This is a genomic window from Citrobacter sp. 21OH12SH02A-Citro (genome assembly GCF_027919895.1).
In the GTDB taxonomy this organism is placed as follows: Bacteria; Pseudomonadota; Gammaproteobacteria; order Enterobacterales; family Enterobacteriaceae; genus Citrobacter; species Citrobacter braakii.
Genome location: NZ_CP114801.1, coordinates 115,343 through 346,028, shown reverse-complemented (window position 1 = coordinate 346,028; position 230,686 = coordinate 115,343). Strand labels below are relative to the sequence as shown.

Sequence of the window (230,686 nt, the reverse complement as noted above, 5' to 3'; positions counted from 1 at the left end):
GCTGCTGATGGCATGGTCTATCGCTGCGGTACTGCGTATCGCACTGGGCTCCGCAACCGTTGCAGCGATCACCGCTGGTGGGATTGTGGCACCGCTGATTGCAACGACCGGCGTAAGCCCTGAGCTAATGGTTATTGCGGTTGGTTCCGGTTCCGTCATTTTCTCCCACGTGAACGATCCAGGCTTCTGGTTGTTCAAGGAGTACTTCAACTTGACCATCGGTGAAACCATCAAGTCATGGTCAATGCTGGAAACCATTATCTCCGTCTGCGGTCTGGTAGGGTGTCTGCTGCTGGGTATGGTGGTCTGATAAAACTGTGCCGGGTGGCGCTTCGCTTACCCGGCCTACCTGCTATCACCCTAAAAAAGCCGGGGAAATCCCCGGCTTTTTTACTTCTTCTTCGCGGCCGCTTTTCGGCGCTTATCCAAATCCTTAATCAGCTTGTTCACACCGTCATCGGCAAACATCTGCTCCAGCGTGGCGGTGAGCTTACGCCGCCAGTTTTTGTACTGGTCGCTGGTCCCCGGAATATTGACCGGCTCAGCCATATCCAGCCAGTCTTCCGGTTGCAGGCCCAACAGCGCACTGTTGCTGTCAGCGATGTAGCGTTGCATGCCGCGATTAAGAATCGGCGTCATCGACATCAGTGACGCCTTGTGACCAGCACGTTTTGGCAGGCACCCGTATTTGTGCAGCGCGTCCAGCAGCCCCTGTTTCGCCAGTTCTCTGTCCTGATACAACCCACGCAGCACGACTTCATCCGGGTACAGACCCAGCGCCTTACCCAGCGTCAGATCGCCACTATCCCAATAACCTTTAAGCGTAGGAAGGTCATGCGTCGCCGCGACTGCCATTGATTGTTCCGGGTACGCTTTCGGCGCGCGGAAGTTTTTCTCATGGTCATTCTCAAAATAAAGCACTTTGTATGAGTACACGCCGCTGTCACGCAGCTTGCTGACGATCTCTACCGGCACAGTCCCCAGATCTTCACCAATTACCATGCAGTGATGACGTTTACTTTCCAGCGCCAGAATTGAAAGCAGATCGTCGACCGGATAATGCACGTAGGCGCCGTGATCGGCAGTTTCACCGTAAGGGATCCACCACAGACGCAGCATCGACATAACATGGTCGATACGCAACGCACCGCAGTTCTGCATATTGGCACGCAGCAGTTCGATAAACGGTTCGTAAGCGCGTGCCGTGATGATATGCGGATCCATCGGCGGCAATCCCCAGTTTTGCCCGAGCGGACCGAGAATATCCGGCGGTGCGCCAACCGAGGCTTTCAGGCAATACAACTCGCGGTCGCACCAGGTTTCCGCCCCGCCTTCGGCCACGCCGACAGCCAGATCGCGATATAATCCAATCGGCATCGCAAAGCCCTGGCTGGTTTTCCAGCAATCAGCAAACTGGGTATACGCCAGCCACTGCAACCACAGGTAGAAATCCACTTCATCACGATGCTCTTCGCAAAAGCGTTTTACCTCTGGCGAATCCACCGACTGGAAAGCTTGCGGCCACACCGGCCAGCCCCAGCGCAGTGCGTCCTCTTTCACCTGATGCGCATGCAGCGCGTCAAAGGCCGCCTGCCAGTACAGGCTATCCCCTTCCTGAGTCACAAACTGGCGAAATGCCGCCATCTGTTCATCGTCACGTGCAGAGAAGCTTTTCCACGCCATACGCAGCGCTGTCATCTTCAATGCGGTAACGGCAGAATAATCAACCCACTCGGTATCACGCGCGCGTTGCAGAGCTTGCTGAGTCGCGGGTTTCTGCCACCAGGCCTGCGCCTCTTTACTCAGGCGAAAATCGTCTACTGCGTTCACATCTATATAAATAACGTTCAGCCAGCGGCGTGACGACGGGCTGTACGGACTGGCACTCTCCGGGTTCGCCGGATACAGCGCGTGAATCGGATTCAGGCCGATAAACGCGCCGCCGCGTTGCGCCACATCCACCAGCATGGCACGGAGATCGCCAAAGTCGCCAATCCCCCAGTTTTTTTCTGAACGCAGGGTATAGAGCTGAACGCATGCGCCCCACAGCTTCTGCCCGGCTAATAGAGCCTGCGGCTCATAGCAGCGTTTCGGCGCGACGATGATGCGGCAATGGGTACGCAACTCCCCCTGGGTGAGGGTAAGCGTGTGATACCCTTCCGGCAGCTTCGCCGGAAGGTTGAACGATTTACCGCCGACGGCATGCCCTTTGTGCTGCACGCCCTCTTCGGTGGTCAGCAGCCAGGTAAACTCTCCGCGTCCCTCAACTGCCAGCGGCATTTTCTTACCAGCGGTATAAACCATGACATTCGGCACCGGGGTCACCGCCACCTGAGCGGTGGCGGTGGAGCGATGCATAGCGTCAAGCAAACGCCGCTTGGTTTCGACGCCAATAGACTGCGGTTTACCGTGGGCATTAATGTAATTGGGGCTGATCCCCGCCGCCAACGCGGCATTATCCAGACGTTTGCTTTCCATCGCGATTCCTTAACGTTTCGCCTGCCAGATACGAGTCTGATAATCGCGGATGGAGCGATCCGAACTGAACATGCCGCAACGCGCGGTATTCAGAATCGCCGCCCGGGTCCAGGCTTCCTGGTCACGATACAACACGTCAACCTGCTTCTGGGCTTCAACGTAGGCCGCGAAGTCCGCCATTACCAGATACGGGTCACCGCCCTGCTTGCCGATACTGTGCAGCATCTGGTCGAAGGCATGTTTATCGCCGTCGCTGTACTTCCCGCTTTCCAGCTCTTTCAGAACAGCATCCAGCACTTTATCTTTCTTACGCCATTTCACCGGGTCGTACCCTTTGGCCTTGAGCGCCTTCACCTCTTCCACGGTATGACCAAAGATAAAGATATTCTCGTCACCGACCTTCTCGGCGATTTCGACGTTTGCGCCATCCAGCGTACCGACGGTTAACGCACCGTTCAGCGCCAGCTTCATGTTACCGGTGCCGGAAGCCTCTTTCCCTGCGGTGGAGATTTGCTCAGAGATATCTGCGGCCGGGATCAGCATTTCCGCCGCCGAGACACAATAATCCGGCAGGAATACGACCTTCAGCTTGTCGCCCACTTGCGGGTCGTTATTGATGGTTTCTGCAACCTTGTTAATGGCGAAGATGATATTTTTCGCCAGGTAGTAACCCGGAGCGGCTTTCGCGCCAAACAGGAATACGCGCGGCACGCGATCGGCCTGCGGGTTCTCACGGATTTCTTTGTATAACGCCAGAATATGCAGCAAGTTGAGGTGCTGACGCTTGTACTCATGCAGGCGTTTAATCTGAATATCAAAGAGAGCGTTAGTCGTTATCTCAATACCGGTACGCGCTTTAATAAACTTCACCAGACGCGCTTTGTTCGCCAGCTTGATGTCACGATACTGCTGACGAAACTTCGCGTCGTCGGCGTATTTTTCCAGGTTAATCAACTGATCGAGGTCGTTGGCCCACTCTTTTTTCAGCGATTTATCCAGCAGCGCGGCAAGTGCCGGGTTGCACTGCTTAATCCAGCGACGCGGAGTAATCCCGTTAGTGACGTTATGGAATTTGTTCGGCCAGAGCTGATGATATTCCGGGAACAGATCCTTCACCACCAAATCGGAGTGCAGCGCCGCCACGCCGTTAACCGCAAAGCCGCTGACCACACACATGTTGGCCATACGCACCTGTTTGTTATGCACCACCGCCAGCTTCGCCCAAACTTCAGCGTCACCCGGCCAGGTTTTATCGACCAGCTTCTTAAAGCGGTCGTTAATCTCTTTGATGATTTGCATATGGCGCGGCAGTAGTGCTTTCACCAGCTTCTCGTCCCAGCACTCCAGCGCCTCTGGCATCAAAGTGTGGTTGGTATAAGCAAAGGTCTTGCTGGTAATAGCCCACGCATCGTCCCAGCTCATCTGGTGCTCATCAATCAGTACACGCAGTAGCTCAGGGATGGCGATGGTCGGGTGAGTATCGTTGAGCTGAATCACCTCAAAATCAGCCAGCTCATGCAGTTTACGCCCTGCCAGATGATGGCGGCGCAGAATGTCAGCTACGGAGCAAGCGCACTGGAAGTATTGCTGCATCAGGCGCAGCTTTTTACCCGCGGTGTGGTTGTCGTTCGGGTACAGCACTTTGGTGAGTTTTTCAGCGTCGATGCCCTGCTGCTCTGCGCGCAGGAAATCGCCGTCATTAAATTTGGTCAGGTTAAACGGATGCGCGTGACTGGCCTGCCACAGACGCAGCGGTTGCGCCACGCCGTTACGGTAGCCGAGAACCGGTAGATCCCAGGCCTGGCCGGTGATAACAAACCCCGGCTCCCAGTGCCCTTCTTTGGTGACCTTGCCGCCAATCCCTACTTGCACATCCAGTGCCTCGTTGTGACGGAACCACGGATAGCTGCCGCGATGCCAGTCATCCGGGGCTTCCATCTGCTGCCCATCGGCAAACGACTGACGGAACAGGCCGTACTGGTAGTTGAGACCATAGCCCGTCGCCGATTGACCGACTGTCGCCATCGAATCAAGGAAGCAGGCCGCCAGGCGCCCCAATCCACCGTTACCCAGCGCCGGGTCGATCTCTTCTTCCAGCAGGTCGGTCAGGTTAACGTCATGCGCTTTCAGCTCATCGCTCACCGCCTGATACCAGCCGAGATTGAGTAAGTTGTTGCCGGTCAGACGGCCAATCAAAAACTCCATCGAGATGTAGTTAACATGGCGCTGATTTTTTGCCGGCTTCGCCGCAGGCTGGGCGCTGAGTAACTCAGCCAACGCCCCACTCACTGCCTGCCACCACTGGCGCGACGTCATTTCTTGAGCCGACAGTAAACCGAAGCGCTGCCACTGACGCGTCAGGGCAGCCTGAAATTGATCTTTGTTGAAAGTAGGCTGTGACATAGGGGTTCCAGATCCTTAGGTAATAAAACAACGTTATCGCTAGTTTGCCAGGCTCGTTGTTGACCTTCCTCATCCTGGCACGGATTAGGCAGGGAGGAGGAGCGGGGATGAGCATAAAAGTGTGATCGCTGCCACTTAAAGAGGGTGTTATCGCCCGTAAATTCGCGTAAGTCCGGCATAACGCCCCTGTAATGCCCAACGGACGGCGCATTAATAACAAGAGATAAATCGACAATATCAAATAGAGGGGTGACGATGGGAAACAATCTGTAAACAGAGAAATAGTTTCTAACCTGAAATATCCAAGGTGGATAAGATAATTCACATAAAACTTTTAAGTCGGCCACAAAATTCGGCTCTTTACATTAAGCAACTGAGTAACCTTATAAAAAGGGAGGTATTTTTCGGCTCAGCCAAAATACCGACGGATCCAGTCGCCACGCCTGTTGTGACTCTTTAAAGCAATTAATGTAATAGATGTATAGATTTGTGACATAGTGCAAAATCAGACACACAAAAAGTCCGCTTAGCTTGCATAAAACACTAATCTGGCCGACCTTATATCTATTAATTACGAAGCGCAAAAAAAATCATTTTTCCCCATTTTCACACAGTGAAGTGACTAACTTATGTTGATTCCGTCTAAATTAAGTCGTCCGGTTCGACTCGACCATACGGTGGTTCGTGAGCGCCTGTTGGCTAAACTTTCCGGCGCGAACAATTTCAGGCTTGCCCTGATAACAAGTCCTGCTGGTTATGGAAAAACGACGTTGGTTTCACAATGGGCAGCGGGGAAGAACGAATTAGGCTGGTACTCTCTGGATGAAGGCGATAATCAGCAAGAGCGCTTTGCCAGCTATCTGATCGCCGCTATCCAGCAGGCAACCGGTGGACACTGCACCACCAGCGAAGCGATGGTGCAAAAGCGCCAATACGCTAGCCTGACGTCACTGTTTGCGCAGCTATTTATTGAACTGGCCGAGTGGCACCGCCCGCTCTACCTGGTAGTGGATGATTATCATCTCATCTCCAATCCGGCAATTCACGAAGCGATGCGTTTCTTCCTGCGTCATCAGCCTGAGAACCTCACGCTGGTCGTGCTGTCGCGCAACCTGCCGCAGTTGGGTATTGCCAACCTGCGAGTACGCGATCAGTTGCTGGAGATAGGCAGCCAACAGCTGGCGTTTAACCACCAGGAAGCCAAACAATTTTTCGATCGACGTTTGTCCTCGCCTATCGAAGCGGCAGAAAGCAGCCGGATGTGCGATGACGTTGCTGGCTGGGCCACGGCGTTACAGCTGATTGCCCTCTCCGCCCGCCAGAACAACCACTCTGCACACCAGTCCGCACGCCGCCTCGCCGGGATTAACGCCAGCCATCTGTCCGATTATCTGGTTGATGAAGTGCTGGACAGCGTCGACCTCGGCACCCGTCATTTCCTGCTGAAAAGCGCCATTCTGCGCTCAATGAACGACGCACTGATCGTCCGGGTCACCGGGGAAGAAAACGGCCAGATGCGGCTGGAGGAGATTGAGCGCCAGGGATTATTCTTGCAGCGGATGGATGACGTCGGTGAGTGGTTCAGCTACCACCCGCTGTTTGGCAGCTTTTTACGCCAGCGCTGTCAGTGGGAGCTGGCAAGCGAACTGCCCGAAATACACCGCGCCGCCGCTGAAAGCTGGATGGCGCAAGGCTTCCCCAGCGAAGCTATCCACCACGCGCTGGCGGCCGGCGACGCCCATATGCTACGCGATATCCTGCTTAACCATGCGTGGGGACTGTTTAACCACAGCGAACTGACATTACTGGAAGAGTCGCTGAAAGCCCTGCCGTGGGAAAGTCTGCTGGAAAATCCGCGTCTGGTTCTGCTGCAAGCCTGGCTGATGCAAAGCCAGCACCGCTACGGCGAGGTTAATACCCTGCTGGCGCGCGCTGAGCAGGAAATGAAAGGCGACATGGAACCGACGCTGCACGCCGAATTTAACGCCCTGCGTGCGCAGGTCGCGATTAACGACGGAAATCCTGACGAAGCCGAGCGCCTGGCAAAGCTGGCGCTGGATGAGTTACCCATCGCCTGGTTCTATAGCCGTATCGTCGCCACCTCGGTACATGGTGAAGTCCTGCACTGCAAGGGCGATCTCACGCGTTCTCTGGCGTTAATGCAGCAAACCGAGCAAATGGCGCGCCACCATGACGTCTGGCATTACGCGCTGTGGAGTTTAATCCAGCAAAGCGAAATTTTGTTTGCCCAGGGCTTTTTACAGGCCGCCTGGGAGACTCAGGAAAAAGCGTTTCAGCTGATCAAAGAGCAGCATCTGGAACAGTTGCCGATGCACGAGTTCCTGGTGCGTATTCGCGCGCAGCTGCTGTGGGCATGGGCGCGCCTGGACGAATCGGAAGCGTCTGCCCGCGCGGGTATTGAACTGCTTTCCACATTCCAGCCGCAGCAACAGCTACAGTGCCTGGCGCTGCTGATTCAATGTTCGCTGGCCCGGGGGGATCTGGATAATGCGCGTAGCCTGCTTAACCGCCTGGAAAACCTGCTGGGTAACGGTCACTATCACAGTGACTGGATCTCGAACGCCGATAAGGTACGGGTGATTTACTGGCAAATGGTGGGCGACAAAAATTCGGCCGCCAACTGGCTGCGCCACACGCCGAAACCGGAATTCGCCAATAACCACTTCCTGCAAAGCCAGTGGCGCAACATCGCCCGCGCGCAGATCCTGCTGGGCGAGTTTGAACCGGCTGAGATTGTGCTGGAAGAGTTGAATGAAAATGCGCGCAATCTGCGCCTGATGAGCGATCTGAACCGTAACCTGCTGCTGCTTAATCAGCTCTACTGGCAGGCAGGACGCAAAAATGACGCACAGCGCGTGTTACTCGACGCGCTGCAGCTGGCGAACCGCACCGGATTTATCAGTCACTTTGTCATTGAAGGTGAGGCCATGGCGCAGCAACTGCGTCAGCTGATTCAGCTCAATACCTTACCGGATCTCGATCAGCACCGCGCCCAGCGTATTTTGCGTGAGATTAACCAGCATCACCGCCATAAATTCGCCCACTTCGATGAAGGGTTCGTTGAGCGTCTGCTTACTCACCCGGAAGTACCGGAGCTTATCCGCACCAGCCCGCTGACCCAGCGCGAATGGCAGGTTCTGGGGCTGATTTATTCGGGCTACAGCAACGAGCAGATCGCCGGAGAATTGGCCGTCGCGGCAACGACCATCAAGACGCACATCCGCAATTTGTATCAAAAGCTCGGCGTCGCACACCGCCAGGATGCGGTGCAACATGCGCAAAAACTGCTGAAAATGATGGGGTATGGGGTTTAGTTAATGCCTGATACGCTACGCTTATCAGGCCTGGAATTAACTTAGCACAGCTCTAACTGAATATGATGGTCCGCAATAACCTGCATCACGCCAGCTGGCGGCAGCGTGTCGGTATACACCGCATCCACCATGCTGATACTGCCCATATTCACCATCGCGTTACGCCCAAACTTCGAGTGATCCACCACCAGCATCACATGCCGTGAATTCTCAATAATCGCGCGCTTGGTGCGAACTTCGTGATAATCAAACTCCAGCAGGGAGCCATCGCTATCGATACCACTAATCCCTAAGATGCCGAAGTCCAGGCGGAACTGAGAAATAAAGTCGAGGGTCGCTTCGCCCATAATACCGCCGTCGCGGCTACGCAGTTCGCCACCGGCGAGTATTATGCGGAAATCCTCTTTCGCCATCAGCGTATTCGCCACATTGAGGTTGTTGGTCACAATGCGTAAATTGCTGTGATTGAGCAGCGCGTGAGCCACCGCTTCCGGCGTGGTGCCGATATCAATGAACAACGTAGAACCGTTCGGGATCTGCGTGGCAACTTTGCGGGCAATGCGCTCTTTTTCCGCCGTCTGTGTCGCTTTACGGTCATGCCACGGGGTGTTGACCGAGCTGGAGGGCAGCGCCGCGCCACCGTGATGGCGCAAAATCATGTTCTGATCGGCCAGATCGTTAAGATCGCGGCGAATCGTCTGCGGACTGACGGAGAAATGCTCCACCAGCTCCTCGGTACTGACGTATCCCTGTTTCTTTACCAGCTCGATGATCGCGTCATGTCGTTGTGTTTGCTTCATTATTGTTCCCTGAAATTACGTTCGTTTTCGTACATTCATAGTATCGGCAAACGCCATTGCCAGACCCACGGCCAGCCCGGCGATATGTGCGCCGTTCGCCATCGACATGCCGAACACATCAAACCAGCCGGCAACAATCCAGATCAAAGCAAAGATAATCAAACCACGCTGCAGGAAAATACCACTTTGTGGATCGCGCTCGCCGCGCAACCACACATAACCCATCAGCGCATATACCACGCCAGACAGCCCACCAAACCACGGGCCGCTAAATTTCTGCTGAACGTAGCCGCTTAGCAGGGCGCTGATCACGGTAATTACAATCAGTTTTCCGCTGCCCAGACGCTTTTCTACCGCACCGCCGAGATACCACCACCACAGCAGGTTGAACAGAATATGCATCAGCGAGAAGTGCATAAAAGCGTGGGTGAAATAACGCCAGAATTCAAATTTCAGCGAAGGGTCAAACGGCCATGCCAGCCAGAGCATCACAGTCTGGTCGCCCAGCGTGTTCATCGCAATAAACACCAGCACACACGCGGCCATCACCACCCAGGTTACCGGGCCTGCGCGTTCGCGCAAAGTTGCCAGGAACGGATAACGCTGATAGCGCAGACCGCTGTCGGTATGACCCGACTGCCAGCTTGCCGCGAGGTAACGCGGATCGCCTGGATTCTCCAGAAATCGCGCCAGCTCAGCATGCACGCGCTCAGCCTGGGACTCATCCGCCAGCCAGACATCCGTTTGCTGATGTTGTTGAATCGTCAGGATAACGCCCTGTGTCGCCATATAATCAACAAATGCCTGCGCCACGCGGGGGTTAGCAAAAGAGGTAATCATCAACATGGTTGCTGTCGCTTATTCCACACAAAAGAGGACAGTATATATACCCTTCTTACTTCGAGCTGCATCTTTGTTGGCTTTCCTCACTCACTCCGGTCACATACTGTTCGTACGCTCCCGGAGATTTGCTGCGTCGCCGTCGCGATGCAACTCGAATTAATTTGGGTATAGTCTTACGAACCGTATGCCACTTCTGCCGGAAAATGTCGATGCCAGGCGTCGAAGCCGCCGTCAACACTGTAAACCGCGTCATAGCCCTGCTGAAGAAGATATTGCGCCGCGCCTTTACTGCTGTTGCCGTGATAACACATTACTAACACGGCGGTGTCGAAATCATGCTCGCGCATAAATGACCCCAGCGTGTCGTTCGTCAGATGAAACGCCTGCGGGGCGTGACCCATCGCATAGCTTTGCGGGTCGCGGATATCCACTAACACCGCGGTCCCCTGGTGCAGCTTCTGATGCGCTTCTTCGACATTAATACATTCAAACTGATCCATTGCTCTCTCTTCTTTATATTGCAGGTGACGCTTTTCAGACATGTTACTTCTTAGTGTACGTCCCGACGGCAGTTAAACGCCATAATGTTATATGTATCACTGTAAATTGTTTATCCGATGTTACCAATGGCGCGATTCTTTGCTATTATGCTCGATAACGAACATTAATGAGCTATAACGAAAGTGCGAGAGGCCAGCATGGAAACCAAAGATCTGATTGTGATAGGTGGAGGCATCAACGGTGCCGGTATCGCGGCAGATGCCGCTGGACGCGGTTTATCCGTGCTGATGCTGGAAGCGCAGGATTTAGCCTGCGCCACCTCTTCCGCTAGCTCCAAACTCATCCACGGTGGCCTGCGCTACCTGGAACACTACGAATTTCGCCTGGTGAGCGAAGCGCTGGCCGAACGTGAAGTGCTGTTGAAAATGGCACCGCATATCGCCTTCCCGATGCGCTTTCGTCTGCCCCATCGCCCGCACCTGCGTCCAGCGTGGATGATCCGCATTGGTCTGTTTATGTACGATCATCTGGGCAAACGCACCAGTTTGCCGAGTTCGACCGGTTTGCGTTTTGGCGCAGATTCCGTAATGAAACCTGAGATTGTGCGCGGTTTCGAATATTCCGACTGCTGGGTAGACGATGCGCGACTGGTTTTGGCAAACGCCCAAATGGTCGTACGCAAAGGCGGAGAGGTGTTAACCCGCACTCGCGCTACCTCCGCTCGCCGTGAAAACGGATTGTGGATTGTTGAAGCTGAAGATATCGATACCGGTAAAAAGCACACCTGGCAGGCGCGTGGTCTGGTCAATGCCACCGGCCCATGGGTGAAAGAGTTCTTCGACGACGGCATGCATCTGCCATCGCCGTACGGTATTCGTCTGATTAAAGGCAGCCACATCGTAGTGCCGCGCGTCCATACCCAGAAGCAAGCTTATATACTGCAAAACGAAGATAAACGTATTGTGTTTGTCATCCCATGGATGGACGAATTCTCGATCATCGGGACGACTGACGTCGAATACAAAGGCGACCCGAAAGCGGTAAAAATTGATGAGAGTGAAATCAATTACCTGCTGAAGGTCTACAACGCGCACTTTAAGAAACAGCTGGGCCGTGACGATATCGTCTGGACCTACTCGGGCGTACGTCCGCTGTGCGATGACGAGTCCGACTCGCCGCAGGCTATCACCCGTGATTACACGTTGGATATCCACGACGAAAACGGCAAAGCGCCGCTGCTGTCGGTCTTTGGCGGTAAGCTGACGACCTACCGTAAGCTGGCCGAACACGCGATGGAAAAACTGGCGTCGTACTATCAGGGAATCGGTCCGGCGTGGACAAAAGAGTGCATTCTGCCAGGCGGTGACATCGGCGGCGATCGTGAAGATTACGCGGCCAAACTGCGCCGTCGCTACCCGTTCCTGACCGAGTCGCTGGCGCGCCATTATTCGCGCACCTACGGCAGTAACACCGAATGGATTATCGGGGAAGCCACCTCGCTTGCCGAGTTAGGTGAAGACTTCGGCCATGAGTTCTATGAGGCCGAGCTGAAATATCTGGTCGATCACGAATGGGTGCGCCGTGCGGAAGATGCGCTGTGGCGTCGCACGAAAGAAGGTATGTGGCTGAACGCTGAACAGCAGTCGCGCATGACCCAGTGGCTGGCGGAGTACATTGAGAAACAGCAGCTGTCGCTGGCGTCTTAAGATACTCGATATAAAACTGTAGGCCCGGTAAGCGTCAGCGCTACCGGGCCTTTTGCCGGATGGCGGCTAACGCCTTACCCGGCCTATAGATCGTCCTGCCCTTGTTACAACCGCACCGAGTCGATATGCCAGATGTTTTCGGCGTACTCTTTGATCGTCCTGTCCGACGAGAAGTAGCCCATGTTGGCGATATTAATCATCGACTTGGTGGTCCACTCTTCCGGGTGGCGATACAGTTCGTCAACCTTATCCTGGCAATCAACGTAGCTGCGATAATCCGCCAGAACCTGATAGTGGTCGCCAAAGTTGATCAGCGAGTCAACCAGGTCACGATAGCGCCCCGGCTCCTCAGGGCTGAATACACCGCTGCCAATCTGCGTCAGCACCTGGTGCAGCTCTTCGTCTTTCTCGTAATACTCACGCGGCTTGTAGCCCTGGCTGCGTAAGGCTTCGACCTCTTCCGCCGTATTACCAAAGATAAAGATATTTTCTGCGCCCACATGCTCCAGCATCTCGACGTTGGCACCGTCCAGCGTCCCAATGGTCAGCGCGCCGTTGAGGGCAAACTTCATATTACTGGTACCAGAGGCTTCGGTCCCGGCCAGCGAAATCTGCTCAGACAGGTCGGCAGCAGGAATAATCACCTGCGCCAGGCTGACGCTGTAGTTAGGAATAAACACCACTTTCAGCTTGTCACCAATTTGCGGATCGTTGTTGATCACTTTCGCGACGTCGTTGATCAGGTGAATGATGTGCTTCGCCATATAATAGGCCGAAGCCGCTTTACCGGCGAAGATATTCACACGCGGCACCCACTCGGCGTCAGGATCGGCCTTAATGCGGTTGTAGCGGGTGATCACATGCAGCACGTTCATCAACTGGCGTTTGTATTCGTGAATACGCTTGATCTGCACATCAAACAGCGATTTCGGGTTCACCACCACGTTAAGCTGCTGGGCAATGAGCGTTGCCAGACGCTTTTTATTCTCCAGTTTCGCACGGCGCACCGCCTGATTTACCAGCGGGTAATCGCAGTGCTGTTCAAGCTCGCTTAGCTGGCTGAGATCGGTTCGCCAGGTGCGACCAATGTTCTCATCCAGTACCTCAGAGAGCGATGGGTTAGCCAGCGCCAGCCAGCGGCGCGGCGTCACGCCGTTGGTGACGTTACAGAAACGAGTCGGGAAAATCTTCGCAAAGTCAGCAAACAGCGACTGCACCATCAGGTTGGAGTGCAGCTCAGAAACGCCGTTAACCTTGTGGCTCACCACCACTGCGAGCCATGCCATTCGCACCCGGCGGCCATTGGATTCATCGATAATCGACGTCCGTCCCAGCAGACTGGTATCGTTCGGATACTGTTCCTGCAACGTCTTCAGGAAGTAGTCGTTAATCTCAAAGATGATTTGCAGATGGCGCGGCAGAATTTTGCCCAGCATATCGACAGGCCAGGTCTCCAGCGCTTCGCTCATCAAGGTGTGGTTGGTATACGAGAAGACCTGGCAGCAGACCTCAAACGCATTATCCCAACTGAATTTATGCTCATCGATCAGCAGACGCATCAGCTCAGGAATCGACAGTACCGGATGGGTGTCGTTGAGGTGAATGGCGATCTTATCTGCCAGGTTGTCGTAGGTTTTGTGCAGTTGATAATGACGGTTCAGGATGTCCTGCACCGTGGAGGAGACCAGAAAATACTCCTGGCGCAAACGCAGCTCGCGTCCTGAATAGGTGGAGTCATCCGGATACAGCACACGGGAGACGTTCTCGGAGTGGTTTTTATCTTCCACCGCCGCAAAGTAGTCGCCCTGGTTAAATTTACCGAGGTTGATTTCGCTACTGGCCTGGGCATTCCACAAGCGCAGCGTATTGGTGGCGTCTGTGTCATAACCGGGAATAATTTGGTCGTAGGCTACCGCGAGGATCTCTTCAGTTTCTATCCAGCGCGTTTTCTTGCCTTCCTGCTGAATACGCCCGCCAAAGCGCACTTTGTAACGCGTATTGTGGCGTTTGAATTCCCACGGGTTACCGTATTCCAGCCAGTAGTCCGGAGACTCTTTCTGTCGGCCATCAACAATGTTCTGTTTGAACATGCCGTAGTCATAACGAATACCGTAGCCGCGTCCCGGCAGACCCAACGTAGCCAGTGAGTCCAGGAAGCAGGCCGCCAGGCGCCCGAGGCCACCGTTGCCAAGACCAGGGTCGTTTTCTTCATCGATCAGATCTTCAAGATCCAACCCCATACCTTCCAGCGCATTTTTGACATCGTCATAAATACCCAACGATAACAGTGCATTGGAAAGTGTGCGGCCAATCAGAAACTCCATTGACAGATAATAAACCTGTCGAGTTTCCTGGGATAATTGCGCACGGTTAGAACGCAGCCAGCGCTCCACGAGACGATCGCGCACCGCGAACAACGTGGCGTTCAGCCACTCATGTTTATTGGCAATGACCGGGTCTTTACCAATCGTGAACATCAGCTTGTAGGCGATAGAATGCTTAAGTGCCTCTACGCTGAGTGTGGGCGATGCATAAGTAAATGGAGCATTCATATAGGTGATTCCTGGATATCTATTTCAAACGATAGTAAAGCTCACGGTATGACTTCGCCGCGACTTGCCAGCTAAAATCCATGGTCATGGCCTGACGTTGTACAAACCGCCACAGCGAAGGCCGGGACCACAATACGAAAGCACGCCGAATCGCGCGTAGCAGCGACCAGGCATTACTATCTTCAAATACAAACCCACTGGCGATACCATCCGCCAGGTTTTCCAGCGAACTGTCAGAGACCGTATCAGCCAGCCCACCGGTGCGCCGCACCAGCGGCAGCGTGCCGTACTTCAGTCCATACAACTGCGTTAAGCCACACGGCTCAAAACGGCTGGGGACCAATATAACGTCGGCCCCACCCATGATGCGGTGCGAGAAGGCTTCGTGATAGCCAATCTGTACGCCCACCTGTCCAGGATGTTCCGCCGCCGCGGCGAGGAAACCTTCCTGTAAAACCGGATCGCCCGCGCCGAGCAATGCCAGTTGTCCACCCTGCTCTAACAACCCCGGTAGCGCTTCCAGCACCAGATCCAGCCCTTTCTGACTGGTCAGGCGGCTGACTACGGCAAATAACGGCACTTTGTCGTTAACCTTAAGTCCCATCGCGATCTGTAGCTGGCGTTTGTTCTCCGCTTTCTCTTCCAGCGTTTCACGCGTATACCGCGACGCCAGCAGCAGATCGGTTTCCGGGCTCCAGATTTTTTCATCAACGCCGTTCAGCACACCGGAAAGACGTCCTTCACGATGACGCTGCTGCAACAGACCTTCCATGCCGTAGGCAAACTGCGGCTCGGTAATTTCCCGCGCGTAGGTCGGACTGACCGCCGTAATGTGGTCGGCGTAGTACAACCCGGCCTTCAGGAAAGAAATCTGCCCGTTAAACTCCAGTCCGTGCACGTTAAAGAACGACCATGGCAATTGGATGTCATCCATATGCTTTGCATAAAACATGCCTTGATACGCCAGGTTGTGCACGGTGAACACCGATTTCGCCGGATGGCCGCGCGCCGCCAGATACGCCGGGGCCAGACCGGCATGCCAGTCGTGCGCATGCACCACATCCGGGCGCCAGAATGGGTCAAAGCCACAGGCCATTTCACTGCCGACCCAGCCCAGCAGCGCAAAACGCAGCACGTTATCGGTATACGCAAACAGATTAGTGTCGTGATACGGGCTACCGGGACGGTCATAGAGATGCGGCGCGTCAATCAGGTAAATGCCCACACCGTTGAAATGCCCGAACAACAGCGTAATACGTCCGGCGAAGGTATCGCGACGCGTCACTACCTGCGCATCGGGAATGCCGCGACGGATATCAGGAAACGCCGGGAGCAGCACGCGGGCATCCACACCGTCCGCGATTTGCGCTGCGGGTAACGCCCCAATAACATCCGCCAGTCCCCCGGTTTTTAACAAAGGGAACATCTCTGAACAAACGTGTAAAACCTGCATTATCGCTCCTGTTTGATCTGCAGTTTGCGCAGCATTTCACGCGTGACCAGTACAATACCTTCCTCTGAACGGTAGAAACGACGAGCATCTTCTTCCGCGTTTTCACCAATCACCATGCCTTCAGGAATAACGCAGGCGCGGTCGATAATGCAACGACGTAAGCGGCACGAACGTCCCACCCACACTTCAGGTAACAACACTGCCGAATCAATGTTACAGAATGAATTCACCCGCACTCGCGGGAACAGAACGGACTGCACTACCACCGAACCAGAAATAATACAGCCGCCGGAGACCAGCGAGTTCAGCGTCATTCCGTGGCTACCGGAACGGTCCTGAACAAATTTCGCCGGCGGCAGTGATTCCATATGCGTACGGATTGGCCAGTCCTGGTCGTACATATCCAGTTCAGGCGTCACCGAAGCCAGATCGAGGTTTGCTTTCCAGTAGGCTTCCAGCGTTCCCACATCGCGCCAGTACGGCTCGGATTCCGGGTCAGACTGTACGCAGGACAATGGGAATGGATGAGCATATGCCATGCCAGCTTCGGTGATTTTCGGGATGATGTCTTTGCCAAAATCGTGACTGGATTTTTCATCGAGGTCATCTTCCGCCAGCAGTTCATACAGATAATCGGCGTCGAAGATGTAGATCCCCATACTGGCAAGCGATTTGGTCGGATCATTAGGCATCGCTGGCGGGTTGGCAGGTTTTTCAACGAACTCGATAATTTTATCGGTGTCGTCCACGTCCATTACGCCAAACGCGCTGGCCTCTTCAATAGGCACTGGCATACAGGCCACTGTGCAACGCGCGCCTTTCTCAACGTGGTCGATCAGCATGCGTGAGTAGTCCTGCTTATAAATATGATCGCCCGCGAGGATCACCACATATTCCGCTTTATAGCGTCGAATGATGTCCAGGTTTTGGGTCACCGCATCCGCCGTACCGCGATACCAGTTTTCACCCTGCATCCTCTGCTGGGCAGGCAGCAGATCGACGAACTCGTTCATCTCTTCACTAAAGAACGACCAGCCGCGCTGAATATGCTGCACCAGCGTGTGTGACTGGTACTGAGTGATCACGCCGATACGGCGGATCCCGGAATTAAGACAGTTGGATAAGGCAAAATCGATAATGCGGAACTTACCGCCAAAGTGCACGGCAGGCTTGGCACGCTTATTGGTTAAATCTTTCAGGCGAGTACCGCGGCCACCGGCCAGGATCAGGGCAACAGATTTTAATGGCAGCTGGCGCGCCAACATTACACGATCGTTCTTCTCTAAACTTACCATGACTAACTCCTTTTTATCTTCTCTGGAACACACACAGTCCGTGCGCAGGTCCCTGCCAGACCGCCGTAAGCACCGGATTATCCTCTCCGGCAAATGGGGGAATGGCGTGCCATTCCCCTTCAGGTAAAACGATATCTGTCACCTCAAGCGTGGCGTTTATTGCAATCAGGAAACGATCTGAAAGCAGGATTTGCATCTGCCTCGGGCCGTTATGCCACTCATCCGCACTTAAGGGTTGTGCGTACTTATTCAGCCAACGAACATTGCCATCGCCCTCTTCCCACCAGCAATCGCCTGTTAATGCAGGTATTTGCCGACGCAGATGAATCAACGCGGCGGTAAATGTGGTTAGCCCACTGTTTGCCTGCTGCCAGTCCAGCCAGGTTAAGGCGTTATCCTGGCAGTAAGCGTTATTATTACCGTGCTGGCTATGACCATGCTCATCACCCGCCAGCAGCATCGGCGTCCCCTGGGAGAGCAACAGCGTGGTTAACAGCGCATGAATGCTGTCGCGCCGCCGCTCAATCAGGTCCAGCGAGCCGCCTAATCCTTCTTTACCATGATTGTCACTGTAGTTATTGCTAGTGCCGTCGCGATTTTCCTCACCATTCGCTTCATTGTGCTTATTTGTGAAGCAAACGCAGTCGCGTAGCGTAAAACCGTCATGCGCGGTCACCAGATTGACCGTGGCGCTGGGATTGCGGCCCGGGCGTTTAAACACGTCGCTGGATGCGGCAAAACGTCCGGCAAACTCGCCCAACGAAAGATTACGCTGGAGCCAAAAACGTCGCGTCGCATCGCGGAAATGGTCATTCCACTCGGCAAACGGCGGGGGGAAATTCCCCACCTGATACCCGCCTTCACCAATATCCCACGGTTCCGCAATCAGCTTGGCGCGTGAGAGCAGCGGACAGTTTTGGATCGCGGTAAACAGCGGAGCATCCTGACGAAACTCAGGCGTACGCCCCATGACGGAAGCCAAATCAAAACGAAAACCATCCACATGGCAGGTTTCAACCCAGTAGCGCAGGCACTCGCATGCGTATTCCACAACGCCAGGATGGCTCAGATTGATGGTGTTCCCACAACCGGTCCAGTTGTAGTAATCGCCATCATCTCTGATCCAATAATAGCTACGGTTATCAATTCCGCGCAGCGAGAAGACAGGTCCTTCGAGATCCAGCTCGGCGCTGTGGTTTAAAACGATGTCGAGAATGACCTCAATACCCGCTTTGTGCAGCGCTTTTACCGCGTCGCGAAACTCATCAAGCGCACTCTCCGGCGAGCTGGCATAGGCCGGATGCAGCGCGTACATCGCCACCGGGTTGTAGCCCCAGTAGTTTGACAGGCCCAGCCGCTGAAGCCGCGGTTCGCTGGCGAAATGCGCCACCGGTAACAGCTCCAGCGCGGTAATGCCGAGGCGCTTGAAATAGTCGAGCATCACCGGATGACCCAGCGCTTTGTAAGTCCCGCGAATCTCTTCCGGCAGGTCAGGATGCAAATACGTCAGCCCTTTGACATGCGCTTCGTAAATTACGGTATTGCCCCACGGCGTGCGCGGCGGGGCATCATCCTCCCAGTCATAATGGTCGGACACCACCACGCCCTTCAGCGCGATGGCGGCATTATCATGATGATCCGGTTCATTCAGCCCACCGTGCAGCAGTGGGTTATCTTTTAACTCGCCATCCACCCGACGCGCGCAAGGGTCAAGCAGCAGTTTCGCCGGATTAAACCGGTGGCCCTGCTGCGGTTGCCACGGACCATGTACGCGATAGCCATAGCGTAGACCGGGACGGGCGTTGGCCAGATAGCCGTGCCAGACATCGCCGCTACGCCCCGGCAGGTCGTAGCGGAGTTCGCAGCCTTGCTCATCGAATACGCATAATTCAACGCGTTCAGCGTGGGCCGAAAAGAGGGTGAAATTGACGCCATGGCCGTCATACGTTGCACCATGGGGGGTGGCGTTGCCGGTTGCCAGTTGCGTCATTATCCCTCCCGCACCAGCCAGATCGTTGCCAGCGGTGGCAACGTCAGGCTCAGTGAGTGCTGACGACCATGACTGGCGATTTCATCGCTGTGTACCGCGCCGCCGTTACCGGTATTGCTACCGTGATAATGCATCGAGTCGGTATTGAGGATCTCGCGCCATTTGCCCGGCTGATTGATACCGAAGCGATAGCCGTGGCGAGGTACTGGCGTAAAGTTGCTGATAACGATGATTTCATTACCGACTTTGTCACGACGAACGAAAGCCAGCACCGAACGTTCTTTGTCATCCACCACCAGCCACTCGAAGCCATAAGCGTCAAAATCAAGCTCGTGCAGCGCTTTGTGATGACGATAGGTAAGGTTCAGATCGCGCACCAAACGCTGTACGCCGTGGTGCCAGTTATCGCCGCCTTCCAGCAGATGCCAGTCGAGGCTGGCGTCATGGTTCCACTCACGCCCCTGAGCAAACTCGTTGCCCATAAACAGCAGTTTCTTGCCCGGGAAGGCCCACATCCAGCCGTAGTAGGCGCGCAGGTTGGCAAACTTCTGCCATGCGTCCCCCGGCATGCGATCGAGAATTGATTTTTTACCGTGTACCACTTCATCGTGCGACAGCGGCAGGACAAAGTTTTCGGTGTAGTTGTACAGCATGCCGAAGGTCAGCTTATCGTGATGGAACTGACGATGAACCGGATCCAACTTCATGTAGTCCAGCGTGTCGTGCATCCAGCCGAGGTTCCACTTATACCAGAACCCTAAACCGCCCATATCCTGTGGCCTTGAAACGCCGGCAAAGTCGGTGGACTCTTCCGCCATGCTCACGGCCCCCGGCACCTGCTCGCCAAGAATACGGTTGGTATTGCGTAAAAACTCAATGGCTTCGAGGTTTTCACGACCGCCAAATTCGTTCGGGACCCACTCCCCTTCTTTACGGCTGTAGTCGCGATAAATCATCGACGCCACGGCATCTACGCGCAGCGCATCGATACCAAAACGTTCAATCCAGTACAGGGCATTGCCTACCAGATAGTTACTGACTTCACGGCGACCGTAGTTGTAGATCAGCGTGTTCCAGTCCTGGTGATACCCTTCGCGCGGGTCGCTATGCTCATACAGATTGGTGCCATCAAACTCTGCCAGACCAAAGTCGTCCGACGGGAAATGGCCCGGCACCCAGTCGAGAATGACGTTCAGTCCGGCCTGATGCGCGGCATTCACAAAATAGCGGAAATCATCACGCGTCCCGAAACGACGGGTCGGCGCATACATACCGGTAGGTTGGTAGCCCCAGCTACCGTCGAACGGATGCTCATTAATCGGCAACAGTTCGAGATGGGTAAAGCCCATCCACTTGACGTAAGGCACCAGTTGATCCGCCAGTTCGCGGTAGCTCAGCCAGAAGTTGTTATCGGTATGACGACGCCATGAGCCCAGGTGCACTTCATAGATAGAGATCGGCGCATCAAACTGGTTGGCTTTTTTTCGCTCCTCGCTTTGCACCACTTTTTCCGGCAGACCGCAGATAAGCGACGCGGTTTCCGGGCGCATTTGCGCTTCGAAGGCGTAAGGGTCCGCTTTGATTCGCAGCTTACCGTTCGCATCGATCATCTCGTATTTATACAGTTGACCATGCTGCGCGCCGGGGATAAACAACTCCCAGATACCGCTTTCTTTGCGCAGGCGCATCGGGTGGCGACGGCCATCCCAGTAGTTGAACTGCCCAACCACTGACACGCGTTGAGCGTTAGGCGCCCAGACGGAGAAGCGCGTACCGGTTACGCCATCCATGGTATCCGCATGCGCGCCCAGCGTTTCGTAAGGTCGCAAGTGCGTACCTTCAGATAGCAGCCAGGCATCCATATCCTGGATCAGCGGGCCAAAACGATAAGGGTCATCAATCAGATTCTCCTGTCCATGCCAGACAACAGCTAACTGATAGCGAAAGAAATTTTTACGGCGGGGAAGTACAGCACAGAAAAAACCGCGAGAGTCGAGGCAGTCCAGCTTGCCGACTTTGCGTCCGGTTTTGGGTTCGATCACCCACACTTCGGTGGCGTCAGGTAATAGGGCGCGGACTTCAAGTCCAGCGTCAGTTTGGTGCATACCGAGTACGGAAAAAGGATCCGCAAAATGGCCTGCAATTAGCGCATTAATCACGTCTCTATCGATACGAACGGACATGGTTGTCATCCTGTTTTATGGTGTCACGCCTTCCAACTGATCTTCGACATCAGGTAGTGACACTTTTTTTGACCTGAACGGCGCAGCACAATTGTGCATCCTCTCTGCGTCGTCCCACCTTCAGGCAACAACTTAATACCTCCGGTACTAAGTCACCCTTAAAGAATAGCCAATGCTTTATCTTACTCCTGGTAAAAAATGAAACATCTGCGCTTACTCCTGTATTACGCAAAAAAATGGGTGACTCAGCACCCATTGTTAAAACACGCAATCACTCTGCCGGAAAGCCGTATTGACTGATCCGGCCAGGTGGTTCGCGTCGTTTGTAGGCCTGATAAACGTGGCGTCATCAGGCAGTCCCACATTACGCCAACTGACGCAGCATACGGCGCAATGGCTCTGCAGCCCCCCACAGCAACTGGTCGCCCACGGTAAAGGCTGACAGGAACTCCGGTCCCATATTCAGCTTACGCAGACGGCCTACTGGCGTGGTCAGCGTGCCGGTAACGGCCGCCGGGGTTAACTCACGCATGGTGATATCCCGATCGTTTGGCACGACTTTGGCCCACGGATTGTGCGCTGCCAGCAGTTCTTCCACGGTCGGAATAGACACATCTTTTTTCAGTTTAATGGTGAACGCCTGGCTGTGGCAGCGCAGCGCACCGACGCGCACGCACAGACCATCAACCGGGATCACGGAAGAGGTGTTAAGAATTTTGTTGGTTTCAGCCTGTCCCTTCCACTCTTCGCGGCTCTGACCGTTATCAAGTTGTTTGTCGATCCACGGAATCAGGCTACCGGCCAGCGGTACGCCAAAGTTATCAACCGGCAGTTCACCGCTGCGGGACAGGGTCGTCACTTTACGTTCGATATCGAGAATAGCAGAGGAAGGGGTTGCCAGTTCATCGGCCACATGGCCATACAGATGACCCATCTGGGACAGCAGTTCGCGCATATGGCGCGCGCCGCCGCCGGAGGCCGCCTGATAGGTCGCCACAGAAACCCAGTCAACCAGGTCATTGGCAAACAGGCCACCGAGGGACATCAGCATCAGGCTAACGGTACAGTTACCGCCGACAAAGGTCTTAATACCTTTGTTCAGGCCGTCAGTGATGACATCCTGGTTAACCGGATCGAGAATGATGATGGCATCGTCTTTCATACGCAGCGAAGAGGCCGCGTCAATCCAGTAACCCTGCCAACCGCTTTCACGAAGCTTTGGATAGATTTCGTTGGTATAATCGCCGCCCTGACAGGTCACGATGATATCGAGCGCCTTCAGCGCATCCAGATCAAAAGCGTCCTGAAGCGTGCCGGTCGCGGTTCCACCGAATGTCGGTGCCGCCTGCCCGAGCTGGGAAGTAGAAAAGAAAACAGGGCGAATGGCGTCGAAGTCACGCTCCTCAACCATGCGTTGCATGAGAACAGAGCCGACCATACCGCGCCAGCCGATAAAACCAACATTTTTCATAGCGTTTTTTTCCTGCAGAGATGTGTGCTGTGTATGCTAACCAGTATCCTACTGGCCTATCCTTCACCATACAAAAAGCAGCCAAAGTCGCAAGTGAAATTAATCAATGATAGCGAAGCCATCAGTAATGCGACTTATCTCGCTGCGCAAGCAAGCAGAAAGTCCGTGGTAATAGTAAGGGAATTTGAGTTATGAATGAAATTATTTCAGCGGCAGTTTTATTGATCCTTATTATGGACCCGCTCGGAAATCTGCCCATTTTCATGTCCGTATTGAAACATACCGAACCCAAACGCCGCCGCGCGATTATGATTCGCGAGCTGTTTATTGCGCTGTTGGTGATGCTGATATTCCTGTTTGCTGGCGAGAAAATACTGGCATTTCTTAACCTGCGCGCGGAAACCGTTTCGATCTCCGGGGGCATCATTTTGTTCCTGATCGCCATTAAGATGATTTTCCCCAGCGCCACCGGGAATAGCACCGGGCTTCCGGCAGGCGAAGAGCCGTTTATCGTGCCACTGGCGATCCCGCTGGTAGCCGGTCCGACAATCCTGGCTTCATTAATGCTGTTATCACATCAGTATCCGAACCAGATGGGGCATCTGGTGATTGCTCTGCTGATCGCCTGGGGTGGTACTTTTGTGATTTTGCTGCAGTCGTCGCTGTTTTTGCGTCTGCTGGGCGAGAAAGGGGTGAACGCACTGGAGCGCCTGATGGGGCTGATTCTGGTGATGATGGCTACCCAGATGTTCCTCGACGGCGTAAGGATGTGGATGAAGGGGTAATCTCTCCTTTTTGGCTCAGATAGCATGTTACCCGGAGAACAGTTCCGTTCACGTTATGCTCATTGCTTCTCTGAGATCTCGTCACCAGTGAACGTGTTAAGGGGGCTACGCAGCCCCCTTAACAATCCAGGCTCTCCGGCACCGCTGTAATTTCAGGTATTCCTTACACTTTTAACTCGCTGAAAAAACGTATTTTCATTTCTGCGAGATGCCTTCCGGAATGCCCTCTTGTCAGCATCGCGGATAAACATTATCTTCTCGCTGCACCTGCAAAATCAGGTGCCAGAATTAGCCTTCTGAAAATCATACTGGCGACATATACTTCTATGTCGTGCGACCGATTTCGTCTCAATGGCGGGTCGAGCGGGGGCGTCGCAAGACGCGCCGGTATCCAGTATGACCGGTAAGGCTAACTCCGCTCGATTCCGCCACCCGCGAGATTAGCCTCTCCGGTGGTGGTTTAAATAAAACATACTGGAGGCTGCCCTATGGCGACTACCCCTCTCTTTTCACACTCTTTATTTACCCTGCCCTTTAGCCATGCCACGGATTTCACCGAACTGGCGGATAACTGCGAGCGTTTTGTCGAAGGGCTGGTTGAATGCCATGACCCGGTTGAAAAACTGGCGATTTGTGCACGTTTGTCGGCCTGTCTCGCGTTATTGCAACCGACCTTAACGGAGCCTGTACCGCAGCATCTGCAAGCGAGCCTGACGGTAGAAACATTCCCGACCCGTTTTCCCCTTTTCGAGCCTGAGCCAGACCAAATGGGGCGCTACTGTCAGTTATTAACGCACCTGCTGATGAGTAAAACGCTGTCTGACGAGATGGAACGAGTGGCGGGTGACTTACTGCAGGATCTGGTGGGCTATTTCGCCGATACGCTAAAAGCGCCGCGCTGGCTGAAAACAGAAGAAGGGCTGGTCGTGCTATAAAAAAGCCGGGTAGCGCTTGCGCTTACCCGGCCTACGGTGTGGATGTGTGCTCGTTTCCAGGCCCGGTAAGCGCAAGCGCCACCGGGCAATGCCATCAGCTCAACAGCTGAAAGGCAATCATACCGACAATCGCACCGACCGTGCCGAGGATGGTTTCCATCATCGTCCAGGTCTTCAGCGTTTGCGCTTCGGTCGCACCGGTAAATTTACCGAACAACCAGAAACCAGCGTCGTTAACGTGGCTGACCACGATAGAGCCACCCGCGATACAGATAGACAGTGCCGCCATCTGGGCACCGGAGTAGTTCAGTTGCTCAATCACCGGCATCACCAGACCAACCGCCGTTAAGCAGGCTACAGTCGCGGAACCCTGAATGATACGCACCGCCGCCGCCAGCACGAAGCAGGTGATGGCAATCGGCAGGCCCATACCGGTTAACGCTTCGCCCAGCGCCGGACCGACGCCAGAATCAACCAGAACCTGTTTAAACACACCGCCCGCACCAATCACCAGCAGAATAATCCCCGCCGGCTGCAGCGCATGACCACAGATCTCCATCACGCGGTCTTTTGGCATGCCCTGGCGCACCGCCAGACCGTAAATCGCCACCAGACAGGCAACCAGAATCGCGGTAAACGGGTGACCGATAAACTCGAACCATTCATAGGTTGTAGAACCGACCGGAACAAAGCGTGCGGCGATAGTTTTCAGCCCCACCAGAACCAGCGGCAGCAGGATAAGCGATAAGCTGAAGCCAAAGGATGGCATTTTGCCTTCGCCCAGATGCGGCTCGGAAATATCTTCCGGTACGTGCAGCTCGACGTAACGGCTGATGAAATTCCCCCACAGCGGCCCGGCGATAATCATGCCCGGAATCGCGGCACACAGGCCAATCAGGATCATCCAGCCAAAGTCGGCGTGCATCTGAGAGGCCAGCAGCATCGGCGCAGGCCCAGGCAGCAGGAATGCCGCAGCAGCCGCTACGCCCGCAAACAGCGGGATCACAAGCTTAACCAGGTTCGTCCCCGTATGGCGCGCCATTGAGAATGCCACGCTAATCAGCAGCACAATCGCCACCTCAAAGAACAGCGGCAGCGCGCAAATCAGACCGGCCAGGCCAATCGCATAATGTGCGCGGCTGTGACCGAAGGATTTCAGCATTTTGACGGCAATCTGATCGACAGCTCCGGTCTCATGCAAAATCTTGCCGAACATCGCCCCCAGCGCCACAACAATCGCCAGGAAACCGAGCGTGCCTCCCATCCCTTTTTCCATGGTCGCCGCGATTTTATCGAGCGGCATACCGGAAAAGAGACCTGCACCAATGGATACCACCATCAAAGCAACGAAGGCGTGCATACGCGCCTTCATCACTAAAAACAGCAGTAATAAAACGGACCCTACTGCTGTTAAAACAAGCGTTAATGTACTCACTACTTACTGCCCTGGTTAATAACCTCAATGGTGCTGGCGACCACACCGTCCAGTGGTTGATCGATATCGACCACCAGTACATCGTTTTCATTCGCACCCGGTTCTTCCAGCGCTTCAAACTGGGTCACCAGCATCTGCGTTTTGAAGAAGTGGCCTTTACGCGCTTTCAGGCGGCTTTCGATAACGTCAAAATCCCCTTTCAGATAGATGAAAGAGAGGTTCGGGTTACCGTCGCGTAGCTGGTCGCGGTAGACTTTTTTCAGGGCGGAACAGACGATCAGCGAAACCTTGTTGGTACGCTGCATCGCAAAGGCGGCGTCATTCAACGCCTGTAACCACGGTTTGCGGTCGTCATCGTTGAGTGGCTCACCAGAAGCCATTTTCATGATGTTGCTGCGCGGATGGAGAAAATCGCCATCAAGAAACGCGGCCTGCAGTTGATGCGCCACTTCGCTGGCGACAGCAGATTTACCGCTGCCCGATACGCCCATCAGAACGTAAACGTGGTGATCATGATTAGTCGTGCTCAAAGCGTTGCCCCCACTGGTACAAGAATCAGGAAATTGTTACGGGTAACTGTTATCGGTAACATTGTCCAGCCGGATAAATAGAGAAGCAATATCCATTCGTGCTCGAAGTGTATAAGTGTGAGCTACTTCAAACTTGTTGGCTTAAATAGATCCGCCCGGTGACAAGGTGAAACCTAAATCTAACATTTTAGGTGTGACGGCTTCACCGCGGATGCGCGCCAGCAGACGTTCTGCGCCAATGCTGCCCATGCGTTCACGCGGCGTGAGCACGCTCGCCAGACGCGGCTCCATCACCTGCCCGATGTCGTGACCGTGGAATCCGGCAATCGCCATGTCATCAGGGATTTTCAGCCCTAAACGCTGGCATTCGAAGGCCGCTCCTACCGCCAGGTCATCGTTGGTACAAAAGACACCATCGAGCTGCGGGTATTCACGCCGCGCCTGACGGATAAGTTCAATACCGGAGGAGTAGGAAGAAGACTGCTCCACCATCACGCTGTACGGCACCAGGTCGGCATCGCGCATTGCCTGCTCGTAGCCTCTCTGTTTGATGATAGTACGTTCATCAAGGCGTGCGCCAAGATAGGCAACATGACGGTGCCCGCGGGCGATGATAGCGGCTGTCATCTGACGCGCGGCTTCGAAGTTGTCGAAGCCCACAGCAATATCAAGACATGGGGACTGGCTGTCCATCAGCTCAACCACCGGGATACCGGCAACCTCAATCATTTTCAGCGTACGGGGCGTATGGCTACGTTCGGTGAGGATCAGGCCATCAATATTCCACGACAGCATTGATTCCAGACGCTCTTGTTCCATCTCAGGCTTATAGCCGTAGTGCGCCAGCATGGTTTGATAACCATGAGCGTCAGTGACAGCCTCAATGCCGCGTAGCACTTCAGCAAAAACCTGGTTAGTAAGAGACGGTAACAGCACGCCGATAGCGCGGCTGGTGGCGTTAGAAAGGATATCAGGAGCGCGATTGGGAATATAACCCAGCTCATCAAGTGCAGCGGCAATTTTGCCCCGCAGCGCCACGGAGACCTGCTCCGGGTTACGCAAAAAGCGGCTGACCGTCATTTTGGTTACGCCCACGCGGTCGGCTACATCCTGAAGTACGGGTCTTTTCTTTTTCATCGTCCTGAAGCGTTAAAAAGGGATAGATTCCCCCAGTTTACCACGGACGTGCGTGAACCTTCGCAGAGAAAAAAAGGAGTTTTTTATTGTGATAAATACACAAAATCATTCGAGTTGCATCAAGGCGGCGACGCAGTAAATCCCCGGGAGCGTACATTAAGTACGCGACCGGGGTGAGCGAGGAAAGCCAACACAGATGCAGCTTGAAGGATGCCGTGTATTTTTATACTGGCGGCAGATCAAACAACAACACTTCGCTGTCGCTGTCGGCATGAATAGAAATGGCCTGTTCATCCCAGATTGCCAGACCATCGCTGGTGGTCGCTTTGGTCCCGTTAATTGTCACGTTACCTTTTACTACCTGGATCCAGACGCGGCGTTCAGCGGCAATCTGATGCACCGACTGCTCATCTTTGACCAGTGCCCAACGGTACAGCTCCATATCCTGGTACACTTTCAGCGAACCATCACGGGCATCTGGCGACAGCACCAGTTGTTTACCCTGAGCGGCATCAAAACGGCGCTGCTCATAGCGTGGGGTAATACCGTTTTCCTGCGGCATGATCCAAATCTGATACAGATGCAGCTTCTCAGTATTGCTCGGGTTGTACTCCGAGTGACGGATCCCCGTCCCGGCGCTCATTATCTGGAACTCACCGGCCGGAACCTGCTCTTTGTTCCCCATGCTGTCCTGATGTTCCACCGCGCCTTCCAGCACGTAAGTCAGGATTTCCATGTCTTTATGGGGATGAGTACCAAAGCCCTGACCTGCGTCGATCACGTCATCGTTAATCACGCGCAGTGCCGAGAACCCCATAAAGTTTGGGTCATAGTAGTTGGCAAAAGAGAAGGTATGCCAGGAATCGAGCCAGCCATGATTAGCGTGGCCACGGTCATTAGCTTTGCGTAAGTAGATCATTGTGTTCACCCCCAGATGTTTTCGATGGAGTAAGTGTGGACTCAATCCGCCGGGGATCATAGAGGGTGAAAATTGACTCCTCTGTTCAAAAAAAATGAACAAGCCCAGAGGAGTCTGCGCAGGCTATTTGGCGAGAGTTATCGTCGCCGGAGAAGCCTGTTCAAAGGCGCGTTCGAGGAGTTCCAGATTGGTAAGAACTTCAGATTCCTTGACGTAATTAGGCGTACCGGCTGTTAGCGTCTGGTAAAGCGCATCATAGACGCGACCGTAATCCCCCACTTCCGGCTGCACCTCTTCTTTTACCGTCAGGCCGTCATCATTGACGTACTCCAGCATCCCAATGGAATCGTCAGCAGCGAAACCTGGCTCACCTGGCATGATATTGGCCTTCAGGCTGGTTTCCTGCTGGTCGATGCCGTACTTCACAAACGAGCCTTTGGTACCGTGAACGATAAACTTCGGATAGTCGATTTTCACCAAGTGACTGGTTTTAACAATGGCTTTCAGAGAGCCGTAGAACAGCTGTGCTTCAAAGGTATCGTCCGGGTTCGCTTTGTTGCGCAGGCTGCGGATGTCATAGGCCACGCAATCGGGACGACCGAACAGCGAGATAATCTGATCCATGGTGTGTACGCCCAGACCATAGAATGCGCCGTCCTGCGGCAGTCCCGGCTTGGTTTCCGCCACGGGGCGGTAGTAATCGAAATGGCTTTCAACCTCAACAATTTCACCGAGCTTGCCGCTCTCAATCGCTTTTTTAGCGGTGAGGAAGCAGGAATCAAAACGACGGTTCTGATATGGCGTAACGGTCAGCCCTTTGCTTTGCGCCAGTTCGAACAGTGCTTTTGCTTGCGCAAGCGTCGGCGTGAAGGGTTTCTCAACCAACACGTTTTTACCCGCTTCCAGCGCGCGTTTGGCGTATTCAAAATGGCTGTCAGCATGGGTACAGACGATCACCAGCTTCACCTGCGGATCGTTTAAGATCTCGTCAAGGTCACTGGTGAAGTGAATATGTGAATATTGTGGCGCCTGCTCTTCCGGCTTGGCGTGACGGCGAAAAATGTGCGCGACATGCCAGCTATTTTTGCGGTTGAGGACGTACGGCAAATGGTAGCGAGTGGTGCTTTTACCAAAACCAATAAATGCGCAGTGTAAGGTCATGAGACGATCCTTTCGAAGGTGATTGTCTACACCATAGCGCAAAGCGGCTGGAGACTGAATGTTGGATTCTTTGCCGGATGGCGCTTGAACTGCACCACAGGGCGACAGGATCGGCCGTCGGCGTCGCAGGCAGTTTGTTCACGGCAAGCGCGCAGGGCCCGGAGCGTACTAAATGTACGTGAGGAGCACGAGCACTTCCCGGGGACGAAATGGCAAGTAAGCCAGGCAGACACAAAACCTCAAAAAAAAAGCCAGCAAAAGCTGGCTAAAGTAATACTGGAAGCAATGTGAGCAATGTCGTGCTTTCAGGTTCTCCGTAGGGGTTCCCCTGAACGCAGAGCAATAATAATCATTCTCATTCGCACTTGTCTACTTCTTTTTGCAAAAAAATGCAGTTGACGGAATTTTCTTTCTCAGCGAGTGTAAATACACAATTAACCCTGCTGGAGATAAGGAATGAGTGAGATAGTGATACGCCACGCTGAACCGAAAGATTACGACGCAATTCGTCAGATCCACGCCCAGCCGGAGGTGTACCACAACACGCTACAGGTTCCTCATCCTTCCCTCGAGATGTGGCAAGCGAGGCTAACCGAGCAAGCCGGGGTCAAACAACTGGTTGCCTGTATTGACGATATCGTCGTGGGGCATCTCTGTATTGAGGTCGCGCAACGCCCGCGCCGCAGCCATGTGGCCGATTTTGGTATCTGCGTGGATGCTCGGTGGCACAATCGCGGCGTTGCCAGCGCGTTGATTCGCACGATGATCGACATGTGCGACAACTGGCTGCGCGTCGAGCGTATTGAGCTAACGGTATTTGTTGATAATGAGCCGGCCGTGGCGGTGTATAAGAAATACGGCTTTGAAATCGAAGGCACAGGTAAGAAATACGGCCTGCGCAATGGTGAATACGTTGATGCCTACTTTATGGCGCGTATGAAATAAATGTAAGGGCGAGTCTTATCGCCCTTCTTATTGAAAGGACGCAAGAGTGAAAAAGTACCTTCTCCTGGTGTTGCTGGCAGCACTCTCCCCTGCTTTCGCCACTACCGTACAAAATCTCGATTCCGTGCCCAGCGCCATTCAACACCCGGAAGGTAAACAGATTTTTGCTGAGCAAATGGCGGGAGCAACCCCAGCCAAAGGATTTGGCGAGCTTCCACAGGGATTATCTGAGAACGCGTGGATTGCCTGGGTTGCGCCGAATGAAGATCCTGACAACCTGATCCTCACGGGTGCCAAAGCCTGGGGCAAAGACGGCAAATATATCGGTGTCGCCTGTTTCGCCGACAATCCGGCCGACGCCGGGCAGGCAAAGAAATACGCGGATAACAACTGTCCGGAAAACTACAGCAACGGGCGCGCCAATAAATTATATCTCGGCGTTTTTTCCTGGCAGAACCAACAGCTAACGCCGATTGCACGCTCGGAAAAACCATTAAACCAACTCTCTGAGTGGAATAAAACCGCCGAAAAAGAGAGCGATGATGAGTCCGTCAGACCGCTGGCCTATTATACAAAACTGGATCTGGCACCGTACCGGATCGCACCCGATACGCTGGCGTTTGGGGTGCGCGGTGGATACTCTGATGCGTATTCCGGCGGCGGCGCATTTTATGAAGTGCTGGAGCTCTATGCGATCAAAGACAACAGGATAATCAACGTGTATTCCGACCTTGTTTATCAATATACGGACATCGCCGGAGAGTGGAATAAAGACGGTACAAGACAGCACGACATCAGCGAAAGTAAATATATCCTCAAAATGCGTTCGGCAAAAACGCACGGGTTTTATGATTTAGAGCGAGTAAACCTGCAGGATAAAAGCAGCCAAATATTCCGCTGGTCTGAATCGCTGCAGCGATATGCGCCATTCATCATCGATAAAAGATAGCGGTGAAATCGTTGGTTTAGGCACTGCCTGGCCGCTGGAGAAATATTTACAAGACTATGAAGAGAGCAAAACAACACGAAGCTAAGGTTACCTGGAGACAATGAATTATAATAACTGCCATTGGGCCTTCCAAACCGGCCCTCTTCCAGCGAAGAGGGCCGTTATCCTCAGTAACCCGCCGTTAAATCATCCACAGAACGCGGGTCGGACGCCCCATACAGTGCGCCATCCGGTCCAACCATAATGCTCTGCGTGCTGCCCATCGCTTCTTTCAGCGCTACTTTCTGTCCTTTTTGCTCCAGCAGTTTGATTGTATCCGGGCTGAAGCCCTTCTCAATACGAAGCTCGTCCGGCAACCACTGATGATGGAAACGTGGTGCGTTGGTCGCTTCGGCGACGTTCATCCCGAAATCAATGCTGTTGACCACCATTTGCAGCACAGTAGTGATAATTCGACTCCCGCCTGGGCTGCCGGTAACCAGCCAGGTTTTCCCATCTTTTACCACGATAGTCGGCGACATAGATGACAGCGGACGCTTCTTCGGTCCGACCGCGTTGGCATCGCCGCCTACCAGACCGTATACGTTCGGTACGCCCGGCTTGGCAGAGAAGTCGTCCATTTCATTATTGAGCAGAATGCCAGTGTTACCCGCCACAATACCGGTCCCGAAGGTGGTATTCAGGGTATAGGTCACCGCCACGGCATTGCCGTCTTTATCCACCACCGAGAAGTGAGTGGTCTGATTGCTTTCATACGGGGCGAGCTTGCCAGGTTTAATCTGGCTGGAAGGCTTAGCCTTGTTGATATCAATCTGATCGGCAAGCGTTTTAGCATAGGCTTTGTTGGTCAGAGCCTGCCATGGCACTTTCACAAAATCGGGATCGCCCAGATACTCCGAGCGGTCAGCGTAGGCATACTTCTCCGCTTCAGCCATGACCTGCATGGCGTCGGCGCTGCCAAACCCGTATTTCTTCATATCAAAGTTTTCAAGAATATTGAGGATCTGCACGATGTGAATACCGCCAGAGGACGGCGGCGGCATGGAGAAGACCTGATACCCGCGATAGTCACCGCTAATCGGCGTACGCTCCACGGCTTTATAGCTGGCTAAGTCCTCTTTGGTCATCAGCCCACCGTTCTTCTGCATTTCCCCGGCGATCTGATCGGCAATAGCCCCTTTATAAAACGCATCCGGGCCGCTTTCGGCAATCATTTCCAGGCTTTTCGCCAGGTTCTTTTGCACCAGCTTATCGCCTTTTTTCAGTGGCTCGCCGTCTTTCCAGAAAATGGCTTTGCTGTTCTCGTGATTAGGGAGCACTTCACTGCCATAGGTTTTCAGATCGTCGGCCAGTGCGTCATTAACCACAAAGCCCTCTTCCGCTAGCTTCATCGCCGGACGTACTACTTTGTTCAGCGGCATCGTGCCGTATTTCTCCAGCGCCAGCGAGAAACCCGCGACGGTACCCGGCGTACCGGATGCCAGATGCGACGTCAGCGACTTTTTCGCATCGGCGTTGCCCTGCTCATCAAGGAACATGTCACGGGTCGCGCCAGCAGGGGCCATTTCGCGAAAATCAATCGCCATGGTGTTACCGTCTTTGGTACGCAGCAGCATAAAACCGCCACCGCCCAGATTGCCCGCCTGGGGATGCGTCACCGCCAGCGCGTAGCCAACGGCCACGGCGGCATCGACGGCATTCCCACCCTGTTTAAGAATATCCACCCCCACCTGCGTGGCAAGCGCATCCACGGAGGCCACCATCCCCTGCTGCGCACGCACGGGATGGAACACATCCTCCTCAACACCGTATGATACCGGCGGCGCAGCCGGAGCGGCCGCAACGCTAAAACAACTTCCTGAGAGCAGAGCAGCAATGGCTACCCGGCGTAAAAACGTCGGTTTTATCATCGTTATTCTCCAGATGTATGGGGGTCAGCCCCCACTAAGCCTGGTGCATAACTCTGAAATAATCATCGTAACGGCGAGAAAGGAGTAAACTTAAGAGATCCCCGAGAGGAGAAAAGCGATGAAACGACTCTTACTTTTAGCCATGCTGTTGCCGTTTGCAGGCTTTGCACAGCCCATCAACACCATGAATAACCCGAATCAACCCGGTTATCAGATCCCGAGCCAGCAGCGTATGCAAACCCAAATGCAATCGCAGCAGATTCAGCAGAAAGGGATGCTCAATCAGCAGTTGCAAACGCAGACGCGTATGCAACAACAGCATATGGAAAACCAAATCAATTCCAACTCCCAGCGCGTCCTTCAGTCTCAGCCTGGCGAGTTTAATTCCAGCCAGCAGCAAATGCTGCCCAACAGCAACGGTGGGATGTTAAGTGGAACCCGTAACCCGGACAGCTCGCTGAATAAGCAACATATGCTGTCGGAGAAAAAGAACGGCGACATGCTGAAGCCCTCCAGCACGCCGCAGCCTAACGTTCCGTTAAAAACAATTGGGCCTTAACAGGGCTGGAAATCCGGACCAATCGTATCAATGGCATCGGTACAGATGCAGTCCACTCCCCAGCGCAGCAGTTCCGCCGCGCGCTGGGGTCGGTTGACGGTATACACCAGAATACGCAGCCCTGCGTCGCGCAGCGCATCCACGCGCGCTTCATCCAGCAGCTTGTGATTAAGATGAATAGAGACGCAACCCAGCCGCGTTGTCAGCTCACGCCAGTCCTCGCGCCACTCATCAAGCAGTAAGCCTCTCGGCAGTTCAGGCGCCGCCTGCTGCGCCGCTTCAAGCGCGTCATTTTCAAAGGATGACAACAGCGGTGGCGTCATTCCCGCCCACAGTTCCCGAGCGGCCAGCGCTACGGCTTTGCCGGTTAACGTTCCGGTGCCGGTGGTAGGTTTAATTTCAATATTCGCCATCATACCGTGCTGACGGCAGCGCTCGGCCACTTGCGAGAGCAGCGGTAGCGGTTCGCCTTTAAACTCACCGCTAAACCAGCCGCCGGCGTCCACGCGCAATAAATCCTGCCAGTTCAGCTCTCCTGCCACACCCCAACCATTGCTGGTGCGTTCCAGGTTGTCGTCATGCAGCAAGAAGATCTCACCGTCTTTCGACAATTTAGCGTCAAACTCAATCATGGTATGCCCGTATCGCGCCCCCATGTCGATCGCCGCCAGGGTGTTTTCCGGTGCCAGCTTACCGCCGCCGCGATGGGCGACGATATGGGGGTAAGGCCAGTTACTCATACGCGTTGTCCTGTTTCGCCATCAAAAAGATGCAGATGATTTTCTGGCAGATGCAGCCACAGCGTGCTGCCTGCCGTCGGGCGATGCTGATGCGCCAGTCGCACCACCAGCTTTTGCTCACCCCAACGTCCGTGTGCCAGGTTATCCGCTCCCAGCATTTCCAGCGTGTCGACGACCAACGGCACGCCGCCTTCGGCCTGCGAGCTTAGCGCAATATGCTCCGGGCGGATACCCAACGTCATGTTACGCCCACCAGACTCCCTCGCGCTTCTGCCGAGGGGCAACGTCATGCCGTCATCCAGTTCAAAATGGGTGCCCGAGGCGCTGATGCGCCCGTCCAGCAGATTCATCGCCGGGCTGCCGATAAAACTCGCCACAAAGCGGCTGGCAGGCTTTTCATATACCTCAACCGGCGTGCCGATCTGCTCGGCAATGCCTTTGTTCATCACCATCACCCGCTGGGCGAGGGTCATCGCTTCTACCTGATCGTGCGTCACATACAGTGAGGTGGTTTTCAGTCGGCGATGCAGATGTTGTAACTCCAGACGCATCTGTACGCGCAGCTTGGCATCGAGGTTAGACAGCGGCTCATCAAACAGGAATACCGCTGGGTCACGGACAATCGCCCGCCCCATCGCCACACGCTGGCGCTGACCGCCAGAAAGCTCGCGCGGACGACGCTTGAGCAGTTCACCCAGCTCGAGAATACGCGCCGCCTCTTTCACCCGTTCGGCAATGTGCTCCTTGCCCATCCCACGGATTTTCAGCCCCCAGGCCATATTTTCTTCCACGCTCATATGTGGGTAGAGCGCGTAGTTCTGAAAGACCATCGCAATGCCGCGATCCTTAGGCTCCATTTCGGTGACGCGTTTATTATCAATCCAGATATCGCCGCCGCTCACCCGTTCAAGCCCGGCCACCATCCGTAGCAGCGTTGACTTACCGCAGCCGGATGGGCCAACCATCACGATAAATTCTCCGTCCGCGACATCCAGCGTCAGCGGTTTAATCACCTGGGTTTTGCCGTCCCAGCTTTTGGTTACTGCCTGTAGTTTTAAACCAGCCATTTTTATTTCTCACTATCGACCAGGCCACGTACAAAGGCACGCTGCATGGCTAACACGATGATTACCGGAGGGATGAGCGTCAGCAGCATGGCTGCCATTACCTGATTCCACTGCGTGGTGCCTTCACCAGTAGCAATCATGCCTTTGATACCTGCCACCGCAGTGCCCAAATTGACATCGGTAATAATTAACAACGGCCACAAATACTGGTTCCAGCCGTAGATAAAGGTGATCACAAACAGCGCCGCCAGATTGGTTTTTGACAGCGGTAGTACAATATCGCGGAAAAAACGCATCGGTGACGCGCCGTCAATACGCGCCGCCTCAACCAGTTCATCCGGCAGGGTCATAAAAAACTGCCGGAACAAGAACGTCGCAGTCGCCGATGCCATTAACGGCAGCGTCAGACCCGCATAGCTGTCGAGCATTTTCAGGTTGGCGATCACTTCCACCGTCGGGAAAATACGCACCTCTACCGGCAGCATCAGCGTGATAAAAATCATCCAGAAGAACAGGTTACGCAATGGAAAGCGGAACCAGACGATGGCGAATGCGGAGAGCATAGAGACGGTGATTTTCCCTACTGTAATACTGAACGCCATGATGAAACTGTTGAGCATCATCAGCCAGAACGGCGCGCTGTTAACGCCCACGCCGTTGACCCAGATGTATTTCATGTTTTCCAGCAGCTGTGTGCCGGGAACCAGTGTCATCGGCGTTTCAAAGACTGCTTTGTTATCCAGCGTCGCCGCGACAAACGCGACGTACAGCGGAAACAGGATCACCATGATCCCCATAATCAACATGGCATGGCTGAATATTGTCAGCCCACGACGATTCTCAATCATTGGTAACGCACCTTACTTTCCACATAGCGGAACTGCACCACCGTCAAAATAATGACCAGGAACATCAGCACTACCGATTGGGCGGCCGAGGCGGAGAGATCCAGCCCGACAAAGCCTTCGCGATAGATCTTATAAATCAACGTAGTGGTCGCCTGTACCGGCCCACCCGCCGTGGCGGCATCGATCACCGGGAAGGTATCAAAGAAGGCATAAACCAGATTCACTACCAGCAGAAAGAAGCTGACCGGTGCAATCAGCGGCAGCGCCAGCTTAAAGAAGCGGCGAACCGGTCCCGCACCATCAATCGCGGCGGCTTCAATCAGCGACCGCGGAATAGACTGTAGTGCGGCAAAGAAGAACAGGAAGTTGTAACTAATCTGCTTCCAGACCGACGCAAACACCACCAGAAACATCGCCTGACCGCTGTTTTGCGCATGGTTCCAGTCATAGCCAAACTCACCGAGAAAATGGGTAATCAGCCCGCGCCCTGGGTTAAACAGGAAGATCCACAATACGGCGGCGACGGCGGGCGCGACGGCGTAAGGCAACAGCATCAGCGTCTGGTAAAAACGGCTGCCGCGCACCACGTAATTCACCAGCGCCGCAAAAAATAACGACACCAGCAAACCGCTTACCGTGACTAGCGTACTGAACTTAATGGTGGTCCAGAATGAATCAAGGTAGTACGGGTCATGAAACAGCGCGATAAAGTTTTCCAGTCCGACAAACTGGCTAGAAAGACCAAACGGATCAACGGATTGTAGTGAGTACCACAGCGCTTCACCGGCGGGCCAGATAAAGAAAATAACGGTGATAACCAACTGCGGGGCCACCAGCAAATAGGGAAGCCAGCGCGAGCGGAACACCGGACGGGATGAAGACATGTAGGTTCTTTTCCTGGAAGGTGCCAGATTGCGGTGCACACACCGTATCCGGCCTACAAACTACACGCATTTGTAGGCCGGGTAAGTCGCAGCCGCCACCCGGCATTTCACATTACGATTTAGTCGATTGCTCAAAGCGGCGCAGTAACTGATTGCCACGCTCAACGGCAGCATCCAGCGCCTGCTGCGGGGTTTTCTTCCCGGTCCAGACGCTTTCCAGTTCTTCATCTACGATGGTGCGGATCTGCGGCATGTTGCCCAGACGCAGCCCTTTGGTGAACGGCAACGGTGGCTTGTTCAGCATCTGGCGGGTGGCGATATCAGCCCCAGGGTTCTTATCATAGAAGCCCTGCTCGCGGGTCAAGTCGTACGCGGCAGTGGTAATGGGCAGGTAGCCGGTCTTCTGGTGCCATTCGGCAGCAATTTCAGGCTTCGCCAGGAAGTTGAGGAACTGCGCCACGCCTTCGTAGGTTGCTTTGTCTTTACCCTGCATCACCCACAGGCTGGCTCCCCCGATAATCGCGTTCTGCGGCGCGCCCTTCACATCGGCATCGTACGGCATCATGCCGACGCCATAGTTGAATTTGGCGTAGTGGCGGATGTCAGCCAGAGAACCGGAAGAGGCGGTGGTAATGGCACAATCCCCGTTATAGAACTTCTCGGTAGACTCGTCTTTACGCCCGAAGTAGCTGAAATCCCCTTTTTTGTTCAACTCTTCCAGCAGGGCGATATGTTTCACCTGTTCCGGTTTATTGAATTCCAGCACCGCGTCAGTACCGTCAAAGCCGTTGTTTTTGGTGGCTACCGGCAGACCATTCCAGGCGCTGAAGTTTTCAATCTGAATCCATCCCTGCCAGCCGCTGGCGTAGCCGCACTTCATGCCTGCTGCTTTCAGCTTCGCGGTGTATTCCGCCAGATCCTGCCAGGTTTTTGGCGGCTGCTCAGGATCTAAACCGGCTTTTTTGAAGGCATCTTTGTTGTAGTACAGCACCGGCGTGGAGCTGTTAAACGGCTGGGAGAGTAAGTGTCCGCTTTTAGAGTCGGTGTAATAACCGGAAACCGTCGGCACGAACTGAGACTCATCGAAGCTAATACCAGCCTCTTTGAATACTTCATAGACCGGTTTAATGGCTTTCGAGGCCATCATCGTTGCCGTGCCCACTTCATAAACCTGCAGTAGCGCAGGTGCGTTTCCGGTACGGAAAGCCGCAATACCTGCGCTCAGGCTCTGCTCGTAGTTGCCTTTGTACTGCGGAACAATTTTGTAGTCGGGATTGGCGGCATTAAAACGTTGCGCCAGTGAATCAACTTCTTTACCCAGTTCACCTTCCATTGAGTGCCAGAACGGGATAGTGGTGACGGCCAGAGCCTGACCTGCAAACGCCAGGCTAAGTGCCAGTCCTAAAGCTGTATGTCGTAACGATATCATCGGTTATCTCTCTTGTTGTGCCGGATGCGCGATATCACGCGTTTTATGCTCGCGGGGGTAACATGACATGCTCGAATGACAGAAAAATAACTTTTTTATTACAAAAAAAAGATAGTAAGGCGACAAACAGATGGCAAGGCGGTGAAAGCGTAGTGACAGGAAAATGCGGGGTGGTGCACAACAAAGCCGGGTAGCGCTATGTCTTACCCGGCCAGGATGACGTTATCTGTTGCAGCCAGCAAAGAACATTAATCTTTACGCCAGCGTCGTTCATATTCATTCTGTAAACGCTGCTGTTCCCGCCGCTCACGTTCGCGCTGAATATCCGATTTCTCATCTTCCCAGCCCGGGCAGACAGAGGAGGTGAACACTTCACAGGGCGAGCTGGACTGCGCTAACGAGTTGTCCGGTTTCTCTTCCCAGATTGAAGGGTCGCGCGGGTCGAACGCTGGCGGTGTTAAGGCCAGGGTATTTGATGAAAGCGTCCAAAACAAACCGCCAATCATCATGCAGATACCGGAACGTATCATCCTTTCTCCATGTTCACTTTTATTATTGATAACTATTCTCAATAATAACATAGAGCAATAAAAAGGGGCCATATCAGGCCCCCTTGTCCATTCAGAGAATGTTAACCGCCCAGATACGCGCTGCGCACTGCTTCGTTAGCCAGTAACGCATCACCAGTGTCTTCCAACACCACATGACCGTTTTCCAGCACGTAGCCGCGATCGGCGAGCTTCAGCGCCTGGTTAGCGTTCTGTTCGACGAGGAAGATTGTCATCCCCTGCTCGCGCAGTTGTTCGATGGTGTTGAAGATCTGCTGGATGATAATCGGCGCCAGACCCAGCGACGGCTCATCAAGCAGCAGCAGCCGCGGCTGACTCATCAGCGCACGGCCTATCGCCAGCATCTGCTGTTCACCGCCGGACATCGTGCCCGCACGCTGAATTCGACGTTCATGCAGGCGGGGAAACAGGTCATACACCCACTTGATGCGTTCCTGAAACTGGTCCTTTTCGGCAAAGAAGCCGCCCATCGCCAGGTTCTCTTCCACCGTCATGCGGGAAAACACGCGACGCCCTTCCGGAACAATCGCTACCGCTTCGCGCATGATTTTCGCCGTCTGCCAGTCGGTAATGTCTTTCCCATCAAAGACAATTCGCCCACTTGTCGCTCGCGGATCGCCGCACAGCGTACCAAGCAGCGTGGTTTTTCCCGCGCCGTTGGCGCCGATAAGCGTCACGATTTCACCCTGATTGATATACAAGCTGACGTCGTGCAGCGCCTGTATCTTGCCGTAGTGGGCGCTGACTTTGTCAAAGGACAACATGACTTTTTCCATATTATGCGTCACCACCATTATGCTTCACCTAAATAGGCGCGGATCACGTCCGGGTTGTTACGAATCTGTTCCGGCGTCCCGTTCGCCAGCGGCGTGCCCTGATTCACCACGTAAATACGGTCGGAAATACCCATCACCAGCTTCATGTCGTGCTCAATCAACAAAATGGTGGTGTTGTGATGGTTACGCAGTTCAGCAATCAGCTCGTCCAGCTCTTTGGTCTCTTTCGGGTTGAGGCCTGCGGCGGGTTCGTCGAGCATCAGGATTTCCGGCTGGGTCACCATGCAACGTGCAATCTCCAGACGGCGCTGGTCGCCGTAGGCCAGGTTACTGGCCTGACGGTTGGCGTGCTCCAGCAAACCAATACGCTCCAGCCAGGTGGCGGCGCGATCCAACGCTTCACTCTGCGCGCGACGGAACGACGGGGTTTTCAACAGGCCGGAGAAGACGCCGGTTTTCAGCTGCTGATGTTGCGCCACCAGCAGGTTTTCAATCACCGTCATCTCGCGAAACAGACGCACGTGCTGGAAAGTACGCACCACGCCCATCCGCGCAATTTGCTGACCCGGCAGCCCTTCCAGATGCTGGTCGCGCAGCTTAATCGTCCCACCCGTCGGCTTATAAAAACCGGTCAGGCAGTTAAAGACCGTGGTTTTTCCCGCGCCGTTTGGCCCGATTAACGAGACGATCTCCTGTGGTCTCAGCTCCAGTTCAACGTTGTTTACCGCCAGCAGACCGCCGAAGCGCATCATCAGGCCGTTGACGGATAATAATGGCTGACTCATGCCTGCTCTCCTTTTGCTTCCCCGTTTTTCAGCTTCAACTGCGGACGGGTCATCGGCAACAAGCCCTGCGGACGCCAGATCATCATCAGTACCATTAAACCACCCAGCATTAACATGCTGTATTCATTGAAATCACGCATCAGCTCGCGTGACACCACCAGCAGGATGGCCGCGAGGATCACTGCAAACTGTGAGCCCATTCCGCCCAGTACCACAATCGCCAGCACAAAGGCCGACTCGGCAAAGGTGAAGGATTCCGGGCTGACAAAACCCTGACGCGCGGCAAACAACGTACCGGCAAAACCGGCGAACGCGGCGCTGATGGTAAAGGCGGTCAGCTTGATGCGCGTAGGGTTTAAGCCCAACGAGCGACAGGCTATTTCATCTTCGCGCAGCGCTTCCCACGCACGACCCAACGGCATACGCAGCAGACGGTTGATGACAAACAGCGAGAAGACCACCAGCAGCAGCGCCACCAGATAGAGGAAAATAACGCGGTCAGAGGGATCGTACTTCACGTTAAAGAAGTTGCTGAAGGTATCCCAGCCACCTTCACGGGCAGTACGGCTGAACTCCAGACCGAAAAAGGTCGGTTTCGGGATCTGGCTGATACCGTTCGGGCCACCGGTCACTTCGGTGTTGTTGAGCAGCAGGATACGGACGATTTCGCCGAAGCCTAAAGTCACAATCGCCAGATAGTCACCGCGCAGGCGCAGTACCGGGAAGCCGAGCATAAAGCCCGCAGCAGCGGAAACCAGCCCCGCCAGCGGCAGACAGGTCCAGAAGCCGAGTCCGTAATAGTGGTTCAGCAGCGCGAAGGTGTAAGCACCGATGGCATAGAAGCCGCCGTAGCCCAGCACCAGCAGACCGGAAAGCCCCACCACCACGTTTAAGCCGAGGCCGAGGATGATATAAATCATCGTCAACGTGGCAATATCAACCGTACCGCGCGACACCATAAACGGCCACGCCACGGCAATCACCAGCAGCGCGACCAGGAACAGCTTCTGTTTAACGGTGGAGCCATCAATCGCCGGCAGAATAAACTTCGGTCCAGAGACGCTCTTCAGGCCCTTCTGGAAAGCTGGACGCAACAGTTGGAAGAGAAAAACCACGCCAGTGCCGATAAACACCCACTGCCAGCGGATATCCGCGGCGCTATCCACCACCAGTTTGGTGCCGTCAAGCTCCAACTGGACGCCCATAAAGACGCCCGCCAGGATGAAGAACATAGCGGCAGAGAGCAGCGCCATTGCAAAATGCATCGGTTTCATACTTTCTCTACCTCCGGGCGACCCAGAATACCGGTCGGCATCACCAGCAGCACCAGAATCAGCAGCGCGAATGAAACCACGTCTTTGTATTCGGTACTCAGATAAGCAGAGGAGAGCGCTTCCGCGACACCCAGAATCAGACCGCCGATCATCGCCCCAGGAATGCTGCCGATGCCGCCCAGTACCGCCGCGGTAAAGGCTTTCATCCCGGCCATAAAGCCGATATAGGGGTTAATTACGCCGTAGAACTGGCCGAGCAGTACGCCCGCTACCGCCGCCATTGCCGCGCCAATCACAAAGGTCAGCGCAATCACGCGATCGGTATTTATGCCGAGCAAGCTGGCCATTTTCAGGTCTTCCGCGCAGGCACGGCAGGCACGGCCCATACGGGAGTAACGGATAAACAGCGTCAGCGCCAGCATCGCCAGGAAGGTTACAATCCAGATAACCAACTGCATGGTGGTGATGGAAGCAGAGAAGTTTTCGCTACTGCCGACGGTCCACTGGCCGTTAAACAGGCTGGGCAGCGCCACATCGCGCGAACCTTCCGTCAGGCTGACATAGTTTTGCAGGAAGATGGACATCCCGATAGCGGAAATCAGCGCGATCAGGCGCTTAGAGCTGCGCACGGGCCGATACGCTACGCGTTCAATGCTCCAGCCGTAGGCGCTGGCAATCACAATCGCGCCGACAAAGCCCGCCGCGACCAGTAGCCAGCTGGAATCAATACCCATCATCATTAGCGCAGCGATGATCATAAAGGAGACATAGCTGCCGATCATATACACCTCGCCATGGGCGAAGTTGATCATGCCGATAATGCCGTACACCATCGTGTAACCGATAGCGATCAGCGCGTAGGTGCTTCCCAGCGTGACGCCGTTAAACATCTGCTGCAAGAAATAGAGGAACTGCTCGGACATAAGGTAACCTTTCTTAACCCGCCCGTTTTGCACGGGCGGTGGGATAACTCGTCTTCAGCTATTACTTCGCGACGGTCGATGATCCGTCCGCGTGCCACTGGAAGACACCAAACTCAAATCCCTTCAAATCGCCTTTTTCGTCCCATTTCAGCGGCCCAATCACGGTGTCAGCCCCGTGTGCTTTCAGATCTTTCACCAGATCCAACGGCTCTTTGCTACCGCTGCGATCCATTGCTGTCGCCAATGACTGGACGGCTGCATAAGTGATCCACACGTACGGTCCGGTTGGATCTTTCTTGTCAGCTTTGAGCGCATCGACGATAGCTTTATTCGCCGGATCCTGGTCATAGCGTTTTGGCATGGTCACCAGCATGCCTTCAGCGGCATCACCGGCAATATTAGACAGCGACGCATTGCCCACGCCCTCAGGTCCCATAAACTGGGTATTCAGCCCGACGGAGCGAGCCTGCCGCAGCATTTGTCCCATTTCCGGGTAGTAGCCGCCGTAATAAACAAAATCGATATTTTCTTTTTTCAGGCGGGCGATCAGCGCAGAAAAATCTTTTTCCCCGGCAGTGATCCCGTCAAAGAAGACGATATTGGCTTTGCCCGCTTTCAGGCTCTCCTGCACTGAACGCGCCAGGCCTTCACCGTATTGCTGTTTATCGTGAATGATGGCGATGCGTTGCGGCTTCACCTTCTCCAGAATGTATTTCGCGGCGGTCGGCCCCTGAGAGGAGTCCAGGCCCGCTGTACGCATAATGTGTGCGTAACCGCGCTGGGTAAGTTCCGGGTTGGTCGCGCCCGGGGAAATCATCAGAATGCCTTCGTCTTCATAGATATCTGATGCGGGCTGCGTGGAGGATGAGCACAGATGACCAATAACGTACTGAATGCCGTCATTGACGATTTTGTTCGCTATCGCAACGGCCTGTTTCGGATCGCAGGCGTCGTCATATTCGACGGCAACCAGTTTGTCGCCTTTGACCCCGCCTTTGGCATTGATATCTTTAATGGCCTGACGTGCGCCATTAAATTCCATATCACCCCACTGCGCGACCGGACCTGACATCGCCCCGACAACAGCGACCTTGATATCCTCCGCCATGACCGCGTGTGACATTGCCAGTGCTATCACCCCTGCGATGATTGTTTTCGCATTCCGTTTCATTTTCCTGAATCCCCATTCGTGATGATGTATATATTTTGTATTTATGTGGTTAAAAAGCAGACTGTGCTTTTTTTAAACTGTACTATTTTTACCAGTCTCGTTAATGGTTTAGCGCAGTTTTTTAAGCAAATTACGGCTAAAATCTCTATTTTTCAGTCGATTAAGAAAAGATAATATTCTGCTTTTCACTATAGATAAACAAAAAAAAGTGCATTTGTCAGCATAAAATAACGGCACAAAGAGCGGAATAAAATGCTGCATTCCAGGGTATTATCCTGCCTGTTTTTCAATCTCTACTGTTTCAATCTGTCATTGTCGTTGTTACAAAACTATTAACCTGGTTAATCGCATTAAAAAGAGAAAGCATCCGGGCGAATTATTTCGGTACACTGATTCCATCTTTTGTGATTTGGACATGCTGTTAATGAAGCTGACCATCGTTCGTTTAGATAACTTTAGCGACCAGGACCTGATTGATCTGGGCAAAATCTGGCCGGAATATTCCGCCTCATCATTAAGCGTAGATGAAACGCACCGGATCTACGCCGCACGCTTTAACGAGCGTCTGTTAGGCGCCGTGCGGGTAACCCTGAGCGGCACACAAGGCGCACTGGATTCATTGCGCGTGCGCGATATCACCCGCCGTCGCGGCGTCGGGCAGTATTTGATCGAAGAAGTGATCCGGGAAAACCCTGACGTGAGTTCGTGGTGGATGGCCGACGTCGGCGTTGAAGACCGCAGCGTGATGGCCGCATTTATGCAGGTGTTAGGATTTACGGCCCAGGAGAATGGCTGGGAGAAACGGTAGAAAACCGCCCCCAACCAATTGTATTACGAGTATTTTCCCAAGAATTTTGTGTTGCAGGCAGGCGGCAAGTTATAAAATCCCCGGAGCTTACATAAGTAAGTGACCGGGGTTGAATAACGCAGCCAACACACCTGCGGCACGAAAGGCGCCGGGAAAATCACTTGGCGTCTGTCGCCGTCCCGTTTGCATGCCAGTCAAACACGCCGAATTCGAAGCCTTTCAGGTCGCCCTTCGCATCCCATGACAGCGGCCCCATCACGGTTTCCACCGAGTTTGCTTTCAGATACTTGGCAATTTCAGCCGGATCATCAGACTGGTTCAGACCGGCCTGCAAAGATTGCAGCGCGGCGTAGGTGGTCCATACGAATGCGCCGCTCGGATCCTGTTTCTTGGCTTTGATAGCATCTACGATGGGTTTGTTCGCCGGAACCTGGTCGTAGTTCTTCGGTTTCGTTACCAGTAAGCCTTCTGCAGATTCACCGGCGATGTTAGACAGCGACACGTTCGCTACACCTTCTGGCCCCATAAACTGGGTTTTCAGACCCGCGGCGCGTGCCTGACGCAGGATTTGCCCCATTTCCGGGTGGTAACCGCCGTAGTAAACGAAATCGATATTCTCTTTCTTCAAACGCGCTACCAGCGTAGAAAAATCTTTTTCCCCGGCGGTGATCCCGTCAAAGAACACCACGTTGGCGTTACCCTTTTTCAGGCCATCCTGCACCGCGCGGGCCAGACCTTCACCGTACTGCTGCTTATCATGAATAATCGCGATGCGCTGCGGCTTCACTTTTTCAACGATATATTTGGCGGCCGTTGGGCCCTGATCGGAATCCAGACCAGTGGTACGCATTACCAGGCTATAGCCGCGCGCGGTCAGCTCCGGCGCCGTTGCCGCTGGGGTGATCATTAGAATGCCTTCGTCTTCATAGATGTCTGACGCAGGCTGAGTGGAAGAAGAGCACAGGTGACCGATTACGTATTTAATCCCGTCGTTGACCACTTTGTTCGCAACCGCTACCGCTTGTTTCGGGTCACAGGCATCGTCATATTTCACCATGACCAGTTTGTCACCTTTCACGCCTCCCTTGGCGTTGATATCCGCAATTGCCTGCTCTGCGCCGGTAAATTCCTGATCGCCATATTGTGCTACCGGGCCAGACATCGCCCCGACGACGGCAACTTTAATATCCTTAGCAAACGCCATATTGCTCAAAGACAGGGCGATACATCCTGCCAATAACGCTTTACCCTTCATATTCATCCTGACAATCCCCATTATTGTGGTTATTACGTGTGTTGTGATGTTGTTGTTCAGCACTTTATTTCGATTATTGGATAGCCACCCGTGCTTTAGCAGCATACTCTGCTAAAACATACCCGATTTTTATTATTTTGGAATAGCTAAATTTGACATGCAGATAACAACCTGATGACAAATAGCATAAACGTCAGAGGAGAGGGAGAGATAAAAACAAAAAACCCCGGATTTTCATCCAGGGTTTATCAGCATTTCCAGGTCGGCGGAAGATTACGCTTCGATCGCCGCACGCAGTTTTTTCATGGCGTTCTTTTCAAGCTGACGAACACGTTCAGCAGAGACGCCGTAGCGATCGGCCAGTTCTTGCAACGTCGACTTGTTGTCTTCGTCCAGCCAACGGGCGCGAATGATGTCCTGGCTACGCTCGTCCAGACCCTCCATTGCGTGGGTCAGTTTGTTCGCGGCCTGATCTTCCCAGTTATCTTCTTCAATGCCGTCGGCAAAGTTAGATGATTTATCCTGCAGATACAGAACCGGCGCCATCGGCTGGCTGTCAGACTCGTCGTCTGAAGACATGTCAAACGTCATGTCCTGCGCCGCCATACGGGATTCCATTTCGCGCACGTCTTTGCTGGAAACACCCAGCTCACGAGCAACCATTTCAACTTCGTCCTGATTGAACCAGCCCAGACGCTGCTTGGTTTTACGCAGGTTAAAGAACAGCTTACGCTGCGCTTTGGTGGTCGCGACTTTTACGATACGCCAGTTACGCAGAACGTATTCGTGGATCTCAGCTTTGATCCAGTGCACGGCGAAAGAAACCAGGCGCACACCCACTTCCGGGTTGAAACGGCGCACGGCTTTCATCAGGCCGATATTGCCTTCCTGAATCAGATCCGCCTGCGGCAGGCCATAGCCCGCATAATTACGAGCAACATGAACAACAAAGCGCAGGTGAGACAGGATCAGCGTTTTAGCTGCTTCCAGATCGCCCTGGTAATGCAGCTTTTCAGCCAGTGCCCGCTCCTCGTCAGCCGACAACATCGGCCACGCGTTCGCAGCCCGGATGTAAGATTCCAGGTTACCAACAGGGGCTAAAGCTAAATTTTGCATTTCTTTGGTCATTCAAATCCTCTCAATCTTTTCATCTGACGCGTTGGCTAAAACCAATAGCAACAACCATGCCAGAGCTTATGAGCAACGAGAATATCATTCAATCTTTTATCAGACAGTGATTTTATCCACAAGTTCCATGTCGTAATGTGTATAGATTACGCACAAAATGTGACATCACAATGAATACGCTGGGAAGAGATAACAGGGACTCTTTCCCTGCAGAGCGAACTACTCAGTGCAGGGAAAGATTATACCAGAGATTTTTTAATCGGGGGTAAAGTGGCGTAAATGTTGAACCGTGGCAAGCCAGGCTGCCACCCAGCCAATCATCGAGCACACCAGCAGCAATAACAGGCATTCGTCAAATGATAAGCCGTTGATATCAAACTTAGTTCCAAAAACCTGTGCCACCTCAGTAACCGCTGACGACAGGCGCATCACCAAAATTTCTGACAAAATCAGTGAAAGAAATGCGCCGGAAAAACCGAGCAGCGCACCGCCGTAGAGGAACGGACGCAGGATAAACCCATCCGTCGCGCCAATCAGTTTCTGCACGTTAATGGTATCGCGACGCGCAAAAATACTCAGGCGCACACTGTTACCGATGACGAGGAAGACCGCCGCTACCATCAGCACGCCAATCATCGCGGAGACGCGTCCGACAAGGCCAGTCAGCGCCGCCAGACGGGCAAACCAGCTGTCATCCATGCGCACTTCATCAATACCGTTGATTTGTGCGATACGGTCGCGCAGCGTGTTCAGCGACTCCGTGCCCTGGAAGTCCAGTTTCGGGATAACCACCGCCACGGCCGGTAGCGGGTTCTCTTCCAGCATATCCAGCGCGCCGCCAAAGCCGGACCAGTTACGGAATTCGCCCAGCGCGTCATCGCGGGAAAGATAATTCACTTTCTCCACGCCCTGCTCGGCCTGCAACTGACCAACTACCCGCGCCGCTGCATCATCATCCAGCGTTTTTTGCAGGTAAACGGTGATCTGCGGAGAAGGATAATACTGGCTTGCCGCATGATCGACGTTCTTATAAACCATGTAGCATACGCTTGGCAGCGTTAGGGAGATGGCAATAACCATCACCGTCAGGAACGTCGCCAGCGGCTTGCTTTTCAGGTCCTGTAACGCGCCCTGGAACGCGTAGCGTACCTGCTCGTTAAAGACATTGGTTTTACGCGAGTTCGGCTTTGGCGCGGCTTTCGCCCGCTTTGGCGCGTTACGACCGCCATCTCCCGGCGCGCCGCCCGATTTACGGAAGCGATCCAGTCGGCCACCGAACTGTTTGATTTGATTAATAGCGTCACGTCTATTCATGGGCCAGGCCTCCATGCAGATGTCCATCGCTCAGAACCATTTGGCGATAGGAGCGACGGGAGATCAGGCCAATATCGTGCGTGGCCATTAATACCGTGACCCCGACGCGGTTAAACTCTTCAAACAGGCGAAGGATCCCTTCCGACAACGCGTCATCCAGGTTCCCTGTTGGTTCATCCGCCAGCAATACCGCCGGTTTGTTCACCACCGCACGGGCGATGCCCACGCGCTGTTGTTCACCGCCGGAGAGCTGAATAGGGAAGTTTTTCGCTTTGTCCAACAGTCCGACCTTATCCAGCGCCGCTGACACGCGACGACGAATATCGTCCCCGCTGGCGCCCGCGATGATCAGCGGGATTGCCACGTTGTCAAACACGGTTCTGTCCATCAACAGGTGGTGATCCTGAAAAATCATGCCAATCTGACGACGCAGAAACGGCACTTCACGGTTTTTCAAACGGCTGATGTCATGCCCGCTGAAGTAGATTTTCCCGGCGCTGGGCCGTTCAATTCCACAAATCAGCTTCAGCAGGGTACTTTTCCCCGCGCCAGAGTGGCCGGTCAGAAATGCCATCTCGCCAGGCTGCATATGGAAGGTAACTCCCTGCAGCGCTTGTCTCCCACCGAGATAGGCCTTGCTGACATGTTCAAAGCGAATCATTGTTAATCCTCTCGGGCAAAAAGTGCCTCTATAAAATCGTCCGCTTTAAACGGACGTAAATCCTCGATACGTTCGCCCACACCGATATAGCGGATAGGGATGCCAAACTGATCGGCAACCGAGAAGATGACCCCGCCCTTCGCTGTACCGTCCAGCTTAGTCAGGGTGATACCGGTTAAGCCCACGGCTTCATGGAACAGTTTGGCCTGGCTTATCGCATTCTGCCCGGTGCTGGCGTCGATAGTCAGCATAACTTCATGAGGCGCATCTTCGTCGAGCTTCTTCATGACGCGAACGATTTTTTTCAATTCTTCCATCAGGTGCGATTTGTTCTGCAAACGCCCTGCGGTATCAGCGATCAGCACATCTACATTACGCGCCTTCGCCGCCTGGATAGCATCAAAGATGACGGACGCGGAATCCGCGCCGGTATGCTGAGCAATCACCGGGATGTTGTTACGCTGACCCCAGACCTGCAGCTGCTCTACCGCCGCCGCACGGAAGGTATCGCCCGCCGCCAGCATCACCGATTTACCCTGCTGCTCAAACTGACGCGCCAGCTTTCCGATAGTGGTGGTTTTACCCACGCCGTTGACGCCAACCATTAAGATAACAAACGGCGTCTTGCCATCAACATTCAGCGGTTCTTCCACCTTCGCCAGAATCTCGCCCATCTCTTCTTTCAGCAGGCCGTACAGCGCTTCCGCGTCTTTGAGCTGCTTACGGCTGGCACCTTCCGTCAGATTCGCAATAATCTTGCGGGTCGTTTCTACGCCCACGTCGGCGATCAGCAGTTGCTCTTCCAGCTCTTCAAACAGATCATCGTCGATCTTTTTACCACGGAACAGACTGATAAATCCGGAACCAAGGTTTTCTTTTGTTTTCAGGAGGCTGCGTTTCAGACGCGCAAAGAAACCTTCTTTCGTTGGTTTTTCCTGCTCCTGGACTCCCTCTTCTTCTGTCGGTGCTTCTACGGCAGGTTCTTCTACCGGCACCACCATCACGGCTTCTTCAGTTGCCTCAGCAGCCAGCGCCTGCGCTTCCAGCTCTTCATCAGTCAGGTGCGGTTCGTTTTCGGCTTCCTCTTCAACCGCCTCAACGATTTCCACGGTTTCCGCTTCGGCCTGCCACTCTTCGGCAGAAACCTCTTCGGTTTTCACCTCTTCCGGCAGCGGCAATTCTTCGCGTTCGATAACCGTCGCCGCTGGCGTTTCCACTACGGGTTCAGCAACCCGCTCAATCTCCGGCTGCGATTGTTCGGCAACAGGTTCTGCTTCCGGCTGCAGTTTTTCGATTTCCGCAACCTGTTCAGTCACTTCAACAACTTCAGCTGCAAAAGCTTCCGTTTCCGCCTCGCTACGGGTTTCCTCGGCGCGCGGCTGTTCGTCAACGACGGTAGTTTCTTCAGCAACCGGTTGTTGTTCTTCGTTTTTTAATTCTGTCTCGTTTTCCGGTGCCTGCTCTTTTTGACCAAAGCCCAGCCAGGAAAAAAAGCCACGTTTTTTCTCTTTCGCCATTTGCGACTACACTCCCCCGCTGTTGCTTCATGGCACAGCGTCAACGCTATGTACATAGCAGCTAAAAAAATGATGAAATAGTCTATCACTTATACCCAATGAATTTCGAGTTACGTCAAGGTGGCAAGCGCACGAATCCCGATGAGCTTACTTTTAGTAAGTGATTCGGGTGAGTAAGTGCAGCCAACGAAGAGGTAACTTGAAAGGCGACGGGTTAACTTAACTCACATCACCGCCTGGAATGACACGTCAGCAGCGGATTGAGCAATAATTGAAATGAAAAAACCGAATCACTCTGGTAGCGGCCAGATCCGCATTATTGGCGGCCAATGGCGTGGCCGTAAACTCCCGGTTCCGGATAGTCCCGGTCTGCGCCCAACCACCGACCGCGTACGCGAAACCTTATTTAACTGGCTGGCCCCGGTAATGGTCGATGCTCACTGCCTGGACTGCTTCGCCGGCAGCGGCGCGCTGGGACTGGAAGCCCTCTCTCGCTATGCGGCAAATGCGACGCTTCTGGAAATGGATCGCGCGGTATCACAGCAGCTACAAAACAATCTCGCCACGCTGAAAGCCCCCCATGCCCGGGTCGTCAACACCAATACCCTGACATTTTTGGCCCAGACGGGTACGCCGCATAACGTGGTGTTTGTTGACCCGCCGTTTCGCAAAGGATTACTGGAAGAAACATTAACTCTTCTGGAAACTCATGGCTGGCTGGCAAATGAAGCGTATATTTACGTTGAAAGCGAAGTAGAAAACGGTTTGCCGCCGGTTCCGGTGAACTGGTCGCTGTACCGTGAAAAAGTCGCCGGACAGGTCGCCTATCGCCTTTACCAACGTGAAGCACGAGGAGAACACGATGCTGATTAACCTGGGACGCCTGCTGATGTTGTGCGTCTGGGCATTTTTACTACTCAATATTTTCCAACCCTTTCCACGCCCGCTTAACATCTTCGTTAACGTCGCACTGATTTTTATGGTGCTGATGCACGGCATGCAACTGGCGCTGTTAAAAAGCACCATGCCTAAAGATGGCCCGCAGATGACCCGCGGAGAGAAAATCCGTATTTTTCTGTTCGGCGTCTTTGAGTTACTGGTTTGGCAGAAGAAGATTAAAGATCAGTTGAAAAAGTAACTGTAATCTTTTCGCCCGGCGGCGCTTAGCAGGCCGGGGCGACAAAATCTCCAGGCCGGACAAAGCGTAAGCCGCCATCCGGCATCAGTCAGATGAAACCTTAGCGTTCACTGTAAAATCAACAAAACGCGAACCTTTGTAACTCAGCGTTCCCTTATCCCCGACCGTTAACGCATGGTACTGCTGGGCATCCAGACGAAACGTCTGCTCGAAGCCGCCACTTTGTGGCTTAAAACTGACTTCATAGCGCATGCTGGTCCCCGCCGGGCTCACTTCCTGCTGGCGGGATCGCCGATCGTTAAGCGGTTTTTCCCGTTTGTTACTCACCACCACCTGCTTTTGCACTAACGGCGCAGTATCATTATCGGCTTTTTCACGCCGCTGCTGAACGAAGCGAAACGACGCAGCAACAACGATTAAGACAATGATAACAATGAAAAAAAGTGGTGGTTTGCTCATATTATTAACCCATCAGAAAATGCGGAAATAAGCATACATTGCCTGTTATGGTGTTGTCATCTGGCAGTGTCGACCTCTACACTGAACAGTAGAGCCGTGAGCACCCCGCTTACGAAAAAATAACGAATTCAAGGAACTAAGATGCTTTGGTCGTTTATCGCTGTCTGCCTTTCCGCATGGTTGTTCGTGGATGCTTCCTATCGTGGGCCCGCCTGGCAACGCTGGGTCTTTAAACCCCTAACCTTACTCCTGCTGGCGCTGCTGGCCTGGCAGGCGCCAATGTTTAATGCTGTCAGCTATCTGGTGCTGGCTGGCCTGCTTGCCTCGCTGCTGGGCGATGCGCTGACGCTGTTACCGCGCCAACGCCTTTTGTATGCCGTGGGGGCATTCTTCTTGTCGCATCTGCTGTATACCATTTACTTCGCCAGCCAAATGACGCTGTCGTTCTTCTGGCCTTTGCCGTTGGTGCTGGTGGTGCTGGGGGCGTTGCTGATTGCCGTGATCTGGACACGTCTGGAAGAGCTACGCATCGCTATCTGTACCTTTATTGGTATCACGCTGATGATGGTCTGGATGGCTGGTGAGCTGTGGTTCTTCCGCCCGACCGCTCCGGCGCTGTCGGCCTTTATGGGCGCATCACTCCTGTTCATCGGCAACATTGTCTGGCTGGGTAGCCATTACCGTCGCCGCTTCCGCGCCGATAACGCAATTGCTGCCGCCTGCTACTTCGCCGGACATTTCCTGATTGTTCGTTCGTTGTATCTTTAAAACGCTTGACTCTGGAGTCGACTCCAGAGTGTATCCTCCGGTTAATATGAAATGATTATCAACCGGAGGATGCCATGTCGACACCCGATTCCAGTGGCAAAAAAGCCCCACAATTTTCTTCTTTCAAGCTAGCGCCTGCGCCACAAAAGGCTGACGACTGCTGCTGCGAAGGAAGTTGCTCCACCCCACCACCCGTATCCGGTACCGTAATGGGTACCCGCTACTCCTGGAAAGTGGCAGGCATGGACTGTGCAGCCTGCGCCCGAAAAGTGGAGAATGCGGTCCGCCAGGTCAACGGCGTCAACCAGGTCCAGGTTCTGTTCGCCACCGAAAAACTGGTAGTCGACGCGGGTTCCGATATCCGCCTGCAAGTTGAAAGCGCAGTGCAAAAGGCAGGCTATACCCTGCGCGATGAGCAAGCGCCAGACGCCGCCCCCGAGTCGCGGTTTAAAGAGAACCTGCCGCTGATTTCGCTGATTATCATGATGGCGATTAGCTGGGGGCTGGAGCAGTTCAATCACCCCTTTGGCCAGATAGCATTTGTCGCCACCACGCTGGTAGGTTTGTATCCGATTGCCCGTCAGGCCCTGCGTCTGATGAAAACCGGCAGCTACTTTGCCATTGAAACGTTGATGAGCGTGGCCGCCATTGGCGCACTGTTTATCGGCGCGACGGCCGAAGCCGCCATGGTACTGCTGCTGTTTTTAATTGGCGAACGCCTGGAAGGATGGGCCGCCAGCCGCGCCCGTAAAGGGGTCAGCGCACTGATGGCGCTCAAGCCGGAAACCGCCACGCGCCTGCGTAACGGCGAGCGCGAAGAGGTTGCTATCAATACTCTCCAGCCAGGCGATGTTATTGAGGTTGCCGCGGGTGGGCGTTTACCTGCCGATGGCAAGCTGGTCTCCGGATTTGCCAGCTTTGATGAAAGCGCCCTGACCGGCGAATCGATACCGGTTGAGCGCGCCACGGGCGAGAAAGTCCCGGCGGGCGCCACCAGCGTGGACCGTCTGGTAACGCTGGAAGTACTCTCCGAACCGGGTGCCAGCGCCATTGACCGTATTCTGAAATTGATTGAAGAAGCGGAAGAACGCCGCGCCCCCATTGAGCGCTTTATTGACCGTTTCAGCCGGATTTACACCCCAGCCATTATGGCGGTTGCGTTGTTGGTCACCCTTGTACCACCGCTGCTGTTTGCCGCATCCTGGCAGGAGTGGATTTATAAAGGGCTGACGCTGCTGCTGATTGGCTGCCCATGTGCGCTGGTGATTTCCACACCCGCAGCCATTACCTCTGGCCTTGCCGCCGCGGCACGTCGTGGCGCGTTAATCAAAGGCGGGGCCGCGCTGGAGCAGTTGGGTAGGGTAACGCAGGTCGCGTTTGATAAAACCGGCACCCTGACCATCGGTAAACCGCGCGTCACGGCGATTCACCCGGCAAGCGGTATTGGCGAGGCAGAACTGCTGGCGCTGGCGGCAGCAGTAGAGCAAGGCGCGACGCACCCGCTGGCGCAGGCGATTGTTCGGGAAGCCCAAACGCGCGAGCTGACTATCCCTGCCGCAAAAGATCAACGGGCGCTGGTTGGCTCTGGCATTGAAGCACTGGTCAACGGCGAACGCGTGCTGATTTGCGCCGCCGGTAAGCAGCCTGCCGATGCTTTTGCCGGGCAGATAAGCGAGCTGGAAAGCGCGGGTCAAACGGTGGTGCTGGTGCTGCGTAGCGATGCCGTTCTTGGCGTGCTGGCTCTACAGGACACGCTGCGCGACGACGCCCGTAGCGCCATCAGCGAGCTTAATCAGATTGGCGTGAAAGGGGTGATTCTGACGGGCGATAACCCGCGAGCGGCGGCAGCTATTGCCAGTGAATTGGGTCTCGAATTCAAAGCGGGTCTATTACCGGAAGATAAAGTACAGGCCGTTACTCATCTTAACCAACAGTCGCCGCTGGCGATGGTCGGCGACGGCATCAACGACGCTCCGGCAATGAAAGCAGCCACCATTGGCATTGCGATGGGAAGCGGGACCGATGTCGCCCTGGAAACCGCCGATGCCGCCCTGACCCACAACCGCCTGCGTGGTCTGGTGCAAATGATTCAGTTAGCCCGCGCCACCCACGCCAATATTCGCCAGAACATTGCGATTGCGCTAGGCCTGAAGGGGATTTTTCTCGTCACCACGCTGCTCGGGATAACCGGACTGTGGCTGGCGGTGCTGGCAGATACGGGGGCGACGGTACTGGTGACCGCTAACGCGCTGCGGTTACTACGTAAAGGATAATGCGTCTGTGCCGGACGGCTGTTGCATTAGCGCCATCCGGCTAAGATTACTGGCCTTTGCGCACCAGATAGCGGTACGGCAGAGAGTCGGTCTCTTTTGCCACCAGCTCATGCTCCATAAAGGTACAGAAGCCGGGAATGTCACGGGTTGTCGCCGGATCGTCGGCGACAATCAGCAGCGTTTCACCCGCCTGCATGCCGCGCACGGTTTTACGCACCATCATTACGGGTTCCGGGCAGCGCAGCCCCTGGGCATCAAGAGTATGGTCGGGAGAGGTAAACAGATCGCTCATCGTAGTCTCGTTCATTCAAAAACGGCGTTATTTTACGCTCTGTTGTGGCGTAAGCCAATCAGGTTAACGATTGCGTGAAAAACAACCATTGCAATGTGCTCTTAAAGCAGTATCATGCGACGGTTTTTTATTGGGTTCCCTCACCCCATCCAACAAAAAGGTCACAATATGACTCCGTTTACACAATCTCAACGCGTAAAAGCGTTGTTTTGGCTATCGCTATTTCATCTGCTGGTGATCACCTCCAGCAACTATCTGGTGCAGCTACCGATCTCCATTTTTGGTTTCCATACCACATGGGGCGCTTTCAGCTTTCCGTTTATTTTCCTCGCGACCGATCTGACCGTGCGTATTTTTGGCGCTCCGTTGGCACGACGTATCATCTTTGCGGTAATGATCCCCGCGCTGCTGATTTCCTATGTCGTTTCATCACTGTTCTATATGGGATCGTGGCAGGGATTCGGCGCACTGCTGCACTTTAATCTGTTTGTCGCCCGTATCGCCGCCGCCAGCTTTATGGCTTACGCGCTGGGTCAAATTCTGGATGTGCATGTCTTTAACCGCCTGCGTCAGAACCGTCGCTGGTGGCTGGCGCCAACGGCTTCCACGCTGTTTGGCAACATCAGCGATACGTTAGCCTTCTTCTTTATCGCTTTCTGGCGCAGCCCAGATGCCTTTATGGCCGAGCACTGGATGGAAATCGCGCTGGTCGACTACTGCTTCAAAGTGCTGATCAGCATTATTTTCTTCCTGCCGATGTACGGCGTGCTGCTGAATATGTTACTGAAAAGGCTGGCAGATAAATCCGAAATCGCTGCATTGCAGACGAGTTAAAGGTTCATTTTCCGAGTTGTGATAAGATGGACGAATGAGCCGTTATGGCCGTTTATCGAAAGGAAGAAGTCAATGCGCAATCTGGTTAAATATGTCGGTATTGGCCTGCTGGTTATGGGGCTTGCGGCCTGTGATAATAGCGATACAAAAGCGCCAGCAGAGGGTGCTGCCGCAGAAAGTAGCGCCACTGGACAACCGGTCAGCTTGCTGGACGGTAAACTCAGTTTTTCCCTGCCAGCGGATATGACCGATCAGAGCGGCAAACTGGGCACCCAGGCGAACAATATGCACGTTTATTCTGACGCAACCGGCCAGAAAGCGGTGATTGTAATTGTTGGCGACAATACCAACGAAGACCTGGCTGTGCTGGCAAAACGCCTGGAAGATCAGCAGCGTAGCCGCGACCCGCAGTTGCAGGTCGTCACCAATAAATCAATTGAGCTGAAAGGCCACACGCTGCAGCAGTTAGACAGCATCATCTCGGCCAAAGGCCAGACCGCTTACTCTTCCGTGGTGTTGGGTAAAGTCGATAACCAACTGCTGACTCTGCAAATCACGCTGCCTGCTGACGATCAGCAAAAAGCGCAGACTACCGCAGAAAACATCATTAACACGCTGGTTATCCAGTAACAGTTAAGACGATGACTCGGCCTCCGGTGACACCACCTGAGGCCGTTTTTTTAATCGCCAGGTCAGCAATAACGCCACCGCCACCAACCCTGCCGCCGCCAGATAGATAACCGGCACGCCCGCCCACGTCATGACCAGCCCGGCCAGCGGCCCCGTAACTCCCAGTGATAAATCCATAAACACCGTATACGTCGCCAGCGCAGCTCCCTGATTTTGCTGCGGGACGGCTTTTACCGCCACCACGCCCAGCGCCGGGAACACCAGCGAGAACCCTGCACCGGCCAGCAGGACGCCGCTTTTCGCCATCCACGGCATGGAAGCCATCCCCACCAGCAGCAACCCAACAATCTCGACGCTAAAGCAGATCATCGCCACATTTAGTCCACCTAAACGGTTGATACCATTTGGGAATAACAAGCGGGTCCCCACAAACGTGCAGCTAAAAAGCGTCAGCGCGAAAGCGGCGCCGTCCCAGCCTTTGGCATCATAAAACAGGGTAATGAAAGTGGCGATCACGCCAAATCCGGCTGAGGCCAGGGCCAGCGCCATGCCGTACAACCAGACACGCCCAAGCACCGCGCGAAACGGCAATGGTTTGCCTTTGCTGGCCTTTACCGCCGGACGAGGGAGCGCCAGCAGTATTGCCAGCAGCGCCACGCCCATCACGGTCAGCGCCAGTCCCTGTAAGCCACCCCAGGCATAAAACAGAACGCCCAGCGGAGCGCCTATCGCCATCGCGCCATAGGTCACGATGCCGTTCCACGAAATCACCCGTCCGATGTGCATTGAACCAACGACCCCAACCCCCCACAGCGTAGAGCCAGTCCCGGCAAAGCTTTGCCCGATCCCTAGAATCACGCGCCCCAGGCATAACAGCAGCAGGCTGCCCAGCGGCCAGCCATTCGTGAAGCCCGCCAGGAAGTAGCCCAGACCACTTAAAAAACAGCCACACAGTCCGAATACCACAATCTTCTTTGGCCCCAGCAGGTCGGCATAGCGACCGGCATGTGGACGGCTCAGCAGCGTAGCGAAATATTGCAGGCTGATGACCAGCCCTGCCCAAAAAGCGCTAAATCCCATCACATCATGGACATAGCCTGGCAATACAGCGAGCGGCAGACCAATGGTCAGGTAGCTGGCGAAGTTAAACATCACCACAGAGACAATACGCAGATTAAGGCGTAAACCGCTAAGCGTCGGTTCAGCGACGGGTTCGGGCATGGAGGATCACCACGTTTTCACAACAGTGTTTCATTTCTACCATGTTGCCGGGCAGAAATCAGTAGTCAGTTTCGGAATATCAGTCGCAAGCCAACCGCTACACTTAATGCAAAAACGCAAACAGGAAGACGACATGACAACCGCCCAGCCCGATAAAACGGGTTTGCACATTCTGCTCAAACTGGCCGCTCTGGTGGTGATCCTCGCGGGTATTCATGCCGCGGCGGATATCATCGTACAGCTTCTGCTGGCCCTTTTTTTTGCCATTGTATTGAATCCGCTGGTCACCTGGTTTATTCGCCGGGGTGTACGTCGGCCAGTCGCGATAACGTTAGTCGTGGTGGTGATGCTGATCGTTCTTACGGCGTTAATCGGCGTTCTGGCGTCATCCATTACTGAATTCATGGCCATGCTGCCAAAATACAATAAGGAGCTGACGCGCAAGGTTCTGTATCTGCAAGAGATGGTGCCTTTTCTGAATCTGCATATGTCCCCGGAGCGCATGCTGCAACGTATGGATTCCGACAAGCTGATGACCTTCACAACTACGCTGATGACAAGTCTTTCTGGTGCCATGGCCAGCGTCGTTCTGCTGGTGATGACGGTGGTCTTTATGTTGTTTGAGGTGCGTCATGTTCCCTATAAGCTGCGCTTTGCGCTGAACAACCCCCAAATCCATATTGCGGGGCTGCATCGGGCGCTGAAAGGTGTTTCTCACTATCTGGCGCTGAAAACGTTGCTCAGCTTATGGACCGGTGCCATCGTCTGGCTCGGACTGGCGCTAATGGGGATTCAGTTTGCTCTGATGTGGGGTGTGCTGGCATTCCTGCTAAACTACGTGCCCAACATTGGCTCGGTCATTTCCGCCGTTCCACCCATGATCCAGGCGCTGCTGTTCAACGGCGTTTACGAATGCGTGCTGGTTGGGGCGCTGTTTCTGGTGGTGCATATGGTAATTGGCAACATCCTTGAGCCCCGCATGATGGGGCACCGGCTGGGATTATCGACGCTAATCGTCTTTCTCTCTCTGTTGGTGTGGGGATGGCTGCTTGGTCCGGTAGGTATGCTGCTCTCCGTGCCGTTAACCAGCGTGTGTAAAATCTGGATGGAAACCACCACAGGCGGTAGCAAACTGGCAATTTTGCTGGGACCCGGCAGGCCCAAAAGTCGGCTACCCTGAAAACTACCAACCGAGGTAGTTATTATATTTCCATATTGACGTTAAAATGACGTCAACACAGCTATATACAGTGGCTTATCTTAAATAAAGAGTGAAAAGGAATTCATTCTTTTATAAAGGAAATATATAATCCACATGCATTATTCTTTGCCAAAAAACATAAAAGTAATGAACACATCCAAAGCATTTAACTTAAACTATCCACTTAGATTTAAAGGTTATTTTATTTGATACGTTTTCTCTAAAAATCTATACTTCTCGCCGATGATGCTGAAAAGTTTCTGTTGAAGAAAGTGATAGAATATTATCATCCGGTCATCTCATTGCCTCGCTATCAACAGAGTGAAATAAAACGCTAATTTAGTTTAAATAAAATTGCAGGTGATAAAGGGTGCATCATGATTCCGGAGCTTATAAGTTAACATGTATAAACGGTACTTTGAGAGGGAGTTTTAATGAAACAGTATATTAAGTGGTTTGCAGCCATTGCCGTTGTCGGTGCACTGGCGGGTTGTGCACGTACTGCGCCGATTGATCAAGTTCACACCAGTGTGAGCGCGGGACATACTCAGGACCAGGTTAAAACCGCGATCCTAAAAGCCGGTATTCAACGCCAATGGGTCATGTCCGAAGCCGGACCAGGTATTATTAAAGCTCGCCAACAAACCCGCGATCATGTGGCTGAAGTCCGTATCACTTATACCGCCACCAGCTATGACATCAAATATGACAGCAGCCTCAACCTGCAGGCTTCTGGTGGAAAGATTCACAAAAACTACAACCGCTGGGTACGCAATCTGGATAAAGACATCCAGCTTAATCTGTCAGCCGGCGCCAATCTGTAATTACGCCTAAAGTCGGGCCGAAAAGGCCCGATACTCTTACTATCTGCCATTTAACAGGTTGTCCCCACATGTACGAACAGGATTCGCTTAGCGCACTGGATGCCATTACTGAAGCACAACGTATCGCCTTTGCCCCTATGCTATTTCAAACCGCGTTGTGTCTGCGAAATGCTGGAGTACTCACCTGGCTGGACAAGCAAGGTAAACGCGGCGCCACGCTCGACGAGATTACCGAAAACAGCACCATCAACGAATATGCCGCCAGCATCCTGTTGGATATGGGGTTAAGTGGGCGCATCATTACCCACAAAGAGGGATATTATTACCTCGCTAAAGTCGGTCATTTTCTTTTACATGACACGATGACGCGTGTGAATATGGACTTCACCCAGGATGTTTGTTATCAGGGGCTGTTCTATCTGGAAAATGCACTGAAAGAAGGAAAACCCGCAGGGTTAAAAACTTTTGGCGACTGGTCAACAATCTATCCTGCACTATCACAATTACCGCTGGCTGCGCGTGAAAGTTGGTTTGCTTTCGATCATTACTATTCAGATGGAGCATTTGATGCCGCATTGCCATATGTATTCGCCAGCGCCCCTGCAACCCTGTACGATGTCGGCGGAAATACCGGGAAATGGGCATTACGTTGTTGTCAACATGATGACAATATTACTGTCACCCTATTAGATTTGCCGCAACAAATTGCACTTGCCCGCGAAAATATAGAAAATGCAGGATTATCTCATCGCATAAATTTCCATGCTGTGGATATGCTTAGCGACTCGCCTTTACCTGCCGGCGCTGATATCTGGTGGATGAGTCAATTTCTGGACTGTTTTTCTCCGGAACAAATTATCGCTATGCTGCGCAACGTTGCCCGGGTGATGAAACCGGGCGCGAAGCTGTTCATTATGGAACTGTTTTGGGATGCCCAAAAATTTGAAGCGGCCTCATTTAGCCTGAATGCGTCTTCGCTTTATTTTACCTGTATGGCGAATGGCAACAGCCGTTTCTACAGCGTAGAGAGGTTTTATCACTATCTGAATCTGGCAGGTTTTCAGGTAGATGAACGCCACGACAACTTAGGTGTTGGGCATACTTTATTGATATGTCAGAAGAAAAAATAAGAAACAATCGGAACAACCGATTTACCGCGGATACGCGTTGATGAAATTTGCTTTCAACATTATAGACTGGCAGGCCAGGGCGCCAGGGTTAAGTGAAACAGAACAGTGGCATGAATGGTCACGGCTTTCGCACGCCATCGATCCCACTGCGCCATTGGCTAAGCTCAACGAGTTACCGATGATGACGGCTCGCCGACTCAGTTCCGGCAGCAAACTGGCCGTCGATTGTGGGCTGGCGATGCTACGCCGCCATGATATCAATGCTGTTTTGTATACAAGCCGCCATGGTGAACTGGAGCGTAACTACAGGATCCTGCACGCCCTGGCGACTGGGCAGGCACTCTCACCAACCGATTTTGCCCTCTCTGTACATAACTCTGCTGTGGGTAACCTGACGATCGCTGCGAAAAAACCGATTGCCTCCTCCTCGCTTTCTGCTGGCAGGGATACGTTCCAGCAAGGGCTATGTGAAGTCATCGGGCTGTTGCAGGCGGGATATCAGCGCGTATTGATGGTCGATTTCGACGGTTTTCTGCCCGAGTTTTATCACCCACAGTTACCACCTGACATGCCAACATGGCCGTTTGCCGTCGCGCTGGTCATTGAATCCGGTGATAGCTGGCAATGTGAAACCCGTCCGTACTGCGGGCGGGGTGAGACACCGTTGCCGCAAAGCCTATTGTTTTTACAACATTACTTGCAAGATACCAAGGCGTTTACCCTGTCTGGCGAACGCGTACAATGGCAGTGGAGTCAGGGATGAACACGATGCTCCTGCGGCTTAACCGGGTATGGCGACTGGTGATGACCGGTCTTTGCTTTGCCCTGTTTGGCCTCGGCGGACTCCTTCTTTCTACGTTCTGGTTTAACGTCTTGCTGATCGCGATATGGGATAAAGCCCGACGTCGGCGTATCGCCAGACGCAGCATCGCCGCCAGTTTTCGCCTCTTTTTAACGGTGGCGAAACGGCTTGGTGTGTTGGACTACCAAATTGAAGGACGAGATATTTTACGCAATGAACAAGGATGCCTGGTCGTCGCCAACCACCCGACGCTCATCGATTACGTGCTACTGGCATCGGTAATGCCCGAAACCGACTGTCTGGTGAAAAGTGCACTACTAAAAAATCCGTTCCTCAGCGGCGTGGTCCGGGCGGCAGATTATCTGATTAACAGCCAGGCTGACGCGCTATTGCCCGCGTGCCAGCAACGTCTGGAACAAGGCGATACTATTTTAATTTTCCCCGAGGGAACCCGTACACGCCCCGGAGAGGAAATGACGTTACAGCGTGGTGCGGCGAATATCGCCGTGCGCTGCAGCAGTGATTTACGCATAGTGACCATTAAATGCAGTGAACAAATGCTGAACAAAGAAAGCCAATGGTACGACGTCCCATCGGTAAAACCCATGTTTACCATTTCAGTACACGAGCGGGTTAAGATCGACCAATTTTACGACGCAAATTCACAAGAACCGGCGCTGGCCGCAAGGCAGTTGAACCGGCATCTTTTGCTTCAATTACAACCAGGTACTTTACCTCTTTCAGGAATTAATGATGCAAGCGCTTTATCTTGAAATCAAAAATCTCATTATAACGACATTGAATCTCGACGAACTAACAGCTGACGATATTGAAACCGAAGCGGCACTCTTTGGCGATGGCTTAGGCCTGGACTCAATCGATGCCCTGGAGCTGGGTCTGGCGGTGAAAAACGAGTATGGCGTGGTCCTCTCAGCGGAGAGCGAAGAAATGCGTCAGCACTTCTTCTCCGTCGCCACGCTGGCATCTTTCATTCACGCGCAACGTGCCTGAGGATAGTCCGTTATGACCGAACAAAAAGCCATTTACGAAGAAGTCTCCTCACTGCTGGTCAAGCTGTTTGAAGTTGACCCGCAAGATATTAAGCCTGAGGCGCGCCTGTACGAAGATCTGGAACTCGACAGCATCGACGCAGTCGACATGATCGTGCATCTTCAAAAGAAAACCGGTAAGAAAATCAAGCCGGAAGAGTTCAAAGCAGTACGCACCGTACAAGATGTCGTCGATGCGGTTGAACGCCTTCTCATAGAAGCGTAATTCACCGTGTCAGGCACTCGCTCCCTGCCAGTCGTACAACTGCTGACAGGTCTACTGTTGTTGGCCTGGCCGTTTTTGATCTGGTTTGGCCTGGCGCATAACAGTCTGCACTGGTTGCTGCCGTTAATGGCGCTACTCCTTTTTTTACGCTTTCGCCAGGTCCGGCGACAGGCGGGACCGTTGCGCGTCGTGACACAGGTAGTGGTGATCGCGGGTATCACCTTATGCATTGCCAGTTATCTGCTCAAAACGCACCAGCTGCTGCTGTTTTATCCCGTAGTGGTAAACGCCGTCATGCTGTCGGTTTTTGGTGGTTCTCTGTGGTCAGCGATGCCCATCGTTGAACGTCTGGCGCGGCTGCGCGAACCAAATCTGCCCGAAGCAGGCGTGCGCTACACGTACCTTGTGACACTAATCTGGTGCGCCTTTTTCATCATCAATGGCAGCGTTGCGCTCTTTACTGCATTGAATGGCGATATGACCCTGTGGACGACCTGGAACGGTATGGTTTCCTATCTGCTGATGGGAACATTGATGGTAGGCGAGTGGTTAGTTCGCCAACTGGTGATAAAGCGAGATACCCAATGAAGCAGCCCCTCACACTTGCTCAATGGCTCTGTGCCCCACGACCGGACGACATTCCTGTTGCGTGGCAAGAAGATCATACGTGGACACTTGGCCATCTGCGCCATGATGTGGCCCAGTTGATAACGCAACTGCAGCAGCAGGAAGGTGAACGCTGGGCATTATGCTTCGAGAACAGCTATTTATTCATCGTCGCGTTGCTGGCAACGCTCCATGCTGGCAAAACACCGGTGATCCCGGGACATTGTCGCGTCTCGTTGTTAAACGAGCAGCACTTGCTGTTTGATGGCGTACTGAGCGATAAAGCGCTGGACTGGCAGGGAACGCTGCGAGTGGTCAGCTCTGCCATGACATCTGTGGCCCACGACATCACGTTCCCGATAATACGCAGTGACGCCTTTGTGGAGCTATTCACTTCCGGTTCGACCGGCCAGCCGAAACGCGTAATCAAACCGATTGCTCGTCTGGATAGCGAAGCAGCATTGCTCGCTACGCGTTTTGCTGATCGTCTGGCAGGTTGCCGGGTCGTCGCGTCAGTGGTACCGCAACACCTGTATGGTCTGACGTTTCGTATCTTCTTGCCGATGGCTTTAGGCCTCCCGCTGCATGCGGCGATGCTTTGGTATGCCGAACAACTGGCGGCACTGAGCCCTGATCATCGGTATGCGTTTATCAGCAGTCCGGCGTTTCTGAAACGCCTCGACCACCACCTGACACCGCCGCCAATCGAGTTGATTCTTTCCGCGGGCGGCATGCTGTCTTGGCAGGACGTCAAGCAGGCTGCTGACTGGCTGAATGTCTGGCCCGATGAGATCTACGGCAGCACTGAAACCGGAATCCTCGCGTGGCGCTATCGCCATCAGGATGATGTGACATGGCTGCCTTTTCCCGGAGTCAGATTCCAGTCAGAAGACGACGCGTTTCGTGTGTTTTCACCACTAATTGCAGCTGATGATGGCCTGTTACTCGATGATATTCTTCAGTTTATCGAAAACGGACAGTTCCGCCTGATGGGCAGACGCGGGCGGGTGGTCAAGATTGAAGAGAAACGCATTTCACTCAGCGAAGTGGAGCAACGTTTACTGGCACTGGACGGTATCCGTGAAGTCGCAGCATTGCCCGTCTCACGCGGAGGACGTCAGGGCATTGGTGTCCTGCTGGTACTGGATGACGAAGCCCGGCAACGCTGGCTTGAGTGCGGTGGTAAACCGCAAGAACTGACCTGGCGACGTTCGCTGCTGCCCTGGCTGGAGCCGGTCGCTGTTCCCCGCTACTGGCGGGTGATTGATGAGATTCCGGTCAACAGTATGAACAAGCGTGTCTATGCGCAATTACAGGAGTTATTTCATGAAACCCCATGAAATCGAGCGCCATCAGGCACTGCCTCATCAGGCTGAGATTGTTTTACAACTCGACCCTTCTCTGTTTTGGTTCAGCGGGCATTTTAGCGTACAGCCACTGCTGCCGGGCGTTGCACAGCTAAACTGGGCGATGGATTACGCCACCACGCTGCTGGTCCCTGGCTGGCGTTTCCACAGTATTCAAAACGTGAAGTTCCAGTCACCACTATTGCCAGAGGCCACCGTCACCCTGAGTCTGAGCTGGCAGGAAGCGCGTCAGATGCTCACTTTTAGCTACCAGCGCCACGACGGTGACGTGCGCCATACCGCCAGCAGCGGGAAGATTCGGTTATGCCGTTGACCTTTTCCCCATGCGTGTTGATCCCCTGCTACAACCACGGCGCGATGATGTCGGACGTGTTGGATCGTCTTCGGCCGTTCAATCTCCCCTGCATTGTGGTGGACGATGGCAGCGACGAGACTACACGAGATGAACTGGCACGCCTGGCGGCAGAATACAGCAATTTGACGTTAATTCGCCTGCCCATCAACGCAGGCAAAGGCGCGGCGGTTATTCGCGGAATGCAGACGGCAGCAGATGCCGGGTTCAGTCATGCAGTGCAGGTCGATGCCGACGGGCAACATGCCATTGAAGATATTCCCAGGCTGCTTGCATTGGCAAAAGAACATCCGACAGCACTGATTTCCGGACAACCGATTTACGATGATTCGGTCCCTCGCTCGCGCCTGTACGGTCGTTGGGTAACCCATATCTGGGTGTGGATAGAAACGCTCTCGTTGCAGCTCAAAGACAGTATGTGCGGCTTCCGGGTGTATCCGGTGGCCCCCACGCTGCAACTGGCACAGCGTGTAACGCTTGGCAAACGGATGGATTTTGATACTGAAGTGATGGTGCGCCTCTACTGGCAAGGCAACACCAGCTATTTTATCCCCACGCGAGTCACCTATCCGCAGGACGGGCTATCCCATTTCGACGCGCTTAAAGACAATCTGCACATTTCATTGATGCACACTCGCCTGTTCTTTGGCATGTTGCCGCGCATCCCCTCCCTGCTGTGTCGTCGTTCATCGACACACTGGGCGCAGCAACAGGAAGTCAAAGGGTTGTGGGGAATGCGTCTGATGCTGCTGGTCTGGCGTGTACTGGGCCGCAAAGCCTTCTCCCTGCTGCTGTATCCGGTCGTCGGCGTATACTGGCTCAGCGCTTCAACTGCCCGAAAAGCCTCTCAACGCTGGATTAGCCGCGTAAGAGCGCAACTGATCACACGCCGGATGCCAGTACCGCCAAACCTGACCAGTTATCAGCATTTCCTGCGTTTTGGCGGCGCGATGCTGGATAAGATTGCCAGTTGGCGCGGTGAACTGCACTTCGGTCGCGATGTGATTTTTGCACCAGGCGCAGAAAAAACGCTAAATGTCAGCGATCCTCGGGGAAAACTGCTGCTGGCTTCACATCTTGGCGATGTCGAAGCCTGTCGGGCACTGGCCCAGCTACAGGGCAGTAAAACAATCAATGCGCTGGTATTTAGCGATAACGCCCAACGCTTTAAACAGATCATGCAAGAGATGGCGCCGCAGGCTGGATTAAATCTGCTCCCGGTGAACAGTATTGGTCCAGATACTGCCATTCTGCTCAAAGAGAAACTGGAGCGCGGTGAATGGGTAGCCATCGTAGGCGATCGCATCGCAGTCAATCCCCAACGCGGCGGCGAGTGGCGTGTGTGCTGGAGCCGCTTTATGGGGCAAAACGCGCCATTCCCTCAGGGCCCGTTTATTCTTGCGTCTATTTTACGCTGCCCTGTAGATCTGATTTTTGCCCTGCGCCAGCAGGAGAAACTCCACATCTACTGCGAACCGTTTGCCGACCCGCTGCTCTTACCGCGCGTCACACGACAACAGGCATTACAGAATACTGTCGATCGCTACGCCGAACGCCTTGAGCACTATGCGCTTCAGTCGCCCCTCGACTGGTTTAACTTTTTCGATTTCTGGCAACTGCCGGACACCAATGACAAGGAGTAAAGGGTGCTTAACGATCCCCGTTTTACGGCTGAAGTCGAGCTAACTATTCCGTTTCACGACGTCGATATGATGGGCGTAGCGTGGCATGGTAACTACTTCCGTTACTTCGAGATTGCCCGTGAGGCACTGCTGAACCAATTCGATTATGGCTATCGGCAGATGAAAGAATCTGGCTATCTGTGGCCCGTGGTCGACACTCGGGTGAAGTATCGCAATGCGCTGACTTTCGAGCAGCGTATCCGTGTACGCGCCCAAATTAAAGAGTACGAAAATCGCCTGCGAATCGGCTACGAAATTTTTGATGCCGAAACAGGTAAACGTGCTACAACAGGCTACACCATCCAGGTCGCCGTCGACGAAAAAAGCCGTGAACTGTGCTTTGTCAGCCCGGATATTCTGTTTGAACGGATGGGAGTGACACCATGAAATTATGGCCATTGCTCGTGCTGCTCGTCAGCCCTTTCGTCAGTGCCCTGACGCTCGACTCCCTACAACAGCGTTTTACCGAGCAACCGGTGGTTCGCACCCACTTCGATCAAACCCGGACGATAAAGGATCTACCACAACCGCTGCGATCTCAGGGCAAGATGTTGATCGCCCGCGACAAGGGGTTGTTGTGGGATCAAACGTCCCCGTTCCCGATGCAGCTGCTGCTGGATGACAAACGGATGGTTCAGGCAATTAACGGTCAACCACCGCAGACCGTTACCGCTGAGAATAACCCGCAAATGTTCCAGTTTAATCATCTGCTGCGGGCGTTATTCCAGGCGGATCGTAAAGTGCTGGAACAAAACTTCCGCGTGGAGTTCGCAGACTTAGGAGAAGGTCGCTGGACGCTACGCCTGACGCCAATCACCACACCGCTGGATAAGATTTTTGCGACGATTGATTTAGCAGGAAAGACCTACCTGGAGAGCATTCAGCTCAATGATAAACAGGGCGATCGCACCGATATCGCGCTTTCCCAACACCAACTAACGCCAGCGCAACTGACCGATGACGAACGCCAACGCTTTGCCGCCCAGTAAACGTCCCGCGCTGTTATGGGGAGTCATCTGCCTGCTTCTGCTGGGCATCTTTCTGACGCTGCTACCTCAGGCCCGCCTTAACAGCAGCGTGCTGGCCATGTTGCCAAAGCAGACGCTGGGCGCTATACCTCCAGGTCTGAACGAGGGATTTATGCAGCGCCTTGACCGTCAGGTGGTCTGGCTGGTGAGTCCCGGTAAGCAACCGAACCCAGCGATAGCCCGGGACTGGCTGGTTTTACTGCAAAAATCGCACGCGCTAGCCCAGGTAAAAGGTCCAATGGATGCCGACAGCCAGCAGGCCTGGGGGGTATTCTTCTGGCAACATCGTAACGGCCTGATAGATAACGAGACCCGCGCCCGGCTGCAAAACGGCGGCGAAGCGCAGGGCCAGTGGATCCTGTCCCAACTTTACTCCGCATTCTCCGGCGTCAGTGGCAAAGAGCTACAAAACGATCCCTTCATGCTGATGCGTGGCTCGCAGCTGGCCATGGTCAAAACTGGGCAGCGTCTGCGCCTGATGGACGGCTGGTTGGTCACCCAGGATGAACAAGGCAACTATTGGTATCTGTTACATGGCGAACTGACCGGTTCATCGTTTGATATGCAACAGACGCACCAATTGGTCACCACGTTGAATACGCTGGAAGGTGAGCTCAAAGCCCACTATCCACAGGCTCAACTGCTATCTCGCGGGACGCTGTTCTATAGCGATTACGCCAGCCAGCAGGCGAAAAAAGACATCTCTACTCTCGGCATAGCCACTGTGCTCGGGGTGATCCTGCTCATCGTGGCTGTATTTCGTTCGCTGCGTCCGCTGCTGCTGTGCCTGATTTCGATTGGCATTGGTGCGCTGGCGGGGACCGTCGTCACGCTGATGATTTTTGGCGAGCTCCATCTGATGACGCTGGTGATGAGCATGAGCATCATCGGTATTTCCGCCGACTATACGCTCTACTATTTGACCGAACGAATGGTGCACGGTGCGGAAACATCGCCATGGCAAAGCCTTGCCAAAGTGCGCAATGCCCTGCTCCTGGCGCTACTCACCACCGTAGCGGCTTATCTGATTATGATGCTGGCCCCCTTCCCCGGTATTCGCCAGATGGCGGTATTCGCGGCGGTAGGTCTGAGTGCCTCCTGCCTGACGGTCATTTTCTGGCACCCGTGGTTGTGTCGTCGGTTGCCGGTACGCCCGGTGCCGGCAATGGTACTCATGCTACGCTGGCTTGCTGCATGGCGACGCAATAAAAAACTCTCCGTTGGCCTGCCGCTGGCACTGGCGTTGTTCTCGCTGGCAGGAATAGCGACGCTGCGCGTAGATGATGATATCTCCCAGTTACAGGCGTTGCCGCAGGAAATTCTCGCTCAGGAAAAAGCGATTACCGCCCTGACCGGGCAAAGCGTCGACCAGAAGTGGTTTGTGGTGTACGGCAAATCCGCTCAGCAAACGCTGGAGCGGCTGGAAACCTTTACCCCCGCGCTGGAACAGGCAAAAAAAGACGGATTACTCAGCGGATATCGCACTATTCCGCTCAATTCACTCGCCCGGCAACACCAGGATCTCTCTCTGCTAAAAGATGCTTCTCCCGCCATCACGAAAGCCCTAAACAACGCCGGGCTGGCAACGGTGAACCCCGATCTTAGCGCCATGCCTGTAACCGTCGATGCCTGGCTTGCCAGCCCAGCCAGTGAAGGCTGGCGCTTGCTATGGCTGTCTCTGGCTGATGGCGAAAGCAGCGTATTGGTTCCCGTTGAAGGGGTGAAACAAAGTGATGCTTTAAATACGCTCAGCGTGAAATATTCCGGCGTGGCGTGGGTGGATCGCAAGAGCATCTTTGACAACCTGTTTGCCCTTTATCGCCATATTCTGACCGGCCTGCTGTGCATTGCGCTGGCGGTGATTGCCTGTGGCGCCATCATTCGGCTTGGCTGGCGTAAGGGCTTAATTAGCCTGGTGCCCTCAGTGCTGTCTTTAGGTTGTGGTCTGGCAGTACTGGCCCTGAGCGGTCATGCGCTCAACTTGTTCTCGCTGCTGGCACTGGTGCTGGTACTGGGAATTGGCATTAACTACACGCTGTTTTTCAGTAATCCACGCGGTACGCCACTGACGTCGCTGCTGGCTATCACGCTGGCGATGATGACCACGCTCCTGACGCTCGGCATGCTGGTCTTTAGTGCCACTCAGGCAATCAGCAGTTTTGGCATTGTGCTAGTAAGCGGTATTTTCACCGCATTTTTGCTGTCACCGCTGGCGATGCCAACGAAAAGAGAGAAGAAAAAACGATGAGTAAACCGATATTTCGTTGGTTGAGTGGGCTTTTGCAGAATGGCGGCATTGCCTTATCCGATCTACGTCAGCACACCATTTGTAGACCGGATAAGCGCAGCGCCATCCGACAGGGCCTGCTCGTCGCCACGTTGCTGCTGGCAGGTTGCAGCCACTCACAGCCGGAACAGAAAGGCCGCCCGCAAGCCTGGTTAGAGCCGGGTATTCGTGTAACGCTACCTGCTCCGGGGATTTCTCCCGCGGTGAATTCGCAACAACTACTAACCGGTAGTTTTAACGGCAAAACTCAGTCACTGTTGGTCATGCTCAATGCTGATGACAAGAAAATCACACTTGCCGGGCTGTCATCAGTCGGCATTCGCCTGTTCCTCGTGACTTACGATGAAAAAGGACTGCACACCGAGCAATCGATCATCGTTCCACAATTGCCGCCAGCCAGCCAGGTGCTGGCTGACGTGATGCTTAGCCATTGGCCGATTAGCACCTGGCAACCGCAATTACCCACAGGCTGGACGCTCGTCGATACGGGTGATAAGCGTGAGCTGCGCAATGCACGCGGCAAAGTGGTCACGGAAATCACGTATCTGAATCGAAGAGGAAAACGCGAACCGATCAGCATTGAGCAGCACGTTTTTAAATACCACATCACCATTCAATATCTGGGTGACTGAGATGATCTACATTTCTGCCGTTGGCATGATTAACGCGTTGGGCAATAACACTGATGAAATCGCAGCCAACCTCACTCGTGGCATAGCGCCGGGAATGCGCCCGCGCACGGGCTGGCTGCAAGGACACCCATCCGCCGTGTTAGCAGGCGTTGACGGTGAGTTACCCGCTATTCCTCAGCACTTTAGCGCTCATCGTTCGCGCAACAACCAGCTATTGCTGGCAGCACTGATGCAAATCCAGCCGCAGGTGGACGATGCTATCGCCCGATTTGGTCGCGATCGTATTGCTGTTGTTCTCGGCACCAGCACCTCCGGCCTGGATGAGGGTGACGTTCACGTTGATTTGATGCTCAACGGCAAAGAGAGCACTGACTGGCGCTATCCGCAACAGGAACTGGGCGATCCGTCGCGTTTTCTTAGCCACTGGCTGGCGCTGGATGGCCCGGCCTTTACGCTCTCAACCGCCTGCTCGTCCAGTGCAAGGGCTATCATGAGCGGACGTCGTTTGATCGAATCTGGTCTGGTCGATATCGCCATTGTCGGCGGTGCGGATACGCTAAGCCGAATGCCAATCAACGGATTCCACAGTCTGGAATCACTCTCCCCAACGCTGTGTCAACCGTTTGGCCGCGACCGTTGTGGGATCACCATTGGCGAAGGCGCCGCCTTGATGGTATTAACCCGCGAGCCACAGCCTATCGCGCTCCTTGGCGTCGGCGAATCCAGCGACGCGTACCATATTTCGGCTCCCCATCCACAGGGGGAAGGTGCCATTCGCGCCATCGGCCAGGCGCTTAACGACGCAGGAATGACGCCGGAACATGTGGGCTATATCAATCTGCACGGTACCGCTACACCGCTAAACGATCAGATTGAGTCCAACGTCGTGAGCGCGCTATTTGGCGAAACGGTCCCGTGCAGTTCAACCAAACACCTGACCGGGCACACACTGGGCGCCGCGGGGATCACCGAAGCAGCTATCGGTGTGTTGATTCTGCAACGCTACCTGCCGCTACCACCGCAGGATTTTAGCCAGTCACCACGCGATGAAACATTGCCAGCCTGCGGCATCATTGAACAGCCGCAGTCACTGACTCGCCCGGTTATCTTGTCAAATTCGTTTGCCTTCGGCGGTAATAATGCCAGCATCCTGCTCGGGAGAATCTCATGAGCCACTATTTATCACCGGGCGACTATTTGCCGCATGATGCGCCAATGCTGCTCCTTGAAGAGGTCGTCAGTGTGGCGGACGAAACCGCCATCTGCCACGTGACGGTATCAGCAAACAGCGTACTGGCCCCTTTCCTCGACCCCGATGGCAATCTACCTGGCTGGTTCGCACTGGAACTGATGGCGCAGACCATTGGCGTCTGGTCTGGCTGGCACCGCCAGCAACAAGGTCAGGCGAGTATTACGTTAGGCATGGTACTGGGCGCACGTGACTTAGTCTGTGCCACAGGTGTTCTGCCTGCCGGGAAGAAGCTGAGCATCCATGTCAAATTGCTGATGCAGGATGCACGATTCGGTAGCTTTGAATGTGCCATCCAGGCAGACAACGAGACGCTGGCAACCGGTCGCGTCAACACCTTCCAGCCGACATCAGAAGAAATTAACACGCTATTTCAACAAGGAGCGTCCACATGAGCCGTTCAGTTTTAGTTACGGGTGTCAGCAAAGGTATCGGTCGCGCCATCGCCAGACAACTGGCCGCGGACGGTTTTGTGGTCGGCGTACACTATCATCGCGATGTGCAAGGAGCACAAGAAACGCTGGATGCTATCCTCGCCGCTGGCGGCGCAGGGCGCCTGTTGACATTTGATGTTGCCAATCGCGAGCAGTGCCGTGAAATACTGTCGCAAGATATTGAGGCAAACGGCGCATGGTACGGCATTGTTAGCAACGCTGGGGTCACTCGTGATGCCGCTTTCCCTGCGCTCAGTGATAACGACTGGGATGCGGTGATCCATACCAACCTCGACAGCTTTTACAACGTCATTCATCCGTGCATTATGCCGATGATCAGCGCACGCAAGGGGGGCCGTATCATCACACTGTCTTCGGTTTCGGGCGTGATGGGCAACCGTGGTCAGGTCAATTACAGTGCTGCAAAAGCCGGAATTATTGGTGCCACTAAAGCGCTGGCCATCGAACTGGCAAAACGCAAAATTACCGTAAACTGCATTGCACCGGGACTCATTGATACCGGGATGATCGAGATGGAAGAAGCCGCATTGAAAGAGGCGATGTCGATGATCCCCATGAAACGGATAGGTCAGGCTGAAGAAGTGGCCGGGCTTGCCAGTTATTTAATGTCGGATGTGGCGGGCTATGTAACTCGCCAGGTGATTTCCATCAATGGAGGGATGTTATGACACGTCGTGTCGTGATTACAGGCATGGGCGGCGTCACCGCCTTTGGGGAAAACTGGCAGGCTGTCTCCGCCAGGTTATTGGCATATGAAAATGCGGTACGCAAAATGCCGGAGTGGCAGGTTTATGACGGACTGCACACACTGCTGGGTGCGCCGATCGACGACTTCACTCTACCGGAACACTATACCCGCAAGCGAATTCGCGCCATGGGTCGCGTATCGCTGATGTCCACCCGCGCAACAGAGCTGGCGCTTGAGCAGGCCGGGCTGATTGGCGATCGGGTACTGACTAACGGTGAAACCGGGATCGCTTATGGTTCATCAACCGGTAGTACCGGTCCAGTGAGCGAGTTCGCGACCATGCTGACCGAGAAGCATACTAATAACATCACCGGCACGACCTACGTGCAAATGATGCCGCACACCACTGCCGTTAACACTGGATTATTTTTTGGTCTTCGGGGGCGAGTCATTCCGACATCCAGCGCCTGCACATCCGGTAGCCAGGCAATTGGTTACGCATGGGAAGCCATTCGGCACGGTTATCAAACAGTGATGGTCGCCGGCGGTGCAGAAGAACTGTGCCCTTCCGAAGCCGCCGTGTTTGATACACTGTTCGCTACTAGCCAGCGCAACGACGAGCCGAAAACCACCCCCTCCCCGTTCGATGAAAAACGCGATGGTCTGGTCATCGGAGAAGGCGCAGGTACGCTGGTGCTGGAAGAGCTGGAACACGCTAAAGCGCGCGGAGCAACGATTTATGGTGAAATCGTTAGCTTTGCCACTAACTGCGATGCTGCCCATATCACCCAGCCACAGCGCGAAACAATGCAGATTTGCATGGAAAAATCGCTAAATATGGCCGGTATTAGCGCCCGCGATATCGGATATATTTCAGCTCACGGTACCGCAACCGATCGCGGTGATATTGCAGAAAGTCAGGCAACTGCTGCAATTTATGGTGATAATGCGCCGCTATCCTCGCTTAAAAGCTATTTTGGACATACCCTTGGCGCTTGTGGCGCACTAGAGGCCTGGATGAGTCTGCAAATGATGCGAGAAGGCTGGTTTGCGCCTACGCTAAATTTGAGTCAGCCAGATGCTAATTGTGGAGCGCTGGATTACATTATGGGTAAAGCCCGCAAGATTGATTGCGAATTTTTGCAGAGCAATAACTTTGCGTTTGGCGGCATAAATACTTCTATCATCATTAAACGTTGGCCCTGATATGTACCGGATCGTTCTTGGGAAAGTTTCTGTTTTAAGCGCTGGCACACTGCCTGCCGCACTGCGTGAGCAGGCCCCGCAAGGCGCTCGTCGTGCGCGCTGGCTGGCAGGTCGCGTACTGCTTTCCCATACTCTTTCGCCATTACCGGACATCATCTACAGCGAGCAAGGAAAACCGGCCTTTTCCGCCGACACACCGCTGTGGTTCAATCTCAGCCACAGCGGTGATGATATTGCCCTGCTGCTCAGCGACGAAGGGGAAGTCGGCTGTGATATTGAAGTCGTTCGCCCGCGCGATAACTGGCAGACGCTGGCAAATACGGTGTTCAGTCTCAGGGAACATGCCGAAGTTGAGGCCGAACACCCGGAGCAACAGCTGGCGGCGTTCTGGCGCATCTGGACGCGTAAAGAAGCTATCGTGAAACAGCGTGGCGGCAGCGCCTGGCAAATTGTCAGCGTCGACAGCACCGCGCTAACCTCCTCACTCTCAGTCAGCCAGTGCCAGCTCGATACCCTGAGCCTGGCGGTGTGTACCCCCACGCCGTTTACTCTGACCGCCGACGCCGTGCAGCGTCTGGAAGCCTTAGCGTAAATTTTCCGGGAAGTTTTCCGGCAATTCACTCGCCGCACAGGCAATAACGCTGTCATTATTCGCCCCACAGTCACGCACGAAGGTGATGGTCGCAAACTCGTCAATCACCTCAGTTGGATATGCCGGACCCGCATCGCGATATGACATCATCAGCGGAATATGGTCATTCTGGAAACAGACCGTTTTTTGCGGATTGTTAATCACCCAGCGTGGGAAAAAGATGGTGCCGTGAAAGAGTTTGTCGCCCAGATTTACGATCAGGCTGACGTCGGTCCCGGTCGGTTCGGTCCATGAAATTTTATAAACACTCTCGCCAACCCGCACAATGTACGCCCGCTGATCTTTCACCCAACGATTCCCCACAATGCCGCTGTGAATACGGTAATCCAGAGTGGTGTCGTTTTTCACGTAGATCTCGTAATTCCAGCCATTATCGTAGGTATAGACCAGATGTTTGCCGACAAAGCCGCTCAAATCATGTTTATCAAAAGTGCTCATATTCGTTCTCCTCTTACTTGATGCGAGGATCTTACCGCTTCAAAAATTGGATGAATAACGCTATGTTTACATCATATTCATTCAATTTTTAGATGAGTTATGCACAAGACAACGCTGGAGCAATGGGCCCTACTGGAGAAAGTGGTGGAGCTGGGCAGCTTTGCTAAAGCTGCGGAAGAGACCAACCGTAGCCAGTCTTCGGTGAGCTATAATCTGGCGATACTGCAGGAGCGGCTTGGCGTGACGCTGCTGACGCCGGAAGGTCGCAGGGCGGTATTAACCCCTGCGGGGGAGCTACTGCTGGGCCAGGTCAAACCGTTACTGAAGGCCTTTTTATGGGTGGAAACCCGGGCAGCAACGTTGCAAAACGGCACGCGAACGCGGCTGGATTTCATGGTAGATAGCATCTTCCCACGCAAACGCCTGTTCGCGATCCTCAAGCAGTTTCAGCAGGCGTGGCCGCAGACGCAGGTACGTTTGACCGAAGTGCTGGAGAATGCTGACGATCGACTGGCAGCGCATGCCGATGCGGACGTGATGGTCCTGACCCGACGCCAGGATATCACCGGCCGCGGCGAATGGCTGATGAATATTGACTTCGTGGCCGTTGCCCACCGCGATCACCCGCTCTGCATGCTGGATGCGCCGCTGGATGAAGACGCGTTACGCGCGTGGCCGCTGATTCGCATTGCCGATCGCGACAACCCGCAGCAAGCGGTGCGCGATGCCTGGACCTTCTCGACCATTGATGCCGCGATTGAGGCGGTGATGCATCAGGTCGGTTATGGCTGGTTGCCTGAGGAGCGAATTCAGCAGCAGCTTGAGCAGGGGCTATTACGACTGCTGCCGTTAAGCCATGGCGCTCGCCGTGCCACCCCGCTGCATCTGATCGTCAAAGACACGCTCGCGCCGCTGGATGAACAGGTAACAACCCTGCTGCGTTTATTGCGAGAACATTAACCTTTTCCCCGGATGCCGGACGTGTGTTACAAAATACGCTATTCCCCTTACTCCCTGTGCGCCCACGCGCCACATGAAAGGTTAATTGCAGATGCAACGAGTCACCATTACCCTCGATGACGATTTACTGGAAACGCTCGACAGCCTGAGCCAGCGCCGTGGCTATAACAACCGTTCCGAAGCGATCCGCGATATTCTGCGCGGCGCACTGGCGCAGGAAACCACCCAGGAGCACGGCACTCAGGGATTCGCAGTGCTCTCGTATGTTTATGAGCATGAGAAGCGTGACCTGGCGAGCCGTATAGTTTCCACCCAACATCACCACCACGATTTATCAGTCGCCACGCTGCACGTGCACATCAACCATGACGACTGTCTGGAAATCGCTGTGCTAAAAGGTGACATGGGCGATGTGCAGCATTTTGCCGATGACGTGATTTCCCAGCGCGGCGTGCGCCACGGTCATCTGCAGTGCCTGCCGAAAGAAGAGTAATTGCTTGTTTTGTTGCCCGGCCTACATTCGTTCCCGTTTGTAGGCCGGGTAAGGCGCAGCCGCCTTCCGGCAATAATATTTACGCCATCGTGCCAATCGTCTTTCTGAAACGCAGCAGCGCTATCACGAAGAACGTACTGCCAATCGCCAGCAGCGTCAGGAACTGCGGCCAGACAATATTAAATCCTGCGCCGCGGTAAAGAATCGCCTGCGCAAGGCTAACAAAATGGGTAGTCGGCATCGTCAGCATAATGTCCTGCACCGCCTGCGGCATGCTTTCACGCGGTGTAGAGCCGCCGGAGAGCATCTGTAACGGCAGCAGTACCAGAATCATCAGCAGCCCCAGTTGTGGCATGGAGCGCGCCAGCGTGCCCATAAAAATGCCGATTGACGTGGTGGCGAACAGGCTCAGCGCCACTCCCAGCATAAACAGCGGTATCGAGCCTTCAATCGGTACGCCAAGCACACCTTTTACCATCAGCATCAGCGACAGACCGGAAACCACCAGCACCACCAGCCCCATCGACCAGATTTTTGCCATCATGATTTCAAACGGCGTCACCGGCATCACCAGCAGGTGCTCAATGGTCCCGTGCTCACGCTCGCGAATCAGCGCCGACCCGGTAAGCACAATCGCCAGCATGGTGATGTTGTTGATAATCGCCATCACCGCGCCAAAGCGGGCGGGTTCCAGATTAGGGTTAAAGCGCATACGCATTTCCAACGCCACCGGCAGCTCGCTGTTATCGCGGTAACGCGACACAAAGCTGTTCACCTCGCCACTGATGATATTCTGGATATAGCTGTTGCCGGTAAAGGCCTGGCTCATCCGCGTGGCATCGACGTTAACCTGAATATCCGGCTGCCGCCCGGCCAGTACATCGCGCTGAAAATCAGGCGGAATGTTCACAGCGAAGGTATAGCGCCCGGCATCCAGCCCGGCATCCATCTCATCGGCAGTAATCATCTCCGGCGGTAAAAACCACGGACGATAAAAACTGTTCACAATGCGATTCGACAACTGCGACTGGTCCATATCGGCAATGGCAATCGGCGCCAGGTGCAGCGACCCTGGCAGAACGGTCGCAGAAGAGTAAACCGAGACCGTGAAGGCGAAGACGATCAGCGTCAGCATCGCTTTGTCACCCAGCAGGCTGCGTAACTCTTTGATGCCGAGGTTATAAATATTCCGTAATCGGCGCATCACCCCTCCTGTTTTTTCAGCAGTAATACGCTCAGACCAATGACCACTGGAATGGCTACCGCCAGCGGAATAAACAGCGGCCAGAGATCGGTCAGATCCAGCGCTTTAGAGAACGTCCCGCGCGCGATGGTCAGAAAATGGCTGGTCGGGTAAATTTCGCCAATCCACCGTCCCGGCCCTTCCAGCGAGGCGACCGGGTCGATCATCCCGGAAAACTGCGTCGCCGGGATCAGCGTAATAATCGCCGTACCAAAAATGGCGGCGATCTGACTTTTCATAAACGTGGAAATTAACAATCCCAGCCCGGTGGCAATGGTGACGTACAGCAGCGCGGCCAGCGTCAGGGTCACAAAACTCCCCTTATGCGGGACGCCGAATACAAACACCGACAGCGCGCACAGCAGCAGGAAGTTCAGCATGCCCAGCACGATGTAAGGCAACTGTTTGCCGAGTAAAAACTCGCTGCGGGTAGTGGGCGTCACGTACAGGTTGATTATCGACCCCAGCTCTTTCTCACGCACCACGCTCAGAGCGCTGAGCATGGAGGGGATCATCATCAACAGCAGCGGGATCACCGCCGGAACAATCGCTGGCAGGCTTTTCACATCCGGGTTGTAACGATAGCGAGTTTCAATGGTCATCAATCCGTTTTGCCCGCTGGTATTTGGCTGACGCGCCATCACATCCTGCAGCCAGGTCTGGTGCATCGCCTGCACGTAGCCTCTGACCGTTTCCGCACGGCTCGGCATTGCGCCATCGACCCAGACGCCAATCTTCACCGGCATTCCACGCGCGATATCGCGGCCAAAATTTGGCGGGATCTCTATGGCTACCGCGACTTCGCCCGAGCGCATCCGTTTGTCCAGCTCGTCATAACTGGTGAGCGGCGGCTGCTCGATAAAATAGCGCGATCCCGCCAGATTCAGCGTCCACGCCTGGCTGCTGACTGTCTGGTCACGATCGAGCACCGAAAAACGCAGGTTTTCCACATCCATGCTGATGCCGTAGCCCATGATCAGCATCAGGATCACCGTGCCCATCAGCGCCAGCGTTGAACGTACCGGGTCACGTCGCAGCTCCAGCGCTTCGCGGCGGCTGTAGCTGAACAAGCGCCGCAGGCTAAATCCCTGGTGCGGCGGTTGACTGTTTTCATGCACTGCCGGGACATTGGCTGGCGGTAACTGAGCCTCCGGCGCCGGACCTGCCGCTTCCTGTAACCAGGAGATAAACGCTTCTTCCAGACTGGCGGCACCACGCTGTTTCACCAGCTCCTGCGGCGTACCGCTGGCCAGGACTTTTCCGGCGTGCATCAGCGACATGCGGTCGCAGCGCTCCGCCTCGTTCATAAAATGGGTGGAGATAAAAATGGTCACTTTATCCTGACGCGACAGATCGACCATCAGTTGCCAGAACATGTCTCTCGCCACCGGATCGACCCCGGAGGTTGGTTCATCGAGAATGAGCATCTCCGGGCGATGGATCACCGCCACCGCCAGCGACAGGCGTTGACGGATCCCCAACGGCAGCGCGCCGGGCAACGCGTCTTCGACATCGGTCAGCGAAAAGCGCTCACTCATCTCTTGTACCCGCCCCGGGATTTCTGCTTCGGGGATATGGAACAACCGCGCGTGTAGCTCGAGGTTTTGCCGTACGGTCAGCTCGCTGTAGAGCGAAAACGCCTGCGACATATAGCCTACCCGGCGACGGGTATCGATATTCTTCGGGTCAACCGCTTGCCCAAACAGCCACGCCTCACCTTCACTTGCGGGTAGCAGCCCGGTGAGCATTTTCATGGTAGTGGATTTACCGCAGCCGTTGGAGCCGAGAAAACCGAAGATTTCCCCGCGCGGAATACGAAAGTTAACGTGGTCAACGGCCACGAACTTGCCGAAGCGCATGGTCAGATCTTTCGCCTCGATGGCAATATCTTCCTGCTCAGCGTGATACGGCGGGATCACCACTGGCTTATGCGCCTGGCGCTGAGCTTCGGGTAACAGCGCGATAAACGCCTGCTCCAGCGTGTCGGAGTTGGTTTTTTCGCGTAGCTGCTGCGCGCTCCCGGTGGCCAGCACCTCCCCGGCGTTCATCGCCACCAGCCAGTCAAAGCGCTCGGCTTCTTCCATGTAGGCGGTCGCAACCAGCACGCTCATGTTGGTCTGCCGTTGGCGAATGCTGTTAATCAGATCCCAGAACTGGGCGCGGGACAGCGGGTCTACCCCGGTGGTAGGTTCATCGAGAATTAACAGTTCCGGGTCATGGATCAACGCGCAGCACAGCCCCAGCTTTTGCTTCATCCCACCCGAGAGTTTCCCGGCCGGACGATCGCGAAACGGCGCCAGTCCGGTGCTGTTCAGCAGCTCGGTAATCCGCGCTTCGCGCTCCGCTTTGTCATGGCCAAACAGCCGGGCAAAGAAATCGACGTTCTCATACACCGACAGCGTGTGGTACAGGTTTTTCCCCAACCCCTGCGGCATCCAGGCAATGCGCGGGCAGACATCCCGGCGATGTTTCGGGTCGCGCATATCGCCGCCCAGCACCATCACGTTACCGTGTTCAATGACTCGCGCGCCGGAGATGAGCGACAGCAGGCTTGATTTTCCGACGCCATCCGGGCCAATCAGCCCCACCATACAGCGGGCGGGGATATCCAGCGTGATATTGTTCAGCGCTACCGTTTTCCCGTAATGCTGACTCACGCCGTCAAGGTGCGCCACGGGAGGAACAGGAACCAGCGCCAGATGCGTCATTGCGGCAACCTCACCATCAGGTCGTCAGGCCAGGCTCGATTTTCATCGATACGCACCCACGCCATGCCCGGCAGACCGGTTTTCACGTACTCGAGATGCTGCTGCAACAGCTCTGGCGGGATACGCGCTTTAACGCGGAACATCAGCTTCAGCCGCTCATCGCTGGTTTCGACCGTTTTCGGTGTGAACTGCGCGACGCTTGCCACAAAGCTGATGGTCGCCGGAACACGCAGATCCGGTGCGGCATCCAGCACCAGGCGCGCTTCGCCGCCAATCTTCAGTAAGCCAGCCTGTTCGGTAGGCAAGAAGAACGTCATGTAGACATCGCTGAGATCGACCATATTCAGGACGCGCCCACCCGCAGAAAGCACCTCACCCGGCTCAGCAACGCGGTACTGCACGCGACCATCGCGCGGGGCTTTCAGCTCGCTGTCATCAATATCAGCCGCAATACGACGTTCGGTGGCCTGCGCGGCTTCTACGCGGGTTTGCGCCTGAATGATGCTGGTGCGAGCGGCTTCAATTGCGGCTTTTGCCGCTGAGACCTGCGCCTTTGCGGATTCCAGCGCCGCACGTGCGCTTTCTGCCGCGGCCCGATCGTCATCCAGTTGTTGCTCAGACACGGCCCCACGCTGGGATAGCGAACGGGAACGCACGTGGCGTTTAGAAACCGACTGCAGCTCCGCCTCGCGCTGTTTTACTACCGACTGCGCGGCGCGCATTTCACTTTGCCGCTGTTCCAGCAGCGCTCGCGCCGCCGCCACCGCGCTTTCGGCCTCTTTGATTTGCGCGATCGCTTCCAGCCGCTGCTCCTGCAGCACGCGAGTATCCATTTTCGCCAACACCTCGCCCTGACGAACGAACTGCCCTTCCGACACAAGGATCGTGTCAATTCGCCCGGCAATCTTGGTAGCAATATCCACTTCGGTGGCTTCAATTCTGCCGTTGCTGGCTGCGAACCCCTCCGGTATTCCGGCAGGACGGAGCATCCACCATGCTATCGCGGCCACCACGACCAGGATGCCCGCCCCCCACCACATCACATGACGCTTAAACTTATCCATATTCGACCCGCCGTAATCCCTGTTATCAAACGATGCGTGTCACAAAGCCCACTGAACAGCTATTCAGCGGGAGATTCCATCCGGGATGAGAAGGAATAAGAAACCATGGCCAGAGAGCGGGCAGGCGCTAAGGCAACCTGCGCCGCGCAGGAAGTGAATGACGAAAATGCTGTGAAATCGGGTAGTAATGTTGTCATCATCAGCGTTCCTGGCCGGAAATGAAACACGCATACTCATAACTGCTATCTATTGAATACTAACACCTGGATTCAATATGTCTATTCGGTTGTAGTTTCCACTTCAGCCCTATCGCGCTCTGGCACAGGGAATATTTCGTATATCAACGATTGATAAACATTCACAACTATAAACATAATCAATAATTAGACATCGCTATAATAGTGGCTCATTTACCGATCTCGTTATGGCGAGGCTCCTGTACAAATACAAGTTACCGCCCTGCTGGTATCGAGAGAGGCCACTCAGGGAAATACAGGCATCCATCGAATCAAGGTGTTGCCAAGGTAACTTCTGACGATTTCACCATCGGGCAGATACGTTGTTCAGTGCTAAAACCAGGACGTAGGGATCCGCCTGCGCTAACCCTGTCTTGTTCGCCCCTATGAGAGATTTTTATAGGGAATTACACCATGTCATCTATGCCACTCTGCGCCGCCCATCATCCTATGCCGGATTTCAATGGCGATGCTATCGCGCAATATATGCGCACCGATTTTATTACCCTGCCGGATCATCTCAGCGTGAACGGCGCTCGTGAATACTTTGTCTCCCAGCTCACAACGGATGATATTCCAGGCCAGGTCTTTGTTGTGGCTGGAAAAGCGCTGCGCGGAGTGTTATCCATCAAGCGCTTATTGCAGGAAAAAGATACATCGTTGAGCATCAACCATCTTACGGACAGTTGTTTGTTTCATGTAAAGCCTGATGATGAACGGGCACAGGTCGTTGCCAAGTTAACCGAACGCGAACTCGATCTGGTGGCTGTCGTTGAGAAAGGTGAGCTGGTCGGTTGTCTGATGGAAAAAGAGATCGCTCATCTACAGGAAGATGATGTTACCGAAGATGTTCAGCTTCAGGGGGCAACGTTGCCGCTGGAAAAACCCTACCTGGAGATTAGCCCGTGGACATTGTGGAAAAAACGTTCTGTCTGGCTCCTGCTGCTTTTTGTCGCAGAAGCCTATACCAGCAGCGTTCTTCAACATTTTGAAGAGGCGCTGGAATCTGCTATTGCACTGGCCTTTTTTATTCCACTATTAATTGGTACTGGCGGCAACAGCGGTACGCAGATCACCTCAACGCTGGTACGTTCAATGGCGCTCGGAGAAGTACGGCTGCGCGATATGGGTCGGGTGATCCGCAAAGAAGTTTCAACTTCGCTGCTGATCGCCCTGACGCTGGGTCTGGCAGGCTGCTTGCGCGCGTGGATGATGGGTATCGGAGTGGAAATCACGCTAATCGTTAGCCTGACGCTGGTTTGCATTACGTTGTGGAGCGCCGTGGTGTCATCAGTGATCCCCATGGTGCTCAAGCGTATCGGCATTGATCCCGCCGTGGTTTCGGCCCCGTTTATCGCCACGCTTATCGACGGTACCGGGTTGATTATCTACTTTAAAATCGCCCAGTATTTTCTTGGTCTGAACTAATGATAACGCCCGGCAGCCCAGGTTGTCGGGCACCACGGTCAGGCAGGTGTCAAATCCTGCGCGCATGCCCAGGCGCTCGACCACGCCCACTGGAAGTTATAGCCGCCCAGCCAGCCGGTGACGTCCATGACTTCGCCGATAAAGTAGAGTCCCGGCACTTTGCGCGCTTCCATCGTGCGCGATGACAGCTCGTTGGTATCGACGCCGCCCAACGTGACTTCAGCGGTACGATACCCTTCCGTACCGTTCGGCTGCACCCGCCACTCGGTCAGCGTCTCAACCAGCATTTGCTGATCGCGTACATTAAGCTGCTTCAGCGAGACATCGGGGATTTGCCCTAACTGCTGTAAACATTCCACCAGACGCTTTGGCAACTGCATTGCCAGGGTGTTCTTTAAGCTTTGATTAGGATGTGCGCTACGTTGGTCATCGAGGAAGCTCGCGAGGTCAACATCCGGCAACAAATTAATGCTGACAAATTCACCTGGCTGCCAAAAACTGGAAATTTGCAGCACGGCCGGACCAGAAAGCCCGCGGTGCGTAAAGAGGAGGTTTTCACGAAATACGGTGCCGTCCTCGGCGGTGATAACGGAAGAAACGGATACGCCAGAGAGCACCTGAAGCTGCTCCAGTAGCGGCTTATGTAAGGTGAAAGGCACCAGACCTGCGCGCGTAGGCAAAACGTTCAGGCCGAACTGTTCCGCAATTTTATAACCAAACGGCGTCGCGCCCAGACCCGGCATAGAGAGACCACCGGAGGCAATAACCAGCTTTTTCGTGCCGACACTCATCCCATTCAATTCCAGGATAAAATCGTCACCATCTCGCTCAACGCTCAGGATTTCGCTACGTAACCGCATAGTTACGTTACCTTTTTCACACTCATCCACCAGCATATCGACAATTTGCTGGGCGGAATCATCGCAGAAAAGCTGGCCTAGCGTTTTTTCATGCCAGGCAATACCGTGCTTACCCACCAGATCGATAAAATCCCACTGTGTATAACGCGCCAGCGCCGATTTGCAAAAATGCGGGTTTTGGCTCAAATACGCAGCCGGCTCGACATAAAGATTGGTAAAGTTGCAGCGGCCCCCGCCAGACATGAGAATCTTGCGCCCGGGCTTTTTACCATTATCAATTAGCAGTACGCGACTACCTGCTTGTCCTGCCTGCGCGGCACAAAACATACCCGCTGCGCCAGCGCCTATAATAACGGTATCAAACCTTTCCACGTTGCGATCCTCTCTAAAAAGCGGGAGTGAATTGTAAAGATTCCTCAGTGGTCGCACCAGCACCAAACTACCGATAAAGGGTATTTATCTGAAATATATAGGATAATTCTTTAGTGGTGTAAAACAAAGCAGGAGACAAATCAAAAAAACTCTATATTTCACTTTGCCCGCGCCGCCAAAGTCACTGATAATGCGCCGCGTTCATGTCCTCAAAATGGCGTAACGTCCTATGCTACATTTGTTTGCTGGCCTGGATTTACATACCGGGCTTTTACTATTGCTTGCTCTGGCTTTCGTGCTGTTCTACGAAGCAATTAATGGCTTCCATGATACAGCCAATGCTGTCGCAACTGTGATCTATACCCGTGCAATGCGTTCGCAATTGGCGGTGGTCATGGCTGCGGTGTTCAACTTCTTTGGTGTTTTGCTGGGTGGTCTCAGCGTGGCGTATGCCATCGTGCATATGTTACCAACGGATCTGCTGCTTAATATGGGATCGTCACATGGCCTCGCCATGGTGTTCTCCATGTTGCTGGCGGCAATTATCTGGAACCTGGGTACCTGGTACTTTGGTCTGCCTGCATCCAGCTCCCACACGCTGATTGGCGCCATTATCGGTATTGGTTTAACCAATGCGCTGATGAACGGCACCTCGGTGGTGGATGCACTTAACATCCCGAAAGTTATCGGTATTTTTGCCTCGCTTATCATCTCACCTATTGTCGGTCTGGTGGTTGCAGGTGGTCTTATTTTCATTCTGCGTCGCTACTGGAGCGGTACGAAAAAACGTGCCCGTATCCACCTGACGCCGGCAGAACGTGAAAAGAAAGACGGAAAGAAAAAGCCGCCGTTCTGGACGCGTATTGCACTGATCCTCTCCGCTATCGGCGTGGCGTTCTCTCACGGCGCGAACGATGGTCAGAAAGGCATTGGTCTGGTGATGCTAGTGCTGATTGGCGTAGCGCCAGCAGGTTTCGTGGTGAATATGAATGCTTCCGGTTACGAAATTACCCGTACCCGCGATGCAATCAATAACGTCGAAGTCTTCTTCCAGCAGCGCCCTGACCTGCTTAAACAGGCCACAGGCGTAGACCAGCTGATTCCGTCCCCGACGGACGCGGCACCAGCGACGCCGACCGAGTTCCATTGCCACCCGGCGAATACCATCAACGCGCTGGAACGTGCGAAAGGTATGCTGGCGAATCTGGAAACCTACGACAAGTTAAGCGTGGAACAGCGTGGTCAGTTGCGCCGTATTATGCTGTGCATCTCTGATACCACCGATAAAGTGGTTAAGCTGCCTGGCGTAAGCGCTGACGATCAGCGTCTGCTGAAGAAACTGAAATCTGACATGCTGAGCACCATTGAGTACGCGCCTATCTGGATCATTATGGCCGTCGCACTGGCGCTGGGTATTGGTACGATGATTGGCTGGCGTCGCGTGGCAACCACCATCGGTGAGAAAATCGGTAAGAAAGGCATGACCTATGCCCAGGGGATGTCGGCGCAGATGACCGCCGCAGTCTCTATCGGTCTTGCCAGCTACACCGGTATGCCCGTTTCCACCACACACGTTCTCTCCTCTTCCGTTGCGGGAACGATGGTTGTTGATGGCGGCGGTTTGCAGCGTAAAACGGTGACCAGCATTCTGATGGCCTGGGTCTTCACCCTGCCAGCAGCAATTCTTCTTTCCGGCGGGCTGTACTGGCTCTCCCTGAAGCTTATCTAAGCGAATGCGCGGTAAAAAAGCGGGTCAGGAAACTGGCCCGCTTTTTTTGTATCTGTCGTTGGAATCAGTGCCAGATAATCAGCGCAACCATGCTGATTAGCACCAGGCCGCATAGCGCGCTGGTGAGAATGAACTGACCGCGAACCCGCTCACAGCGGCGAATAAATTCATCATCATGATGATCGCGGTAACGCTGAGCGTAGATATACCACACCAGACGCATCTGCTTGTTCGGTTGCCCATGCGAGGTAAAAAAGCCCCCTCCATCTACATACTGGTAAAGCAATGGATCGCAACCACGAAGTACTACTAGCAGTGCGCGTAGCGAAGAAAAATAGCGCGCCATATTAACAATGCAAACGACACATAAAGCCCAGAACAATGCAATGGTGCTTATCATACCCCCTCCCCGGCGACCCGCCCACGGAACTCCTTTCCGGGACTACCGCTCCCCGATACCCTGCCAAACCATTCAGTGAAGAGTACTGAAGAAACCGTTCGTATTAGTATCACGCATTCGAACGCCCCTCTAGATAGTGTAGGAGATTAGTTAATTTTTTTGCCAGAAGGTTAATCGCTATCAATGCAATTAACTAAAAAATTTGTTTAACTGCTTGGCAAGCAAGGCGGATTGACGGATTATTCTGGTCGCTATAATGTAAGGATAGTCCTTATATGGTACGTTTTTACGACTGGGCTAGCCCCGCGCACAAGGTTCGCAGGACGCGGATGACGCGGCGGCAGAGAAACGCCAGCAGGCTAGTCATCGACAACTTATGGAAGGAGTAACACTATGGCTTATAAACACATTCTTATCGCGGTTGATCTTTCTCCGGAAAGCAAAGTTCTGGTTGAAAAAGCGGTCTCTATGGCGCGGCCTTACAATGCTAAAGTTTCCCTTATCCACGTTGACGTAAACTATTCCGACCTGTACACCGGCCTTATCGACGTGAATCTGGGCGACATGCAGAAACGCATTTCTGAAGAAACCCACCACGCGTTAACCGAGCTGTCCACCAACGCAGGCTACCCAATCACCGAAACCCTGAGCGGTAGCGGCGACCTGGGTCAGGTTCTGGTTGATGCCATCAAAAAATACGACATGGACCTGGTCGTTTGTGGTCACCACCAGGATTTCTGGAGCAAACTGATGTCCTCCGCGCGCCAACTGATCAACACCGTCCACGTCGACATGTTGATTGTTCCGCTGCGTGACGACGAAGAAGCATAAAATGCTTGCCGCCGGGAAATAGCCCGGCCTGCTGCAAGTAGTTAAGCCTGTAAACGCCCGCTGTGCGGGCGTTTTTGTTTTTATCATTCGGACACAATTAGTACATCAATCCAACAAACAAATCATAATTAGTGTGATCAACTAATTGGATCGAAAACCATCTCTATAATACTCTACTCTCGCGGCTAATAGCCGCAGTCTATAACAAAATAAGACTTTTTCGGCGCGTTTAAGCATACGCGTTCATACTTTTCGGGATGGCTTTGAAAGGCGATGGAATATGAATAAAACTGCACCTACGGGCTTGCTGCAGCAACCTCGTCCGTTCTTCATGATCTTCTTTGTAGAATTATGGGAACGATTTGGCTATTACGGCGTTCAGGGCATCCTGGCGGTATTCTTTGTTAAGCAGCTAGGATTTTCACAGGAACAGGCATTTGTCACCTTTGGTGCCTTTGCTGCGCTGGTCTACGGCCTGATCTCGATCGGCGGCTACGTCGGCGACCACCTGTTAGGCACCAAGCGCACGCTGGTTCTCGGTGCCATTGTGCTGGCAATCGGCTACTTCATGACCGGGATGTCGCTGCTCAAGCCCGATCTGATCTTTATTGCTTTGGGTACCATTGCCGTCGGTAACGGGCTGTTTAAAGCCAACCCGGCAAGCCTGTTGTCAAAATGCTATCCACCAAAAGACGCCCGTCTGGACGGTGCTTTCACCCTGTTTTATATGTCGATTAACATCGGTTCGTTGCTGTCGCTGTCGCTGGCGCCGGTGATTGCCGATAAGTTTGGCTACGCGGTGACCTACAACCTGTGCGGAGCCGGGCTTATCGTCGCGCTGCTGGTCTACTTTGCCTGCCGTGGGATGGTAAAAAATATCGGTTCTGAGCCAGACCATAAGCCGCTGAATTTCCGTAATCTGCTGTACGTGCTGGCCGGTACGGTAGTGATGGTATTTGTCTGCGCCTGGCTGATGCACAACGTGCAGATTGCCAACCTGGTGCTGATCGTCTTGTCGATTGCCGTGACTATCATCTTCTTCCGTCAGGCATTCAAACTGGATAAAACCGGGCGCAACAAGATGTTCGTGGCCTTCATCCTGATGCTGGAAGCGGTTGTGTTCTACGTGCTGTACGCGCAGATGCCGACATCGCTGAACTTCTTTGCTATCAATAACGTGCACCATGAAATTCTCGGTTTCGCCATTAACCCAGTGAGCTTCCAGGCGCTGAACCCGTTCTGGGTGGTGTTGGCAAGTCCGGTATTGGCCGCGATCTATACCCGTCTGGGAAACAAAGGCAAAGACCTGACTATGCCGATGAAATTTACGCTCGGTATGTTCCTGTGCTCGTTGGGCTTCCTGACGGCCGCAGCTGCCGGGATGTGGTTTGCGGATGCGCAGGGGCTGACGTCGCCGTGGTTTATCGTGCTGGTATATCTGTTCCAGAGCCTGGGTGAACTGCTGATTAGTGCCCTGGGACTGGCGATGGTCGCCGCTCTCGTGCCGCAGCACCTGATGGGCTTTATTCTCGGGATGTGGTTCCTGACGCAAGCCGCCGCCTTCCTGATGGGCGGGTATGTCGCCACGTTTACTGCCGTACCGGAGAACATCACCGACCCGCTGCAAACGCTGCCTATTTACACCAACGTCTTCAGCAAGATAGGCCTGGTCACCCTGGCTGTCACGGTGGTGATGGCGATTATGGTGCCCTGGCTGAACCGAATGATTAATACGCCAGATAGCAGTAAATAAGCTTTTTTTAACATTAACCGCGAGGCACATCGCGGTTTTTTTTGCCTTTTAAGTCCTGCATTGTAAGAGCGTATTTTATACAAACAGGTCATCATGAATGGACATGACCATGAACGATATTGCGTTGATTAAGACTTCGGTCTTATCACGCCAACGGAAAGCGCTTCTCACCGAGGATAAGCACCGGGCATTTTCAATCGCTACCCTTTGCGCGCGTTAATCCACTCCTGAACTTCGACCACAAAAGTGTCCGGCGCTTTGCGGTACATTTTGCGCGCCAAATCCAGAATCGTATGCTGACCGAGCGCTTCTTCCATTCGCTGCTGAGCCATATCCATTACCGAGCGCACACCACAAATGCCTTCACAGGCCCACTCCGGCGGATGCTCCTCAAATACCGCCAGCCGCTGGCGAATCTCACGACACTCAAAGATGCGCTTATCGCCATCAATGGCATTCACCACGTCCAGCACCGTAATGTGTTCAGCAGGTTTAGCCAACTGGAAACCGCCGCCCTTTCCCTCAATGCTGCGCACCAGGCCCGCTTTCGACAAACGGGTGAAAATTTTCGCCAGGTAATCGTACGGCACGCTTTGCAGCTCGGCAATTTCCCGCACGCTCATATCCCGCGCGTCGCCCTTGCTGTCGACCATACACATCAGGCTATGAATGCCGTACTCAACCCCAGAACTGTAAAATGCCATTCTCTTATCTCAGCCAAAATGAATCTGAGTTAATTGTAGCTTTTTCGTCTCATTCATTCCAGACAGCAGCACAACCCATATTTATATAAAAACTTTAATCATATATTTATCAAATAGATAATCAAACACCCTACGACATCAGGACAAAAAGGATCCTGATCGCATTGCAATTCTTAACTACGACAAATAAAATCCGAGTAAATTATTCGTAGTCACCAGAGAGAACCCCCCAATGCGTAAACGAATTCTGATCGTGGGCGCCGGCTTTGCCGGTATGTGGGCAGCATTAAGCGCCGCACGACTGGCGGATAAACATCAGCAGGCCATTGATATTACAGTAATTGCACCACAGCCAGAGCTGCGTGTCCGCCCACGCTTTTATGAACGCGCCGTACAAACCCTGGTCGCCCCGCTGCAACCCTTGTTTGACGTTACCGGCGTCAACTTCCTGCAAGGTCACGTCGAGCAGATCATCCCGGACTCTAAAGAGGTGAGCTGGAAAGATGCCAACGGTGAAATTCATCTGCGCCGCTACGACCGCCTGGTACTCGCCAGCGGGAGTCACGTTAACCGCGACGCCGTTGTCGGTGCAGCCGAGCATGCGTTTGACCTCGACCAGCTCGAGAGCGCCACTGCACTGGAGCAGCACATTACAGACCTGGCATTACAGCCGGAAAGTGAGACTCGCAATACGGTGGTGGTCTGTGGCGGCGGCTTTACCGGGATTGAGATGGCGCTGGAATTGCCTGGTCGTCTGCGTGAGATTCTGGGTGCCGATGCTAAGACCAGAGTGGTCGTAGTTGAACGCGGTGCTCAGCCTGCCGGGCGCTGGAGCCAGGAATTACGCGACGTAATAATCGAAGCCTCCACTGAACTGGGCATCGAATGGTTGGTAAATGCAGAAGTAGAAAGCGTGGACGCCGGCGGCGTAACGCTGAAAGATGGGCAGGTTATTGCCTCTCAAACAGTTATCTGGACCGTCGGCGTGCAGGCCAATAACCTGACAGCACAGATTAACGCCCCGCGCGATCGACAGGGCCGCCTGCATGTGAATGCCAATCTGCAGGTCGTGGGTCATGATGATATCTACGCCACTGGCGATGTGGCCTACGCCGCCACCGATGACAAAGGCAACCATGCGTTAATGACCTGCCAGCACGCTATTTTGTTGGGTAAATTTGCCGGTAATAACGCCGCTGCAAGCCTGCTGGGTGTAGAACCTTCACCGTACCGTCAGGAGATGTACGTCACCTGTCTGGATCTCGGCGCGTGGGGCGCGGTGTATACCGAAGGATGGGATCAGCAGGTCAAACTCACTCGCGCAGAAGCGAAGAAACTGAAAGTCTCGATTGTCAGTGAACTGATTTATCCGCCGAAAGCGGAAAGAGCCGTCGCATTTGAGATGGCTGACCCATACGCACCGTTTGTCTAACCTCCAGTAAACATAGTCTTCCTGACGGACAATCACTCTGTCAGGAAGTCGCCAGTGCCATACAACCTCCCCAGCAATGCCCCATCAGTTATATACATGCTTCTTTATCAATTATTCCCCTCAATTTTAATCACGCATAAAGACGCATTAAAAAAGCAAACGCGCAAATAAACGCATTAATGAATCGATTAACAATCGTACACACCACAAATGCGATCCTTTACGCAAAACACAAGAAATATAAGCAACCAACTGAATTAAAAGAATTTAAAATGTATCCTGTGATTAGCATCGCAAAAATCAACGATCTTCGTAGGCAATGCGTTTTTCTGCGCATAGATTATAAACACGCAAAAAACCGCATCAACATGTAAACAATATGCTGCGGGCATCGAATGTCAAATACCCAGGCAGCTGCTGTCAGTCAATCGTGAAAAGTGGGAGAACGTAAATGGATCAAGCAACAAAGTGGTTGGATCTTTCCGGTAAAGTCGTGGTCGTGACGGGTGGCAGTATGGGCCTGGGTGAAAAAATGGTTGAGAATCTCTACGCCAACGGTGCAACCGTGGTTTATGCCGATTTATCACCCAATAAAAACTTCAGCCAGTTCGACGACATCATCTTCATCAAATGCGATGTGACCAAAAAAACAGAAGTTGAGCAGCTCACGGCCTCAGTGGTAAAGAGGTTTGGTCATATAGACGGTTTAGTCAACAATGCGGGTGTCAGCCGTCCACGCCTGTTAGTCGATGTATTTAAGGAAAAACCAGAATATGAACTGAGCGAAGATGATTTCGACTTTATGGTCAACGTTAACCAGAAAGCTGTTTTTCTGGTATCGCAGTCCATTGGGCGCCAGATGGTCGAACAAGAATCCGGCGTCATTATCAATATGACTTCTGAAGCTGGTGTTCAGGGTTCACGCGGGCAGAGCTGCTATTCCGCAACGAAAGCCGCCGTTAACGCCTTCACATTTTCATGGGCGAAAGAGTTGGGCCCCCACAATGTGCGCGTTGTTAGCGTTGAGCCAGCCATCAATGTACCAACGCCAATGAACAGCGAAGCCAATTTCCGGGCGCTGGCTTACACACGAGGAACCGATCCAAATCATGTTCATAAAGACTATAAAGGCATTATTCCTCTTGGTCGTCCGGGGAAACTTGAAGAGATTGCCGACCTGATCTCTTTCCTGGTTTCCGATCATTCTTCTTATATCACCGGGTCCGTAATCAATATTACCGGCGGTAAATCGCATCATTAATCACTCATCAATATAAGAATGGAGCCGACCATGGGGAACAGTCGAATTGCCAATAGCCCTGCGTTAGCAAAAATTAGAAAGTTTGGTGGAGTTATGAGCGGCATGGTTATGCCGAATCTGGGAGCGTTTGTGGGATGGGGTTTAATGGCCGCCATCTTTATCCCTAATGGCTGGTTCCCTAATGAAAAATTAGGTGAAATGGTTGGCCCAATCCTGAATTACCTTTTTCCATTACTGATTGGCTATACCGCAGGATATAACATCCACGGTCAACGTGGAGGGGTCATTGCTGCATTCGCGACAATGGGCGTTATCGTCGGGTCAGAAATCACGATGATCAGTGGGGCGATGGTCATGGGGCCACTCTCTTCCTGGCTGTTGAAGAAATTTGACCAAAAAGTGCAGGACAAAATTAAGCCGGGATTTGAAATGTTCGTCAATAATTTCAGTCTCGGAATTATTGGCCTGATATGCGCTATTTTCGCCTATATGACCGTTGGGCCGGTTATCCGCCTGCTGATTGTCATTATCACGTCAGGGGTAAACTGGTGTACCAGCAATAATTTACTCCCTTTACTGTCAGTGTTTATGGCGCCCGCTCAGGTTCTGTTCCTGAATAATGTGGTTAACCACGGCATTCTCGCACCAATTGGTTTCGCCCAGGTTCCCGAACTGGGTAAATCAATCATGTTCCTGGTAGATACCAATAATGGCCCACTGCTCGGAACATTAATGGCGATAGCCCTGTTTGGACGTGGACGCGCGAAGAAAACAGCACCGATGGCGATGTTTATTGCAGGTATAGCGGGGATCGGTGAAGTCTATTTTCCGTTTGTGCTGGCAAATCCATTACTGGTATTCGCCACAATGGGAGGACTTGCCGTCTCCTTATTCTTACAAGTCATCATGGAAGGCGGGTTGATCGGCGTTGCATCTCCAGGCAGTTTAATCGCTATCGCCATGATGACGCCGAAAAGCGCCATCGTTGCCAATCTGGTGTCCATCAGCGCAGGATTTATCGTGTCATGCGCGCTGGGCTGGTTAATACTTAAAATCAGCCCCGGTTCAGAAGATGATGATGAAAGCCCAGTGACTGTCGGCGGGCGTCAGGTTAAATCTGTGGCTGATTTTGTCCCAGGCTTATCCAATACCAGCGTAAAAAAGGTGCAACGTATATTGGTCGCATGTGATTCCGGGATGGGTTCTAGCGCAATGGGCGCTTCTGTTCTACGTAAACGACTACAAGAAGAAGGGCTCGGCTATATTAAGGTTATTAACGATTCAGCAAACCGAGTGGGTAGAGACTACGATATGGTAATTACTTTATCTGGGCTCCTTGAGCGCGCAAAATTAAGCTGTGAAAACACCGATACTGTGTTTATGACCGTTAATAACTTTATTAAGTTGAGTGATTATGACGAAACAGTTGCGTTTATAAAATCGCATAATCATGAAAACCATGAAGAGGTGCCAGCATGAGTGACATCTTTATCCCCGAGAACATTATTCTTAATGCACATGCCAACGATAAATTTGAAGCTATAACCCTTACTGGAAATATTCTGAAAATGAATGGCTATGTGACAGATAAATACGTTCAGAGAATGAAACTCAGAGAGGAGATTGTTTCAACTTATTTAGGCAATGGTTTAGCAATACCACATGGTACGGATGGTTCAGATTGCGAAATCATTAAGTCAGGCATTTCTTTAGTACAGTTTCCTGACGGTATAGACTTTGGTGATGGAAATACTGCCTATATAACCATAGGTATCGCGGGTAAAGAAGGCGAACATATGGACTTGTTAAATAAAATCGCCTTAATTTGCATTGAAGAAAAGAATGTTCAGGCATTACGAACCGCTAACTCTATAGAATATATTTTACAAGTGCTAAACATCTAAGATATACTCATTATTCTCTGAATAAAATGAGTCATTACGATGAAAGCGGCAAGACAAGATATTATTCTTCAAATACTTGAGAAAGAGAAAAAGATTGTTGTCAGTAAATTAAGTGAGCGTCTTAAGGTTTCTGAGGACACCATAAGACGCGACTTAAATGAGCTTGCGAATCAAGGAGTAATTCATCGTGTTCATAGTGGCGCAATACGCGTCGGGCCTGCCATCACTGAGTTTAATGTCCGGCAGGATCTGAACACCAATGAGAAAGTAAAGCTGGCAAAGAAAGCCGTACATTTAATTAAAGAAAATAGCGTCATTTTAATTGACGGAGGAACAACTAACTACGAACTCATAAAGCTAATACCCAAAGATTTAAAATGCACTGTTGTTTCTAATAACATCCCTATTCTGCATTTATTAAGTGATTACAAGAATGTAGAGGTTATAGGATTAGGGGGCAGGCTTTATAAAAACTCTTTGGTTTTAATTGGTGCTGAAACTATTCGCGAATTAAATGCTATTCGCCCGGATATATACTTTATGGGTGTTGCGCATGTTGACAGTGAAGTCGGTGTAACTATTCCCGATCTGGATGAGTGTTATACCAAACAAAAAATGGCTGAAGTCTCTAATGAAGTTGCCATTCTTGTAACCGAAGAAAAACTTGAGACCAGATCTAATTTCGTGGTGTCCTCACTCAAGGATATAAATCATATATTCACGAGCAAGGATATCTAATAATATGAGGAGTTATAATGAAACGCGTATTAATTATAGGCGCTGGCCGCCTTGGTAAAGGTTTTGTGGGCGAAACATTTGACAATGCTGGCTGGGATATAACATTTCTGGATAAAGACCAAAGAGTTATTGATGAACTGAACCGTGAAAACAAATATACCGTTCAGGTTTTTCGTACTGATGACATCATTTTACACGAGATCACCAACTTTAATGCTTTTTTGACCGATGACAACTATTCTGTCATGAATGACTTTCTTGAGTCGTCTGTCATTATGTGTCCACTTTATCCAGAGGATTTTGCAGAATCCGCTCAGTATCTTGGCAAATGTTTTGAGCATCAATATCATATTGACCCAAACAAAAAAATGTCATTAATTTGCCTGACAAATAAAAATCATATTATTAAAGATATTGAAGGCTGGTACCGTGACGCAATCCCATCTGCTGAAGCGCGTCAATGGTTCGACACCCACGTAGCGATCCGCGACTCAATTGTCAGACGCTCCACCGATGCCAAAACGCACTACGCAACCCAGATAGACAGCACCGCCGTTGCCTCATTGATCATTCAAACTCCTCTTTATAACGACATCAGTGGTGTGGAATGGCTAGAGCCACGCGAACATCTGGAAATGCTTAAAGACATCAAAGTATTTTCCATCAATGGCCCTCACGCTACTACCGCCTGGTATGGACATCTGAAAGGTTACAAAACCATTCCTGATGCCTCAGCCGATCCTCAGGTTTCAGATTTGGCCAATGCGGTACACGATGTCACAATTACTGCGGTAATGACCGAATACCCACAAATCACGCGTGAAGCATTAAAAGATCTGGAGTACTTACCTAAAGCTAAAAACGAACTCCCGGATTCGATTCATCGTGTCGCCTATGATCCTATTCGGAAATTGGCTTATCAGGATCGCTTAATGGGTGTCGTGCAACTTTGTCTTAAACACGACCTCGATTACACCCCCCTCACAAAAGCGATCGCTTGCGGCCTTGCTTATTATGCCGAAGACGATCAAGCCTCTGTCAAACTGCAACAGAAAATGCAACGAATGGGATTGCTGACTACCGCTGCCGAAATCATTGGCTTACCTAAAAATCACCCCGTGACGCTTAATGTTGCACAGCAATATTTAGCGCTGGATGCTGAAAATTTAATTCCAACGACACAGTGTTAATTATGATGCCTGATGCCAATTGCAATGCTCGTTTCATCATAAAAAATGAGCATGGTCTACATGCTCGTCCAGGAGCAAACTTGGTTGCGACATTAAAACCCTTTAAATGTGAAGTTAAGATCGCAAATCTTGCAAGAAGTGATAAATACGTAAATGCAAAGAGTCTAATGGCTCTCATGTCCCTGGGTATAAAAAAAGGCCATGAAGTCAATATCGTATTCCTGGGTGAAGATGCCCAAATTGCATTACAAAAACTTAGCGCCGAAATCGAAAATGGTTTAGGTGAATAAGCTAATATCATTGGCGCTTATTTTTAAATAAGCGCCAACATCCGAAGATTTGGGAGCATTATGATGACCACCACCCATGATCGAGTTAAGTGGAAAGGCTATTCAGGAGTCCCCGCGTAAATATCAAACCGATGCCCTTTCGTAACTACCGCGTTCGGCGTGGCGACATTCGCCAGCGGCGGTGCGTAATCCGGGCGCTTCACTACCACACGTTTAGTGGCTAGCTGACGCGCAGGCTCCAGCAGCCCATCCGCATCCAGGTCCGGCCCCACCAACGACTGAAACACCCGCATCTCTTTTTTCACCAGCGCGCTTTTCTGCTTATGCGGGAACATCGGGTCGAGGTACACCACCTGCGGACGCGGGGTGATATCGGTTAACGCCGCCAGGCTTGAGGCGTGGATCAGTTGTAAACGCTCCTGCAGCCACGGACCGATTTCCGGGTCAGCATACCCTCGCGCCAGGCCATCATCCAACAGCGCCGCCACGACCGGGTTACGTTCCAGCATTCGCACGCGGCAGCCTACTGAGGCCAGCACAAACGCATCGCGCCCCAGCCCTGCAGTCGCATCAACCACATCCGGCAGGTAATCGCCTTTAATGCCAACCGCCTTCGCCACCGCTTCGCCGCGACCACCGCCAAATTTCCGCCGATGAGCCATCGCACCGCCAACGAAATCCACGAAGATACCGCCGAGTTTGGGCTCATCACGTTTGCGCAGTTCCAGATGTTCCGGTGTCATCACCAGCGCCATCAGGTTATCTTCATCGTGCGTAAGATTCCAGCGGGCGGCAAGAACAGATAAGGCGCCGTCTCCGGCGCCTGTTTCATCGACTAAGCAGATTTTCACGTGAATAATCAGCCTTTAATCCCGTAATGCTCCAGCATTGCATCCAGTTGCGGCTCACGGCCACGGAAGCGCTTGAACAGTTCCATCGGCTCTTCAGAACCACCACGGGTGAGAATGTTATCGAGGAACGATTGTCCGGTTTGACGGTTGAAAATCCCTTCATCTTCAAAGCGAGAGAATGCATCCGCCGCCAGCACGTCGGCCCACAGGTAGCTGTAGTAACCCGCCGCATAGCCACCAGCAAAAATATGGCTGAAGGCATGCGGGAAGCGGCCCCACGTTGGGCCCGGCACCACGGCGACCTGCTTTTTAATTTCCGCCAGCGTTTCGAGGATTTTCGCCCCTTGCTGTGGGTTAAACTCCGCATGCAGACGGAAATCAAACAGACCAAACTCCAGTTGACGCAGAATAAACAGCGCCGCCTGGTAATTTTTCGCCGCCAGCATTTTATCCAGCAACTCCTTGGGCAGCGGCTCACCGGTCTCAAAGTGACCAGAGATAAATGCCAGCGCTTCGGGCTCCCAGCACCAGTTTTCCATAAACTGGCTCGGCAGTTCGACCGCATCCCACGGCACGCCGTTGATACCTGAAACACCGGCGGTTTCGATACGGGTCAGCATATGGTGCAGACCGTGGCCGAACTCGTGGAACAGGGTGATCACTTCATCGTGGGTAAACAGCGCGGGTTTGCCGTTCACCGGGCGGTTAAAGTTACAGGTCAGGTAGGCAACAGGCTTTTGCAGCGTACCGTCGGCTTTACGCATCTGGCCGACGCAGTCGTCCATCCACGCCCCGCCACGTTTATGTTCACGGGCATACAGGTCAAGATAGAAACTGCCGCGCAGTTCGTTGTTTTCGTCATACAGTTCGAAGAAACGTACTTCCGGGTGCCAGACGTCAACATCAGTGCGCTCTTTAGCGGTAATGCCGTAAATACGTTTAACCACTTCAAACAGGCCGTTAACGGCTTTGTTTTCCGGGAAGTATGGACGCAGCTGCTCGTCGCTGATGCTATAGAGGTGCTGTTTTTGTTTCTCGCTGTAGTAAGCGATATCCCACGGCTGCAGCTCATCGACACCAAATTCCGCTTTCGCGAAGGCGCGCAGTTGAGCCAGCTCTTTCTCGCCCTGAGGACGGGCACGTTTCGCCAGGTCCGTCAGGAAGTCGAGTACCTGCTGCGGGTTTTCCGCCATTTTGGTGGACAGAGATTTAAAAGCGTAGCTTTCAAAGCCCAGCAGCTGTGCCAGCTCGTGGCGCAGCGCGAGGATCTCTTCCATTATCGGGCTGTTGTCCCATTTACCAGCGTTTGGCCCCTGGTCAGACGCGCGAGTGGAGTAAGCGCGATACATCTCCTCACGCAGCCCCTGGTTATCACAGTAGGTCATCACCGGCAGGTAGCTTGGGATATCCAGCGTTAACAGGTAGCCTTTCTGCTGTTTAGCATCAGCCTGGGCTTTTGCAGCCGCCAGCGCGCTTTCCGGCATGCCGGAGAGTTCCGCTTCATCAGTCACCAGCTTAGTCCAGCCCATCGTGGCATCGAGGACGTTATTGCTGTAGAGATTGCCCAGCTCAGACAGGCGGGTGGCAATCTCACCATAGCGCAGCTGTTTTTCCTTCGGCAGACCAATACCAGAAAGCTCAAAATCGCGCAGCGCGTTATCGACCGCTTTTTTCTGTGCGGTGTTCAGGGTAGCGTAATGATCGCCGTCACGCAGGTCGCGGTACGCTTTGTACAGACCTTCATGTTGCCCAACCCAGGTGCTGTATTCAGACAGCAGCGGCAGCGTTTGTTCGTAGGCTTCGCGCAATTCCGGGCTGTTTTTCACCGAGTTCAGGTGGCTAACCGGAGAGAAAATACGCCCCAGCACATCGTCAACTTCCGCCAACGGCTGGCAAAGATTTTCCCAGGTGTACGGCGCGCCCTGCGCAACCACTCGCTCAACGTTTTCGCGGCAATCGTTCAGCGCCTTAGTCACGGCAGGCACAACGTGCTCAGGCTGAATTTTAGAAAACGGCGGCAGTTCGAAGGGGGTCAGCAATGGATTGGTCATTAGCGCGGTCCTGTTGAAAAGAGTGAATGAAGCGCGTATCCGGCGCTGTGCATATTAATTTGTACAATGGGGTTAAGTGTAGAGGATTTCAATGCCAGGCGTTGCGCTTTCGCGGCAGTGACGACTTTTCTGTATACTGTGGCGATACGCTTTATTTTCGCCCGATATTGCGCTGTTTTCGGGCCTACGTTTATAACCTGGAACACGTTTACCCATGCTGAGTTATCGCCACAGTTATCACGCTGGCAACCACGCCGACGTCCTTAAACACACCGTCCAGAGCCTGATCATCGAATCGCTTAAAGAGAAAGAAAAACCGTTTCTCTATCTGGATACCCATGCTGGCGCAGGCCGTTATCAGCTGAGCAGTGAGCATGCCGAACGTACCGGTGAATATCTGGAAGGGATCGCCCGTATCTGGCAGCAGGACGATTTGCCTGCCGAACTGGAACCCTACATTGGCGTGGTGAAGCACTTCAACCGTAGCGGCCAACTGCGCTATTACCCCGGCTCTCCGTTAATTGCTCGCCAGCTGCTGCGAGAACAGGACAGCCTGCAATTAACGGAACTGCACCCGAGCGACTTTCCTTTGCTGCGCGGCGAATTCCAGAAAGATGAGCGCGCACGCGTGGCCAAAGCCGATGGTTATCAGCAGCTAAAAGCAAAATTACCGCCGGTTTCCCGTCGCGGGCTGATCCTTATCGATCCCCCCTACGAAATCAAAAGCGACTATCAGGCGGTGGTGACCGGTATTAACGAAGGCTATAAGCGTTTCGCAACCGGCACCTATGCGCTGTGGTATCCGGTAGTTCTGCGCCAGCAAATCAAACGCATGATCCACGACCTGGAAGACACCGGTATCCGCAAAATTCTGCAGATTGAGCTGGCGGTGCGCCCGGACAGCGATCAGCGCGGCATGACGGCGTCCGGTATGATTGTAATAAACCCGCCGTGGAAGCTGGAGCAGCAGATGAACAGTGTCCTGCCGTGGTTGCACAGCAAACTGGTTCCGGCAGGAACCGGTCATACGTCGGTAAGCTGGATCGTGCCGGAGTAATCGCAGTCATCGGTGGAACCTTTTAATTTCAGGTATACAATCGCGAATATTTTGGCGGATGGCGTAACGCTTCTCCGCCCTACAATGAACATGAAGGAGCGGTCATGACCAAGCACTATGATTACATCGCTATTGGCGGCGGCAGCGGCGGTATTGCCTCCATTAACCGTGCAGCAATGTACGGCCAGAAATGCGCGCTGATTGAAGCCAAAGAGCTAGGCGGCACCTGCGTTAACGTTGGCTGCGTACCGAAAAAAGTGATGTGGCATGCCGCACAGGTCCGCGAAGCAATCCACATGTACGGGCCGGATTACGGTTTCGACACCACCATCAATAAGTTCGATTGGGATAAACTGATCGCCACGCGTACCGCTTATATTGATCGCATTCATACCTCGTACGACAACGTGCTGGGCAAAAATAATGTCGATGTGATTAAAGGCTTTGCCCGCTTTGTCGATGCCAAAACCATTGAAGTGAACGGTGAAACCATTACTGCCGATCATATTTTGATTGCTACCGGTGGTCGCCCGAGCCATCCAAGCATTCCGGGTGTGGAATACGGTATCGACTCCGACGGTTTCTTTGAGCTGCCCGCGCTGCCAAAACGTGTGGCCGTAGTTGGCGCAGGCTACATCGCCGTTGAACTGGCGGGCGTAATTAACGGTCTGGGTGCACAAACGCATCTGTTCGTGCGTAAACACGCGCCGCTGCGCAGCTTCGACCCGATGATCGTCGACACGCTGGTTGAGGTGATGAACGCCGAAGGCCCGACTCTGCATACTCACGCAATTCCAAAAGCGGTCGTTAAAAACGCTGATGGTAGCCTGACCTTGCAACTGGAAGATGGTCGTAGCGAAACGGTAGATTGCCTGATTTGGGCGATCGGTCGTGAACCTGCCACCGACAACTTCAACCTGGCGGTTACTGGCGTGAAAACCAACGAAAAAGGGTACATCATCGTTGATAAATTCCAGAACACCAGCGTGCCGGGTATTTATGCCGTCGGCGATAACACCGGGGCCGTTGAGCTGACGCCGGTTGCCGTTGCCGCGGGCCGTCGTCTGTCCGAGCGTCTGTTTAACAACAAGCCGGACGAGCATCTGGACTACAGCAACATCCCGACCGTGGTCTTCAGCCATCCGCCTATTGGTACCGTGGGCCTGACCGAGCAGCAGGCTCGCGAACAGCACGGCGATGATCAGGTGAAAGTGTATAAATCATCGTTTACCGCGATGTATACCGCTGTCACCACCCACCGTCAGCCGTGCCGCATGAAGCTGGTTTGCGTCGGTCCGGAAGAGAAGATTGTCGGTATTCACGGCATTGGTTTTGGGATGGATGAAATGCTGCAAGGCTTCGCGGTCGCTCTGAAAATGGGTGCAACCAAGAAAGACTTTGATAACACCGTTGCCATTCACCCAACGGCATCTGAAGAGTTCGTGACCATGCGTTAATCGCGCTTCAGGAATGTTAAAGGGCAAAGAGGGGTTAGCTCTTTGCCCTTAGTTACGTTTCCGCTATCAGTTCAGCAGTTGCAGCAGATAGCGGATCAGCTCCAGCAACGCGATTAACGCTCCCAGAACGATGATTGCTTTATCAATCACCCGTTTTCTCCATCAGATGGAGTGAGAATGCATCCGCTTACTCATCCATTGCCTGTCACGGCGCATGTCCCAGTGTTAGATGATGGAACTCTCACTCCGGCCAGAGCATCGGCCAACGGCACCACCCGTACAGCCGATCAGGACTTAGAAAGCGTTTAGCGCGCGTCCGGAATGAAAATGCTTCAGAGCTAACTGGATAAGTATACAGTTGTTTTAATCAAAACAACCAGCGTATTCTTGCAATACTACCGGTAAGGTAATACGATTGAAGCGTTAGATGATGGAACTCTCACTCCGGCCAGAACCACCAACTCGGGCTGAAGCGTAAAAAAACCGACGCGAAGTCGGTTTTTTTACGTCCGAATCTGGACCACAGAGAAATTATTTACCCTGCATATACGGTGTATATACCCCATTAAGGCTTTCGAGGAATGCCACGATATCGTCGATATCTTCCTGAGGCAGTTCTTTACCCACCTGATAACGCAGCATCAGTTTTACCGCGCCGTCGAGCGTAGGCACATCACCGCGATGGAAATAGGGCGCAGTCAGCGCAACGTTACGCAATCCAGGGACTTTCTGACGCAGCTTGTCACGTAATTCATTGGTGACGTTCATGCGGCCAATATCTGCGGCAGTGACCTCGCCGAAATTAAAGTCCTTTTTCAGCCCCAATGGCTCAAATGAACGTCCGCCTAAAATAATACCGCCATGACAGGTCGCGCACTTATTATCTTTAAACAACTGATAGCCATGTTTTTGCTGAGCGGTTAAGGCCGCTTCATCACCACGCAGCCATTTATCAAACGGCGAATTTGGCGTAATCAGCGTTTTCTCAAACTCAGCAATCGCATCGGTAATATTATCCCCACTAAATCCCTGCGGATAAACGGCAATGAACTCTTGCTTAAGTTGCGGATCCTTATCCAGTTTCTGGATAATTTCATCCCAGGATTTAGACGCCATTTCGATAGGGTTCAACGGTGGACCACCGGCCTGCGCCTGCAGTGTTGGCGCACGACCATCCCAGAATTGTTCAACGTTAAAGACCGAGTTAAATACCGTTGGCGCATTGATAGGGCCAACCGCGCCGCCGACACCGATTGACGTTTTCCGGCCATCCACGCCGCCCGCATTCAGGGCGTGACAGTGCGCGCAAGAAATCGTGCTGTCGCCGGAAATACGCGGGTCATGGTAAAGCGTAAAACCAAGCGCTACTTTGCGGGCATCGGTCGGGATACTTTCCGGTATCGGCTGTACAGGTTCATTACGATGCTGCGTGGCAGTATCGTTACTGGCGTAGTACTGCTCACGCTGTTTCGCAATCCAGCCCAGGATCTCTGCTCGCTCCGTATCGCTTACCTTGCCAGCCCAGTGCAGTGCGGTATAACGCGTCGGCGGCATGGTCTCGTACTGCATCACCCACTCAATTTTATTCAGATCGCTTTGCGAAACGGGTTTATCCGCGACCAGCGCCGCACGAACGGCCTCCAGATTGAATGATTTGTATCCCAGTTGAATATCGTAATTCATCAACTGCTTAGCGACGGGAAAAGAAGAATAGAAAGGTAATTCAGCCGAAGGAGTGTGACAATAATCGCATCCTTTTTCACGTAAGAACCCTAGTACTTTATTATTTTCTTCCAGCGTAGAGGCCTGAACATCAGCCTGTTTACTCCGTTGATTATCGTGATACCACACATAACCGGATAATCCAAAATAACAAATCGCGACGCCAGCTATGGCAATCACGGTAAGACGGGTAATGATTTTCATTATTTTACCCTCACCGTTGTGAGTTATTGTGACCCAGAAAATTAGAATAATTAATAGACAGTCTTTGTCAGACCTGACCATCATAGGAAATGAGGGGATTACTATTTTGATAAGTATCAAGCAATTACATGGAGGAGAACTATCGATAGAATAGCCTGTGCCTATTATAGAGTTAAACGTTACCAGGTTGTGTTCACACCTCGTTGCAATCGAATGTTCTGAAAATGGAATATCCTCAGGTTGTGCAGAATTCGGAATTCTGCATTATTTTCATTGGGATAGATTTATTTTTTGGATATTGCGCAGCACTAAAATGTGATCGACCGCACGCTTTACTCACCAGATACCGAAGCGAATGTCTACGCTTAATTGACGAGCGGGCAATAGCCTTAATCTTTCAACGTCCATCGGAGGTCTTTCGCATTATGCTCAACCAGAAACTACCCCACGCCCCTTCTGAAGAAATGACGATCGACATCGATCTGCTTTATGAAATGGATCCGTGCGAGTTAAAGCTGGATGAAATGATTGAGGCGGAGCCTGAACCAGAGATGATTGAAGGGTTACCCGCCTCAGATGCGTTAACTCCCGCCGATCGTTACCTCGAGCTGTTCGAACACGTTCAGTCGTCGAAACTGTTTGCCGATAGCAAAACCTTCCCCGACTGTGCGCCGAAAATGGATCCGCTGGATATTTTGATCCGCTATCGCAAGGTTAAACGCCACCGCGACTTTGATCTGCGACGCTTCGTCGAGAACCACTTCTGGCTCCCGGAAACGCCCTCCAGTGAATATGTTTCTGACCCGGCAAATTCGCTGAAAGAGCATATCGATCAACTGTGGCCAGTGCTGACGCGCGAACCACAGGACCACATTCCCTGGTCCTCGCTGCTGGCGTTACCGCAGTCATATATTGTGCCCGGCGGGCGTTTTAGTGAAACCTACTACTGGGATTCCTACTTCACCATGCTGGGTCTGGCGGAGAGCGGTCGCGAAGATCTGCTGAAATGTATGGCGGATAACTTTGCCTGGATGATTGAAAACTATGGTCATATCCCGAACGGTAACCGTACTTACTACCTGAGTCGCTCGCAGCCGCCGGTCTTTGCGCTGATGGTCGAACTGTTTGAAGAGGATGGCGTACGCGGCGCGCGTCGTTACCTTGATCATCTAAAAATGGAGTACGCGTTCTGGATGGATGGCGCAGATTCCCTGGTACTCAACCAGGCCTACCGTCACGTGATCAGAATGTCGGACGGCTCCCTGCTCAACCGCTATTGGGACGATCGTGATACGCCGCGCGATGAGTCGTGGCTTGAAGACGTCGAGACCGCCAAGCATTCGGGTCGCCCACCCAATGAAGTGTATCGGGATTTGCGCGCGGGCGCGGCCTCCGGCTGGGATTACTCCTCGCGCTGGCTACGCGATGTAGGCCGTCTTGCCAGCATACGCACCACTCAGTTCATCCCTATTGACCTGAACGCGTTCCTCTACAAGCTGGAGAGCACTATCGCCAATATTTCCGCACTGAAAGGCGACAAAGACACTGAAGCGCAGTTTCGCCAGAAAGCCAATGACCGCCGCGATGCGGTGAATCGCTATCTTTGGGACGATGAAAACGGCTGCTATCGCGATTACGACTGGCGGCGCGAACAAATGGCTCTGTTCTCTGCCGCCAGTATTGTGCCGCTGTATGTCGGCATGGCAACGCATGAACAAGCCGACCGACTTGCCAATGCGGTCCGCAGTCGCCTGCTTACCCCCGGAGGGATTTTAGCCACGGAGCATGAAACGGGTGAGCAATGGGATAAACCCAACGGCTGGGCGCCGCTGCAGTGGATGGCGATCCAGGGTTTCAAACTTTACGGCGACGACCATCTCGGGGATGAAATTGCCCGTAACTGGTTGAAAACGGTGAATCTCTTTTATCAGGAACACCACAAGCTTATCGAAAAATACCACATCGCCGACGCCGCGCCGCGCGAAGGCGGCGGCGGGGAATACCCGTTGCAGGACGGCTTTGGCTGGACCAATGGCGTGGTGCGCCGACTCATCGGTCTGTATGGCGAACCCTAGCAGCTGACGGTCTGAATTATCAGACCGTCAGTTAATCGCATCGTACAGTTCGGCGTGAATTTTTTGCCATTTCTTGTTCTCTGGGCTTGGCTGCGCGCGAACGCGTAGCTCGGCCTGTTCAAGGTCATACTGCTGACGCGCGACAACCGCCGGCACCGAGCAAAAACTTTGCAGATAGCTTTTATGCAGCGATGTGAGTGACGCCCCATTCGCCATCGCATGGCTGACCGTGGTCATAAACTGCCGACATGGCTTACTCTCACTCATCTGCGAAGGGTAACGCAGCAGCAGCCTCAACACCTCGGTATTGCCTGCCGAGAATGCCTGCTCCGTCCACGCCAGCTTCCAGTCCATCCCGCCCTGCAGGAAAAGTGACGTCACACGGGTGTCGTTGCGCTCGATAGCCGCGCGCATGTTAAAGGCATCCCAGGTGATACCCATTCGGGTCACCGACTCCCGCGCACCAGGGGCATCACGCCGTGGCTCCTCCTGCACGATTTCAACAGATTGCCCGGAAGACGCTTGTGGCGCTGGCGAAATGAATAACCAGAACGCGCCCAGCGAAATCACCAGCACCATCACACCGACCGCTACCCACAACATGCCTGAAATCAGCTGTTCACGTTCTTCCGCCGTGCGCCTGGCCCGTTTCTCCGGCGGATCGATACTGTCTGCGATTTCCTGTTTATCGCCCCCTGCCTGCTCGTATTTTTGCTTTGCGTTTTCCCAAAACTGGCGAACCGTCGCCTCATCGGACGCCAGATACGACGCAGGATTAATGCGCGTACGCCGTTCTTCAAATGCCCGCTGCACAGGGTGAGTAATCTGTCGGTACTGGCAATCCAGCAACAGCAGTTGTACTGAGGTTAGCGGCTGCTGCGCGATAACGCAGTTACGGGCCAGGCGGCAGTCATCCAGGAACATCCTCAGCGTGATACGTGGCTCAACAAACGACATGAGCACCGAGGTGTCGTTAAAAATCTCGCTAAAATGCCGAACGAATAACTTCTTATCGACAACCATCAGCGCCAGTTCACTAAACATCATGCCGTCCAGCGCATCCCGACTTTCCCCCAGCTTTAACCAGCGACGCAGACGTTCACCGCCAAAGTGCTGTTTCAGGAAGCTGTTGAGCGGATGTTGATCCGGCCATACCCGCGCAATCAGCGATTTGAGGGTTAATTCTATTGCGCGAAGCTGACGCTGCGCCCGCATCTGCGCATCCGGCTCTGCACGTTCAATCTCGGTTGGATACTTCAGGAGGGGCTGTTGCTGGCGTAACTGTTCCAGAGAAGCGACAAAGCGCAGCGCAGAAATCAGCTGGTTTTCACTGACGTCCTGGCCATTTTCATATTGCGGCACGCTCTGCTGAAGATGGCGTAGCCGCAACGTGAACTGACTCAATTGCGCATCATTCATCTGCAACCGCCTGGCGACAACGCCCCAACCTCCCAGATTCAATCGCGCCTGGTCAAGCTGCTCGAGAAACCAGCGTGGATCTTTACCCTCTGCGACGCGCACGCCAAGCATCAGCAAAATTTCTACCGAGGCTTGCCGGATTATCCCCAAACAATGTTCGAATGGTGTACATGTCGCCTGTAACGCGCTATTGGTCATTATCTTCCCTAAAAGGACCCAAAAAGTGCGGCCTCACAATGGTGTGTAGTTATCTTTTTTAAATGCAGCGCTGTGCCGCCACAGACTAAAACACATTCATATAGCAAATAAATATGTTTTACAGTGACTTCCGCACAATCATTGAAAATTATTCTGGAGATAAGCCTGTGCCTGTACTGAAAACCTCGCGTTTGATCTGCCGCCCGCTCACACATGACGACTGGGCGTTTTTCTTAACGCTACAGCAGAACGCAGATGTGATGCGCTTTGTCGCTGACTCGCGTACCGAAGAGGAGATACGGACAGTCTTTGACTCCCGCTTGCCTGAATGGTCTCCCGGCAGTCCACACTGGCTGTGCCTGGTCCTGTGCGATAAGGCATCGGGCGTACCGCTTGGGGTAACCGGATATATTCAGGATAGAAATGAATGTGCCGAGGTCGGCTTTCTGCTCACTCCCGAGGCGCAGGGCAAAGGTTATGGCGCTGAATCCCTGCATGCCGTTTGCGATTATGCGTTTACCGCCGGAGGACTACGCCGACTGACGGCCTGCGTCACCGCAGGAAACGATGCCTCACGGCGTCTACTGGAAAAGGTCGGGTTCATTCTCGAAGGCACGCTGCGAGAAAGCTACTGGCTACATCAAACCTGGCATGATGACTGGATTTTCGGCCTGTTAAAAAATGAATATCAGCCGCCCAAGCCATCAGGCGTTTTGCTGTAAAAAATGGCTGGATGGCGGCTGGCGTAACGGGGTGTGTTTCTTAAAATAGGTCTTTTTGTACAGAGATTATTATGCCGCTGCATTCGACGCATTTCACGCCCGCCTGTATCGCATTTATTAAGCAATGGCAGGGCCTGTCGCTAGAAAAGTATCAGGACAAAAAGGGGATCTGGGTCATTGGCTACGGGCACGAAATCACCGCAGATGAATCCTTTGATGCCCCAATTATGCTGATGCAGGCCGAAACATTGCTGCTCGCGGATATAAATATCTGCGAGGCATTCATCCATAAGGAAATGCCGCAAATACAAGATCGGTTTCAACAGGAAGCGTTAATTGCATGGATGCTCAGCGTGGGGATTAGCCAGTTTTGCAGTGCTGAATTCTGGCCGGGGGCTATTTCACAGCCAGAAACAGTCTGACTGTGAAATATTTTCCCATTATAGGGTGTCGTTTAGCATCATTGCCGCCTGCGTACGGTTTTTTACCTCCAGGCGCTGATACAGCGATTCAAGATGGGCTTTTACCGTTCCGGTGCTGATATTTAATAATCGACCAATTTGTTTATTAGATTCTCCGGCGGCCAGCATCGTCAGAATCTCCCGCTGACGCGCGCTGAGCAATCTGATATTTTGCCCGCCACATTCGGTCGCTGTGATGCAATCTCTGGGGATAAACATCATACCTATCGCGACGCTATTGAGTGCCAGCGTGAAGGTTTCCGCATCAGAATCGCGCGGAACAATGGCCAGCACGTTTAATTGCGTGACTTCCTGTAGCCATTTTTTACGGCAGTCCGTTGCGGTTACCAGCACTTTTACCTTCGCAAAGCGCTCTGCTATCTGTTGCAGCAAGCTACGGCAGAACTCAGCGTCAAAATCTCCATCCAGCATTACCAGTGCATCAGGATTGTCTTCCAGCGTCCGCCAAAGATCATCTGCCTGACTGACACCCTGAACATTCACTCCTGGAATACGCTCTTGCAAAATTACATTCATTCCATGAATAAATATTGACTGCCTGTCAAACATTATTAACTGCATTATTTATCTCCGTCTGAATAAGATATTAGCCTTAACACGCGGAAGGGTATTATCCGAGGGGCAAAATATGAAGTCACCATTTGGCGGAGGCCATTTTACCGATAGACGGAGAAGAAAGAAGCAGACGTTATAAATAATTACAGCTGAAACCAAAGAATCACACAAAGGATCAAAATCGGGGTCAAATATTCAGAAAATCCTTAATATTTGATGTTCAAACCTGGATTACTAATATTAATAATTCGGAGTTTATATTCTTAGCTAAAAATAAGAAACTCACGATAACAGACAAATATGTTACAAAACAAAATATCGCATTAAATGATCATTCGGGCATGAGAATGGGAAGGTGATCATGGTTTCTGATGCAACAAATCCACTCCCGAAGAAGAATGAACTCTTCAGAACGTTTATCCCCCCTCTCTTTCAGCACCGCTGATCGCAGTATCAGATTCCAAATAATACCGGCAAACGCCACCAGCTATATTTTGATTTCTGATGGCGCGCCAGTTTTCTATTGCTCAAAAGGCTAAGTTAGAGGCGGTCAATTACAGGAACATCCCGCCAGAGACTTCGATACGCTGTGCCGTCATCCAGGCCAGTTCATCGCTGAGCAACGCAGCAATGGCGTCGCCAATATCGTCCGGTAACCCAACACGCCCCAGCGCCGTCTGCGATGCAATATAGGCATTCAATTGCGCATTATCCCGCACGTTTCCGCCGCTAAAATCCGTCTCGATTGCCCCAGGCGCAATAATATTCGCCGTAATGCCGCGCTCTCCCAGCTCTTTCGCCTGATAACGGGTTAACACCTCCATCGCCCCTTTCATGGCAGCGTAAGCGCTGTAACCCGGTAGCGCAAAGCGCGACAATCCGGTCGAGACATTAAGAATGCGTCCGCCGTTGTTGATCAGCGCCAGCAGGTTCTGTGTCAGGAAAAAAGGTCCTTTAAAATGGATGTCCAAAAGCTGGTCAAATTGCGCTTCAGTGAACGCCGGATACGGTGCGTTAATGCCAACTCCGGCATTGTTCAATAAATAATCAAAGGTGTCGCTTTGCCAGTGTGTTTGTAGGGTTTCCTGCACCTGTTTGACAAACTGAGGGAAAGTGGAAATATTTCCGACGTTCAACGGTAATGCTGCAGCTTTACCGCCAGATTGGCGAATTTCATCCACAACTTGCTGCGCTTCTTTTTCATTGCTGTTCCACGTCAGGATGACACCAATGCCTTTACTCGCCAGCTTTAGCGCCGCGTTTTTACCGAGTCCACGGCCGCCGCCGGTCACCAATGCGATACGTTGCGTCATAAGAAACCTCATTTCAGGTGTTGTGAAGATTGAGACAAAGCTTATTAGGTGGTAGAAAAACAATAAATACAGCTTACTGCGCATTACTGTTTCATTTAGAACAACAATAGGGCATGAGAATGGATAAAATTCACGCAATGCAGTTGTTCATCCGCGTCGCAGAACTGGAGAGCTTTTCGCGCGCGGCAGACACCCTCGGACTTCCTAAAGGTAGCGTATCGCGCCAGATCCAGGCCCTGGAAAATCATCTGGGCACACAGTTGTTGCACCGCACAACCCGCCGCGTTCAGCTCACGCAAGACGGCATGATCTATTACGAACGAGCGAAAGATTTGTTGAGCAATCTCGATGAACTGGATGGGCTATTCCATCATGACCCGGCCAGCATCAGCGGCAAGCTGCGCGTCGATATGCCGGTTGGTGTGGCGAGAAATCTGGTGATGCCCCGTTTACCGGCCTTCTTGCATCAGTATCCGGGGCTTGAGCTCGAACTTAGCAGCAGCGACCGCCTGGTGGACTTGATCCGCGAAGGCTTCGACTGTGTGGTACGCGTGGGAACGCTGAAAGATTCAGGGCTGATTGCGCGCCCGCTGGGAAAACTCACGCAGATTAACTGCGCCAGCCCGCAATACCTCGCCCGATTTGGTTATCCGGAAAGCCTGGAGGATTTAGCCTCGCATGCGGTGGTGCACTACTCAGTCAATTTGGGAACACGTGCGCAAGGCTTTGAAGTGGCGACAGACAACGGTGCTAAATGGGTTAAAACCGGCGGCATGCTGACGGTGAACAGTACCGAAACGTATCATGCGGCATGTCTTGCCGGTCTGGGCATTATTCAGGTACCGCGCGTGGGCGTGCGTGATGCCCTGCGCGCCGGTACGCTGATTGAAGTATTGCCGCAATATCGCGCCGAACCATTACCGGTTTCATTGCTCTATCCGCATCGCCGTAACCTCTCCCGCCGCGTACATCTGTTTATGGAATGGCTGACCGGCGTGATGAAAGACTATGTGGACTGACAAGCTATACTGTCCTGAGAATGAACAGAACAAGGATTACTGCCCTGATGACGCAGGAAAAAGAGATTAAACGCCCCATTCAGGAACTTGAGCACGCACCAATCCCAAAAATTGAGACCCTGGAGCGTAAGAATACAGAAACCAACGGTAAGACCAACCAGGCGCTGAAAACCGCCCTGACCTTCGCCGATAAAATTCAACGCCAGCCCATGATTGCCCATCTGATTCGCGCCGCGGAGAGATTTAACGATCGTATGGGAAATCAGTTTGGCGCCGCCATTACCTACTTCTCGTTTCTGTCGATGATCCCTATCCTGATGGTGTCGTTTGCCGCCGCGGGTTTTATTCTCGCTTCGCACCCTACGCTGTTGCAGGATATCTTCAGCAAAATCCTGCTCAACGTCAGCGATCCGACACTCGCCTCCACGCTGAAAAACACCATCAATACCGCCGTTCAGCAACGAACCACCGTCGGTCTGGTGGGTCTTGCCATCGCGCTCTATTCCGGAATTAACTGGATGGGAAACCTGCGCGAAGCTATTCGTGCCCAGTCGCGGGATGTCTGGGAGCGGACCCCACAGGATCAGGAAAAAATTTGGGTCAAATATCTGCGTGATTTTGTCTCATTGATTGGCTTACTGATTGCGCTGATTGTTACGCTGTCCATTACCTCCATCGCCGGTTCCGCCCAGCAGATGATTATCTCTGCGCTGTATCTCGACGGCATCGAATGGCTGAAGCCCGCCTGGCGGCTGATCGGCCTGACCATCTCTATTTTCGCCAACTACTTGCTATTCTTCTGGATTTTCTGGCGGCTACCACGTCACCGACCGCGCAAAAAAGCGCTCATTCGCGGCACGTTTATCGCGGCACTGGGGTTTGAAGTCATCAAAATGATCATGACATACACGCTGCCATCACTGGTGCAATCGCCGTCAGGCGCGGCGTTTGGTTCCGTACTTGGCTTGATGGCGTTCTTCTACTTCTTCGCCCGTCTGACTCTGTTTTGCGCTGCCTGGATTGCCACAGCAGAATACAAAGACGACCCGCGTATGCCGGGGAAAACCCACCGCTAATCTTTGTTAACTGCCGGATAACGCTGCGCTTATCCGGCCAACCCAATGCTTACGTCGAAATTCTGCGCATTATCAGAATTAAAATCCAGCCCGTAACTTTTGTTTAACCAAAAACCAGTTTTATCATCCAAGTTTTAAATTATGTGAAGCATTTCATGGAAGTGAAATCTCCAGCCTAAAAATTATCCCCTTTTTGCTCTGTTTTTGACCAATCGCAAGGTTTGTTACAGATTGAAATGTCTCTTTTGCTGTGCGTAATATGACCTTTCGTTCGACCAAAAATAAGAAAATATTATGCAAGCAACAGCCACAACGCTCGACAACGAACAGGAACACACCCCGGTCAACTCGCGCAATAAAGTCGTCGTCGCCTCACTCATTGGCACTGCCATTGAGTTCTTCGACTTCTATATCTACGCCACCGCCGCGGTGATCGTGTTCCCCCATATCTTCTTCCCGCAGGGGGATCCGACCGCGGCAACGCTGCAGTCCCTCGCCACCTTTGCCATCGCCTTTGTGGCACGGCCTATCGGTTCTGCTGTGTTCGGGCATTTTGGCGATCGCGTAGGGCGTAAAGTCACGCTGGTTGCCTCACTGCTCACTATGGGGATCTCGACGGTTGTCATTGGCCTGCTGCCGGGCTATGAAACTATCGGTATTTTCGCCCCGCTGCTGCTGGCGCTGGCGCGTTTTGGTCAGGGTTTAGGACTGGGCGGTGAATGGGGCGGCGCGGCGTTACTGGCGACGGAAAACGCACCGCCGCGTAAACGCGCGCTGTACGGATCATTCCCGCAGTTGGGCGCACCTATCGGCTTCTTCTTCGCCAACGGCACTTTCCTGCTGCTCTCCTGGCTGCTGACCGACGAGCAGTTTATGAGCTGGGGCTGGCGCGTACCGTTCATCTTCTCTGCAGTGCTGGTGATTATCGGTCTGTACGTTCGCGTTTCGCTGCATGAATCCCCGGTCTTTGCCAAAGTGGCAGCGGCGAAAAAACAGGTGAAAATCCCGCTGGGTACCCTGCTGACAAAACATGTCCGCGTGACGATCCTCGGCACGTTCATCATGCTGGCGACCTATACGCTGTTCTATATCATGACCGTCTATTCCATGACGTTCAGCACCGCCGCGGCGCCTGTAGGGCTTGGCCTACCGCGTAATGAAGTGTTGTGGATGCTGATGATGGCGGTTATTGGCTTTGGCGTCATGGTGCCGGTGGCGGGCCTGCTGGCCGATGCGTTTGGTCGTCGCAAGAGCATGCTCATCATCACCACGCTTATTATTCTGTTTGCGCTGTTTGCCTTTAAACCGTTGCTCGGCTCTGGCAATCCGGTGCTGGTGTTCGCCTTCCTGTTGCTTGGTTTGAGCCTGATGGGTTTGACATTTGGTCCGATGGGCGCGCTACTGCCGGAGCTGTTCCCGACCGAAGTGCGCTACACGGGGGCGTCGTTCTCGTACAACGTTTCGTCGATTCTTGGTGCTTCCGTTGCCCCTTACATTGCCGCATGGCTGCAGGCGAATTACGGCCTGGCGGCGGTCGGTACGTATCTGGCATCAATGGCGGCGTTAACGCTGATTGCGCTGCTGTTAACCCACGAAACCCGCCATCAGTCATTGTGATTTTTTGGCTGTAACCACCGTCTGCGGCCTACGTTGAGCATGAAATGTAGGCCGCAGAAGTGAAGCGTTAGCGCCATCCGACAACGGCAAAAATCACTTCTTCATTTGCGACAAAATGGTCCGGCATTGATTAGCGTCCCCTTCAGAAGGTGAAATCAGCGCCAGCAAGGCCGCCGCGGGCGTCACCAACGTTGCCAGCGCGGCAGCAACCGCACCGCGCGCAATCAGCGGCCCGGCCTTCACGCCGGCCTGCGGATTCTTAAAGGTGCCGCGAACATACAGCGGCGAACGCAGGGTAATAATACGAATGCCTTTGCTCTCCGGATCGATGGTTAAATCCAGTTGCTCCGACGCAAAACTCGCCGTACCAGTGACATTAATGACCGCGTTTTCCGTGTCGAAGGCAAAAATCTGCGGGCGGGCTACGCCGTTAACAATATCCAGATTCGCCGCCGCGCAGTTTACCCGTACCTCGTCATCACCAAATATCTGTCCAACAAGATAGTTGCCCAGATTCAAGCCAACAATTTCCATCAGATTCCGGCTGATCAAACCGTCGTTCATCAGCAGCTTCAGGTTGCCGTTGCTGTTACCAAGCAGCGCCGCTACCGAGTTTCCGCTCCCGCTAAACCTGGCGTCACCGTTCATTTCACCGAGCGTTTTCTGCATCAGCTCCACATCCGGCATCAGCGCTTTTAGCTTCAGGCGGCGAGCCTGGATGTCCGCCTGCCCCCGCATCGGCTTTTTATCCCCTTCCAGATGGATGCTGGAGACAATGCTGCCTCCCGCGAGGCCAAATTTCAGCGGCTGCAGGCGCAGGTCGGCATTTTTCAGGATGATATGGGTGGAGAGATCGCTGATTGGCAGACTGCTGCCGTGCTCAATACGCCGTCCTTTGAAACGTACGTCAGCGTCCATCACGTTCCATTTGTCGGTTTCAAAACGGTCATACGGCAAAACCTTGTCCGCGGGCTGGACGCTCTTCTCACCTTTGCGCTGTTCAGATTGTTTGGCCCGCTCGGCCCCTTTGCCTGAATCCACACCGATCAGCGGCCCCAAATCAGCCAGCCTCAGTTGGCGTGACTCAACATCCCCTTTCAGCATTGGGCGCGGCTTACCGGTGGTATAGGCCAGCGTTCCGTGAATATCGCTGTCGCCAATTCGGCCATTAAAATCGCGGTAATCAAAAACAGAGGATTTTTCCGGGTCAATTTTCGCGACCAGATGTCCGTCGGTTTCAAACGGCGGCGTATCCGGGAGCAGCACGCCGGTCAAATCGTACAAATCCCCTAGCGAATCTCCCGAGAATTTAAGCCGCAGATCCGCCCCGCCCATATTCATCGGATCGTTTATCGTACCCATAAACGCCACACGCGTATTACCCGAACGGAAATCAGCCTGAATCGGGAAAGGAGTTCCTTCACCGCGCAGTGCCAGCATTCCGCCTATCTTCCCGCTACCGCTTAGCGGTTCCCCGTTATATCGGCCTTGCGCTTTCAGGCCAAACACGTAGTCCTCAATGTGGGCGTTGCTCTCTTTACTTTTTGCGCCAGTCACTTCGCTAAAGGGCAACGGCTTACCCAGCGGATCGACCAGGATCTCAATCTCTGACTTCGTCACCTTATCGTTAATGGCGATGCGACCTTGGTCGAACAGAATGTTATCCAGCCGGAAAGACCAGGCTGATGGCGGCGCATTGGGATCGCGGTTTTCATCCCCTGCCAGGTTAAAGGTCCAGTTATTGTTTTTCTCCAACAGGCGGATAAGCCGCGCATCGGGTTTTACCAGCTTGATCCACGGGAGCCAGACGGTTTTTGTCAGCAATGCCAGTGGGGCGAGCGTGGCTTCAACGCGCGGGAGATGCACCATGGTGACGTCAGGAATGTCCGGCGGGTTGCCGAGGATGATATCCTCAGCATGAACATGCGGCCACGGAACCCAGCTACGCCAGCCGGTTTCCTGTTTTTGGCGTTCCCAAACCACGCCCAGGTCACCCCGTATGGCGAAGGGCCGGTTGAGTTCTGTAGAGACTTTCTGGTTGATGGTCGGTTTGAGCCGGTTCCAGTCAAATGTCGCAATCACGATGATGAGTACGACGATCAACAACAAGAAAATCCCTATTACTGAAGTGGTTATTTTGCCTGTTCTCGTCATGTTTAACCTCCTTACTTTCTTCCTTGCCTGTCCTAAAGATAGTCCAGCAGAGGAAAAGGAGGCGTTCTACATCCTTATCAAAGCGACAGAATTACGTCTTCAAGGGTATCAAGAGGCACTGGACGAGAGAGAAAATAGCCTTGCGCAGCGAAAGCCGGTGAGTTTTGCACATCACGCCACTCTTCCAGCGTTTCAACGCCTTCGACAATCACACCGCGGCAATAGCGGTTCATCAGCTGTAACAGCAGCGTAAAGAGATTGCGGCCCTCCGGCGTCTGGCGCAGCATGACAAATAGATCCCGCGCCACTTTGATATAGTCGTAACTCACTTCACTCAGAGCCGAGAAGTTTGCCATTCCGGTACCAAAATCATCCAGCCAGAGCGGGCCAAACTCGCACATTGAGGCGAACGACGATCCCTTCGGCAAGCGGATATGCTCCACCAGTTCAAAGCGCAGCCACGGCAGACATTCGATGATTTTCAGGATTTCGGGATCCTGGCGCATTGCAATCAGCGTTGGCCCGTCGACATTCACGGATGCCAGCAGATCGTGGGCTTTGAAAAACGCCCCTTTTTGTTCAAGCTGTACAAGCTGCTCTTTCACCACATCTACACGATGTCGTACGGCCACTTCGGCGAAATAGCGGTCCGGCGCGATACGTTGGGAGGGGTTTTCAGGATGGCTCACGACGGTCAGCAGCTCAACGGCCATCAGCCGTCCGTTGGTCTGATAAATCGGCTGGTAGGTGTAAGCACGCTCGCACTGCAGCCAATAGCGTCTCTCCTGCAAGTTTTCAATACTCGCATCGAGCGTAATTAGCTGCTGGGTAACCTGCTTTATCATCTGAGATGTCCTGTAAATAAGAGTGTGACTGACCGGACTCGTCAAAGGTTATCGGCGCTCAGGCGAAGAACTTTACGTTCAGCCCTACGCAAAATAGAAACTAAGCGGCAAAAAACGACGCAGAACACGTGCTGGCTCAAAAAAATAATGGAACGATGTTTTAATATAGTTGACCACTTAACACCCACAGCGCACACTAACGCTAATTTTTTTCAGAGCAGGTTACGACTATGTCCAGAAAGATTGCCGTGATTGGCGAATGCATGATTGAGCTGTCACAGAAAGGCGCTGACGTTCAGCGCGGATTCGGTGGCGACACGTTGAATACATCCGTTTATATCGCCCGTCAGGTCGATGCTGCGGCACTTTCCGTACACTATGTGACTGCGCTGGGTACCGACAGTTTTAGCCAACAAATGCTGGAATCCTGGCAGAGCGAAAATGTGGATACCTCATTAACCCAACGCATGGAAAACCGCCTGCCGGGCCTCTATTACATTGAAACCGATAGCACCGGCGAGCGCACCTTCTATTACTGGCGTAATGAAGCCGCCGCAAAATTCTGGCTTGAGAGCGAACAGTCCGCCGCTATTTGCGAAGAACTGGCGACATTTGACTATCTGTATCTGAGCGGAATCAGCCTGGCTATTTTAAGCCCGGCAAGTCGTGACAAGCTGCTGTCGCTGCTGCAAGAATGCCGCGCCAACGGTGGAAAGGTCATTTTTGACAATAACTACCGCCCACGTCTGTGGAGCAGTAAAGAAGAGACCCAGCAGGTGTATCAGCAAATGCTGGAATGCACCGATATCGCGTTTCTGACGCTGGATGATGAAGACGCGCTGTGGGGTGAAAAACCGGTTGCCGAGGTGATTGCCCGTACTCACGCGGCTGGCGTACAGGAAGTGGTTGTGAAACGCGGTGCAGACTCTTGCCTGGTTTCCATCGCAGGCGAAGAACTCATCGACGTTCCGGCCGTAAAACTACCGAAAGAGAAGGTTATCGATACGACCGCTGCGGGAGACTCCTTCAGCGCCGGGTATCTGGCGGTACGTCTGACCGGTGGCGATGCCGCTGATGCCGCAAAACGCGGGCACCTGACGGCAAGCACCGTTATTCAGCATCGCGGGGCGATTATTCCTCGCGACGCCATGCCGCAGTAATCTGGCGTTCTGGCAGGCCGGATTAGACGTTAACGTCGCGTCCGGCCTGCAGGTCACGATTCCCTTATTGCACCGGCGGGATGTCCGTCACTTCAGGATGTGATTCATCCGTTTCTACCGACGTTGCCGCGGCGGTAACCGGCGCCATAATGCTATCCCACGTCGCCTGCAGATCCTTCATATTGAATTCAGGTTCACCCTTCGGCTGCAACAGAATTAACGCCATATCTTGCGACAGTTGCTGACGCAGGTCCTGATTCAGCATCTCAACACTCAGGTTGTTCAAGAAGCTCTGACGTAAACGCTGATACTGTTCAGGCGCAATATCTACGACCTGGTTTTGCAGCGAGCGCAAACGCTGGCTGATCAAAATATCGGTATCGGTGCGACCATAGGTGGCAAACAGCTTCTGCAGTTCCAGATTCTTTTGCGCCACCAGCGCATTAAACTCTTCTTCCGGCAGCCCCTTATCGCGCACTTTGGCCAGCTCACGCGCAACCGTGCTGAGGTTCGCGTTCAGCTTACCGTTCGGTGATTCAACGTTAATGGCACATTGCGCGCGCAGGAACAGCACCCGACAGTCAAAGCCAAGGCCAATGTCTTTGGCATTGTTTTTGGTGAGCTCCTGCTGAATGTGCCAGAACAACGCTTCACGGGCTAAATCAGCGCGCCAGTAACGTAACAGCGCGGCAGATTCACGGATCGGCTGCCACGGCGTATCCCACATAATAGACAGGCGATCCTGACGTACCGCATCGGTCATTATGCTTACGGCCTCTGCACGCAGCGGAGAGAGCGTGGGTACCGGCGCAGGCGTTTCGCGTTTACCTTTTAATTCGCCAAAGGTTTTATTGATTTGATCAGCCACGCTGCGCGCATCTACGTTACCGACGATAATCAGCGTCATCGCATCCGGGGTATACCATTTCTGGTAGAAGGACTGGATTTTCGTCGCATCAACAGGCGTTTTCAGCGGATCGGCAGGATCGTGACCCAGCAGCGTCGATCCCTTCAGACGATAGCGCCACCATCCCTCTTTGGTATCTGACGGCCAGGTTGCAACCATATCTTCGCTACTCAGCGCATGATTGACCGACTCAGGGGTGATGCTCAGATTACCGGAAATATTCGCCAGATAAGAAAGTGACTCTTTCAGCAGATCGTTGCGGCTGTTAGGCAGACTGAGGTTATACAGCGTGGAATCATAGGAAACGATAACGGGCGGCATGGGACGACTGGGATCGAACCCCTGCTGCCACAGAGAACGGGCTTGCGTAGCATCGAGGCCACCGCTTTGCGTCAGCGCGATACGCGGGATCGCATGGCTGAAACCACTCTGTTGTGTACTTTCGGTGAGTGAACCGGTATTGACCAGCAGGCGAACCTCAATACGGTCGCTGGGGCGCTGGGGAGTGGCTAATACTTGCCACTGTAAACCATTTGCCAGCGTGCCCTGTTGCCACGCCGGGTCAGGCTGGAGCGCATCTGCCTGCACATAGCCGGCAGTGGCCATCATCAGCAAGCCGCCCGCTAAAAGTCGAATTTTTGTGCCCTGCATGTGAACCCCTGATCAACTATCCTGGAAATAAAAAGACAGCCCGCGAGAGGACTCTCTGAATATGACGTTAAAAACACTTCGTGTTAGACCGCAAGAACATAAAAATGTCACGGAGGAAGTGAAAAAATCCCGACGCCGCCGAATCGGCGGTTTCAGGCACAGGGGTTAATTATGCGCAAACGCCCGCAGTCCTGGAAGGGACTACGGGCATAAGTGGAGAGATTAAGAGGATATTTCGTGCGTTTTGCCATCCGGCGCACGATTATTCAGCACATCATCCAGCTTTTTATGGTCCAGTTCTTTCACCCATTTCGCTACTACAACAGTTGCCACACCGTTACCGACCAGGTTAGTCAGCGCACGGGCTTCAGACATAAAGCGGTCAATACCTAGAATCAGCGCCAGACCAGCAACCGGCAAATGGCCCACAGCGGAGATAGTCGCGGCCAGAACAATGAACCCACTCCCGGTCACACCCGCAGCACCTTTTGAAGAGAGCAGGAGCACCACCAGCAGGGTTATCTGATGGAAGATATCCATATGGCTGTTGGTGGCCTGAGCGATAAACACCGCTGCCATCGTCAGATAGATTGATGTCCCATCGAGGTTAAACGAGTAGCCCGTGGGTATAACCAACCCGACAACCGACTTGCGACAGCCCAGTTTTTCCATCTTATCGAGCATACGCGGCAGCGCGGACTCAGAAGAAGAGGTGCCCAGAACGATCAGCAGTTCTTCACGGATATAGCGGATGAATTTGAAAATGCTGAAGCCGGTTGCGCGCGCAATCGAGCCCAACACCACAACCACAAACAGAATACAGGTGATGTAGAAACAGATGATCAACTGACCCAACTGCACCAGCGTCCCGACGCCATATTTACCGATGGTAAAGGCCATGGCACCGAAAGCACCGATCGGCGCAAGGCGCATAATCATGTTGATGATGCCAAAAATAACCTGCGAGAAGCTTTCAATCACGTTGAAAATCATCTGGCCTTTGCTACCCAAACGATGCAGCGCAAAACCAAACATAACCGCAAACAGCAATACCTGCAGGATGTTGCCACTGGCGAACGCGCCAATGACGCTACCCGGGATAATATCCATCAGGAAGCCTACGATCCCCTGGTCTTTTGCCTGTTCGGCGTAAATCGCAACCGCTTTGGCATCCAGCGTCGCCGGATCGACGTTCATACCGGCACCGGGTTGCACCACGTTGACGATGATAAGGCCGATGATCAGCGCAATCGTACTGACAATTTCAAAATAAAGCAGTGCAACCGCACCGGTGCGGCCTACGGCTTTCATACTTTCCATGCCTGCAATGCCGGTGACGACAGTACAGAAGATGACAGGTGCGATGACCATTTTGATGAGCTTCACGAAAGCATCACCAAGTGGCTTCATTTGGGCGCCTAATTCAGGGTAGTAATGGCCAAGGAGGATACCTATGGCAATTGCTGTCAGGACCTGAAAGTAAAGGCTTTTGAATATAGAGGTTTTCATAGGGTGTCCTTAAAGTAAAAACCACAGGTCTTGTAAGGTTTTGTTTAACCTGCGGCCTTAAAGTAACACCCACACAACATGACAGAAATGCGCCTGGATCATAATTGATACAGAAATGTTAAAAATTTTGAGCTGGCTCGCACAAGCGAGACCTTTTTTAACTTTTGTAATCAGCGTTTTTCGGCGTCAGATAACGTTCTTCGAAGATATTCGCCGGAACCGGCCGGGCAAACAGGAACCCTTGTGCCACTTCTACCCCCGCTTGTGATAACCATTCGCGTTGCGCTTCGGTTTCGACGCCCTCAGCGATCATCTGCAAATTGAGGCTATGCGCCAACTGAATGATGGCGGAGATCATGCTGCAATCTTCAGGGACGCCATCGACAAACATCTTATCGATTTTGAGTACATCCACCGGGAGCGACTTCATGTGCTGCAGTTGTCGCAGACCCGCATACCCCATACCAAAATCGTCCAGCGCGATACGCACGCCCGCGTTGCGCAGCGGGCGTAAAATAGCCACAGCGGCATTAGGATCATCAATGTGCCGGCTTTCGGTCACTTCCAGAATCAACGTCCCAGGCTTGATGCGATAGCGGTTTAGCAATTCCAGCAGATCTGACACCATACTCGGATGCATCAGCTGTAGCGCAGACAGGTTCACCGAGAGCGGCAGCATCAGGCCGCGTTCCTGCCAGGCTGACAGCTGGCGGCATGTCTCCTCCAGCACCCAGTAACCGACCGTCACCATCAGGCCACAGGACTCAATCCTGTCGATTAACCCTTCTGGCAACTCCCAGCTTCCGTCTGGCTGCTGCATTCGCAATAATGCTTCTGCGCTCAATACCTTACCGCTGGACATCTCCACCTGCGGCTGCATCCAGAGCGCAAACTGATGGTTATCCAGCGCGGTAAGAATATCGTTCTCTTCCGTCAAACGCTGTTGCGCCTCTTCCATCTGCAACGGGTCAAAGAACTGAATCCGGTTTTTACCCTTGTGACGCGACGTTAACACGGCTGAGAGTGCGCGGTGGTAAAGCTGTTCTGCGGTCAAATCGCCATTAAACATCGCCACCCCAATGTTGCAGGTTGGACGGAGTTGAATGCCCTGAATCGGTAATCGCTCGTTAACGATAGTGAGCACTTGCTGACCTAGCGTAATAGCGTGCCAGGGTTCTTTCACACCATGTGCGATGATGGCAAAGTCATAGCCGCTCACCTGGGTAAGCACCATTCTGGGGGCCAATACTGACTTCAGCTTTTCAACCAGCGTAAGCAGCAGGATTTCCCGCTGGGTCTCGGATAACACACCCGCGGTATCACGCAGGGTTTCGCAGGTGACAATCATCAACGCCGTAGTCTGCTGACGATTCACAACCTGCTCCAGCAGCGCCATCAGAAACGACTTGTTGGGCAGCTCAGAAACCGGGAATCGCATTGAATGGTCGCTTTGCTCTTCGCTGCGGCGCTGAATCAGTTGCTGATTGAGGTTGTAGCTACGCACCAGCAGGCCAATCTCGTCGTCCTGATGCAGACGCGGCAATGCCAGCTGATAGCCAATCAGATCCTGCTGGGGAATGTCGTTCAGCTCACGCGCTATTTTACGTAATGGATGCAAAATCAATCTGTTAATACACCATGAGATGGCTACCGTGAGTATTAACGAGAGAAGTAAGTAAATGGTCACTAACGTGGAGAGCGTACTCATCACGAACTTGTACATACGGTACGAATCCGCCTGCAGCACCAGATACGCCAGCGGTTGCGGATTCGCTGAACGCTCAAGAGAATAGACCGGCAGCGAAATTTGTACCGGAAGTTCAAACAGGCGAGTCACAGTAACCGGAACCGGGCGTTCAGGAATAAAGCTCATCCGCAGAGCCTGAAACTGATTGGGAAGCACCACATCGGCGCGGCTGACCACGCCTGCTGGTCGAATACTTCTTAAAATAGCTTCTGCTTCGGGAATATCCCCTTTCAGGATCGTGCCCGACAGAGGCTCACGGACGGAGCGAGCGATACTTTCCAGTTGCGTAGCCGTGTTGTAGCGATTCTGCTGGACCAGATGGAACAACAAAACGGTGCAAAAAATAAACACAAACACCATGACAACGGCCGCAACCATTGCCATCTGCTTAATTGTTAACGAGCGACTGACACGCAAACTGACTCTCCACGGATAGACGAAACTGCCGTCAGAGTATACCCGATCGTAGCGGTATTAAGAGAGGCGGTATCTGAAAACTTCCCAGCATGCATTATCCCGACAGGATAGGCACCTGGCGACGAGATTTATCTGCATTTAAGCCGAAAAAGGCCGCAAGGTTTCCCCCTGCGGCCTGGTTCGGGCGCATGTTGCCATCACGGCAGACAGACGCCCGCAAGGTGCATTACTTCCTGTTACGCAGCCAGCTCACAATCAGGCTGGCAATAATGCCAGCGATGATCGGAGCCGCTAAATCGTGCCAGAAGGCCACGCCTAACTGTGCGAGCGTCATATAGCCGCCTGTGTTGCAATGGCAACTGTTCACGGCTATTCTTGAGTTGTTCAGGTTCAAGTTAGCCCCCGTTTTGTTGCCAGGTTTATACCGAACAACGTGCGGGGGTTTTCTCTTTCCAGCAACCGATGCCGCCGGGGATCAAGCCCCCGCAACATTGCGCCTCACCGGGAATTCCCGGCTTGCCGCTGATTCTACGGTAGCCTACTTGCCATATCACTGCGCAATATACGGCTCTGCGTAGCGCCTCGCACTTCACCTGTTTTCTCACCATTGCGCTGGAAAGATTCTTGCCAGTTGGCAACATTCCTGCCGCTCTTCAATACAGAAAAAGACATATCTCATTGATATCTATAATTTCATTTTCTGGCACAGCGATTGCTATTTGACTGTGAGCTGTTCTGTTCCGAATCAAAGGAGATATCATGTCTGACTGTCGTACTTACGGATTCAACACCCAGATCGTTCACGCGGGGCAACAACCCGACCCTTCTACTGGCGCGCTCAGTACGCCTATTTTCCAGACTTCAACGTTTGTTTTTGACAGCGCCGAACAAGGTGCCGCCCGCTTTGCGCTCGAGGAGTCCGGGTACATTTACACCCGTTTGGGTAACCCCACCACCGATGCGCTGGAGAAAAAGCTGGCGGTACTGGAAAGAGGTGAAGCCGGGCTGGCAACCGCATCCGGTATTTCTGCCATCACCACCACGCTGCTGACGTTGTGCCAGCAGGGCGACCATATCGTTTCCGCCAGCGCGATTTACGGCTGCACCCACGCGTTTTTGTCGCACAGCATGCCGAAGTTTGGGATTAACGTCAGCTTCGTCGATGCGGCAAAGCCTGAAGAAATCCGCGCCGCCATGCGCCCGGAAACCAAAGTAGTGTATATCGAAACGCCCGCTAACCCGACGCTGTCGCTGGTCGACATTGAAACAGTAGCCGGTATCGCCCATCAACAAGGCGCATTGCTGGTGGTGGATAACACCTTTATGTCACCGTACTGCCAGCAGCCTTTACAGCTAGGCGCGGATATTGTGGTGCACAGCGTCACTAAATATATCAACGGTCACGGAGACGTGATTGGCGGCATCATTGTTGGTAAGCAGGAGTTTATTGACCAGGCGCGGTTTGTTGGTCTGAAAGATATCACCGGCGGCTGCATGAGTCCTTTCAACGCGTGGCTGACGCTACGCGGCGTTAAAACACTGGGTATACGTATGGAACGCCACTGTGAAAACGCATTGAAAATCGCCCGCTTCCTCGAGGGGCATCCATCCATTACCCGCGTTTATTATCCTGGCTTGTCTTCACACCCGCAGTATGAGCTGGGCCAGCGACAGATGAGCCTGCCAGGAGGAATTATCAGCTTCGAAATCGCTGGCGGCCTCGAGGCTGGCAGACGGATGATCAATTCTGTAGAATTGTGCCTCCTCGCGGTCAGTCTCGGTGATACCGAAACCCTCATTCAGCACCCAGCGTCTATGACACATTCGCCCGTTGCGCCAGAGGAACGGCTTAAAGCAGGTATTACCGACGGGCTTATCCGTCTTTCTGTGGGTCTTGAAGATCCAGAAGATATTATTAACGACCTTGAACACGCCATCAGAAAGGCAACATTCTGACCATTATGACCTGAACCGACGCCGATCGGTTCAGGTTGTTGAGAATCAAGGCACAACAGTCTGGTAATACGCGCAATCCTGTTTCGGGGAGAGCGCGTATTTTGGGCAGGGGGTTCTATGCAGGACGACACATTACAACTAAGCAACAATACAGCAACCACCGTACCATTCTCAAAGAAAATACCGTTTACGAAATATGACTTTGGCTGGGTATTACTGTGTATCGGTATGGCAATTGGTGCCGGAACGGTACTGATGCCGGTACAAATAGGCTTAACAGGCATTTGGGTATTTATCGTCGCCTTTATTATTGCCTATCCAGCAACCTATATTGTGCAGGATATTTATTTAAAAACATTATCAGAAAGTGAAACTTGTAATGACTATACCGATATTATCAGTCATTACCTGGGAAAAAACTGGGGTGTATTTCTTGGCATCATCTATTTTTTGATGATTATTCACGGCATATTTATCTATTCCTTATCCGTGGTTTTTGACAGTGCCTCATATATCAAAACCTTCGGCTTAACCGATGCCGATCTTTCACAATCGATAATCTATAAAGTGGCCATTTTTGCCGTGCTGGTGGCCATTGCTTCCGGGGGAGAAAAGCTGCTGTTTAAAATCTCCGGCCCGATGGTGGTAGTCAAAGTGGGGATCATCATCGTGTTTGGTTTTGCGATGGTTCCGCACTGGAACTTCGCTAATATCAGCGCATTCCCTGAAGCATCGGTCTTCTTTCGCGACGTGCTGCTGACCATCCCGTTCTGCTTCTTCTCGGCGGTGTTTATTCAGGTGTTGAACCCAATGAACATCGCCTACCGCAAGCGGGTAGCGGACCGGGTTCTGGCCACCCGCATGGCAATACGCACACATCGCATCAGTTACATTACGCTGATTGCGGTCATTCTGTTTTTCTCATTCTCTTTTACCTTTTCTATTAGTCATGAAGAGGCCGTTTCGGCCTTCGAACAAAATATTTCCGCACTGGCGCTGGCAGCGCAAGTCATTCCTGGGCAAATTATTCATATCACCTCAACGGTGCTAAATATCTTCGCCGTATTAACCGCATTCTTTGGTATTTATCTGGGGTTCCACGAGGCGATTAAGGGTATTATTCTTAATGTTCTGAGCCGCGTTATTGATGTGGAGAAAATTAATCCCCTGGTGCTTACGCTGGGTATTTGCACCTTTATTGTTATCACCCTGGTAATCTGGGTGTCATTTCGTGTATCGGTACTGGTGTTCTTCCAGTTGGGTAGCCCACTTTACGGGATTGTGTCGTGTATTATTCCGTTTTTCCTGATTTATAAAGTAACGCAACTGGAAAAACTACGCGGGCTGAAAACCTGGCTAATCCTGTTGTACGGGATCCTGCTGTGCCTGTCGCCATTATTGAAGCTGATTGAATAATCCGTTTACAGCGCCGTCAGTCACTGACGGCGCTTAACTCACACTCTCCAGTTGATAGCTGCGAATTTTATTCAGTACCGTGGTATGTGACACCCCCAGCGCTTTAGCGATATGCCGCGACGACACATTCTCTTCCACCATCTGTTCAATAAGCTGGCGTTCAGCACACAAAACCTGTTCTTTAAAAGGACGCTCTGTCGGCGTCAGCTCAACGGCAGGCAAATTCACCATCCCTAATTCTTCCCGCGTAATGACATCGGATTCCGCCATCAGCATCAGGCGAATGATGGTATTTTCCAGTTCGCGAACGTTTCCCGGCCAGGTGTGATGATGCAGGGTATCAAAGCAGGCTTTATCCAGAATGATCCGTCGTTGGAATTCCTTCGCGTATTTCTGCACAAAGTGGCGAATCAATAGGCTGATATCCTGCGGGCGCTCCCGCAGGGGCGGAATGGTCAGTGAAAGTACATTGATGCGGTAATAGAGATCGGCGCGCAGCAGACGTTGTTCCACCATCTCTTCCAGATTGGCGTTGGTTGCCACAATAATGCGCACATTGACCGGAATAATTTGCGCCCCGCCAACGCGACGGATCCCGCCATCCTGAAGTACGCGCAGTAATTTAGCCTGTAAGCTCAGCGACATTTCACCAAATTCATCGAGAAAAAGTGTGCCTTTATCGGCCATTTCAAACAGCCCTTTTTTGCCTTTACAATCCGCACCGCTAAAAGCCCCTTTCTCATAGCCAAAGAATTCACTCTCCATCAACGACTCAGGTAGCGCAGAGCAGTTGACCGGAATAAACGGATAAAAACGTCGCTGCCCGGAATTATGGATAGCCCGGGCCAGCAGTTCTTTGCCAGTACCCGTATCGCCGCGGATCAAAACGGTATATTTGCTGTCGGCAATTTTTATCGCCTTTTCGATAAGCGAGTGCATGCTCTGGCTGCTACAAATAATGTCAGAGAAATAGCGCGGGCGTTCCGGCTCAGGCGTTGACAGTTCGCTTATCTCTTCACACAGGTAAGCGACGTTAATAATATCGGCGCGCCGGCCTAAACAGGATTGCACGCAGGAAATATCCTGTAACTGACGGCACCAGGATTTAATCAGGATCCGTCCAGGCGTGACTTTCATAGAGATGATATTGATATCGCAGCAGGAAAATTCCTTCAGGACATCCTCAACCATCGACAGACGATCAATTGTTTTAATATCCCAGCGTATCGTGACCACATTTGCTCCTGACAGTTAGCAACTGCGAAATAGATATTTCTGTGACGAGAGGAAATCTGACTACATTTTAGACGCTGTGGAATAATGTTCTGCCAGAGGACTCACATTGTGGACGTAAAAACAAAATATAAAAAAACCGGAGCACAAGGCTCCGGTTATCAGGTCATAACCCACGTTTATTGCTGTGGATTTTCATCCTGGTCAACAGCGAAACAGGCCACGAGTTGTCCACCGTAATCCTTCAGCTGCGGCTGAAGCTGGGTACACGGACCAAAACGCCGACGGCAGCGGGCATTGAACGCACAGCCCGGCGGTGGATTCAGCGGGCTTGGCAGCTCACCGGTCAGCTTGATACGCTCGCGGCGATCGTCCGGGTTCAGGCGTGGCGTCGCGGAGAGCAGCGCCTGCGTATACGGATGACGCGGATTATTGAAGATCTGATCCTTCGTTCCTTTTTCCACGCAACGGCCTAAATACATCACCATCACCTCATCGGCAATGTGCTCTACCACCGACAGGTCATGCGAGATAAAGACGTATGACAGTCCCAGTTCCTGCTGCAAGTCCATCATCAGGTTCAGCACCTGCGCACGAACAGAAACGTCCAGCGCCGAGACCGGTTCGTCGGCGATCACCACGTCTGGATCAAGCATCAGCCCGCGAGCGATGGCAATACGCTGACGCTGACCGCCGGAGAACATGTGCGGATAGCGGTCGTAGTGCTCGGTTTTCAACCCCACTTTCGCCATCATCGCCAGCGCTTTTTCACGACGCTCCTCTTTACTTAGCGTGGAGTTGATCAGCAGCGGCTCTTCCAGAATCTGCCCTACTTTCTTGCGCGGGTTCAGGGAACCGTACGGGTTCTGGAACACAATCTGGATTTTCTGCCGGCGCAGCTTCTGCGCCTGCGGGTCGTGCTTAAGCAGATCCTGCCCCTGATAATACAGCTCACCGCCGGTCGGGACTTCAATCATCGTCAGCAGGCGACCAAGGGTGGATTTCCCACAGCCCGACTCGCCTACCACCGCCAGCGTTTTGCCGCGTTCCAGGGTAAAGGAGACGCCGTCCAGCGCTTTCACCAGGCGTTCCGGGGCGAACATCCCCTTCTTCACCGGGTAGTGTTTTTTCAGGTCAATTGCCTGCAACAGCGGCTGTGGCAAAGCGGCCTTTTGCGTACTCATAGCCCAGGCCTCCCGGCATCATCAAGTGGGTAATGGCATTTCGACTGACGACCGCCTTCCAGCAGGTTCAGTTCAGGTTCTTCAGCGCGGCATTTGTCAGTCGCATAGGGGCAGCGCGGGTTCAGTAAACAGCCGGTCGGGCGGTCATATTTACCTGGCACCACGCCCGGTAACGAAGCCAGACGCGCTTTATCCTGAGCGAACTCCGGCAACGCGCGCAGCAACGCCTGGGTATACGGATGACGCGGCGCGCGAAAAATATCCTGCGCGGCCCCGGCTTCCACTACCTGCCCGGCGTACATCACAATGATCTTGTGCGCCGCTTCGGCCACCAGCGCCAGGTCGTGCGTGATTAGGACCAGCGCCATGTTCTCTTTTTGCTGCAATTCCAGCAGTAGCTCGATGATCTGCGCCTGAATGGTCACATCCAGCGCTGTTGTCGGTTCGTCGGCAATCAACAGCTTTGGACGACAGGCAATCGCCATCGCGATCATCACGCGCTGGCTCATCCCACCGGACAACTGGTGCGGATAGACATCCAGACGCGAGGCCGGATCGGGGATCCCCACCAGCGTCAGCAGGTCAATCGCCCGCTGAATACGCGTTTTTTTGTTGCCGCCCTGGTGCACCTTAATGGCTTCCATAATCTGGTAGCCGACGGTGTAGCACGGGTTAAGGCTGGTCATCGGGTCCTGGAAGATCATCGCCACTTCCGCGCCCACTAACTGGCGACGCTCTTTCTCAGAGATGCGCTTCAGGTCACGACCATTAAACTCCAGATTTTCGGCCATAACGCGACCTGGGTAGTCAATCAGTCCCATGATCGCCAGCGAGCTGACGGACTTACCAGAACCGGATTCCCCTACAATGCCAACCACTTCACCCTGGTTCACGCTGTAACTAATGCGGTCTACGGCACGGAATTCGGACCCCACATCGCCGAAGTGCACCGATAATTTATCTACATTTAATAACGCCATCTCGAACCTCTTACTGCTTCAGTTTGGGATCGAGCGCGTCACGCAGACCGTCACCCATCAGGTTAAATGCCAGCACCGTCAGCAGGATTGCCAGCCCCGGGAAGGTCACGACCCACCAGGCACTTTGGGCAAATTGCAACACGTCAGAGAGCATGGTGCCCCATTCCGGCGTAGGCGGCTGTGCGCCCATCCCCAGGAAGCCGAGGGCAGCCATATCGAGAATGGCGTTAGAGAAGCCAAGCGACGCCTGAACAATCAGCGGCGCAAGACAGTTAGGAAGAATATTGACGAACATCTGGCGCATCGCACCGGCTCCGGCCACGCGGGATGCGGTAACGTAGTCGCGGTTAACCTCCACCAGGACGGCGGCGCGCGTCAGACGCACATAGTGCGGCAATGCCACGAACGTCAGCGCCAGCGCGGCGTTGCCAATCGAGGGCCCAAATACCGCCACCAGCACCAGCGCCAGTAACAGGCTCGGCAGTGCCAGCATGATATCGACCACACGCATGATGACGTTATCGACAATCCCGCCAAAGTAACCGGCAATCAGCCCGAGAATCACGCCCATCAGCAGGGAGAGCACCACCACCAGACAGCCGACCAACAGAGACAAACGCGCACCGTACATCAGGCGGGACAGCACATCGCGGCCCACATCATCAGTACCAAACAGATGCGCCATGGTACCGCCTTCCTGCCACGCAGGAGGAGCCAGCAGCGTATCGCGGAACTGCTCTGCCGGGTTGTACGGCGCGAGGACGTTGGCAAAGACCGCAATCAGGATCATCACTACAACGTACACCAACCCAACAACCGCACCTTTGTTGCGTTTAAAATAGTGCCAGAACTCCTGCAGCGGGGTCATGGGCACCGGTGCAGCAATAACTTTATTTTCAGTAACCTGTGACATGATGGCCCCTTACTTCCTATGCCGAATACGCGGGTTCACCACGCCGTACAGCAGGTCTACCAGCAGGTTGACGAGGATAATCATCGTCGCGACCAGCAGCACCCCGCCCTGTACCACTGGATAATCACGGCGTTGTAGCGCATCGATCAACCAGCGTCCCAGTCCCGGCCACGAGAAAATAGTCTCGGTCAGGATCGCCCCAGCCAATAACGTACCGACCTGCAGGCCGATAACGGTCACAACGGGCAGCATCGCGTTACGCAGAGCGTGAATGATGATGACGCGCATACGGGTCAGGCCTTTGGCGCGTGCGGTACGAATGTAATCTTCACCCAGTACTTCCAGCATTGATGAACGAGTCATACGCACAATTACCGCCAGAGGAATGGTGCCAAGCACCATTGCCGGCAGTATCATATGCACCAGCGCATCGATAAAGTTGCCCTCTTCACCCCAAATGGCGGTGTCAATCAGCATGAAACCAGTCAGGGGATTGGAATCATCAAGGAACACCATGTCGCTCACCCGACCGGAAACCGGCGTCAGGTTCCACTGCACGGAAACCAGCATGATCAGCATCATGCCCCACCAGAAAATCGGCATGGAGTAACCGGTCAGCGCCAGGCCAACGGCAGTGTGATCGAAAATAGAGCCGCGCTTAACGGCAGCAAGTACACCCACCGGAATACCCACCGCAACGGCGAAAATCATCGCGCAGACGCCAAGTTCCAGCGTTGCTTTAAAGCGAGGAACGAACTCTTCCCACACCGGTAATCGGCTTTTCAGCGAGATACCTAAATCACCATGCATAACCCCCCAGATATAATGGAGGTACTGCTGCCACATCGGTTTATCCAGACCGAGTTCAGCCAACAGTTGAGCATGACGCTCAGGGGAAATTCCACGCTCACCCGCCATGATCATTACCGGATCGCCGGGGATCATATGAACGAAAGCAAAGGTGAGAAGAGTGATACCGATAAACGTGGGGATGACGAGTCCCAAACGTCGGAGAATGAACTGCAACATAACCCGGATTCTCTCTAATGACGCACGGCCTGGAACCGTGAATCTGTATTGCTCACAAATCTTATCTCCCCCTCCAGCGAGAGGGAGATAAAGCATTACTGTCAGGTGGCGCTACGGTGACCCGACTTAACGGTCCGTAGCGCTGCCTGGCTTGCTTTTAATTATTCGACAGAGACGTTTTCGAAGTGATGTTTGCCTAATGGATCAACCACATAGCCTTTCACTTCTTTACGCACTGGTTCATACACGGTGGAGTGAGCAACAATCAGAGCCGGGGCCTGATCGTGCATAACAACCTGAGCTTGCTTGTACAGTTCAATACGTTTGTTGTGATCGTCGGTCGCACGCGCCGGCTGGATCAGATCTTCAAACGGCTTGTAGCACCAGCGAGAGTAGTTGGAACCGTCTTTCGCTGCCGCACAGCTGAACAGGGTGGCGAAGAAGTTGTCCGGATCCCCGTTGTCACCGGTCCAACCCATCATCACCGCCTGATGCTCACCCGCTTTGGCGCGTTTCAGATATTCGCCCCACTCGTAGGTCACAATCTTGGCCTGAACGCCAATTTTCGCCCAGTCAGCCTGAACCATTTCCGCCATACGGCGGGCGTTCGGATTGTAAGGACGCTGTACCGGCATGGCCCACAGCTCAACGGTGAAGCCTTTATCCTGACCCGCTTCCTTCAGCAGCGCTTTAGCCTTTTCAGGATCGTAGGTGTAGTCTTTAACGTCGTCGTTATAACCCCACATGGTCGGTGGGATCAGGTTTTTCGCGGCAACGCCGGCGCCCTGATATACCGCTTTAATGATGGCTTCTTTGTTCACCGCGTAGGTCAGCGCCTGACGGACTTTCACGTCATCAAACGGTTTCTTCTCGGTGTTGAAAGAGAGGTAGCCAACGTTCAGACCGGCCTGCTCCATCAGGTTAATGTTTTTATCCTGCTTCATGCGCGCGATATCTGCCGGGTTCGGGTACGGCATCACCTGGCACTCGTTCTTCTGCAGTTTGGCGTAACGCACGGAAGCGTCAGGCGTAATGGAGAAGACCAGACGGTCAATCTGTGGCTTGGTGCCCCAGTAACCTTCGAATGCTTTATACAGAATACGGGAGTCTTTCTGGTACTGCTGCAGCTGGAACGGACCGGTCCCAATTGGGTTCAGATCCACTTTCTCCGGGGAGCCGGCTTTCAGCATGTTGTCTGCATATTCTTTGGAAAGAATAGAAGCGAAGTCCATCGCCAGGTCAGCCAGGAAAGGCGCTTCCGGGCGAGTCAGCACGAACTGAACGGTTTTATCGTCCACTTTTTTCACTTCGGAGATCAGATCTGGCAGACCCATCCCTTCGAAGTATTCATAGCTACCGCCAGAGACTTTGTGGTACGGGTTCTGGGCATTTTTCTGACGATCGAAAGAGAACACCACGTCATCGGCGTTTAAATCGCGCGTCGGTTTGAAATCTTTGTTGTCCTGCCACTTCACGCCCTGGCGCAGGTGGAAGGTATAGGTTTTACCGTCTTCGCTGATTTCCCACTTCTCAGCAAGGCCCGGGATCACTTCAGTTTTACCGGTTTTGAACTCGACCAGGCGGTTATAGATCGGTACGGAGCTGGCATCATAGGTCGTGCCAGAGGTGAAAAGCTGTGGGTTAAAGCCTTCAGGAGATCCTTCTGAACAATAAACCAGAGTTTTAGCCTGTACGCTTGCGGCGCAGGTCATAGCCACCAGGCTCAGACCAAACTTCAGCATCCCTGACTTCTTCAAGGAAATACTCATTCTTCTGCTCCAAATGTGATGTTTGTTGTTTTACCCTTTGCAGTGGGTTTGCACCGCCTGGCCTTTTTTGTTTTTTACCCGGCCGGGTCGGCGTTAAGAGGATAGGGATTCCGTTCACATAAGCGACTGAGTTGCAGTGCGGATTCTCCATGAAATGCCCCTCATGCCCTACAATCTGTCAACAGAATGTGAAAACGTCAATACAGGTAACCGTGATTTACACCAACGGTGAGAATTCGCAAACAAAGATTAAAAAAAGTGCAGAAGGACATTTTCAGCAGGGAAATTTGTGCTACGCGCACTATGCCAGAATAAACATCTTCATATTTCGCAACATTTGGTGATTAACATTTATGCAAATTATTAAAACTTTCTAAATTAATGCTGCATATCTGAGCGATTAATGCCATGAACGCTAAAGCGCACAGCGGAAAATGCCAGGTTCAGCCATAAGTAGCGCAAAAAAAGTTTCAAGCAAATATAAAAAAAGGCAATGGAATATGTCACAGAATCGTTAACAGTCAGTGGGAAGTGGTGCACAATTTTTGCAGATAAAAGGAAGGTCAATTTTGGTCGGAGAGAGGATTACTCGCCACTGACGTGGCTCGCCCTACGGGCCGTTGCTAACGCAACGTTCTCTCGCTGCGCTCGAGTCGAACCTCTTACCCCCGGAGGTTCTTATCCTCGTGGGTTTCAAATGCAAAAAACCCTGCTCGTTGAGCAGGGTTTTGAATTTGGTCGGTGATAGAGGATTCGAACCTCCGACCCCTTCGTCCCGAACGAAGTGCGCTACCAGGCTGCGCCAATCACCGAATGCGGGGCGCATCTTACTGCTCAGCCGCGCCCCCGTCAATCCCTTAGTATCAAAATGCCATTTGATCGGCGAGAAAGTCAGCAGCCCAATTACTGAGCCGTAACCTTCTTCGCGTCCGGGATACGGCACCAGTTATTATTCTCGTTAATACCGCCATTTGGCGAGGTATAACCGAGGCAACCCAAGATAGTGTCGTACAGTTCCACATGACGACGCGGCACCTTCATATCAGCTTCTTGCTTCAGGTGTGCAAACGCCTTCGCATGGTCTGGGTCTTCCAGATATTTGTCTGACATCCACACCAGCATAGGAACGCGGAACTGCTCTGGCGGAGCCATTTTACGCGGCGTACCGTGCAGGTGCTCACGCTCGTTAATCGACTCACCGTGATCGGCGGCGTAGAACACTATCGCTTTCTTATCCCGCAGTTGATCAAACACTTTGGTAATAAAGTGATCAACATAGGTTACCGAGTTATCAAAAGAGTTAATCATCTCGGCTTTCGAGCAACCGCTATCCACATTGACACACTCCGGCTTCCACTGCGCATATTCGCGGGTGTAGCGCTGCGTGTAGTTAAAATGCGAACCTTTGGTATGCAGAATAATCAGACGTTTGCCATCATCATCCGTCGGTTGCAGAGACTGCTGCATTTCGGTAATCAACAGCATATCGTCAACGTTCTTGCCACGGTTACGCGGCTCTGCGCCAATCTGCTCTCGGTAAGCGATGTTCTCCGCCATAGTATTGCTGTAGAACCACATCTCGCTTTGCATCGCGTAGAGGTCTGTCTTGAACCCTAACTGACCGAGCACGGAAAAGACGTTTTGTTCTTTCAGGGTACGCTGCGGGTTTTCTTCCGCCCCACCTTCACGCACAAACATACAGCGCAGCGAAAGCTTGGTCGCCGTGTCACAGGAATATCCACGGAACGCGGCCAGGTTTTTCTCCTGGGCGAGCCTTGGCGTGGTATTTCGCTCATAGCCAAAAATCCCCATATGGTCCCAGCGGGTGGTTTCGCCGATAATAAAAACCACATAGGTGTCGTCGAGGTTCTTAGGCTCAACATAGGTAAATTTCTTCGCCGGGTTCATCAGCGATTTGTTGTCTGAGGATTCATCCACTTGTGCCCAGGCGTACAAACCCAGCGCAGAGAGCCAGTTTGACGGCAAATAAGAGTTCGCCACAACCCCGCCATAGCTGGGTAAATCGATACCAGTTTCTCGCTCTACGCTTCTCTGTTGCATGCTCAGCAGGCGAATCGGCGCCCACACCATCAGGCCGGCCAGTAAAACTACCGCTACGCTACGCCACCTCATGCCCGGTGTACGAATTTGTCTCATCAACGTGTAGCGGCAGCGGTTACTCCAAATCAGCACCAAGGGAATAATACTGACCGAAACCAGCCACACGATGAAATGCCAGCCGACGACTTCTTTCGATAAATCAATATCCGTGGTCATTACGGAGGCGATAATACCGTAACCAATTACCACATTCAGGAAGGTCATATAATAACTGGCGCCGGCAGAACACAGCACCAAACAGGTTGCCAGGACACGCCAGGCGCGGCGGCCAAACAAAGAGAGAAGGCGTAGTAAAAAGAAGGTCACCAGCACAGTGCCGGCCAATTCAACAACCGCGGAGAGTCCTTTCCAGACGGTAAAATCGTGCGCATATCCGCTAAAGCGACGGAAAAATACAGCACAGTTCATAAACAAACCGATATAGATTGCCAGCAAGAAACTGAGTTTCTGCTGCGTCATCGACTTAATGTATCTCATGCAAACAAACCCTGGAAATCGGGATAAAAAACCCTGAGCAGCGATCAATCAGACCTGACAGAGGAAAAATGCGACAACAGCAGAAGTGAAATGTCTACGGGCGCGGGTAAGTAGACCACAGGAGGGAGCAAAAGTGCTTATAGAGAATGAAAATGGCGCATAAATTTTTGTAAATATATGCGCCAGGTATTAATCATACTACTAATAGATTTAGGCGTGCGCCTCGGTATAGACGCTACGTTGTGGCTGACGAATAGTGGTAGAAAGCGCCAGCGAAATGATTAACAGCGCAAAGATGACGCAGAAGGTCACATAGAACCCGCCAAACAGCGAGGCGATAATGGAACCGCAAATGCTACCGATACCGAAGCCCAGGTAAATAACACCGTAGTTTTTAGCCAGGTTATTCAGACCGAAGAACTCGCTGACCAGTGACGGGAATACGGTGATGGTGCCGCCAAAGTTAAATGCGACACAGGCAATTGCCATAAAGAAGGTTACGTCATTCAGCGGTGCGAACAACAGTGCAGCCATACCGACCAGCGAAACGACCTGACCAATGGTGATCACGCGAATACGGGAGATTTTATCGGACAGAATCCCCAGCACCAGACGACCCGACAGGTTCGCGATAGAAATGACGGTAACCGCATTCGCCGCCGTCGCCACATCCATATGCGCCAGGCTTTGTGCGATATCTTTCGCCACGCCAATGACGTACAGACCGCTCATACACGCTGTCAGGAACATGACTGCCAGCATCCAGTACTGCGGTTTGCGCATGGACTGCGCCAGGGTGTAGTCGTTCTCAACTACGCCATTCTTCGCTTTCACTTCCTGATTCGGCGCATCTTTCATCAGCGTGGAGCCAAAGACGATCATCACCAGTACGATCGCACCCCAAATCATAAAGGTTTTTTCCAGGCCCACGGTGCTCAGCAGTTGGCTGTCGATAAATTTAAAACCGAGGCTGCCAAGGCCATAAGAACCGATGGCAAAGGCGGAAATCAGCCCTTTACGCTCAGGGAACCATTTTACGCAGTTGGAAAGCGTTAACAGGTAACCTGCGCCATCCGCCAGACCAACCAGCACACCGGCGCTCAGCCACAGCATAATCAGGCTGTTGGAATGGGCGGTTAAGAAGAAACCGACGCCGAGTAAAATACCGGAGGCCATGGTGACGCGTTTCACGCCAAAACGTTCCTGCAGCTTGCCGGCAACGGAAGAGGAAATCGCCAGCCCGAGACTCAGCAGGCCAAAGGAAAATGCCACCTGACTTACCGGCGCATCGAGCTTAGAAGAGAGCGCGCCATTAAACAGGCTCCAGGTATAAACAGAACCTAAAGCAAATTGGGTAATAATCGTGCCGATCAGTGTTAGCCAGCGAGTACGCTGATAATCAGAAGTTTTCATGGCAGTCTTCCTGCATAAGCAAAATGGGAAATTCTCTGCCAACAACCATACCGAAGCGCTTTTATGGCCAGGAGAAAACGGCATGAAATGCCGCCAGGACGGAATGAAATGCCTGGAATGCGGAATGAATGACGAGACAAAAAGTCGGGTTACTGAATTTTATCGTAAGAGTTAGTACACGCTATCGCTGAGGGGCGTGTGATTGTTGATCTCAATATGTAACAAAGATGTTTATATGATGATTGTTTGCGTTAAAATTTGGCACTCACTCCCATGGTGTACATATAGTCGCTGTTATTGGCGCTATTTTCCGCCTGCGAAAGCGCCGCGTAAGCCGCCATGTGCCTGTTCAACAGCATATCTGCGCCAACGGTAACATCCAGCCAGTTACCGTCTTGACCCGCCGCCGTCATGCGACTGAGGCCCGACTGCGCTTTCCAGATATTCTCGCCAAACTGCTGGTTATAGCTGATTTGCGCCCACGGCCGCACATCACCGAACTGAGAATTGACTCGCCAGCCTAACGTGCTGACGCTGGCATGCCACAGCGGATCGTTCTGCGTTACCGACGTCACGCTATCGCCAAATTCGTTGTAAGTAGACGTGGTCGAACCGTCATAATGCAGCGCGGCCACCGGACCAGTCATCACCTGCCTTGAAAGCGGAAAGTTCCAGCCCATACTCATGCCGCTGGTCGCATCCATAGGCGTTTCATCCGCCAGATTCACCACGGGACCCGCCACGTTTTGAGTGGAGCGAATACGTTCTTCCAGAATGTCGTTATAACGTGGTTGGTGATCGCTGTCCCATGTATAACGTTCAGCCGTATGCCCTGACATCGCATCAACGATATATTCTTGTTGCCAGCCATATGCTGTATTGATGAACAGCGCACAAACTACGACGCTCGCCAGAGTTAACCTTTGGCGACCACTACTGTTTCTTATAATCATCAACGCGACTCCAGAAAAGAGCCGAATTCGGCGATATTATTGTCATTGTGTGAAGGATATCGGGCCCATCAGGCCCTGTATTAAATATTGTCTTTTTAGCTGGCGCGTCAAGGCGGGCCGAATGAAATTTTTACGCCAGTAAAAACAGCGAGGAAGAATATGCAGCGTTGCGGATGGGTCAGCCAGGACCCACTTTACATTGCCTACCACGACAAGGAATGGGGCGTCCCCGAAACAGATGGCAACAAGCTGTTCGAAATGATCTGTCTGGAAGGCCAACAGGCCGGTTTATCGTGGATCACCGTGCTAAAGAAACGGGAAAATTATCGCCACGCCTTCCACCATTTTGACCCGGAAAAAGTGGCGGCCATGACCGAAGAGGATGTGGAAAGACTGGTACTGGATGCCGGCATTATTCGCCATCGAGGAAAAATTCAGGCCATTATCGGCAACGCTCGCGCCTTTCTGACCATGGCGCAAAACGGAGAATCGTTTAGCGAGTTCGTCTGGTCATTTGTTGATAACCAACCGCAAGTGACCCGCGCCGCCAACCTGAGCGATATCCCCACCTCTACACCGGCGTCAGATGCTCTGTCTAAAGCGTTAAAAAAACGCGGATTTAAGTTTGTCGGCACCACCATCTGTTACTCCTTTATGCAGGCATGCGGCTTGGTCAATGACCATGTCACCAGCTGTATCTGTTACCCGGGAGAACAACATGATTCGTGAATCAAAGGCTGACGATCTACCGTCGATTCTGGCGCTGTGGATGGAAAGCACGATCCATGCCCATCCGTTTATCGAAGAACGCTACTGGCGCGAAAGTGAATCCATCGTGCGGGATGTTTATCTGCCAGCCGCACAAACCTGGGTATGGGAAGAAGAAGGGGTGCTCAAAGGCTTTGCCAGCGTCATTGACGACCGCTTTCTCGGCGCGCTGTTCGTCGCGCCTGCCGCCATCAGAAGCGGGATCGGCAAAGCGCTGGTTCAGCATGTGCAGCAGCGCTTTTCGTTACTCAGCCTCGAGGTCTACCAGAAGAATCAATCAGCGGTGAACTTCTACCATGCGCTGGGTTTTCGCATTGAAGATGGCGCATGGCAGGAAGAGACTCACCATCCCACGTGGATTATGGGCTGGCAGGCGGATCAAACGCCGTAAGCGCCAACGTTGGTCCGCTGTATTTTTCGAGCCACGCCAGCGCAGTGTTGCCCGCACAGCCATTCCCCAGCTTCGAGCTGGGGAGATCTTTGGTCAGCACGTTGACGGCGCCATTTTTACAAATACCGTTGGCGGCGAGATCCAAATCAGGCCAGGCGCCCTCATGAATACAGATGACACCGGGTTTAATTCCCGTCGTCACGACCGCTCCCGCCAGAACGTGCCCACGCTGGTTCCACACCCTGACCGTGTCGCCATCCGCAATACCGCGCGCTTTGGCATCCTGCGGATGAATCGTGACGGGCTCACGATCCGCTACCGCATACTGTTCGCGCAACGCGCTGTAATTTAGCTGGCTGTGCAAACGGTGCGCCGGATGGGCGGAAAGCAGCTGTAACTGGCCCGGCTCGGCGTTACCGAACCACTCATCCGGCTCCAGCCACATCGGATGCCCCGCACAGTCCGCGTAACCGTAACCGGCAATCCTCGCGGAGTAGATTTCAATTTTACCGCTGTCCGTTTTCAGCGGATGCGCCTGTGGGTTGCGGCGAAAATCCGCGAAACGGATAAACTGCGCGCTGGCGGCGTTTTCTGGCATTTCGATCAGCGCATTCCGCTGCCAAAACTCGGTGAATGGCGGCAACGTCACCTGCTGGCTAGCCCCACGCTGCCCGGCAATGTTGTAAAAAGTCTCCAGCCATTCCAGCTCGCTTTTGCCTTCGGTAAATCGCTCATATCCGCCCTTCTCCCAGCGTTCACTCAGCTCGGCAAAGACATCAAAATCATTTCGCGCTTCATCCTGCGGCGATACAACCTGCTTCATCGGCACCAGATGCTGGTTGCTGTAATCGCCGGTCATGGTCAAATCATTACGTTCAAAAGACGTCGTCGCCGGCAGCACGATATCGGCATGCTTCGCTGCGGCTGTCCAGAAACACTCTGAGATAACCACCAGCTCCGGTTTTTGCCAGGCGCGAATCAGACGGTTGGTGTCCTGATGATGGGTGAAGTTAGCGCCGCCCGCCCACCACAGCATACGGATGTCCGGGAAATGGCGGTCCATCCCGTTGTGCTGATAAAAACCACCCGGGTTCTCCAGCGCTTCAACAATTCGCGCCACCGGGATTTTATCCACCGCGTCGGTGCCGTTTTTAACGCTGCCCTGCATTGAAGCCAGCACCGCAGCGCGGCGCGTTGGGTTTCCGCCGTTGGCAAAATGGTACGACAGCCCAAAGCCGCCGCCAGGCGTCCCGATTTGCCCGAGCATGGCAGCCAGCGTGACAATCATCCAGTGTTTCTGCTCGCCATACTGCTGGCGTTGCATCCCCCATCCCGCCATCAGCATGGTGGTGTTTTGGTGAAATATCGCCGCAAGTTCACGTATTTTCGCCGCCGGAACACCACAAATTTCAGCGGCCCATTCTGCCGTTTTTGCAACATCGTCAGATTTGCCCAGCAGATAGTCGGCAAAACGGTCATATCCGGTCGTACACCGGGCGAGAAAGTCCGCGTCGTGCCAGCCGTTTTCCACCAGCGTATGCGCGATACCCAGCATCAGCGCCACGTCGGTCCCCATATGCGGAGCGATCCATTCCATCTTCTCGCCAAAGAAATCGACGCTTTCCGATCGCATCGGATCGATACAGATCAACCGCTTCCCGCTGCCACGCAGTGCCTCAAAGTAAGCGAGGCCCTGCTCGTCGGAGGCGTTCCAGGCAATTTTCAGGGTATTCAGTGGATTGGCGCTCCATAACACCACCACTTCACTGTTCTCCAGCACCACCGGCCAACTGGTCTGCTGCTGGTAAACTTCGTTACCGCCCACCACGTACGGCATGATGGCCTGCGCAGCACCCGTCGAGTAATCCCCCAGATGCCCGGTATAACCACCCGCCAGCGCCATATAACGCTGTAGCAGGGTCGCTGCTTTGTGTAACACGCCGTTGGAACGCCAGCCGTAGGAACCGGCAAAAATCGAGGCCGGGCCGTAGCTGTCACGGATGCGTTTATGCTGCGTATGGATAAGATTCAGCGCGTCGTCCCAACTGACACGAACAAATTCATCCTGCCCGCGCACCCCCTGCGGATCCTCCGGCGAGGCGAGAAAGCCTTTACGCACCATGGGAAAACGTACCCGCGTTTTACTGTGTACCTGGTCGCGCACCACGGTTTGCAAAGAGTTGGGATGGGCGGTGGGCAGCGCGCCGCGAGAGGAGAAAACCGTCTCGCCATCGGTTTCGACGAGAATAGGTCCCCAGTGGGCGGCGGTTAACACCGAGTAATGTGCGGGTGAATTAGCCAAGATGGCGCTCCTGAATGCGATGTGACGGCTTATTTATTATGCCGTTCAATGTTACTTACAAATTTCAGAGTCTTCCCTGGAATTTTCTTCATGTTCACACGTCATAATCAACCGCCACGGTCGCTGTGGCAAAGAAGAAAAAGTCATTAAGGAATTAAGATGAAGAAACGTGTTTTTGTTATTGCTGCCATCGTGAGCGGCGCCCTGGCGGTTTCTGGCTGCACAACAAACCCTTACACCGGAGAACGCGAAGCGGGTAAATCCGGCATTGGCGCGGGTATTGGCTCTCTGGTCGGCGCGGGTATTGGCGCACTCTCTTCTTCGAAGAAAGATCGCGGCAAAGGCGCGCTGATTGGTGCGGCGGCTGGCGCGGCCGTTGGCGGCGGTGTCGGCTATTACATGGACGTGCAGGAAGCAAAACTGCGCGACAAAATGCAGGGAACGGGCGTCAGCGTGACGCGCAGTGGCGATAACATCATCCTGAATATGCCAAATAACGTCACCTTCGACAGCAACAGCAGCAACCTGAAACCTGCGGGTGCCAACACCCTGACCGGCGTGGCAATGGTACTGAAAGAGTACAATAAAACCGCCGTCAACGTGCTCGGCTTCACCGACAGCACCGGCAGTCAGGATCTGAATATGCGCCTGTCGCAGCAGCGCGCGGACTCCGTGGCCAGCGCCTTAATCACTCAAGGCGTCGCCGCTAACCGTATCCGCACTCAGGGTATGGGCCCGGCAAACCCGATCGCCAGTAACAGCACGGCGGAAGGTAAAGCGCAAAACCGCCGCGTAGAGATCACCTTAAGCCCGCTCCAGTAACGTTTTGTGCCGGATAATGGCAGCGTCTTATCCGGCATGAAGCACTTGCCATCGTTGATTTTCGCGTTAAGGTGTTGTCACCAAATTTAGGGAAATCAGCGATGAGCAAATCAACACGGGCAACCATCAGCGATGTGGCGAAAGCCGCAAAAACCGGCAAGACCAGCATTTCACGCTACCTCAACGGTGAAAAGCACCTGCTTTCCGACGCGCTACTGGCCCGCATTGAACAAGCCATTGCCGATCTCGACTACCGTCCCAGCCTGATGGCAAGAGGCCTGAAACACGGTCGTACCCGTCTGATTGGTCTGATCATCGCCGATATTACTAATCCCTACTCCGTCAACGTGTTAAGCGGGATTGAAGCCGCCTGTCGCGATAAGGGCTTTACCCCGCTGGTGTGTAACACCAACAACGAAGTGGATCAGGAGCTGCATTATCTCGACCTGCTGCGCAGCTACCAGGTCGAAGGGATTGTGGTCAACGCCGTTGGAATGCGCGAAGAGGGGCTGAACCGCCTGCAACAGTCTGCGCTACCGATGGTACTGATTGACCGTAAAATCCCCGATTTTGCCTGTGATATGGTCGGGCTGGATAACACCCAGGCGGCAACGGTTGCCACTGAACATCTGGTCGAGCAAGGTTTTGAAGCCATCCTGTTCCTCAGCGAACCGCTGGGCATGGTGAATACCCGCCGCGAACGCCTGAGCGCTTTTCGCGCCACGCTCGCACAGTACCCCGGCGTTATCGCGCAAAATGCCGAAGTCCCGCTAGCGGACAATACGCAACTGGATGACACGCTGCGCCAGTTTCACCAGCAGCATCGGGGGATGCGCAAAGCCGTTATCTCTGCCAACGGCGCTCTCACGCTGCAGGTTGCCCGCGCCCTGAAGCGCATTGGCCTTAACTGGGGCAGCGATATCGGCCTGCTCGGTTTTGACGAACTGGAATGGGCGGAGCTGGCGGGCGTCGGTATCACCACGTTGAAACAACCCACATGGCAGATTGGCTACACCGCCGTTGAGCAGGTTGTACGCCGAATTGATGGCGGCTCTGCTGCCATTCAGGAACAGGTATTCTCCGGCGAGCTGATCGTGCGCGGCTCAACCGCCCGTTAAATTTCCTTCGTGATGGTGATCATAAATTCGACATCATGAGCTTTTCTTTGGAACCGGTTCCATCTAGCGTTATAACAAGAATGCTAGTCTGGAGTTTCCATGAAAAGAAAAATTATGGTGGTTACCGCCGCCTACGGCTACGACCAGGTGCGGGCCGCAGGCGGGCAAACGGCAATGTTGCCCATCATTGCCGAAGCCGGTGCTGACGGCGTCGAAATCCGCCGCGAGTTATTAACCGACGCCGAGCTGAAAACGCTGTCCATAATGGCCTCTGCAATCGAACTCTTCGGCCTGCTGGCCTGTTATTCAGCACCTGAACCGTTATTCCTTGAGGATGGGAACCTGAATCCCCGACTTCCGCAGCTCCTCGAAGAAGCGCAGGCCCTACAGGCGCTGTGGTTAAAAGTCTCTCTCGGTCATTTTTCCCATACCGAACAGTTCGACGATTTACGTGAATGGCTGGACAACAGCGGTATGGAGCTGGTTGTGGAAAACGATCAGACCGCCTGCGGACGCCTGCAGCCGATGCAACGCTTTAATGAAGCCTGTCAGACGCAAAACCTGCCGATATCTCTGACTTTCGATATGGGCAACTGGCTGTGGGTTGGCGACTCCCCGGAACAGGCCGCGCAGAACCTGGCGCCAACCGTCGGATATATCCATGTCAAAGCCGCAGTTACGCATCGCGATAGCTACCGTGCCGTACCGCCTGATGAAGCAGATTCACGCTGGCTGGCGCTGTTAAAAACGCTGCCCAACGATGTTCCGCGCGGTATTGAGTTCCCCCTGGAAGGGCAGGATTTGACGGCGGTTACCCGCCACTACGTCGAGCTGTTACGCAAGGAGTAACACATGAAAAATTCACTGGATGCGGTCACTATTGGTGAAGCGATGGCGATGTTTGTCGCCACGCAAACCGGCGAACTGACGGATGTAGAGCAGTTTATCAAGCGCGTTGCAGGCGCTGAACTCAACGTGGCGACCGGTCTTGCTCGTCTGGGCCTGAAGGTCGGCTGGGTGAGCCGCGTAGGCAACGACAGTTTTGGTCGTTTTATCATTAAGTCGCTGGAAAAAGAAGGGATAGATGCGCAGGGAGTTACCCAGGACGGGCGTTACGCTACCGGCTTTCAGCTTAAATCCAAGATCGAAAATGGAACCGATCCCATTGTGGAATATTTCCGCAAAGGTTCCGCCGCCAGCCACCTCAGCGTTGAGGATTATCACGAGGACTATTTCGCCAGCGCGCGCCACTTGCACCTGAGCGGCGTGGCGGCAGCGCTTTCTGCCAGCTCCTATGAACTACTGGCGCACACCGCCCGCACGCTGAAAGCCCAGGGGAAAACCATCTCGTTCGACCCAAATTTGCGTCCGGTGCTGTGGAAAAGCGAAGCCGAGATGGTGGAAAAACTGAACCGGCTGGCATTCCAGGCTGACTGGGTTTTACCTGGATTAAAAGAGGGGATGATTTTAACCGGCCAACAGACGCCTGAAGCCATCGCCGACTTTTATCTGCGTCACGGAGTGAAGGCCGTGATCATCAAAACCGGGGCTGATGGCGCCTGGTACAAAACAGCCAGCGGTGAACAAGGTTGCGTTGCACCGGTAAAAGTCGACAACGTGGTCGATACGGTCGGCGCAGGCGATGGCTTTGCCGTGGGCGTTATCAGCGCCCTGCTGGAAGGCCGTTCGCTGCATCAGGCGGTGACCCGCGGCAATAAAATCGGCGCACTGGCCATTCAGGTTCAGGGCGACAGCGAAGGATTACCCACACGTGAACAATTAGGGGAATAAACTCCCGGCCAACTCTGTCTCTGTACCCTACATACAGAGGCGGCGTATCAGCATAACCAGAGGGCAGTCTATGAATAGCTCAACTAATGCAGCAAAACGCTGGTGGTACATTATGCCAATCGTGTTTATCACGTATAGCCTGGCGTACCTTGACCGTGCGAACTTCAGCTTCGCCTCCGCCGCCGGTATCAACGAGGACCTCGGCATTACCAAAGGGATCTCTTCCCTGCTGGGCGCTCTGTTTTTCCTCGGCTATTTCTTCTTTCAGATCCCAGGCGCGATTTACGCAGAACGGCGCAGCGTACGAAAACTGATTTTTGTCTGTCTGATCCTCTGGGGCGCATGCGCGTCGTTAACCGGTATGGTCAGCAATATTCCAATGCTTGCCGCCATCCGCTTTATTCTTGGCGTCGTTGAAGCCGCGGTGATGCCCGCAATGCTGATTTATATCAGCAACTGGTTTACGAAATCCGAGCGCTCGCGCGCTAACACTTTCCTGATCCTCGGAAACCCGGTTACCGTCCTGTGGATGTCTGTGGTTTCCGGTTATCTGATCCAGGCGCTGGGCTGGCGGGAAATGTTTATCATCGAGGGCTTCCCGGCCATCATCTGGGCGTTCTGCTGGTGGGTATTGGTAAAAGACAAACCGTCTCAGGTCGGCTGGCTGTCAGAATCTGAAAAAGCCGCCCTTCAGGCGCAACTGGAAAAAGAGCAGCAAGGCATCAAAGCCGTGCGTAACTATAGCGAGGCCTTCCGCTCACCTAACGTCATCCTGCTGTGCATGCAGTATTTCGCCTGGAGTATTGGCGTCTATGGTTTTGTCCTGTGGCTACCGTCGATTATCCGCAACGGCGGCGCAAATCTGGGCATGGTAGAGGTTGGCTGGCTGTCATCCGTACCTTATCTGGCGGCGACGGCGGCGATGATCCTCGTCTCCTGGGCCTCCGATAAGCTGCAAAACCGTAAACTGTTTGTCTGGCCGCTGTTATTGATAGCCGCTTTCGCTTTTATCGGCTCCTGGGCCGTGGGTGCAGACCACTTCTGGATTTCTTACACGCTGTTAGTTATTGCGGGTGCGGCAATGTACGCCCCATATGGCCCCTTCTTCGCCATCATCCCGGAAATGCTGCCGCGCAACGTCGCCGGGGGTGCAATGGCGCTGATTAACAGCATGGGCGCGCTAGGCTCATTCTTTGGTTCATGGTTTGTCGGCTACCTCAATGGCGCAACCGGCAGCCCATCCGCCTCGTACATTTTTATGGGGGTAGCGCTTTTTGTCTCAGTATGGCTAACTTTAATTGTTAAGCCTGCTAATAATCAGCAATTACCTATTGGCGCACGCCACGCTTAAATTTTAACTTACGGAGATTCGCATGAAGCCGTCCATTATTCTCTATAAAGCGTTACCTGACGATTTACTGCATCGCCTGGAAGAGCATTTTACTGTGACTCATGTGCCTAACCTGCGCCCGGAAACGGTCGCACAGTACGCCGAGGCTTTTGCCAACGCGGAAGGTCTGCTGGGTTCCAGTGAAGCCGTCAATACCGCCCTACTGGAGAGAATGCCCAGGCTACGTGCGACATCCACGATTTCCGTAGGCTATGACAACTTCGACGTCGATGCCCTCAACGCGCGCAAGGTGCTGTTGATGCACACGCCAACCGTGCTGACGGAAACTGTCGCCGATACGGTAATGGCGCTGGTGTTAAGCACCGCTCGCCGCGTGGTAGAAGTTGCTGAACGGGTGAAAATTGGCGAATGGACCAAAAGTATCGGGCCGGACTGGTTTGGTACGGATGTACACCACAAAACGCTGGGGATTGTCGGCATGGGCCGTATTGGTCTGGCGCTGGCGCAACGCGCGCATTTTGGTTTTAGCATGCCGATTCTTTATAACGCGCGCCGTCATCACCAGGAGGCGGAAGAACGCTTCAACGCGCGTTACTGCGACCTCGATACGCTGTTGCAGGAGTCCGATTTTGTCTGCCTGATCCTGCCGTTAACCGAAGAAACGCATCATCTGTTTAGTACCGAACAGTTTGCCAAAATGAAGTCCTCCGCCATTTTCATTAACGCCGGGCGTGGGCCGGTGGTCGATGAAAAAGCGCTGATTGCCGCCCTGCAAAGCGGGGAAATTCATGCCGCAGGCCTGGATGTGTTTGAGCAGGAGCCATTACCGGCAGACTCACCGTTATTGGCGCTGCCAAACGTGGTAGCCGTACCGCACATAGGTTCAGCGACGCATGAAACGCGCTATAACATGGCGGCCTGTGCGGTGGATAACTTAATCGATGCGCTGCAAGGACGCGTTGAGAAGAATTGCGTGAACCCGCAGGTCGCGCCATAAACAAAAGGCCGGGTAGCACTTACGCTTACCCGGCCTTTTATGTATTACAGCGCCTTCATTACTGAGCGGCATTCACCGCAGCAGTCCAGGCCTGATTAAATGCCTGATGCTGAGAGGCCAACGGGCCAATCAGCGTGTTGTACTGACTTGCCTGCTGTGAAGTTGGGAACTGGATACCGTTAGCGACAAAGCTCACCTGCGTATCCTGCTGTGCCACAAAATCACCAACCTGTACTAACTGCTGCGTGAATATTTGCGCGGCAGGGATCAGCGGCTGTAGCGCCTCTGAAGGTACAGTGACGACTTTATTGTAGACCTGGTCAAAGACCGGCTTCAGATCCTCGCCCTGCTTCAGCGCGCCATGCGCAGCATCTGCCTGCAGTTTCGCATTCTGCAACTGTTGCCCTAATACGCCCAACGCACCATTTGCCTGACGCAGCGGTTCACGCTGAGTCACATAATCCTGAGGAACACGAATCGCATTTACGCTATCAACCACCGGGCGCAGACCGGAGTCCATTGCCTGATTAACCTGCTGCGAATAGCCATACAGAATCGCGTAATCGGACACAAACGGGCCAAACTGTTTTTTCTGATCGGCGGTCAGCGTTGGTAAACGCTCTCCGCTACGCATTGCAGTATTCTGCAGAAAATCGATAAACGCTTTGCGTTGATCGCCTTCTTTATCAAAACACCCACTCAGGCCAACTACCATTAAGAGCGCCAAAACAGGCGCAAACCAGCGAGAGCAGGACTTACCTGTCGCCATTTTAATACTCCTTTCACCCAAAAATGCGCACAACGACACCCGCGTGCCTGACGTTGACAAGGATAGTCCAGGTCAGCCCCGCAAGATACCCTTTCCGCGTAATCTTGTGGGGGAAAATAACCGCTCCCGCCACCCATCGTTTTGCTAAACAATGCGCCATTTACCACACGACGTCATATTTTAGTCATCTTTACAATCGGGATCGATCGTTCGCAGATCACGACCTTTATCAGTTCGTTAGCCTGCAAAAGATTGTCGACCCCGATCCGCTGAAACGAATCCATCACGCAAACCTAAAATCCGGCTTCATTTTTTCCGACTACTCTTAATGAGCTTCGATGAAATTCACGATCCCGCTGTGTGATTTGTAGGAGTTCTCAATGGAATACAAAGATCCTATGTTTGAACTGCTGAGCAGTCTGGAGCAGATTGTTTTTAAAGATGTATCGCAGACGGTTACTCTGACGCAAAAAACCAACCCTTTCACCGAATTTGAACAGCTACGACGAGGGACAGGTTTAAAAACAGATGATTTTGCCCGAGTGATGGGCGTGACGGTCGCGACGGTTCATGAATGGGAGTCTAAACGCGTAAAGCCTTCCAATACCGAATTGAAGTTAATGCGCCTGATTCAGGCAGACCCAAGATTAAGTAAGCAACTGATGGATTGAACTATTTTTTAATTTTACTTATGAACGGCCCTGTAAAAGGGCCGTTCCCTTAAGGGGGTTATCCACAAAAAAGAAAATAGTAGTTGCATCCACATGCGTAAAATGAGTTAATGCCCTCAACGGTTTGACGTACAGACCATTACAGCAGTTAGTAAGGCAAGTCCCTTCAAGAGTTATCGTTGATACCCTTCGTAGTGAGCATTTCCTTTACTGTTAAAAAATCTGTAAAGCACGCCATATCGCCGAAAGGCACACTTATTTTTTAAAAGGTAATACACTATGTCCGGTAAAATGACTGGTATCGTAAAATGGTTCAACGCTGACAAAGGTTTCGGCTTCATCACTCCTGACGATGGCTCTAAAGACGTGTTCGTACACTTCTCTGCTATCCAGAACGATGGCTACAAATCTCTGGACGAAGGTCAGAAAGTTTCCTTCACCATCGAAAGCGGCGCTAAAGGCCCGGCAGCTGGCAACGTAACCAGCCTGTAAGCTTAAAAAGCTCAAAATTCTGAATCCCTGCCAAACGGCGGGGATTTTTTTTATCTGTACTTCGCAAGACTCCCCGCCCAAACGCTTCTTTGCATTACTTTACCCGTCCTCCCTTTGACCTTTCCCTAAGGGCAAGCTTTATAGTGAGCCAGTCTGTATTCCACAATATTCACAAGGAATTGAAGCTATGTCGAAATCCTCACTGCTGCTGGTTTTAGGTTTGCTCACTACCGCTAGCGCGTTCGCAGCAACTCCGGAAGCTGCTTTTCTGGCGGAACACGGGCTCAGCGGTAAATCCGTCGAGCAAATCGTCGAGACCATTGACCAGTCGCCACAGAACCGCCCGCTGCCGTACTCAGCATCTATCACCAGTACCGAACTGAAGCTCTCTTCGGGCGATCAGATTTATACCCTACCGCTCGGTGACAAGTTCTATCTGTCATTTGCCCCCTATGAATGGCAAACACATCCTTGCTTCAACCACAGCCTTTCTGGCTGCCAGGGCGAAATGCCGGAGAAGGCATTCAATGTCAAAGTGACGGATAACAAGGGTGAGGTGGTGGTACAAAAAGTGATGAAGAGTGGTCGAAATGGCTTCGTCGGGGTATGGCTACCGCGCAATATGGCAGGCACAATCGCGGTAAGTTACAACGGTAAAACGGCGGAGTATCCCATCAAGACGATGGAAGACAGCCAGACCTGTCTGACAAAATTACAGCTGCGCTAACAACATACAAAAAAGCCGGATGGCACAATGCTTATCCGGCTTTTCTAAGTCAGCTCAGGAGCGTTACTGCAGCAGAGAAATATCCGCTACGCGCAGGAACAGTTCGCGCAGTTTTGCGAGCATAGACAGACGGTTAATACGCAGATCTTTATCTTCCACGTTGACCATCACTTTCTCGAAGAACGCATCAACCGGTTCACGCAGTTCCGCCAACTCAACCAGCGCTTCCTGGTAACGACCAGCTGCAAAGACAGGCTCCAGCTTATCGCGCAGCACCACAACCTGCAGCGCCAGCGCAATTTCTTCCGGCTCTTTCAGCGTTGCCGAATTTACGCGGTCATTCAGCGTCTCTTCAGACTTCGCCAGGATGTTCGATACACGCTTGTTCGCTGCAGCCAGCGCGGACGCGGCTTCCAGCGTACGGAAGTGCGAAACCGCCTTCATACGTGCGTCGAAATCAGCCGGACGAGTCGGACGACGCGCCAGTACTGCCTGAATGGTATCGACGGTGTAACCTTCATCCTGATACCAGGCGCGGAAGCGACCGAGCATAAAGTCGATCACATCATCCACCACGTTGGCGTTAGTCAGCTTGTCGCCATACAGACGAACCGCTTCTTCGGTCAACGTTTGTAGATCCAGATTCAGGTTCTTCTCAACGATGATACGCAGTACGCCCAGCGCGGCACGACGCAGCGCAAACGGGTCTTTGTCGCCTTTTGGATGCTGACCGATACCGAAGATACCCGCCAGGGTGTCCATCTTATCGGCAATCGCCACGGCACAGGCAACCGGGTTAGACGGCAGGTCATCACCGGCAAAACGCGGCTGATACTGCTCGTTCAGCGCCACAGCGACATCTTCCGCTTCACCATCGTGACGCGCGTAGTGCATGCCCATCACGCCCTGGGTATCGGTGAACTCGAAGACCATGTTGGTCATCAGGTCGCACTTGGACAGCAGGCCAGCACGCGTTGCGTGGTTAACGTCAGCGCCAATCTGACCAGCAATCCAGCCCGCCAGCGCCTGGATACGGTCAGTCTTGTCGCGCAGCGTACCCAGTTGCTGTTGGAACAGCACGGTTTGCAGACGCGGCAGATGGTCTTCCAGACGTTTTTTACGGTCAGTATTGAAGAAGAATTCGGCATCCGCCAGACGCGGACGAACCACCTTCTCGTTACCGGAGATGATTTGCTGCGGGTCTTTAGATTCGATGTTGGCAACGAAGATAAAGTTCGGCAGCAGTTTGCCGTCGTTCGCGTATACCGGGAAGTACTTCTGGTCACCTTTCATGGTGTGTACCAGCGCTTCGGACGGAACAGCGAGGAATTTCTCTTCGAACTTCGCGGTCAGCACGACCGGCCATTCCACCAGCGAGGTGACTTCTTCCAGCAGGCTTTCACTCAGATCGGCGTTGCCGCCAATTTTACGCGCCGCGTCTTCGGCATCAGCTTTGATTTTGGCTTTACGCTCAGCGTAATCCGCAATCACTTTGCCGCGCTCACGCAGAATTTCTGGGTACTGATCGGCATTATCGATGGTGAACTCCGGCTCGCCCATAAAGCGATGCCCGCGGATCACGCGATCGGACTGAATACCCAGAATAGTTGCCGGAATAACTTTATCGCCCAGCAGCAGCGTCACGGTGTGAACCGGACGCACGAAGTGAACGTCAGACGCGCCCCAGCGCATCAGTTTCGGGATCGGCAGCTTCGCCAGTGAGGTGGCGATCATATTCGGCAGCAACGCTTCAGCGCTTTCGCCTTTCACATGCGCGCGATACAGCAGCCACTCGCCTTTGTCGGTGGTCAGACGCTCAGCCTGATCAACCGTGATGCCACAGCCACGCGCCCAACCTTCTGCCGCTTTGCTCGGTTTACCTTCGGCGTCAAACGCCTGGGCGATGGCCGGGCCGCGTTTTTCTACTTCACGGTCGGGTTGTGCTTCAGCCAGGGCAGCGACTTTCAACGCCAGACGACGCGGCGCGGCGAACCACTCCACGTTGCCGTGCGCGATGCCAGCATTATCCAGCTCCGCGGTAAAGTTCGCAGCAAAGGACTCAGCCAGGCTGCGCAGTGCTTTTGGTGGCAGCTCTTCAGTGCCAATTTCCACCAGAAAAGTTTTCTCAGACATGGCCGCCTCTTATTTGTCTTTGTTGCACATCGGGAAGCCAAGGGCTTCACGGGAAGCGTAGTAAGCTTCTGCCACTGCTTTGGTCAGGGTGCGAATACGCAGGATATAGCGCTGACGCTCGGTGACGGAGATGGCTTTACGCGCATCCAGCAGGTTGAAGCTATGGGCGGCTTTCAGAATACGTTCATACGCAGGCAGCGGCAGCGGATTTTCCAGCGCCAGCAGCTGCTGCGCTTCTTTCTCGTACTGCTCGAAGCAGGTGAACAGGAAGTCCACGTCGGCGTATTCGAAGTTGTAGGTGGATTGCTCCACTTCGTTCTGATGGAACACGTCGCCGTAAGTGGTTTTACCCAGCGGGCCGTCGCTCCAGACCAGGTCGTAAACGCTGTCTACGCCCTGAATGTACATGGCCAGACGTTCCAGACCGTAGGTAATTTCCCCGGTCACTGGTTTACATTCCAGACCACCAACCTGCTGGAAGTAGGTGAACTGCGTGACTTCCATGCCGTTCAGCCACACTTCCCAACCCAGACCCCAGGCACCCAGCGTTGGGTTTTCCCAGTTATCTTCCACGAAACGGATATCGTGAATGGTCGGGTCCATACCCAGCTCTTTCAGAGAACCCAGGTACAGCTCCTGAATGTTGTCCGGAGACGGCTTAATCACTACCTGGAACTGATAGTAGTGCTGTAAGCGGTTCGGGTTTTCGCCATAGCGGCCGTCGGTCGGACGACGAGAAGGCTGCACATAAGCAGTCGCCATCGGTTCCGGCCCCAGCGCCCGCAGGCAGGTCATTGGGTGAGATGTCCCCGCGCCGACTTCCATGTCCAATGGTTGAACGATGGTGCAGCCCTGGCGAGCCCAGTAATCCTGTAAGGTCAGGATCAAGCCCTGGAAGGTCCTGGTATCAAACTTTTGCATATTATTTCGTGCTGGATACGTGTGGATTTAAAGGAAGCGGTCAGTATACCCGCTGGCTGCAAGATATACAGTACGAAACGGGAAAAAGGGGGAACTTAGCGCATGGAAAGGTGTAAAAACTGCCCGTCTGCATCAAAAGAGCAAACAAAACTCTCTTTACGGAAGGTAGAACCACGCATCTCATAGCTGCCCTGGAATTGTTCCAGACCGGAGATATCAATTTTCTGCACTCCAGTGTTGTAGATTTGTGCCGCCTCATTTTTACATAGTGACTCCATATCCAGCGAACGTGTTGCACTGACTTTGATCTTTTGCGCCTTCTGCGCGGGTGCAGGCGGCTGGGTGTCGGCGCACGCAACCAGTAAAAGGGTAACGATCGCGGAAAAGAAATACTTCATCATCATTTTATTACCGCCTGGTTTGCTGGTCAGTCTTATTATTAAGTGTCTGGAAACGGATGCTATTTTGAGAATCTCATCAGACCATCTCAAGCTTTAGCGTAAGAACTCGGATTTTTCCAGTGAGCTACGCTCGCAAATTTTCGGTCAGACTTTTTTTAATGGATACAGAGGAACTGATGCAGCCCAAAATATTCTGGATTGATAACCTGCGCGGGATAGCCTGTCTCATGGTTGTGATGATCCACACCACGACCTGGTACATCACCAATGCGCAAAGCGTCAGCCCATTGAATTGGGATCTGGCCAATGTGCTCAATTCAGCTTCTCGCGTCAGCGTCCCGTTGTTCTTTATGATTTCGGGCTATCTGTTTTTTGGCGAGCGCAGCGCCAAACCGCGCCATTTCATGCGCATTGCGCTCTGCATCCTGTTTTACAGCAGCGTGGCGCTGGCCTACATCTTGCTGTTTACCTCGATCAACGCTGAGCTGTCGCTGAAAAACCTGCTGCAAAAGCCGGTGTTCTATCACCTGTGGTTTTTCTTCGCGATCGCCGTAATCTACCTGGTTTCCCCGCTGATACAGGTAAAAAATATCAGCGGCAAGATGCTGCTGGCGCTTATGGTGGTGATTGGGGTGATTGCCAATCCCAATACCGTCTCACAAAAAATTGGCGGTTTTGAGTGGCTTCCCATCAACCTGTACATCAGTGGCGACACGTTCTACTACATCGTGTACGGTATGCTAGGCCGAGCGATTGGTATGATGGATACGCACAAGCGCGCGCTTACCTGGCTCTGTGCGGCGTTGTTTATCATCGCAGTGTTTATTATTTCTCGAGGCACGTTGCATGAACTGCGCTGGCGAGGCAATTTTGCCGATACCTGGTATCTCTATTGCGGCCCGGCGGTGTTTATTTGTGCTGCCTCCCTCCTGACGCTGGTCAAAAATACGCTCAGTACGCGCACTCTGCCGGTACTGGGCCTTATTTCCCGCCACTCCCTGGGCATTTATGGCTTTCATGCGCTGATCATTCACGCGCTACGCACCAACGGTGTAGAACTCAAAAACTGGCCGCCGCTGGATATGCTGTGGATTTTTAGCGCCACGCTGGCGGGAAGTTTACTGTTGTCTGTATTGTTGCAGCGCATCGATACGCGCAGACTGGTGAGCTAACAATAAAAGCCCTCGATCGGTAACCATCGAGGGCATACGATCACTCCGTAAAATCGTCTGCGACTGCCAGCGTTTCTTTTGGATGCTCAAAGCCACTATCACGGATATTTTTCTGCACCGCAACGGTACCAAACAGGCTTAAAAAGAAGGCCAGGCCGTAAAACCCTTTCTCGTTTAGCAGCAGCGTGGCATTCCACAAACCGATAACCAACAATGCAACCGCAATAATAAACGCGGCAAGACAGGTTATGTAGTAAATCGGCGTAGTCGGGATCCCCTCATATTTATCCCGTACCGTCTTTTGATACGACGCAGCAGAAAACAAACCAAGCACCAAAACAGCAAAGTAATACCCCTTTTCGTTCAACTGCATATCGGCATTCCACAACCCCAGCAGATAAACCACAATGCCGCCGAGAAGCGCGACCCATGACACAATACTAAATGCCGGTGAATAAGTTGATGTCCTGTTTTCCATTTAGAGTTCCGGTCCTTTAGATAACTATTCTGCTGAACGCATGAGTAAAACTTGCCCCAGTAAACATACGATGAATGCCACCGGGAACAGCCCCTTTTCGAGGGGTGATAATGGGACGTTCAATACGCCCACCAACAGCACCCCTACCGTGATGAGCGCCACCATCTGACATACAGAGGCGAAGTGTTCATCGTTCTGATTGAGATTATCTGCACGCTGATAAACGTACGTCACAAACATTCCCGTCATCAGCACGGCGAAAAAATAGCCTTTGCTACTCAATAACGGGCATGCCCGCCATAAGCCAATAACGTAAATAAATGCACCAGAGAAGAATAATATCCATGGCAACAGCCTTGTCGTCTTCATTGGGACCTCCTTATCCATCATGGATACAATATGAATAACCCGCTAAAGACAACACAGAAAAGGTCACTACGCCGGACTTTCAGAATAAATTCATGCGCGATAATTATTAATTAGATTGAAATATATATTTGATAAATCCCCTCTGTTTACCAGAGGGGATTTAGGGTCAGGACATCAGCGGGTGTAATTGCTGATAGATTCGGCGGAAGGTTTCCCGACGCTGTTGATAAAGGGCATGGCGCTCGGCATCAGGATAATGCGCCTGCTCCAGCGTAAGCTGAGGCAGAAGGTCTGATAATGGCTGCTGCGGATTAATGGCAATTTGCGCCAGACGCGCCGCACCGAGAGCAGGACCAACATCGCCGCCGGTACGGTAATCCAACTGCAATCCGCTGATGTCAGACAGCATCTGACGCCAGTATTCGCTGCGCGCCCCGCCGCCAATCAGCGTAATGCTGGAGGGCTGCACGCCGCAGGCGTGTACCACGTCCATACCCTCAGCCAATGCAAAACCAACGCCTTCCAGCACCGCCTGTGCCAGCTCCGCCGGACCATGCTGATGCGTCAGACCGAAAAATACGCCCTTCGCCTGCGGGTTGTTGTGCGGCGTACGTTCACCGGACAGATAGGGTAAAAACCAGACCGGCTCAGCGTGTTCATCCGCCTGTTGCGCTGCGGCAATCAACGCAGGAACGCTCGCCAGTCCGGTTAATTTTGCCGCCCAGTCCAGGCAGGATGCCGCACTTAACATCACGGACATCAGGTGCCATCGTTCAGGCAATGCATGGCAAAAGCTATGGACCGCGCTTTCCGGTTTGCTGAGAAAGCCGTCGCTGACCGCAAAATAGACCCCGGAAGTACCCAGCGATAGCATCGCCTGACCGGCATTCATCATGCCCACGCCAACCGCCCCCGCTGCGTTATCCCCACCTCCGGCGACCACCGCAACCTCCTGCATTCCCCAGGCCCTGGCGACTGCTGGCAACAATGTTCCGGTAATCTCACTGCCTTCATAGAGCGCAGGCATATGCGCACGAGTCAGCTTACAGGCTTCCAGCATGACATCACTCCAGTCACGCTTCGCAACATCCAGCCACAAGGTACCAGCCGCATCAGACATATCGCTGGCGAAATCGCCGGTCATACGCAGGCGCAGGTAATCTTTCGGCAGCAGGACTTTATCAACCCGGCTAAAAATCTCCGGTTCGTGGCGCTGTACCCACAGCAGCTTTGGCGCGGTAAAGCCAGGCATCATCAGGTTGCCGGTGATGGCACGAGACTGCGGAACCAGGCTCTCCAGCATGACGCACTCTTCGGCGCAGCGACCATCGTTCCACAGGATAGCCGGGCGCAATACCTTCTGTTGTTCATCCAGTAGCGTCGCGCCGTGCATCTGTCCGGCAATCCCCAACGCTTTCACCTCGCGAAGTGAATGCTGCCGACCCAGGGCTTTCACAGCGCGATCCGTTGCCAGCCACCACTGCTCTGGGTCTTGTTCTGACCATAACGGGTGCGGGCGCGAGACGGTGAGTTTCTCTGTTTGCGAAGCGACCACATCGCCCTGCTCGTTGAGCAGAATGGCCTTTACGCCTGATGTGCCAAGATCTATCCCGATATACATAGGGCATCGTTCCTTAAAGAAAGGCCCGGTCGCGCGAGCTGACCGGGCTTACGGACATGCTCAGAGACCCGTTATTTGTCGAACAAATAATGGTTCACCAGATTTTCCAGCAATTCCTGATGACCGCTCTGGTGCACTGGCGCCAGGTTGTGTTGTTCAGCGTACTGCGCAATTTCCGTCAGCGTCATCTGCCCTTTCAGAATTTGCTGGCCCAGCTCACCATTCCAACCGGCATAACGTTTAGCCACGCGCTGATCCAGACCACCGTCTTCAATCATACGCGCCGCAATTTTCAGCGACAGCGCCATGGTATCCATCGCACCAATATGACCATAGAACAGATCGTATTTATCGGTACTCTGACGACGAACCTTGGCATCGAAGTTCAGGCCACCGGTGGTGAAGCCGCCGGCTTTCAGGATTTCGTACATCACCAACGCATTCTCTTCTACGCTGTTCGGGAACTGATCAGTATCCCAGCCCAGTTGCGCGTCCCCACGGTTGGCATCGACAGAGCCAAACAGACCCAGCGCGATAGCGGTGGCGATTTCGTGATGGAACGAGTGACCCGCCAGCGTGGCGTGGTTGGCTTCGATATTCAGTTTGATCTCTTTTTCCAGACCGAACTGCTTGAGGAATCCGTATACGGTCGCCGCATCGTAATCGTACTGGTGCTTGGTCGGTTCCTGCGGCTTCGGCTCGATAAGCAAAGTGCCCTGGAAACCGGTTTTGTGTTTGTGTTCCACGACCAGTTGCATGAAGCGACCAATTTGCTCACGTTCCTGACGCAGATCGGTATTCAGCAGCGTTTCATAGCCTTCACGACCGCCCCACAGAACGTAGTTTTCACCGCCTAATTTATGCGTGGCATCCATAGCCGTAACCACCTGCGTGGCGGCCCAGCTGAACACTTCTGGATCCGGGTTCGTGGCCGCGCCCGCGCCGTAACGTGGGTTGGTGAAGCAGTTTGCCGTTCCCCACAGCAGCTTCACGCCGCTCTGCTCCTGTTTTGCCGCCAGTACATCAACCATCTGCGCGAAATTGTTTTTGTACTCTTTCAGCGACGCACCTTCCGGCGAGACATCCACGTCATGGAAGCAGTAGTAGGGCACGTTCAGTTTGTGGAAAAACTCGAACGCCACGTCCGCCTTGCGCTTCGCTAATTCCAGCGCTTCACCGGGCTGCTGCCACGGGCGATTAAATGCACCAACACCAAACATATCTGCACCATTCCAGCAGAAAGTGTGCCAGTAGCAGGCAGCAAATCGCAGGTGATCTTCCATACGCTTGCCTAACACTAACTCATCAGAGTTGTAGTGACGAAATGCTAATGGATTAGTTGATTTGGTGCCTTCATAACGAACGCGCTCAAGCTGGTCAAAATAGGCTGGCATAATGAACTCCATAATCAGGTAATGCGGCGGGTGATGGATAATGTCGTAATATTGGGCACTCCCCACCTATTGCTCAATTATGTTATTTCATACTGCCATTGAGATAATTCACAAGTGTGCGCTACTTCTCAAAATAAAATCTGACCAATTTAAAAATTGTTACTTATCAAACTTAAATGCAACCCAGGTAACGAATCATTTAAAATACGATCCCGGTCATAAATCAAGAAATAAACCAAAAAACGTAATTGGAAGATAAAAATCTATAATTGCCTTCCCGCCGTTACCTGTTAAAACTCTGCTACGTCTTATGCTGTGATTGTTACTTTTACTGCTGTTTCCCCCCTACAAAAGGCATCACGATTATGAAGATGAAGAACATTTTACTTGCTGTTTGCACATCCCTTTTACTCACCAGCGTCGCAGGTCATGCCAAAGAAGTAAAAATCGGTATGGCGATTGATGATCTCCGCCTGGAACGCTGGCAGAAAGATCGCGATATTTTCGTCAACAAAGCTGAATCGCTTGGTGCGAAAGTATTTGTACAATCGGCGAATGGTAATGAAGAAACCCAAATGTCGCAGATTGAAAACATGATAAACCGGGGCGTGGATGTCCTTGTGATAATCCCTTACAACGGCCAGGTATTAAGCAATGTTATCAAAGAAGCAAAACAAGAAGGGATCAAGGTGCTGGCTTACGATCGCATGATCAATGATGCTGACATCGATTTTTATATCTCTTTCGATAATGAAAAAGTAGGTGAATTACAGGCTCAATCATTAGTCAATATTGTCCCCGAAGGGAATTATTTCCTGATGGGGGGCTCACCCGTTGATAACAACGCGAAGCTGTTCCGCGCTGGACAAATGAAAGTATTAAAACCGTATATCGACAGCGGAAAAATTAAGGTGGTGGGCGATCAATGGGTTGACGGCTGGTTACCGGAGAATGCGTTGAAGATTATGGAAAATGCGCTAACCGCCAACAATAACAAAATTGACGCAGTAGTTGCCTCAAATGACGCCACAGCTGGCGGTGCGATTCAGGCGCTGAGTGCGCAAGGATTATCAGGAAAAGTCGCTATTTCCGGACAAGATGCAGACCTTGCAGGCATCAAGCGCATTGTCGCCGGGACTCAAACCATGACGGTTTATAAACCTATTACATTGCTCGCAAATACCGCTGCGGAAATCGCCGTCGAACTGGGAAATGATCAACAGCCTAAAGCAGATACTTCGCTGAATAATGGCCTGAAAGATGTCCCTTCCCGACTACTCACACCTATTGATGTTAACAAAGATAATATTAACGAGACCGTCATTAAAGACGGATTCCACAAGAAAAGCGATCTGTAAGCCATGTGCCCTCTGCAAATCAGAGGGCAATAAAACGTGGTGTCAAATTCGCCACGGATATACGTGAATGTCCACGCAGGGTTCTCTTATTGGCTTATGTGGAGCAGTTATGCCATATCTTCTTGAAATGAAAAACATTACCAAGACATTCGGCGTAGTGAAGGCGGTTGATAACGTTAGCCTTAGGATCAATGCTGGCGAAATCATTTCATTATGCGGTGAAAATGGTTCGGGTAAATCGACGCTAATGAAAGTTCTGTGCGGAATTTACCCGCATGGAACCTACGAAGGCGAGATCATTTTTGCTGGCGAAGCCATCCGTGCCAGCCATATTCGTGATACCGAACGTAAGGGTATTGCGATCATCCACCAGGAATTAGCCCTGGTGAAAGAGTTAACAATACTGGAAAATATTTTCCTCGGTAACGAAATGACCCGTAACGGCGTTCTTGATTACGAGATGATGACGTTACGCTGTCAAAAATTACTCGATCAGGTCAGTTTGTCTATTTCGCCAGATACGCGCGTGGGCGATTTAGGATTAGGGCAACAACAGCTGGTAGAAATTGCAAAAGCGCTGAATAAGCAGGTCCGCTTACTTATTCTGGATGAACCAACGGCCTCCCTCACCGAGCAGGAAACTGCAATACTGCTGAATATTATACGTGACCTACAACAGCATGATATCGCCTGCATTTATATTTCACACAAATTGAATGAAGTTAAGGCCATCTCGAATACCATTTGCGTTATTCGCGACGGTAAACACATCGGCACACGCGATGCGACCAACATGACTGAAGACGATATTATCACCATGATGGTTGGTCGTGAGCTCACCGCACTTTACCCCAGCGAGCCTCATATCACGGGAGAAGAGATTTTACGGGTTGAGAATCTGACAGCCTGGCATCCCGTCAATCGCCATATAAAACGCGTCAACGACATTTCTTTCTCACTCAAGCAGGGCGAAATTCTCGGCATTGCCGGACTCGTCGGTGCAGGACGTACCGAAGCCGTACAGTGTCTGTTTGGCGTCTGGTCTGGTCGTTGGGAGGGAAAGATTTTTATTGAAGGCACTCAGGTGCATATCCATAACTGCCAGCAAGCTATTGCTCATGGCATCGCCATGGTGCCTGAAGACAGAAAAAAAGATGGCATTGTTCCGGTGATGGCTGTGGGGAAAAATATCACGCTGGCTGCACTCGATAAATTTACCGGGGGCATGAGCCATCTTGATGATGCCGCTGAACAAAAATGCATTCTGGAATCGCTTCAACAGCTCAAAGTAAAAACATCGTCCCCCGACCTTGCGATCGGGCGTCTGAGCGGAGGGAATCAGCAAAAAGCGATTCTCGCACGTTGCCTCCTGTTAAATCCCCGGATTCTCATTCTTGATGAACCCACCAGGGGTATTGATATCGGCGCCAAATATGAAATCTACAAACTCATCAACCAGCTCGTCCAGGAAGGCATTGCCGTGATTGTCATCTCCTCTGAATTACCTGAAGTGCTCGGACTAAGCGATCGCATCCTCGTGATGCATGAAGGAAAACTGAAAGCTAACCTGGTAAATCATAACCTGACTCAGGAGCAGGTGATGGAAGCCGCATTAAGGAGCGAACATCATGTCGAAAAACAATCCGTCTGAAGCGAAACTTTCTCCCTCTATCACAGGTGGTTTCCCAGCAATAAAATCGCTTAACTTGCAAGTCTTCGTCATGATTGCGGCGATTATCGTGATTATGCTGTTTTTCACGTGGACCACTGATGGCGCATACCTGAGCGCACGTAATGTCTCGAACCTGCTTCGACAGACTGCGATTACCGGTATTCTTGCCGTGGGTATGGTGTTTGTGATCATTTCCGCTGAAATCGATCTCTCTGTCGGTTCCATGATGGGATTATTGGGCGGCGTAGCGGCGATCTGTGATGTTTGGCTAGGCTGGCCTTTACCGCTGACGGTGATCGTAACCCTGACTCTGGGATTGCTCCTCGGGGCATGGAATGGATGGTGGGTTGCTTACCGCAAGGTTCCGTCGTTTATCGTCACCCTTGCGGGAATGCTGGCTTTCCGCGGTATTCTGATTGGCATCACCAACGGCACCACCGTATCCCCCACCAGCGCAGCAATGTCTCAGATTGGTCAGAGCTACTTGTCTGATGGCACAGGCTTTGTCATCGGTGCTCTCGGCTTAATGGCGTTTGTTGGCTGGCAATGGCGAGGCCGTATGCGTCGCCAGGCGTTAGGCCTTGCCACTCCCGCATCAACGTCGGCTGTGGGTCGCCAGGCATTCACAGCCATTGTCGTCTTAGGGGCAATCTGGCTATTAAACGATTATCGTGGTGTTCCAACGCCCGTCCTGCTGCTGACGCTGCTGCTGCTCGGTGGGATGTTTATGGCCACGCGCACTGCATTCGGTCGGAGAATTTACGCCATTGGCGGGAACCTGGAAGCCGCCCGCCTTTCAGGTATCAACGTTGAACGCACCAAACTTGCCGTCTTCGCTATTAATGGTTTGATGGTCGCCATTGCCGGGCTCATTCTTAGCTCCCGGCTTGGCGCAGGTTCCCCTTCCGCAGGGAACATTGCAGAACTGGATGCCATTGCCGCATGTGTCATCGGGGGAACCAGCCTGGCGGGAGGGGTCGGGAGTGTTGCTGGCGCCGTCATGGGCGCATTTATTATGGCTTCTCTCGATAATGGAATGAGTATGATGGACGTCCCCACCTTCTGGCAATACATAGTGAAAGGAGCGATATTGTTGTTGGCGGTATGGATGGACTCAGCAACCAAACGTCGTTCCTGAATTTAAGAAGTGGGTGTATCTCAATGCCGGTTAATGCAACCGGCATTGTCTTTTCTACATGATTCAGCAGGAAAAGAACCATGTTTTATAAACGTCATCGTATTACGTTGTTATTTAATGCCAATAAAGCCTACGACCGTCAGGTGGTTGAAGGGGTTGGCGAGTATCTGCAAGCGTCGCAATCGGAGTGGGATATCTTCATAGAAGAAGATTTTCGTGCTCGCATTGATAACATTAAAGAGTGGTTAGGCGACGGCGTTATTGCCGATTATGACGATGATGATATTGCGCAATTACTTGTCGATGTGGATGTTCCGATCATTGGCGTTGGGGGTTCCTACCATCTGCAGCAAGATTATCCACCAGTACATTACATTGCCACCGACAACCACGCGCTGGTAGAAAGCGCTTTCCTGCATCTGAAAGAGAAAGGGATTAACCGCTTTGCGTTTTATGGTCTTCCGGCTTCAAGCGGTAAACGCTGGGCCGCAGAACGTGAATATGCGTTTTGCCAGTTGGTTGCCAAAGAGAAGTACCGCGGCGTCGTCTATCAGGGGCTGGAAACCGCGCCGGAGAACTGGCAGCACGCGCAAAATAGGCTGGCGGACTGGCTGCAAACCTTACCTCCACAAACTGGGATTATCGCCGTCACCGACGCACGTGCGCGGCACGTTCTGCAGGCCTGTGAACATCTGCATATTCCGGTACCGGAAAAACTGTGCGTCATTGGTATCGATAACGAAGAGCTGACCCGTTACCTGTCACGAGTCGCCTTGTCCTCCGTCGCTCAGGGGGCCAGACAGATGGGATATCAGGCAGCCAAACTACTCCACCGCCTGCTGGCTCACGAAGAGATACCCTTACAGCGCATTCTGGTTCCTCCTGTACGCGTTGTTGCGCGTCAGTCTACAGATTATCGTTCACTTACCGATCCTGCCGTTATTCAGGCGATGCATTACATTCGCAACCATGCCTGCAAAGGTATCAAGGTTGATCAAGTGTTGGACTCAGTAGGGATTTCACGTTCGAATCTGGAGAAGCGCTTTAAAGAAGAGGTCGGAGAGACCATTCACGCCGTGATTCATGCCGAAAAGCTGGAAAAGGCGCGCAGCCTGTTGATTTCTACCACGCTTTCAATCAACGAAATTTCACAGATGTGCGGCTACCCATCTCTGCAGTATTTCTATTCGGTATTCAAGAAAGAGTACGACACGACGCCAAAAGAGTATCGCGATGTGAACAGTGAAGTGTTGCTATAAGGATGATAGCCGGAGGGCGAAGTCGCCATCCGGCACTCGAAATTACATATGCGCGGCGATTAAACGCTGGTTGTCCTGATACATTGCAAACAGATAGTTGTTATAACTCTGTCCCTTAGTGGAATAACCCTTAAGTTTATGGATCATCGCGGTGGCGGTGACTTCCTGATCGGCTTTACGCAACTGCGCACGTGACTTACGGAAGGAAGAGTAGGCCGGATGCGTATTCAAATTAATGACGTAAGCATTCACCGACTCTTTCACTGATTCAAATTGTGAGTAGCCTTTGACCTTACCCGGTGCATTGTTACAACGACCCTTGCCACATTTCATGCCAAACAGGTTGTTGTTGCTCCGCGCCAGCTTCGACGTACCCCAGCCGCTTTCTGCCGCAGCCATGGTTGCCACCATACTGGTCGGGATAATGTCTACACGTTCAAGCAGCGTATTCCACGGAATTTTACGCGTGTTACCAGACCAGTTCACCTTGTAGCGCTTCGCGATGTCTTTCATACGCGTACGCTCAGTCGGTGACCAGCGGTTCTGGTACTGTTTTGAAATCAGCCAGTTACGGTCCGCCGTAATGGCAGCATTTTGACTGGTAATATAAGGCATAACCGTCCGGAGAAACGCTTTTTTCCTTGGTGTTCCGGAAGGGTATTTTCGCAAATCAGGAAGTGAACTACTCTTTGCACTATTGCGAGAATACTCTTGTTTACTGCTAACCTGTTTATTACTTGCCTTGGTTATCTGGGGCTTGTGACTCGTTGTCGCCGTGTGTGTCTTTGCCAGCACCTCACCCGAAAATGCAACGGTGAGTAACATAAGAATCATTGCCCCATATCGTCGAATGGGAGTCAATATCATTAGGTCTCCTGGTCGGATTTATACATTCCAACACCTTATATTTTTCACAAAAATGAGAGATGAATCTCAAATCATATCAAAAATAGCCGTCAAGAGCACCCACAGGAATAGTCCAATTCTGAAACTATGTCACGTATAAACGGTTCTGGGTGTCATTAATTCGAAGAAAATGTGGAGGTTATCGCAAAATCAGTTCATTTTTTGCGCGCGATCGCTCACCCTCACTTCTCCTCCTGGCGGAATCAACTCAAAGGAGGAGTTTCCGGCCTGATTTCACTGGCAAACTGGCGAAAATCGCAGCACCAAGGACAGCACTATGAAACTTGCCGCCGTTGCGTTGGCGCTAATGCCCGGCATTGCCATCGCCTCATCATGGACGTCTCAAGGACTTCCCACCTTCGAAGCGGAAGGTACGGGTAAATTCGTCAGCCATGCAGCGTTGACGAAGGGTACCCGTCCTTTAACCCTGAATTTTGACCAACAGTGCTGGCAGCCTGCTGATGCGATAAAACTCAACCAGATGCTGTCGCTAAAACCTTGTGAAGGCACGCCGCCACAGTGGCGTTTATTCAAAGACGGCGATTACACGCTGGAAATCGATACCCGCTCCGGTACGCCGACGCTGATGCTGTTGGTAAAAAGTGCTAAGGACACCGTCACCCCCCAGATTCGCCAATGCCCGAAATGGGACGGTTCACCATTAACGCTGGACGTGAGCCAGACCTTCCCGGAAGGTGCCGTGGTGCGTGATTTCTACAGCCAGCAAACGGCAACGGTAAAAAACGGGTCGATTACCCTACAACCCGCCGCAACCAGTAACGGGCTGTTGCTACTGGAACGGGCGGAAACCGATGCCCCCGCCGCTTTCGACTGGAATAACGCCACGGTGTATTTCGTCCTGACGGACCGCTTTGTGAATGGCGATCCGAGTAACGACCACAGCTATGGGCGTCGCAACGACGGCATGCAGGAAATTGGCACTTTCCACGGTGGCGATTTGCGCGGGCTCGCCAGCAAACTCGACTACCTGCAACAGTTAGGCGTCAACGCCCTGTGGATCAGCGCGCCGTTTGAGCAAATCCACGGCTGGGTCGGCGGTGGCGCCAAAGGGGACTTCCCCCACTACGCTTACCACGGCTACTACACCCAGGACTGGACCACGCTTGACGCCAATATGGGAAACGAAGCGGACCTGCGTGCGCTGGTTGATGGCGCACACCAGCGCGGCATCCGTGTCTTGTTTGATGTGGTGATGAACCATACCGGCTACGCCACGCTGGCGGATATGCAGGAGTATCAGTTTGGGGCACTGTACCTATCGGGCGATGAGCTGAAAAAAACGCTCGGGGAACGCTGGACGGACTGGCAGCCATCCGCCGGGCAAAGCTGGCACAGTTTCAATGATTACATCAACTTTAGCGATAAAGCTGGCTGGGAAAAATGGTGGGGAAAAAACTGGATCCGCACCGATATTGCCGATTACGACAATCCTGGCTTTGACGACCTGACGATGTCGCTGGCTTTCCTGCCCGATCTGAAAACCGAATCCACCACGCCTTCCGGGCTGCCAAACTTTTATCAGCACAAGCCGGATACGCACGCCAAAGCCATCGCCGGTTACACGCCCCGGGATTATCTGACGCACTGGCTCAGTCAGTGGGTGCGTGATTATGGGATTGACGGCTTTCGGGTCGACACCGCTAAACACGTCGAGCTTCCCGCCTGGCAGCAGCTAAAAACACAAGCCAGCGCGGCGCTGGTCGAATGGAAGAAAGCCAATCCGGAAAAAGCGCTGGATGATAACCCCTTCTGGATGACTGGCGAGGCCTGGGGTCACGGTGTGATGCAAAGCGACTATTACCGTCACGGCTTCGATGCGATGATCAATTTCGACTACCAGGAGCAGGCGGCAAAGGCCGTTGATTGTCTGGCAAATATGGACCCCACCTGGCAGCAGATGGCGGATAAATTGCAGGACTTCAACGTCCTGAGCTATCTCTCCTCGCACGATACACGTCTGTTCCGCGAAGGTGGAGACAAAGCCGCCGAGCTATTGCTGCTGGCACCTGGCGCGGTTCAACTCTTTTATGGCGACGAGTCGGCCCGCCCCTTTGGCCCAACCGGCTCAGACCCATTACAGGGTACGCGCTCAGAGATGAACTGGCAGGATGTGACCGGGAAATCTGCCGCCATCGTCGCACACTGGCAGCGAATCAGTCAGTTCAGGGCCAGACATCCCGCCATTGGTGCCGGTAAACAAATCACGCTGCCGCTGACGCAGGGATACGGATTTATTCGTGAGCATGGCGACGATAAGGTGATGGTGGTGTGGGCCGGTCAGCCCTGATCCCGGCAGGCTTCTCGCTGTGCACGCAGCGGGAAGCCTTACTCAACATTAAAAACCAGCCAAATAAAAATCATTAGCACAAAATCTCAATCCGGCCTGATACCCCTGATTTGCACCCTGCCATGGGTAGCGCTATGGTTAGCCACTTTATTACTCAGTTCGACAGACCACCTGCTATGACATTCTCACTTTTTGGCGACAAATTTACCCGCCATTCAGGCATCACACGCCTGATGGAGGACCTTAACGACGGTTTACGCACCCCAGGCGCCATCATGCTCGGTGGCGGCAATCCGGCGCAAATTCCAGAGATGCAAAATTACTTTCAATCTCTGCTGGCAGATATGCTGGAAAACGGCAAAGCCACTGATGCGCTTTGCAATTACGATGGTCCACAAGGTAAAACCGAGCTGCTGACAGAGCTGGCGAAACTGCTACGTGAGAAGCAGGGTTGGGATATCGAGCCACAAAATATTGCACTGACAAATGGCAGTCAGAGCGCATTTTTCTACTTATTCAATCTGTTCGCCGGACGCCGCGCCGACGGAACAACGCAAAAAGTGTTGTTCCCGTTAGCTCCGGAATACATTGGCTATGCCGATTCCGGGCTGGAAGAGGATCTCTTTGTCTCCGCGCGTCCAAACATCGAACTGTTACCAGAAGGTCAGTTTAAGTATCACGTTGATTTTGAACACCTGCACATCGGTGAAGAGACGGGCATGATCTGCGTGTCACGTCCGACAAACCCGACAGGCAACGTGATCACCGATGAAGAGCTGATGAAGCTGGACCGGCTGGCCAACCAGCATGGGATCCCGCTGGTGATTGATAACGCCTATGGCGTACCGTTCCCCGGCATCATCTTTAGCGAAGCGCGCCCGCTGTGGAACCCCAACATTGTGCTGTGCATGAGCCTTTCCAAGCTGGGTCTACCAGGCTCCCGCTGCGGCATCATTATCGCGAATGAAAAAATCATCACCGCCATCACCAACATGAACGGCATTATCAGCCTCGCGCCTGGCGGAATGGGTCCGGCAATCATGTGCGAAATGATTAAGCGCAACGACCTTCTGCGCCTGTCCGAGACGGTGATCAAGCCGTTTTATTATCAGCGCGTTCAGGAGACGATTGCGATCATTCGCCGCTATTTATCTGAAGATCGGTGCCTTATTCATAAACCGGAGGGCGCGATTTTCCTGTGGTTATGGTTCAAAGATTTGCCTATCAGCACCGAACTGTTGTATCAGCGTCTGAAAGCGCGCGGCGTGCTGATGGTTCCCGGTGACTATTTCTTCCCGGGTCTGGATAAACCCTGGCCGCATACCCATCAGTGTATGCGGATGAACTACGTGCCAGAACCGGAGAAAATCGAAGCTGGAGTGAAGATTCTGGCTGAAGAGATCGAACGCGCCTGGCAGGAAGGCTAACGCAAGTCCCGACCTAACTACAGGTCGGGACTCAAATTACTGTGGAAGTGAACACAGACGCTGGCGCTGAATACTGACGGCATCTATACACTGCAACGCGCTGGTCGGGCAGGCTTCGACACACGCCGGCCCCGCATCACGGTGCCAGCATAAATCGCACTTTATCGCCTGTACCCGCGACGAGCGGGCGACGACATTCATTGCCCCAAACGGGCAGGCCAGCATACAACTTTTACAGCCAATACAACGCGCCTGTTCAACGAAGATATGCCCATGTTCACGACGAATTGCGTGCGTCGGGCAGACATTTGCACAGGGAGCGTCCTCGCACTGATGGCAGGCGACTGCCGTCGTAAAGGCGTCGTCTTTGATCACGCGGATGCGCGGGGTAAACGCAGTGGAAGAGACCGACGCGCAGTCCTGGTTTTGCTGGTGCGCGACGACGCAAGCAACTTCGCAGGTACGACACCCAATACATTTTGCCGCATCCGCCATAATAAACTCGTTCATTGCTCCCTCCGTCTGCGTGAAAACCACAGAGTGCCAGAGAGGTTGCCCCTGACGCCTTGATCGGACAGGGGAAACGGTTAAATATTGTCAGGTGCCTAAACAACTATGGCGATCCGCCTAATCACGAACGGTAAAACCCAGCTCATTGGAAATGGCCGGATGACGATGCTTCGGGTCTTATCCAGTCTACCGCATTGAAAAGATTGCCCTCCTCCCTGAGGACAAACGGGTGAGAATCAGAAACGCCAGGTCAGACCGGACATAAAGGTAAAGCTGTCATCACGGTCAACCATCGGGCTATTTTTAATATCATCTGGCAGCGCACTATAGTTGGCGCTGGCCAGCAGCGTCAGATTGCTGGTCAATGCGTATTTAGCGGACAGGCCAACATACGGTGTCCAGCTATCGCCAGGGGAGTAACTTGATAACCCACTACGGCGGGATTCATTGCCAGAGATGCCGTAGTAATATTCGTTGAAGTTTTCGTCATAGTAGAGCACGCCAATCGCCGGCGTCAGCGTCAGCTTGCCCATCGGCATTTGGCGAAACAGAGACATTTCCCCAACCCAACCGTTGCTGTTGTCCAGCACATCCGCTGCTGCGGAGACTTTCACGCTGCCCCATTTCTCATGGTGATACCATGCAGCACCCGCCATCGCGGTTGCGTCACGCTTGTTCAGTTGCTTCATCGCTTGATCGTCGTTATCACCCGGATCAAACTCAAGCGGCATGTACGAGGCAGTAATGCTGAATTCATTACTTTCATTTTTTGAAAGAATATAACCTAACGTTGTTTGCCTAAAATAAAATGATTCACTTTCATAACTGACAAGCGGTACTGCGTGAACGTTATCATTATATCCACGATAAGGAGATTCGTTATATACAGCGCCGCCGCCAATAGAAAATTCTGCGGCAGTTGCGCTCGCCATAAATGAAAAGGCGAATAGCGCCACAATATTGCGTTTAATTAACATGCCCACATTCCATTTTAAAATAAGATACAAAACGCGTGCATAATAATGCTTACAATTTCATCGGTGCAAGATTCATATTTATATAGTAATATATACAAACATATATATATTGGGTTTGGCGATGAACAAATTACAACTCAAACACCGGGAACTGAAGATTATTTCGGTAATTGCTGCCAGTGAAAACATCAGTCATGCCGCTACGGTTCTCGGCATCGCACAAGCCAACGTTAGTAAGTACCTTGCTGATTTTGAATCCAAAGTTGGACTAAAGGTATTTGATCGCACCACTCGACAGCCCACCCTCACACCGTTTGGTACAGCGCTGCTTCCTTACATCAATGACATGTTGGACAGAAACGATCAGCTCAATAATTTCATTGCTGATTATAAGCACGAAAAACGTGGCCGGGTAACCGTATATGCTCCGACGGGCATAATTGCTTATTTATCGCAACATGTGATCGCAAAAATTCAGGATATCGGTGGAATTAGCCTCTCACTTAAAACATGTAACCTGGAACGAAAGGCATTTTTTGAAGGTGTCGACTTCCCTGAAGATTGTGATATTTTAATCACCTATGCACATCCTAAAGATGAATCTCTGGTTGCCAGTTTCATTACTAAATATGCGGTGACGGCTTTTGCCAGCCCTGAGTATATCAAAGCACATCCTATTAGTAGCCCTGATGAACTGGAAGAACATTCCTGTATCCTGATTGATTCCATGATGATAGATGAGGCTAATATCTGGCGTTTCACTTCTGCCGGAGGCAAGGAGATGCACGATTATCGGGTAACCGGAAATTATGTCTGCGACAATACACAGTCTGCACTGGCGCTGGCACGTAACCATCTGGGCATTGTTTTTGCGCCAAATGCGAGTGTACAAAAAGATGTTGAATCCGGGTCGCTGGTTCCATGTTTCTCAGAACAACATGAATGGTGGCTGGATTTGGTGGTGATTTTCCGCAAACGTGAATACCAGCCGTGGCGGGTACAGTTTATTCTTGATGAGATGTTGGCAGAGATCCGCCAGCAACTTACTCAGGCGCTGGAACAGCAGCCTGAGTAAGCGAAATTAGGGTACCAGGTTCAAAATGGTAAGCAAAATAGCCTGCGCCTAGTGATCGAGATACAGATAATGCACCCAACTGGTCATGCGCAGCAGAACCTTACGCATCACTGACACATGGGTGAAGTGATCAGAATAAACCGCGACCTGCGCATAAATCCCATCAGGCAGAGCGTTCACATCCACATTATCATTCAGCTCAATCGTGGCGATCACCCCTTCCGATCCGGGCGTAGAATTTAAGGATTGCAGCGCCCCATTCGACTGGTATGTCCCCCCCGGTACGGCCGGGCTGATGGCAGCCAGTTTGCCGCTGAAAACCTTACCCGGCAGGGCGTTAAACACCACTTCAGCTTCATCGCCTGGCTCCAATCGCAGCAACGAGTTTTGCCGGAACTGAGCGATAATTTGCCGTTTTTGATCCGGGATAAACACCATCACCGGACGCATAGGCAGCGCGGCGGCATAGGTTCCCGGTCGCATCAGCACCTGCGTAACGTAACCATCGCTGGGCGCGCGAACCACTGTCTGGTCCAGGTTGAACTCCGCTTCGGCTAACTGCGCTTTCAGGCTGGCAATTTGCGAATTCTCACCCTGCACCAGGCTGTCTAACTGACTCTGGATTTGCTGTTGTTCCGCAACGGAGGATTTCACCGCTGCTTCCTGCGCCAGATAGTTTTGCCGCGCCGCATCGATATCGCGTTCAGAAAAAGGATTGACCTTTGCCTGACTCCCCTGCGCATAGCGCTGGTAATCTTTAGCTAACTTGTCACGCGTAGCCTTTGCCCGCTGCGTGTTGGCTTGCATTTCGTCTAACTGCGCCACCAGCACCTGCTCTTTATGTTGTGCAGTGACAATATCAGCTTTCAGGCGATCAACTCGTGCCTGGTAACGTCCTGGATTAAGTTTAAACAGTACCTCACCTTTTTTGATCAGCGTATTCTTCTTATCCGTCACTTCCGTCACGACCCCCGTGACCTGCGGTACTACGGGAATAGAAATTACTGCCTTTTGCGCCTTAAATGTATACGGATGGTTATAATTCATCAGTAATATAAGCCCGCAAACAATGAATATACCGCCCAATGCTGCAGTGGGTACTGTCCATTTATTGGCAGGAATTTTAAAAATCTTAAATATTGACCATGCGCACGCCACATAGGTCAGAACGATCAATAAATCCATCGATATTACTCCGCCGGAGAGGTCTTCGCCTCACCCAGTTTCTTTTCCAGATCGGCAACCCTGGCCTGCAACTGGATCAGGGAAGAATCCGCGCTTTGCATACCCCACCCGCGTTCCGGGCGATAAAGCGTTGCCCAGATCCATAAAAAGGGCCACATGACATGTAAGGTAAACAAACTCACCCAGCCTGCGACATGTATTGCGTCAGCATGAGGATGGTTACGTTTCTTTGCAATGAGATAGGGAATATCATGCAGAATAATAATCCCGTAAAAAATGACCAGGAATACAAAAATAAGCACTCCTAATGCAAAATAATTAAGGAACATATTTGCCTCAGGGATTTAAATTAAAAATTCGGCTGCAATTTGATTTACACAATAGAGTTGATAATAGTAGTGGAATGACCAGATTGGATGCAATCGTCTTATTTATATAACGATATATGGGTTTATATATAACTGCAGAATAAAGATATGCCCGGCGCAAAACCGGGCAATAAGTGATGAGAAATTAAAATAGTCCCAGCGGTTTATCCGAGTAGCTCACCAGCAGACATTTGGTTTGCTGATAATGCTCGAGCATCATCTTATGCGTCTCGCGCCCGATGCCTGACTGCTTATAACCACCGAATGCCGCATGGGCCGGGTAAGCATGGTAACAGTTGGTCCATACACGCCCCGCCTGAATCCCACGGCCCATCTTGTACGCCAGATTTCCGTTACGGCTCCAGACGCCAGCGCCAAGCCCATATTGGGTGTCATTGGCGATTTCCAGCGCCTCTTCCATGGTTTTAAAGGTCGTGACGGCCAGCACGGGCCCGAAGATCTCTTCCTGGAAAACCCGCATGTTGTTCTTGCCAAACAGAATGGTTGGTTCGAGGTAATAACCTTCTTTTAAGTCGCCATCCAGTTGCTTGCGCCGCCCGCCGGTGAGAACATCAGCCCCTTCTTTCTTACCAATATCGATGTAATTCAAAATGGTTTCCAGTTGACCATGCGACACCTGCGCACCCATTTGCGTCACGCTGTCTAACGGGTTGCCGCTGTGAATACTCTCCACCCGGCGGATAGCTCTTTCCATAAAACGTTCGTAAATAGATTCCTGTACTAACGCACGGCTCGGACAGGTACACACTTCCCCCTGATTGAAGGCAAACAGCGCGAAACCTTCCAGCGCTTTGTCAAAAAACGCATCCTCTTCATCCATCACATCAGCGAAGAAGATATTGGGCGATTTCCCACCCAGCTCCAGAGTGACGGGAATAATGTTCTGCGTGGCGTATTGCATGATCTGCTGCCCAACTTCCGTTGAGCCGGTAAACGCCACTTTCGCAATGCGTTTAGACGTCGCCAGATACTCACCGATTTCCCCACCCGCACCGTTTACCACGTTCACCACGCCTGGCGGGAGCAGATCGCCGATGACTTCCATCAGCAACAGCACGGACAGCGGCGTGAGGCGCGCGGGTTTAAGCACGACGCAGTTACCCGCCGCCAGCGCGGGCGCCATCTTCCAGCTGGCCATCAGCAACGGGAAGTTCCACGGGATAATTTGCCCTACCACGCCAAGAGGTTCATGGAAGTGATAAGCCACGGTCTCGCTATCAACCTCGCTTATACCCCCTTCCTGCGCACGAATACAGGAAGCGAAATAGCGGAAATGGTCAATCGCCAGCGGAACATCTGCCGCGCTGGTTTCGCGGATGGGCTTACCGTTATCCCAGGTTTCTGCCGTCGCCAGCAGTTCCAGGTTTTGCTCCATACGATCGGCGATTTTGAACAGTATCGCCGCCCTGTCCTGCACGGATGTCTGCGCCCACTTGTCTTTTACTTTGTGCGCGGCATCCAGTGCCAGATCAATATCCTTTTTGCCGGAAGAGGCCACTTCGCACAGTAATTGCCCAGTTACCGGCGTCAGGTTTTGGTAATACTCGCCGTCCACCGGGGCAACCCAGTCACCGCCGATAAAGTTATCGTATCGGGCTTTTAACTTCAGAGGGTAACCATACTCGCCGGGATAAATACGCGTTGAAGGGGGGTTATTGGTCATGACCATCTCCTTGCTGTAGGGGTACTACAAGGGTAGACGGGGCTGGCGAATTATTCGCCAGCCATTTACTGCTTTACGACAGGTATCACGAATTACATAGCAGCGCGATAAATCGCCATGATTTCTTCATGAGTCGCCTGAATCGGGTTAGTGAAACCGCAGGCATCTTTCAGAGCATTGGTCGCCAGTACGGCAATATCCTCTTCCTTCACGTTCAACTCACGCAGACCGGCCGGGATATTCACTTTCTGCGCCAGTTCGCGGATCGCCGCGATGCAGGCTTCCGCCCCTTGCTCTGCGCTCAAGCCAGCAACATCCACGCCCATTGCCTCAGCGCAATCACGCAGGCGAGCGGCAGCCACTTTGCTATTGAAGACCTGCACATGCGGCAGCAGCACTGCGTTACATACACCGTGCGGCAGATCGTAGAAGCCGCCCAACTGGTGCGCCATTGCGTGCACATAACCAAGAGAAGCGTTGTTAAAGGCCATGCCCGCGAGGAACTGCGCGTAAGCCATGGCTTCGCGCGCCTGAGCATTGCTGCCATCTGCAACGGCGACCGGCAGGTTTTCCGCAATCATGGTGACCGCTTTCAACGCGCACGCATCGGTAATCGGCGTTGCAGCAATAGAAACGTAGGCTTCAATGGCGTGGGTCAGCGCATCCATACCGGTTGCCGCTGTCAGGGACTTCGGCATGCCGACCATCAGCGAGGAGTCATTAACGGACAGCAGCGGCGTAACGTGCTTATCCACAATCGCCATTTTAATGTGACGTACTTCATCGGTAATGATGCAGAAACGGGTCATCTCAGATGCCGTGCCCGCGGTGGTGTTAATGGCGATCATCGGCAGTTGTGGTTTTGCAGAACGGTCCACACCTTCGTAATCGCGAATATCGCCGCCGTTAGCCGCCACCAGCGCAATGCCCTTCGCACAATCGTGCGGAGAACCGCCGCCGAGGGAAATAACGCTATCACATTCGTTTTCTTTCAGTATATGCAGGCCAGCAGCGACGTTACTGGTCGTGGGATTAGGATGCGTACCGTCGAAAATGACGCTGAAAATATCACGTTCCTGTAATGCTTTTTGAATCTCGCCAGCCATACCTAATTTTGTCAGCATGGCATCCGTGACAATCAGCGTACGACGAAAACCATATTCCGCCATTGTATTCATTGCGTCTTTTAATGAATCAGCGCCGATTACATTCACGGAAGGAATAAAAAATGTTGAAGCAGCCATTGTACGATCCTTAATTACTCTAAAGAGTCAGGAAGCATACGAGTGAAATATCCAACAAAATATGATCGTGGTTGTTATTTTAATAACACCCACAATTAAAAAGCACATTAGGTTCATAATCTAATGTGCTTATTTCAATCAATATTTATTTTGTATTAATTCATTTAATTCCTGAATTAATTGTTTCATTACTTTTCGGGAAACAACAAAGCATCGCGTAATAAATGATCATTTCCCCGGCGACGCGTAAAACCAATGCGGTCAAAATATTCCAGAATCTGGATAGCCAATTTTGGTGATGCTGCCAACTTACTGATTTAGTGTATGATGGTGTTTTTGAGGTGCTCCAGTGGCTTCTGTTTCTATCAGCTGTCCCTCCTGTTCAGCTACTGACGGGGTGGTGCGTAACGGCAAAAGCACCGCCGGACATCAGCGCTATCTCTGCTCTCACTGCCGTAAAACATGGCAACTGCAGTTCACTTACACCGCTTCTCAACCCGGTACGCACCAGAAAATCATTGATATGGCCATGAATGGCGTTGGATGCCGGGCAACCGCCCGCATTATGGGCGTTGGCCTCAACACGATTTTCCGCCATTTAAAAAACTCAGGCCGCAGTCGGTAACCTCGCGCATACAGCCGGGCAGTGACGTCATCGTCTGCGCGGAAATGGACGAACAGTGGGGATACGTCGGGGCTAAATCGCGCCAGCGCTGGCTGTTTTACGCGTATGACAGGCTCCGGAAGACGGTTGTGGCGCACGTATTCGGTGAACGCACTCTGGCCACACTGGAGCGTCTTCTGAGCCTGCTGTCGGCCTTTGAGGTCGTGGTATGGATGACGGATGGCTGGCCGCTGTATGAATCCCGCCTGAAGGGAAAGCTGCACGTTATCAGCAAGCGTTACACTCAGCGCATTGAGCGGCATAACCTGAATCTGAGGCAGCACCTGGCAAGGCTGGGACGGAAGTCGCTGTCGTTCTCAAAATCGGTGGAGCTGCATGACAAAGTCATCGGGCATTATCTGAACATAAAACACTATCAATAAGTTGGAGTCATTACCGCCAATTTTCGTCCAACGTTAAGCCTGTCGCGGAAATCGGCAGCACAGGTCGATCCTTTCTCCTGATCCAGTTCGCGGATCATATTGGCAAAGGCCACAATCCGATCGTTACGGTAATAGCGATCTTTGACGATCGCGGTGATGATGCCCTGCTGCGCTGCTTGTCGTAACGCCACACGCATCATCTGCTCATCTGTGCCCGTCTGTTTTGCCAAATCGCGCACCCACCACGGCTCATCGACAAAAAGCGGTTCTGCTTTTTGCCAGATAGCCTGCTGCTCTTCGCTGAAACCGGCCTTATGATCCGGCAAATGCAGCCAGCCATGATGGCTATGGATGGCGCCGCTCTCACGCATCTTTTCAATCAGCAGCAGGACCAGCGCTTCATCTTCCATCGGCAAAGCCATACGGCGCAGGCGTTCTCGCCCAGGTCCTGGTTCATCACGGTGCTGCTCGTGGTACGTTGCCAGCGTATCAAGGACTTTCCGCTGCCAGCGCGCTGCAACGGCAGCATTCAACAGACTGTATCCCGCCTGAATAAAGCCATGCAGCTCAATCAACGGACGCATACCGTTGCCGTTGAGCTGACGCGCCCAGGCGAAGTCAGGAATATTCACCGCCCCGCGCGTCAGATGCAGCGCCAGAGCTTCGCCGTCACTCTGTACCTTCTCCAGCGCTGCCAGCCATTGCAAATATTCCGGCTTACGCTTCCCGCGACGCGGCGGATTGAGCGTTACCACACGCGCGCCAGCCAGCGTCGTGCGGGCCGAAATATCGCGTAGCACCAGACGGTCGTTATCGGCGAGCCAGAGCGGTGTATCAAACACCAGTTCCGCCAGCGTCCCTTCAAGCAGGGAGATTCTGCCGGTGACGTGGCTGGCCGCGTGGTGAATATGCAGCGGTTGCCACTGCATCAGCGGCGCGGCATGCTCTAAAGAGACAATCACGCGGGTAAACGCCTCTGGCGGTGCATCGGAGAGCAGCCAGTCGCCGCGGTTAAGCTCTTCTTTTTGTGCATCACCAGCAATATTCAGCGCAATACGTTGCCCCGCCTGCGCGCGATCGGTGGCCTGATTTTGCGCATGCAAGCTACGTACGCGCATCGGTTTGTTGACGCCCGTGAGCCACAGCGTGTCACCAACAGTCACCTCACCGCTAAGCGCCGTCCCGGTCACCACCAGACCCGCGCCTTTGACCGTAAAGGCACGGTCAATCGCCAGGCGAAAGCTGCAATCGCGGGCATGCTCGCGCGACGTTAATTGCTGTAAATGATCGCGCAGTTCTTCGATTCCACGACCTTCACTGGCAGCCGTCACGAACAGAACCGCATCGGCGAATCCATAGTTCTCAAGCGCAGTATGCACCTCAGTACGTACCGCGTTGATGCGATCGTCATCCACGCGATCGGCTTTCGTGAGCGCCACGGTGATCTGCGGGTTGCCCGTCAGTTGCAGAATTTGCAAATGCTCACGCGTTTGCGCCATCACGCCGTCATCACACGCCACCACCAGCAGCGCATGGTCGATCCCGCCGACACCCGCCAGCATGTTGGACAAAAACTTTTCGTGTCCGGGAACATCGATAAATCCCAGAATCCTTCCGTCCGGCTGCGGCCAGTAGGCATAACCGAGATCGATGGTCATGCCGCGCTTTTTTTCTTCCGGCAAACGGTCGGCATTCACGCCGGTAATCGCCTGTAATAACGTTGTTTTTCCGTGGTCAACGTGTCCGGCGGTTGCAATAATCATTTTAGCATCATCTCCATAAACCGGGTCTCGTCCTCAAGGCAGCGCAGATCCAGCCATAAGCGACCATCATAAATTCGCCCAATGATCGGCACGGGCAGCGCACGCCAACGGGCGGCCAGTGCTTCGAGGCGACTACCGCGCCCGTCATGTGGCGTAAAGGTTAATGCCGCGCTGGGCAGCCTATCAACAGGTAGCGAACCGCTGCCTATCTGCGATAAACAAGGCATAACGTTCAGGGCGAATTCGTCGCCGTAATGATCAGCAAGCCGTGCCTGTAATTGTTGTGCCTGCGCGTGGACAGCCTCCTGCGAGCGGGTGAGCTGGCGTAACGTCGGCAACTTCGCTGCCAGCGCTTCCGGGTGCAGGTAGAGCCGCAGCGTCGCTTCCAGCGCAGCCAGCGTCATTTTATCAGCCCGTAATGCACGTTTCAGCGGATGGCTCTGTAAGCGCGCGATCATCTCTTTTTTACCGACAATAATCCCTGCCTGCGGCCCTCCCAGTAATTTATCGCCAGAGAAGCTCACCAGGCTAACGCCAGCGGCAATCAGCTGTTGCGGCATCGGCTCCTGCGGTAATCCATACTGGCTGAGATCGACCAGCGAGCCGCTGCCGAGATCCGCCACTACCGGAACATCCAGCTCCTTGCCAATAGTGGCCAGCTCTGCCTCATCCACCGACTTCGTAAAGCCTTCGATGCTGTAATTACTGGTATGTACTTTCATCAGCAGACCGGTGTTTTCATTTACCGCCTGACGATAATCTTTCGTGTGGGTCCGGTTGGTGGTACCCACTTCGCGCAGAATACATCCGGCCTGACACATCACGTCCGGAATACGAAATGCGCCGCCAATTTCTACCAGTTCTCCGCGTGAAACGACCACCTCTTTGCCGTTAGCCGTGGCCGCCAGCATCAGCAAAACCGCTGCCGCATTGTTATTGACGATACAGGCGTCTTCCGCCCCCGTCAGACGGCAGAGTAAATCCGCCAGGGCCCGATCCCGATGTCCACGCCCGGCATCATCCAGGCTGTATTCCAGCGTCACCGGCGTGCGCATCGCCTGCACCACCGCCTCGATCGCTTCTTCGGCCTGCGATGCGCGACCAAGATTGGTATGCAGCACCGTTCCGGTCAGGTTAATCACCGGACGCAGCGCACTTTGCGATTCTCGTTCCAGCCGGGCGCAGGCCTCTTGCGCCCAGTCCTCACACCATGCCGGGAGCGCGTGCGTGTCGCGAATAGCTTCTCTGGCTTCGTCGAGCATGTGACGCAGCAGGTCAACCACCCGGGTATGACCGTGAGACTCACGTAAAGCTGGGAAGGCGCTATCGCGCAATAAACGATCGATCGCAGGAAGCTGGCTGTAGAGTGAACGCATGTCGGTTGTCATGAAAGGGCCTGGCTGTTGGTGGCCCTCTCCACCGTGGAGAGGGATATCGATATAGGAAGGATTGTACCGTGACTTTGCTTAGGCGAGTATAATGTGTATCAAGCCTTTGGCGGTTCCGTACGGGCAAAACTTTCGCGTTGAAAGAGCGTTTCCACCAGTTTGACCAGACGCGGGCGATCAACACACCAGCCTGGCGCAACCCGACGGAAATTGAGATAACCGACGGCACAGGCAATCGCAATGGTTGCCAGGTTAACCGTATCCGTTTTCAGCGTACCCTCCGCCAGATAACCTTCCAGCATATCCAGACTACGGGTAATCTTCTCTCGCTGGCGTAACAGTTCGGTTTCTGACTGCTGCGCGGCGGGGCGAGCCTGTTCGCGTACCGAGACTAAACCGGCATCCATAATGCCATCGGCCAGCGCTTCCAACTGGCGTACCTTCAGCGCCGCCAGTGGTTCACGCGGCAGCATCGCTGGCGCAATATCCAGCAGTTCTATGTATTCCGCGATGATCGGAGAGTCAAACCAGTACTCGCCCTCATCGGTAACCAACGCGGGCACTTTTCCTAACGGGTTATAGCGTGCCACGCCGCTATCTGCGTTATAGGGGAGTTCATTCACAAATTCGAAAGTGATGCCCTTTTCCAGTAACAGAATAGAAATTTTACGCACAAAAGGGCTGGTATAGCTGCCAATGAGTTTCATGCCGGGTCCTTTTTGCCAACAAAAATATCAGTATGGCTCAGGTCAGTGCAAATGGCAGGTGATGACGGTCTCAATGATCCAAATAAAGGTAATGCATCCAACTGGTCATGCGCAGCAGCACTTTTCGCATCACTGAAACGTGAGCGAAATGGTCGGAATAGACCGCCACCTGGGCATAGATACCGTCCGGCAGCGCATCCACATCGGCATTGGGAGCCAGCTCAATCGTGGCCAGCACGCCATCGGTACCCGGCACCACCGTTAAGGACTGTAATGCTCCCTGCGCCTGATAAGAACCGCCCGGAACAACCGGCAGAATGCTGGTAAGCTTGCCGGAGAATACCTGGCCTGGCAGCGCGTTGAAGACCACTTCCGCTTCATCACCCGGTTTAAGGCGCAGCAACGAATTCTGGCGGAATTGCGCCACGATTTGCCGTTTTTGTTCCGGAATAAATACCATCACCGGGCGCAGAGGCAGCGCGGCGGCATAGGTCCCGGGCCGGATAAGCACCTGTGTTACATAACCGTTGCTGGGCGCACGTACGATAGTCTGCTCAAGATTGTATTTGGCTTCAGCGAGCTGGGCGCGCAGAGACGCAACCTGAGATTGCTCTCCATTGACCATACTGTCTAACTGGCTCTGAATCTGCGTCTGTTCAGCAACGGAGCCTTTGACCAGCGCATCCTGCGCCAGATAGTTTTGCCGGGCATTGTCGATGTCGCTTTCAGAGAATGGATTAACCTTCGCCTGACTACCCTTCAAATAGCGTTGATAATCTTTATACAGGCGATCTCGTTCAGCGGAAACGCGGGTGGTATTGGCTACGGCTTCAGACAGCTGCGCTTTCATATTGTCGATGTTGTGCGTAGCGGTCACCAGGTCGGCCTGCAGCCTGTCGACCCGCGCCTGATAACGAACGGGATCGAGTTTAAATAACACCTCGCCTTTTTTAATCAGCTGATTATTTTTATCTGTCACCTCACTAACAATTCCGGTGACCTGTGGGGTAACAGGAATTGAAATAACCGCCTTTTGCGCCGTAAAGGTATACGGGTGGTTATAGTTCATTAATAAAATGAGTCCCGCCACAATAAACACCCCACCTAATGCGGCGGTAGCAAGCGTCCATTGATTTACCGGAATACGGAATATTTTAAAAATGGCCCAGGCGAATGCCACATAGGTCAGGACAATCAACAAGTCCATGATCAAATCTCCGGAAAGGTGGAGTTATCGTTTTTTTTCTCCCCATCCAGTCTATTTTCCAACTGGGTGATGCGCGCGGCCAGCGCGGCAATTTCAGGGTCAGGTTCCTTCCCGGACGGCGTGATGTGTGACTGCATTCCCCAGCCTCGTTCTGGCTGATAGAGCGTGGCCCAGATCCACAGGAAGGGCCAAATAACATGCAGCGTAAATAAGCTCACCCAACCCGCCGTATGGATGGCATCTGCATGGGGATGGTTGCGCTTCTTAGCCATGTTATAGGGAATATCATGGATGGCGATGATTCCGTAAAACAGAACCAGAAAAACGAAGATCAGCACACCTAACGCGAAATAGTTTAGAAACATACCCGCCTCGTATTCACGCTAATCAGAGCTTTCAATTGCAGGCAGCCGAAAGGAGTCATGGCTGGTAATTTGAACATAATTGCAGTTAGCCATTTCCGCCATACCACCAAGGTATATATTTTCAGGTTGATGGCTTGCGGGGTAGTTGCAAGAAATAGGTGATGAAACAGAATCCGCGCCAGATCACACCAGGAGAAATCCAGACAAATATTTATTGCGAAGTAGATCACAAATACCCAACAAACAGCCAAAGCAAAAACGTGAACAACTTCACACTTAACGCCCATTTTTAGCCAATTCTTGACCTGTGATGTTTTTTTGTACCGATATTTTGTGATGAAAATCACATTAACTAACGCCATACACCCTATATTTACGTGACAAACGTCACATAAAAAGCCATCGACTGGACAGTTGAACGATTCAGTGCCAGATTTCGCAGTATCTACAGGGTCCGGCTACCTCCTGCCGCTACATTAACAAACCTCGGGCTTTTAGCCTGCGCGACAGCAAACATAAGAAGGGGTGTTTTTATGTCATCCGATATTAAGATCAAAGTGCAAAGCTTTGGTCGATTCCTCAGTAACATGGTGATGCCAAATATCGGCGCGTTTATCGCGTGGGGTATTATCACCGCATTATTCATTCCGACAGGGTGGTTGCCGAACGAAACGCTGGCGAAGCTTGTCGGCCCAATGATCACCTATCTGCTGCCGCTTCTGATCGGTTATACCGGTGGTAAGCTGGTTGGCGGCGAGCGTGGCGGCGTGGTGGGTGCTATCACCACCATGGGCGTTATCGTCGGTGCCGATATGCCAATGTTCCTCGGCGCGATGATCGCAGGTCCGCTGGGCGGCTGGGCTATCAAACATTTCGACAACTGGGTAGACGGTAAGATCAAGTCCGGTTTTGAGATGCTGGTGAATAACTTCTCCGCAGGCATCATCGGGATGATCCTCGCCATTCTGGCATTCCTTGGCATTGGCCCATTGGTTGAAGCACTGTCCAAAATCCTGGCGGCAGGCGTTAACTTCATGGTTGTCCATGACATGCTGCCGCTGGCGTCTATCTTCGTTGAACCGGCGAAAATCCTGTTCCTCAACAACGCCATCAACCACGGTATTTTCTCACCGCTGGGTATTCAGCAGTCCCATGAGATGGGCAAATCCATCTTCTTCCTGATTGAAGCTAACCCGGGTCCGGGTATGGGCGTTCTGCTGGCATACATGTTCTTCGGTCGCGGCAGCGCTAAGCAGTCTGCAGGCGGCGCGGCTATCATCCACTTCCTGGGTGGTATCCACGAAATTTACTTCCCGTACGTGTTGATGAACCCGCGTCTGATCCTGGCCGTTATCCTCGGCGGTATGACTGGCGTATTTACCCTGACTATCCTGAACGGCGGCCTGGTTTCTCCGGCTTCTCCGGGTTCTATCCTGGCCGTGCTGGCAATGACGCCGAAGGGTGCTTACTTCGCGAACATCGCTGCTATTTGTGCCGCAATGGCTGTCTCCTTTGTCGTCTCAGCCATTCTGCTGAAAACCAGCAAAGTGAAAGAAGATGATGACATTGATGCCGCAACTCGTCGTATGCACGACATGAAAGCGGAATCCAAAGGTGCATCTCCGCTGGCGGCTGGCGACGTGACTAACGACCTGAGCCATGTGCGTAAAATCATCGTTGCCTGCGATGCGGGTATGGGCTCCAGCGCCATGGGGGCGGGCGTACTGCGCAAGAAAGTGCAGGATGCCGGTCTGTCTCAGATTTCCGTCACCAACAGCGCGATTAACAATCTGCCGCCGGATGTCGATCTGGTCATTACTCACCGTGACCTGACCGAACGTGCGATGCGCCAGGTGCCTCAGGCGCAACACATTTCGCTGACCAACTTCCTCGACAGCGGCCTGTACGCCAGCCTGACCGAACGTCTGGTTGCTGCACAGCGCCACAACGTGAACGAAGAGAAAGTCCGCGATCACCTGAAAGACAGCTTTGAAGAGGGTGATACCCACCTGTTCAAACTGGGTGCGGAGAATATCTTCCTCGGCCGTAAAGCCACTAACAAAGAAGAAGCGATTCGCTTTGCCGGTGAGCAACTGGTGAAAGGCGGCTACGTTGAGCCAGAATACGTCGAGGCGATGCTGGACCGCGAAAAACTGACCCCGACTTACCTCGGTGAGTCCATCGCAGTGCCGCACGGTACGGTTGAAGCCAAAGACCGCGTGCTGAAAACCGGCGTGGTGTTCTGCCAGTACCCAGAAGGCGTGCGCTTCGGTGAAGAAGAAGACGACATTGCCCGCCTGGTCATTGGTATCGCCGCACGTAACAATGAACATATCCAGGTGATCACCAGCCTGACCAACGCTCTGGATGACGAATCCGTAATCGAACGTCTGGCCCATACCACCAGCGTGGATGAAGTTCTGGAACTGCTGGCTGGTAAAAAAGCTTAACCATTAAGTATCTCCAAAATAGTTCGAGCTGCAGAAAGGCGGCAACGCAGCGAATCCCCAGGAGCGTACATAAGTACGTGACTGGGGTGAGCGAGGAGAGCCAACGCATCTGCAGTTCGAAATATGAAGGCGATATCCTCTCCCTTGTGGAGAGGGTTAGGTTGAGGGAAACGCCTCACCCCAGCCCTCTTGGGTAAAAACATTAATGAAGGTTAATACTATGAAAGCATTACATTTTGGCGCAGGTAATATCGGTCGTGGCTTTATCGGCAAACTGCTGGCGGACGCGGGGATACAACTGACGTTCGCGGATGTAAACCAGGTCGTGCTCGATGCCCTGAATGCCCGTCATAGCTATCAGGTTCATGTGGTGGGTGAAAACGAGCAGGTTGATACCGTTTCCGGCGTCAACGCCGTGAGCAGCATCGGCGATGATGTTGTCGATCTGATTGCCCAGGTAGATTTAGTCACTACCGCCGTCGGCCCGGTCGTGCTTGAGCGTATCGCTCCGGCCATCGCCAAAGGGCTGGTTAAACGCAAGGCGCAGGGCATCGCCACTCCGCTGAATATTATCGCCTGTGAAAACATGGTGCGCGGAACCACCCAGTTGAAAGGCCACGTTATGAACGCGCTGGCAGATGAAGACAAATCTTGGGTTGAAGAACATGTTGGCTTCGTCGATTCCGCCGTGGACCGCATTGTTCCCCCTTCGGCTTCTGCGACCAACGATCCGCTGGAAGTCACCGTCGAAACCTTCAGTGAGTGGATTGTCGACAAAACACAGTTCAAAGGCGAACTGCCTAACATCCCGGGAATGGAATTAACTGATAACCTGATGGCATTTGTCGAACGTAAACTCTTCACGCTGAACACCGGGCATGCTATAACCGCGTACCTCGGAAAATTGACCGGTCATCAGACCATCCGTGACGCGATTCTCGACGAGAAAATCCGTGCAGTGGTAAAAGGTGCGATGGAAGAGAGCGGCGCGGTACTGATCAAACGCTATGGCTTTGATGCAGCAAAACATGCGGCATACATTCAGAAAATCCTCGGTCGCTTTGAAAACCCGTATCTGAAAGATGACGTTGAGCGCGTGGGTCGTCAGCCGCTGCGTAAACTGAGCGCGGGCGACCGTCTGATTAAACCGCTGCTGGGCACGCTGGAGTATGGCCTGCCGCACGCGAATCTGGTCACCGGTATTGCTGCAGCGATGCACTATCGCAGTGAAGAAGATCCGCAGGCCCAGGAACTGGCCGCGCTGATTGACGAAAAAGGTCCACAGGCCGCGCTGGCACAGGTTTCCGGTCTGGATGCCAACAGTGATGTGGTGGCGGAGGCGGTTAACGCATATAACGCAACCAAATGATAGAGAATGTGGCGCAGGTCAGCCTGCGCCCAAATGACAGATTGTCAGATATGCAGGCAATAATGGAACAAACGCAGGCCTTTGAAAATCGTGTGCTTGAGCGTCTGAATGCTGGCAAAACCGTACGCAGCTTCCTCATCACCGCCGTAGAACTGCTCACCGAAGCGGTGGATATCCTTGTGCTTCAGGTATTTCGCAAAGACGACTATGCGGTAAAATATGCCGTAGAACCCCTGCTCGACGGCGACGGTCCGCTGGGCGATCTTTCCGTTCGTCTGAAGCTAATTTACGGTCTGGGCGTACTCAGCCGGCCGGAGTATGAAGATGCGGAGCTTCTGATGGCGCTGCGGGAAGAGTTAAACCATGACGGTAATGAATACGCGTTCACCGACGACGAAATTCTTGGCCCGTTTGGCGAACTCCACTGCGTGACGGCACTCCCGCCGCCACCGCAGTTTGATACCTCAGACTCAGGTTTGCACGCAATGCAGATTCAGCGCTACCAGCAGATGGTACGCTCCACGATGGTACTTTCCCTGACCGAGCTGATTTCTAAAATCAGCTTAAAAAAAGCCTTTCAAAAATAAGACCCTGCAGGCTTACTTCTCTTCCTGCTGCGGTCGATACAGCTGCCGATAATACGCCAGACGTTGCAGATACAGCTGCGCATTCTCCTGCGGTATTTCAGTAGGGACAACGTTGCGCGGTGGTGTTTTATTCAGATATTCGCGAAAAGCCTGGCTTGAAGCCATAAAATCGACCGTCTTATCAATAAGGGCCGAAACGTTCTCACCTATTTTCGCCATAATCTTCCCTCCTCCATGTATTAACCGCGCTCAGCCTGCGCGGTTGCTCATTTAAGTTTAGGATCGGTTGGGCGATTATATTGAGGAAAACGTGCTTCACTATGAACCCGTCAATAAAAAGCACCACGGCCGACCTTATCACTTAAAATTCCTTATTAATCAAAATAGTAGTATTTTCATTAGCTGAATAATACTTGCAACATTTGATTATTTATCTTCGATTAGTTGTGAATAATCCCGCTCTGCGCGCATACTATAGGATATTCATCCTATTTTTATCAGAAGCTATCCTATGAAAGAAGTCGAAAAAAACGAAATTAAACGCCTGAGCGATCGTCTGGACGCTATCCGCCACCAGCAGGCAGACCTGTCCCTGGTTGAAGCCGCCGACAAATATGCCGAGCTGGAGCAAGAGAAAGAAACGCTGGAAACCGAGATTGCGCGTCTGCGTGACGTCCACGGCCAGAAGCTGAGCAAAGAAGCGCAAAAGCTGGCGAAACTTCCTTTCCGTCGTGCTATCACCAAAAAAGAACAGGCCGACATGGGCAAGCTGAAGAAGAGCGTGCGCGGCCTGATCGTCGTTCACCCGATGACCGAGCTTGGCCGTGAAATGGGCCTGAAAGAGATGACGGGCTTCGCGAAGAGCGAGTTCTGATCTCCCACCGGGCAACATTCTCTTGCCCGGTCCTTCCCTTCCCCTCGCAATTGGCCCTACCAATTTCAGCCAGATCCTACCAGCACCTCACATTTCATTAAAATGTGCGTACAATACCGTTGCCAATAAATAACATTTGATTAACCATTCATTGTCATTACCCCTACACAACAATATTGGCAGGGCCACTTTTACACATAATGTGACCAGGAGATGAGCACAGACTCATTCCATTATGTCGGCGGCCCCCAGGAGACCTGCAATGAATCTCTGGCAACAGAACTACGACCCGGCCGGTAACATCTGGCTTTCCAGTCTGATCGCATCGCTCCCTATCCTGTTCTTTTTCTTCGCCCTGATTAAGCTCAAGCTGAAAGGCTATGTTGCGGCGTCATGGACGGTGGTGATCGCTCTGACGGTCGCCCTGCTGTTTTACAAAATGCCGGTCGATCACGCTCTGGCTTCCGTGGTGTACGGCTTCTTCTATGGTCTGTGGCCAATTGCCTGGATCATTATCGCCGCGGTATTCGTCTATAAAATCTCGGTGAAAACCGGGCAGTTCGACATCATCCGCTCCTCAATACTCTCGATTACCCCGGACCAACGTCTGCAAATGCTGATTGTCGGTTTCTCCTTTGGGGCATTCCTCGAAGGGGCGGCAGGATTTGGCGCTCCGGTAGCGATTACCGCCGCACTGCTGGTTGGTCTGGGCTTTAATCCTCTGTACGCGGCAGGTTTGTGCCTGATCGTAAACACCGCTCCGGTCGCTTTTGGCGCAATGGGCATTCCGATTCTGGTTGCCGGTCAGGTTACCGGGCTGGATAGCTTCGAGATTGGTCAGATGGTGGGCCGTCAGTTACCGTTCCTGACCATTATCGTGTTGTTCTGGATTATGGCGATTATGGATGGCTGGCGCGGCGTAAAAGAGACCTGGCCTGCGGTGATGGTCGCTGGCGGCTCGTTTGCTATCGCGCAGTACCTCAGCTCTAACTTTATCGGGCCAGAACTGCCGGACATTATCTCGTCTCTGGTTTCGCTGGTCTGCCTGACGCTGTTCCTGAAACGCTGGCAGCCGGTACGCATCTTCCGCTTTGGCGATATGGGCGCTTCACAGGTCGATCAGACGCTGGCTCGCACCCACTATACCGCTGGACAGGTGGTCCGCGCCTGGTCTCCGTTCCTGTTCCTGACGGCCACCGTCACGCTGTGGAGCGTACCGCCGTTTAAAGCGCTGTTTGCGCCAGGCGGCGCGATGTACCACTGGGTGGTCAATATTCCGGTTCCGTACCTCGATAAGCTGGTTGCCCGTATGCCGCCGGTCGTACACGAAGCCACAGCCTACGCGGCGGTGTATAAATTTGACTGGTTCTCCGCGACCGGTACCGCGATTTTGTTTGCCGCCCTGCTGTCTATCGTCTGGTTGAAGATGAAGCCGTCCGCAGCGCTGCAGACTTTTGGCAGCACGCTGAAAGATCTGGCATTACCTATTTACTCCATCGGAATGGTGCTGGCATTCGCGTTTATCTCAAACTACTCCGGGCTTTCATCAACCCTGGCGTTGGCCCTGGCACACACCGGCAGCGCGTTTACCTTCTTCTCACCGTTCCTCGGCTGGCTGGGGGTATTTCTGACCGGGTCCGACACCTCATCAAACGCACTGTTTGCCGCCCTGCAGGCTACGGCTGCTCAGCAAATCGGCGTTTCGGATGTGCTGATGGTTGCGGCAAATACCACCGGCGGCGTGACCGGCAAGATGATCTCGCCGCAATCTATCGCTATCGCCTGTGCGGCAGTGGGATTAGTGGGGAAAGAGTCTGACCTGTTCCGCTTTACCGTGAAACACAGCCTGATTTTCACCTGCATGGTGGGTGTGATTACCACGCTGCAGGCCTATGTCTTAACCTGGATGATTCCATGATAGTGATGCCCAGACGCCTGTCAGACGAAGTCGCATCTCGTGTGCGGGCGCTGATTGAAGAACAACAGCTGGAAGCGGGCATGAAGTTGCCCGCTGAGCGCCAACTGGCCGTACAGCTCGGCGTATCGCGTAACTCGCTGCGCGAGGCGTTAGCAAAACTGGTCAGTGAAGGCGTACTGATTAGCCGTCGTGGCGGCGGGACGTTTATCCGCTGGCAGCATGAGGCCTGGTCTGAACAAAACATCGTTCAGCCGCTGAAAACCCTACTGGCGGACGATCCTGATTACAGTTTCGATATTCTGGAGGCCCGCCACGCCATCGAAGCCAGTACCGCCTGGCACGCAGCCATGCGGGCCACCGCCGCGGATAAAGAGAAAATCAGGCTCTGTTTCGAGGCCACGCAAAGCGAAGATCCGGATCTCGCCTCGCAGGCTGACGTTCGCTTTCATCTCGCCATTGCGGAAGCCTCGCACAACGTGGTGCTGTTGCAGACCATGCGCGGTTTCTTCGACGTCCTGCAGTCTTCGGTAAAACAGAGCCGCCAACGTATGTACCTGGTACCGCCGGTATTTTCTCAACTGACGGCGCAGCATCAGGCCGTGCTGGACGCCATTGTTGCCGGGGATGCCGACGGGGCGCGTAAGGCCATGATGGCGCACCTCAGTTTTGTCCACACCACAATTAAACGATTTGATGAAGATCAGGCCCGGCAGGCGCGTATTACTCGCCTGCCCGGTGATCCTGGTGAGAATAGCAGGGAGAACAACACATGATTATTTCAGCAGCCAGCGACTATCGCGCCGCAGCCCAGCGCATCCTGCCCCCCTTCTTGTTTCACTATATTGACGGCGGGGCGTATGCCGAGCACACCTTGCGCCGTAACGTGGCAGACCTGTCAGAGGTGGCGCTGCGCCAGCGCGTACTGAAGAATATGTCTGACCTGAGCCTGGAAACCAAGCTGTTCAACGAAACACTCTCCATGCCGGTAGCCCTCGCGCCTGTCGGCTTATGCGGCATGTACGCACGCCGGGGCGAGGTTCAGGCCGCCGCCGCCGCTGATGCCAAAGGCATTCCGTTTACGCTTTCCACAGTGTCCGTATGTCCGATTGAAGAAGTCGCCCCGACCATCAAGCGTCCGATGTGGTTCCAGCTGTATGTTCTGCGCGATCGCGGTTTTATGCGTAACGCACTGGAGCGCGCCAAAGCGGCGGGTTGCTCCACGCTGGTCTTTACCGTCGATATGCCAACGCCTGGCGCACGCTACCGTGATGCCCATTCCGGTATGAGCGGCCCAAATGCGGCACTGCGTCGCTACTGGCAAGCAGTCACTCATCCACAGTGGGCATGGGACGTTGGTCTGAACGGTCGCCCGCATGATTTAGGCAATATTTCGACTTATCTGGGCAAACCCACCGGCCTTGAAGATTACATCGGCTGGCTGGCGAATAACTTCGATCCGTCGATTTCCTGGAAAGACCTCGAGTGGATCCGTGAATTCTGGGATGGTCCGATGGTGATCAAAGGGATCCTCGACCCTGAAGATGCCCGCGACGCCGTACGCTTTGGTGCGGATGGTATCGTTGTCTCTAACCACGGTGGCCGTCAGTTAGATGGCGTGCTGTCTTCAGCTCGTGCGCTGCCCGCCATTGCCGATGCGGTGAAAGGCGATATTACCATTCTGGCTGATAGCGGGATCCGCAATGGTCTGGACGTTGTACGCATGATAGCGCTGGGCGCGGATAGCGTGCTGCTGGGGCGTGCTTATCTGTACGCGCTGGCGACCCACGGCCAGGCCGGTGTGGCGAATCTGCTGAACCTGATCGAGAAAGAGATGAAGGTGGCGATGACCCTGACCGGTGCGAAGTCGATTAGCGAAATCAGCCGTGATTCGCTGGTACAGGAACTGGGTAAGAGCCTGCCTGCCGCGCTGGCACCTCTGGTCCAGGGTAGCGCAGCGTAATAACATCCCCGTAAACCCCATTTTCTGAATGGTCGGTCTGTTTTCAGCCCGACCATTTTTTATCCAAAAATAACGACTAGTTAACATTTACAACCAATATATTTGACAACTTTTTATCCACCTGCCAAATGTATAGACAAGCTAATACAACAGCATTTTATACATATAACAACCATCATAACGGGCGAGGGTGACATGGCTTATTCCGGAAAAGTGAATATCCAGCAGGCGATAGATGACAGTGCTTTTTCGCGCTTCCACTGGGTCATTATTGTCCTGGGTTTTCTGGTTTTAGCCATTGACGGCTTCGATACGGCGGCGATGGGCTATATTGCCCCCACGCTTTCAGCCGACTGGGGGATCAAGAAACAAGATCTTGGACCGGTGTTAAGCGCCGCGCTATTGGGCCTCTCATTTGGTGCCCTGCTGGCCGGACCGATTTCCGATCGTATGGGTCGTAAGCGCGTCCTGGTCTTTTCCTGTCTGTTCTTTGGCCTCGCCAGTCTGGGAACCGCCTATGCCCAGACGCTGAATATGCTCACGTTTTGGCGCTTTCTCACCGGGCTTGGGCTTGGCGCGGCAATGCCCAATGCCATCACCCTGGTGTCAGAATTCGCCCCGAAACGCTGTCGTTCAATGGCGATTAACACCATGTACTGTGGCTTTCCGTTAGGGGCTGCGGGCGGCGGCGTGATCTCCTCCTGGCTGATCCCCAACTACGGCTGGCACAGTGTTCTGCTTGCTGGTGCGATCGCCCCGCTGGTCCTCACCGCACTGTTGGTGCTGTTCCTGCCAGAGTCGGTTAAGTATCTGGTTCACCGCGGTAAAGGGGTTGCACAGATTAAACGCATTGCTCAACGCTTTATGTCGGGAAGTCTGGAACAGGTTACCCAGTTTTATCTGGATGAAGACCGTATCACGGTCAAAAAAAGCAGCGTGGCACAGTTATTTAGTATGCCCTGGCTGCCGGGTACGCTGATGCTCTGGATGACCTACTTTATGGGGCTGGTTATCTATTACGTGCTGCTGAGCTGGATGCCAACGCTGATGCTGGGAATGGGCTATCCGCTGGCCGAATCCGCCTGGCTGACATCGCTGTTTACCTTTGGCGGTACGGCGGGGATCCTGCTGGCCGGTTGGTTAATGGACCGCTGGGAAGCCCATAAAGTGGTCTCACTCGGCTTTATTCTGACGATGCTGTTTGCCCTCGCTCTTGGGTTTGAACATAACCACATCATCTTGTTCGGCGCACTGATCTTCCTGATGGGGATTACCATGAACGGCGCGCAGTCCGGGCTGCAGACGCTGGCCGCCACATTTTATCCAACCCACTGCCGTGCGACGGGCATTGCCTGGATGCAGGGCGTGGGCCGCTTCGGCGGCGTAGCCGGAACGATGATGAGCGCCCAGTTGCTTTCCCTGCAATGGCAGGCAGACAGTATCTTAATGTTCCTCAGCCTTCCGGCCCTGGTCGCTGCTGCCGCGACAATTTACAAGCTGCAACGCTATAAACCGCACACGCTGACCGTCGCATAGTACCCGCTCTTTCTGCTATTCTGCCCCCCGTTATCAAGGGGGCAGTATGCTTAACATCGTTTTATTCGAACCAGAAATCCCGCCAAATACCGGCAATATTATCCGTCTTTGCGCCAACACCGGCTTTCGTCTGCATATTATAGAGCCAATGGGCTTTACCTGGGACGACAAGCGCCTGCGTCGCGCGGGGCTGGATTACCATGAATTTACCGCCGTGCTGCGCCACCCTGATTACGCCGCCTTCGTCGCCGCAGAACATCCGCAGCGCCTGTTTGCTCTGACCACCAAAGGTACGCCAGCGCATAGTGCGGTATGCTATCAGGACGGGGATTATCTGATGTTTGGTCCGGAAACACGCGGTCTGCCAGCCAGCATCCTTGACGCGCTGCCGGCCGAACAAAAAATTCGTATTCCGATGATGCCAGACAGTCGCAGCATGAACCTGTCAAATGCGGTGTCGGTGGTGGTGTATGAGGCCTGGCGCCAGCTAGGGTATCCGGGCGCGGTACTGCGTAGCTGATGATTGTTGGATGGCGGCTAGCGCCTGATCCGACCTACATTAATTTGATGAAATTCATTTCGAGCGTTATCGGCGCAGACAGATTCAACACGGACTGCGCGCAGTCACCGGAGCGTACACGCAGTCCGTGAGGATGACGAGCACAGCTCAGGTTCAATCTGCCAGGTAAGATAGCTCGGAATCAGATACCATCTCCATACTCAAAAGTATGATGTATCCCGTTGAAATGCTGATCCATATCCATGGACGGCTTATCGCTGTCAGGCTTGCCGACGATGCGTGCCGGAACGCCTGCTGCAGTGGTATGCGGGGGTACCGGCTGTAAAACGACGGAACCTGCGCCAATCTTCGCGCCGCGCCCGACTTCAATGTTACCGAGAATTTTTGCTCCCGCGCCAATCATCACGCCTTCACGAATTTTCGGATGACGGTCACCGCCAGCTTTACCGGTCCCGCCCAGCGTGACGGATTGCAAAATAGAGACGTCGTTTTCAATCACGGCAGTTTCACCGACCACAATACCAGTGGCGTGATCGAGCATAATCCCACGGCCAATTTTTGCCGCCGGGTGAATGTCTACCTGGAAGCTAACGGACACCTGATTTTGCAGGAAGATCGCCAGCGCCTGACGCCCCTGATGCCACAGCCAGTGACCGATACGGTAGGCCTGAAGCGCATGAAAGCCCTTCAGATACAGAAGTGGGGTGGAATATTTATCGACAGCCGGATCACGCGTGCGTACCGCCTGAATATCACAGGCCGCTGAGGCAATCATTTCAGGATCGGCCGCGTAGGCCTCTTCCACGACTTCGCGAATGGCAATGGCGGGCATGATCGGAGAAGCGAGTTTATTCGCCAGCATATAGCTCAGCGCACTGCCGAGGTTTTCATGCTTGAGCAACGTTGCGTGATAAAAACTGGCCAGCATTGGCTCACATTCCGCCAGTGCCCGGGCTTCCGCTTTAATGTTTTTCCAGACGATATCCAGTTCTTCACACGGCATTGCGTACTCCAGAAGGTAGCAAAACGACCGACCCGTTCTTCGCGGGTCGGGTCGTTATATTCAACAGTTCCTTACAGCTAGTGGCGACTCAGCTCGTCCCTGCGTGCACGGCCTAATAACGTCAATGCTGCCTCGCGCGCGTTTTTTCCGCAATACAATACTTGATAAATTTCCTCGGTTATTGGCATCTCAACACCAAAACGGTGCGCCAATTCACGAACTTCTTTCGTATTGCGGTAGCCTTCAACCACCTGACCAATCTTATCCTGCGCCCCCTGCACGTCCATCCCCTGGCCGAGCATCATGCCAAAACGACGGTTACGCGACTGGTTGTCGGTACAGGTCAGCACCAGATCGCCTAAACCCGCCATCCCCATAAAGGTGGCAGGATCGGCACCCAGCGCCGCGCCAAGACGAGACATTTCGGTCAGTCCACGGGTGATCAATGCGGTTCGCGCATTCGCGCCGAAACCGATGCCGTCAGACATCCCCGCGCCAATCGCAATGACGTTTTTCACCGCGCCGCCAAGCTGCACGCCAATGAAATCCGGATTGCTGTAAACGCGGAAGCTCTTGCCGCAGTGCAGCAACTGCTGGAGATCGTCAGCAAAGGTGTCGTCCGTCGAGGCCAGAGAAATCGCCGTCGGCATGCCCGCCGCCAGCTCTTTGGCGAACGTCGGACCGGAGATAACCGCCAGTGGAATAGAATTCCCCAGCGCTTCACGCGCGACGTCCTGCAGCAGGCGTCCCGTTTCCGCTTCCAGACCCTTTGTCGCCCAGACCAGACGCGCGTCAGGACGCATCAGCGGTTTGATGTTGCGCAGCACTTCGCCAAAGACATGGCTCGGCACCACCACCAGAATATTACGACTGGCGGCCAGCGCAGTGGCTAAATCACTTTCCAGGCGCAGCGTTTCGGGAAAAGGCACATCAGGGAGGAACGCGACGTTGCAGCGATCGTGCTCGAGGGTCGCGATATGTTTCGGATCATGGCCCCACAGGACAACCTGATGGCCATTTCTTGCCAGGGTGATGGCAAGAGCGGTGCCGTACGAGCCGGCACCAATCACAGTCATTGAAGCATTACTTTGGTTCATCAGGCATCCTGATGTTCTTCAGTACCTTCGCCAGCCTGCTGCTGTAAATAGTTCATGAACAGCGCATCAAAGTTGACCGGCGCAAGGTTCAGTTGCGGGAATGTACCGCGGGAAACCAGGCTGGTGATGCATTCGCGGGCATACGGGAACAGAATGTTCGGGCAGTATGCACCAAGGCAATGCGCCATCTGAGTCCCTTCAATACCACTGATGGAGAAAATACCGCCCTGCTGAACTTCACACAGGAACGCAGTTTCTTCACCCAGAGAAGCCGTTACGGTGACACGCAGCACTACTTCATACACATCATCTGCCAGTTGGGTAGATGCGGTATCAAGATCCAGTTTAACCTCTGGCTGCCAATCTTTCTGGAAAACATGTGGTGCATTTGGCGCTTCGAAAGACACATCCTTGGTATAAATACGTTGGATCTGGAAAGCCATTTCAGTGTTATTTTGTTCTGACATGTTGAGAAAACCCTTTAGTGTTGTCCTTTAAATACTTCGGTACGCCTTAACGCAGCAGTGGATCCAGTCCACCACGTGCATCCAACGCATACAAGTCGTCACAACCACCAATGTGCTGTGCATCAATAAAAATCTGCGGAACCGTTGTACGGCCACTGCGCTTGATCATCTCTTCACGCTTCACGGCATCGCCGTCAATCGGAAGTTCCTGGAAACTCACACCCTTGCTGTTCAACAGCGCCTTTGCGCGATGGCAAAACGGGCAGGTCGCTTTGGTATAGATCTCAATATTGGCCATGACTTATCTCCAGTGTTCTTTTACCCTGAGGCATGAAAGAAGACGGGTAAATTACTTGCCGCGAACCAGTGGCAGATTCTCGCCACTCCAGCCCGCTACGCCGTCTTTCAGTACAGATACCTGCTCAAAACCGGCTTTAATCAGCGCAGTTGCTGAATCCTGGCACTGCATACCAGAGCCATCAACCACAATAACAGGTTTGTTTTTGTGTTTTTCCAGCTCGCCAAAATTGTTGGCTTTGATTTCGCTCGGCAGCAGGTTAGTGGAGCCCGCGATATGGCCTTTGCGGAAGTCGTCGCGCTGACGTAAATCCACAATCACCGCATCTTCTTTGTTGATAAGACGAGTGGCTTCTCCGCGCGTAATTACCTTCACTTTCGAAGTCAGGCTCTTAAACGTGGTAAATAATACAGCCGCCAGTAACGCAATCCAGGCGATACTCAATACAGGGTGGCGACTAACAAATTGCATAATTTCTTGCATGGGGGGTAACAACTCCCGACTTAGTGATTAAAAAACCAGGAAAGGAGTATACCTGCGCGTTGGCGCAAATACAGCCAGAGCGTGCATTGGATTGCATTTTTGCGGGGCGCTACGGAAAAAAAAACGTAAATCCGCGCCCTCTGCGACACGCTCTGGTCGATTATTTGATCTTCTGGGGCTATTTTATCGATTCAGCTGTAGTAAAATTACGCAATTATTTTTGTCTATTGAGTGTGAGGTTGTCGCAATGTCGGTTTCTAAAAAACCTATGGTACTGGTGATTCTGGATGGCTATGGCTATCGTGAAGACAGCCAGGATAACGCCATCTTTAATGCCAAAACCCCGGTAATGGATGCTCTGTGGGCAAAACGTCCGCATACCCTGATTGATGCCTCTGGCCTGGAAGTCGGCCTGCCCGATCGCCAGATGGGCAACTCCGAAGTGGGTCACGTCAACCTGGGCGCGGGCCGCATCGTGTATCAGGACCTGACCCGTCTGGATGTTGAAATTAAAGAACGGACTTTCTTCGCTAACCCAGTGCTGACCGATGCGGTCGACCAGGCAAAAAATAGCGGCAAAGCGGTTCACATCATGGGCCTGCTCTCTGCTGGCGGCGTTCACAGCCACGAAGATCACATCATGGCGATGGTCGAAATGGCAGCTGAACGCGGTGCTGAGAAAATCTATCTGCACGCTTTCCTTGATGGCCGTGATACCCCGCCGCGCAGCGCTGAACATTCGCTGCAGAAATTCGAAGAGAAATTTGCCGCGCTGGGCAAAGGCCGCGTAGCGTCCATCATTGGTCGTTACTACGCCATGGACCGCGACAACCGTTGGGATCGCGTTGAACAGGCTTATGACCTGATGACGCTGGCAAAAGGCGAGTTCCAGTTCGCTACGGCTGTTGAAGGCCTGCAGGCTGCTTATGCCCGCGACGAAAACGACGAATTCGTGAAAGCGACCGTGATCCGTGCTGAAGGCCAGGCTGAAGCCGCCATGGAAGACGGCGATACGCTGATTTTCATGAACTTCCGTGCTGACCGTGCGCGTGAAATCACCCGTGCGTTTGTTAACGCTGACTTCGACGGCTTCGCCCGTAAGAAAGTCGTTAACCTCAACTTTGTGATGCTGACCGAATACGCAGCCGACATCAAAACGGCTGTTGCTTACCCACCAGCGTCTCTGGCCAACACCCTTGGCGAGTGGATGGCGAAGAATGACAAAACGCAGCTACGTATTTCCGAAACTGAAAAATATGCCCACGTGACCTTCTTCTTTAACGGCGGCGTAGAAGAGCCGTTCAAAGGCGAAGATCGCATCCTGATCAATTCGCCGAAAGTCGCGACCTACGATCTGCAGCCGGAAATGAGCTCTGCTGAGCTGACCGAGAAGCTGGTTGCTGCGATTCAGAGCGGAAAATACGACACCATCATTTGTAACTACCCGAACGGCGACATGGTTGGTCACACCGGGGTGATGGAAGCTGCGGTTAAAGCGGTTGAAGCGCTGGATCACTGCGTTGAGCAGGTGACTAAAGCGGTTGAATCCGTTGGCGGCCAACTGCTGATCACCGCGGACCACGGTAACGCAGAGCAAATGCGCGATCCGTCCACCGGTCAGGCGCATACAGCACACACCAACCTGCCCGTTCCGCTGATTTATGTCGGTGGTAAAAACGTCAAAGCAGTTGAAGGCGGCAAACTTTCTGATATCGCCCCGACGATGCTGACGCTGATGGGTATGGAAATCCCGCAAGAGATGACTGGTAAGCCGCTGTTCATCGTGGAATAATCCCTCCCCATGAGGGGAAAGGCGATCAATACCATCACTTGGGCCGTGAAACTGCGAAAGCTTTCAGTCAGGCCCTTGTTCTACGCCAGCGCGCTTAGCGCTGGCGTATTGCTGTGCGCCTTTTCCGCCCACGCGGACGAGCGCGATCAGCTCAAATCTATTCAGGCTGATATCGCGGCAAAAGAACGCGCGGTACGCCAACAACAACAACAACGCTCCACTCTCCTCGCTCAACTTAAAGCTCAGGAACAGGCCATCGCCGTTGCCGCCAGGCAACTACGCGAAACGCAAAACTCGCTGGCGCAGCTGAATGCACAAATCACAGAGATGAATGCCGCCCTCGCGAAGCTGGAAAAACAGCGGGCTGCGCAAGAGCGTAGCCTGGCAGCCCAACTTGACGCAGCGTTTCGCCAGGGCGAACACACCGGTATTCAGCTCATTCTGAGCGGGGAAGAGAGCCAGCGCGGGCAACGCCTGCAGGCCTATTTCGGCTATCTGAACCAGGCGCGGCAGGAAACCATCGCGCAGTTGAAACAAACCCGCGAAGAAGTCGACTCGCAAAAAGCCGAGCTGGAAGATAAGCAGAGCGAACAGCAGACGTTGCTGTACGAACAGCGCGCTCAGCAGGCTAAGCTGGAGCAGGCGCGTAATGAACGCAAGAAGACGCTCTCGGATCTGGAGTCATCGATTCAGCAGGGTCAGCAGCAACTGGGCGAAATGCGCGCCAACGAATCACGCCTGCGCAACAGCATTGCTCGTGCCGAAGCCGCAGCCAAAGCACGCGCGGAACGTGAAGCTCGCGAGGCGCAGGCCGTACGTGACAAACAGAAGGATGCATCACGGAAAGGCTCAACCTACAAGCCAACCGAAAGCGAAAAATCACTGATGTCCCGTACCGGCGGTTTAGGTTCCCCACGCGGCCAGGCATTCTGGCCCGTTCGTGGCCCAACGCTACATCGTTATGGCGAACAGTTGCAAGGTGAGCTACGTTGGAAGGGGATGGTTATTGGCGCATCCGAAGGCACCGAAGTTAAAGCCATTGCCGATGGTCGCGTCATTCTGGCGGACTGGTTGCAGGGCTACGGTCTGGTGGTCGTCGTTGAGCACGGTAAAGGCGATATGAGCCTTTACGGTTATAACCAGAGCGCGCTGGTCAGCGTCGGTACGCAAGTTCGCGCCGGGCAGCCTATTGCACTTGTGGGTAGCAGCGGCGGACAGGGCAGGCCGGCACTCTATTTCGAAATTCGTCGCCAGGGTCAGGCGGTCAATCCACAGCCGTGGTTGGGAAGATAAGTTTTGCCTCAATTTCGTCGTCTATTATTCTCCCTCGCCAGCGTGCTGGCCTTCGCAACACCTGTTTTTGCTGGCAAACTTGCCATCGTTATTGATGATTTCGGCTATCGTCCACACACCGAAAATCAGGTTCTGGCGATGCCTTCCACCCTCTCCGTTGCCGTTCTGCCTAATGCCCCACACGCGCGTGAAATGGCGATTAAAGCGCATAACAGCGGGCATGAAGTGTTAATCCATCTACCGATGGCGCCGCTGAGCAAACAGCCGTTAGAGAAAGATACTTTGCGCCCGGAAATGAGCAGCGAAGAGATTGAGCGGATTATTCGCGACGCGGTAAGCAAAGTACCGAATGCGGTCGGGCTGAACAACCATATGGGCAGCGCGATGACCTCCAGCCTGTTCGGCATGCAGAAGGTGATGCAGGCGCTGGAACGCTACGATCTCTACTTCCTGGACAGTATGACCATCGGCAACAGTCAGGCAATGCGCGCAGCATCAGGAACCGGCGTGAAGGTTATCAAACGCAAAGTCTTCCTGGATGACACGCAAAACGAAGCCGATATTCGCCGTCAGTTTAATCGTGCCGTTGAGCTTGCGCGCCGCAACGGTTCAGCAATTGCCATTGGGCATCCTCACCCTTCGACGGTTCGCGTCCTGCAGCAGATGCTTTATAACCTGCCTGCGGACATTACGCTGGTTCGCCCAAGCAGCCTGCTCAATGAACCACAGGTAGACACCTCCAGACCAAACCTTACACCGCCGAAGAATGGTAAACCTGATGCGCCACGTAATCCTTTCCGCGGGGTGAGATTATGCAAACCGAAGCAGCCGTTAGAGCCGGTTTACGCCAGCCGCTTCTTCAGCGTGCTCGGTGAAAGCATCACCCAAAGCACGCTGGTGCAATACATGCGCCTGCAATGGCAGGGCTGGGGAAATACATCCTCACCCAGCGCTATGAACGCTAACGTAAATTAAGCGTTTTACGGGCAATACGAGAGGGCGAGGATGTTTTATCACGCCATTTCCAGAGACGGAATGACCATAGCAGCGCCTGGTACAAAACTTTGGCGCTGCGTACGTTAGTAATCATGCGCTTATACATACCAGAGACAAAAATCTCTGCAATCATGCGTTGACGAATATGGACATCCGGCTCTTTGCGTACTGCGTGGCAAACGCGTAATGCTTCATAGGTTATTTGCTGATGAAATTCCGGATAAATAGTAATCCGACCCGCATATTCACGATTCAACTTATCCAATAACCGTGTAATTTTAATATAGTGGCGTTGGTAATTGAGATTTTTTATGCCTTGTCTTTTAAGACGGCTAACTGATTGATCGTGTAAGAAGTATTTATACAATGATTGCTCGGTATATCGCACACGTTTGGCGTTAAACATAAACTCCGTCGTCCATACAATATCCTGATGATGCAACCCTGGAATAAACGCTATCTTGTTTTTCTCGATAACATCTCTGCGATAAACCCCCATCCAGACCACATGCGTCCAACGGCGTGAAGCCAATGCCATACGTAACCAGTCGGGGCCGGTCAATACACCCGTAGACCGCAGACGGTCCGTCGGTATTGATTGCCAGGTGTCCCCCGTTTCGAAAATGCACCAATCAGAATTGCACTGTGCCAGATCGAGGTCATCCTGAAGCGCCATGGTCATCAGGGTTTCATACATATTGGGATAAACCAGGTCATCGGCATCGACAAATGCGACATAATCCCCTTTGGCCACTGCCAGACCACGATTACGCGCGACAGATGCCCCGGCGTTAGCCTGATGTAACAACCGGACATGGGAATAGTTATCAGCATAATGTCTTGCAATATCAACAGAGTTATCCGTTGAACCGTCATCCACAATAATGATCTCTATCGCAGCCCATGTCTGTGCGATCAAAGATTCCATGCAATCCCGAAAACTATCACCCGCGTTATACAACGGAATAATAACACTCAACATATTTGTGCGGTTTCTCATCAGATAACCCAAGTTTGTCAGTACACTGATGACTTTTACTACAGTTTCATTAAGGAATTATTAAGGTTAGAACGTTTAATTTTCAGAAGAGGCGCAGCGAAAGCAACCAGTATGGGAAAATGCCATGCGGCGCCTGAGTTCAGCGGCCTGTGATAGCTCAGATCGTCTACATATTGAGGGACACAACCTGTATACTATACCCCTGTAAATTAACGCGCGATGTACACTGATATTGAGGAAAGTGATGGCCATCAGTAAGACACATGAAAAAGGTTATACGGTCTATTGCAAAGAGACCAAAACAGACCTTAAGTCACTGATGAATAAGTATATAAACAAAGAAATCAGTGGCAAACCGTTGAGCAGTGGTAACGCCATGCGCAGTGTAGAACTGGTCGAGTACAACTCACAAAAATTTATCATCAAAAACGACCGTGAAGTTGATCCTCGATTTGAGAAAAAAATGCAGAATTTTATCTCCGGCCCCTTTTATTCCAGGCTCATCAAGAAACTGGACACACTCTCCCCGGAAATGCGCGCCTGTACAGCGGATCTCTACTATGCCGCTGAAAAAGTACGACTTCGTCAGTGTCATGATGTTTATATTATTCATGAATATGTTGAAGGCACTCCTTTAAAAGAAATTAACCATAAGAATGCCGATGAAGTGAAGCAGTGCGTTCTGCGCCTTCACAAAGCCGGGTTGGCATCTAATGATATCCATCCTGGAAATTTCATTCGTACGCCAGGCGGTGAATTAAGAATAATTGACTTATCCTGTAAGGGAAATATGAAGATTTGCCAGGCTAATGATATTTTAGCTTTGCAGCGAAAATATCATATTAACATCAAAGGAAAAGGATTAATCTATAAGCTCATCTGGCTCAAAGAAGCGATAAGATCTTTATCCAGAAAGCTTCGTGGCAAATAGTATTTATTCTTTATACGGCCAGAATAAAGAATCTGGCCGTTGGTAGCATTTAATACAAGTCGAGCATTCAATCCCAGCTCAGGATCACTTTCCCTGACTGGCCCGAGCGCATCGCGTCAAAGCCCTGCTGGAATTCATCGATGGAGAATCGATGGGTGATGATCGGCGACAAATCCAGACCAGACTGAATCAATGCGGCCATCTTGTACCAGGTCTCAAACATCTCACGACCGTAGATACCTTTAATAAACAATCCCTTAAAGATAACTTTAGTCCAGTCGATGGACATGTCTGATGGTGGAATACCCAGCATAGCAATACGGCCACCGTGGTTCATGGTGTCCAGCATGGCGCGAAACGCTGGCGGCGCGCCGGACATCTCCAGACCGACATCAAACCCTTCGGTCATGCCCAGTTCAGCCATCACGTCGGTCAGACTCTCTTTCGACACGTTGACCGCGCGAGTGATGCCCATTTTACGCGCCAGTTCAAGGCGATACTCATTAACATCGGTAATCACCACGTGGCGTGCGCCAACGTGCCTGGCAACCGCTGCCGCCATAATACCGATTGGACCCGCGCCGGAAACCAGCACATCTTCCCCAACCAGATCGAACGACAGCGCCGTATGCACCGCATTACCGAACGGATCGAAGATAGACGCCAGGTCGTCAGAGATGTTGTCCGGAATTTTAAACGCGTTAAATGCCGGGATCACCAGGTACTCTGCAAAGCAGCCAGGACGGTTTACGCCAACACCGGTCGTATTGCGGCACAGGTGAGTACGTCCACCGCGGCAGTTACGGCAATGCCCGCAGGTGATATGACCTTCGCCTGAAACGCGATCGCCGATTTTAAAGCCTTTAACTTCCTGGCCGATGCCAACAACTTCGCCGACATATTCATGTCCAACGACCATCGGTACCGGGATGGTTTTTTGCGACCATTCATCCCAGTTATAAATGTGAACGTCAGTCCCGCAGATGGCTGTTTTACGGATTTTAATCAGCAAATCGTTATGGCCGACTTCCGGTTCAGGAACGTCGGTCATCCAAATGCCCTCTTCCGCTTTCAGTTTGGATAACGCTTTCATTTCACATCCTCAGGCAATAACGCCCAGTTGTTTACCAATGCGTGTGAACGCCTCAACAGCACGCGTAATCTGCTCAGGGGTATGCGCCGCAGACATCTGGGTACGAATACGCGCCTGACCTTTTGGAACCACCGGATAGAAGAATCCAGTAACGTAAATCCCCTCTTTTTGCAGCGCGCGGGCGAACTCTTGCGCCACTACCGCATCCCCCAACATGACCGGGATAATTGCGTGATCCGCTCCCGCTAACGTAAAGCCTGCGGCAGACATTTGCTCGCGGAACTGACGTGCGTTCGCCCACAGGCGATCGCGCAGCTCGCTGCCTGCTTCGACCATCTCCAGCACTTTAATGGAGGCAGAAACAATTGCAGGAGCCAATGAGTTGGAGAACAGATACGGACGGGAACGCTGGCGCAGCCACTCAACAACCTCTTTGCGCGCTGCGGTATAACCGCCAGATGCGCCGCCGAGAGCTTTACCCAGCGTACCAGTGATGATGTCCACACGCCCCATAACGTCACAGTATTCATGTGAGCCACGACCATTTTCGCCGACAAAGCCGACAGCATGGGAATCATCAACCATGACCAGCGCGTCGTATTTATCCGCCAGGTCACAAACGCCTTTCAGGTTAGCTATCACACCATCCATAGAGAACACGCCATCGGTGGCGATCAGGATATGACGGACTCCCGCTTCACGCGCTTCTTTCAAACGAGCTTCCAGTTCGACCATGTCGTTGTTGGCGTAACGGAAACGCTTTGCTTTACACAAGCGAACACCGTCAATGATAGAAGCATGGTTGAGCGCATCTGAGATAATCGCATCTTCTGCGCCCAGCAGCGTTTCAAACAGGCCGCCGTTGGCGTCAAAGCAGGAAGAGTAAAGGATGGCATCTTCCATACCGAGGAATGCCGCCAGTTTTTGCTCCAGTTGCTTATGGCTGTCCTGGGTACCGCAAATAAAGCGGACCGAAGCCATACCAAATCCGTGAGAATCCATACCTGCTTTTGCAGCTGCAATCAGTTCCGGGTGGTTAGCCAGCCCCAGATAGTTGTTCGCACAAAAGTTAATAACGTGGCTTCCGTCCGCCACGGTGATATCCGCCTGCTGGGCAGACGTAATAATGCGCTCTTCTTTAAACAATCCTTCCGCACGTGCGGTTTCGAGATCGTTCGTTAACTGTTTGTAAAAATCCCCACGCATTTCAATTCTCCAGACTGGGCAAATTTCAGCACATATTACCCAAAGCTATACGCTGATACGAGATGACGCATCATCACTTCTTCAAAATGAAGCATAAATCACGTATACCCACATGGCTAATCAGTGATACCGTCGTATGGATTCATTGGACGCACGGAATCACAACCAATTGAATTGGCTGGATTTTATAAAAAATCATAAAAAAACAACAGCAATAGCAGAAGAATGCCTTTGCAGCATTCTATCTGGTTAGGTAACCCTTCAATCTCATTCAAGCCACTACTTTCGAGTGAGAAAAATTCGCAATGCCTGGAGTTTTGCACCTAAAGCGGTTCGCCGATAAACACGGAACAGATCGAACCATTTGCCACGACCAAGGTAATTAAGCATTAATAGATCAGGGCGCTTGTAATAACACATGACAAAAATACCCTGATCATCACCAACAATATTATTTCTGAGAGTCTCTTTTTGACACTCAGTGACTAATGAGTAAAACTCTTTCCATTTCTCTGGTGAACCAACAATAGCGCCGCCGATAATATAAGTATGATTTCCGATCATAAAATCAAAAACCTGTTTTCTGGATGATATAACCAGACCCTTTTTAATCGTGAAGAGATGCATTTTATTACGGTCAAAAGGGAAGTCCCATACTTTTAATCCGCGAGTAACCTGCGGTTTACGGCAATATCCGAAGTCTACCCAGGCAACCATCGGAGTATTAACTAAGCCTGCATTTATGGCCTTCACTACAAAATATGCTTTTAAATTATTGATCAACACATATTCTGGAGACCAGTACTCAGGGTTACCTAGCTGTCGCGTCTCTAATTTATTCTTAAAGGTATCATCCTGCTGAATTTGTCTTATTTTATTATTAATATGCTTAAATTTTTTACCTAAATCTATGGTTATAATTTTTGTGGGCTTACCTTTGCGTATTTCCGCAACTCTGTCTTCAAACTCAGACGAGGTAAAAATAACCATGTCATTTTCTAAAGCGGCTAACCGTTTGAAGTAGTCAAAATAGACATCAGAAGATCGGGAAAGTTTTTCACGGAAGCCTTTATTAACAGTCCACTCCCCCCTACCGATATCAAAATATGCTGTCACAATAGTGGTAGACGATTTCATAACCATTTTCAAACCATTAATAAAAAAAATATTATATCACATAGTTTTTGTTTTTGTACATATAATATACATAGATGGATATAAAAAAACTAAGTACATTTAAGATTAATTTAATAGACTTAATAACCATTAAATAAGCATTCTTATACTGGTGTTTATAGGCCTTCTACCGACCCACCATCTTACTTAAGAGGCTGAAGGGATGCCGATGTGATGGTATGATTACAGACATTAGTGTCTGAGATTGTCTCTGACTCCAAAATTCGAAGGTTACATTTATGATCATCGTTACCGGCGGCGCGGGCTTTATCGGCAGCAACATCGTCAAATCATTGAATGATAAAGGCATCACCGACATCCTGGTGGTGGACAACCTGAAAGATGGCACCAAGTTTGTTAACCTGGTGGATCTGAATATTGCTGACTACATGGACAAGGAAGACTTCCTGATCCAGATTATGGCCGGAGAAGATTTCGGCGATATCGAAGCGATTTTCCACGAAGGCGCATGCTCCTCCACTACCGAGTGGGACGGCAAGTATATGATGGACAACAACTATCAATACTCCAAAGAGCTGCTGCACTATTGCCTGGAGCGTGAAATTCCGTTCCTGTATGCGTCCTCTGCCGCCACCTACGGCGGTCGTACTTCTGATTTCATCGAATCCCGTGAATATGAGAAACCGCTGAACGTTTACGGCTACTCAAAATTCCTGTTCGACGAGTACGTTCGTCAGATCCTGCCAGAAGCCAATTCTCAGATTGTTGGCTTCCGCTATTTCAACGTCTACGGACCGCGTGAAGGCCATAAAGGCAGCATGGCAAGCGTCGCTTTCCACCTCAACACCCAGCTCAACAATGGCGAAACACCAAAACTGTTCGAAGGCAGTGAAAACTTCAAGCGTGATTTCGTTTACGTAGGCGATGTGGCTGCGGTGAACCTGTGGTTCCTGGAAAACGGGGTTTCCGGCATCTTTAACCTTGGTACCGGTCGTGCGGAATCTTTCCAGGCCGTTGCCGATGCAACGCTTGCGTACCACCAAAAAGGCAGCATTGAGTACATCCCATTCCCGGAAAAACTGAAAGGTCGCTATCAGGCGTTTACCCAGGCCGATCTGACTAATCTGCGTGCTGCGGGCTATGACAAGCCGTTTAAAACCGTTGCTGAAGGTGTAACGGAATATATGGCCTGGCTGAACCGCGACGCGTAAGTATGAAAATTTTGGTGGTAGGCCCGTCCTGGGTGGGCGACATGATGATGTCGCAAAGTCTCTATCGCACGCTTAAGGCGCGCTATCCCCAGGCGATAATCGACGTGATGGCACCTGCATGGTGCCGTCCGTTATTGTCGCGCATGCCTGAAGTTAACGAAGCTATCGCCATGCCGCTGGGACACGGCGCGCTGGAGATCGGCGAGCGGCGTAAACTCGGTCATAGCCTGCGTGAAAAACGCTATGACCGCGCCTATGTGCTGCCTAACTCGTTTAAATCCGCGCTGGTACCGTTTTTTGCTGGCATTCCCCATCGTACCGGATGGCGTGGTGAAATGCGCTACGGCCTGCTAAACGATGCGCGCGTGCTGGATAAAGATGCCTGGCCGCTGATGGTCGAACGCTATGTAGCCCTGGCCTATGATAAAGGCGTAATGCTGTCAGCTAAAGATTTACCGCAGCCTCTGCTATGGCCGCAGTTGCAGGTAAGCGAAGGTGAAAAGTCCCTGACCTGTCGCCAGTTTTCCCTTTCTGCCGAACGCCCCATCATCGGCTTTTGCCCTGGTGCGGAATTTGGTCCAGCGAAACGCTGGCCACATTACCACTACGCAGACCTGGCGAAGCAACTGATCGATGAAGGCCATCAGATTGTGCTTTTTGGCTCTGCAAAAGACCATGACGCCGGAAATGAGATCCTGGCGACGCTGAGCGTTGATCAGCAGGCCTGGTGCCGTAATCTGGCGGGCGAAACACAGCTGGAGCAGGCCGTCATTCTGCTCGCCGCCTGCAAAGCGGTGGTCACCAACGACTCTGGATTAATGCACGTTGCCGCAGCGTTGAATCGACCTCTGGTAGCGTTATATGGCCCCAGCAGCCCGGATTTTACTCCGCCGCTTTCACACAAGGCTCGCGTAATTCGCTTGATTACGGGCTATCACAAAGTACGCAAGGGAGATGCAGCAGAAGGCTATCATCAGAGCCTGATTGACATCACACCCCAGCGCGTGCTGGAAGAACTCAACGACCTGTTGTTACAAGAGGAAGCCTGACGGATGCGGGTACTGATCGTTAAAACATCGTCTATGGGCGATGTACTGCATACGTTACCGGCATTAACCGATGCGCAGCAGGTCATGCCGGATATTCAATTTGATTGGGTAGTGGAAGAAGGCTTCGCGCAGATCCCATCCTGGCATGCAGCCGTTGACCGGGTTATTCCAGTGGCGATCCGCCGCTGGCGTAAAGCCTGGTTTTCAGCGCCGATTAAAGCCGAGCGTAAAGCCTTTCGTGATGCGGTGCGTTTACAGCAGTATGACGCGATAATTGATGCGCAGGGTCTGGTTAAAAGCGCGGCGTTGGTTACGCGTCTGGCACGTGGCATCAAGCATGGTATGGACTGGAGCACGGCGCGCGAACCATTGGCGAGCCTGTTTTATAATCGCAAACATCACATTGCCAAACAGCAGCACGCGGTAGAACGTACGCGTGAATTGTTCGCCAAAAGTCTGGGATATTCCAGGCCCCAGTCGCAGGGTGATTACGCTATCGCTCAGCATTTTCTGAAAGAACGTAATGCTGATGCGGGCCAGTATGCCGTATTTCTGCATGCCACAACGCGTGATGATAAGCACTGGCCAGAAGCCAACTGGCGGGAGCTAATTGGCTTGTTAAATAACGCTGGCATACGTATTAAACTGCCATGGGGTGCTCCTCATGAAGAAGCACGAGCCCGTAGGCTGGCAAATGGTTTTTCTTATGTTGATGTTCTTCCACGGATGACTTTGGGAGAGGTCGCTCGCGTACTGGCGGGGGCAAAATTTGTGGTGTCGGTTGATACAGGCCTGAGTCATTTAACCGCTGCACTGGATCGCCCAAATATTACGTTGTACGGTCCAACGGACCCAGGATTGATTGGTGGGTATGGGAAGAATCAAGTGGTATGTCGCTCAGGAAGTGAAAATCTTTCAGACTTACGTTCTTCGACCGTATTGAAATCAATTAATTGCGATTTTTTAAATAATTGTCTGTAAGTGTCGGAGAAATGATGGCTTTAACAAAGTTTTTTTTAGATGAGAAAAAAAACTGGAAGATAAACTGGAATAGAGGACTTATATTTCTGTTTGTCGCCACCTATTTCTTAGGTGGTATTACGCGTTATAAACATTTGATTGTCATACTGATGACTATCACAACGATTGTTTATTTATGTAAGAATCCTCGACATTATATTCCTATTTTTAAAACATTTGTTTTTGCAAGTATATCATTTCTTGTAATCGCTACCTTCGTCTCTTTAGTGTTCACTCCTGAACTAAAAGCTAGCCTGAAAGAGATAAACAACTCAGTTATTGAAAATGTCTTATTATGCACTATTGCGATCCCTGTATTACTAAGAGAAGAAAGCAAAGAAACCATTTCAAAGTTGATATTCTTCTCGTTCCTTACAGCTCTTAGTTTGCGATGCCTTTCAGAACTTGTCCTTTATTATCAGGACTATCAGCAAGGAATCAGGCCTTTTACTAATTACCAACACCGCGAAATTTCAGATGCAATGGTGTTTTTATTCCCGGTGCTTCTGAATGTATGGCTCATTAAATCAGCGAAATACCGTATATTATTCCTGTTGTTAGGGGCGATATACACCTTTTTAATTCTTGGAACATTGTCCCGTGGCGCATGGTTATCTGTATTTATTATTGCTCTTACATGGATAATCATGTACAAACAATGGCGATTGCTTACTGTAGGTATCCTCGTGGCCATTGTTGCTCTGACAGCTATATTTTCATACAAAAATATGTCAGAAAACCTGACCGTTAAATTGCAGCAAACTGACAGTTCATATCGCTATACTAACGGTACGCAAGGGAGTGCGTTTGACCTAATCTTAGAAAATCCAGTTATTGGTTATGGTTTTGGTAATAACGCTTATAAAACTGTATACAACAAGCGTGTTGTTGATTATCCAAACTGGACATTCCGCGAGTCAATTGGACCACACAACCTTATTCTTTTTGTATGGTTTGGTACAGGATTACTTGGACTTGTGGGTTTAATACTGGTGTACACTAGCATTGTGAGAGAATGTGTTACGCATGCATTTAGGGAGAATTACTATTCCCCATACAATGCTTATATAATAATTTTACTTTCATTTTTCGGTTATTTTATTATACGTGGCAACGTTGAGCAGATTGAGTTAGATCTGTTGGGTATTTTTGCAGGTTTTCTGTTAGCGCTGAAGAATAAATAAAATAGTAAAAAAAAGGCTACTTTATGTAGCCTTTTTTTACTCGAACCAGTTACAAATAACCTCTTCAAACCGTTGTGTAACCGCAGACCAACTATAGTTTCCAAAGACATATTGCTGACCTCGTTGGGCGGTATCCGCTAAACTACTTTCCGCCATTACCCTGGTAATATCCTGAGCAATAGTTTCTGCAGTCATCGGCTCTGTAAGGTGATAGCCTGTAATTTTATCTTTAACAAACTCAACCATGCCGCCTCGAGTACTGACTAATACAGGTCTTCCAGCGCCCATAGCCTCAATAGCCACCATACAAAATGGCTCCTGAAATTGAGAAGGAATCACAACTATATCTGCCAGTGGATAGTAATAGTGCATTTTCTCGGGTGAGATACTACCTAACATAATACAATGTGGTTTGAGGCGCTCAGCTATTTCCCGAACTTCACGCTGATAATCACCTTTATCGTTCTTACTTACTTCCATGTGATCACCAACAACCACAAGCTTCAGATTTTTGTTCTCATGCAGCAACTTTTCAAAAGCCTGCAGAAGTAAGAGAACGCCTTTATCAGGGACTATACGTCCAGCAAAAAATACCACCTTGCTTTCAGGGGGAATACTTAATTTATTTTTTGATATTGATTCATATGACGATTGATAGATATCCAGGTCAATACCATTAGGCACAATAACAATATCAGCTTCAGGAAGATAAGATTGATAATAGTTCTTCAAAAACAAACTTGGTACGATCATCTTAACTTTTTTATCAAGCAACTTAGGTTCAAACGCATTATGCATATGAATCACAACTTTAGCCTGAGGAGCTTGCGAACGAATTTGTCGATATAGCTTCATACTGTTATGGACAACAATCACACTTTGATCGGTTATCTCAAACTTTTCGGCAACTTTCAGTATGCGCTTTGAATAAGGTAACGGATCCAGCCGAGTCCACTTTTGGAAAATACGCTTATATACCGAGCTAAATCCAATACGATGAATACTACATCTTTCGTTTACGTAAGAATAATCAGAATATCCTTCATTCTTTATACAGACAATACGATTAGGGAATTTGGTTCTTTGGGCAACCTGATACATCCAGGTCTCAACTGCTGCGGCACCACGTGGTGGAATAGAATAAATAGGTGTTACAGTAAATATGATTTTATCAATCATAAAGATCACCATTACATTGCTTTATATTTAATTGCTGCGATCAGGCCTGGAATTATTTTATTTTGATAAAGAAGGTGTTTATATTCTTCTCTATATTCGTGCTTTTGTTTTGCAACTTGATAAGGCTGATTCTTCCATGGTGACTTCTCATATACTGTGCGGAAAAATTGTGCTGAGGAATAGTCAGCCCACTCGTGCCATGGTTTTGTTACACCAGTATAATGAATAAATACTGTCTCTTCATTAATCACTGATTTATAGTAATTTTTATTTTTAATCTCAAACTCAGACTTCAATGAATAAATTGAGTTATATTTCCTCGGTAGTAATACCGCATGATGCAAAAACATGATATTTAAAATATCCTGGTCAGGATATTTTACTCTGGAAACTATACTTTCATCTGACAATAGTTCGAAGAATTTTTTCGTTAAACTAGAGTTAAGCCATTGCTGCAAGTTTATATACATGACACCCGAGTTAAAGTAGTTGCCTTTAAACTCAGGATTATGTAGACGCTCTGCACTTTTATCCTGCATTGAATCAACATCTACTACAACCGCACCATATTCCCCATCAAATTTCAGTGCGGCAAGATCCTCTAAAGAGCCTTTACACGTAATATCAGCATCAAGATATAGCAGTCGTTCTAATCGTTCAGAAAAATAATCAAATGAAAGCAAGCGATAGTATATTGACACTGGCCATATATTTGTTTTAGGTAGTGACACCAACGGTTCAGAATCAATATGATATAGCTTAATAACTGTTTTATACTGTTCTGCTAATTGTGTCAAAAGTACAATATATTCTTGATCTAAATAATCCGCAATAATATGAAAAGTAAAATTAATATTACTCTCTTTATTATTTTCAAGGATTGAGGCAATAGAAATTGCCGCACCAGTTTGGTAATTTTTATCGATTCCCCATGAGATATTAAAAGTGTCACGATCATCACATGGTGTAACACGTCTGTCTAACTCAATAATATCTTTGAAGTTAGTTAATCTTTTGAAGTCCAAGTTAATTACCTTTAATTATTTCAGCTATATTTTCCAGCGGCTAAGATATGCATTGCTGTTGATTATTTTAACAATGTACTTAGCCAGCAGTTAACCTTTCAACTTGGTCAGATAATAATTAAAGTAGTTACACAGTCCCTGAACGTATAACCCTTGTTTAAATTTATGCTTTGCACAATATCTGAATTGATTGCTATTGGTCGGTTTGAGAAGCGCTACTGAATGCCAGGGCGAGGCCTCTTTCGCAACTAAAAAACTCTTCGATACCGGATAGTTGGACCACTCATGCCAGGGTTTTGTCGGTCCCACATAATGAATGAAGACAGTTTCATTATTCACAGGATTGACTACTTTATCTTTCAGTTCATAATTAATGCTAAAGCGTGTATTGTATTTACCATTGATAAAAGTTACTTTTCCGGCTAACAATACATTAAGGACATCTTGATCAAGATGAGTTATTCTTTCCACCCATTCTGGAACTCGCAACATTTCGATGGCTCGGGAAGAGATATTATTACTGTGCCATGCGTTGATGTTGATAAGTAAGAATCCAGCATTAAAGTATCCGGTGATTAATTCTGGAGTGGCCAGCGTTACAGAACGATTATGCCACCATTCGGAATCTCTTTCCGTTACAACGACAGCGATCTCATCTGCGGAAAACTTATAATCGACCAGTTCTCGTACACTACCCTGGCAAGCAATATCAGCATCCAGGTATAATAATTTATCTATTTTATTATAGAAATAATCTGCAATAACAAAACGGAAGTATGTTGCATAAGTCCAGTTTTTAGTACTAGGTAAGTCTTTTAATTTATTGCAATCAATTAGGTAAACTTTGATACAGGATTGATATTGTTTAGCAAGATCGGCGAATCTGGCTTTATCACTTTCATCGAAATAATCAGTAAATATATGAAATGTGAAATCGATTTTTTTATTCGACAATAATACAGAGGCTATTGATACACCGCAGCCAAATAAAAAATTCCTGTCAATACCATAACCGATATTAAAACAGTCTGCAGAAGCATTTTCCCGAAAATCGTACTCAAAAACAGAAAGGATAACTTCTTTATCGCTAAATTGAGACATTTGACTCTTACCAATTTTTGAGAAATAGACCATGTTCTCACATGATGCATTTCAAATAGTTCAGGATAAATTAATCACAGAGATTTACGGATTGTTCTTTCGCGTATTTTATTAGCTTTAACCTGAGCGTCCTTGAACAAATCAGCCTCCTGACTTAGGATGCTTTTCAACGGCAACTCGCAATAGATGCGTAGAAATCTATAAATATCACGCTGGGTTAATCCAATGTTCATGGACGAAAAATAGAGACCGATTAAGTCCTTATCGCGCCAGCGTCGGGGAACAGTCGACCGAATCTGAGCACGGTGCAAATCAATCACTGAAATCTTGAGATCGTCCTCATGCCCTGAAAAAGGCAGATGTAATAAAAAGTGGCAAATATAGCAATCGCGATGATTGATACCACCAGCATGCATCTTACGCACCATGGTGGCAACACGATCAATAATTATACGCTTCACTTTCACATCGGGAGAATTTGTGGCCCAATCAGCACAGTAATCTTCTAAGCTGATAGTTGGTGTGAGATCCTCAGTAATAATAAACGAGGTTTTAGTCAGTGGATTCAACCCTTTCTCACCAAATCCCACGCCTGTCATTGTATCCACACCTAACTGACTCAGGCGATGAATGGCATTCCATTCTCTATCAGCACCTAATACTGGCATGCGTAATGAAAGTAGGTTTTTAACAATCTCTTTCAGAGAAGTGCCTCTGTGCCATTTTAAAAAATAGCTTTTACCCGTTAGTTCAAATCGTAGAGTACGGCGAGTCTCCAGTTCTCTGAATACTTCACCTTGTAAATTTTTAACTTCTTCAAATGCATCTTTTCCGCGCCATAGTGTGGCTAACGGTTCTTTTAATTCAACCATCTAAACCACCCGTAATCATATCCGCAGCTTTCTCCGGTAGGCTGTATAAATCTTGCGTATCCGCATAGTGTCGTGCATTTGCCCTCCATTCCGAACACAATGAAGGCTCTACCAGCGCTTTACGTAAGGCTTCATTCAGCGTTTCTTGCCGGAATGGTTCTGTAATTGCCATACCACAATTAGCATCAACAATATAATGCGCGTAACCGCATACGGCTGTGGTCAACACCGGCAGCCCGGCAGTGATTGCTTCTAGTAAAACAATACCTGCCGCCTCCTGATAAGCTGGATGCATCAATATATCAGCCGCAGCCATTAATTCTGCAACATCATTACGGCCAGAGTAGAAATGGACATTACTGCGTACGCCAAGTTTTTCCGCCAGCGCCTCAAATTTTCTCGGTCTGTCTTGTCCAACAACATACAGTAGCGTATTAGTTCGAAGCGTTTCTGGTAACGAGGCCACTGCACGTATTGAACGATCCACACCTTTACGAGTGAAATCAGAGCCTACCTGCAATAATAGATTTTGTTGCTCTGTTATACCGTTTTTCTGGCGATAAACTTCACGGCTATTCGGAATCTGCTGGCTATACTTCCTGTCTGGATAAATCCCTGGAGGAAGAATATGAAATCGTTGAGCTTCTGTCTGATAGTGTTTCTGAAAATCAGCAATCTGCTTATCAGTTAGCATTAATAGCTGCGTCGGTTTACCCTGCTCAAACGTCGCGCGTTCAAACGCTGCATAGTGCCGATATCGTGAAGTTAACCGATAGAGGAAACCTTTTTCTTGTGCCACTTTCTCGGCATAGCAAACGTCAGCAGCATAGTAGAGATCCAGCCCTGGCATTTTATTAAAACCAACTACCCGATCGACAGGGTGCTGAAGTAAATGTGCCTGGACCCAGGAATAATACTCCGCATTGCGACCATGGTTTGTCTGGGACTTGACCGGTACAAGAACCAATTCAAAAACGTCAGGACACTCACCTTCCCAGGACTGCGTATAGACACGAACATGGTGACCACGTGCCGCTACAGTTTGCGCAATGCGCATAAAATCACGCTGTAACCCACCGAATGGGAAGTATTTATACAAACAGAAAGCAACAATCATACGGGACTCCCCGCTTGTGGCGGCACAAGTCTACCCGGTAATAATTTATCGATAGCAGCAATAACATCGTCAGCGGGAATCACCGAAAGATACATTTCATTGCGATCGCGCTGCTCGCGTGGAGGCATCGGACGATAATCACCAGCCCAAAATTGAATCATCTGCTTTGACCATGGTCGCCAAAAATTATGATCCGTTGCGCCAAACAGGCATATCAATGGTGTATCAACCGCAGCAGCAATGTGTCCCGGAGCAGAGTCCACCCCAATAAACAACTGCGCATGATCGATGACCGCTCCTAGCTCGGGGAAGCTCATCTTTCCCGCCAGAGCAGTAACGGGCTTTTCTTTGCAACCTTGTGCAATTTCATTCACGCAAGCCAGATCGTCTTCGCCTGGGCCTGAGGTCATAACTACCTCCAAACCACGCTGGTGTAAGGCGTCAATTACCTGTGAAAACTTTTCGTTATTCCAGCATTTGAAGCGTTGGCGTGCCGTTGGTTGAATTACAACATATTCATCACCAACCCCAGCCCGATTTAATTCTGTGCGCATACGTTCCCAGCTATCCGGAGGATAGCTCATTGTTGTATGCGTAACAGTCGATTTAAGTTTCAACGGGGCCAGCACAGACAGATTGCTTTCCACCACATTTTCACCGCTAAGCGGAGCCAGACATGTAAAACTATTTTTCCAAAAAGAAGATTGCCGATGTGCATAATCTTGAGAGATTTTGATTGGCGCGTTCAGTAACCGCATCAGTATCGCAACCATCCACTGATCGGTAAGGTTTACAACTAAATCATACCCATTCGCGCGCAACGTTCCGATCAGGTGCAGAAAATTAGTAATTTTATCAGTTACTTTTGTCTTTTTATTTTTAATACCATAAAGGGCATTAATTTCTGGGTTTTCCGACAAAATTGGGATGGTATCCTGATAGAGAAGCACGTCGATTTTCGCATCAGGATAGTTCTGCTTTAGCGTACTAATGACCGGAGTTGTTAACAACATATCTCCGTGAAAACGCATTTTTATGACCAGAATTCTATTAATTGGCTTATCCACAAGCGGCTCTTTTATCGTGAGTGTCCGGTAAAGTTAAGCAGAAAAAAGCACGCTACCGCCCCAGGCTCAACAGCTACCTGATTACTGATATCGCACTGATTTTTTACGCGCTAGTGTATCACTTCTTTCGCCATGTTCCGACTCGAATAATTCTTGCACAGCCAATGATTTTAAAACATATAAATCAATGAATTAAGATGTTCAGACCTTTTGATTTTTAGCCCTCTATCTCGACTAAACCGGAAAATATCAACAGAAAACGTAAAGATGCAAAAGATGCTGGTACCCTGGACATCCCCCGCGAGGGACGCTATTTAATTTAAAAATAGGAAAAGTATTGGTAAAGCCACAGCTAAATACATAGAATCCCCAGCACATTCATAAGTCAGCTACCATTATGCTCGAATTGCTTTACACCGCCCTTTTCTACCTTATTCAGCCTTTGATCTGGGTACGGCTTTGGGTGCGCGGACGTAAGGCTCCGGCCTACCGTAAACGCTGGGGTGAACGCTACGGCTTTTACCGCCGTCCGCTAAAACCAGGCGGCATCATGCTTCATTCGGTTTCCGTGGGCGAAACGCTGGCAGCTATCCCATTAGTCCGCGCTCTGCGACATCGTTACCCCGACTTGCCGATCACGGTCACCACCATGACGCCAACCGGTTCCGAGCGCGTACAATCCGCTTTTGGCCCTGACGTTCAGCATATTTATCTGCCATACGATTTACCGGATGCCCTAAATCGTTTCCTGAATAAAGTTGACCCCAAGCTGGTGTTAATTATGGAAACCGAGCTGTGGCCGAATCTGATCACGGCACTGCATAAGCGCCATATTCCGCTGGTCATTGCCAATGCACGTCTTTCCGCTCGCTCAGCTGCTGGCTACGCTAAATTAGGTAAATTTGTTGGCAGGCTACTGCGCCGAATTACGTTGATTGCCGCCCAGAACGAAGAAGATGGCGCTCGTTTTATCACGCTTGGTGCCAGAAGCAATCAGGTCACCGTTACCGGCAGCCTGAAGTTTGATATTTCCGTCACGCCGCAGCTGGCCGCAAAAGCGATTACATTGCGCCGTCAATGGGCACCTCACCGCCCGGTATGGATTGCAACCAGCACGCACGACGGCGAAGAAAGCATAATCATTGCCGCCCATCAGGCGTTATTAAACCAGTTCCCTAATCTTTTACTGATTCTGGTACCCAGACATCCTGAACGGTTCCCGGATGCCATTAACCTCGTACGCCAGGCTGGGCTAAGCTATACGACACGTTCTTCAGGCGAAGTTCCGTCATCAGGAACCCAGGTCGTAATCGGCGACACCATGGGCGAGTTGATGTTGCTGTATGGCATTGCTGACCTTGCGTTTGTTGGCGGTTCGCTGGTTGAACGCGGTGGCCACAACCCACTGGAAGCCGCGGCGCACGCCATTCCGGTACTGATGGGGCCACATACTTTTAATTTTAAAGATATTTGCGCCCGCCTCGAACAGGCAAGCGGATTGATCACCGTCACCGACGCAACTACGCTGGTGAAAGAGGTCTCTTCTTTACTGACCGATGCAGATTATCGTAATTTTTATGGCCGTCACGCAGTTGAAGTTCTGTATCAAAATCAGGGCGCGCTTCAGCGTCTGCTGCAGCTGCTGGAACCTTATCTGCCACCCAAAACGCATTGAGGCAAGTCATGCAAAAACGGGCGATTTATCCAGGAACCTTTGATCCCATTACTAACGGCCACCTCGATATCGTGACACGAGCGACAAGCATGTTCGATCACGTAATCCTGGCAATTGCCGCAAGTCCCAGTAAAAAACCGATGTTTACTCTGGAAGAGCGCGTTGAGCTGGCACAACAGGCAACGGCGCATCTCGGTAATGTGGAGGTTCTGGGATTCAGCGATCTGATGGCAAACTTTGCCCGCGATAATCAGGCTAACATTCTGATCCGTGGCCTGCGTGCGGTAGCCGATTTTGAGTATGAAATGCAGCTGGCCCATATGAACCGTCATCTGATGCCACAACTGGAAAGCGTCTTTCTGATGCCGTCTAAAGAGTGGTCATTTATCTCATCGTCACTGGTAAAAGAAGTTGCCCGCCACCAGGGTGATGTAGCGCACTTTCTGCCGGAAAACGTTCATCAGGCATTATTGAGTAAACTGAAGTAATGCGTCTGGCCGGATGAGGCATACGCTACGTCCGGCCGATAATGGTGTTATTTCTGACAGCGGCGGCAATAAAACGTTGTGCGCTGAGCGTGTTTTGTCGCAATGATTGGCGCGCCGCATACGCGACAGGGTTCACCTTCTCTCCCATAGACCTGCAGCTCCTGGGCAAAATAGCCCGGCTTACCGTCACTTTGCAGAAAGTCCTTCAGCGTGGTCCCGCCCTGCTCGATAGAACGCAGCAAAACCGCCTTGATAACGCGCACCAGCAGTTCGCACTCATCCTGCGACAAAGATGACGCCAGACGGTCAGGATGGATACCAGCCGCAAACAGCGACTCGCTGGCATAGATGTTTCCCACCCCCACGACCAGCTTGTTATCCATCAGCCAGGGTTTAATCGCGGTTTTCTTCTTCGCACATTTCTGCTGCAGATAACCAGCATTGAAATCGTCGCTCAGCGGCTCAGGACCAAGATGGGCGAGGACATTATGCCCATCCAGCTCTTTAGTCCACAGCCAGGCGCCAAAACGACGCGGATCGGTATAGCGCAGGACTTTGCCGTTACTCATCACTAAGTCGACGTGGTCATGTTTTTCTGCCGGAAGCTCTTCAGAAAGGATACGCAAACTACCCGACATCCCCAGGTGAATGATTACCCAGCCATCTGATAGCTCCAGCAACAGGTATTTCGCGCGCCGCTGTACGCTCAGGACAGGTTTATCACTCAGACGATAGATTTCCTCTGATACAGGCCAACGCAAACGACCGTTACGCACAGTTGCGTGCATAATCGTTGCCCCCACCAGATGCGGCTCAATACCGCGGCGGCTGGTTTCGACTTCAGGTAATTCAGGCATAGTATCTCCGGCGGTGTATCAGGTCTCATTAATATGGGGACGGCCAGAAAACAAAAAACCCCGCCGAGGCAGGGTTTTTCTTTACATCAAAGCGGAAATTATTTGATTTTCGCTTCTTTGTATAAAACGTGCTGACGAACAACTGGATCGAACTTTTTCAGCTCCAGTTTTTCCGGCTTAGTACGTTTGTTCTTCGTGGTGGTATAGAAGTGACCAGTACCAGCAGAAGAAACCAGCTTGATTTTCTCACGAATACCTTTAGCCATGATTTATTTCCTCTTAGTACTTAGTACTTTTCGCCACGGGCACGCAGTTCAGACAGAACTGTTTCGATGCCTTTCTTATCAATAACACGCATACCTTTAGCAGATACACGCAGGGTGACAAAACGCTTCTCGCTCTCAACCCAAAAACGGTGAGAGTGCAGGTTAGGCAGGAAACGGCGTTTAGTCGCGTTCAGTGCGTGGGAACGGTTGTTACCGGTCACCGGACGCTTGCCAGTAACTTGGCAGACTCGGGACATGTCTATTCTCCAAAAATCAAATTAGCTCGAGCTTCGTATGGGGTATTGGCGCCTCGTCAGGCTTCTCAGCCCGGTTATCGCAGTTCAATACACTAAATCTTTCATCGTTGCCTCGTCATTGGACGCAACAAGAATGATTTTGCGTATTTGCGAACTCTCGATTGCCAGGCCCAAATGCCAAACCCGAGATTCTCAAAGGTGGCGTAGTATACGCTGAGTCAGCGATGTGCTCAAGTCCCGAACAGACAAAGATCCCGATGGATCGCGTAAAGTGCGTTAAATCCAACCGCGTTCCGCAAAAGAAACGTACTCTCCGCGCCCAATGACCAGATGATCAAGCACCCGGATATCCATGAACTGACAGCATTTCACAACACGCTCGGTGATGAGTTTATCTGCTTTGCTCGGCTCTGCACACCCCGAAGGGTGATTATGTGCAAGGATCACCGCAGAAGCATTCATTTTTATCGCTTCACGGACAATTTCTCGCGGATGCACTTCAACGTGGCTTAGCGTTCCGGAAAAAAGTTTACGGTGTTTAATCACGCGATGTTGAGAATCCATAAAGATCACATAGAAGATCTCGCGTTCCTCTTGCGAAAGCTGGCTTTGCAGAAATTCACGCGCCATTTCCGGGCTAAGTATCGCACGCTCCTCTATCACCTGTACGTTGTAGTAGCGCCTTGCCAGCTCCACTATTCCCTTCAACTGTGCGTACTTCGCGATACCGATGCCCTGAACATAGCTGAAATCTATGTAATCAGCAGACAACAGGCCATACAACGAATCAAAATGCTGAAGCATCTCTTTCGCCAGCGTAAGCACATCTTTACCCAGTATTCCGGTGCGTAGAAAAAGAGCCAGTAGCTCTACATCGGTCAGCGAACTGGCCCCCTGCGCCAACAGCTTTTCCCGAGGCATTATACGTCCTGTATTTTCCATGCTTTTCCCCTCCTTTCGCGTCCGCATAGTGGCATAACGCCAGCGGCGAATCGACGCTCTGTTTTCACTTCTTCGTAGAGCCTCGCAAACTGGAGCGCGGGCAAAAGCACGACACATTGCGGATTGTGATAAAATATCCGCCTTCTGGTGAAACCCAACAGGAAAGATCATGATGAGCCTGGCCGGTAAAAAAATCGTACTTGGCGTCAGTGGCGGGATTGCTGCGTACAAAACCCCTGAGCTGGTGCGTCGTTTACGGGAACGCGGCGCAGACGTCCGCGTGGCGATGACCGAAGCAGCAAAAGCGTTTATTACTCCTCTGAGCTTACAGGCGGTTTCGGGCTATCCCGTTTCCGACAGCCTGCTTGACCCCGCAGCCGAAGCCGCGATGGGCCATATTGAACTGGGGAAATGGGCCGATTTGGTTATACTGGCCCCTGCGACGGCAGACCTGATTGCCCGTGTTGCCGCAGGTATGGCCAACGATCTGGTGTCTACGATCTGTCTGGCAACGCCAGCGCCTGTTGCCGTGCTGCCGGCTATGAACCAGCAGATGTACCGCGCCGCCGCTACCCAACACAATCTGGGCATTCTTGCCTCGCGCGGTTTGCTCATTTGGGGCCCTGACAGTGGTAGTCAGGCATGTGGTGATGTCGGTCCTGGACGTATGCTGGATCCGTTAACAATTGTAGATATGGCGGCAGAACATTTTTCACCTGTCAAAGATCTGCAACATCTCAACATCATGATTACAGCAGGCCCGACGCGTGAACCGCTTGATCCCGTGCGTTATATTTCCAACCACAGCTCCGGGAAAATGGGATTTGCTATCGCGGCCGCTGCCGCAAAACGCGGGGCAAATGTCACGCTGGTATCAGGTCCGGTTTCGTTACCCACACCGCCTTTTGTCCAGCGCATTGATGTGATGACCGCGCTGGAAATGGAAGCCGCCGTGCAATCTGCGGTGCAACAACAGCATATTTTTATCGGCTGCGCCGCAGTCGCTGATTATCGCGCTGAAACTGTCGCCAGTGAAAAAATCAAAAAACAGGCAACGCAGGGTGATGAATTAACAGTAAAAATGGTCAAAAACCCGGACATCATCGCTGGTGTTGCCGCACTGGATGCTAATCGTCCTTTTGTCGTTGGGTTTGCCGCCGAAACAAATAATGTGGAAGAATATGCCCGGCAAAAACGCATCCGCAAAAACCTTGATGTGATCTGTGCGAACGACGTTTCGCTGTCTACTCAAGGATTTAACAGCGACAGCAACGCATTACACCTTTTTTGGCAGGATGGAGATAAAGTCTTACCGCTTGAGCGCAAAGAACTCCTGGGCCAATTATTACTCGACGAGATCGTGACCCGTTATGATGAAAAAAATCGACGTTAAGATTCTGGACCCGCGCGTAGGGCAACAATTTCCGCTCCCGACGTACGCCACTTCTGGTTCTGCCGGACTTGACCTGCGTGCCTGTCTTGATGACGCCGTAGAACTGGCGCCTGGCGCAACAACGCTGGTGCCAACCGGGTTAGCTATCCACATTGCCGATCCTTCTCTTGCGGCGGTGATGCTCCCGCGCTCCGGGCTGGGCCATAAGCACGGGATCGTACTGGGCAATCTGGTCGGTTTGATTGATTCCGACTACCAGGGCCAGCTGATGGTTTCAATCTGGAACCGTGGTCAGGACAACTTTACTATTGAACCGGGCGAACGTATCGCGCAGATGGTATTTGTACCGGTCGTCCAGGCTGAATTTAATTTGGTGGAAGAGTTTGAAGCCACCGATCGTGGCGAAGGTGGCTTCGGCCATTCCGGGCGCAAGTAACCCGCAGAAAAGTATCTCACAGCGTAATAACGCAATAACACACCGCAAACACCCGTTTGCGGTCGCTGTGTGGATGCCTGCCTGGCAAGAGCTTATTTTCAGGGGTATTTTGTAACATGGTAGAAAAGCAAACTGCGAAAAGGAATCGTCGCGAAGAAATACTTCAGTCTCTGGCACTGATGCTTGAGTCCAGCGATGGTAGCCAACGCATCACGACAGCTAAACTGGCGGCCTCTGTGGGCGTTTCCGAAGCGGCCTTGTATCGCCATTTTCCCAGCAAGACCCGCATGTTCGATAGCCTGATTGAGTTTATCGAAGATAGTCTGATTACCCGTATCAATCTGATTTTGAAAGATGAAAAGGACACTAACGCGCGATTGCGTCTGATCGTACTGCTGATTTTAGGGTTCGGTGAACGTAATCCTGGCTTGACGCGAATTCTGACCGGACACGCGTTGATGTTCGAGCAAGACCGTCTGCAAGGCCGTATTAACCAGCTTTTTGAGCGAATTGAGGCGCAGTTACGCCAGGTTCTGCGAGAAAAAAGAATGCGTGAAGGTGAAGGCTACACCGTGGATGAAACGCTGCTGGCCAGCCAGCTACTGGCTTTCTGCGAAGGTATGCTGTCCCGGTTTGTACGTAGCGAATTTAAATACCGCCCAACGGATGATTTCGACATCCGCTGGCCGTTGGTTGCCGCTCAATTGCAGTAACACCGTTGTTGGATGGCGACCTCGCCTATTTTGCCTACGAACCCTGCGGTGCGTAGGCTGGATAAGCGCAGCGCCATCCGGCAGTTCTTATACGCCGTACGCTTCGCGATACGCCCGTACTGCGGCCAGATGTTCTGCCATTTCTGGTTTTTCTTCCAGATACGCAATCAGATCTTTCAGGGTAATGATAGAAATCACCTTGCAGCCATAATCGCGTTCCACTTCCTGAATCGCTGAAATCTCGCCGCGACCGCGTTCCTGACGATCGAGAGAAATCAGTACCCCCGCCAGCGTAGCGCCGTTAGCCTGAATAATTTCCATCGACTCACGAATAGCCGTACCTGCAGTGATAACATCATCCACCAGCATTACACGCCCCTCAAGTGCGCTACCTACCAGATTACCGCCTTCACCGTGGGTCTTCGCCTCTTTACGGTTAAAGCAGTACGGCAAATCTTTATCGTGGTGTTCCGCCAGCGCAACAGCCGTGGTGGTCGCAATCGGGATACCTTTGTAGGCCGGACCAAACAGCAAATCGAACTCAATACCGGAATCCATCAGCGCTTCGGCATAAAAACGGCCTAACAGTGCCAGGCAGCGCCCGGTATTAAACAGCCCGGCGTTGAAGAAATAGGGGCTTTTACGCCCGGATTTCAGCGTAAACTCGCCAAACTTTAGTACCTGCTTGCTAAGCGCAAACTCAATAAACTGGCGCTGATACGGTTTCATGGATTCGCTCCTCATCTCACTTTATTACAGACAAAAAAAAGGCGACTCATCAGTCGCCTTTAAAATCAATTTTCTAACGCCGCCTTCTGCGTCGTTACAATGGATTCGATTCCCCCTCGGGCTAACGCCAGTAGGGTGAGAAGTTCTTCATGGCTGAACGGCTCGCCTTCTGCCGTACCCTGCACCTCTATAATGCGTCCGTCTTCAGTCATCACCACGTTCATGTCGGTTTCTGCGGCAGAGTCCTCAACGTATTCGAGGTCACAGAGCGCTTCACCGTTCACAATGCCCACGGAAACCGCGGCGACCATCCCTTTCATCGGGTTAGTTTTCAGTTTACCGCTCGCAACCAGCTTGTTCAGCGCATCAGCCAACGCCACACATGCGCCGGTAATTGATGCAGTGCGCGTACCGCCATCTGCCTGAATAACATCGCAGTCCAGCGTAATAGTGAATTCACCGAGCGTCTTCAGATCAACGGCGGCGCGCAGCGCACGAGCGATCAGACGCTGGATTTCCATGGTACGACCGCCCTGCTTACCTTTCGCCGCTTCACGGGCGTTACGGGTGTGCGTGGCGCGTGGCAGCATGCCATATTCTGCGGTGATCCAGCCCTGGCCCTGACCTTTCAGAAAACGCGGTACGCATTCATCAATAGAGGCGGTACACAGCACTTTGGTATCACCAAATTCGACCAGCACGGAGCCTTCAGCGTGTTTTGTATAATTACGGGTCAGGGTGACGGGACGCACCTGGTTGGCACTACGACCTGCTGGACGCATGATAAAATCTCCGGCTTGAAACGAATGTGGCTGCGCATTATACGGACTTCCGACTGTTATTCCTATCCTGACAAGACGTGGATGGCTATAATCCTCCCATCTCATCTTTAAAAACAGGAACGTCTATGATCCGCAGCATGACCGCCTACGCCCGGCGTGAAATCAAGGGTGAATGGGGTAGCGCTACCTGGGAAATGCGCTCGGTAAACCAGCGTTATCTGGAAACTTATTTTCGCCTGCCGGAACAGTTCCGTAGTCTTGAACCCGTTGTTCGCGAACGTATTCGCACGCGTCTGACGCGCGGTAAAGTCGAGTGTACGCTGCGTTTTGAGCCTGATGCCAGCGCCCAGGGCGAGCTGATTCTAAATGAAAAGCTCGCTAAACAGCTCGTTAGCGCTGCTAACTGGGTCAAAATGCAGAGTGATGAAGGTGAAATTAACCCAGTTGATATCCTGCGCTGGCCAGGCGTAATGGCTGCCCAGGAGCAAGATCTGGACGCCATTGCCGCCGAGATCCTCGCCGCGCTTGACGGTACGCTGGATGACTTCATCGTCGCGCGTGAAACCGAAGGTCAGGCGCTGAAAGCGCTGATCGAGCAGCGTCTGGAAGGCGTCAGCACTGAAGTCGCTAAAGTGCGTGCACATATGCCGGAAATTCTGCAATGGCAGCGTGAGCGTCTGGTAGCCAAACTGGAAGACGCCCAGGTGCAACTGGAGAATAACCGCCTTGAGCAAGAACTGGTGCTGATGGCGCAGCGCATAGATGTAGCAGAAGAGTTAGATCGTCTGGAAGCCCACGTCAAAGAAACCTACAACATTCTGAAGAAAAAAGAGGCTGTTGGCCGTCGTCTGGACTTCATGATGCAGGAATTCAACCGTGAGTCGAACACTCTTGCATCCAAGTCTATCAATGCCGAGGTGACTAATTCCGCAATTGAACTGAAGGTATTGATCGAGCAAATGCGCGAGCAGATTCAGAATATCGAGTAATTTTGCGTACCATGCCTATGCTATCGTAACGTACTAGATAGCCTGCTCAATGCAGGCTATCCGTACCGCCAGTAAGTGCTGATTGATATAAAATTGAATACTTATTTATCTGGCATATATTTGTCGTTATAAATACTCTTCAGAATATCAACCCGAACAGCATTACTGCTGTTCATATTCACGACTGTCAGTACTTCATCGGATCCCCTGAGGCGCCAGCATTCTGCCTCAACATCGCATTTTACCTGTTTTTCATAGCCCGCCATTGAGAGATACTTACTAATCCTCCCCGTATCCCTGGTATCATGGAACGTCACACTCCATACATCAGCCTTAGGACCAGAAATGTTCGTATAATTAAAGTCATACACTTGGGATATTCTCGGCATTTTTTTTAAAACTTGGGGAGTGTAATAATCATATTTGGCTTTATCAAACTCTGTATATTGTGCGTTACCTGCAAGTCTCATTTAATATTAGGCCAGAAATAAGAGCTGCATATAGCTATTACCATCAGCACTATTATGACTGCCTGTTTCATATGTTTCCCTTTTTTACCAGTTAACGACCGTTCCATCTCTGGAAGCTATTTTAACGTTACCAGAACTAAAATCGCTGTAAGGTACCACTGTTCTCATGAATGAGGGTAAAACACCTTTTACAGGAAGAGCTAAAGCTGATTTCATCGGATCGGGAAATAAAATCGGTTGGAATGAGGTGTTTTTAAAAGAGCCGATTGGACCATAATAATCCCAACGTCTGAGGGCTTCCTCTTTGCTGACGGGCTGCAATAGCGGGAATGGGTTACTAGATGAGACTACGCGGTAGAACCCCAGCAAATCGGATACTAAATCCTCACCACTGAAACCGCTGTCGGTGTAAAGATA

At 52.3% G+C, this 230,686-nt stretch carries 211 protein-coding genes, 1 tRNA gene, 1 other RNA gene, 4 pseudogenes and 1 riboswitch (2 of these 218 cut by a window edge); of the genes and pseudogenes, 103 read left to right on the top strand and 114 right to left on the bottom strand.

The features are described from left to right. Positions 1-310, top strand: partial view of a gluconate transporter gene (gene gntT, locus O6D90_RS01625; RefSeq protein WP_003023507.1) — the 3' end only. Its footprint begins 1,007 nt before the window's first position; only the last 310 of its 1,317 coding nucleotides appear in the window; its start codon lies beyond the left edge, outside the window; it ends in the stop codon at positions 308-310. A gap of 80 nt (positions 311-390) precedes the next feature. On the opposite strand, the gene malQ is transcribed toward gntT, so the two are convergent. Together malQ and malP are read right to left on the bottom strand one after the other, a co-directional pair. Next, a complete protein-coding gene (malQ, locus tag O6D90_RS01620) occupies positions 391-2,478 on the bottom strand; it encodes a 4-alpha-glucanotransferase (protein ID WP_016157648.1) in 2,088 nt (695 codons plus the stop codon). A 9-nt stretch (positions 2,479-2,487) separates the two neighbouring features. Beyond that, the gene (malP, locus tag O6D90_RS01615; protein ID WP_016157649.1) at positions 2,488-4,881 is read right to left on the bottom strand and encodes a maltodextrin phosphorylase; all 2,394 of its coding nucleotides are present in this window, start codon (positions 4,879-4,881) and stop codon (positions 2,488-2,490) included. Between the two features lie 629 nt (positions 4,882-5,510). On the opposite strand from malP, the gene malT reads away from it, so the two are divergent. Next, positions 5,511-8,216 carry an HTH-type transcriptional regulator MalT gene (gene malT / locus O6D90_RS01610; protein WP_016157650.1) on the top strand — a complete coding sequence of 902 codons (2,706 nt, stop codon included), beginning with the start codon at positions 5,511-5,513 and terminating at the stop codon, positions 8,214-8,216. A 41-nt stretch (positions 8,217-8,257) separates the two neighbouring features. On the opposite strand, the gene O6D90_RS01605 is transcribed toward malT, so the two are convergent. The 3 genes from O6D90_RS01605 to glpE all read right to left on the bottom strand — a co-directional run bounded on the left by O6D90_RS01605 (position 8,258) and on the right by glpE (position 10,359). Beyond that, a complete protein-coding gene (locus O6D90_RS01605; RefSeq protein ID WP_003023499.1) occupies positions 8,258-9,016 on the bottom strand; it encodes a DeoR/GlpR family transcriptional regulator in 759 nt (252 codons plus the stop codon). Positions 9,017-9,031: 15 nt separating this feature from the next. Beyond that, on the bottom strand, positions 9,032-9,862 hold the full coding sequence (gene glpG, locus O6D90_RS01600; protein WP_016154811.1) for a rhomboid family intramembrane serine protease GlpG: 831 nt from the start codon (positions 9,860-9,862) through the stop codon (positions 9,032-9,034). Between the two features lie 170 nt (positions 9,863-10,032). Further along, positions 10,033-10,359, bottom strand: coding sequence for a thiosulfate sulfurtransferase GlpE (gene glpE, locus O6D90_RS01595; protein ID WP_016157651.1), 327 nt, complete (start codon positions 10,357-10,359; stop codon positions 10,033-10,035). Between the two features lie 198 nt (positions 10,360-10,557). Here glpE and glpD point away from each other — a divergent pair, with 198 nt between their 5' ends. Further along, on the top strand, positions 10,558-12,066 hold the full coding sequence (gene glpD / locus O6D90_RS01590; protein WP_016154812.1) for a glycerol-3-phosphate dehydrogenase: 1,509 nt from the start codon (positions 10,558-10,560) through the stop codon (positions 12,064-12,066). A gap of 104 nt (positions 12,067-12,170) precedes the next feature. On the opposite strand, the gene glgP is transcribed toward glpD, so the two are convergent. From glgP to asd, 6 genes are all read right to left on the bottom strand, one after another. Beyond that, on the bottom strand, positions 12,171-14,618 hold the full coding sequence (glgP, locus tag O6D90_RS01585) for a glycogen phosphorylase (protein WP_016154813.1): 2,448 nt from the start codon (positions 14,616-14,618) through the stop codon (positions 12,171-12,173). Between the two features lie 19 nt (positions 14,619-14,637). Further along, the gene (glgA, locus tag O6D90_RS01580) at positions 14,638-16,071 is read right to left on the bottom strand and encodes a glycogen synthase GlgA (RefSeq protein ID WP_016154814.1); all 1,434 of its coding nucleotides are present in this window, start codon (positions 16,069-16,071) and stop codon (positions 14,638-14,640) included. Continuing rightward, a complete protein-coding gene (gene glgC / locus O6D90_RS01575) occupies positions 16,071-17,366 on the bottom strand; it encodes a glucose-1-phosphate adenylyltransferase (protein WP_016154815.1) in 1,296 nt (431 codons plus the stop codon). The genes glgA and glgC overlap by 1 nt, the downstream gene beginning before the upstream one ends. Positions 17,367-17,379: 13 nt before the next feature. Then, the gene (glgX, locus tag O6D90_RS01570; RefSeq protein ID WP_016154816.1) at positions 17,380-19,356 is read right to left on the bottom strand and encodes a glycogen debranching protein GlgX; all 1,977 of its coding nucleotides are present in this window, start codon (positions 19,354-19,356) and stop codon (positions 17,380-17,382) included. After that, on the bottom strand, positions 19,356-21,539 hold the full coding sequence (gene glgB / locus O6D90_RS01565) for a 1,4-alpha-glucan branching enzyme (protein ID WP_016154817.1): 2,184 nt from the start codon (positions 21,537-21,539) through the stop codon (positions 19,356-19,358). The genes glgX and glgB overlap by 1 nt, the downstream gene beginning before the upstream one ends. Positions 21,540-21,903: 364 nt before the next feature. Continuing rightward, a complete protein-coding gene (gene asd, locus O6D90_RS01560) occupies positions 21,904-23,010 on the bottom strand; it encodes an aspartate-semialdehyde dehydrogenase (protein WP_016157652.1) in 1,107 nt (368 codons plus the stop codon). 191 nt (positions 23,011-23,201) lie between these two features. On the opposite strand from asd, the gene yhgN reads away from it, so the two are divergent. After that, entirely contained in the window at positions 23,202-23,795 is a 594-nt protein-coding gene (yhgN, locus tag O6D90_RS01555; RefSeq protein ID WP_003023480.1) for an NAAT family transporter YhgN, read from the top strand. A 488-nt stretch (positions 23,796-24,283) separates the two neighbouring features. Then, on the top strand, positions 24,284-24,730 hold the full coding sequence (locus tag O6D90_RS01550; protein WP_016157653.1) for a hypothetical protein: 447 nt from the start codon (positions 24,284-24,286) through the stop codon (positions 24,728-24,730). A gap of 94 nt (positions 24,731-24,824) precedes the next feature. Here the strand turns inward: O6D90_RS01550 and gntU are convergent, their stop codons facing one another. The 5 genes from gntU to O6D90_RS01525 all read right to left on the bottom strand — a co-directional run bounded on the left by gntU (position 24,825) and on the right by O6D90_RS01525 (position 29,912). Beyond that, complete coding sequence (gene gntU / locus O6D90_RS01545) at positions 24,825-26,165, bottom strand: gluconate transporter (protein ID WP_016154820.1); 1,341 nt, start codon at positions 26,163-26,165, stop codon at positions 24,825-24,827. Beyond that, positions 26,165-26,695, bottom strand: coding sequence for a gluconokinase (gene gntK, locus O6D90_RS01540; protein ID WP_003023475.1), 531 nt, complete (start codon positions 26,693-26,695; stop codon positions 26,165-26,167). The genes gntU and gntK overlap by 1 nt, the downstream gene beginning before the upstream one ends. Positions 26,696-26,836: 141 nt before the next feature. Further along, complete coding sequence (gene gntR, locus O6D90_RS01535; RefSeq protein WP_016157654.1) at positions 26,837-27,832, bottom strand: gluconate operon transcriptional repressor GntR; 996 nt, start codon at positions 27,830-27,832, stop codon at positions 26,837-26,839. A gap of 223 nt (positions 27,833-28,055) precedes the next feature. Continuing rightward, on the bottom strand, positions 28,056-28,751 hold the full coding sequence (gene yhhW / locus O6D90_RS01530) for a quercetin 2,3-dioxygenase (protein ID WP_003023472.1): 696 nt from the start codon (positions 28,749-28,751) through the stop codon (positions 28,056-28,058). A 123-nt stretch (positions 28,752-28,874) separates the two neighbouring features. Continuing rightward, positions 28,875-29,912, bottom strand: a complete 1,038-nt coding sequence (locus tag O6D90_RS01525; protein ID WP_016157655.1) for an oxidoreductase — start codon at positions 29,910-29,912, stop codon at positions 28,875-28,877. A gap of 456 nt (positions 29,913-30,368) precedes the next feature. Between O6D90_RS01525 and yhhY the strand changes: the two genes are divergently transcribed. From yhhY to O6D90_RS01515, 3 genes and pseudogenes are all read left to right on the top strand, one after another. After that, entirely contained in the window at positions 30,369-30,857 is a 489-nt protein-coding gene (yhhY, locus tag O6D90_RS01520; protein ID WP_016154824.1) for an N-acetyltransferase, read from the top strand. A gap of 46 nt (positions 30,858-30,903) precedes the next feature. Beyond that, positions 30,904-31,785, top strand: a pseudogene (locus tag O6D90_RS26230) (hypothetical protein); the annotation flags it as partial. Beyond that, positions 31,780-31,891 (top strand): annotated as a pseudogene (locus O6D90_RS01515) (hypothetical protein); the annotation flags it as partial. The pseudogenes O6D90_RS26230 and O6D90_RS01515, both read left to right, overlap by 6 nt. Before the next feature lie 82 nt (positions 31,892-31,973). Here O6D90_RS01515 and ggt read toward each other — a convergent pair. Next, positions 31,974-33,716, bottom strand: coding sequence for a gamma-glutamyltransferase (gene ggt / locus O6D90_RS01510; protein ID WP_271143241.1), 1,743 nt, complete (start codon positions 33,714-33,716; stop codon positions 31,974-31,976). 118 nt (positions 33,717-33,834) lie between these two features. Here ggt and O6D90_RS01505 point away from each other — a divergent pair, with 118 nt between their 5' ends. Further along, positions 33,835-34,275, top strand: coding sequence for a DUF2756 family protein (locus tag O6D90_RS01505; protein WP_016157658.1), 441 nt, complete (start codon positions 33,835-33,837; stop codon positions 34,273-34,275). Here the strand turns inward: O6D90_RS01505 and ugpQ are convergent. The 11 genes from ugpQ to livK form a co-directional block, all read right to left on the bottom strand. Then, a complete protein-coding gene (gene ugpQ / locus O6D90_RS01500) occupies positions 34,272-35,015 on the bottom strand; it encodes a glycerophosphodiester phosphodiesterase (protein ID WP_016157659.1) in 744 nt (247 codons plus the stop codon). The two genes, O6D90_RS01505 and ugpQ, sit on opposite strands and share 4 nt — an antisense overlap. Further along, the gene (locus tag O6D90_RS01495; protein WP_016154829.1) at positions 35,012-36,082 is read right to left on the bottom strand and encodes a sn-glycerol-3-phosphate import ATP-binding protein UgpC; all 1,071 of its coding nucleotides are present in this window, start codon (positions 36,080-36,082) and stop codon (positions 35,012-35,014) included. Before O6D90_RS01495 ends, ugpQ begins: the two co-directional genes overlap by 4 nt. Before the next feature lie 2 nt (positions 36,083-36,084). After that, positions 36,085-36,930, bottom strand: coding sequence for a sn-glycerol-3-phosphate ABC transporter permease UgpE (gene ugpE, locus O6D90_RS01490; RefSeq protein ID WP_003023450.1), 846 nt, complete (start codon positions 36,928-36,930; stop codon positions 36,085-36,087). Next, positions 36,927-37,814: a sn-glycerol-3-phosphate ABC transporter permease UgpA gene (gene ugpA / locus O6D90_RS01485; protein WP_016154830.1), complete on the bottom strand. Its 888-nt coding sequence runs from the start codon at positions 37,812-37,814 to the stop codon at positions 36,927-36,929. The genes ugpE and ugpA overlap by 4 nt, the downstream gene beginning before the upstream one ends. 112 nt (positions 37,815-37,926) lie before the next feature. Next, positions 37,927-39,243, bottom strand: a complete 1,317-nt coding sequence (ugpB, locus tag O6D90_RS01480) for a sn-glycerol-3-phosphate ABC transporter substrate-binding protein UgpB (RefSeq protein WP_016157660.1) — start codon at positions 39,241-39,243, stop codon at positions 37,927-37,929. 248 nt (positions 39,244-39,491) lie between these two features. Next, positions 39,492-39,773, bottom strand: coding sequence for a hypothetical protein (locus tag O6D90_RS01475; protein ID WP_016157661.1), 282 nt, complete (start codon positions 39,771-39,773; stop codon positions 39,492-39,494). Positions 39,774-39,874: 101 nt separating this feature from the next. After that, positions 39,875-40,588 carry a high-affinity branched-chain amino acid ABC transporter ATP-binding protein LivF gene (livF, locus tag O6D90_RS01470; RefSeq protein WP_085951092.1) on the bottom strand — a complete coding sequence of 238 codons (714 nt, stop codon included), beginning with the start codon at positions 40,586-40,588 and terminating at the stop codon, positions 39,875-39,877. Positions 40,589-40,605: 17 nt separating this feature from the next. Further along, positions 40,606-41,373: a high-affinity branched-chain amino acid ABC transporter ATP-binding protein LivG gene (gene livG, locus O6D90_RS01465; protein ID WP_003023438.1), complete on the bottom strand. Its 768-nt coding sequence runs from the start codon at positions 41,371-41,373 to the stop codon at positions 40,606-40,608. Then, on the bottom strand, positions 41,370-42,647 hold the full coding sequence (gene livM, locus O6D90_RS01460) for a branched chain amino acid ABC transporter permease LivM (protein ID WP_016157662.1): 1,278 nt from the start codon (positions 42,645-42,647) through the stop codon (positions 41,370-41,372). Before livM ends, livG begins: the two co-directional genes overlap by 4 nt. Further along, positions 42,644-43,570: a high-affinity branched-chain amino acid ABC transporter permease LivH gene (livH, locus tag O6D90_RS01455; RefSeq protein WP_003023435.1), complete on the bottom strand. Its 927-nt coding sequence runs from the start codon at positions 43,568-43,570 to the stop codon at positions 42,644-42,646. The genes livM and livH overlap by 4 nt, the downstream gene beginning before the upstream one ends. 61 nt (positions 43,571-43,631) lie before the next feature. Further along, on the bottom strand, positions 43,632-44,741 hold the full coding sequence (livK, locus tag O6D90_RS01450) for a high-affinity branched-chain amino acid ABC transporter substrate-binding protein LivK (protein ID WP_016157663.1): 1,110 nt from the start codon (positions 44,739-44,741) through the stop codon (positions 43,632-43,634). A 424-nt stretch (positions 44,742-45,165) separates the two neighbouring features. Here livK and panM point away from each other — a divergent pair, with 424 nt between their 5' ends. Then, the gene (panM, locus tag O6D90_RS01445; protein ID WP_016154837.1) at positions 45,166-45,549 is read left to right on the top strand and encodes an aspartate 1-decarboxylase autocleavage activator PanM; all 384 of its coding nucleotides are present in this window, start codon (positions 45,166-45,168) and stop codon (positions 45,547-45,549) included. A gap of 157 nt (positions 45,550-45,706) precedes the next feature. Here panM and livJ read toward each other — a convergent pair whose 3' ends face one another. The 5 genes from livJ to ftsY form a co-directional block, all read right to left on the bottom strand. Further along, the gene (gene livJ / locus O6D90_RS01440) at positions 45,707-46,810 is read right to left on the bottom strand and encodes a branched chain amino acid ABC transporter substrate-binding protein LivJ (protein WP_029139730.1); all 1,104 of its coding nucleotides are present in this window, start codon (positions 46,808-46,810) and stop codon (positions 45,707-45,709) included. Positions 46,811-47,077: 267 nt separating this feature from the next. Further along, positions 47,078-47,932 (bottom strand): RNA polymerase sigma factor RpoH, encoded by an 855-nt coding sequence (gene rpoH, locus O6D90_RS01435; protein WP_003023425.1) that lies wholly within the window; start codon positions 47,930-47,932, stop codon positions 47,078-47,080. Between the two features lie 255 nt (positions 47,933-48,187). Then, positions 48,188-49,246, bottom strand: coding sequence for a permease-like cell division protein FtsX (gene ftsX, locus O6D90_RS01430; RefSeq protein WP_016154839.1), 1,059 nt, complete (start codon positions 49,244-49,246; stop codon positions 48,188-48,190). Continuing rightward, the gene (ftsE, locus tag O6D90_RS01425) at positions 49,239-49,907 is read right to left on the bottom strand and encodes a cell division ATP-binding protein FtsE (RefSeq protein ID WP_003023420.1); all 669 of its coding nucleotides are present in this window, start codon (positions 49,905-49,907) and stop codon (positions 49,239-49,241) included. The genes ftsX and ftsE overlap by 8 nt, the downstream gene beginning before the upstream one ends. Before the next feature lie 2 nt (positions 49,908-49,909). After that, a complete protein-coding gene (gene ftsY / locus O6D90_RS01420) occupies positions 49,910-51,424 on the bottom strand; it encodes a signal recognition particle-docking protein FtsY (RefSeq protein WP_016157665.1) in 1,515 nt (504 codons plus the stop codon). Positions 51,425-51,700: 276 nt separating this feature from the next. On the opposite strand from ftsY, the gene rsmD reads away from it, so the two are divergent. Both rsmD and O6D90_RS01410 read left to right on the top strand, forming a co-directional pair. Continuing rightward, positions 51,701-52,297, top strand: coding sequence for a 16S rRNA (guanine(966)-N(2))-methyltransferase (gene rsmD, locus O6D90_RS01415; RefSeq protein ID WP_016157666.1), 597 nt, complete (start codon positions 51,701-51,703; stop codon positions 52,295-52,297). Further along, a complete protein-coding gene (locus O6D90_RS01410; RefSeq protein ID WP_016154842.1) occupies positions 52,287-52,562 on the top strand; it encodes a DUF1145 family protein in 276 nt (91 codons plus the stop codon). Before rsmD ends, O6D90_RS01410 begins: the two co-directional genes overlap by 11 nt. 84 nt (positions 52,563-52,646) lie before the next feature. On the opposite strand, the gene O6D90_RS01405 is transcribed toward O6D90_RS01410, so the two are convergent. After that, positions 52,647-53,021: a DUF2500 domain-containing protein gene (locus tag O6D90_RS01405; RefSeq protein ID WP_016154843.1), complete on the bottom strand. Its 375-nt coding sequence runs from the start codon at positions 53,019-53,021 to the stop codon at positions 52,647-52,649. A gap of 141 nt (positions 53,022-53,162) precedes the next feature. Here O6D90_RS01405 and O6D90_RS01400 point away from each other — a divergent pair, with 141 nt between their 5' ends. Then, positions 53,163-53,789 carry a lysoplasmalogenase gene (locus O6D90_RS01400; protein WP_016154844.1) on the top strand — a complete coding sequence of 209 codons (627 nt, stop codon included), beginning with the start codon at positions 53,163-53,165 and terminating at the stop codon, positions 53,787-53,789. A gap of 74 nt (positions 53,790-53,863) precedes the next feature. After that, positions 53,864-56,062, top strand: a complete 2,199-nt coding sequence (zntA, locus tag O6D90_RS01395) for a Zn(II)/Cd(II)/Pb(II) translocating P-type ATPase ZntA (protein WP_088583073.1) — start codon at positions 53,864-53,866, stop codon at positions 56,060-56,062. Positions 56,063-56,108: 46 nt separating this feature from the next. On the opposite strand, the gene tusA is transcribed toward zntA, so the two are convergent. Further along, positions 56,109-56,354: a sulfurtransferase TusA gene (gene tusA, locus O6D90_RS01390; RefSeq protein WP_003827551.1), complete on the bottom strand. Its 246-nt coding sequence runs from the start codon at positions 56,352-56,354 to the stop codon at positions 56,109-56,111. Between the two features lie 168 nt (positions 56,355-56,522). On the opposite strand from tusA, the gene O6D90_RS01385 reads away from it, so the two are divergent. Beyond that, positions 56,523-57,188 carry a 7-cyano-7-deazaguanine/7-aminomethyl-7-deazaguanine transporter gene (locus tag O6D90_RS01385; protein ID WP_016154846.1) on the top strand — a complete coding sequence of 222 codons (666 nt, stop codon included), beginning with the start codon at positions 56,523-56,525 and terminating at the stop codon, positions 57,186-57,188. Between the two features lie 72 nt (positions 57,189-57,260). Beyond that, a complete protein-coding gene (locus O6D90_RS01380) occupies positions 57,261-57,818 on the top strand; it encodes a DcrB family lipoprotein (RefSeq protein WP_016154847.1) in 558 nt (185 codons plus the stop codon). 3 nt (positions 57,819-57,821) lie between these two features. Here O6D90_RS01380 and O6D90_RS01375 read toward each other — a convergent pair whose 3' ends face one another. Next, entirely contained in the window at positions 57,822-59,039 is a 1,218-nt protein-coding gene (locus tag O6D90_RS01375) for an MFS transporter (RefSeq protein ID WP_016157668.1), read from the bottom strand. A gap of 133 nt (positions 59,040-59,172) precedes the next feature. On the opposite strand from O6D90_RS01375, the gene O6D90_RS01370 reads away from it, so the two are divergent. From O6D90_RS01370 to acpT, 20 genes are all read left to right on the top strand, one after another. Further along, positions 59,173-60,219, top strand: coding sequence for an AI-2E family transporter (locus tag O6D90_RS01370; protein WP_016154849.1), 1,047 nt, complete (start codon positions 59,173-59,175; stop codon positions 60,217-60,219). A 467-nt stretch (positions 60,220-60,686) separates the two neighbouring features. After that, positions 60,687-61,064, top strand: a complete 378-nt coding sequence (locus O6D90_RS01365; protein WP_029139728.1) for a hypothetical protein — start codon at positions 60,687-60,689, stop codon at positions 61,062-61,064. Between the two features lie 68 nt (positions 61,065-61,132). After that, on the top strand, positions 61,133-62,194 hold the full coding sequence (locus tag O6D90_RS01360) for a class I SAM-dependent methyltransferase (RefSeq protein ID WP_016157670.1): 1,062 nt from the start codon (positions 61,133-61,135) through the stop codon (positions 62,192-62,194). Positions 62,195-62,234: 40 nt separating this feature from the next. Beyond that, complete coding sequence (locus O6D90_RS01355; protein ID WP_016157671.1) at positions 62,235-62,957, top strand: beta-ketoacyl synthase chain length factor; 723 nt, start codon at positions 62,235-62,237, stop codon at positions 62,955-62,957. After that, positions 62,936-63,769 carry a lysophospholipid acyltransferase family protein gene (locus O6D90_RS01350; RefSeq protein ID WP_085951091.1) on the top strand — a complete coding sequence of 278 codons (834 nt, stop codon included), beginning with the start codon at positions 62,936-62,938 and terminating at the stop codon, positions 63,767-63,769. Before O6D90_RS01355 ends, O6D90_RS01350 begins: the two co-directional genes overlap by 22 nt. Then, a complete protein-coding gene (locus tag O6D90_RS01345; RefSeq protein ID WP_016154854.1) occupies positions 63,750-64,007 on the top strand; it encodes a phosphopantetheine-binding protein in 258 nt (85 codons plus the stop codon). Before O6D90_RS01350 ends, O6D90_RS01345 begins: the two co-directional genes overlap by 20 nt. A 12-nt stretch (positions 64,008-64,019) precedes the next feature. Continuing rightward, positions 64,020-64,271, top strand: a complete 252-nt coding sequence (locus O6D90_RS01340) for an acyl carrier protein (RefSeq protein WP_016154855.1) — start codon at positions 64,020-64,022, stop codon at positions 64,269-64,271. Positions 64,272-64,277: 6 nt separating this feature from the next. After that, the gene (locus O6D90_RS01335; RefSeq protein WP_016154856.1) at positions 64,278-64,859 is read left to right on the top strand and encodes a hypothetical protein; all 582 of its coding nucleotides are present in this window, start codon (positions 64,278-64,280) and stop codon (positions 64,857-64,859) included. Next, entirely contained in the window at positions 64,856-66,217 is a 1,362-nt protein-coding gene (locus tag O6D90_RS01330; protein ID WP_271143240.1) for an AMP-binding protein, read from the top strand. The genes O6D90_RS01335 and O6D90_RS01330 overlap by 4 nt, the downstream gene beginning before the upstream one ends. Continuing rightward, a complete protein-coding gene (locus O6D90_RS01325; protein ID WP_016157672.1) occupies positions 66,204-66,557 on the top strand; it encodes a hypothetical protein in 354 nt (117 codons plus the stop codon). Before O6D90_RS01330 ends, O6D90_RS01325 begins: the two co-directional genes overlap by 14 nt. Continuing rightward, the gene (locus O6D90_RS01320; protein WP_016157673.1) at positions 66,548-68,239 is read left to right on the top strand and encodes a glycosyltransferase family 2 protein; all 1,692 of its coding nucleotides are present in this window, start codon (positions 66,548-66,550) and stop codon (positions 68,237-68,239) included. The genes O6D90_RS01325 and O6D90_RS01320 overlap by 10 nt, the downstream gene beginning before the upstream one ends. A gap of 3 nt (positions 68,240-68,242) precedes the next feature. Continuing rightward, positions 68,243-68,665: an acyl-CoA thioesterase gene (locus tag O6D90_RS01315; RefSeq protein WP_003827529.1), complete on the top strand. Its 423-nt coding sequence runs from the start codon at positions 68,243-68,245 to the stop codon at positions 68,663-68,665. Next, positions 68,662-69,267, top strand: a complete 606-nt coding sequence (locus O6D90_RS01310) for a LolA family protein (RefSeq protein ID WP_016157674.1) — start codon at positions 68,662-68,664, stop codon at positions 69,265-69,267. Before O6D90_RS01315 ends, O6D90_RS01310 begins: the two co-directional genes overlap by 4 nt. Continuing rightward, positions 69,236-71,554, top strand: a complete 2,319-nt coding sequence (locus tag O6D90_RS01305; RefSeq protein WP_016157675.1) for an MMPL family transporter — start codon at positions 69,236-69,238, stop codon at positions 71,552-71,554. The genes O6D90_RS01310 and O6D90_RS01305 overlap by 32 nt, the downstream gene beginning before the upstream one ends. Continuing rightward, positions 71,551-72,225: a DUF3261 domain-containing protein gene (locus tag O6D90_RS01300; protein WP_016157676.1), complete on the top strand. Its 675-nt coding sequence runs from the start codon at positions 71,551-71,553 to the stop codon at positions 72,223-72,225. The genes O6D90_RS01305 and O6D90_RS01300 overlap by 4 nt, the downstream gene beginning before the upstream one ends. A 1-nt stretch (position 72,226) precedes the next feature. Then, entirely contained in the window at positions 72,227-73,396 is a 1,170-nt protein-coding gene (locus O6D90_RS01295; protein ID WP_016157677.1) for a beta-ketoacyl-[acyl-carrier-protein] synthase family protein, read from the top strand. After that, entirely contained in the window at positions 73,393-73,869 is a 477-nt protein-coding gene (locus O6D90_RS01290) for a hypothetical protein (protein WP_016157678.1), read from the top strand. The genes O6D90_RS01295 and O6D90_RS01290 overlap by 4 nt, the downstream gene beginning before the upstream one ends. Then, positions 73,866-74,597: a 3-ketoacyl-ACP reductase FabG2 gene (locus O6D90_RS01285; RefSeq protein ID WP_271143239.1), complete on the top strand. Its 732-nt coding sequence runs from the start codon at positions 73,866-73,868 to the stop codon at positions 74,595-74,597. The genes O6D90_RS01290 and O6D90_RS01285 overlap by 4 nt, the downstream gene beginning before the upstream one ends. Further along, positions 74,594-75,823 (top strand): beta-ketoacyl-ACP synthase, encoded by a 1,230-nt coding sequence (locus O6D90_RS01280; protein WP_271143238.1) that lies wholly within the window; start codon positions 74,594-74,596, stop codon positions 75,821-75,823. The genes O6D90_RS01285 and O6D90_RS01280 overlap by 4 nt, the downstream gene beginning before the upstream one ends. A 1-nt stretch (position 75,824) precedes the next feature. Continuing rightward, on the top strand, positions 75,825-76,415 hold the full coding sequence (acpT, locus tag O6D90_RS01275) for a 4'-phosphopantetheinyl transferase AcpT (protein ID WP_016157681.1): 591 nt from the start codon (positions 75,825-75,827) through the stop codon (positions 76,413-76,415). Here acpT and O6D90_RS01270 read toward each other — a convergent pair. Beyond that, a complete protein-coding gene (locus O6D90_RS01270) occupies positions 76,407-76,913 on the bottom strand; it encodes a phenolic acid decarboxylase (RefSeq protein ID WP_016157682.1) in 507 nt (168 codons plus the stop codon). The genes acpT and O6D90_RS01270 overlap by 9 nt on opposite strands. Before the next feature lie 99 nt (positions 76,914-77,012). Between O6D90_RS01270 and O6D90_RS01265 the strand changes: the two genes are divergently transcribed. Beyond that, positions 77,013-77,873, top strand: coding sequence for a LysR family transcriptional regulator (locus O6D90_RS01265; RefSeq protein WP_016157683.1), 861 nt, complete (start codon positions 77,013-77,015; stop codon positions 77,871-77,873). Positions 77,874-77,964: 91 nt separating this feature from the next. After that, positions 77,965-78,366 (top strand): nickel-responsive transcriptional regulator NikR, encoded by a 402-nt coding sequence (nikR, locus tag O6D90_RS01255; RefSeq protein WP_005121550.1) that lies wholly within the window; start codon positions 77,965-77,967, stop codon positions 78,364-78,366. 79 nt (positions 78,367-78,445) lie between these two features. Here the strand turns inward: nikR and O6D90_RS01250 are convergent, their stop codons facing one another. The 3 genes from O6D90_RS01250 to O6D90_RS01240 are packed head-to-tail and all read right to left on the bottom strand — an operon-like array spanning position 78,446 to position 83,381. Beyond that, a complete protein-coding gene (locus O6D90_RS01250) occupies positions 78,446-79,570 on the bottom strand; it encodes an ABC transporter permease (protein ID WP_016157684.1) in 1,125 nt (374 codons plus the stop codon). Beyond that, positions 79,570-82,317 (bottom strand): ribosome-associated ATPase/putative transporter RbbA, encoded by a 2,748-nt coding sequence (gene rbbA / locus O6D90_RS01245; RefSeq protein ID WP_016157685.1) that lies wholly within the window; start codon positions 82,315-82,317, stop codon positions 79,570-79,572. The genes O6D90_RS01250 and rbbA overlap by 1 nt, the downstream gene beginning before the upstream one ends. Next, on the bottom strand, positions 82,314-83,381 hold the full coding sequence (locus O6D90_RS01240; RefSeq protein ID WP_016157686.1) for an HlyD family secretion protein: 1,068 nt from the start codon (positions 83,379-83,381) through the stop codon (positions 82,314-82,316). Before O6D90_RS01240 ends, rbbA begins: the two co-directional genes overlap by 4 nt. A gap of 411 nt (positions 83,382-83,792) precedes the next feature. Beyond that, positions 83,793-83,976, top strand: a riboswitch (M-box (ykoK) riboswitch). 55 nt (positions 83,977-84,031) lie between these two features. On the opposite strand from O6D90_RS01240, the gene O6D90_RS01235 reads away from it, so the two are divergent. Then, positions 84,032-85,045 (top strand): magnesium transporter, encoded by a 1,014-nt coding sequence (locus O6D90_RS01235; RefSeq protein WP_016157687.1) that lies wholly within the window; start codon positions 84,032-84,034, stop codon positions 85,043-85,045. A 38-nt stretch (positions 85,046-85,083) separates the two neighbouring features. On the opposite strand, the gene O6D90_RS01230 is transcribed toward O6D90_RS01235, so the two are convergent. After that, entirely contained in the window at positions 85,084-86,277 is a 1,194-nt protein-coding gene (locus O6D90_RS01230) for an NAD(P)/FAD-dependent oxidoreductase (RefSeq protein ID WP_016157688.1), read from the bottom strand. A 229-nt stretch (positions 86,278-86,506) separates the two neighbouring features. Between O6D90_RS01230 and pitA the strand changes: the two genes are divergently transcribed. Next, a complete protein-coding gene (pitA, locus tag O6D90_RS01225; protein ID WP_016154875.1) occupies positions 86,507-88,006 on the top strand; it encodes an inorganic phosphate transporter PitA in 1,500 nt (499 codons plus the stop codon). Positions 88,007-88,070: 64 nt separating this feature from the next. Here pitA and uspB read toward each other — a convergent pair whose 3' ends face one another. After that, positions 88,071-88,406, bottom strand: a complete 336-nt coding sequence (uspB, locus tag O6D90_RS01220; protein WP_003023371.1) for a universal stress protein UspB — start codon at positions 88,404-88,406, stop codon at positions 88,071-88,073. A gap of 393 nt (positions 88,407-88,799) precedes the next feature. On the opposite strand from uspB, the gene uspA reads away from it, so the two are divergent. Further along, on the top strand, positions 88,800-89,237 hold the full coding sequence (uspA, locus tag O6D90_RS01215; protein ID WP_003023368.1) for a universal stress protein UspA: 438 nt from the start codon (positions 88,800-88,802) through the stop codon (positions 89,235-89,237). Between the two features lie 280 nt (positions 89,238-89,517). Next, a complete protein-coding gene (dtpB, locus tag O6D90_RS01210) occupies positions 89,518-90,990 on the top strand; it encodes a dipeptide/tripeptide permease DtpB (RefSeq protein ID WP_016157689.1) in 1,473 nt (490 codons plus the stop codon). A gap of 200 nt (positions 90,991-91,190) precedes the next feature. Here dtpB and O6D90_RS01205 read toward each other — a convergent pair whose 3' ends face one another. Further along, positions 91,191-91,694 (bottom strand): RrF2 family transcriptional regulator, encoded by a 504-nt coding sequence (locus O6D90_RS01205; protein ID WP_016154877.1) that lies wholly within the window; start codon positions 91,692-91,694, stop codon positions 91,191-91,193. A gap of 232 nt (positions 91,695-91,926) precedes the next feature. Between O6D90_RS01205 and O6D90_RS01200 the strand changes: the two genes are divergently transcribed. The 7 genes from O6D90_RS01200 (at position 91,927) to O6D90_RS01170 (ending at position 98,509) form a co-directional block, all read left to right on the top strand. Then, on the top strand, positions 91,927-93,126 hold the full coding sequence (locus O6D90_RS01200) for an NAD(P)/FAD-dependent oxidoreductase (protein WP_016157690.1): 1,200 nt from the start codon (positions 91,927-91,929) through the stop codon (positions 93,124-93,126). A 451-nt stretch (positions 93,127-93,577) separates the two neighbouring features. After that, complete coding sequence (locus O6D90_RS01195) at positions 93,578-94,387, top strand: sorbitol-6-phosphate dehydrogenase subunit (RefSeq protein ID WP_016157691.1); 810 nt, start codon at positions 93,578-93,580, stop codon at positions 94,385-94,387. A 30-nt stretch (positions 94,388-94,417) separates the two neighbouring features. Continuing rightward, positions 94,418-95,866 carry a PTS mannitol transporter subunit IICB gene (locus O6D90_RS01190; RefSeq protein ID WP_016157692.1) on the top strand — a complete coding sequence of 483 codons (1,449 nt, stop codon included), beginning with the start codon at positions 94,418-94,420 and terminating at the stop codon, positions 95,864-95,866. Further along, the gene (locus tag O6D90_RS01185) at positions 95,863-96,291 is read left to right on the top strand and encodes a PTS sugar transporter subunit IIA (RefSeq protein WP_016157693.1); all 429 of its coding nucleotides are present in this window, start codon (positions 95,863-95,865) and stop codon (positions 96,289-96,291) included. Before O6D90_RS01190 ends, O6D90_RS01185 begins: the two co-directional genes overlap by 4 nt. A 39-nt stretch (positions 96,292-96,330) precedes the next feature. Continuing rightward, complete coding sequence (locus O6D90_RS01180; RefSeq protein ID WP_016157694.1) at positions 96,331-97,029, top strand: DeoR/GlpR family DNA-binding transcription regulator; 699 nt, start codon at positions 96,331-96,333, stop codon at positions 97,027-97,029. 17 nt (positions 97,030-97,046) lie between these two features. Then, on the top strand, positions 97,047-98,219 hold the full coding sequence (locus O6D90_RS01175; protein WP_016157695.1) for a hypothetical protein: 1,173 nt from the start codon (positions 97,047-97,049) through the stop codon (positions 98,217-98,219). Between the two features lie 2 nt (positions 98,220-98,221). Beyond that, on the top strand, positions 98,222-98,509 hold the full coding sequence (locus O6D90_RS01170) for an HPr family phosphocarrier protein (RefSeq protein WP_029139725.1): 288 nt from the start codon (positions 98,222-98,224) through the stop codon (positions 98,507-98,509). Positions 98,510-98,607: 98 nt separating this feature from the next. Here O6D90_RS01170 and rsmJ read toward each other — a convergent pair whose 3' ends face one another. Together rsmJ and prlC are read right to left on the bottom strand one after the other, a co-directional pair. Further along, positions 98,608-99,360, bottom strand: coding sequence for a 16S rRNA (guanine(1516)-N(2))-methyltransferase RsmJ (gene rsmJ, locus O6D90_RS01165; protein WP_016157697.1), 753 nt, complete (start codon positions 99,358-99,360; stop codon positions 98,608-98,610). Between the two features lie 8 nt (positions 99,361-99,368). After that, complete coding sequence (prlC, locus tag O6D90_RS01160) at positions 99,369-101,411, bottom strand: oligopeptidase A (protein WP_016157698.1); 2,043 nt, start codon at positions 101,409-101,411, stop codon at positions 99,369-99,371. 214 nt (positions 101,412-101,625) lie between these two features. Between prlC and O6D90_RS01155 the strand changes: the two genes are divergently transcribed. Then, on the top strand, positions 101,626-102,468 hold the full coding sequence (locus O6D90_RS01155; RefSeq protein WP_016154881.1) for a 23S rRNA (adenine(2030)-N(6))-methyltransferase RlmJ: 843 nt from the start codon (positions 101,626-101,628) through the stop codon (positions 102,466-102,468). A 104-nt stretch (positions 102,469-102,572) separates the two neighbouring features. After that, positions 102,573-103,925 carry a glutathione-disulfide reductase gene (gorA, locus tag O6D90_RS01150; RefSeq protein WP_016157699.1) on the top strand — a complete coding sequence of 451 codons (1,353 nt, stop codon included), beginning with the start codon at positions 102,573-102,575 and terminating at the stop codon, positions 103,923-103,925. A 66-nt stretch (positions 103,926-103,991) separates the two neighbouring features. Here the strand turns inward: gorA and dinQ are convergent, their stop codons facing one another. Together dinQ and O6D90_RS01140 are read right to left on the bottom strand one after the other, a co-directional pair. After that, positions 103,992-104,075 (bottom strand): damage-inducible type I toxin DinQ, encoded by an 84-nt coding sequence (dinQ, locus tag O6D90_RS01145; protein ID WP_003837776.1) that lies wholly within the window; start codon positions 104,073-104,075, stop codon positions 103,992-103,994. A 381-nt stretch (positions 104,076-104,456) separates the two neighbouring features. Beyond that, a complete protein-coding gene (locus tag O6D90_RS01140) occupies positions 104,457-105,851 on the bottom strand; it encodes a cytochrome-c peroxidase (RefSeq protein WP_016157700.1) in 1,395 nt (464 codons plus the stop codon). A gap of 425 nt (positions 105,852-106,276) precedes the next feature. Between O6D90_RS01140 and O6D90_RS01135 the strand changes: the two genes are divergently transcribed. Next, the gene (locus O6D90_RS01135; RefSeq protein ID WP_016157701.1) at positions 106,277-107,926 is read left to right on the top strand and encodes an alpha,alpha-trehalase; all 1,650 of its coding nucleotides are present in this window, start codon (positions 106,277-106,279) and stop codon (positions 107,924-107,926) included. A gap of 27 nt (positions 107,927-107,953) precedes the next feature. On the opposite strand, the gene O6D90_RS01130 is transcribed toward O6D90_RS01135, so the two are convergent. Then, on the bottom strand, positions 107,954-109,543 hold the full coding sequence (locus O6D90_RS01130; RefSeq protein ID WP_016157702.1) for an STY4199 family HEPN domain-containing protein: 1,590 nt from the start codon (positions 109,541-109,543) through the stop codon (positions 107,954-107,956). Between the two features lie 167 nt (positions 109,544-109,710). Here O6D90_RS01130 and O6D90_RS01125 point away from each other — a divergent pair, with 167 nt between their 5' ends. Both O6D90_RS01125 and O6D90_RS01120 read left to right on the top strand, forming a co-directional pair. Further along, a complete protein-coding gene (locus tag O6D90_RS01125) occupies positions 109,711-110,265 on the top strand; it encodes a GNAT family N-acetyltransferase (protein ID WP_016157703.1) in 555 nt (184 codons plus the stop codon). Positions 110,266-110,336: 71 nt separating this feature from the next. Then, entirely contained in the window at positions 110,337-110,687 is a 351-nt protein-coding gene (locus O6D90_RS01120; protein ID WP_016157704.1) for a glycoside hydrolase family protein, read from the top strand. 18 nt (positions 110,688-110,705) lie between these two features. On the opposite strand, the gene O6D90_RS01115 is transcribed toward O6D90_RS01120, so the two are convergent. Both O6D90_RS01115 and O6D90_RS01110 read right to left on the bottom strand, forming a co-directional pair. After that, positions 110,706-111,308 (bottom strand): helix-turn-helix transcriptional regulator, encoded by a 603-nt coding sequence (locus O6D90_RS01115; RefSeq protein WP_016154889.1) that lies wholly within the window; start codon positions 111,306-111,308, stop codon positions 110,706-110,708. Positions 111,309-111,856: 548 nt separating this feature from the next. Beyond that, positions 111,857-112,615, bottom strand: a complete 759-nt coding sequence (locus tag O6D90_RS01110; protein WP_016157705.1) for an SDR family NAD(P)-dependent oxidoreductase — start codon at positions 112,613-112,615, stop codon at positions 111,857-111,859. A gap of 119 nt (positions 112,616-112,734) precedes the next feature. Between O6D90_RS01110 and O6D90_RS01105 the strand changes: the two genes are divergently transcribed. From O6D90_RS01105 to O6D90_RS01095, 3 genes are all read left to right on the top strand, one after another. After that, entirely contained in the window at positions 112,735-113,634 is a 900-nt protein-coding gene (locus O6D90_RS01105) for a LysR family transcriptional regulator (RefSeq protein WP_016157706.1), read from the top strand. 47 nt (positions 113,635-113,681) lie between these two features. Further along, complete coding sequence (gene yhjD, locus O6D90_RS01100; RefSeq protein ID WP_016154892.1) at positions 113,682-114,710, top strand: inner membrane protein YhjD; 1,029 nt, start codon at positions 113,682-113,684, stop codon at positions 114,708-114,710. A gap of 294 nt (positions 114,711-115,004) precedes the next feature. Beyond that, on the top strand, positions 115,005-116,327 hold the full coding sequence (locus tag O6D90_RS01095) for an MFS transporter (protein WP_003023312.1): 1,323 nt from the start codon (positions 115,005-115,007) through the stop codon (positions 116,325-116,327). A 93-nt stretch (positions 116,328-116,420) separates the two neighbouring features. Here the strand turns inward: O6D90_RS01095 and O6D90_RS01090 are convergent, their stop codons facing one another. Both O6D90_RS01090 and pdeH read right to left on the bottom strand, forming a co-directional pair. Next, positions 116,421-118,481: an AsmA family protein gene (locus O6D90_RS01090; protein ID WP_218731414.1), complete on the bottom strand. Its 2,061-nt coding sequence runs from the start codon at positions 118,479-118,481 to the stop codon at positions 116,421-116,423. A 77-nt stretch (positions 118,482-118,558) separates the two neighbouring features. Further along, on the bottom strand, positions 118,559-119,326 hold the full coding sequence (gene pdeH / locus O6D90_RS01085; RefSeq protein WP_016157708.1) for a cyclic-guanylate-specific phosphodiesterase: 768 nt from the start codon (positions 119,324-119,326) through the stop codon (positions 118,559-118,561). A 230-nt stretch (positions 119,327-119,556) separates the two neighbouring features. On the opposite strand from pdeH, the gene O6D90_RS01080 reads away from it, so the two are divergent. After that, positions 119,557-120,486, top strand: a complete 930-nt coding sequence (locus O6D90_RS01080; protein ID WP_016157709.1) for a sugar kinase — start codon at positions 119,557-119,559, stop codon at positions 120,484-120,486. A gap of 64 nt (positions 120,487-120,550) precedes the next feature. Here O6D90_RS01080 and O6D90_RS01075 read toward each other — a convergent pair whose 3' ends face one another. The 4 genes from O6D90_RS01075 to O6D90_RS01060 all read right to left on the bottom strand — a co-directional run bounded on the left by O6D90_RS01075 (position 120,551) and on the right by O6D90_RS01060 (position 126,051). Beyond that, complete coding sequence (locus O6D90_RS01075; RefSeq protein WP_016157710.1) at positions 120,551-122,044, bottom strand: M16 family metallopeptidase; 1,494 nt, start codon at positions 122,042-122,044, stop codon at positions 120,551-120,553. Between the two features lie 222 nt (positions 122,045-122,266). Next, a complete protein-coding gene (dctA, locus tag O6D90_RS01070; RefSeq protein WP_003023301.1) occupies positions 122,267-123,553 on the bottom strand; it encodes a C4-dicarboxylate transporter DctC in 1,287 nt (428 codons plus the stop codon). Between the two features lie 157 nt (positions 123,554-123,710). Further along, positions 123,711-125,717, bottom strand: coding sequence for a biofilm formation regulator HmsP (hmsP, locus tag O6D90_RS01065; RefSeq protein WP_032931922.1), 2,007 nt, complete (start codon positions 125,715-125,717; stop codon positions 123,711-123,713). A 226-nt stretch (positions 125,718-125,943) separates the two neighbouring features. Further along, positions 125,944-126,051: a type I toxin-antitoxin system toxin Ldr family protein gene (locus tag O6D90_RS01060; RefSeq protein WP_016154898.1), complete on the bottom strand. Its 108-nt coding sequence runs from the start codon at positions 126,049-126,051 to the stop codon at positions 125,944-125,946. Positions 126,052-126,476: 425 nt separating this feature from the next. Here O6D90_RS01060 and megL point away from each other — a divergent pair, with 425 nt between their 5' ends. Then, entirely contained in the window at positions 126,477-127,673 is a 1,197-nt protein-coding gene (megL, locus tag O6D90_RS01055) for a methionine gamma-lyase (protein ID WP_003023295.1), read from the top strand. 117 nt (positions 127,674-127,790) lie between these two features. Then, positions 127,791-129,089: an aromatic amino acid transport family protein gene (locus O6D90_RS01050; protein WP_271143237.1), complete on the top strand. Its 1,299-nt coding sequence runs from the start codon at positions 127,791-127,793 to the stop codon at positions 129,087-129,089. 33 nt (positions 129,090-129,122) lie between these two features. Here O6D90_RS01050 and O6D90_RS01045 read toward each other — a convergent pair whose 3' ends face one another. The 12 genes from O6D90_RS01045 to O6D90_RS00990 all read right to left on the bottom strand — a co-directional run bounded on the left by O6D90_RS01045 (position 129,123) and on the right by O6D90_RS00990 (position 141,161). Continuing rightward, positions 129,123-130,325: a sigma-54 interaction domain-containing protein gene (locus O6D90_RS01045; protein ID WP_016157713.1), complete on the bottom strand. Its 1,203-nt coding sequence runs from the start codon at positions 130,323-130,325 to the stop codon at positions 129,123-129,125. A gap of 176 nt (positions 130,326-130,501) precedes the next feature. Then, positions 130,502-131,506 carry a dipeptide ABC transporter ATP-binding subunit DppF gene (gene dppF / locus O6D90_RS01040; protein ID WP_003827418.1) on the bottom strand — a complete coding sequence of 335 codons (1,005 nt, stop codon included), beginning with the start codon at positions 131,504-131,506 and terminating at the stop codon, positions 130,502-130,504. After that, positions 131,503-132,486: a dipeptide ABC transporter ATP-binding protein gene (gene dppD, locus O6D90_RS01035; protein ID WP_016154901.1), complete on the bottom strand. Its 984-nt coding sequence runs from the start codon at positions 132,484-132,486 to the stop codon at positions 131,503-131,505. The genes dppF and dppD overlap by 4 nt, the downstream gene beginning before the upstream one ends. Before the next feature lie 10 nt (positions 132,487-132,496). Continuing rightward, positions 132,497-133,399 carry a dipeptide ABC transporter permease DppC gene (gene dppC / locus O6D90_RS01030; protein WP_016154902.1) on the bottom strand — a complete coding sequence of 301 codons (903 nt, stop codon included), beginning with the start codon at positions 133,397-133,399 and terminating at the stop codon, positions 132,497-132,499. 9 nt (positions 133,400-133,408) lie between these two features. Then, positions 133,409-134,428: a dipeptide ABC transporter permease DppB gene (gene dppB / locus O6D90_RS01025; protein ID WP_016157714.1), complete on the bottom strand. Its 1,020-nt coding sequence runs from the start codon at positions 134,426-134,428 to the stop codon at positions 133,409-133,411. Between the two features lie 161 nt (positions 134,429-134,589). Beyond that, positions 134,590-136,197: a dipeptide ABC transporter periplasmic-binding protein DppA gene (gene dppA / locus O6D90_RS01020; RefSeq protein WP_271143236.1), complete on the bottom strand. Its 1,608-nt coding sequence runs from the start codon at positions 136,195-136,197 to the stop codon at positions 134,590-134,592. After that, the gene (locus tag O6D90_RS01015) at positions 136,112-136,348 is read right to left on the bottom strand and encodes a hypothetical protein (protein ID WP_170974675.1); all 237 of its coding nucleotides are present in this window, start codon (positions 136,346-136,348) and stop codon (positions 136,112-136,114) included. Before O6D90_RS01015 ends, dppA begins: the two co-directional genes overlap by 86 nt. A 419-nt stretch (positions 136,349-136,767) precedes the next feature. Beyond that, a non-coding RNA gene (locus O6D90_RS01010) (RtT sRNA) lies at positions 136,768-136,899 on the bottom strand. Between the two features lie 33 nt (positions 136,900-136,932). Beyond that, positions 136,933-137,009: transfer RNA gene (locus O6D90_RS01005), tRNA-Pro, on the bottom strand. A 91-nt stretch (positions 137,010-137,100) separates the two neighbouring features. Further along, positions 137,101-138,795 carry a kdo(2)-lipid A phosphoethanolamine 7''-transferase gene (gene eptB / locus O6D90_RS01000; protein ID WP_016157716.1) on the bottom strand — a complete coding sequence of 565 codons (1,695 nt, stop codon included), beginning with the start codon at positions 138,793-138,795 and terminating at the stop codon, positions 137,101-137,103. A gap of 210 nt (positions 138,796-139,005) precedes the next feature. Beyond that, positions 139,006-140,208, bottom strand: coding sequence for an L-lactate MFS transporter (locus O6D90_RS00995; protein WP_016154906.1), 1,203 nt, complete (start codon positions 140,206-140,208; stop codon positions 139,006-139,008). A 251-nt stretch (positions 140,209-140,459) separates the two neighbouring features. After that, a complete protein-coding gene (locus O6D90_RS00990; protein ID WP_016157717.1) occupies positions 140,460-141,161 on the bottom strand; it encodes an autotransporter outer membrane beta-barrel domain-containing protein in 702 nt (233 codons plus the stop codon). Between the two features lie 159 nt (positions 141,162-141,320). Between O6D90_RS00990 and tag the strand changes: the two genes are divergently transcribed. Further along, positions 141,321-141,890: a DNA-3-methyladenine glycosylase I gene (gene tag, locus O6D90_RS00985; RefSeq protein ID WP_003827403.1), complete on the top strand. Its 570-nt coding sequence runs from the start codon at positions 141,321-141,323 to the stop codon at positions 141,888-141,890. Continuing rightward, complete coding sequence (locus O6D90_RS00980) at positions 141,880-142,320, top strand: N-acetyltransferase (RefSeq protein WP_016157718.1); 441 nt, start codon at positions 141,880-141,882, stop codon at positions 142,318-142,320. The genes tag and O6D90_RS00980 overlap by 11 nt, the downstream gene beginning before the upstream one ends. On the opposite strand, the gene O6D90_RS00975 is transcribed toward O6D90_RS00980, so the two are convergent. Next, positions 142,289-144,622 (bottom strand): molybdopterin guanine dinucleotide-containing S/N-oxide reductase, encoded by a 2,334-nt coding sequence (locus O6D90_RS00975; protein WP_016157719.1) that lies wholly within the window; start codon positions 144,620-144,622, stop codon positions 142,289-142,291. The genes O6D90_RS00980 and O6D90_RS00975 overlap by 32 nt on opposite strands. 159 nt (positions 144,623-144,781) lie before the next feature. Here O6D90_RS00975 and O6D90_RS00970 point away from each other — a divergent pair, with 159 nt between their 5' ends. The 6 genes from O6D90_RS00970 to ghrB all read left to right on the top strand — a co-directional run bounded on the left by O6D90_RS00970 (position 144,782) and on the right by ghrB (position 150,701). Then, positions 144,782-145,444: an OmpA family lipoprotein gene (locus O6D90_RS00970; RefSeq protein ID WP_016157720.1), complete on the top strand. Its 663-nt coding sequence runs from the start codon at positions 144,782-144,784 to the stop codon at positions 145,442-145,444. Between the two features lie 101 nt (positions 145,445-145,545). Continuing rightward, complete coding sequence (locus tag O6D90_RS00965) at positions 145,546-146,562, top strand: LacI family DNA-binding transcriptional regulator (protein WP_016157721.1); 1,017 nt, start codon at positions 145,546-145,548, stop codon at positions 146,560-146,562. A 99-nt stretch (positions 146,563-146,661) separates the two neighbouring features. Beyond that, positions 146,662-147,411: a sugar phosphate isomerase/epimerase family protein gene (locus O6D90_RS00960; RefSeq protein WP_016157722.1), complete on the top strand. Its 750-nt coding sequence runs from the start codon at positions 146,662-146,664 to the stop codon at positions 147,409-147,411. 3 nt (positions 147,412-147,414) lie between these two features. Then, on the top strand, positions 147,415-148,353 hold the full coding sequence (locus tag O6D90_RS00955; RefSeq protein WP_016157723.1) for a sugar kinase: 939 nt from the start codon (positions 147,415-147,417) through the stop codon (positions 148,351-148,353). A gap of 70 nt (positions 148,354-148,423) precedes the next feature. Then, a complete protein-coding gene (locus tag O6D90_RS00950; RefSeq protein WP_016157724.1) occupies positions 148,424-149,704 on the top strand; it encodes an MFS transporter in 1,281 nt (426 codons plus the stop codon). A 22-nt stretch (positions 149,705-149,726) separates the two neighbouring features. After that, entirely contained in the window at positions 149,727-150,701 is a 975-nt protein-coding gene (ghrB, locus tag O6D90_RS00945) for a glyoxylate/hydroxypyruvate reductase GhrB (RefSeq protein WP_016157725.1), read from the top strand. A gap of 58 nt (positions 150,702-150,759) precedes the next feature. Here the strand turns inward: ghrB and O6D90_RS00940 are convergent, their stop codons facing one another. Then, positions 150,760-151,470, bottom strand: a complete 711-nt coding sequence (locus tag O6D90_RS00940; RefSeq protein ID WP_016154915.1) for a DUF3053 domain-containing protein — start codon at positions 151,468-151,470, stop codon at positions 150,760-150,762. Positions 151,471-151,850: 380 nt separating this feature from the next. Between O6D90_RS00940 and O6D90_RS00935 the strand changes: the two genes are divergently transcribed. From O6D90_RS00935 to cueP, 3 genes are all read left to right on the top strand, one after another. Then, the gene (locus tag O6D90_RS00935) at positions 151,851-152,141 is read left to right on the top strand and encodes an HTH-type transcriptional regulator (protein ID WP_016157726.1); all 291 of its coding nucleotides are present in this window, start codon (positions 151,851-151,853) and stop codon (positions 152,139-152,141) included. A 279-nt stretch (positions 152,142-152,420) separates the two neighbouring features. Beyond that, positions 152,421-152,633 (top strand): transcription antiterminator/RNA stability regulator CspE, encoded by a 213-nt coding sequence (gene cspE, locus O6D90_RS00930; protein WP_000014594.1) that lies wholly within the window; start codon positions 152,421-152,423, stop codon positions 152,631-152,633. A 187-nt stretch (positions 152,634-152,820) separates the two neighbouring features. After that, positions 152,821-153,360, top strand: coding sequence for a copper-binding periplasmic metallochaperone CueP (gene cueP / locus O6D90_RS00925; protein WP_016157727.1), 540 nt, complete (start codon positions 152,821-152,823; stop codon positions 153,358-153,360). Between the two features lie 63 nt (positions 153,361-153,423). Here the strand turns inward: cueP and glyS are convergent, their stop codons facing one another. The 3 genes from glyS to O6D90_RS00910 all read right to left on the bottom strand — a co-directional run bounded on the left by glyS (position 153,424) and on the right by O6D90_RS00910 (position 156,818). Beyond that, positions 153,424-155,493 (bottom strand): glycine--tRNA ligase subunit beta, encoded by a 2,070-nt coding sequence (glyS, locus tag O6D90_RS00920; RefSeq protein WP_016157728.1) that lies wholly within the window; start codon positions 155,491-155,493, stop codon positions 153,424-153,426. Positions 155,494-155,502: 9 nt separating this feature from the next. Beyond that, entirely contained in the window at positions 155,503-156,414 is a 912-nt protein-coding gene (glyQ, locus tag O6D90_RS00915) for a glycine--tRNA ligase subunit alpha (RefSeq protein WP_001168551.1), read from the bottom strand. A 95-nt stretch (positions 156,415-156,509) separates the two neighbouring features. Continuing rightward, positions 156,510-156,818, bottom strand: a complete 309-nt coding sequence (locus O6D90_RS00910) for a YsaB family lipoprotein (protein ID WP_016154920.1) — start codon at positions 156,816-156,818, stop codon at positions 156,510-156,512. Positions 156,819-156,991: 173 nt separating this feature from the next. Between O6D90_RS00910 and O6D90_RS00905 the strand changes: the two genes are divergently transcribed. Next, entirely contained in the window at positions 156,992-157,987 is a 996-nt protein-coding gene (locus tag O6D90_RS00905) for an acyltransferase (protein WP_016157729.1), read from the top strand. Between the two features lie 40 nt (positions 157,988-158,027). On the opposite strand, the gene yiaA is transcribed toward O6D90_RS00905, so the two are convergent. The 4 genes from yiaA to xylA form a co-directional block, all read right to left on the bottom strand. Next, positions 158,028-158,465, bottom strand: coding sequence for an inner membrane protein YiaA (gene yiaA / locus O6D90_RS00900; protein ID WP_016154922.1), 438 nt, complete (start codon positions 158,463-158,465; stop codon positions 158,028-158,030). A 24-nt stretch (positions 158,466-158,489) separates the two neighbouring features. Further along, positions 158,490-158,834, bottom strand: a complete 345-nt coding sequence (gene yiaB, locus O6D90_RS00895; protein ID WP_016157730.1) for an inner membrane protein YiaB — start codon at positions 158,832-158,834, stop codon at positions 158,490-158,492. 166 nt (positions 158,835-159,000) lie between these two features. Continuing rightward, entirely contained in the window at positions 159,001-160,455 is a 1,455-nt protein-coding gene (gene xylB / locus O6D90_RS00890; protein WP_016157731.1) for a xylulokinase, read from the bottom strand. 71 nt (positions 160,456-160,526) lie between these two features. Further along, complete coding sequence (gene xylA / locus O6D90_RS00885; protein WP_016154925.1) at positions 160,527-161,849, bottom strand: xylose isomerase; 1,323 nt, start codon at positions 161,847-161,849, stop codon at positions 160,527-160,529. 365 nt (positions 161,850-162,214) lie between these two features. On the opposite strand from xylA, the gene xylF reads away from it, so the two are divergent. The 4 genes from xylF (at position 162,215) to xylR (ending at position 167,276) form a co-directional block, all read left to right on the top strand. After that, a complete protein-coding gene (gene xylF / locus O6D90_RS00880) occupies positions 162,215-163,207 on the top strand; it encodes a D-xylose ABC transporter substrate-binding protein (RefSeq protein WP_016154926.1) in 993 nt (330 codons plus the stop codon). A 109-nt stretch (positions 163,208-163,316) separates the two neighbouring features. Then, entirely contained in the window at positions 163,317-164,858 is a 1,542-nt protein-coding gene (locus O6D90_RS00875) for a xylose ABC transporter ATP-binding protein (protein ID WP_016154927.1), read from the top strand. Next, entirely contained in the window at positions 164,836-166,017 is a 1,182-nt protein-coding gene (gene xylH / locus O6D90_RS00870; RefSeq protein WP_016154928.1) for a xylose ABC transporter permease XylH, read from the top strand. Before O6D90_RS00875 ends, xylH begins: the two co-directional genes overlap by 23 nt. 80 nt (positions 166,018-166,097) lie before the next feature. Then, positions 166,098-167,276, top strand: a complete 1,179-nt coding sequence (gene xylR / locus O6D90_RS00865) for a D-xylose utilization transcriptional activator XylR (protein WP_016154929.1) — start codon at positions 166,098-166,100, stop codon at positions 167,274-167,276. Between the two features lie 42 nt (positions 167,277-167,318). Here the strand turns inward: xylR and O6D90_RS00860 are convergent, their stop codons facing one another. Further along, a complete protein-coding gene (locus tag O6D90_RS00860; RefSeq protein WP_016154930.1) occupies positions 167,319-168,143 on the bottom strand; it encodes a protein bax in 825 nt (274 codons plus the stop codon). Positions 168,144-168,459: 316 nt separating this feature from the next. Between O6D90_RS00860 and malS the strand changes: the two genes are divergently transcribed. Together malS and avtA are read left to right on the top strand one after the other, a co-directional pair. Further along, positions 168,460-170,490: an alpha-amylase gene (gene malS / locus O6D90_RS00855; RefSeq protein WP_016157732.1), complete on the top strand. Its 2,031-nt coding sequence runs from the start codon at positions 168,460-168,462 to the stop codon at positions 170,488-170,490. A 176-nt stretch (positions 170,491-170,666) separates the two neighbouring features. Further along, positions 170,667-171,917 (top strand): valine--pyruvate transaminase, encoded by a 1,251-nt coding sequence (gene avtA / locus O6D90_RS00850; protein ID WP_032931931.1) that lies wholly within the window; start codon positions 170,667-170,669, stop codon positions 171,915-171,917. Between the two features lie 36 nt (positions 171,918-171,953). Here avtA and O6D90_RS00845 read toward each other — a convergent pair whose 3' ends face one another. Continuing rightward, positions 171,954-172,427: a 4Fe-4S dicluster domain-containing protein gene (locus O6D90_RS00845; protein WP_016157734.1), complete on the bottom strand. Its 474-nt coding sequence runs from the start codon at positions 172,425-172,427 to the stop codon at positions 171,954-171,956. Between the two features lie 236 nt (positions 172,428-172,663). Then, positions 172,664-173,404, bottom strand: a complete 741-nt coding sequence (locus O6D90_RS00840; protein ID WP_016154944.1) for a MipA/OmpV family protein — start codon at positions 173,402-173,404, stop codon at positions 172,664-172,666. A 121-nt stretch (positions 173,405-173,525) separates the two neighbouring features. Between O6D90_RS00840 and O6D90_RS00835 the strand changes: the two genes are divergently transcribed. Further along, complete coding sequence (locus O6D90_RS00835; RefSeq protein ID WP_271143235.1) at positions 173,526-174,479, top strand: LysR family transcriptional regulator; 954 nt, start codon at positions 173,526-173,528, stop codon at positions 174,477-174,479. 48 nt (positions 174,480-174,527) lie between these two features. Here O6D90_RS00835 and O6D90_RS00830 read toward each other — a convergent pair whose 3' ends face one another. The 5 genes and pseudogenes from O6D90_RS00830 to O6D90_RS26290 all read right to left on the bottom strand — a co-directional run. After that, positions 174,528-175,664: an HlyD family secretion protein gene (locus O6D90_RS00830; protein ID WP_016154946.1), complete on the bottom strand. Its 1,137-nt coding sequence runs from the start codon at positions 175,662-175,664 to the stop codon at positions 174,528-174,530. Between the two features lie 5 nt (positions 175,665-175,669). Next, a complete protein-coding gene (locus tag O6D90_RS00825; protein WP_016154947.1) occupies positions 175,670-175,993 on the bottom strand; it encodes a DUF3302 domain-containing protein in 324 nt (107 codons plus the stop codon). 184 nt (positions 175,994-176,177) lie between these two features. Then, the gene (aldB, locus tag O6D90_RS00820; protein WP_016157736.1) at positions 176,178-177,716 is read right to left on the bottom strand and encodes an aldehyde dehydrogenase AldB; all 1,539 of its coding nucleotides are present in this window, start codon (positions 177,714-177,716) and stop codon (positions 176,178-176,180) included. Between the two features lie 92 nt (positions 177,717-177,808). Then, complete coding sequence (gene yiaY, locus O6D90_RS00815) at positions 177,809-178,960, bottom strand: L-threonine dehydrogenase (RefSeq protein ID WP_016157737.1); 1,152 nt, start codon at positions 178,958-178,960, stop codon at positions 177,809-177,811. Between the two features lie 188 nt (positions 178,961-179,148). Next, positions 179,149-179,259 (bottom strand): annotated as a pseudogene (locus O6D90_RS26290) (SelB C-terminal domain-containing protein); the annotation flags it as partial. Between the two features lie 50 nt (positions 179,260-179,309). Between O6D90_RS26290 and O6D90_RS00810 the strand changes: the two are divergent. Further along, positions 179,310-180,007, top strand: a protein-coding gene (locus O6D90_RS00810) for an IS1 family transposase (protein ID WP_151884388.1) whose coding sequence is annotated in 2 segments (ribosomal slippage) — positions 179,310-179,559 and positions 179,559-180,007 — 699 coding nt in all. Because the reading frame shifts where the segments join, the coding sequence is not laid out codon by codon here. Here O6D90_RS00810 and selB read toward each other — a convergent pair. The 5 genes and pseudogenes from selB to O6D90_RS00785 form a co-directional block, all read right to left on the bottom strand. Further along, positions 180,004-181,770 (bottom strand): annotated as a pseudogene (gene selB / locus O6D90_RS00805) (selenocysteine-specific translation elongation factor); the annotation flags it as partial. The gene O6D90_RS00810 and the pseudogene selB sit on opposite strands and share 4 nt — an antisense overlap. Next, the gene (gene selA / locus O6D90_RS00800; RefSeq protein ID WP_016154951.1) at positions 181,767-183,158 is read right to left on the bottom strand and encodes an L-seryl-tRNA(Sec) selenium transferase; all 1,392 of its coding nucleotides are present in this window, start codon (positions 183,156-183,158) and stop codon (positions 181,767-181,769) included. The gene selA and the pseudogene selB, both read right to left, overlap by 4 nt. Positions 183,159-183,256: 98 nt before the next feature. Beyond that, positions 183,257-183,865 (bottom strand): glutathione S-transferase, encoded by a 609-nt coding sequence (locus O6D90_RS00795; RefSeq protein ID WP_016157739.1) that lies wholly within the window; start codon positions 183,863-183,865, stop codon positions 183,257-183,259. Positions 183,866-183,935: 70 nt separating this feature from the next. Then, entirely contained in the window at positions 183,936-185,072 is a 1,137-nt protein-coding gene (locus tag O6D90_RS00790) for an HlyD family secretion protein (RefSeq protein ID WP_016157740.1), read from the bottom strand. A 2-nt stretch (positions 185,073-185,074) separates the two neighbouring features. After that, the gene (locus O6D90_RS00785; RefSeq protein WP_016154955.1) at positions 185,075-185,437 is read right to left on the bottom strand and encodes a DUF3302 domain-containing protein; all 363 of its coding nucleotides are present in this window, start codon (positions 185,435-185,437) and stop codon (positions 185,075-185,077) included. Between the two features lie 533 nt (positions 185,438-185,970). Between O6D90_RS00785 and mtlA the strand changes: the two genes are divergently transcribed. The 3 genes from mtlA (at position 185,971) to mtlR (ending at position 189,843) form a co-directional block, all read left to right on the top strand. Beyond that, the gene (gene mtlA, locus O6D90_RS00780; protein ID WP_016154956.1) at positions 185,971-187,887 is read left to right on the top strand and encodes a PTS mannitol transporter subunit IICBA; all 1,917 of its coding nucleotides are present in this window, start codon (positions 185,971-185,973) and stop codon (positions 187,885-187,887) included. Between the two features lie 220 nt (positions 187,888-188,107). Further along, on the top strand, positions 188,108-189,256 hold the full coding sequence (gene mtlD, locus O6D90_RS00775; protein ID WP_016157741.1) for a mannitol-1-phosphate 5-dehydrogenase: 1,149 nt from the start codon (positions 188,108-188,110) through the stop codon (positions 189,254-189,256). Then, the gene (gene mtlR / locus O6D90_RS00770) at positions 189,253-189,843 is read left to right on the top strand and encodes a mannitol operon repressor MtlR (RefSeq protein ID WP_016157742.1); all 591 of its coding nucleotides are present in this window, start codon (positions 189,253-189,255) and stop codon (positions 189,841-189,843) included. Before mtlD ends, mtlR begins: the two co-directional genes overlap by 4 nt. 12 nt (positions 189,844-189,855) lie before the next feature. On the opposite strand, the gene O6D90_RS00765 is transcribed toward mtlR, so the two are convergent. Further along, positions 189,856-190,062, bottom strand: coding sequence for a hypothetical protein (locus tag O6D90_RS00765; RefSeq protein WP_016154958.1), 207 nt, complete (start codon positions 190,060-190,062; stop codon positions 189,856-189,858). Positions 190,063-190,354: 292 nt separating this feature from the next. On the opposite strand from O6D90_RS00765, the gene O6D90_RS00760 reads away from it, so the two are divergent. The 6 genes from O6D90_RS00760 to trmL all read left to right on the top strand — a co-directional run bounded on the left by O6D90_RS00760 (position 190,355) and on the right by trmL (position 196,651). Beyond that, positions 190,355-190,717 (top strand): YibL family ribosome-associated protein, encoded by a 363-nt coding sequence (locus O6D90_RS00760; protein ID WP_016154959.1) that lies wholly within the window; start codon positions 190,355-190,357, stop codon positions 190,715-190,717. A 262-nt stretch (positions 190,718-190,979) separates the two neighbouring features. Next, entirely contained in the window at positions 190,980-192,635 is a 1,656-nt protein-coding gene (gene lldP / locus O6D90_RS00755) for an L-lactate permease (protein ID WP_016154960.1), read from the top strand. Then, a complete protein-coding gene (gene lldR, locus O6D90_RS00750) occupies positions 192,632-193,408 on the top strand; it encodes a transcriptional regulator LldR (RefSeq protein ID WP_003024170.1) in 777 nt (258 codons plus the stop codon). The genes lldP and lldR overlap by 4 nt, the downstream gene beginning before the upstream one ends. Next, the gene (gene lldD, locus O6D90_RS00745) at positions 193,405-194,595 is read left to right on the top strand and encodes an FMN-dependent L-lactate dehydrogenase LldD (protein ID WP_016154962.1); all 1,191 of its coding nucleotides are present in this window, start codon (positions 193,405-193,407) and stop codon (positions 194,593-194,595) included. Before lldR ends, lldD begins: the two co-directional genes overlap by 4 nt. Positions 194,596-194,790: 195 nt before the next feature. After that, positions 194,791-196,131, top strand: a complete 1,341-nt coding sequence (locus O6D90_RS00740) for an MFS transporter (RefSeq protein ID WP_016157743.1) — start codon at positions 194,791-194,793, stop codon at positions 196,129-196,131. Positions 196,132-196,177: 46 nt separating this feature from the next. Beyond that, positions 196,178-196,651, top strand: coding sequence for a tRNA (uridine(34)/cytosine(34)/5-carboxymethylaminomethyluridine(34)-2'-O)-methyltransferase TrmL (gene trmL / locus O6D90_RS00735; protein ID WP_016157744.1), 474 nt, complete (start codon positions 196,178-196,180; stop codon positions 196,649-196,651). Positions 196,652-196,832: 181 nt separating this feature from the next. Here trmL and cysE read toward each other — a convergent pair whose 3' ends face one another. From cysE to O6D90_RS00710, 5 genes are all read right to left on the bottom strand, one after another. Next, positions 196,833-197,654: a serine O-acetyltransferase gene (cysE, locus tag O6D90_RS00730; RefSeq protein ID WP_016154965.1), complete on the bottom strand. Its 822-nt coding sequence runs from the start codon at positions 197,652-197,654 to the stop codon at positions 196,833-196,835. 77 nt (positions 197,655-197,731) lie between these two features. Continuing rightward, positions 197,732-198,751, bottom strand: a complete 1,020-nt coding sequence (gene gpsA / locus O6D90_RS00725) for an NAD(P)H-dependent glycerol-3-phosphate dehydrogenase (protein ID WP_016154966.1) — start codon at positions 198,749-198,751, stop codon at positions 197,732-197,734. Beyond that, positions 198,751-199,218, bottom strand: a complete 468-nt coding sequence (gene secB, locus O6D90_RS00720; protein ID WP_003024155.1) for a protein-export chaperone SecB — start codon at positions 199,216-199,218, stop codon at positions 198,751-198,753. The genes gpsA and secB overlap by 1 nt, the downstream gene beginning before the upstream one ends. Before the next feature lie 46 nt (positions 199,219-199,264). Next, positions 199,265-199,516: a glutaredoxin 3 gene (grxC, locus tag O6D90_RS00715; protein ID WP_003024152.1), complete on the bottom strand. Its 252-nt coding sequence runs from the start codon at positions 199,514-199,516 to the stop codon at positions 199,265-199,267. Positions 199,517-199,567: 51 nt separating this feature from the next. Further along, positions 199,568-199,999: a rhodanese-like domain-containing protein gene (locus O6D90_RS00710; RefSeq protein ID WP_005120473.1), complete on the bottom strand. Its 432-nt coding sequence runs from the start codon at positions 199,997-199,999 to the stop codon at positions 199,568-199,570. 247 nt (positions 200,000-200,246) lie between these two features. Here O6D90_RS00710 and gpmM point away from each other — a divergent pair, with 247 nt between their 5' ends. Genes gpmM through O6D90_RS00695 form a run of 3 tightly spaced genes read left to right on the top strand, consistent with a single transcriptional unit; the run spans position 200,247 to position 204,059 of the window. Then, positions 200,247-201,791 carry a 2,3-bisphosphoglycerate-independent phosphoglycerate mutase gene (gpmM, locus tag O6D90_RS00705; protein WP_016154967.1) on the top strand — a complete coding sequence of 515 codons (1,545 nt, stop codon included), beginning with the start codon at positions 200,247-200,249 and terminating at the stop codon, positions 201,789-201,791. Between the two features lie 33 nt (positions 201,792-201,824). Next, positions 201,825-203,084 carry a murein hydrolase activator EnvC gene (envC, locus tag O6D90_RS00700; protein ID WP_231392237.1) on the top strand — a complete coding sequence of 420 codons (1,260 nt, stop codon included), beginning with the start codon at positions 201,825-201,827 and terminating at the stop codon, positions 203,082-203,084. Between the two features lie 3 nt (positions 203,085-203,087). Beyond that, positions 203,088-204,059 carry a divergent polysaccharide deacetylase family protein gene (locus O6D90_RS00695; protein ID WP_016154969.1) on the top strand — a complete coding sequence of 324 codons (972 nt, stop codon included), beginning with the start codon at positions 203,088-203,090 and terminating at the stop codon, positions 204,057-204,059. Here O6D90_RS00695 and O6D90_RS00690 read toward each other — a convergent pair. Further along, positions 204,046-205,080, bottom strand: a complete 1,035-nt coding sequence (locus tag O6D90_RS00690; RefSeq protein ID WP_032931938.1) for a glycosyltransferase — start codon at positions 205,078-205,080, stop codon at positions 204,046-204,048. The two genes, O6D90_RS00695 and O6D90_RS00690, sit on opposite strands and share 14 nt — an antisense overlap. 244 nt (positions 205,081-205,324) lie before the next feature. Here O6D90_RS00690 and rfaY point away from each other — a divergent pair, with 244 nt between their 5' ends. Continuing rightward, positions 205,325-206,011, top strand: a complete 687-nt coding sequence (gene rfaY, locus O6D90_RS00685) for a lipopolysaccharide core heptose(II) kinase RfaY (RefSeq protein WP_016157747.1) — start codon at positions 205,325-205,327, stop codon at positions 206,009-206,011. Between the two features lie 67 nt (positions 206,012-206,078). On the opposite strand, the gene tdh is transcribed toward rfaY, so the two are convergent. From tdh to yibB, 3 genes are all read right to left on the bottom strand, one after another. Beyond that, positions 206,079-207,104 (bottom strand): L-threonine 3-dehydrogenase, encoded by a 1,026-nt coding sequence (gene tdh / locus O6D90_RS00680; RefSeq protein WP_016154972.1) that lies wholly within the window; start codon positions 207,102-207,104, stop codon positions 206,079-206,081. Positions 207,105-207,113: 9 nt separating this feature from the next. Beyond that, positions 207,114-208,310 (bottom strand): glycine C-acetyltransferase, encoded by a 1,197-nt coding sequence (gene kbl / locus O6D90_RS00675; protein WP_016157748.1) that lies wholly within the window; start codon positions 208,308-208,310, stop codon positions 207,114-207,116. A gap of 279 nt (positions 208,311-208,589) precedes the next feature. After that, the gene (gene yibB, locus O6D90_RS00670; protein WP_271143234.1) at positions 208,590-209,447 is read right to left on the bottom strand and encodes a protein YibB; all 858 of its coding nucleotides are present in this window, start codon (positions 209,445-209,447) and stop codon (positions 208,590-208,592) included. Positions 209,448-209,725: 278 nt separating this feature from the next. Here yibB and rfaD point away from each other — a divergent pair, with 278 nt between their 5' ends. From rfaD to rfaL, 4 genes are read left to right on the top strand one after another with little or no spacing between them, the layout of a single operon-like run. Then, positions 209,726-210,658 (top strand): ADP-glyceromanno-heptose 6-epimerase, encoded by a 933-nt coding sequence (gene rfaD, locus O6D90_RS00665; RefSeq protein WP_016157750.1) that lies wholly within the window; start codon positions 209,726-209,728, stop codon positions 210,656-210,658. A gap of 2 nt (positions 210,659-210,660) precedes the next feature. After that, a complete protein-coding gene (gene rfaF / locus O6D90_RS00660) occupies positions 210,661-211,707 on the top strand; it encodes an ADP-heptose--LPS heptosyltransferase RfaF (RefSeq protein WP_016154975.1) in 1,047 nt (348 codons plus the stop codon). 3 nt (positions 211,708-211,710) lie between these two features. Continuing rightward, complete coding sequence (rfaC, locus tag O6D90_RS00655) at positions 211,711-212,688, top strand: lipopolysaccharide heptosyltransferase RfaC (RefSeq protein ID WP_016157751.1); 978 nt, start codon at positions 211,711-211,713, stop codon at positions 212,686-212,688. A 14-nt stretch (positions 212,689-212,702) separates the two neighbouring features. Next, complete coding sequence (gene rfaL / locus O6D90_RS00650; protein ID WP_016157752.1) at positions 212,703-213,911, top strand: O-antigen ligase RfaL; 1,209 nt, start codon at positions 212,703-212,705, stop codon at positions 213,909-213,911. A 36-nt stretch (positions 213,912-213,947) separates the two neighbouring features. Here the strand turns inward: rfaL and O6D90_RS00645 are convergent, their stop codons facing one another. The 6 genes from O6D90_RS00645 to rfaQ all read right to left on the bottom strand — a co-directional run bounded on the left by O6D90_RS00645 (position 213,948) and on the right by rfaQ (position 220,272). Continuing rightward, a complete protein-coding gene (locus tag O6D90_RS00645; RefSeq protein WP_032932025.1) occupies positions 213,948-215,090 on the bottom strand; it encodes a lipopolysaccharide N-acetylglucosaminyltransferase in 1,143 nt (380 codons plus the stop codon). Positions 215,091-215,101: 11 nt separating this feature from the next. After that, positions 215,102-216,115 (bottom strand): glycosyltransferase family 8 protein, encoded by a 1,014-nt coding sequence (locus O6D90_RS00640; protein ID WP_016157754.1) that lies wholly within the window; start codon positions 216,113-216,115, stop codon positions 215,102-215,104. A 90-nt stretch (positions 216,116-216,205) separates the two neighbouring features. Next, the gene (gene waaO / locus O6D90_RS00635; RefSeq protein ID WP_032932027.1) at positions 216,206-217,216 is read right to left on the bottom strand and encodes a lipopolysaccharide 3-alpha-galactosyltransferase; all 1,011 of its coding nucleotides are present in this window, start codon (positions 217,214-217,216) and stop codon (positions 216,206-216,208) included. 74 nt (positions 217,217-217,290) lie between these two features. After that, on the bottom strand, positions 217,291-218,088 hold the full coding sequence (rfaP, locus tag O6D90_RS00630; RefSeq protein WP_016157756.1) for a lipopolysaccharide core heptose(I) kinase RfaP: 798 nt from the start codon (positions 218,086-218,088) through the stop codon (positions 217,291-217,293). Beyond that, positions 218,081-219,205, bottom strand: coding sequence for a glycosyltransferase family 4 protein (locus O6D90_RS00625; RefSeq protein WP_016157757.1), 1,125 nt, complete (start codon positions 219,203-219,205; stop codon positions 218,081-218,083). Before O6D90_RS00625 ends, rfaP begins: the two co-directional genes overlap by 8 nt. Next, on the bottom strand, positions 219,202-220,272 hold the full coding sequence (gene rfaQ / locus O6D90_RS00620; RefSeq protein ID WP_016157758.1) for a lipopolysaccharide core heptosyltransferase RfaQ: 1,071 nt from the start codon (positions 220,270-220,272) through the stop codon (positions 219,202-219,204). Before rfaQ ends, O6D90_RS00625 begins: the two co-directional genes overlap by 4 nt. Before the next feature lie 397 nt (positions 220,273-220,669). On the opposite strand from rfaQ, the gene waaA reads away from it, so the two are divergent. Together waaA and coaD are read left to right on the top strand one after the other, a co-directional pair. Beyond that, positions 220,670-221,947: a lipid IV(A) 3-deoxy-D-manno-octulosonic acid transferase gene (gene waaA, locus O6D90_RS00615; RefSeq protein ID WP_016157759.1), complete on the top strand. Its 1,278-nt coding sequence runs from the start codon at positions 220,670-220,672 to the stop codon at positions 221,945-221,947. Positions 221,948-221,955: 8 nt separating this feature from the next. After that, on the top strand, positions 221,956-222,435 hold the full coding sequence (coaD, locus tag O6D90_RS00610; protein ID WP_016154984.1) for a pantetheine-phosphate adenylyltransferase: 480 nt from the start codon (positions 221,956-221,958) through the stop codon (positions 222,433-222,435). A gap of 47 nt (positions 222,436-222,482) precedes the next feature. On the opposite strand, the gene mutM is transcribed toward coaD, so the two are convergent. The 4 genes from mutM to radC all read right to left on the bottom strand — a co-directional run bounded on the left by mutM (position 222,483) and on the right by radC (position 224,757). Beyond that, on the bottom strand, positions 222,483-223,292 hold the full coding sequence (gene mutM / locus O6D90_RS00605; protein ID WP_019078041.1) for a bifunctional DNA-formamidopyrimidine glycosylase/DNA-(apurinic or apyrimidinic site) lyase: 810 nt from the start codon (positions 223,290-223,292) through the stop codon (positions 222,483-222,485). A 98-nt stretch (positions 223,293-223,390) separates the two neighbouring features. After that, the gene (rpmG, locus tag O6D90_RS00600; RefSeq protein ID WP_003024094.1) at positions 223,391-223,558 is read right to left on the bottom strand and encodes a 50S ribosomal protein L33; all 168 of its coding nucleotides are present in this window, start codon (positions 223,556-223,558) and stop codon (positions 223,391-223,393) included. A gap of 20 nt (positions 223,559-223,578) precedes the next feature. After that, the gene (rpmB, locus tag O6D90_RS00595; protein WP_003024071.1) at positions 223,579-223,815 is read right to left on the bottom strand and encodes a 50S ribosomal protein L28; all 237 of its coding nucleotides are present in this window, start codon (positions 223,813-223,815) and stop codon (positions 223,579-223,581) included. 276 nt (positions 223,816-224,091) lie between these two features. Continuing rightward, on the bottom strand, positions 224,092-224,757 hold the full coding sequence (radC, locus tag O6D90_RS00590; RefSeq protein ID WP_016157761.1) for a RadC family protein: 666 nt from the start codon (positions 224,755-224,757) through the stop codon (positions 224,092-224,094). Positions 224,758-224,929: 172 nt separating this feature from the next. On the opposite strand from radC, the gene coaBC reads away from it, so the two are divergent. From coaBC to slmA, 3 genes are all read left to right on the top strand, one after another. Further along, positions 224,930-226,150, top strand: coding sequence for a bifunctional phosphopantothenoylcysteine decarboxylase/phosphopantothenate--cysteine ligase CoaBC (coaBC, locus tag O6D90_RS00585; RefSeq protein ID WP_088583168.1), 1,221 nt, complete (start codon positions 224,930-224,932; stop codon positions 226,148-226,150). Beyond that, the gene (gene dut, locus O6D90_RS00580) at positions 226,128-226,586 is read left to right on the top strand and encodes a dUTP diphosphatase (RefSeq protein WP_016154988.1); all 459 of its coding nucleotides are present in this window, start codon (positions 226,128-226,130) and stop codon (positions 226,584-226,586) included. The genes coaBC and dut overlap by 23 nt, the downstream gene beginning before the upstream one ends. Before the next feature lie 116 nt (positions 226,587-226,702). After that, entirely contained in the window at positions 226,703-227,299 is a 597-nt protein-coding gene (slmA, locus tag O6D90_RS00575) for a nucleoid occlusion factor SlmA (RefSeq protein ID WP_016154989.1), read from the top strand. A gap of 87 nt (positions 227,300-227,386) precedes the next feature. Here slmA and pyrE read toward each other — a convergent pair whose 3' ends face one another. Both pyrE and rph read right to left on the bottom strand, forming a co-directional pair. Beyond that, the gene (pyrE, locus tag O6D90_RS00570) at positions 227,387-228,028 is read right to left on the bottom strand and encodes an orotate phosphoribosyltransferase (RefSeq protein WP_016157763.1); all 642 of its coding nucleotides are present in this window, start codon (positions 228,026-228,028) and stop codon (positions 227,387-227,389) included. Between the two features lie 65 nt (positions 228,029-228,093). Then, positions 228,094-228,810 (bottom strand): ribonuclease PH, encoded by a 717-nt coding sequence (rph, locus tag O6D90_RS00565; RefSeq protein ID WP_016157764.1) that lies wholly within the window; start codon positions 228,808-228,810, stop codon positions 228,094-228,096. Positions 228,811-228,935: 125 nt separating this feature from the next. Here rph and O6D90_RS00560 point away from each other — a divergent pair, with 125 nt between their 5' ends. Continuing rightward, complete coding sequence (locus O6D90_RS00560; RefSeq protein WP_019078038.1) at positions 228,936-229,799, top strand: YicC/YloC family endoribonuclease; 864 nt, start codon at positions 228,936-228,938, stop codon at positions 229,797-229,799. 101 nt (positions 229,800-229,900) lie between these two features. On the opposite strand, the gene O6D90_RS00555 is transcribed toward O6D90_RS00560, so the two are convergent. Beyond that, positions 229,901-230,269, bottom strand: a complete 369-nt coding sequence (locus O6D90_RS00555) for a hypothetical protein (RefSeq protein ID WP_016157766.1) — start codon at positions 230,267-230,269, stop codon at positions 229,901-229,903. 84 nt (positions 230,270-230,353) lie between these two features. Then, positions 230,354-230,686 carry the end of a hypothetical protein gene (locus tag O6D90_RS00550; protein ID WP_016157767.1) on the bottom strand. Its footprint extends 339 nt past the window's final position, so the window shows 333 of its 672 coding nt (coding positions 340-672); the start codon falls outside the window, past its right edge; its stop codon occupies positions 230,354-230,356.

Bases quoted from the DNA above. Each gene is read 5' to 3' on its own strand.
- malQ (WP_016157648.1), bottom strand. From the start codon at position 2,478: ATGGAAAGCAAACGTCTGGATAATGCCGCGTTGGCGGCGGGGATCAGC.
- malP (WP_016157649.1), bottom strand. From the start codon at position 4,881: ATGTCACAGCCTACTTTCAACAAAGATCAATTTCAGGCTGCCCTGACG.
- malT (WP_016157650.1), top strand. From the start codon at position 5,511: ATGTTGATTCCGTCTAAATTAAGTCGTCCGGTTCGACTCGACCATACG.
- O6D90_RS01605 (WP_003023499.1), bottom strand. From the start codon at position 9,016: ATGAAGCAAACACAACGACATGACGCGATCATCGAGCTGGTAAAGAAA.
- glpG (WP_016154811.1), bottom strand. From the start codon at position 9,862: ATGTTGATGATTACCTCTTTTGCTAACCCCCGCGTGGCGCAGGCATTT.
- glpE (WP_016157651.1), bottom strand. From the start codon at position 10,359: ATGGATCAGTTTGAATGTATTAATGTCGAAGAAGCGCATCAGAAGCTG.
- glpD (WP_016154812.1), top strand. From the start codon at position 10,558: ATGGAAACCAAAGATCTGATTGTGATAGGTGGAGGCATCAACGGTGCC.
- glgP (WP_016154813.1), bottom strand. From the start codon at position 14,618: ATGAATGCTCCATTTACTTATGCATCGCCCACACTCAGCGTAGAGGCA.
- glgA (WP_016154814.1), bottom strand. From the start codon at position 16,071: ATGCAGGTTTTACACGTTTGTTCAGAGATGTTCCCTTTGTTAAAAACC.
- glgC (WP_016154815.1), bottom strand. From the start codon at position 17,366: ATGGTAAGTTTAGAGAAGAACGATCGTGTAATGTTGGCGCGCCAGCTG.
- glgX (WP_016154816.1), bottom strand. From the start codon at position 19,356: ATGACGCAACTGGCAACCGGCAACGCCACCCCCCATGGTGCAACGTAT.
- glgB (WP_016154817.1), bottom strand. From the start codon at position 21,539: ATGTCCGTTCGTATCGATAGAGACGTGATTAATGCGCTAATTGCAGGC.
- asd (WP_016157652.1), bottom strand. From the start codon at position 23,010: ATGAAAAATGTTGGTTTTATCGGCTGGCGCGGTATGGTCGGCTCTGTT.
- yhgN (WP_003023480.1), top strand. From the start codon at position 23,202: ATGAATGAAATTATTTCAGCGGCAGTTTTATTGATCCTTATTATGGAC.
- O6D90_RS01550 (WP_016157653.1), top strand. From the start codon at position 24,284: ATGGCGACTACCCCTCTCTTTTCACACTCTTTATTTACCCTGCCCTTT.
- gntR (WP_016157654.1), bottom strand. From the start codon at position 27,832: ATGAAAAAGAAAAGACCCGTACTTCAGGATGTAGCCGACCGCGTGGGC.
- yhhW (WP_003023472.1), bottom strand. From the start codon at position 28,751: ATGATCTACTTACGCAAAGCTAATGACCGTGGCCACGCTAATCATGGC.
- O6D90_RS01525 (WP_016157655.1), bottom strand. From the start codon at position 29,912: ATGACCTTACACTGCGCATTTATTGGTTTTGGTAAAAGCACCACTCGC.
- yhhY (WP_016154824.1), top strand. From the start codon at position 30,369: ATGAGTGAGATAGTGATACGCCACGCTGAACCGAAAGATTACGACGCA.
- ggt (WP_271143241.1), bottom strand. From the start codon at position 33,716: ATGATAAAACCGACGTTTTTACGCCGGGTAGCCATTGCTGCTCTGCTC.
- O6D90_RS01505 (WP_016157658.1), top strand. From the start codon at position 33,835: ATGAAACGACTCTTACTTTTAGCCATGCTGTTGCCGTTTGCAGGCTTT.
- ugpQ (WP_016157659.1), bottom strand. From the start codon at position 35,015: ATGAGTAACTGGCCTTACCCCCATATCGTCGCCCATCGCGGCGGCGGT.
- O6D90_RS01495 (WP_016154829.1), bottom strand. From the start codon at position 36,082: ATGGCTGGTTTAAAACTACAGGCAGTAACCAAAAGCTGGGACGGCAAA.
- ugpE (WP_003023450.1), bottom strand. From the start codon at position 36,930: ATGATTGAGAATCGTCGTGGGCTGACAATATTCAGCCATGCCATGTTG.
- ugpA (WP_016154830.1), bottom strand. From the start codon at position 37,814: ATGTCTTCATCCCGTCCGGTGTTCCGCTCGCGCTGGCTTCCCTATTTG.
- ugpB (WP_016157660.1), bottom strand. From the start codon at position 39,243: ATGATATCGTTACGACATACAGCTTTAGGACTGGCACTTAGCCTGGCG.
- O6D90_RS01475 (WP_016157661.1), bottom strand. From the start codon at position 39,773: ATGATACGTTCCGGTATCTGCATGATGATTGGCGGTTTGTTTTGGACG.
- livF (WP_085951092.1), bottom strand. From the start codon at position 40,588: ATGGAAAAAGTCATGTTGTCCTTTGACAAAGTCAGCGCCCACTACGGC.
- livG (WP_003023438.1), bottom strand. From the start codon at position 41,373: ATGAGTCAGCCATTATTATCCGTCAACGGCCTGATGATGCGCTTCGGC.
- livM (WP_016157662.1), bottom strand. From the start codon at position 42,647: ATGAAACCGATGCATTTTGCAATGGCGCTGCTCTCTGCCGCTATGTTC.
- livH (WP_003023435.1), bottom strand. From the start codon at position 43,570: ATGTCCGAGCAGTTCCTCTATTTCTTGCAGCAGATGTTTAACGGCGTC.
- livK (WP_016157663.1), bottom strand. From the start codon at position 44,741: ATGAAACGGAATGCGAAAACAATCATCGCAGGGGTGATAGCACTGGCA.
- panM (WP_016154837.1), top strand. From the start codon at position 45,166: ATGAAGCTGACCATCGTTCGTTTAGATAACTTTAGCGACCAGGACCTG.
- livJ (WP_029139730.1), bottom strand. From the start codon at position 46,810: ATGAATATGAAGGGTAAAGCGTTATTGGCAGGATGTATCGCCCTGTCT.
- rpoH (WP_003023425.1), bottom strand. From the start codon at position 47,932: ATGACCAAAGAAATGCAAAATTTAGCTTTAGCCCCTGTTGGTAACCTG.
- ftsX (WP_016154839.1), bottom strand. From the start codon at position 49,246: ATGAATAGACGTGACGCTATTAATCAAATCAAACAGTTCGGTGGCCGA.
- ftsE (WP_003023420.1), bottom strand. From the start codon at position 49,907: ATGATTCGCTTTGAACATGTCAGCAAGGCCTATCTCGGTGGGAGACAA.
- ftsY (WP_016157665.1), bottom strand. From the start codon at position 51,424: ATGGCGAAAGAGAAAAAACGTGGCTTTTTTTCCTGGCTGGGCTTTGGT.
- rsmD (WP_016157666.1), top strand. From the start codon at position 51,701: ATGAAAAAACCGAATCACTCTGGTAGCGGCCAGATCCGCATTATTGGC.
- O6D90_RS01410 (WP_016154842.1), top strand. From the start codon at position 52,287: ATGCTGATTAACCTGGGACGCCTGCTGATGTTGTGCGTCTGGGCATTT.
- O6D90_RS01405 (WP_016154843.1), bottom strand. From the start codon at position 53,021: ATGAGCAAACCACCACTTTTTTTCATTGTTATCATTGTCTTAATCGTT.
- O6D90_RS01400 (WP_016154844.1), top strand. From the start codon at position 53,163: ATGCTTTGGTCGTTTATCGCTGTCTGCCTTTCCGCATGGTTGTTCGTG.
- zntA (WP_088583073.1), top strand. From the start codon at position 53,864: ATGTCGACACCCGATTCCAGTGGCAAAAAAGCCCCACAATTTTCTTCT.
- tusA (WP_003827551.1), bottom strand. From the start codon at position 56,354: ATGAGCGATCTGTTTACCTCTCCCGACCATACTCTTGATGCCCAGGGG.
- O6D90_RS01385 (WP_016154846.1), top strand. From the start codon at position 56,523: ATGACTCCGTTTACACAATCTCAACGCGTAAAAGCGTTGTTTTGGCTA.
- O6D90_RS01380 (WP_016154847.1), top strand. From the start codon at position 57,261: ATGCGCAATCTGGTTAAATATGTCGGTATTGGCCTGCTGGTTATGGGG.
- O6D90_RS01375 (WP_016157668.1), bottom strand. From the start codon at position 59,039: ATGCCCGAACCCGTCGCTGAACCGACGCTTAGCGGTTTACGCCTTAAT.
- O6D90_RS01370 (WP_016154849.1), top strand. From the start codon at position 59,173: ATGACAACCGCCCAGCCCGATAAAACGGGTTTGCACATTCTGCTCAAA.
- O6D90_RS01360 (WP_016157670.1), top strand. From the start codon at position 61,133: ATGTACGAACAGGATTCGCTTAGCGCACTGGATGCCATTACTGAAGCA.
- O6D90_RS01355 (WP_016157671.1), top strand. From the start codon at position 62,235: ATGAAATTTGCTTTCAACATTATAGACTGGCAGGCCAGGGCGCCAGGG.
- O6D90_RS01350 (WP_085951091.1), top strand. From the start codon at position 62,936: ATGGCAGTGGAGTCAGGGATGAACACGATGCTCCTGCGGCTTAACCGG.
- O6D90_RS01345 (WP_016154854.1), top strand. From the start codon at position 63,750: ATGCAAGCGCTTTATCTTGAAATCAAAAATCTCATTATAACGACATTG.
- O6D90_RS01340 (WP_016154855.1), top strand. From the start codon at position 64,020: ATGACCGAACAAAAAGCCATTTACGAAGAAGTCTCCTCACTGCTGGTC.
- O6D90_RS01330 (WP_271143240.1), top strand. From the start codon at position 64,856: ATGAAGCAGCCCCTCACACTTGCTCAATGGCTCTGTGCCCCACGACCG.
- O6D90_RS01325 (WP_016157672.1), top strand. From the start codon at position 66,204: ATGAAACCCCATGAAATCGAGCGCCATCAGGCACTGCCTCATCAGGCT.
- O6D90_RS01320 (WP_016157673.1), top strand. From the start codon at position 66,548: ATGCCGTTGACCTTTTCCCCATGCGTGTTGATCCCCTGCTACAACCAC.
- O6D90_RS01310 (WP_016157674.1), top strand. From the start codon at position 68,662: ATGAAATTATGGCCATTGCTCGTGCTGCTCGTCAGCCCTTTCGTCAGT.
- O6D90_RS01305 (WP_016157675.1), top strand. From the start codon at position 69,236: ATGACGAACGCCAACGCTTTGCCGCCCAGTAAACGTCCCGCGCTGTTA.
- O6D90_RS01300 (WP_016157676.1), top strand. From the start codon at position 71,551: ATGAGTAAACCGATATTTCGTTGGTTGAGTGGGCTTTTGCAGAATGGC.
- O6D90_RS01295 (WP_016157677.1), top strand. From the start codon at position 72,227: ATGATCTACATTTCTGCCGTTGGCATGATTAACGCGTTGGGCAATAAC.
- O6D90_RS01290 (WP_016157678.1), top strand. From the start codon at position 73,393: ATGAGCCACTATTTATCACCGGGCGACTATTTGCCGCATGATGCGCCA.
- O6D90_RS01285 (WP_271143239.1), top strand. From the start codon at position 73,866: ATGAGCCGTTCAGTTTTAGTTACGGGTGTCAGCAAAGGTATCGGTCGC.
- O6D90_RS01280 (WP_271143238.1), top strand. From the start codon at position 74,594: ATGACACGTCGTGTCGTGATTACAGGCATGGGCGGCGTCACCGCCTTT.
- acpT (WP_016157681.1), top strand. From the start codon at position 75,825: ATGTACCGGATCGTTCTTGGGAAAGTTTCTGTTTTAAGCGCTGGCACA.
- O6D90_RS01270 (WP_016157682.1), bottom strand. From the start codon at position 76,913: ATGAGCACTTTTGATAAACATGATTTGAGCGGCTTTGTCGGCAAACAT.
- O6D90_RS01265 (WP_016157683.1), top strand. From the start codon at position 77,013: ATGCACAAGACAACGCTGGAGCAATGGGCCCTACTGGAGAAAGTGGTG.
- nikR (WP_005121550.1), top strand. From the start codon at position 77,965: ATGCAACGAGTCACCATTACCCTCGATGACGATTTACTGGAAACGCTC.
- O6D90_RS01250 (WP_016157684.1), bottom strand. From the start codon at position 79,570: ATGCGCCGATTACGGAATATTTATAACCTCGGCATCAAAGAGTTACGC.
- rbbA (WP_016157685.1), bottom strand. From the start codon at position 82,317: ATGACGCATCTGGCGCTGGTTCCTGTTCCTCCCGTGGCGCACCTTGAC.
- O6D90_RS01240 (WP_016157686.1), bottom strand. From the start codon at position 83,381: ATGGATAAGTTTAAGCGTCATGTGATGTGGTGGGGGGCGGGCATCCTG.
- O6D90_RS01235 (WP_016157687.1), top strand. From the start codon at position 84,032: ATGTCATCTATGCCACTCTGCGCCGCCCATCATCCTATGCCGGATTTC.
- pitA (WP_016154875.1), top strand. From the start codon at position 86,507: ATGCTACATTTGTTTGCTGGCCTGGATTTACATACCGGGCTTTTACTA.
- uspB (WP_003023371.1), bottom strand. From the start codon at position 88,406: ATGATAAGCACCATTGCATTGTTCTGGGCTTTATGTGTCGTTTGCATT.
- uspA (WP_003023368.1), top strand. From the start codon at position 88,800: ATGGCTTATAAACACATTCTTATCGCGGTTGATCTTTCTCCGGAAAGC.
- dtpB (WP_016157689.1), top strand. From the start codon at position 89,518: ATGAATAAAACTGCACCTACGGGCTTGCTGCAGCAACCTCGTCCGTTC.
- O6D90_RS01205 (WP_016154877.1), bottom strand. From the start codon at position 91,694: ATGGCATTTTACAGTTCTGGGGTTGAGTACGGCATTCATAGCCTGATG.
- O6D90_RS01200 (WP_016157690.1), top strand. From the start codon at position 91,927: ATGCGTAAACGAATTCTGATCGTGGGCGCCGGCTTTGCCGGTATGTGG.
- O6D90_RS01195 (WP_016157691.1), top strand. From the start codon at position 93,578: ATGGATCAAGCAACAAAGTGGTTGGATCTTTCCGGTAAAGTCGTGGTC.
- O6D90_RS01190 (WP_016157692.1), top strand. From the start codon at position 94,418: ATGGGGAACAGTCGAATTGCCAATAGCCCTGCGTTAGCAAAAATTAGA.
- O6D90_RS01185 (WP_016157693.1), top strand. From the start codon at position 95,863: ATGAGTGACATCTTTATCCCCGAGAACATTATTCTTAATGCACATGCC.
- O6D90_RS01180 (WP_016157694.1), top strand. From the start codon at position 96,331: ATGAAAGCGGCAAGACAAGATATTATTCTTCAAATACTTGAGAAAGAG.
- O6D90_RS01175 (WP_016157695.1), top strand. From the start codon at position 97,047: ATGAAACGCGTATTAATTATAGGCGCTGGCCGCCTTGGTAAAGGTTTT.
- O6D90_RS01170 (WP_029139725.1), top strand. From the start codon at position 98,222: ATGATGCCTGATGCCAATTGCAATGCTCGTTTCATCATAAAAAATGAG.
- prlC (WP_016157698.1), bottom strand. From the start codon at position 101,411: ATGACCAATCCATTGCTGACCCCCTTCGAACTGCCGCCGTTTTCTAAA.
- O6D90_RS01155 (WP_016154881.1), top strand. From the start codon at position 101,626: ATGCTGAGTTATCGCCACAGTTATCACGCTGGCAACCACGCCGACGTC.
- gorA (WP_016157699.1), top strand. From the start codon at position 102,573: ATGACCAAGCACTATGATTACATCGCTATTGGCGGCGGCAGCGGCGGT.
- O6D90_RS01140 (WP_016157700.1), bottom strand. From the start codon at position 105,851: ATGAAAATCATTACCCGTCTTACCGTGATTGCCATAGCTGGCGTCGCG.
- O6D90_RS01135 (WP_016157701.1), top strand. From the start codon at position 106,277: ATGCTCAACCAGAAACTACCCCACGCCCCTTCTGAAGAAATGACGATC.
- O6D90_RS01130 (WP_016157702.1), bottom strand. From the start codon at position 109,543: ATGACCAATAGCGCGTTACAGGCGACATGTACACCATTCGAACATTGT.
- O6D90_RS01120 (WP_016157704.1), top strand. From the start codon at position 110,337: ATGCCGCTGCATTCGACGCATTTCACGCCCGCCTGTATCGCATTTATT.
- O6D90_RS01115 (WP_016154889.1), bottom strand. From the start codon at position 111,308: ATGCAGTTAATAATGTTTGACAGGCAGTCAATATTTATTCATGGAATG.
- O6D90_RS01110 (WP_016157705.1), bottom strand. From the start codon at position 112,615: ATGACGCAACGTATCGCATTGGTGACCGGCGGCGGCCGTGGACTCGGT.
- O6D90_RS01105 (WP_016157706.1), top strand. From the start codon at position 112,735: ATGGATAAAATTCACGCAATGCAGTTGTTCATCCGCGTCGCAGAACTG.
- yhjD (WP_016154892.1), top strand. From the start codon at position 113,682: ATGACGCAGGAAAAAGAGATTAAACGCCCCATTCAGGAACTTGAGCAC.
- O6D90_RS01095 (WP_003023312.1), top strand. From the start codon at position 115,005: ATGCAAGCAACAGCCACAACGCTCGACAACGAACAGGAACACACCCCG.
- O6D90_RS01090 (WP_218731414.1), bottom strand. From the start codon at position 118,481: ATGACGAGAACAGGCAAAATAACCACTTCAGTAATAGGGATTTTCTTG.
- pdeH (WP_016157708.1), bottom strand. From the start codon at position 119,326: ATGATAAAGCAGGTTACCCAGCAGCTAATTACGCTCGATGCGAGTATT.
- O6D90_RS01080 (WP_016157709.1), top strand. From the start codon at position 119,557: ATGTCCAGAAAGATTGCCGTGATTGGCGAATGCATGATTGAGCTGTCA.
- O6D90_RS01075 (WP_016157710.1), bottom strand. From the start codon at position 122,044: ATGCAGGGCACAAAAATTCGACTTTTAGCGGGCGGCTTGCTGATGATG.
- dctA (WP_003023301.1), bottom strand. From the start codon at position 123,553: ATGAAAACCTCTATATTCAAAAGCCTTTACTTTCAGGTCCTGACAGCA.
- O6D90_RS01060 (WP_016154898.1), bottom strand. From the start codon at position 126,051: ATGACGCTCGCACAGTTAGGCGTGGCCTTCTGGCACGATTTAGCGGCT.
- megL (WP_003023295.1), top strand. From the start codon at position 126,477: ATGTCTGACTGTCGTACTTACGGATTCAACACCCAGATCGTTCACGCG.
- O6D90_RS01050 (WP_271143237.1), top strand. From the start codon at position 127,791: ATGCAGGACGACACATTACAACTAAGCAACAATACAGCAACCACCGTA.
- dppF (WP_003827418.1), bottom strand. From the start codon at position 131,506: ATGAGTACGCAAAAGGCCGCTTTGCCACAGCCGCTGTTGCAGGCAATT.
- dppD (WP_016154901.1), bottom strand. From the start codon at position 132,486: ATGGCGTTATTAAATGTAGATAAATTATCGGTGCACTTCGGCGATGTG.
- dppC (WP_016154902.1), bottom strand. From the start codon at position 133,399: ATGTCACAGGTTACTGAAAATAAAGTTATTGCTGCACCGGTGCCCATG.
- dppB (WP_016157714.1), bottom strand. From the start codon at position 134,428: ATGTTGCAGTTCATTCTCCGACGTTTGGGACTCGTCATCCCCACGTTT.
- dppA (WP_271143236.1), bottom strand. From the start codon at position 136,197: ATGAGTATTTCCTTGAAGAAGTCAGGGATGCTGAAGTTTGGTCTGAGC.
- O6D90_RS01015 (WP_170974675.1), bottom strand. From the start codon at position 136,348: ATGGAGAATCCGCACTGCAACTCAGTCGCTTATGTGAACGGAATCCCT.
- eptB (WP_016157716.1), bottom strand. From the start codon at position 138,795: ATGAGATACATTAAGTCGATGACGCAGCAGAAACTCAGTTTCTTGCTG.
- O6D90_RS00995 (WP_016154906.1), bottom strand. From the start codon at position 140,208: ATGAAAACTTCTGATTATCAGCGTACTCGCTGGCTAACACTGATCGGC.
- O6D90_RS00990 (WP_016157717.1), bottom strand. From the start codon at position 141,161: ATGATTATAAGAAACAGTAGTGGTCGCCAAAGGTTAACTCTGGCGAGC.
- tag (WP_003827403.1), top strand. From the start codon at position 141,321: ATGCAGCGTTGCGGATGGGTCAGCCAGGACCCACTTTACATTGCCTAC.
- O6D90_RS00980 (WP_016157718.1), top strand. From the start codon at position 141,880: ATGATTCGTGAATCAAAGGCTGACGATCTACCGTCGATTCTGGCGCTG.
- O6D90_RS00970 (WP_016157720.1), top strand. From the start codon at position 144,782: ATGAAGAAACGTGTTTTTGTTATTGCTGCCATCGTGAGCGGCGCCCTG.
- O6D90_RS00965 (WP_016157721.1), top strand. From the start codon at position 145,546: ATGAGCAAATCAACACGGGCAACCATCAGCGATGTGGCGAAAGCCGCA.
- O6D90_RS00960 (WP_016157722.1), top strand. From the start codon at position 146,662: ATGAAAAGAAAAATTATGGTGGTTACCGCCGCCTACGGCTACGACCAG.
- O6D90_RS00955 (WP_016157723.1), top strand. From the start codon at position 147,415: ATGAAAAATTCACTGGATGCGGTCACTATTGGTGAAGCGATGGCGATG.
- O6D90_RS00950 (WP_016157724.1), top strand. From the start codon at position 148,424: ATGAATAGCTCAACTAATGCAGCAAAACGCTGGTGGTACATTATGCCA.
- ghrB (WP_016157725.1), top strand. From the start codon at position 149,727: ATGAAGCCGTCCATTATTCTCTATAAAGCGTTACCTGACGATTTACTG.
- O6D90_RS00940 (WP_016154915.1), bottom strand. From the start codon at position 151,470: ATGGCGACAGGTAAGTCCTGCTCTCGCTGGTTTGCGCCTGTTTTGGCG.
- O6D90_RS00935 (WP_016157726.1), top strand. From the start codon at position 151,851: ATGGAATACAAAGATCCTATGTTTGAACTGCTGAGCAGTCTGGAGCAG.
- cspE (WP_000014594.1), top strand. From the start codon at position 152,421: ATGTCCGGTAAAATGACTGGTATCGTAAAATGGTTCAACGCTGACAAA.
- cueP (WP_016157727.1), top strand. From the start codon at position 152,821: ATGTCGAAATCCTCACTGCTGCTGGTTTTAGGTTTGCTCACTACCGCT.
- glyS (WP_016157728.1), bottom strand. From the start codon at position 155,493: ATGTCTGAGAAAACTTTTCTGGTGGAAATTGGCACTGAAGAGCTGCCA.
- glyQ (WP_001168551.1), bottom strand. From the start codon at position 156,414: ATGCAAAAGTTTGATACCAGGACCTTCCAGGGCTTGATCCTGACCTTA.
- O6D90_RS00910 (WP_016154920.1), bottom strand. From the start codon at position 156,818: ATGATGATGAAGTATTTCTTTTCCGCGATCGTTACCCTTTTACTGGTT.
- O6D90_RS00905 (WP_016157729.1), top strand. From the start codon at position 156,992: ATGCAGCCCAAAATATTCTGGATTGATAACCTGCGCGGGATAGCCTGT.
- yiaA (WP_016154922.1), bottom strand. From the start codon at position 158,465: ATGGAAAACAGGACATCAACTTATTCACCGGCATTTAGTATTGTGTCA.
- yiaB (WP_016157730.1), bottom strand. From the start codon at position 158,834: ATGAAGACGACAAGGCTGTTGCCATGGATATTATTCTTCTCTGGTGCA.
- xylB (WP_016157731.1), bottom strand. From the start codon at position 160,455: ATGTATATCGGGATAGATCTTGGCACATCAGGCGTAAAGGCCATTCTG.
- xylA (WP_016154925.1), bottom strand. From the start codon at position 161,849: ATGCCAGCCTATTTTGACCAGCTTGAGCGCGTTCGTTATGAAGGCACC.
- xylF (WP_016154926.1), top strand. From the start codon at position 162,215: ATGAAGATGAAGAACATTTTACTTGCTGTTTGCACATCCCTTTTACTC.
- O6D90_RS00875 (WP_016154927.1), top strand. From the start codon at position 163,317: ATGCCATATCTTCTTGAAATGAAAAACATTACCAAGACATTCGGCGTA.
- xylH (WP_016154928.1), top strand. From the start codon at position 164,836: ATGTCGAAAAACAATCCGTCTGAAGCGAAACTTTCTCCCTCTATCACA.
- xylR (WP_016154929.1), top strand. From the start codon at position 166,098: ATGTTTTATAAACGTCATCGTATTACGTTGTTATTTAATGCCAATAAA.
- O6D90_RS00860 (WP_016154930.1), bottom strand. From the start codon at position 168,143: ATGATATTGACTCCCATTCGACGATATGGGGCAATGATTCTTATGTTA.
- malS (WP_016157732.1), top strand. From the start codon at position 168,460: ATGAAACTTGCCGCCGTTGCGTTGGCGCTAATGCCCGGCATTGCCATC.
- avtA (WP_032931931.1), top strand. From the start codon at position 170,667: ATGACATTCTCACTTTTTGGCGACAAATTTACCCGCCATTCAGGCATC.
- O6D90_RS00845 (WP_016157734.1), bottom strand. From the start codon at position 172,427: ATGAACGAGTTTATTATGGCGGATGCGGCAAAATGTATTGGGTGTCGT.
- O6D90_RS00840 (WP_016154944.1), bottom strand. From the start codon at position 173,404: ATGTTAATTAAACGCAATATTGTGGCGCTATTCGCCTTTTCATTTATG.
- O6D90_RS00835 (WP_271143235.1), top strand. From the start codon at position 173,526: ATGAACAAATTACAACTCAAACACCGGGAACTGAAGATTATTTCGGTA.
- O6D90_RS00830 (WP_016154946.1), bottom strand. From the start codon at position 175,664: ATGGATTTATTGATCGTTCTGACCTATGTGGCGTGCGCATGGTCAATA.
- O6D90_RS00825 (WP_016154947.1), bottom strand. From the start codon at position 175,993: ATGTTCCTTAATTATTTTGCATTAGGAGTGCTTATTTTTGTATTCCTG.
- aldB (WP_016157736.1), bottom strand. From the start codon at position 177,716: ATGACCAATAACCCCCCTTCAACGCGTATTTATCCCGGCGAGTATGGT.
- yiaY (WP_016157737.1), bottom strand. From the start codon at position 178,960: ATGGCTGCTTCAACATTTTTTATTCCTTCCGTGAATGTAATCGGCGCT.
- selA (WP_016154951.1), bottom strand. From the start codon at position 183,158: ATGACAACCGACATGCGTTCACTCTACAGCCAGCTTCCTGCGATCGAT.
- O6D90_RS00795 (WP_016157739.1), bottom strand. From the start codon at position 183,865: ATGAAACTCATTGGCAGCTATACCAGCCCTTTTGTGCGTAAAATTTCT.
- O6D90_RS00790 (WP_016157740.1), bottom strand. From the start codon at position 185,072: ATGGACTTGTTGATTGTCCTGACCTATGTGGCATTCGCCTGGGCCATT.
- O6D90_RS00785 (WP_016154955.1), bottom strand. From the start codon at position 185,437: ATGTTTCTAAACTATTTCGCGTTAGGTGTGCTGATCTTCGTTTTTCTG.
- mtlA (WP_016154956.1), top strand. From the start codon at position 185,971: ATGTCATCCGATATTAAGATCAAAGTGCAAAGCTTTGGTCGATTCCTC.
- mtlD (WP_016157741.1), top strand. From the start codon at position 188,108: ATGAAAGCATTACATTTTGGCGCAGGTAATATCGGTCGTGGCTTTATC.
- mtlR (WP_016157742.1), top strand. From the start codon at position 189,253: ATGATAGAGAATGTGGCGCAGGTCAGCCTGCGCCCAAATGACAGATTG.
- O6D90_RS00765 (WP_016154958.1), bottom strand. From the start codon at position 190,062: ATGGCGAAAATAGGTGAGAACGTTTCGGCCCTTATTGATAAGACGGTC.
- O6D90_RS00760 (WP_016154959.1), top strand. From the start codon at position 190,355: ATGAAAGAAGTCGAAAAAAACGAAATTAAACGCCTGAGCGATCGTCTG.
- lldP (WP_016154960.1), top strand. From the start codon at position 190,980: ATGAATCTCTGGCAACAGAACTACGACCCGGCCGGTAACATCTGGCTT.
- lldR (WP_003024170.1), top strand. From the start codon at position 192,632: ATGATAGTGATGCCCAGACGCCTGTCAGACGAAGTCGCATCTCGTGTG.
- lldD (WP_016154962.1), top strand. From the start codon at position 193,405: ATGATTATTTCAGCAGCCAGCGACTATCGCGCCGCAGCCCAGCGCATC.
- O6D90_RS00740 (WP_016157743.1), top strand. From the start codon at position 194,791: ATGGCTTATTCCGGAAAAGTGAATATCCAGCAGGCGATAGATGACAGT.
- trmL (WP_016157744.1), top strand. From the start codon at position 196,178: ATGCTTAACATCGTTTTATTCGAACCAGAAATCCCGCCAAATACCGGC.
- cysE (WP_016154965.1), bottom strand. From the start codon at position 197,654: ATGCCGTGTGAAGAACTGGATATCGTCTGGAAAAACATTAAAGCGGAA.
- gpsA (WP_016154966.1), bottom strand. From the start codon at position 198,751: ATGAACCAAAGTAATGCTTCAATGACTGTGATTGGTGCCGGCTCGTAC.
- secB (WP_003024155.1), bottom strand. From the start codon at position 199,218: ATGTCAGAACAAAATAACACTGAAATGGCTTTCCAGATCCAACGTATT.
- grxC (WP_003024152.1), bottom strand. From the start codon at position 199,516: ATGGCCAATATTGAGATCTATACCAAAGCGACCTGCCCGTTTTGCCAT.
- O6D90_RS00710 (WP_005120473.1), bottom strand. From the start codon at position 199,999: ATGCAAGAAATTATGCAATTTGTTAGTCGCCACCCTGTATTGAGTATC.
- gpmM (WP_016154967.1), top strand. From the start codon at position 200,247: ATGTCGGTTTCTAAAAAACCTATGGTACTGGTGATTCTGGATGGCTAT.
- O6D90_RS00690 (WP_032931938.1), bottom strand. From the start codon at position 205,080: ATGAGAAACCGCACAAATATGTTGAGTGTTATTATTCCGTTGTATAAC.
- rfaY (WP_016157747.1), top strand. From the start codon at position 205,325: ATGGCCATCAGTAAGACACATGAAAAAGGTTATACGGTCTATTGCAAA.
- tdh (WP_016154972.1), bottom strand. From the start codon at position 207,104: ATGAAAGCGTTATCCAAACTGAAAGCGGAAGAGGGCATTTGGATGACC.
- kbl (WP_016157748.1), bottom strand. From the start codon at position 208,310: ATGCGTGGGGATTTTTACAAACAGTTAACGAACGATCTCGAAACCGCA.
- yibB (WP_271143234.1), bottom strand. From the start codon at position 209,447: ATGAAATCGTCTACCACTATTGTGACAGCATATTTTGATATCGGTAGG.
- rfaD (WP_016157750.1), top strand. From the start codon at position 209,726: ATGATCATCGTTACCGGCGGCGCGGGCTTTATCGGCAGCAACATCGTC.
- rfaF (WP_016154975.1), top strand. From the start codon at position 210,661: ATGAAAATTTTGGTGGTAGGCCCGTCCTGGGTGGGCGACATGATGATG.
- rfaC (WP_016157751.1), top strand. From the start codon at position 211,711: ATGCGGGTACTGATCGTTAAAACATCGTCTATGGGCGATGTACTGCAT.
- rfaL (WP_016157752.1), top strand. From the start codon at position 212,703: ATGGCTTTAACAAAGTTTTTTTTAGATGAGAAAAAAAACTGGAAGATA.
- O6D90_RS00645 (WP_032932025.1), bottom strand. From the start codon at position 215,090: ATGATTGATAAAATCATATTTACTGTAACACCTATTTATTCTATTCCA.
- waaO (WP_032932027.1), bottom strand. From the start codon at position 217,216: ATGTCTCAATTTAGCGATAAAGAAGTTATCCTTTCTGTTTTTGAGTAC.
- rfaP (WP_016157756.1), bottom strand. From the start codon at position 218,088: ATGGTTGAATTAAAAGAACCGTTAGCCACACTATGGCGCGGAAAAGAT.
- O6D90_RS00625 (WP_016157757.1), bottom strand. From the start codon at position 219,205: ATGATTGTTGCTTTCTGTTTGTATAAATACTTCCCATTCGGTGGGTTA.
- waaA (WP_016157759.1), top strand. From the start codon at position 220,670: ATGCTCGAATTGCTTTACACCGCCCTTTTCTACCTTATTCAGCCTTTG.
- coaD (WP_016154984.1), top strand. From the start codon at position 221,956: ATGCAAAAACGGGCGATTTATCCAGGAACCTTTGATCCCATTACTAAC.
- mutM (WP_019078041.1), bottom strand. From the start codon at position 223,292: ATGCCTGAATTACCTGAAGTCGAAACCAGCCGCCGCGGTATTGAGCCG.
- rpmG (WP_003024094.1), bottom strand. From the start codon at position 223,558: ATGGCTAAAGGTATTCGTGAGAAAATCAAGCTGGTTTCTTCTGCTGGT.
- rpmB (WP_003024071.1), bottom strand. From the start codon at position 223,815: ATGTCCCGAGTCTGCCAAGTTACTGGCAAGCGTCCGGTGACCGGTAAC.
- radC (WP_016157761.1), bottom strand. From the start codon at position 224,757: ATGGAAAATACAGGACGTATAATGCCTCGGGAAAAGCTGTTGGCGCAG.
- coaBC (WP_088583168.1), top strand. From the start codon at position 224,930: ATGAGCCTGGCCGGTAAAAAAATCGTACTTGGCGTCAGTGGCGGGATT.
- dut (WP_016154988.1), top strand. From the start codon at position 226,128: ATGATGAAAAAAATCGACGTTAAGATTCTGGACCCGCGCGTAGGGCAA.
- slmA (WP_016154989.1), top strand. From the start codon at position 226,703: ATGGTAGAAAAGCAAACTGCGAAAAGGAATCGTCGCGAAGAAATACTT.
- pyrE (WP_016157763.1), bottom strand. From the start codon at position 228,028: ATGAAACCGTATCAGCGCCAGTTTATTGAGTTTGCGCTTAGCAAGCAG.
- rph (WP_016157764.1), bottom strand. From the start codon at position 228,810: ATGCGTCCAGCAGGTCGTAGTGCCAACCAGGTGCGTCCCGTCACCCTG.
- O6D90_RS00560 (WP_019078038.1), top strand. From the start codon at position 228,936: ATGATCCGCAGCATGACCGCCTACGCCCGGCGTGAAATCAAGGGTGAA.
- O6D90_RS00555 (WP_016157766.1), bottom strand. From the start codon at position 230,269: ATGAGACTTGCAGGTAACGCACAATATACAGAGTTTGATAAAGCCAAA.